Source organism: Massilia orientalis (assembly GCF_030411975.2).
Classification (GTDB): Bacteria; Pseudomonadota; Gammaproteobacteria; order Burkholderiales; family Burkholderiaceae_D; genus Telluria; species Telluria orientalis.
This window is the reverse complement of sequence record NZ_JASNRB020000006.1, coordinates 115,344-344,983: the sequence shown is the minus strand read 5'-3', so window position 1 is coordinate 344,983 and position 229,640 is coordinate 115,344. Positions and strand designations below refer to the sequence as shown.

Below are 229,640 nucleotides of genomic sequence, written 5' to 3'. Positions count from 1 at the left end.
CAACCAGTACAACCTGCAGGTGTCGGCCAGCTTCTGGAACCCGATCATCCGCTACGTGTCGCAGAAAAGCGGCGTCCGGCTGAATCTCAAGCTGGGCCGCACATCGGCCGATACGACGAGCTACGTGCTCACGCGCGAAGTCGACTTTGCGTTCACGAATCACCTGTTCAGCCCCGGCCGCGCCAGAATGGGCTGGACCGTGTTCGGCCGGCGCGACGCGCCGCCCGTGCGGGCGCAAATCGTCGTGCCGGCCGATTCGAACGTGATGACCCTGGCGCAACTGGCCGGCGAGTCCGTCGCCTTCCCGGGGCCGGAAGCGATGATCGCGTACAAGGTGGCGTATGCCCAGTTGCAGCGCCGGAACATCCCCGTCGACGTCGTCTTTGCGGGCAACATGGATGCCGCCTTTGCACAGATGTTCGCGGGCAAGGCGGTGGCGGCCGGCGCCAATTCGCAACTCGTGCAGAACTACCAGCGGCGCGAGCATAAATCGTTCCGCGTGCTGTGGAGTTCGGAACCGTTCAACGATCTCGCGCTGATGGCGTCGCCGCGCGTGCCGGCCGACCAGGTGCGCGCCGTCGCCCAGGCCTTCATCGGCATGGACAAGGACCCGGAAGGCCGCCGCATCCTCGCGGCCGCCACGGAACTCGTGCATGCCGAGGCGCCGCTCGCCTTCGTCGCGGCCAGCGACGCCGACTATGCCGGCTACCGCGCGTTCTACGCGGATGCGCCGCCGAACGTGCGCTGACGCGATGACATTCTCCCCGCTCCTGCGCGTCATGCGCATCATTCCGGCGCTGCCGCGCTCCCTCGTCGGCCGCGTGTTCACCGTGTTCAGCCTCACCCTGCTGCTGTCGATGGGGACCGGCCTGGGCCTGTTCTACCGCTACCAGTTCCTGCAGCACATCGAGGAAACGCAGGACACCGCGCTGACGCTCGTCGAGGTGGCGACGCAGACGATCGAGGACAGCGTCGTGATCGGCGACTACGACACCGTCAAGCGCACCCTGGGCAAGATGCTGTTCCAGTCGCCGTTCAAGCGCGCCGAATTCATCGACGTGGGCGGCGGCACGATCCGCGTGGACGCGCCGCGCGTGACGCGCGCGCTGGCGCCGCGCTGGCTGACGGCCCGCATCGCCGCCAAGCTGTACGACGTCAACCGCATCGCCAACGTGGGCGGCAAGGACTACGGCGTCGTGCGCCTGCAGTTCGACGAGGAAAAGCTGGCGGCCCAGGTCTGGAGCCTCGTGCTGGAGACCGCCGGCGTGGCGTTCGTCGTGTTCGTCGCGAGCCTCGTCCTGATGCGCACCCTCGTGCGCCGCTGGCTCGACAACCTGGGCCGCCTGCGCTCGTTCGAGCACGACGTGGCCGCGGGCCGCGTCACGGCCGAGGCGGCGCTGCTGGCCGACGCGCCGACCGAGATCCAGGAAGCGATCCGCGCCGTCAACCGCAGCGCGGCGAGCCTGCGCGACCAGTTCGGCCAGCGCATCGATTCGCTGATGAACTCCCTCATGCAGCACAAGAGCGCGATGGACCAGGCCGCGATCGTGTGCGAGGCCGACGCGGCCGGCGCGATCACCGGCGTCAACGACCTGTTCGTGACGAGCAGCGGCTTCACCCGCCCGGATGTCGTGGGGCAGCGCCTGGCCGACGTGGGCCGCCCGGCCGGCGCGCGCCTGCCGTGGCAGCCGTCGGACCGCGTGTGGAACGGCGAGGTCGTGATCGCGGGACGCCACGGCCGGCGCCACTGGTACCGCACCATCGTACCGATGTTCGCGGCGCCCGGCACGGTCGAGCGCTACATCTGCATCGACATCGACATCACGGAACGCAAGGAATTCGAGCGCACGATCGTCGAGAACGCGCAGCGCCAGACCCTGATCGCGGAGCTCGGGCGCAAGGCGCTGGCCGCGAACGGCCTCGACGACCTGTTCGCGGATGCCGCCGACGCCGCCGCGCGCGGCCTCGGCGCGGCCTGCGCCGCGCTGTTCGAAACGGGACCGGACGGCATGCGGGTGCGCGCGGGCGCGGGCCGGCTGGCGCAGTCGACGGGCCTGCAGCTGGCGGGCCCGCACGGCGACGCGCACGTTGCCGCGCATGGCACCGATGCGGCGCTGCGCCCCTGGTTCGCGCCGCTGGCGGCCCTGCACGGGATCGACACGGGCATCGACACGGCCATCGTGTGCGGCGAGCGCACCTTCGGCCTGCTGGGCGTGTACGCCGCGCGCCCGCGCCGCTTCGGGGCCGACGACGCCAACTTCCTGCACGGCGTGGCCAACATCGTCGCCACCGCCGTCGAGCGCCAGGAAGCGCGCAACCGCCTGACTTACCTGGCGCAGTACGACCCGCTCACGAGCCTGCCGAACCGGCGCCGTCTCGCGCACAGCCTGGAAGACGCGATCGCCGCCGCCGCGCGTGCACAAGGCCGCGCGGCCGTCATGTTCATCGACCTCGACCGCTTCAAGAACGTCAACGACATGCTCGGCCACGGCATCGGCGACCAGCTGCTCGTGCAGGCGGCGAAACGGCTGTCGGCCTGCGCGCGCGCCGACGACGTCGTGGCGCGCCTGGGCGGCGACGAATTCGCGCTCGTGCTGCCCGCGCTGGACGACGACGGCATCGCCGCCGGCATCGGCGCCCGCGTCATCGAGGCGCTGGCGCAGCCGTTCTATCTGGCAGGGCAGCAGCTGTTCGTGTCGGCCAGCGTGGGCATCGCCACGTATCCCGAGAACGGCCGCGACGCCGAGACCCTGCTGAAGAACGCCGACACGGCGATGTACGGGGCCAAGAACGGCGGCCGCAACAACTACCAGTTCTACGTCGCGGAGATGCACGAGAACGCGACGCAGCGCCTGCAGACGGAAACGCAGTTGCGCCAGGCGCTGGAGCGCGGCGAATTCCTGCTGCACTACCAGCCGAAGCTCGACCTGGCGACCGGCACCATCAGCGGCTTCGAGGCGCTGCTGCGCTGGAACCATCCGCAGCGCGGCCTCGTGCCGCCGCTGGAATTCATCGCCATCCTCGAGGACACGGGCCTGATCTTGCCGGTCGGCGAATGGGTGATCGGCGAAGTGTGCCGCCAGCTGAAGGCATGGCAGGCGCAGGGCATGGCCGTGCGGCCGGTGGCGATCAACCTGTCCGCGCGCCAGCTGCAGCAGGCGGATCTCGCGGGTGCCGTCGAACGCATCGTCGCGCGCGCCGGCGTCGACCCGGCGCTGCTGGAATTCGAACTGACGGAATCGATGCTGATGGCAAACCCGGAGGCTGCTGTCGAGATCCTCGCGCGCATCAAGGCCCTCGGCATGCGCCTGTCCGTGGACGATTTCGGCACCGGCTATTCGAGCCTCGCCTACCTGAAGCGGTTCCCGCTGGACGCGCTCAAGATCGACCGCACCTTCGTGCGCGACCTGCCGGACGATCCGGACGACGCCGCCATCACGAAGGCCGTGATCCGGCTCGCGCACAGCCTCAGCCTGAAGGTCGTGGCCGAGGGCGTCGAGAACGTGGACCAGCTGCGCGAGCTGGAACAGTACGGGTGCGACCAGATCCAGGGCTATTACGTCAGCCGACCCGTGCCGGCCCAGGCGTGCGAAGCGCTGCTGGCCGGGACCGCGATGGCCTAGTTTCGGCTACACTGGAGGGATTCCTCCGTTTCGACAATCCCACGATGTCTCACAATCCACTCCAGGTGGCGCGCCGCGTCGACGCCATCGAACCCTTCCGCGTGATGGAAATGGTCAAGGCCGCGGCCAGCATGGTGCGCGCCGGCCAGGACGTCATCAGCATGAGCGTCGGCGAACCCGATTTCACGGCACCCGACGTGGTCGCCCGCGCCGCCATGGACGCGATCCAGCGCGGCGCCACGCAGTACACCGAATCGCTGGGCCTGCCCGCCCTGCGCGACGCCATCTCCACGCACTATGCCCGCGCCTACGGCCTCGACATCTCGCCGCAGCGCATCGTCGTGACGGCGGGCGCGTCGGCCGGCCTGCTGCTGGCCTGCGCCGCGCTCGTGGCGGAAGGCGACGAGGTCCTGATGCCCGACCCGAGCTATCCGTGCAACCGCCATTTCGTCAGCGCATTCGGCGGCCGGGCCGTCCTCGTGCCGTCCGGCCCCGCCGAACGCTACCAGCTGACGGCGGCCCAGGTGGCCGGGCGCTGGACGGAACGCACGCGCGGCGTGATCGTCGCGTCGCCGTCGAACCCGACCGGCACGTCGATGACGCCGGCGCAGACGCGCGACGTGGTCGCGGCCGTCCGCGCGCGCGGCGGCTTCTCCATCGTCGACGAGATCTACCAGGGTCTCTATTACGGTGAAAAAGAAGGCGACCGCGCGACGAGCGCCCTGTCCTTCGGCGACGACGTCATCACCGTCAACAGCTTCTCGAAATACTTCAGCATGACGGGCTGGCGCCTGGGCTGGCTCGTGCTGCCGGAGTCGCTCGTGCCGGCCGTCGAAAAACTGGCGCAGAACCTGTTCATCTGCGCCCCCGCCATCGCCCAGCACGCGGCGCTGGCCGCCTTCCACGACGACGCCATCGCCATCTTCGAGGAGCGCCGCCGGGAATTCCGCCGCCGCCGCGACTTCCTCGTGCCGGCCCTGCGCGACCTCGGTTTCCACGTGCCCGTGCTGCCGGACGGCGCCTTCTACGTGTATGCCGACATCACGCAGGTGAACCACCCGCTCGCGCACGACAGCAGCGCGTTCGGCATGGCCGTGCTGCGCGACGCGCTGGTCGCGCTCGTGCCGGGCGACGACTTCGGGTTCGCCGCGCCGAAGCAGCACGTGCGCTTTTCCTACGCGACGAAGTACGAGCGGATCGAGCAGGCGGTCGACCGCCTGGCGACACTGATCAGGCGCTGACCGCGGCCGGGGCGTCGGCGACGACGGCGAGCAGCGCCGCGGCGCCCACCGGCTTGACGAGATAGCGGTCGAATCCGGCCGCGAAGCCGCGCGCCTCGTCGTCCGGCTGGCCGTAGCCCGTCAACGCGATCGCATACGGACGGGCGCCTGCCTGTTGCGCGCGCAGGGCCTGCATCAGCCTGAGGCCGTCGAGTTCGGGCAGGCCGATGTCGCACACGATCACGTCCCACCGCTCCGCGAGCGCGCGCGCCAGGCCTGCCCGGCCGTCGCCGGCACAGACGACGTCATGTCCTTCCGCCGCGAGGATGTCGGCCAGCGTGGCGCTGGCATCCGCATTGTCTTCCACGAGCAGGATGCGGCGGCGCGGCGTGGCCCGGGGCGGCTCGGACCGGACCGGCGCCGCGGGCAGGCCGGCGGCGCGCGGCAGGCGCACCGTGAAGCGGCTGCCGCGGCCGGGACCGTCGCTGTGGGCCTCCACCGTCCCGCGGTGCATGCCCACGAGGTTGCGCACGACGTTCAGGCCCACGCCAAGCCCGCCCTCGGACCGGGCCAGCGAGCGCGGGCCCTGCGTGAACAGGTCGAAGATGTAGGGCAGCACCTCGGGCGCGATGCCGGTGCCGTCGTCGGAGATGGTCACCACGATCTGGTCGGGATCGGCGTGCGCGGCGAGCCGCAGCCGCCCGCCGTCGCCCGTGTACTTCGACGCATTGCCGAGCAGGTTCGTGAACACCTGCGCGAGGCGCACCTTGTCGCCTTCCACCGCGACCGCCGCCGCCGGCAGTTCGACGTCCAGCGCCTGGCCGCGCTCCAGGATGCGCGGCTGCACCGTTTCGACGGCGTGGCGCAGCACGTCGGCCAGCGCCAGCGTCTCGACCGCCAGCCTGATCTTGCCGCTGCTGAGCCGGGCCGCGTCGAGCAGGTCGTCGAGCAGGCGCGCCATGTGGTCGACCTGGCGCGTGATGACGCTCGCCAGGCGCAGCTGCTGCGGCGCGGCGCCCGCGTCGCGTTCGAGCAGCGAAGCGGCCATCGCGAGCGGCGACAGCGGGTTGCGCAGCTCGTGCGCCAGCATCGCGAGGAATTCGTTCTGGCGGCGGTTGACGGCTTCCGCGTCTTCGCGCTGGTCCTCGGCGTTGAAGGTGGCGAGGACGAGGTTCTCGTTCGCTTCGCGCAGCCGGGCCACGTCCTCTTCCAGCGCGCGGATGCGGTCCAGCAGCAGCGCCTCGCCGGGCGAGGCGCTCACGCTCGGGTGCGAGAGTGCTTGCAGGGAACGCTGTTCCGAAACAGGGGGCTGTTGCTGGTACGTTCCCATCGTCGTCCTCAGTTGTGCGGCGGGCGCCGCGTCGGAAAGCCCGACATCAGGGCATCGAGTTCCGTCGCATGCGGATCGACCTCGATGCCCTTGTCGGTGATGCGGTATTCGCGCAGCTCGTTGCTGTGGTCCGTGCCGCGCACCTTCACCACCGTCATGAACTTGCAGATGTGTCCCTCGATTTCGGCGAAGCGCATCGACAGCACCGCGTCGGCCAGGAAGCACAGGTTGTCGATCGAGAAGCGCCAGTTCGGCGTGTTGTCCTCGTAGCCGACGGTAATGAGGGCGGTGACACCGCGCCGCGCCAGCAGCGACAGCGTGCGCAGCACGGACACGCGCAGGTCGTAGCGGAATTCCGGCGCGAGGTACAGGCCGATCTCCGACAGCGAATCGATCACGACGCGCGTCGCGCCCGTGCGGTCGATCGCCTCCGTCAGCTGGTCCAGCAATTCCTCGACCGTGAGCGACAGCGACAGCGATTGCAGCACCGTCACCTGGCCGCCCTGCACCATCTTGACCAGTTCCGCGTTGTGCAGGCGCGCCGTGTGTTTTTCGAAGAACACGGCGACGCCTTTCTCGCCCTGCTCCGCCCCGGCCTGCAGGAAGCGCGTCCCGAGGATCGTCTTGCCGATCCCTGTGGGGCCGGAGACGAGCATCGTGTGGCCCTGCGGCAGGCCGCCGTGCAGCAGGTCGTCCAGGCCCGCGACGCCGGTCGGAATGCGGGCCGGATCGGCGGCGATGGTCAGGTAGGCATCGGGCTGCGGCGTGAGCAGGCGCGGATAGACGCGGATACCGTCGTCCGTGATGCGCAAGGTGTGCGCGCCCGCCATGTGGGCCTGGCCGCGCATCTTGATGATGCGGATCTTGCGCACCACCGCGTCCTCGTCCAGGTTGTGCGACAGCGCGATCATGCCGTCGGCCACCGTGATGATCGGGTTGGCCTCGACGTCGGCCTGGCTGTATTCGCCGATCAGGAACGTGGTCGCCTGCCACGTGGCCATGCGCGAGCCCAGCTCCTGGATGAAGTGCTGCAGGTCCCACAGGCCCTCGTTGCCGCTGCGCGCCGTCTGCACGACGGAGCGGAACGAATCGACGAACACGAGGCTCGGGCCGAAATCCTCCACTTCGCGCATGATCCGTTCCAGCACGCCGCTGAAATCGCCGGCGCGCAGGTCGTCGGCCAGGTTGACGTAGCGGACGGCGGGTCCGACTTTGTCCATGTCGAAGAACGAGAACTGCTGCTGGTAGCGCAGCATCTTCAGCGGCGGTTCGCCCAGCACCGTGAAGAACAGCGCGCGCCGCTGTTCGCTCGCGAGCGCAAACATGATCTGGTGCGCGAGCGTCGTCTTGCCGCTGCCGGGCGCACCCGCGATCAGCGTGAACGAAAACTCGGTCAGGCCGCCGCCCAGAAGCACATCGAGCCCTGGCACACCGGTGCTCAGTTTCTCCAGGGTTACTTTTCCGCTCATTGCTTGTGCTCCTCCTGATTCTTTTGCGGCGTGCCGTCCGCACCGGTTTCGGACAGCAGCCGTGCCGTCAACGCGGGGCCGATGAGGGTCCCCAGCTGCCGCACGAACAGACCCATCAATTCATCGTGTGTCGCGGCCGCTTCCCGGGGGTCCGCCGCCGCCAGGTCTTGCTCGAGAGCGGTCAGCAGCAGCGTGCTCGTGCGGCGCGTGGCGTCGACGCTGAGCCACGCCCGCGGCGGCGCCAGCAGCCGCGCCGAGCGCGTGAACAACGCGACGAAACCGCCTTCGCCAATCAGCGGCACCAACTGCCGGCCCAGGCGCGACCAGGGCCGCATCAGCGGCGCGGCATGATCGGCGGGAGCCGGTTGCGCTCTGTTTTCGTCTTTATCCATGCAGGGGTGGTGTCGGGGTTGTCATGCCATGCGGCGTGGCCTCGGCTTGGCACGTCCGTTCTACCGATTATAACGCGAATGCATGGTTAATTTTTTTAATAGAGTGTCAATACGGACAACGTGCGACGCCCGGTGCTACCATCGCGCTTTGTATCGATCATGAGCCGTTCACCATGCTTTTCCGTACCAGTGCCGCTTCCTTGCTCCTCGCCGCCGCAGGCGCCGCGCATGCCCAGTCCGCCCCGCCCGTGGCCGAGGCGCCGCTGCGCGCCCACCTGTCCTTTCTCGCCGACGACCTGCTGGAAGGCCGCGGCACGGGCCAGCGCGGCGGCGAACTGACCGTGCGCTACCTCGAGACCCAGGCCGCCGTGCTGGGCCTGAAGCCGCTGGCGGACGGCGGCTACCGCCAGAAGGTCGAACTGATCGGCCAGAAGACGCTGCCCGCCAGCCAGCTGCGCTTCGTGGCCGGCGGCCGCGTGCTGCTGGCCACGTTCGGCCAGGACGTGGTGTTCGGCAACGCCAACGGCAACGCGGCCACGCGCGTGTCGGCGCCCCTCGTGTTCGTCGGCTACGGCATCGACGCGCCCGACGAACGCTGGAACGATTTCCTCGGCGCCGACGTGAAGGGCAAGGTGCTCGTCGCGATGGTCAACGATCCGCAGCCGACCGGCGCGGAGCCGGACCGCTTCGGCGGCAAGTCGCTCACGTGGTACGGCCGCTGGACGTACAAGTTCGAGGAAGCCGTGCGCCAGGGCGCGGCGGGCATCCTGCTGATCCACACGACGCCGTCCGCGTCGTATCCGTGGAGCGTCCCCGCCAACAGCTTCTCGCACGAGCAGTTCCACCTGGCGGGCAAAGGCAACGCGCTGCAGGGCTGGATCAGCGAAGACATGGCGCGGACGCTCCTCGCGGCCAGCGGCCAGGACCTCGACCGCCTGCGCGCCGCGGCCGAGGTGCGCGGCTTCAGGCCGGTGCCGCTCGCGGCCAGCGTCGAGGCCGACGTGAAGAGTGCCGTGCGCACCGTCGTCGAGTACAACGTGGCCGGCGTCGTGCCCGGCACCGATCCGAAGCTGCGCGACCAGGCCGTGATCTATTCCGCGCACTGGGACCACCTGGGGATCGATCCGGACAACGGCAAGCCGGACCACATCTGGAACGGCGCCATCGACAACGGCTCCGGCACGGCCGCCCTGCTCGCGATGGCGCAGGCCGCCGTCAAGCGTCCGGCCAGGCGCACGCAGATCTTCCTGTGGCCCTGCGCGGAAGAACAAGGCCTGCTGGGCAGCCTGGCGTATGTGCGCCATCCCGTGTGGCCGCTGGCAAAGACGGCCGCGGACCTGAACCTGGACAGCATGAACTTCGTCGGCCGCACGCGCGACATGGGCGTGGCCGGCGCCGAACGCAGCTCGCTGTACGCGACGTCCGCCACGGTCGCGAAGGCGATGGGCCTGGGCCTGGCCGCACCGGTGCCGGACCTCGGCGGCGCCTACTTCCGCGCTGACCACTTCAACTTCGCCAAGGCCGGTGTCCCCGCGTTCAACGTCGGCTCGGCCGTGTTCTCCGGCGACGGCCATTTCGACTTCGAGCATGACCAGTCCGCGGAAGGCGCGAAGATGCGCGCATTCACCAAGGACTACCACCAGGTCAGCGACCAGTACGACCCGTCCTGGGATTTGTCCGGCATGGTGCAGCAGGCGCAGTTCACCCTGAATCTCGGCTATGCGGTCGCGAATGCGCCGACGATGCCGACCTGGAAGGCGGGCGAGGCGTACGGCAAAGTCAAGCGTTGAAGGGTTACCAAAATGCGACTGGCTTCGGCCCGGTCCGGCGGGTAATATCGTGAGTCGAGGCAATACCCTGCCTCGCTCACGACACCTCGACCACAGGACCACCATGAAGCAGACCTTGCTCGCCGCCGCCCTTTCCCTCGCCCTGTCCGCGCAGTTCGCGCCTGTCGACGCCCTCGCCGCGCCCGTTGCCGCCAAGGCGGCCGCAAAGGCCGACGCGCGTTTCCAGGCCATCTACAAGGCGGAGTGGCAGTGGCGTGTCAAGCAGCGGCTCGCGTGGGACGAGGACGAGCCGCGCGACGTCCGCGACGCGCTGCCGAAGGTCGACGCGCGCACGCAGGCCGCGCGCCTGGCGATGTGGGAAGGCGTGCTGCGCCAGCTGGACGGCATCCGCGCGGCGGACCTCTCGCGCGCCGAGCAGATCAACCATGCCGTGTACCGCGCGCAGATCGCCGCGTTCGTCGCGGCGCAGCGCTTCCGCGAATACGAGCAGCCCGTGAATGCGGACAGCGCGTTCTGGTCCGACATCGCCTACATCGCGCGCCGCCCGCTGAAGAGCGCGGAAGAATACCGCGCCTACCTCGCCCAGTTGGCCGACCTGCCCCGCTACTTCGGCCAGGAACTGGACAATATGCGCGCCGGTCTCGCGCGCGGGTTCACGCCGCCGCAGGTGACGCTGGCCGGGCGCGACGCGCCGCTCCTCAATATCGTGAACGCGAAGGCGCCGGAAGACACGGTGTGGTACACGCCGTTCAAGGAGATGCCGGCGACGATTTCGATGGACGAGCAGGCGCGCCTGCGCGCGCAGGGCATCGCGCTGATCGGCAGTGCCGTGAAGCCCGCGTACGCGCAAGCCCTGCAGTTCTTCCGCGACGAGTACGTGCCGAAGGCGCGCACGACGCTCGCCGCCGAGCGCCTGCCGGACGGGAAGGCGTATTACCAGTCGAAGATCGCCGAGTACACGACCACGGACATGACGGCGCAGCAGATCCACCAGATCGGGCTGTCCGAGATGGCGAAGATCCGCGCCGACATGCAGCAGACGATGGTCAAGGCGGGGTTCAAGGGCGACCTGCCCGCCTTCCTCGCTTTCCTGCGCAGCGACCCGCAGTTCTACGCGAAGACGCCGGAAGAACTGCTGATGCGCGCCGCGTGGATTTCCAAGAAATTCGACGGCAAGGCCGACCAGTACTTCGGCTACCTGCCGCGCCGCCGCTTCGCCATCGTGCCGGTCCCGCCGGACCAGGCGCCGTACTACACGTCGGCGCGCGGCGGTCCGGGCATCTACCTCGTCAACACGTACAACCTGCCGGCGCGCGCGCTGTACAGCCTCCCCGCGCTGACCCTGCACGAATCGGCGCCGGGCCACGCGTTCCAGATGCCGGTGGCGCTGGAACAGCAGGGCGTGCCGCCGTTCCGCCGCGCCTACATTTCCGCATATGGCGAAGGCTGGGCGCTGTATTGCGAGCGCCTGGGCAGCGAGATGGGGATGTACGAGACGCCTTACGAAACGTTCGGCATGCTGAGCTACCAGGCCTGGCGCGCGAGCCGCCTCGTCGTCGACACGGGCATCCACGCGCTGGGCTGGACGCGCGAACAGGCGCAGGCCTACATGCACGACAACACGGCGCTGTCCGACCACGAGATCGAGACGGAGGTCGACCGCTACATCTCCTGGCCGGGGCAGGCGCTGTCGTACTACCTGGGCGAGATGGCGATCGTCGAATCACGCCGGAAGGCCGAGGCGGCGCTGGGCGACAGGTTCGACATCCGCGCGTTCCACGACACGGTGCTGCAGCTCGGGGCCGTGCCGCTGCCCGTGCTGAAGGCGCGGATCGATACGTTCATCGCGGACGGCGGGAAGTCGCCGTATGAAAACGTCAAGCGGCCGGCATCAAAATAATTCGACCTTCAGCTGCACCGAGATGCCGCCGTACAGGCGATCCTTGTACGACGGGATCACGCCGACATTCACGCCCACGCGTCTATACTCGTACGTGAACGTGGGCACGACGGCCGGGAACCAGCCGCGGTCGCGCATCTTCGGATACCCGTCGAACAGCGCGATCGCCGCGCCGAGGCGCACGGGGCCCAGCGCATACGGCTGCCAGAGCACGCCCGCGTAGTTCGAGTAATAGCGGTCGCTGTTGACGAAGCGCCCGGCGGCGGCCGCCATCGTGCCGGAGAAGCGGTATTCGACGCCGACGCCGCGGTTGCCGCCGTTGAGGTTCTTGTCGCGGTCGAAGTGGTAGGTCGCGAAGCCGCTGTCGATCCACAGCTCGCTCTTCGGGTCGGCGTCGATCTTCGTGAACAGGTCGTCGGCGTGCGCGCCGGTGCCGAGCAACGCCAGCAAGGCGAAAAGAGTGTGCGGCTTCAATCGTCGGCCTTCGGATCGAGATCGGGGAACATCACTTCCGTGAAGCCGAAGCGGGTGAAGTCGCGGATCCGCATCGGGTACAGGATGCCCAGCAGGTGATCCACTTCGTGCTGCACGACGCGCGCATGAAAGCCGTCGACGTCGCGGCTGATCGGGTTGCCGTACTGGTCGACGCCCTCGTAATGCAGGCGCGTGTAGCGCGGCACGCTGCCGCGCAGGCCCGGCACGGACAGACAGCCTTCGACACCCTCTTCCATCTCTTCCGACAGAGGCTTGAGCACCGGGTTGATCAGCACCGTCTCCGGCACGGCGGGCGCATCCGGGTAGCGCTGGTTCTTGCCGAAGCCGAAGATCACCAGCTGCAGGTTGACGCCGATCTGCGGCGCGGCCAGGCCGGCGCCGTCGACGGCGTGCATTGTCTCGAACATGTCCCGGACCAGCGCGTGCAGCTCGGGCGTGTCGAACCCGCGCACGGGCTCCGCCACGCGCAGCAGGCGCGGGTCGCCCATCTTGAGGATCTCGCGGATCGTCATTTCGGCAGGTCCGCGCACAGGTGCGTGAGGAATTCGCGGTAGCCCTCGGCCGTCTCCGGGTGCTTCATGCCGATGGCGGCCGTCGCCTTCAGGTAGCCCAGCTTGGAGCCGCAGTCGTAGCGCGTGCCGGCATAGCGGTACGCGAGCACGCGTTCGCGCGACATCAGCGACGCGATGCCGTCGGTCAGCTGGATCTCGCCGCCGGCACCGGTACCCAGGTTTTCCAGGTGTTCGAAGATGGCGCCGGACAGCACGTAGCGCCCCACGACGGCCAGGGTCGACGGCGCGTCCTCGGGCTTCGGTTTCTCGACGATGCCGGAGACCAGTTCCAGGTCCGGACGGTAGGCGCGCGCGCTGACGATGCCGTACTGGCGCGTGTTTGCGCGCGGCACGTCCTGCACGGCGAGCACGCTGCACTTCTCGTAGCCATACAGGTCAGTCATCTGCGCCAGCACCGGCTTGTGGCCTTCGGCCGTGTCCATGAAGTCGTCCGCGAGCAGCACGGCGAACGGCTCGTTGCCGATCACGGGACGGGCGCACAGCACGGCGTGGCCCAGGCCCAGCGCGGCGGGCTGGCGGATGTAGATGCAGTTGACGTTCTTCGGAATGACCTGCTGCACGAGCTTCAGCAGTTCCTTCTTGCCGGCCGCTTCCAGCTCCGATTCCAGCTCGTAGGCCTTGTCGAAATGGTCTTCGATGGCGCGCTTGTTGCGGCCGGTGATGAACACCAGTTCCGTGATGCCGGCGGCCACCGCTTCCTCGACCGCGTACTGGATCAGCGGCTTGTCGACGATGGGCAGCATTTCCTTTGGCTGGGCCTTGGTGGCCGGCAGGAAGCGGCTACCGAGGCCAGCGACCGGGAATACGGCTTTCTTGATTGCGGTCATTGTGAAGCTCCTATTTTATTGAATTCTGTGCACCCAGCAGGGCCAGCAGGCCCGCCTCGTCCAGCACGGTCACGCCGAGCTGCTCGGCCTTTTCCAGCTTGCTGCCCGCTTCCGCACCGGCGACGACGTACGAGGTCTTTTTCGATACCGAGCCGGACACCTTGCCGCCCGCCTGTTCGATCAGCGCGCCCGCGGCATCGCGCGACATCGTCGGCAGGGTGCCCGTCAGCACGAAGGTCTTGCCGCTCAGCGGACCGGCCGCGTCGACGGCATCCTGCGGCAACTGCGCCAGCAGCTCGGTGCGCAGCGCGGCCAGCGCGGCCAGCATGGCGCGGTTGCCCGGCACCGCCATCCACTGCTCCAGCGCCGTGACGACGCCTTCCGGCAAGCCGAACACGCTGAAGATCTTCAGGTGCGCGAGGTCGTCCAGGGTGCGGCCGTCGGCCAGCAGCTGGCGTGCGCGCGGCTCCGTCAGTTTCGGGATCCCGAGCGCGGCCAGCAGGCCCACGTCGTCCAGCTTTTCGCGCAGCTGCGCGCGCGGCGCATGCTCGCCCTGCGGCGCGACGCCCGCCGCCAGCAGGTCGTTCAGCGCCTGCTGGTTCTTCTCTTCCGCGAAGAAGTCGGCGATCGCTTCCGCGACCGTGCCGCCGATGTCGGGCAGCACGCGCAGCAGAGGGGCCGGCGCGCGCCGCACCAGCGCCAGGCTGCCGAGCCAGTCGGCCAGCGTCTTGGCCGTCGACTCGCCCACATGGCGGATTCCCAGCGCGAACAGCAGCCGCTCCAGCGGCGGGTGCTTGCTGGCGGCGATGGCGGCCAGCAGGTTGTCCGCCCACTTCGTCGCGACCTTGCCCTGCTTGACCGTCTCCGGCGTCGTGCCGTCGCGTTCATCGGCGAGGCGTTTCATCTTGAGCAGGTCGTCCAGGGTGAGGCGATACAGGTCCGCCACGCCGTGGATCAGGTTCGCTTCGACGAGGCTGTCGATGTAGCGGTCGCCCAGGCCCTCGATGTCCATCATGCGGCGACCCGCGAAATGGCGGATCGCCTCCTTGCGCTGCGCGGCGCACGTCAGGCCGCCGGAGCAGCGCGCGATGGCCTCGCCCTCTTCGCGCACGACGTGCGAGCCGCACACGGGGCACCTCTTCGGCAGTTCGTACACGGGCGGCACCGGCGTGGGGCGGCGCTCCAGCACGACGGACAGCACCTCGGGGATGACGTCGCCCGCGCGGCGCACGACGACCGTGTCGCCCACGCGCACGTCCTTGCGCCGCACCTCGTCCTCGTTGTGTAGCGTGGCATTCGTGACGGTCACGCCGCCGACCGAGACGGGCACGAGGCGCGCCACGGGCGTGATCGCGCCCGTGCGGCCTACCTGCACGTCGATGGCGGACACCGTCGTCAGCGCTTCCTCGGCCGGGAATTTATGGGCGAGCGCGAAACGGGGCGCGCGCGACACGAAGCCCAGCTCGCGCTGGTCCGCCAGGCGGTCGACCTTGTAGACGACGCCGTCGATCTCGTACGGCAGCGACTTGCGGCGCGCGCCGATGTCGTGGAAGTAGCCCAGCAGGCCTTCGCATCCGGTGACCACCGCGCGTTCCTTCGCCACGGGAAGACCAAGCTGGTCGAGCCAGTCCAGTGCCTTCGAATGCGATTCCGGCAGCGGCGCGCCTTCGAGCAGGCCGATGCCATAGGCGAAGAAGCGCAGGCGGCGCTGCGCCGTGATGCGCGCATCGAGCTGGCGCAGGCTGCCCGCGGCCGCGTTGCGCGGATTCGCGAATTCCTTCTGGCCCGCGTCGCGCTGGCGCTGGTTCAGGCGTTCGAAGTCTTCCTTGAACATCAGGACTTCGCCGCGCACTTCCAGCACGGCCGGAATATCGTCGCCACGGAGGCGCAGCGGGATCACCTTCACGGTGCGGATGTTGGCGGTGACGTCCTCGCCCGTGTAGCCGTCGCCGCGCGTGGCGGCCTGCACGAACACGCCGTTCTCGTAGCGCAGGCTCATCGCGAGGCCGTCGAATTTCAGCTCGGCCGCATACTGCACCTGCGCACGGCCGAGGCCATCGCGCACGCGGCGGTCGAAGTTGTCGATGTCTTCATCGGAAAAGCCGTTGTTCAGCGACAGCATGGGCACGGCATGCGTGACCTGCTTGAACTCGGGGATCGGCGCGGCGCCCACGCGCGACGTCGGCGAATCCACCGACACGGCTTCGGGATGCTGCGTTTCCAGCGCCTGCAGTTCGCGGAACAGCTTGTCGTATTCGGCGTCGGGAATCGTCGGCGCGTCGAGCACGTGGTAGTTGTAGATGTGGTGGTTCAGCTCCTTGACGAGCCACGCCATCCGTTCCAGCGCATTCTCGCTCATCGTCACCTCAGCTGAACAGGCGCAGCGCGCGGGTGGAACCGGCTGCGATGTCGGCCGCGTCCATCTCCTGGTAGAACTCGCGCACCTGGCCCGCGATCTCTTCCAGCGCCGCATCCGTCAGCGGCTGGTCGAAGTCGTCGACGATGGCCGCAATCAGGCGCTGCTCGAGGTCCTTGGCGCAGGCGACCATCTTGCCGAAACCGTCGCGGGCCGGAGGCACGCACGGCACGTCCAGCAGCAGGGTCAGGCGCGACGTCGTGTCGGCGCCGAGCGTGACGTTCGTGGACAGCGTGAACAGGGTGCCGCCGCCCTCCTCTTTATCCAGCATGACGAACTTGCCGTCCGGGCGGACGTCGAAGCCGGCGTTTTCCAGCGCGCCGATCAACGTGGCCATCGCCCACGGCGCGCCTTTGGACGCGAGGTTCACGCCGAGTTGCGCATCGTGGCCCGCGACGAAGCGGTGCAAGGTCTTCGCTTCGCTCATCACTTCGATCATGTCCGGCACTTCCGGCTCTGCTTGAATCTCGTCGGCGACGGCGCGCAGGCGCGTGACCATCTCCGAGTATTCCAGCTCGTTCAGCGCGGTCGTGCGCGTGGCCAGCTGGACGCCGGCCTGCAGCTTCGTGTACACGCCGCCGTGCACGATCGGTTCCCAGTCGCCGTTCACCGCGAGGCCGACGAAGTGCACGGGCTTGTTGCCGACGCGGCGCAGTTTGAGCAGCGCGGGCAGGATGCGGTCGCCGCGCAGCGGGCCTTCCGAATTCAGCGGGATCAGGCAGTCGATCAGCGGGTCGACGAGGTTCTCGGCCAGTTGCGCGGGCGGCGTGTCCGGCTTCACGGCCGGCAGCTCGGCGGCCGGATCGAGCGCAGCCGCGGCCGCGGGCACCGGCGCGGCGGCGGGCGTGGGGCCCGGCGCGGCGTGCTGGAACGGCTCGGCGACGATGCCCGGCTCGATCAGCACGTCGTGATCCGGCACGGGGGCGCCGTCCAGCACGGGCTCGTGACGCTGGACGTGCGGTTCCGCGCGCTCGCTCGCGCCGCCCTTCATCAGCACGTCGTCGTGGTCGTGCGAAAACGCGCGCTCGACGCTCTTGCGGGCCTTGTACTCCTGCCACTTGTTGTAACTAATGACGCCGACGACGAAGACGCCGCCGGCCGCGATCAGGCTCATTTGAAAGTCTGTCATGCTGCTTGTGCCTCAGTAGCGAAATTCGCGGCGGACTCCATGTCCACCGCCACGATGCGCGACACGCCCTGCTCCTGCATCGTCACACCGATCAGTTGGTTGGCCATCTCCATCGCGATCTTGTTGTGCGAGATGAAGAGGAATTGGGTATGGTCCGACATGCGCTTCACCATGCGGCAGAAGCGCTCGGTATTGGCGTCGTCCAGCGGCGCGTCGACCTCGTCGAGGAGGCAGAACGGCGCCGGGTTCAAACGGAACATCGAGAACACGAGGGCCGTCGCCGTCAGCGCCTTCTCGCCGCCGGACAGCAAATGGATCGTCGCGTTCTTCTTGCCGGGCGGCTGGGCCATCACCTGCACGCCCGAGTCGAGGATTTCGTCCCCCGTCATCACGAGCTTGGCCTGGCCGCCGCCGAACAGGATCGGGAACAGTTCCGAGAAATGCTCGTTGACGCGGTCGAACGTGTCCTGCAGCAGGTCGCGCGATTCGCGGTCGATCCGCTGGATCGCGCCTTCCAGCGTGCCGATCGCCTCCAGCAAGTCGTTGTTCTGCGCGTCGAGGAAGCGTTTTCTTTCCGTCGCCTGCGCCAGCTCTTCCACCGCCGCGAGGTTGACGGCGCCGAGCGACGCGATGGCGTTCGTCAGGCGCGTGACCTCGCCCTGCAGGTAGGACGGTTTCAGCTCCGGATCGAGTTTTTCCGCCAGCGCCGCCTCGTCGGCGCCGGTGGCGGCCAGCGCTTCCGCGAACTGTTCCTGGTTCAGGCGCGCGGCCTGTTCCTTCAGCTGCATCTCGGTGATGCGCTCGCGCTGCGGCTGCAGGCCGCGCTCCGCCGCCATGCGCGCTTCTTCCGCCGCGCGCAGCTGCTGCGTGAGCTGGTCCAGTTCGTGGCGCGCATCGGCCAGCGCTTTTTCCTGTTCCGTGCGGCGCGCGAGCAGGCCTTGCAAGCCCTCGGCCGCGGCGCCGGATTCCAGCGCTTCCAGTTCCAGCTTGCCGGCGGCGATGCTTTCCAGGACTTGCTGCGCCTGCTGCTGGGCGGTGGCGATCGTACGGCGCAGCTCCTCGATGCGCGTGCGCTGCGTCTTTTCCGCGAACACGGCTTCCTGCGCCGCGCGCTCCAGGTCGCGCAGGCGGTTGCGCGCTTCGGCGAGGATGCGTTCCTGTTCCTGGAACTCGACCTGGCCATCCTCGTGCGCGCCCTGCAGCTCGGCCAGTTCCATGTCCAGCTCTTCGAACTGCGCTTCCGCATCAAGCTTCGCCTGGCGCTGCTCCGCTTCCTGCGCGGCGATCTCGTCGAGGTCCGCCGCGATCTGGCCGCTGCGCTGGTTGAAGCGCGCCTCGACCTCGGCCTGCTTGACGACGTCGATCTGCAGCGCATGCACGTCGCGCTGCAACGTGGCGACCTTCTGGCGGCCTTCCTGCAGGCGGCGCTGCAGGTCGGAGACTGCCGCGTCGGCGCGCGTGGCGCGCGTGCGGGCCTCGTCCAGCAGCAGCGCCTGCGCGCGCAACTGCTTGCCGATGTTGTCGATCTCGTGCTGGCGTGCGAGCACGCCGTCCTGCTCGGCGTCGGCCGCGTAGAACCGCACACTCGATGCCGTCACCATATGGCCCTGCGGCGTGACGAAGCACCCGCCCTGGGGGAGTCTCCCTCGCTGCGCGAGCGCGGTGCCCGGATCGTCGGCCACGTAGACGCCGGTCAGCCAGTCGTCCAGCAGGCCGCGCAGGCCCGGGTCGTTCAGCTTGAGGAGGCTCGCGAACGGCTTCAGGCCGTGATGATCCTGCGCGCCCGCGCTGCCCGGTGCCGGCGAATACAGCGCCAGGCGGGCCGGCGGCGCATCGCCGAAGAAGCCGCGCGCCCAGTCGAGGTTCGACACCTCCAGCGCGCCCGTGCGCTCGCGCAGCACGGATTCCAGCGCCGTTTCCCAGCCGGTCTCGATGTCGAGCTTCTGCCACAGGCGCGGCAGTTTATCCAGTTCGTGCTTCTGCAGCCACGGCTGGACTTTACCTTGCGTCTGCACGCGTTCCTGCAGCTGCCGCAGCGCGGTCGAGCGCGCTTCCAGCCTGGCGTTGGACGCGGTCTCCTGCTGGACGTGCGCATGCGCGTCGCGCCGCTCCTGCTCGACGGCTTCCTGGCGGCTGGTGGCCTCTTCCAGCATCAGGTTCTGTTCTTCCAGCTGCAGCTGCTTTTCTTCCAGCTGCATGCGCAGGTTGTCGAGGTGGCCGGCGTCCGGCAGGTTCAGCCCACCGCGCTCCTGCTGCAGGCGCTCGCGCCGCGTGGCGAGATTCGCGAGGATGTTCGACGCGTTGCGCTGGTGCGCGGACGACAGCTCGATGCGCTGCTGGATCTGCATGATGCGGGCACGCGATTCGGTCGACTTGTTCTGCGCTTCGCGCCACGCGGCTTCCAGGTCCGGCAAGCGTTCGTTCTGCGCCTCGGCAGCGATCTGCGCGCCTTCCACGCGCGCGGCCAGTTCTTCCAGGCGGAACTCCGCTTCCTCGATCTGCTCCTGCGTCTCGCCCGCCTGGTTCAGCCATTGCTCGCGCTGTGCCGTGAGCGTGCCGATCTGGTTCTGCAGGCGCGTGCGCGACTCGACGACGAACTTGATCTGCGCTTCCAGGCTGCCGATCTCGGAATTGGTCTGGTACAGCGCGCCCTGCGCCACGTGCAGGCGGTCGCCCGTCTCGTAGTGCGCCTGGCGCATGCGTTCCAGCTCGAGCTCCAGGTGGCGCAGCTGCGCGTTCTGGGATTCGAGTCCGGTCTGCGCCTGCTCCATCTCCTGGAACCAGCGCAGCTGCTCGGCCCTGGCCTCGTTGCGGCGCAGGAGCCACAGCAGTTTCTGCTTCTCTTCCTGGTCGGCCTGCAGCTGGTGGAAACGGTTGGCGACGGCGGCCTGCGCTTCCAGCTTTTCCAGGTTGGCGTTCAGCTCGCGCAGGATGTCTTCCACGCGCAGCAGGTTCTCGCGCGTGTCGGACAGCCGGTTTTCCGTCTCGCGCCGGCGCTCCTTGTACTTCGAGACGCCCGCCGCTTCCTCGAGGAACACGCGCAGCTCTTCCGGGCGCGATTCGATGATGCGCGAGATCATGCCCTGGCCGATGATGGCGTAGGCGCGGGGCCCCAGGCCCGTGCCGAGGAAGATGTCCTGGATGTCGCGCCGGCGCACGGGCTGGCCGTTGATGTAATAGGTCGACGTGCCGTCGCGCGTGAGCGTGCGCTTGACGGCGATCTCGGCGTACTGGCCCCACTGCCCGGCCGCCTTGCCGGCGCTGTTGTCGAACACGAGTTCGACGGATGCGCGCCCGGCCGGCTTGCGGTTGGTGGAACCGTTGAAGATCACGTCCTGCATCGACTCGCCGCGCAGCTCGGACGCTTTCGATTCGCCCAGCACCCACCGTACGGCATCGATGATGTTCGATTTGCCGCATCCGTTCGGGCCGACCACGCCGACCAGCTGCCCCGGCACCTGGAAATTGGTGGGATCGACGAAAGACTTAAATCCCGACAATTTGATGGAGGATAGACGCACGTTCGCTTACGGTAGGGGGAGAAGTCGATAAAGGCTGCATCATACCATCTGCGCCTTGCTTTTCGGCCAAGTTTTAGCCGTCGTGCGCGCGGGTTCAGGTGCAGAGGACGGCAAAACGGAGCCGGTCCGGGGCGCATGGCGGGACGTACGGACCCTGCGCCGGCTGCCAGTCGTTGCGCAGGTAGACCCGGTCGCGTCCGGACAGTTTCAGCGCGACGGCCGTCAGCCACTGGTGGGAGTAGGCGGGATCGGCGCGCGGCAGCAGGATCGTCGCGGCGAGCAGCGCCAGCAGCAGCGGCTGCGGCGAGCAATCCTGCGCGGCGCGGGCGCGCGCGAGGAACAGCGCGGCCGCCCCCAGGCCGAGCACGCAACCGGACAGGGCTTCGCTGGCGGAATGGGCGCCGACCTGCACCCGGGCCAGCGCCACCGTGACGGCGAGCAGGCCGCCCACGGCCACCGCACCCCGGCGCAGGCGCGGCGAACCGCGCTCCGCCAGCAGGAACAAGGCGACGGGACACACGGCCGCGGCTCGCGCCGCATGGCCGGAAAAGCCGGTGAACGACAGCGCCCGGATCCCGATGCCCCAGCCGATGAACGCCACCTGGCTCGCGGCCGCCACGAGCATGGCGCCGCCGAACACGGCGCACCAGACGAGCGCCAGCCGCCAGCAGCGCGCGCCGACGAGCCAGGCCGCCACGCCGACGGCGAGCAGCACCGTGACGTTGAGACCGCCCAGCGCGGAAAGATGAGACCACCAGAGCATGTGTCGGGATGCGGGATCGGAACGGCTCGACTATAACCCGGCGGCCGGATGCGCACCAACACGGACGGGCGCCGCGATCGACGCGTCGTTGACGGCCCCCTGCGCCATCGCGTCGGAGAGCACCTGCCCCACGACGCCGTCGATGGCGAGCACGCGCGCGCCGCCGTCGTTCAGGGCGGCGGCCAGCTTGCCGGCCGGCAGCGAGAACGCTTCGCGCCGCCCCGCCCCGGAGAAGATGAACAGCGTGCGCAGCGGGCTCACCCACGCCAACTTGACCTTGCGCGCGCCGTCGGCGACACGGAATTCGAGCCACATGCCGCGCTCCAGGCCGTCGACGGCGGACACCTCGGCCGCCCGCGCCGCCGCCTGTTCCGCTGCCGCGTTTTCCATCTCGACCTTGCGCAGTGCATCCTGCCGGGCCGCCTGCGCGGCCAATTCCAGCTGGCGCTCGGGCGACAGCTCGATGGGGGCGCGCACGATGGCCGCATGGTATTCGGCCAGGCGGGCGAAGAATTGCAGGCGCTCGGCGTCCTGCCACTTGATCGCATCGAGCCACTTGTTCAGCGTCTGCAGCAGGCGCGGCAGACGCGCGATCAAGGCCTTGCGCTGCTCCGGCGTGGCCTTCGGCTTGACGCTCCAGATCAGGTCGTCCATGGCCCGCGTGGCGTTGTCGACGGCGCCCGGGCGCGCATCCTCGATCGTCCAGGCGAAGGTCAGCACGGTCGTCCAGCGCTGCTCGAGGAAGCCGCTGACGACCTCGCCGACGTCGCCGGCCAGTACCCGCAGGGCGACGGCGTCACGGGCCTGGCGCGCCGCGACCTCGTGCTGTTCCCGTTTCAGGGCGCTGGCGACCGGTGCGGCGAGCGCGGCTTCCTGGACCGACTCGTCGGCCGCGATGCCCGCTTCCAGCTCGGCAACGGCGCTGGCGAACGCCTCTGGCCGCGCCTCGCCCACGCGCGCGACGCTGCGCCGCATCGCCTGGAACAACGGGTCGTCCGCATCGGCTCTCTGCTCCCAGCCGACGCGCGACATCAGGTCGACGAGACGGCGCGCCGGATGGTCTTGCTCGAAGAAGAAATTCTTGTCGAGCAGCGCGGCCTTCAGCACGGGCACCTGCAGGAGTTGCAGCAGTTCGCGCGTGCGCGGCGGGATACTGTCGTCCAGCAACACGGTCTCGAACACGCGCGACAGCAGGTCCAGCGTACGTTCGTCGCGGCGCGGCAGGCTGCCCTGGGGCAGGCTCTGCTTCAGGCGCGGCAGGTAGAACACGTTCTGCGGCGTGGCGGCCGCTTGCGTTCCTTGCGCCAGCGCCGGCTCGATGCGCGCCAGCAGGTCCAGCAGCGGCGCCGTGCCGCCGGCTTGCGCCAGCATGCCTTGCAGCGCGGCCGACCAGCCGGACTCGGCCTGCCCCGTTGCCGCTGCGAAGCCGGCGCCGGGCCGGGCCGCCGCACCGGACGGGGCGATGAAGCCGGCCGCCGGTTGCGCAGCCGGGTCCTTGACCGGCGTCGCCGCAAACGTCCCCGCCCCGCTCGGCCGCCAGCCGCCGCCGCTGGACGGCAAGGTGGGCAGGTCGGGAATCAGCGGGACGCCATCCTCGCCGCCATCGTCGCCGAACAGCTTGCGCAACTGCTCGGCAAGCGCGGCGCGCTGGCCGGCGCGGGCCGCCTTCGCGGCGGCGCCGTCATCCGTTTTCTGGATGCGGTAGGCGTCCACGGAACCCGGCTGGCCCTCCTTGCGCAGCGCGGCGACGAGGGATTCATACAGCGGGGCGAGGTCGAACACGATGTCCGGCCGCAACAGGGGCTGAATGAGGCCATGGGCATCCGTTTCCGGTTCGAATTCACGCCACGCCTCGTCGATGGCGCCGAGGAAGATTTCGGGACGGAAGGGATTGCTGTCCGCGCGCAGCACGCCGCGTCCGAGCAGCATGCCGAGGCGGACGGCCAGGGTGGCGAGCGGGTCGGCGTACCGGATGTCGAAGGGATGGGCCAGCGCGCCCAGTGCGAGGCGGCTGTCGACCTCTTCCAGCGGCACGAGGTCCAGCGACGCCGCCGTCATGCGCGCCGGCGCGGCCTGCGGCGCCAGGCGGTCGAGCTCGCGCCGCACTGCCAGGGCGATCGCGCCGGATGCCAGGTGGAAGAAGGCGTACGCATTGTCCTTCAGCAGGCGGGCCGCCTTCACGCGCCGCTGGACGTCCAGAGGGTCGCCATTGTGACGGGTCAGGTCGCCCAGCGCCGCGGCCATGCGGGCCGTCGTCGCGGTCAGTTGCTCCTTGACCCAGGTGTCTGCGATACCGGCGAGCGCATCCAGCGTCGCCTGCTGCGACGACGCGGCCTTGCGGGCGGCCGGGGTCTGGACGGGGCTGGAAGACATGGTGCTTCTATTGTGGCACATAATTTCCAAGTGGCAATGAAAATCGAGCGGCCAGCGCCACAGCCCGGAAAATACTTATGCTATTGAAGAGACCATCGAACGACCAAAAACGCTATGTTGCGTCGCAAGATGCGGTTGCCGGCGAATAATAATATGAAAAATACGTGTTATCGGAGAAAATTATTGCTAGCGTAATGCCTGTAGTCCTACAAGTGGTCAAGAGATGATCCGATACCCGTTCAATTGTCGCGCTCGCATCATTGCAATACCGAAATCGCTTCGGTAAGCAGGACATCTCCACTATCGAAAGGAATGATCATGGCTTCGAACAAGAATTCTTCGCGCTCGGGTAACCAGGGCGGCTCCCACGAACAACACGTCAAGGCTGGCCAGCAAAGCCACAAGAACGACGGCAACAAGCAGTCGGGCTCCGGTTCGGGCTCGCGCTCGGGCGGCTCGGGCGGCACCCGCGGCGGCACCCCGGAGCAGCATGCCGAGGCTGGCCGTCAAAGCCACAAGAACGACAACAAGCGCTGATCGCAGCGCTTTGCGGAAGTCGAAAGAGCCTGGCGCGGGACGACCGCGACGGGCTCTTTGTTTATCAGATGTTGCGCAGGTACGAGCCCTTGGGCGGCGCGAAGTCGCGCACGTCGTGGATCATGCCCGCCGCCTTGGCGTCGCGCGCGTTCAGGTGCAGGTCGCCGTACTGGTGGATGCCCCACTGTTCGGGCGTCAGCTCGATGTGCTTGCGCAGGATGGATTCCGTGCGCGCATCGTCGGCGCGCAGGCCCTCGACGATGATGTTCAGCGCATCCGGACGCGACCCCGGCGACGCTGTCGCATGCGACTTGTGGATCATGAAGCGCGCCGTCTCGCTCGCAAAGCGCTGCTTTCCCGCCAGGAACAGGATCACCGCGATCGACGCGACGGCGCCGCCGTTGTACATGACGCAATTGACGGGGGCATTGGCCAGGAAGTTGTACAGGCACAGGCCGTCGCTCACATATCCCCCGTTCGATTGCAGGAGGATGTGCGCCGTCTCGATGCCGTCGTCGTTCATGCCGGCCACCGCTTCGAAGACACGATGCACCATGTCGCTGTTCACGTCGCCGGACAGGGTGAACCACCCTTCCTTCTGTTTTCCTAGATCTTCGCTCATAGTGGGTCTCTTCCGTCACAAAGGTCGTAGAGCAAGTGTAACAAAACACGTCCGCAGGCCCGTATAGCCTCATGGCAATCGTGTGGCCCTCCCCCAGTCGATTGACTTCCCGTCACCACTGACATAGACTTCGCAGTCTTGACCGGGAGAGCGCAGCGCAGGCTGCCGCCGAAGGGGCATTACCCAAAAACTCTCAGGCAACCGGACCGGTCAGGGGCTGCTGCGCGACGCGCGGCGGACCAACTCTGGAGAGCGGCCTTCACAGGCCCACCGAAGGGGCAGGCGACAACACCTTGTCGCTATCTCTCAGGTACCGAGGACAGAGGGGTGCGAGAGCATGCGGACATCCGCGTGCGCGACCCCATTTTCTGCCGAGGAACCACCCATGACGCTCAAAGCGACCCCGCTCAATTCCGTACACCGTGCCGCCGGCGCCAAGATGGTCGACTTCGGGGGCTGGGACATGCCCGTCAACTACGGCTCCCAGATCGAAGAACACAATGCCGTGCGCGGCGATGCCGGCATGTTCGACGTGTCCCACATGTGCGTGGTCGACCTGAAAGGCGCGAACGTGCGCGCCTTCCTGCGCGGCCTGCTGGCCAATAACGTCGACAAGCTGCAGGCACCGGGCAAGGCCCTGTACTCGTGCATGCTGAACCGCCAAGGCGGCGTCATCGACGACCTGATCGTGTACTACTTCGCCGAAGACTGGTTCCGCCTCGTCGTCAACGCCGGCACGGCCGAGAAGGACATCGCCTGGATCCGCCAGCAGAACGACGCCACCGACAGCGGCCTCGCCATCACCCCCCGCCGCTCGGACCTGAGCGCCGACGGCATCGCCCTCGTCGCCGTGCAGGGCCCGAACGCCCGCGCGAAAGTGTGGCAGGTCGTGCCGCAGACGCAAAGCGCTTCGGAAGCCCTGAAGCCGTTCAACGCCGTGATCGTGCACGACACCCCGTTCGGCGAACTGATGGTCGCGCGCACCGGCTACACGGGCGAAGACGGCTTCGAGATCGGCGTGCCGGCCAGCCAGGTCGAGGCGCTGTGGAACGCCCTCGCCGCCGCTGGCGTCAAGCCGGCCGGCCTGGGCGCGCGCGACACGCTGCGCCTGGAAGCGGGCATGAATCTGTACGGCCAGGACATGGACGACAACGTCTCGCCGCTGGACGCCGGCCTCGCCTGGACGGTCGACCTCAACGCCGAGCGCGACTTCATCGGCAAATCCGCCCTGCAGAAAAACGGCCAGGCGCAGCAATTCGTCGGCCTGATCCTGCGCGAAAAAGGCGGCATCCTGCGCGCCCACCAGAAAGTCGTGGCCGCATCGGGCAATGCCGGCGAAATCACGAGCGGCACGTTCAGCCCGTCGATGCAGCAGGCGATCGCGCTGGCGCGCGTCCCGGTCGACGTCGCGATCGGCGACACGGTCCACGTGGAAATCCGCGACAAGAAACTGGCGGCGTCCGTCGTCAAACTGCCGTTCGTGCGTAACGGCAAGATCCTCGCTTCCTGAACAAACAACACTATACTTACCGCACCATCCATCACTACGGAGTTACGCACATGAACATCCCAGCCGACCTGAAGTACACCGAGTCCCACGAGTGGGTCCGCCAGGAGGCCGACGGCACCCTGACCGTGGGCATCACCGAATATGCGCAGGACGCCCTGGGCGACATCGTGTTCGTCGAACTGCCGCAGGTCGGCAAGGCTTTCACCGCCGGCGATGACGCCGCCGTCGTGGAGTCCGTCAAGGCCGCCAGCGACATCTACGCCCCGGTTTCGGGCACCGTCACCGCGGTGAACCAGGCCACGGCCGACGCGCCGGACTCGATCAACGCGAACGCCTACGATGCATGGCTGTTCAAGCTGCAGCCGTCGGATCCGGCCGCCGTCAACGGCCTGCTCGACGCGGCTGCCTACGGCAAGGCCACCGAGGGCTGACCTCCCCCTTGCGTCGTTCCCGCGAAGGCGGGAACCCATGCTGAGCAACTTCGGCCACTCAGCATGGATTCCCGCTTCCGCGGGAATGACGGTGCCGATTCTTTCATTTCGTCTCCCATCATGACCCGCACCAGCCTGACCCAACTCGAAGCACGCGATGGCTTCATCCCGCGCCACATCGGCCCGTCCGCATCCGAACAGGCGGCCATGCTGTCCGCCCTCGGCTACGCCTCGCGCGCCGAGCTGATCGACGCCGTCGTTCCCGCCAACATCCGCCGCAAGGACAAGCTGGACCTGGGCCAGTTCTTCGAGCCGCTGCCCGAGCAGGCCGCGCTCGCGAAGCTGAAAGGCATCGCGGCGCAGAACAAGGTCATGAAGTCGCTGATCGGCCAGGGCTACTACGGCACCCACACGCCGCCCGTCATCCTGCGCAACATCTTCGAAAACCCGGCCTGGTACACCGCGTACACGCCTTACCAGCCGGAGATCTCGCAGGGCCGCCTGGAAGCCATCCTGAACTTCCAGCAGGTCATCACCGACCTGACCGGCATGGGCATCGCCAACGCGTCGATGCTGGACGAAGGCACGGCCGCCGCCGAGGCGATGACGCTGATCCAGCGCGTCGGCAAGTCGCAATCGAAAGTGTTCTACGTCGCCGACGACGTGTTGCCGCAGACGCTGGAAGTCGTGCAGACGCGCGCACTGCCGATCGGCGTCGAAGTGCGCACCGTCGCCGCCGCCGACATCGAAAACCTGACTGAATCGTGCTTCGGCGTCCTGCTGCAATACCCGGGCGTGAACGGCGACGTGCGCGACTACCGCGCGGCCGTCGAGAAACTGCATGCCGCAGGCGCGATGGTCGTCGTCGCGGCCGACCTGCTGGCGCTGACCGTCCTCACGCCGCCGGGCGAATGGGGCGCCGACGTCGTCGTCGGCAACAGCCAGCGCTTCGGCGTGCCGCTCGGCTTCGGCGGCCCGCACGCGGGCTACCTGGCCACGCGCGACGAGTACAAGCGCAGCATGGCGGGCCGCCTGGCCGGCGTCACCATCGACGCCCAGGGCAACCCGGCATTCCGCCTCGCGCTGCAGACGCGCGAACAGCACATCCGCCGCGAAAAAGCGACGTCGAACATCTGCACGGCGCAGGTCCTGCTGGCCGTGATGGCGTCGATGTACGCCGTCTACCACGGCCCGAAAGGCCTGGAACAGATCGCGCGCCGCGTGCACCGCTACACGGGCATCCTCGCCACCGCGCTGAAGGGCCTGGGCTTCCAGCTGGCCAATGAATCGTATTTCGACACGATCACCGTCATCGCCGACAACGCCGACGAGATCCACCGCGTCGCGAACGACCACGGCGTCAACCTGCGCCGCATCGATGCGCGCCACGTGGGCATCTCGCTGGACGAGACCATCGGCCGCGACGACATCGCGCTGCTGGTGAAGATCTTCGGCGGCGCCGACGTCGATTTCGACACGCTGGACAAGGACGCGCAGGACGCCTACCCGTCCGCGCTGGCCCGCACGAGCGCCTACCTGACGCACCCGACGTTCAACCGCTACCACGCCGAGCACGAGATGCTGCGCTACCTGCGCGCACTGGCCGACAAGGACCTGGCGCTCGACCGCACGATGATCCCGCTGGGTTCGTGCACGATGAAGCTGAACGCGACCTCCGAGATGATCCCGGTGACGTGGCCGGAATTCTCGAACATCCACCCGTTCGCCCCTAGCGACCAGACCGTCGGCTACCGCGAGATGATCGGCCAGCTGGAAGCGATGCTGTGCGCCGTCACGGGCTACGCCGGCGTGTCGCTGCAGCCGAACGCCGGTTCGCAGGGCGAGTACGCGGGCCTGCTGGTCATCCAGAAGTACCACCAGTCGCGCGGCGAAGGCCACCGCAACATCTGCCTGATTCCGTCGTCGGCGCACGGCACCAATCCGGCCTCCGCCAACATGGTGGGCATGAAGGTCGTCGTGACCGCGTGCGACGCCAACGGCAACGTCGACCTCGCCGACCTGAAGAAGAAGGCCGAGGAACACAGCGCCAACCTGGCGTGCGTGATGGTCACCTACCCGTCCACGCACGGCGTGTTCGAGGAAGGCATCAAGGAACTGTGCGAGATCGTGCATGCGCACGGCGGCCAGGTGTATGTCGACGGCGCCAACATGAACGCGCTGGTCGGCGTGGCCGGTCCGGGCCTGTTCGGCGGCGACGTGAGCCACCTGAACCTGCATAAAACCTTCTGCATCCCGCACGGCGGCGGCGGTCCCGGCGTCGGTCCGGTGGCCGTGGCCGAGCACCTCGTGCCGTTCCTGCCGAACCAGGCATCGACCGGCTACCAGCGCAACGAAGCCGGCATCGGCGCCGTCAGCTCGGCCGCCTACGGCTCGGCCTCGATCCTGCCGATCTCGTGGATGTACATCGCGATGATGGGCGCGGAAGGCCTGACCGCCGCGACGGAAATGGCGATCCTGAACGCCAACTACATCGCACGCCGCCTGGCGCCCCACTACCCGGTGCTGTACACGGGCCACGACGGCCTCGTCGCGCACGAATGCATCATCGACCTGCGCCCGCTGCAGGACGCCACCGGCATCAGCAACGAGGACGTGGCCAAGCGCCTGATGGACTTCGGCTTCCACGCGCCGACCATGAGCTTCCCGGTCCCGGGCACGCTGATGATCGAGCCGACCGAGTCGGAATCGAAGGCGGAGCTGGACCGCTTCATCGAAGCGATGATCTGCATCCACGCGGAGATCGTGAAAGTGGAGCGCGGCGAGTACGACCGCATGGACAACCCGCTGAGGGGCGCGCCGCACACCGCGGAAGTCGTCACGTCGGACGACTGGCAGCACACCTATTCGCGCGAAGTGGCCGCCTTCCCGGTGCCGTCGCTGCGCAAGAAGAAGTACTGGCCGCCGGTCGGCCGCGCGGACAACGCGTATGGCGACCGTAACCTGTTCTGCGGTTGCGCTCCGATCGAAGACTACGAGTGACGCGGTAATCAGCGATGCTTGCCCCGGCTGGACGCCAGCCGGAGGTAAGGTCTCCCGGCCCTGCCCGGACGCAGCGTATGCGTTCCCGGCGGGGCCGTTTCATTGGCGCCCTGCGCGGCCTCGTCGAGCCGGAACACGGCCACCGTGCGCGCCAGGCCCAGCGCCTGCTGCTGCAGCGCGCGCGCGGCCAGCGCCGCTTCTTCCACCATGCGCGAACCCTGTTGCGTGAGCTCGTCCATGCGCACGATCGCCTGGGCCGCGCCGGCCAGCTCGCGCGCCCGTTCCGTTCCCGTGCTGCCGATCGTGTCGACGATGCCGGCCATGTCTTCCACGGCGCCCGCCAGGTTCGCCATCGTCGCCCCGGCTTCGACCGCGCAGGCGCCGCCATCGTCGAGCGCGGCCGCGGTCTCGCGCGCGAGCGTGCGCGCCTCGCGTGCCGCGCGCTGGGCGCGCCGGGCCAGGGCGTGCGCGTCGCGGGCACCGCCGTCGGCGTCGCCCGCACGCGCCAGCGTGGTCTCGATGGCCGCGCCGATGCGGTCCATGCGCACGGCCGCGCGCCGCACCTGTTCCATCGTCGTCACCAGGCGGTGCGCGAGCGCGCCGCCCTCGTCCGCCGCGGCACCTGCACGCACCGCCAGTTCGCCCGCGGCGTGCGCGCCGGCGGCGCTGTCGTCGAGAGCCGTCGCCAGTGCCTGCATCGACGCCGTCGTGCGGTCCAGCGCGTCGCGCACGTGCGCGCGCGGCGGCATGCCCGCGCGGCCCAGCGTGATCTCGCGCGACGCCTCGCCGATCGCGCGGGCCGACTCGAGCACGGTGCGCAACTGGCGGTTCAGGCCGCGGATGCCGGCGTCGAGCAGCCGTGCCGTCTGGCCGATTTCGTCGTCCGCATAGGTCCGCGCGCGGATCGTCAGGTCGCCGCTGGCGAGACCGTGGGCGGCCGCGCCGATCGCACCGATATCGGCCAGCAGCGCGCGCCGCACCGCCATCGTGATCGCCAGCGAGGCCGCGATCGACAGAACGATCACCACCGGCATCAGCACCGCGATCAGGCGGAAATCGTCGGCCGCATCGCGCGACGCCTGCTCGGACAGGGCCTGTTCGCACCGCGACAGCGCCGTCAGGCGCTGGGCGACGACGGCGAACGCGCGCTCCGCCTTGACCATCGCATTGGCGCTGATCGACTGGTCGATGCGCGCGATCTCGATCACGTCGCGCACGGCCGGCACGTATTGCGCCCAGGCGGCACGGGCTTGTTCGACGTAGCGCTGTTCTTCCGGGCTGTCGGCCGTCAGGCGCGCCAGCCGGGCGAGGTCGCGCTCGACCCCGCCGTGCCGGGCCTGCAGGTCGAGTGCGAGCGGATCGACACGGAAGTGCGGAAAGCTGCCGCTGATCCAGGTCAGGACCTGGTACGCCTGGGCATGCGCGCTGCGCGCCGACGCGGACAGCTCCGCCGCCGCGCGCATGTTGCCCGCCCGGCGCTGCACGATGCTGTCGAGCGACGCATTCTGGCGTACCATCGCGTAGTAGCTGCCGCAGGACAGCAGCACGAGCAGCAGCAGCACGACGCCGGGCGCCAGCAGCAGCTTGGGACCGATGCGCAGACGGGCCAGCATGTCAGGACGTCGTCCGATGGAACAGGTCTAGGGGGAATGAATGGGTCATGGTCTCCTCCTGGCTGGCAGTATTTCCGGCGTGCATTAAATGAATGTACGCCGACCGCGGGGTTGGCCATTGTGTTGGCTCAAGCCCGCCAACGTGAGAGGAACAGGATGAGACGTAAGAGTGTGGGCGCATTGCTGTCGGCCCTGGTGTTTCCCGGCGTGGGCCAGTACTACCTGGGGCGGCGCACGCGCGCGCTGCTGTTCCTGGCGCCGGCCGCCATCGCCGCGATCCTGTATTTCAATTTCGCGCTGGACCAGGCGAACACGGTCGCCGACCAGCTGTTGAGCGGGAAGATGGCGATGGATCCGGCGGCGATCGAGGCGCAGCTGGCGCATGCGCCCACGCCGTTCAGCGTGACGCTGGCCGGGATCGTGTTCGCCGTGTGCTACGTGGGGAGTATCGTGGAAGCGTTGATCGCCAGGCCGGAGGCGTGACGATCAACGCATGCCGCATCAGTCCAGCTTCGCGGCGTGCTCGCGCGTCGCGTGAAACTGCAGCTTCGGCCAGCGCTCCTGCGTGAGGCGCAGGTTGACGCCGGACGTGGCGAGATAGGCCAGGTTGCCGGCCGCGTCGTAGGCGACGTTGTGCGCCAGCTGCGTCTCGAAGTCGGACAGGGCCTTCTTGTCGTCGCTCGACACCCAGCGCGCGCTGCTGATGCTCGCGCCCTCGAACACGGCGTCGACGCCGTATTCGTTCAGCAGGCGGCTCGCGACGACCTCGAACTGCAGCACGCCGACGGCGCCGAGAATCAGATCGCTGCCCATCACCGGCTTGAACACCTGCACGGCACCCTCTTCGCCCAGCTGCTGCAAGCCTTTGTGCAGCTGCTTGGTCTTGAGCGGATTGCGGATGCGCACCGTGCGGAACAGCTCCGGCGCGAAGTACGGGATCCCGGTGAACGTCAGCAGCTCGCCTTCCGAGAAGCTGTCACCGATCTGCATGTTGCCGTGGTTCGGCAGGCCGATGATGTCGCCCGCGTAGGCCTCTTCGACCTGTTCGCGACTCGACGCCATGAACGTCACGACGGACGACAGTTTCACTTCGCGGCCCAGGCGCAGGTGCTTGACCTTCATGCCCTTCTCGAAACGGCCGGAACAAACGCGCAGGAACGCGATGCGGTCGCGATGTGCCGGGTCCATGTTGGCCTGGATCTTGAAGACGAAACCCGAGAACGGCTGCTCGTCCGGCCGCACGGCGCGCACGGTCGCATCGCGGTCGCGCGGGCCCGGCGCCCATTCGACGAGGGCCGACAGGATCTCGCGCACGCCGAAGTTGTTGATGGCGGAGCCGAAGAACACGGGGGTCTGCACGCCGGACAGGAAGCGCTCCAGGTCGAACGGATGCGACGCGCCGTGCACCAGCTCCACTTCCATCTTGAGCTGCTCCATCTCGAGCGGGAACATCTCGGTCAGGCGCGGGTTGTCGATGCCCTTGATGATCTCGTAGGCGCCGTCGGCCTTCTCTTCGCCTGCCTTGAACAGCATGACTTCGTCGTTCAGCAGGTGGTACACGCCGCGGAAGTTCTTGCCCATGCCGATCGGCCAGGTCACCGGCGCGCATTCGATCTTCAGCACCGATTCCACTTCGTCGAGCAGCTCGAGCGGGTCGCGGGTTTCACGGTCGAGCTTGTTCATGAAGGTGACGATCGGCGTGTCGCGCATGCGGCACACGTCCAGCAGCTTGATCGTCTGTTCTTCCACGCCCTTCGCGGCGTCGATCACCATCAGCGCGGAGTCGACGGCCGTCAGCACGCGGTACGTGTCTTCCGAAAAGTCCTGGTGGCCCGGCGTGTCGAGCAGGTTGATGACGTGGTCGCGGAACTCGAACTGCATCACCGACGACGCGACCGAGATGCCGCGCTGCTTCTCGATGTCCATCCAGTCCGACGTCGCATGGCGGCCGCTCTTGCGGCCCTTGACGGTACCGGCGAGCTGAATGGCGCCCGAGAACAGCAGCAGCTTTTCGGTCAGCGTCGTTTTACCGGCGTCGGGGTGGGAAATGATGCCGAAGGTGCGGCGGCGTGCGACTTCGCGCGCGATCGTGGCGGCGGGCTTGCCGGTTACCGCGGCGTCATGGATGTCGGTGGTGGTTGCGTCGATTTCGTTGGACATGGTCTCGCCCTGGGGCGCTTGCAAAACTCTCGATTTTACCGGGTCCAGCGTACCTTGTGTGAACCAATTCCCGGCGCACCGCACGCGTCCCATGTAGGAACAGTCGGGCGCGGATTGTGATGAGGTGCAAGTTTAGCGGCCTCGACGGGCGTATGGATGTGGCCGGAATGGCAAAAAAGGGCGGCCATCGAAACGTTTTAATGCCGCCAAACCATTGTCGAAGTTACAAAAAAAAGCCCTCTACTGAAAGTTTCTCTCTAGTAGGACTGGGCTTACATAACATCATGCATAGAGCCTACATGGGGGCGACAGCTAGTCTTATGTTCGGCAAGAGACTATGGCATTAATGTACACACATCGCGATGAGGAAACCCATCCAAGCAATCGCCCCAGTGATGTATGTCAGAGATAACGAGGACAAAATGAATAACGCCCAACTCGGTAACGCCGCCCAGAAAAAGGCGCAATCGGTGAATCAGATCCCCTCGACCAGCGAAGAAATCAAACTGGCCGCCCGCCCGGTTGTCAGCTACAGCGGCACCCAACAAAACGAGTTGCTCGCGGCCCTGCCGCGCCAAGACCTGGAAACCCTGTTCGAGCACCTGGAACTGGTTCCCCTGCCCTTCGGCAAGGAACTGTTCGAATACGGCAGCAAGCTGGAATACGTGTACTTCCCCACCACCGCCATCGTCTCCCTCCTGTACGTGATGGAAGACGGCGCCACGACGGAAATCGCCGTGGTCGGCCATGAAGGCGCCGTCGGCGTGTCGCTGTTCATGGGCGAGCGCGCCACCTGCAGCGCCGTCGTCCAGAGCGCCGGCTACGGCTACCGCCTGAAGACCCAATTCCTGCGCGACGCCTTCAACAAGGGCGGCGCCCTGCCCCAGCTGCTGATGCGCTACACGAACGCGCTGTTCGCCCAGATGGCCCAGAACGCCGTCGGCGGCCGCCACAGCTCGATCGAACAGAAACTGTGCCGCTGGCTGCTGGACCGCCTGGACCGTTCGCCGAGCAATGAATTGAAAGTTACCCAGGAACTCATCTCGATCATGCTGGGCGTGCGCCGCGAAAGCATCACCGCCGCCGCCGGCAAGCTGCAGGACGAAGGCCTGATCCAGTACCGCCGCGGCAACATCACCGTGCTGAACCGCCAGGGCCTGGAAGACTATGCCGGCGAGTGCTACAAGGTCGCTAAAAGCGAGTATGACCGTTTGCTGATGGACGTGTCGCGCGCATGAGCGGCACCGTGTCCCGGCCCGACGTCGCCAGCGGCGACTGGGCCTGGGCGGCACGTAGATGATTGTGTAGTTGATGTTCGGCCAGGTCGGCCGCTTCCGCTGGCGCTTGACCCGCCCGATCTGCCGAAGGCGCCACGGCCAGCGCCGAGATATCCAGGGCACCGCCTGACGCGGTCCCGCCGGCGTCGGTCTCCCCTGGCGCCGTCACCGGAACGATGGCGTGCACCGAGGTCCCGATCCCGTTCACGCCGCGATCCACCCGCAACGTCCCTCCCAGCAGCAACGCCCGTTCGCGCATCCCCAGCAGGCCGTGCGATTTCGGACGGCGCATCGCGTCCGGCGGAATCCCGACGCCATCGTCGCTGACCTCGAGCGTGTAGGCTTCGCCTTCGCGCGCCAGGTGCACGATGACGTGGCGCGCCTGGGCATACTTCGCGACATTGTTCAGCGACTCCTGTGCGATGCGGAACAGCGCGATCGACTGCGCGGAACCGGCACTGTCGATGTCGCCCTCGATGAGCGCCTCGCAATCGACGCCCGTCGTGCGGCCGAAATCTTCGCAATAACTCTCCAGGGCGGCGGACAGGCCGAGGTTGTCGAGCAGGCTCGGACGCAGGTCCTCCACGATGCGGCGCTTCAGTTCGACCGTCTCGACGAGCACGCCACGGGCGCGGCCCAGCGTCTCCGCATGGTCCGGATGCGTGGTCCTGATCTGGTCCATGACCGACGCGAGGTGCATGCCGATGGCCGTCAGGTTGGCGCCCATCTCGTCGTGCAGTTCGCGCGCCAGCTTCGCCTTTTCTTCTTCCGACACGCGGATCAGGTGACGCGACAGCACGGACAACTGCTCCGTGCGTTCCGCGACGAGCGATTCCAGGTGGTCATTGGTTTGTTGCAGGGCCCGCTCGGCATTCAGGCGCGCGCGGAAGCTGCGGCGGATCAGGTTGTAGAACAGGACGAGGGTGACGAGTGCCGCCACGTTGATGCCGAGGCCGCGCAGCGCGGCCAGGCGGTAGCGGTCGTAGAAGACGGCGCTGCGCGCAGCCAGCGTTTCGTTCTGTTCGCCCGTCATGATCACCACCTGCAGGCGGATCTCGTCCATATGGGTCTTGTCTTCCTGCGTCTGCGCGATGGCGACGATGTCGGAGAGGCCGCCGTGGCGGTAGACTTCCAGGCCCTGGTTCATCAGGTTGATGCGGCGGACGACGAGATTCTGCAGCTGGGTGAGGTTCTTCAGCTGGGAAGAATTGTCGGCCAGCAGCGTCTTGAGGCTGTCGAACTGGCCGTCCAGTTCACGCTCGGCCGTGCGCAGCGGGCCCAGATAGGTATCGGAACCGGACAGGTAATAGCCGCGCAGACCGCTTTCCGCATCGGTCACGAGCAGGTTCAGGTACTGCAGTTTGGCCGTCACACGATCGGCCTGCGCCTGACGCGCGTTGGCAGTCTTGAGCCCGTCCAGGTTACGGACCAGGCTTACGCCGTTGAGAACCAGGATCAGAACGCACACGACACACAGCAGGGTCTGGTACAACGGAAGGCTGCGAACCGGCCTGAACTTGGGGTCGGTGGTGAAAAACATCCTCGGTCGTTCCTTTCGCGCAGCTTGGCCTGTCCGAGTCATTATAGACCGGGAAAAGTTGCCATGGAGCTCGATTAGGCGTGCGGACGAAGAAATGTGGCGCGATGACGACGCGCAATTAACAATTCTGCATAGCAAATGACAAAATGCTAAAACAGTTGCAGGCCGAAAGACCGGGAATCCTTTCTTTCGGCCTACCCCGCTCAGTCGAGCAGGTTGTTCTTCATGGCGTAGTACGTCAGGTCGCTGTTCGACTGCAGACCCATCTTTTCCATGATGCGAGTACGGTAAGTCGAGACCGTCTTGATCGACAGCGACAACGCATTGCCGATGTCGGACACGGTCGCGCCCTTGGCCAGGCGGAGGAACACCTGAAATTCACGGTCCGACAATTCCGTATGCAGCGCGGTGTTCGGATCGCGATCGAAACTCTGGGCCAGCAATTCGCCGACCTGCGAGCTGACGTAGCGGCGCCCCTGGTACACGGTACGGACGGCCGTCTTGAGTTCGTCCGCGTCGCATTCCTTGTTCAGGTACCCGTTGGCACCCATCTTGAACAGGTTCAGCGCATACTGCTGGGCAGGATAGCCGGACAGGATCAGGACCGGCAGATTGGGCTGGCCCTGTCGAATGGTGCGCAGAATATCGATGCCGCTCTGGTCCGGCATGGCGATATCCAGCAACAGCACGTCGCAGATCTCGCGGCGTGCGATGTCGAGGGCCTCGCGTCCCGTCGCGCCTTCGGCCACGACTTCGAACTCGCCCGACGACGAAAAAATCTGTTTGAAACCTGCTCGAACTATCTGGTGATCGTCACAAATGGCAACGCGTATCATTGTCTTCCCTTAAGTTTTCCCGATACAGGAAAGAGCCGAGGCTGGCCCCTCACGCCTCCGGTCAGGTCATGCGTTTGAGTCAGCAAACTGCAAGTGACATTTTAGCACCTCCGGGGTGCAGAACAACAGGCGCGCACGCCTGAGCTGGCTGCGTCGGCCGTTGCGCCCTCGGCGGGGCTTCAGGCTGCCGGCGAACCGTGCTTGAGCAGTGCGAGAATCGCGTGCAGCTCGGCACGCAATGCTTCCGGCTCGATGGTCGGCATGGCCGGTGGTGGTGGCGTTTCCGGCAACGCGTCGACGTCGTGCTGGCCGCGCCCATCGAGGCGGTTGCGTGCCCCGCTGATGGTAAAGCCCTGCTCGTACAGCAGTTCACGTATACGCCGGATCAACAGCACTTCGTGATGCTGGTAATAACGGCGATTTCCGCGGCGTTTGACCGGTTTAAGCTGAGTAAATTCCTGCTCCCAGTAGCGGAGCACATGCGGCTTGACCCCGCACAATTCGCTGACTTCGCCAATCGTGAAATAGCGCTTCGCCGGGATCGGCGGCAGCACGGTCGGTTCCATCTTGTTCGGTCGGTCGTTCATCGCTCACAAGCCGTGTCGGCTTTATCAGGCTGCACGCGCCAGGGAAGGATGGTCGGGGCCGTCGGGGCTGTCCGGATTGCGCGGGCTGCCCGGATTGGCCTCTTCGACCATCGCCTTCAGCTTCTGGCTGGCGTGAAACGTCACGACGCGGCGCGCCGTGATGGGGATTTCTTCCCCGGTTTTCGGATTGCGGCCGGGCCGCTGCGGCTTGTCGCGCAACTGGAAGTTGCCGAAGCCGGACAGCTTGACCGCCTCGCCGCGCTCGAGCGCATTGCGGATCTCGTCGAAGAACGTCTCGACCATGTCCTTGGCCTCGCGTTTGTTCAGACCGACCTGCTCGAACAGCAGTTCGGCCAGCTCCGCCTTGGTCAGGGTCGGCAACTCCTTTTCCGCTTCCTTCCGTACCCGGGCCACCAGCATCGCACGATGCAGGTCGGCGGCCAGCGCTTCCTGGAGCACGGCGGAATCAACGTCGTTGTTGTTAATTTTAAGCCCTACCTTCAGTTCTGGATGTATGGTGGGGGCTCGATCAACCTGCTGCGCGTTGCAGTGACGGCCTGCGATGCTCGCCGTACCGAAAGTACGGCTGCGCTTCTCGACCACCACTGCTGCCGCGCGCGACGGTTGCTCGATACCCCTTCGAGGCACGTAGCCTTCTTTTTAACCGCGCAGTTTTGCGCCGTGTTTTTGTTGCGCCGCGGATGCCAGCGCGGCCATGATGGCCTCGACCGCATCGTCCTGCAGCGTCGATTGAGTATCTTGCAAGCCAAAGCGGAAAGCAAGACTTTTTTCATCTTGTTCCAAACCTTTGCCGCGGTATTCATCAAATAAAACAACGGCTTGCACGAGTTTGCCGAGCGCGTTCGACGCCAGTTCCGACTGGAAAGCGTCGAGCAGCGCCTGGGCCGGCACGTCCTGTTTCACCACCAGTGCGAGGTCGCGCGTGGCGCCCGGGAACTTGGAAATCTCGGCGTAGCGCGGCACGTCGCGCGCGCGCAGCGCGTCGGCATCCACCTCGAACAGCACCGGGGCCTGCGGCAGGTCGTACTTCTGCAGCCAGCGCGGATGCAGCTCGCCGATCACGCCGACGACCTTGCCGTCCACTTCCACCGTGGCCGAGCGGCCCGGGTGCAGCGCCGGGTGTTCGGTCTTGCTGAAACGTACGGCGCGCGGTGCGAACAGCGCTTCCAGGTCGCCCTTGACGTCGAAGTAATCGACAGCACGGGTCGGCTGGCCCCACTGCTCGTCCGCGGCCGGGCCGTAGGCGATGGCGGCGACGCGCTTGGGCTGGTCGAAGCCGGCGACGGCCAGCGGACCGTCCTGCGCGTCCGCATTGCGCAGGAACACGCCACCCACTTCGAACACGCGCACGCGGCCGGCCTTGCGGTTCAGGTTGTAGCGCACATTGGCGACGAGGCTGCCGATCAGCGATGAACGCATCACGCTCAGCTGGCTGGCGATCGGGTTCTGCAGGCGGATCGGGTCGGTATTGTTCGCGAAATCCGTTTCCCACTGCTGCTCGACGAAGCTCATGTTCACGACTTCCTGGTAACCCAGGTCGGCCAGTTCGTGGCGGATCGCAAACAGCGAGCGGGTGTCTTCCGGCTCGATCAGCATCGCCGACGGGGCCACCGGCGGCAGCGTGGGAATGTTTTCGAAGCCATACACGCGCGCCACTTCCTCGATCAGGTCTTCCTCGATCTCGATGTCGAACCGGTATGACGGCGCCGTCACGTGGAAGAGACCCTCCTCGGGCTCGAACGGCAGGTGCAGGCGCGTGAAGATGTCGGCGACCATGTCGTCCGTGACGGGCACGCCGATGACCTTCGCGGCGCGCGCGGTACGCAGGGTGACCGGCTTGCGCTGCGGGACGTTCGGCGCCTGGTCGTCGATCGGGCCGACTTTCGTCTCGCCCGTGCCGCAGATCTCCACGATCAGCGACGTGATGCGCTCGATGTGCTCGACGGTCGTCGCGTAGTCGACGCCGCGCTCGAAGCGGTGCGCGGCATCCGTCGAGAAGTTGTAGCGGCGCGCGCGGCCCTGGATGGCGTTCGGCCACCAGAATGCGGCTTCCAGGTAGATGTTGGTCGTGTCCAGGGTGACGGCCGTGGAATCGCCCCCCATGATGCCGGCCAGCGACTCGATCTCCTTCTCGTCGGAGATCACGCCGACCCACTCGTCGACCTCGACCGTGTTGCCGTTCAGGAGCTTCAGCGATTCGCCCTTGCGGCCCCAGCGCACGTCCATGCCGCCGTGGATCTTGTCCAGGTCAAACACGTGCGACGGACGGCCCACTTCCAGCATGACGTAGTTCGAGATGTCGACGAGCGCCGACACCGAACGCTGGCCACTGCGCTCGAGGCGGCGCTTCATCCATTCCGGCGTCGCCGCTTTCGCGTTCAGGCCGCGGATGACGCGGCCGGAGAAACGGCCGCACAGATCCGGCGCCGAGATCTTCACCGGCAGCTTTTCATCCGTATTCACGACGGCCGGACGGAACGCCGGCAGCGCCAGCGGCACGCCGGTCAGCGCCGACACTTCGCGCGCCACGCCCAGCACGGACAGGCAGTCCGCCTTGTTCGGCGTGAGCTTGATCGTGAACTTCAGGTCATTCAGGGCCAGGTAGTCGCGGATGTTCTGGCCGACGGGCGCGTCTTCCGGCAACTCCATCAGGCCGCTGCTCTCTTCCGAGAGCTTCAGTTCTTTCGCCGAGCACATCATGCCCTGCGATTCCACGCCGCGCAGCTTGCCGACCTTGATTTCGAACGGCTTGCCGTCCGGACCCGGCGGCAGCACGGCGCCGGCCATCGCGCAGATGGCCTTCATGCCCGCGCGCACGTTCGGCGCGCCGCAGACGATGTTCAGCAGGGTGCCGGTGCCGACGTCGACCTGGCACACGTTCAGGCGGTCCGCGTTCGGGTGCTTGGCGACTTCCTTGACTTCCGCCACGACGACGTTCGAGAACGGCGGCGCGACCGGTTCGACCTCTTCCACTTCGAGGCCGGACATCGTGAGCAGGTGCGCGAGTTCGTCCGAATTGATCTTCGGATCGACCATGGAACGGAGCCAGTTTTCAGAGAATTGCATATTCGTTTGCCTTGGTATTGATCGGACGTGTTCTTAGTTGAACTGCTTCAGGAAACGGAGGTCACCTTCGTAGAAGAGACGCAGGTCGTTGATCCCGTAACGCAGCATGGTCAGGCGCTCCAGGCCCGAACCGAACGCGAAACCGATGAATTTTTCCGGATCCAGTCCGAAATTGCGGACGACCGTCGGATGCACCTGGCCGGCGCCCGACACTTCCAGCCAGCGGCCCTTCAGCGGACCGGAGCCGAACGCGATGTCGATCTCGGCCGACGGTTCCGTGAACGGGAAGTACGACGGCCGGAAGCGGACCTGCAGGTCGTCCGTCTCGAAGAATGCCTTCACGAAGTTCAGGTAGACGCCCTTCAGGTCGGCGAAGCTGATGTCTTCGCCGATCCACAGGCCTTCGACCTGGTGGAACATCGGCGAGTGCGTGGCGTCGCTGTCGACGCGGTACGTGCGGCCCGGCGCGATCACCTTGATCGGCGGCGTGTGCGTGCGGGCATAGCGCACCTGCATCGGGCTCGTGTGGGTGCGCAGCAGCAGCGGCTTGCCCGTGCTGTCGTTGCCTTCGATGTAGAACGTGTCCTGCATCGAGCGTGCCGGGTGGTTTTCCGGGCTGTTCAGCGCGGTGAAATTGGTCCAGTCGGTCTCGATCTCGGGGCCGTCGGCCACGTCGAAACCGATCGAGCGGAAAATCTGTTCGACCCGTTCCCAGGTCCGCATGACAGGGTGGATGCCGCCCTTGGCGCGACCGCGGCCCGGCAGGGTGACGTCGATCGCTTCCGCGTTCAGGCGCGCCATCAATTGCGCGTTGGCGAGATCCTCGCGGCGGGCCGTCAACGCCTGTTCGATTTTTTCTTTGGCGGCGTTGATCAGGGCGCCCCGCGCCTTGCGCTGTTCGGGATCGAGCTTGCCGAGGCCCTTCATCAGGTCGGTCACCTGGCCGGTCTTGCCCAGGTATTTCGCTTTTGCGTTTTCCAGCGCGGCTACGTCTTGTGCGCCACCAAAGTCAGTCTGGGCCGAAGTAACGAGTTCTTGAAGCGCGAGTTCTTCCAGCGAGTTCATGCGTATTCTTTTCCTGTTTTGATGGCGGGAGACGCCAGAAACAAAAACAGGGCATCGGTCGTGAAACCTTTGCCCCGTCCTTTGCGCGCCGTGCTTCGACAAGCGCGGCGCTGTACTTCTATCGCAGACTGATGATCAAGCAGCCAGCTTTGCCTTGACGGTGTTCACGATAGCGGCAAAAGCCGGCTTGTCGTTGACAGCCATGTCGGCCAGGACTTTACGGTCCAGTTCAATCGCGGCTTTCTTCAGGCCGTTCATGAATGCGCTGTAGGTCATGCCGTGCGAACGCGATGCCGCGTTGATACGGGTGATCCACAGTGCGCGGAAAACGCGCTTCTTGTTGCGGCGGTCGCGGTATGCGTACTGGCCAGCGCGCATGACTGCTTGCTTGGCAATACGGAATACTTTGCTGCGGCGGCCACGATAACCTTTGGCAAGCGCAAGAACCTTCTTGTGACGGGCACGTGCAGTAACCCCACGTTTTACTCGAGGCATATTAGCTCCTTAGTGTGAGATTAAGCAGACGGCATCATGCGGTAGACGCTCTGGACGTCGGACGCATTGATGTTGCGGGTGCCACGCAGCTGGCGCTTGTTCTTGGTGGTTTTCTTGGTCAGGATGTGACGCTTGAACGCCATACCCGATTTGACGGTACCACCCGGGCGCACGCGAAAACGCTTTTTCGCGGAGCTTTTGGTTTTCATTTTCGGCATAGTCTTCTGCCCTCTTACAGGCAGCCTCATATGTGACAGGATTGCAGGTGGCAGCAACGCTGCTCTTGGATGCCTACTTTCACTTGTCTCTGCAGCGGAAGCGGGTCCACTACAGTCTTGCTTCCCCGTCCTTGCGAACATGGGAACCGCAGATTCTAGCACAGTTTTACGCCCGTGCACATCCGAGCGATGCACACAAGAAACCAGAAAGTGGAATAGGCCAAACCCAGGCCGCGGGACGCACCCGGGGCCCGGGCCTGGCCCGGCTTGACTGCACGAAGAATTACTTCTTCTTCTTCGGCGCGACCACCATGATCATCTGGCGACCTTCCAGCTTCGGAAACTGCTCGACCTGGCCGTACGGCTCGAGGTCGCCGCGCAGGCGCTCCAGCATGCGCTGGCCGATATCCTGGTGAGCCATCTCGCGGCCACGGAAGCGCAGCGTAATCTTGGTCTTGTCGCCTTCTTCCAGGAACTTGATCAGGTTACGCAGCTTGATGCTGTAATCACCCTCGTCCGTACCTGGACGGAACTTGATTTCCTTGACCTGGATGATCTTCTGCTTCAGCTTCGCTTCGTGCGCCTTCTTCTGCTCCGAATACTTGAACTTGCCGTAGTCCATCAGGCGGCAGACCGGGGGAACCGCGTTCGGCGCGATTTCCACCAGGTCCACGTTCGCTTCTTCAGCCAGACGAAACGCCTCGGCCAGGCTCACAATGCCCAGCGGCTCGTTGTCTATCCCGTTCAGACGCATTTCCGGGTAGTTGATTTCGCCATTGATGCGATGTGACGACTTGTCAGTAGCTATGTTGTTTCCTTTGAAAGTAAGATGGATAGGGCCGTCTCAAGGCGCGTGCTTGATTACTTCGCCTTGGATGCTACCTCGCCTTGGAGGCGTTCCAGCAGCGCATCGACCGACATGACGCCAAGGTCGATATTGCCACGGGCGCGAACGGCCACAGTGTTGGCATCCCGCTCTTTATCACCGACAACTAGGATGTACGGCAGTTTTTGGACGGAATGCTCCCGAATTTTATAGGTAATCTTCTCGTTCCGCAAATCAGCGTGAACGCGCAGGCCCGCCGCCTTCAGCTTCGCCTCGACCTGCTTGACGTAATCGGCCTGCGCATCGGAGATGTTCAAGATGGCGACCTGGACCGGCGCCAGCCACAGCGGCAGCGCGCCCGCGTAGTTCTCGATCAGGATGCCGATGAAGCGCTCCATCGAGCCGACGATCGCGCGGTGCAGCATCACGGGCACCTTGCGGGAATTGTCTTCTGCGACATATTCCGCGCCGAGACGGCCCGGCATCGAGAAGTCGACCTGCATCGTGCCGACCTGCCACGGACGGCCGAGGCTATCCTTCAGGTGGTATTCGATCTTCGGACCGTAGAACGCGCCCTCGCCCGGCAGCTCCGTCCAGGTCACGCCGCAGCCGCGCAGCGCGGAACGCAGCGCTTCTTCGGCCTGGTCCCACACCTCGTCGGAACCGATGCGGTTTTCCGGACGCAGCGCGATCTTGACGTCGATGTTGTCGAAGCCGAAGTCCTCGTACACCTTCATCGCCTGGGCGTGGAAGGCCACGACTTCCGGCGCGATCTGCTCTTCCGTGCAGAACACGTGGCCGTCGTCCTGGGTGAAGCCGCGCACGCGCATCAGGCCGTGCAGCGCGCCCGACGATTCGTTGCGGTGGCACTGGCCGAACTCGCCGTAGCGCAGCGGCAGGTCGCGGTACGAACGCAGGCCCGCGTTATAGATCTGCACGTGGCCCGGGCAGTTCATCGGCTTCAGCGCATAGGTGCGATTTTCCGACTCGGTCGTGAACATGTTTTCACGATAATTGTCCCAGTGACCGGTCTTCTGCCACAGGCTGACGTCGATGATCTGCGGCGCCTTCACCTCGTTGTAGCCGGTGACCTGGTAGGTCTTGCGCATGTATTGCTCGATCTGCTGCCAGATGGTCCAGCCCTTCGGGTGCCAGAAGATCAGGCCCGGCGCCTCGTCCTGGAAGTGGAAGAAATCCAGTTGCTTGCCCAGCTTGCGGTGATCGCGCTTCTCGGCTTCTTCCAGCATGTGCAGGTATTGCTCCTGGTCTTCCTTCTTCGCCCAGGCGGTGCCGTAGACACGCTGCAGCATCTCGTTCTTGGAGTCGCCGCGCCAGTACGCGCCCGCGAGCTTCATCAGCTTGAACACTTTCAGCTTGCCGGTCGACGGCACGTGCGGACCGCGGCACAGGTCGGTGAACTTGCCTTCGGTGTACAGCGACACGTCTTCGTTTGCCGGGATCGACGCGATGATCTCGGCCTTGTAGTCTTCGCCGATCGATTTGAAGTACGCCACGGCTTCGTCGCGCGGCAGCACCTTGCGGGTGACCGGCTCATCCTTCTTGGCGAGCTCGGCCATCTTCTTTTCGATGGCTTGCAGGTCGTCCGGGGTGAACGGGCGCTTGTACGAGAAGTCGTAGTAGAAACCGTTGTCGATCACGGGGCCGATGGTGACCTGCGCTTCCGGGAACAATTCCTTGACAGCATACGCCAGCAGGTGGGCGGTCGAGTGGCGGATGACGTCCAGGCCTTCCGGATCCTTGTCCGTGACGATGGCCAGGTCGGCATCCTTCTCGATCAGGAACGACGTGTCGACGACCTTGCCGTCGACCTTGCCGGCCAGCGCGGCCTTGGCCAGGCTCGGGGCGATGCTGGACGCCACCTGGGCGACCGTCACCGGACCTTCGAATTGACGGCTCGAGCCGTCCGGGAGGCGAACATTCAACATTGTGAGCTCCATCGGCGCCATGCGCCCGTTCAGGTTAATAAGTTTGAAACTGGAAAGTTTTGGACGAAAAAAAAACGCGCACCAGGCGCGTTTTCTTCAGTGTCGTCGAGTTGCTGCGAAAGACAATATGACACCCTACCGCGTCTAGCGATTCCCCCACAACGTCGTTGTAGTTCGCGGTGTCATAACCGTTCGTGCCTTTCTCGCTCTTACTGACGACAAGAGCGGAAAACCGAAGTTCCCCGCGCTTGTCTTGGTGTTCTGGTGGGCGGTGCAGAATTCGAATCTGCGACCCCTTGGATGTCGACCAAGTATTCTAACCAGCTGAACTAACCGCCCGTATGCCGCTATTATAAGGGGATCGGACACTATTCTGCAAGGACGCCGGGTATACTGCCGCCTGTTTTCCGATTCCCTCACTTTCATGTCCGACCAAGCCGGCTCCTCCGCCCACCTCCACGCCCACCTCGACGGCGATGCCCGCCACGCCCACACGATCGAAGGCCGCAGCCAATGGGCGATGGCCATCGCGCTCGGGCTGACCCTGCTGTATGCGCTGGTGGAGGCCGTCAGCGGCTTCCTGTCGAATTCGCTCGCACTGATCTCGGACGCCGGCCACATGGTCACAGATGCCGCCGCCCTCGGCCTCGCGCTGCTGGCCCAGCTGATCGCACGGCGGCCGCCGTCCGCGCGCCATTCGTTCGGCTTCGTGCGCGCGGAGGCGCTCGCCGCCTTCGTGAACAGCCTGGCCATGCTGCTGCTCGTCGGCTGGATCGTCTACGAAGCCGTCCAGCGCCTCGCGCATCCCGAGCACGTGGGCGGCAAGACCGTGCTGATCGTCGCCGCGATCGGCGCGTGCATCAACATCGCCGTCGCGTGGGTGCTGTCGCGCGACGAGCAGAGCATCAACACGCGCGCCGCCCTCGTCAACGTGCTGGGCGACCTGCTCGGCTCCATCGCCGCCATCGCCGCGGGCGCCGTCATTCATTTCACCGGCTGGGTGCGCATCGACCCGATCCTGTCGATCTTCGTGTCGCTGCTGATCCTCAAGTCGACCGTGAGCGTGCTGCGCGAGTCCTACCACTTCCTGATGGAAGGCGTGCCGCACCAGATCGACTACTTGAAAATCGGCGCCGACCTCGCTGGCATCCCGGGCGTGCGCTCCGTGCACGACCTGCACGTATGGGACATGTCGCCGGGCGAGCCCGCGCTGATCGGCCACCTGGAAATCGACGACCTGAACGCCTGGCCCGACGTGCTGCGCGCGGTGAAATACATGCTGCTCGACAAGCACGGCATCGACCACGTCACCTTGCAGCCTGAACTGCGCGACTGCTCCGACACGCTGTAAGCCGGTTCCGACCCGGCCTCGGGACACGCGCCGATAGCCCAGCCGCAGGCCGCCTGCGGATAATCGGCACATGCCTACCTCCTCCGAACTCGCCACCGCACATGTCTACGACACGCTGATCGTGGGCGGCGGCCCGGGCGGCCTGACCGCCGCCATCTACCTGCGCCGCTTCACGCGCAACGTCGCGCTCGTCGACAAGGGCAACAGCCGCCTGCGCCTGATCCCCGTCTCGCACAACTACCCCGGCTTTCCCGAAGGCGTGCCCGGCCACATCCTGCTGGGCAACCTCGCGTCGCAGCTGCAGCGCTACGGCGGCGGCGTGATGCCGGGAGAGATCGTCGACCTGCGCATCGAGGACGGCCTGTTCGTCGGCGACTACCAGCCCGAAGGCATCGACGACATCGTGCAGGTCCGCGCCCACACGGTGCTGCTGGCGACGGGCGTCGCGGACGCGGGCCTCCCGATCGAAAACTGGCGCGAAGCCGTCGCGTTCGGGTCCGTGCGCCTGTGCCCCGTGTGCGACGGCTTCGACGTGATCGACAAGCGCATCGCCGTCGCCACGTCCGACGTGAACCCGGTCGGCCACGCGCTGTTCATGCGTACGTTCAGCGCGGACGTCACCCTGTTCGAACGGGGCGCGCCGTCGATGCTGAGCGCAGACGACCGGCGCCGCCTCGACGCGGCCGGCGTGCGCATCGTCGATTCGCCGCTGCTGTCCGTCACGCTCGACGCATCGATGAAACCCGTGCTGCACACGGACGACGGCCAGGATCACGAAGCGGACGTGTTCTACCCGATGCTGGGCGAGAACGCCAGATCGGGCCTCGCCGCGAAGCTGGGCGCGCGCACGGCGCAGTGCGACGAGATCGTCGTCGACGACCACCAGCAGACGACCGTGCCCGGCCTGTACGCGATCGGCGACGTCGTCGTGGGCCTGAACCAGATCGCGGTGGCGGCGGGCCAGGCGGCGCGCGCGGCCGTGCGCATCCACAACCAGTTGCCGCCCGCGCTGCGGCCCGCTCGTCCGCACCTGGAGGCGGCGCCGGGGACCAGCGCGTAGCTATAATGCGGGGATGAGAACGCTCGCCCTCCTCCTGCTGTGCGCGTCCGGCGCCGCCTGCGCCGTCGACGACGCCCTCGTGCTGCGCTGCCGCGCCCTCCCCGATACGGCGAGCCGGGTGGCCTGCTACGAAGCGCTGCCCGTGGCACCGCCGGCCGAGCAGCGCTTCGGCGGAAAACGCCTGGAATAGAAGGTCGACGACGAGCCGGCGGCGATCCGCAGCACCGTGCGCGGCAACGTGGATGGCTGGCGCTACGGCACCCAGCTCACCCTCGCCAACGGCCAGGTGTGGCGCGTCGTGGACGACGTCGATGCCGTCCTGCCGGACCTCGTGGACCCGGCCGTGCGGATCGAACGGGGCGCGCTCGGCGCCTATTACCTGCAGCTGGAAGCCAACAACAGCGCGGCGCGCGTCGTTCGCGTGAAGTAATCAGCGTTGCGCAGCCAGTTCGATGCGGCGGCGGATGCGTTCCACCGAGGCCGTGTCGCCTGCCGCGCGGGCACGCTGTTCCTGCACGCCCAGCCACGCCAGCAGCGGCCGGCGCCAGCCCTGGCTGGATGCCGTGTCGACGGCGGCGCCGATGTCGGCCGGCGTGATGCGTCCCGCCTTCAGCAGCGCCCCGGCCGCGACGAGCCGGGCCAGCGGATCGGCGACGCCGGCCAGCGAGCCGCTCGCGACGACGGCGCGGTGCTGTTCCGGCAGCAGATTCACGTCGAGCCCCTGCCAGCGGCCGTCCAGGTAGGCGGCATACGCGCGCTGGGCCGGCGTCGACTCGTTCGCGAGCGCCGTGAAGCCGGGGCATTCGTAGTCGAGCGCCGCCGCCTTCACGCCGCAGCGCACCAGTTCCGCCTGGGCGACGATGTCGAACCGTCCCGTGCTGGCGCTCGCGCGACGGGCGCGCGCGAACTCGGCGTCGGCGGCGCCAGAGTCCCCGCGCAGGAAATCGTCCGTGTAACCGTCCAGGGAACTCTTCGCATCGCCTTCCCAGGCGGGCGGCTGCGGCTTGCTGGCGCAGCCGGACAATACGATGAGCGCGGCGGCAATGAGGGATCGGGTCATCATGGCAGCTTCACCTCCGTATCCTGCCTGAACGGCCATTTGCGGTTGATCTCGTCGACGAGGCGGTTCACCTTGCGCAGGCTCGCATCGACCTCGCCGCGCAGGCGGCCCAGGTCGTCGGTGGCGGTGTGCGCGTTCTTCGCGACGGCCTGCGCCTCGGCCAGCACGCCGTCGGCCTTCTGCAAGGTGCCACGCGCGTCGGCCAGCAAGCCGTTCAATTCGCGGATCGCACTCTGCGCATCGTCCATCACGCCCTTCTTGCCGAACACGCGCTGGTCGGTCTTCGCGAGCAGCGCGTCGACGCGGTGCAGGGTCTGCAGCAGCTTCTCCGCCTCGGCGTCGCCGCCCAGCGCGGTGCCCAGCACGCCGTAGCGGCCGGACAGGCGGCCGGACAGCGCGTCGACGTTGGCCAGCGTGTTGCCGATGTGGGAATCGGCGCGCGTCATCGCCTCCAGGTTTTCCAGCAGCGTGCGCGCCGTCGCCATCAGGCGCGGGATCTCGGCTGCCGCATCGCCCCGCAGCACGGGCCGCTGGGCGTGGTCCGGCAGCGGCGGATCCGTCAGCACGCCGCTGTACGCGCGCAGCCGGGTCTCGCCGACGACGCTGCTCTCGAGCGTGAACACGCTGGTCGTGCGCAGCCACTTCGCATCGTTCTTCGCGATGTCGACCAGGATGTTGACCTTGCCGTCCTTGCCCAGCTCCACCTGGCGCACGCGCCCGATGGGGAAGCCGGCGAACGTCATGTCCATGCCCGGGATGACGCCGGAGGAATCGTCGGCGACAAGCACCAGTTCCTGCGTCTTCTCGAACACGCCGCGCGCATACATCACGTACAGGAAGAACGCGACGATCAGCGCGCCGATCAGGACGAGCAGGAACAGCGCCTTCGCTTCCACGTGTTTCGGTTCGTCGGGAGGGGTGTCTTTGTCGCTCATCGTTTGAATGTCGTTAGATGTATTTGACGGCCAGCGAACTGGCCTCGATCAGCAGCAGCACGAACAGCAGCCGCAGCGCGCCCGGCTGCACGTTCGTGCGCAGGCGGCGCGGGCGGCGCAGCAGTTCCAGGATGGCGGCGCTCGGGATCACGGCCACCGCGAGCCCGAACAGCACCGTCTTGAACACGAAGCCGAGGGTCACGGTCGGATCGAACACGCGGCCCACCGTCCGCGTGTAGTCCGGCAGGCCCCACGGGGACAGGCCGTACACGTTCAGGTACGCGAGCACGAGCACGATGACGCTGCTGACCATCGCGAGGCTCAGCACGGAAAATGCGTTGGCGATCACCTGCGGCACGAGGTCGCGGCGCAGGCGGCGCAAGGTCTCGGCGGTCGCTTCGCCGGCGGGCATGCCGCTGCGCGCGAGGCCCATGGCACCGGCATCGAACGCCATGCCGGCCCGCAGCGCGGCGAACATCGCGGCCGACAGCGGCAGCAGCTCCAATACGAGCACGCGCACGACCATCTCCAGCGCATAGCGCGACAGGCCATAGCTCTGCGCCGTGACGAGCACGATGCGGATGATGACGAGACTGACGAGGGCCGTCAGCACCGTGAACCAGGGCAGCACCTGCCACGTGCTCGCATAGATGTAGCGCGACGTGGCGAGGCGGTTGGCGCGGTGGTAAGTGGACGGCGTCAGCGCCATCACGAGCGCCACGGCGCCCAGGTGCAGCATCGACCACCAGCTGGCGACGTAGCGCGCGGCCAGGTGGCCCCAGAGGCGCGGTTTGACGTACAGGAGGGAGGTGATGGGCACCTATGTCCTCCGGGCTTGCTGGACACCCTTCACCTCGGCGATCGCCGCGAGCGCCTTCTGCAGCTGCCCGGTCGAGCTGATCTCCGCCGTGAACACCATCTTCGCGGTCCCCTTGCTGCTCTGCGTGTTCACGCCGATCACGTTGATCTTCGAGATCGCGAGCACTTCCGAGATGTCGCGCAGCAGGCCTTGCCGGTCGGCCGCGAGGATGAAGATATCGACCGGGAACACGGTCTCCAGGCCCGTCGTGCCCCATTCCGTCTCGAGCACGCGTTCCGGATTGCGGGCCGCCATCTCGGCGAAGTTCTTGCAGCTCGCGCGGTGGATCGACACGCCCTTGCCGCGCGTGACGAAGCCCATGATCGGATCCGGCGGCGCCGGCTTGCAGCAGCGCGCCAGCTGCGTCATGAGGCCTTCCGTGCCGACGACGAGCACGCCCGACTTGGCGCCCTGCTCCACGCTCGACGCGCGGCTCTTGTTGACGACCGCTTCGTCCGGCACCGGGGCCGCCGGCGCCGCGTCGTGCAGTGCGGCTTCCACGTGGCGCAGGCTGAATTTCTCCTTGCCCACGGCGATGAACAGGTCGTCGACCTTGGCAAACCCCAGCTTGTGCGCCAGCGTATCCAGGTTGACCGCGGTCTTGCCTTCGCGCTGCAGCGACTTTTCGACGAGCGCGCGGCCGTGCGCCAGCGTCTCGGCCAGTTCCAGCGCGTGGAACCAGGCGCGGATCTTCGACCGCGTGCGGCTGCTGACCGTATAGCCGGGGCTGAGCCAGTCGCGCGACGGCCCCTGGCTGCCGGCCGGGCCCTTTGCCGTGATGATCTCGCACGTCTGGCCATTCTTCAGCGGCGTGTTCAGCGGCACCATCACGTTGTCGATCTTGGCGCCGCGGCAGCGGTTGCCCACCTCGCTGTGCAGGTGGTAGGCGAAGTCGATCGGGGTCGCGCCGACCGGCAGCTCGAGTACGCGCGCCTGCGGCGTCAGCACGAAGATGCGGTCGTCGAGGGTCGTCGATTTCAGCTTCTCGACCCACTCGCGCTGCAGCTCTTCCTGGCCCGTGACGGCACTCGCCACTTCCGTCTTCCACGCCAGCAGCTGGCGCAGCCACGCGATCTTTTCGTCGTATTCCTGGCTCTTGAAATTCGAGCCGCCTTCTTCCTTGTAGCGCCAGTGCGCGGCGACGCCGTACTCGGCGAAGTTGTGCATCTCCTGGGTACGGATCTGCACTTCCAGCGGCCGTCCGTCCTCCGCCGTGACGACCGTGTGCAGCGACTGGTAGCCGTTCGCCTTCGGGCGCGAGATGTAGTCGTCGAATTCCTTCGGGATCGGCGTCCAGATGTTGTGGACGACGCCCAGCACCGTGTAGCACGTCTTGATGTCGTCGACGATCACGCGGAACGCGCGCACGTCGTACAGCTCGGAGAAATCGAGCTCCTTGCCGCGCATCTTTTTCCAGATGCTGTAAATGTGCTTCGGCCGGCCGAACACTTCGGCCTTGATGCCCGCCGCCGCGAGCTCCTTCTGCAGGCGCTCGATCGACGACGCCACGAAGCTCTCGCGCAGCATGCGCTTCTCTTCGAGCATCTTGGCGATGCGTTTATACGTGTCCGGCTCCATCATCCGGAACGACAGGTCTTCCAGTTCCCACTTCAGCTGGAAGATGCCGAGCCGGTTGGCGAGCGGTGCGTACAGGTCGAGCACTTCGCGGCCGTAGTTGCGCGTGACGTCGTCGAAGCGCTTGTGCTCCGCGAAGTAGCGCAGCGTGGTCACGCACGAGGCGAGGCGGATCAGCACGACGCGCATGTCGCTGGCCATCGCCAGCAGCATCTTGCGCAGGGTTTCGACCTGCGCCATGGCCTCCTGGGCCGCATTCTTGCCGCGCCCGACGGGGGCCTGGGCCGCCGTCAGGTCGCGCAGGCGGATCAGCTGGTGCACGCCGCGCACCATGTCCGCCACTTCCTTGCCGCAGCGCTCCTCGAGCGCCTCGGACACGCCCGGATCCACGATCGCCAGCTCGAACAGCAGGCCGGCGATGCGGGTCTCGGCATCGCTACGCAACAACGCGAGCGTGCCGGCCACGCCCAGCGAGAACTCGAACGCGCTCTGGCCGGTGCCGGCCGTGCGTTCGACATAGCGCTCGGCCGCGAAGTCGAGCGCGCCCTTTACGCGCGCGCAGTCGTCGGGGCCGAGGCCGTGGACCAGCTGGGTGGTGGCGTCGCCGAGCGCGACAATCGATACCATCGCGTGTGCTTACGCCTGGGCGGCCACGACGACGATTTCGACCAGGCCGGCCGGATCGGCCAGCTTGGCTTCGACGGTGGCGCGCGGCGGCGTCTGGCCCGGCACGACCCACGCTTCCCATACGGTGTTCATGGCCGGGAAGTTGGCCATGTCGGTGATGTAGATCTGGGTCGAGATGATGCGGCTCTTGTCGCTGCCGGCTTCCGCCAGCAGGCGGTCGATGTGACCGAGCACTTCGCGCGTCTGGCCGAGGATGTCCTGCGTCGTGTCGCTGGCGACCTGGCCGGCCAGGTACACCGTGCCATTGTGGATGGCGACTTCGGACAGTCGTTTGCCTACGTGCAGTCGTTTGATTTCCATGCTTTTCTCTAGTAATAAAACCAGGCCTTGCGGCCGTTTCGCCCGGCCGTGGAGCCGAACACCTCCGGCTTGCTCAGCCGGTCAAAAATTCCCGTGCGATCGCGATCTGCTCCGGCTGCAGGAACGTGGGCGCATGGCCCACGCCGGCGATCTCCCGCAAGGCCGGCTTCGGACCGCGCCGCGTCATCTCTTCCGCCGTCGCGCGCGACAGCAGGTCGGAGTGCTCGCCCCGCACGAGCAGCGTGGGGCAGCGGATCGCGTCGTACGCCGCCCACAGCCGCGCCTCGTCCTGCGCCACCTTCGCCGGCGTCATGGCCTTGAATGGCTGCGCGAGCCCGAGGTCGTAGTGCAGCGCCCATTGCCCGTCCGGCTGCTGCACGAGCACGTCGCGCGCCAGCTTGTCCCACTGGGCGTCGCTGTGCGGCCCGAACGGCGTCGAGACCATCCGCACGTACGCGGCCCCTTCTGCGAAGGTCGCGAAGCGGATGGCCTGGCCGATGTAGTCGCCGATGCGCGCCAGCGCCACCGGGTCCAGCACGGGCCCTATGTCGTTCAGCACCATGCGCCGGACGGGGCTGCCCGGCAGCGACGCGAGGGCAATGCCGATCAGGCCGCCCATCGACGTGCCGAACCACGCGACGCCTTCATCCCCGGCCGTGACGCGGGCGATCAGCGTCACCATGTCGGCCACGTATTGCGGAATGACGTACAGCGCCGGGTCGCGCAGCCGGCCGGAGCGGCCGCGGCCGACGACGTCCGGGCAGACGACGCGGTAACGGTCGCTCATGGCCCGCGCCAGCGCGTCGAAATCGTCCGCCACGCGCGTCACCCCGTGCACGCAGACGAGCACGTTCGTATTAGCGGGGTCGCCCCACTCCTTGTATGCCATGCGGTGCAGGCCGGCGGGCGAACTGCACAGCACGGATTTCAGCTTCGGTTCGCTCATTTTCAAAAGTTCCGACGATCACCATGCATCCGCCGGAACATCAAGGACCAGGCGGCCGCCAACATTTTACCCGGTGGAGCGATTAGAATTCTACCAAGTCTGGCCCGGGACCACCCGGCTCTCATAGAAACTGTCCACGAGAAAGAGGAACGAATGAAATCCACCATGTTAAGCGGCAAGACTGCACTCGTCACCGGCTCGACCTCGGGCATCGGCCTCGGCATCGCCCGCGCGCTGGCCGAGCAAGGCGCCAACATCGTCTTCAACGGCTTCGGCGACGCGCAGCAGATCGAAAAGCTGTACACCGACATCGGCCAGGAATTCGGCGTACAGACCGCTTACCACAACGCCGACATGTCGAAGCCCGACCAGATCCAGGCCATGATGACGTTCGCGCTTGAGAAATTCGGCGGCGTCGACATCCTCGTCAACAACGCCGGCATCCAGTACGTCGCGAACGTCGAGGATTTCCCCGTCGAGAAATGGGATGCGATCATCGCCATCAACCTCAGCTCGGCCTTCCACACGACCCGCCTCGCGCTGCCCTACATGAAGCAGAAGAACTGGGGCCGCATCATCAACCTCGCGTCGGCCCACGGCCTCGTCGCATCGGCGCAGAAGTCGGCGTATGTCGCCGCCAAGCACGGCCTCGTCGGTCTGACGAAATCGACGGCGCTGGAGACGGCCCCGACCGGCGTCACCGCCAACGCGATCTGCCCGGGCTGGGTGCTGACCCCGCTCGTGCAGAAGCAGGTCGACGACCGCGCCGCGCGCGAGGGCATCAGCAACGAGCAGGCGAAGAAAAACCTGCTGCTGGAAAAACAGCCGTCGGGCGAATTCGTCACGCCGGAAGAACTGGGCGCGCTGGCCGTGTTCTTCTGCAGCCCGGCCGCGAACCAGGTGCGCGGCGTCGCGTGGAACATGGACGGCGGCTGGGTCGCGCAATAAATGTCCATTGACGAACCCCTGGAGATTCCGGGCCTGCACGACGCCTGCCTGGAACTCGCGCACGTCGTGCTCGCGTCAGGCCAGCCGCAGGTGTCGCGCGACATCCTCGAAACGCTGGCCGACCGCTTCGAACGCGAAGCGGCCGACTTCGCGCTGCTCGTCGCCAGCGCCGGCCGCGACACCGCGCTGCTGGCCCGCGCCGTGCACTACCTCGTCGACGCCCACGCGCTGCCGCTGATGGGCACCGACATGGAATGGTTCCGGCAGGCGCTCGCCTGCCTCGTCGAACTGGCCGTGCCCGGCATCGCGCTGTCGGCCAAGGGCGCGGCGTTCCTGCATGATGTCGAGACCGGCATCGCGCAGGCGATGCAGGATCTCGAATGATACTGTCCGGTCAGGGCGCCGTCTGCGGCTCGGTCGCGTGCAGGTCGTCGATCGCCTTCCGGTATTCCCGCGACGCCTTCAGGCGGTCCAGGTAGCGGATCGGGCGGCGCTTGTCCAGGCCAATCGAATACTCCAGGCTGCCGCGCACGCCGCAATACGCCCGGCAGCTCGAGACGGCGTCGGGCGCGGCACGGTCGGTGAGCGTCAGCTGGCCGTGCTCCACGCTCACCCGCAATGCGCACGGCGGCGCTTCCGGCAGCGGCGACGGCGCCGGATCGTGGTAGACGAACGCACCCCGTTCATACCGGCCCATGCCGGCGATGTCGCACGTGTGGCCGTTGTAGAAATCGAGGTGGGCGCGCACGTACACGTGATCGGCATCGTAGGGAACGATCTCGATGACATCCTCGGCCTGGTACGGCACATCCGCCTCGCCGGACGCCTTGCCGGGCGTGATCGTGGCGCTCATGAAGCGGTGCTTGTACACGCCCGCGATCTTCTGCATCAGTTGCGCGGGTTCTTGCGCGGATGCGGTGCACGCGCACAGCGCAGCCAGCAGGGCGATGAGGATTTTCGGTGTCATCCGTCCATGATAAGCCATCCGCCTCGTGCTCGGCTATGATCGCCTTTTCGATTCACACGACGAGAAAGGACACATGATGCGAGCACTCCTGGCGACGCTGGCCCTGCTGGGCTGCACGCTGTCCGGCGCACACGCCGCCGACCAGCGTCCCGCGCTGCTCACGCCGGATCAAGTCTGGACCGGCGACGGCGCGCCGCACGCCGGCTGGAGCGTGCTCGTCGCGCAGGGCCGCATCCAGGGCGTGGGCCCGACCGCGACCCTGCCCGTCCCCGCCGACGTCGACCGCATCGCGCTGCCTGGCAAGACACTGATCCCGGGGCTCATCGACCTGCACTCGCACGTGCTGCTCCATCCCTACAACGAAACGACGTGGGACGACCAGGTGCTGAAGGAAGCGCCGGCCTACCGCGTCGCGCTGGCCGTGCGCCACGCGGCCGACACCCTGCAGGCCGGCTTCACGACATTGCGCGACCTCGGCACGGAAGGCGCGGGCTATGCGGACGTCGGCATCAAGCGCGCCATCGAGGAAGGACAGGTCCCCGGCCCGCGCCTGCTCGTCGCCACGCGCGCCATCGTCGCCACGGCGAGCTACGGGCCGGCCGAACGCAGCTATCGTCCGGACATGGACATCCCGTACGGCGCCCAGCAGGCGACGGGCGCGGACGAGGCGACGAAGGCCGTGCGCGAGCAGGCCGCCCGCGGTGCCGACTGGATCAAGTTCTATGCCGACTACCGCACGGGCCCGGACGGCGGCACGCGCGCCACGTTCACGCTGGAGGAAATGAAGGCGATCGTCGCGGCCGCGCACGCAAGCGGCCGCAAGGTCGCCGCGCATGCCAGCAGCGACGACGCGATCCGCCTGGCCGTGCTGGCCGGCGTCGACACGATCGAACACGGTTATGGCGCCAGCGAAGCGACGTTCAGGCTGATGCTGGAACGCAAGGTGGCGTACGTGCCCACGTTGACGGCGCCGGAAGCGACCGGCGAATACTTCCAGCGCCACGTCCGCGGCGGCGCGCCCACGCCCGCGATGCAGCAGGCCGAGCGCGCCTTCCGCCTCGCCCGCAAGCTGGGCGTGACCATCGGCAACGGCAGCGACGTCGGCGTGTTTGCGCACGGCACGAACGAGCGCGAACTGGAGTGGATGGTCCGCCTGGGCATGAGCCCGACGGAAGCGCTGCGCGCCGCGACGGTCGTCGCCGCCGGCATCCTCGACCGCAAGGACCTGGGCGCGATCCGCAACGGCATGCTGGCGGACGTCGTCGCGGTCGACGGCGATCCGACGGCGGATATTGCTGCGCTGCGCAAGGTGGACTTCGTGATGAAGGGCGGAATGGTGTACCGGAATCAGCCAGGAATTCGATGAGCGTTATTCACCGATCGGCATGCCTGATATCCGCTACGGCGTTGCGGTTTTCCACAATAGCCGATGCAGATATTTTGCGTGATGATGACGGTGTTACCAATAGCGCATGAAGCCTAGCCATGAAAAAACCATTCTATAAAGTCCTTTATGTCCAGGTATTGTTTGCGATTATCGTGGGCGTCCTGCTGGGCATCTACGATCCGGGCATCGCAACCGCGATGAAGCCTTTGGGAGACGGCTTCGTCAAACTGATCAAGATGATCATCGCCCCGGTGATTTTCTGTACCGTCGTCGCCGGTATCGCCGGCATGCAGGACATGAAAAAGGTCGGCCGCGTCGGCGGCAAGGCCCTGCTCTACTTCGAGATCGTGTCGACGTTCGCATTGGCCATCGGCCTGCTCGTCGCCAACGTGATCAAGCCGGGCGCCGGCTTCAACGTCAACCCGGCCACGCTGGACACGCACTCGATCGCCCAGTACACCGAGAAGACCAAGGCGCTGACCACCACCGACTTCCTCATGAACATCATCCCGAACACGTTCGTGGATGCGTTCGCCAAAGGGGAAATCCTGCAAGTCCTGCTGATCGCGATCCTGTTCGGCTTCGCGCTGTCGATGCTGGGTGAACGCGGCCGTCCGCTGACCCGCTTCATCGACGACATGTCGCACGCCATCTTCGGCGTCGTGAACATCATCATGAAAGTCGCCCCGATCGGTGCATTCGGCGCCATGGCCTTCACCATCGGCAAATACGGCGTCAAGTCGCTGATCCCGCTGGCCTCGCTCGTCGGTTCGTTCTACCTGACCTGCTTCCTGTTCGTCGCCATCGTCCTCGGCACCATCGCCCGCCTGACCGGCTTCTCGATCTTCCGCTTCCTCGCCTACATCAAGGAAGAGCTGCTGATCGTCCTCGGTACGAGCTCGTCGGAAAGCGCCCTGCCGGCCCTGATGCGCAAGCTGGAAAAAATGGGTTGCCCGAAATCGGTCGTGGGCCTCGTCGTGCCGACCGGCTACTCGTTCAACCTGGACGGCACCAACATCTACATGACGATGGCCGCCCTGTTCGTCGCCCAGGCCACGAACACGGAGCTGACCCTGACGCAGGAACTGACGATCCTGGGCGTGGCGATGCTGACCTCGAAAGGTGCCTCGGGCATCACCGGCGCCGGCTTCATCACGCTGGCCGCCACGCTGGCCGTCGTCCCGACCATTCCGGTGGCCGGCATGACCCTGATCCTCGGCATCGACAAGTTCATGAGCGAATGCCGCGCGCTGACCAACATCATCGGCAACGGTGTCGCCACGGTCGTCGTGTCGAAATGGGAAGGCGAGCTGGACAAAGAGCGCCTGACCGCCGAGCTGAAGAATCCGAGCCCGGACGACGCCACCGGCGACCTGCACCCGGTACGCGAAGCCGCGTAAGCCAGGACAGGGAACGATTCCTCGTTCAGACGCCGGGTTCGCCCGGCGTTTTTTTTGCAACAGCCACAACCGCGCATACACGCCGTTCCTCCGCAACAGTTCCTCGTGCGTGCGAACGTCTTGCCCGCATACGCCGAGACCGTGCTCAGCGTCACGCGCGCGAACAGCACGTCGCGCCATTCGTTGAACAGCGTGCTCGCGAAACGCAGCAGCGCATAGTCCGCCAGCAGATACCAGGGCAGCAGCGTCGGCAGCGTCGGCTGCGAAAACACGTCGATGATGCGCTTGAGCAGCAGCGGCACGGCCACCGTCGCCACTTTCGCGGCCAGCAGCAGGACGACGGACACCGCCACGCGCCCGCGGTTGGCGCGCATCACGCCCCACAGCTCGGCCGCGAAGCGGCGGCGGGCGGCACGGTCGGCGGCGGTGTCGGCGGTCGTGCCGGGTTTGACCGTCGCGGCGGCGCAAGGCTCCCGTCCGGCGCCTGCGCTGCCTCAAGCGTTCCTGTCGTCAGCGTGTGCGTTTCGGCAGGTTTTCCAGGCGGAAGATGACATCGACGGGTTGGCGCAGCTTCAGCGCCGGCACGGCCAGCAATTGCTCGCGCTCGACGTCCTGGGCGCGCGCCCGGTCCGTGCCGCGGTCGCGCCGGAAGTCGCTGCGTTCCAGGCCCATCGCCGTGCTGAGGTTCTTCAGCGCTTCCGGCGTGGCGCCCATGAGGCCGCCGACGCGCCGTCCGCCCGCGGCCGCCATCACCTCGGCCTGGCGGCGCGCGTCCTGGATGGCCTGGGTCACGAGTTCGTCGTGGATGGTGTCCGTGTCGGTGCGGTCGAAAGCGGACGCGAAGCCGTCGAGGTTCGGTTTGCCGAGCAACCCGCCGGCCAGCGCGGCCCAGTTGGCGACATTCCGCACATTGATGTGGACGTCGCAGCGCAGCTCGTACAACGGCCCGCCGTTCGCGCCCTTTTCCTCCTTGCGGATGCCTTGCCGCACCTCGCGCACGACGACATCGTCGGCCTCGATGCCGAGCTGCCGCGCCAGGTCGCGTACCTCGCCCACGCGCGCCTCGATGACGGCGCGCGCCGCGGCCGGGTCGGCGTCGGGCGCGACGATCTCGAAATCGAGGCTGGCGAGGTCGGGCACGACGGCCTGGAACGAATTCCCGGTGACGTGCACGAACGGATAATCGGGGACGGACGACGCACCGGCGCCACTCGACGCCAGCAGGAGGACGAGGGCGCTCGCGCGCAGACGGGTTTTCAGCATGGACACTTCCTTTTATTGTAGACAGTGATGTCTATGTTAGTGCCGGACCATCTACGTAGACAAGCCAGCGCGCCAAAAATAAACTTGTAGACAACTCGATCTAGACGAGTTAGTCTAGATTTATCGACCACGTTCCGAGAAACCGCCATGGCCAAATCCCCCACCCCGCCCAAGCCGACGCCCGCCGAACTCGACCTGCTGCAGGCACTGTGGCCGCTGGGCGCGGCCACGGCGCGCCGGGTCCACGAAGAGATCGTCAAGGAACGTCCGGAGGTGACGTACGCGACCGTGCTCCGCCTGATGCAGATCATGCACGGTAAAGGTCTGCTGATCCGCGACGAGAGCGAACGGTCTCACGTGTACGCACCGGCCCACGCGCAGGAATCGCTGCAGACGAATTTGCTGAAGGACCTGATGCAGCGCGCCTTCGCCGGGTCGGCCAAGGCGCTGGTGCTGGCCGCACTCAAGAGCGGCATCTCGAAAAAGGAGCGCGATGAGATCGAACAACTGCTGAAAGACGGAGACGAACAATGAGCGCCGGGCTCGTCACCGGGCTGTTGTCGGTATTGCTGCCGACGAGTCCGCTCGCGCCGCTACCGTCGCACCTGCCTGACGTGCTGACCGGGCTGCTGTCCGCGCTGTCCCAGTCGTTCGTGCCCAGCCTCGGATGGGCGTTGCTGGACTTCGTGTGGCAAGGCGCGCTGATCGGGTGCACGACGGCGGTGCTGCTCGTGGCGCTGCGCAATGCGCGGCCGGAACGCCGTTATGCCGTCGCATGCGGCGCACTGCTGCTGTGCTTCGCGTGGCCGGCCGCCGACTTCGTCATGATGCTGCAGGCCGGGCAAGACGCGCAGGCCGCGCACGCCCTGCCCCTGGCGCAGGCATCGGCGGCGGTGCTGCGCGACGCGGCTGGCCTGCTCGGCTGGCTGCAGCGGCATCTCGACTGGATCGTCGGCGGATGGGCGGCCTGCGCGGCCGCGTTCGGGCTGCGCATGGCGATGGGCCTGGTGTGGGTGCGACGCGCCACGGGTGGACGCGCCGCATCGGCACAGGCCGGCAGCGCCGCGGAACGCGCCTGGCAATCGAGGCTGGCCCAACTGGCCGCCCGCTGCGGCATCGACCGCACCGTGCGCCTGCGCATCGTCGACAGCCTGGCGAGTCCGGTCACGGCCGGCTTCTGGCGGCCCGTCGTGCTCGTGCCGGCCGCCCTCGTGACGGGCATGCCGCCGCACTTGCTGGAAGCACTGCTGGCGCACGAGCTGGGCCATGTCCGGCGCCACGACTACCTCGTCAACCTTGTGCAGAACGTGATCGAGACCCTGCTGTTCTACCACCCGGCCGTGTGGTGGATCTCGCGCCGCATCCGCCACGAGCGCGAGCAGATCGCCGACGATTTCGCCGCACGCCGGCTGGGCGAACCGCGCCGCCTGGCCCGGGCACTGTCGGAACTGGAGCGCCTGCAGTTTTCAGGCCACCATCTGGCCCAGGCCGCGGCCGGCGGCGACCTGACGGCGCGCATCCGTCGCCTGGTCCGTCCGGATCCACAGGCGCTGGACTGGCGCGCCGCGATTCCCGTGCTCGCCCTCGTCCTGGCGTGCGCGGCGAGCGCCCACGCGCTGTCGACCCGCGATAGTCCGATTGCCAGCGCGACGGCCGGCCTGACACGGCCCGCGGTCGCGGATTTCTCGAGCTGCAAGAAACCGCAATACCCGCAGGCCGACATCGCGGCGGGCCACGAGGGCACGGTCACGGTGAGCTTCCGCGTGGACGCCTCCGGCTTCGTCACGGACTCGACCATCCTGCGCTCCAGCGGCTACGCCAGCATGGACGAGGCGGCCCGCGATGCCCTGTACCGCTGCCGGTTTGCACCGGCACTGCGCGATGGCAAGCCTGTTTCGAGCTGGCAACCGGTCCAATATGTCTGGACCCTCGCTTGACGTGACGCCGCTGCGCTGAGCAGCCGGGCTGTCACGCCCCATCATCAACGAAGCATTCGCGCAAGACGGCGCGCGGCGCCGTCACGTCCTCATGAACTGAAGGTCATCAGTTCCCATCAAAAGGAGATCACCATGTCCCGCATCATCCGCTCGGCCCTGCACTACCTGTTCCTCGCCCTCGCCTGCGCGGCGTCCGCCCATGCGGCACCGCAAGGCAGCAGCAGAGCCAAGCTCGACTTCGACAGCTGCGCCAAGCCGAAGTACCCGGCCGCGGACGTGCAGGCCAGTCACGAGGGCAAGGTCACGCTCGGCTTTCTCGTCAACGAGAACGGCAAGGTGAAGGATTCGAAGGTGATAAAGTCGAGCGGGTTCACGACACTGGACGAAGCGGCGCGCTCGGCGCTGGCGCAGTGCAGCTTCCAGCCGGCGGTCGAACAAGGCAAGGCCGTACAGGGATGGACCAAGGTCCAGTACGTGTGGAAGCTGCGCTGAAGTAAGAATGACGGGCGGCACCACGGCGCCGCCCGGAAGGACATCACACGCTGGCGACGTCCAGCTCGGCCGACGTGGCGGCCACGACTTCATCCTTGGTGACGCCCGGCGCCAACTCGACGAGCTTGAGGCCGGTGTCGGTGACGTCGATGACGCCCAGGTCGGTGATGATGCGGTCGACGACGCCGACGCCCGTCAGCGGCAGGTCGCATTTTTTCAGGATCTTGTGGCTCGTCGAGCCATCCTTGCTTGTGGCCACGTGTTCCATCACGACGACGACGCGCTTGACGCCGGCCACGAGGTCCATCGCGCCGCCCATGCCCTTGACCATCTTGCCCGGGATCATCCAGTTGGCGAGGTCGCCCTTTTCCGACACCTGCATCGCGCCGAGGATCGCCAGGTTGATCTTGCCGCCGCGGATCATGCCGAACGAATCGGCCGAGCTGAAGTAGGCGGCGCCCGGCAGCGCGGTGACGGTCTGCTTGCCGGCGTTGATCAGGTCGGCGTCCACTTCCGCGTCGGTCGGGAACGGGCCGATGCCCAGCAAGCCGTTTTCCGACTGCAGGAACACTTCGATATCGTTCGGGACGTAATTGGCCACCAGCGTGGGCAGGCCGATGCCCAGGTTCACGTAAAAACCGTCCTGCAGTTCCTTGGCCGCGCGCGCGGCCATTTCATCACGAGTCCATGCCATGTCTGTCTCCCCTGGTCTTATGCTTGACGCACGGTGCGCTGTTCGATGCGCTTTTCCGGTGTCGGGTTGTGAACGATGCGATGCACGAAGATGCTCGGGGTATGCACCTGGTCGGGGTCGATCTCGCCGATCTCGACCAGCTGCTCGACTTCCACGATGCAGACCTTGCCTGCGGTGGCCACGTTCGGGTTGAAGTTGCGTGCCGTCTTGCGGAACACGAGGTTGCCGGCGCGGTCGGCCTTCCAGGCTTTCACGAGCGAGACGTCCGGAACGAGCGAACGTTCCATCACATACATCTCGCCGTCGAATTCGCGGGTTTCCTTGCCTTCCGCGACGATCGTGCCATAGCCCGTCTTGGTGAAGAAGGCGGGGATGCCGGCGCCGCCGGCGCGCAGCTTCTCGGCCAGCGTGCCCTGCGGCGTGAATTCGAGTTCCAGTTCGCCGGCCAGGTACTGGCGCGCGAATTCCTTGTTCTCGCCCACGTAGGACGAGATCATCTTCCTGATCTGGCGCGTGGCGAGCAACTGGCCCAGGCCGAAGTCGTCGACGCCGGCGTTGTTCGAGATGGCCGTCAGGTTCTTGACGCCGGAATCGCGCAGCGCGGCGATGAGCGCCTCGGGAATACCGCACAGGCCGAAACCGCCCACGGCAATGGTCTGGCCGTCCGCAACCACCCCTTCGAGCGCCGAGCGCGCATCAGGATACACTTTGTTCATACCCGTCCCTTTAATAATGAGGTTCTATACAGCAGAGTAGAATTGCAGAATAAAATAGCGCCCTCCGAAGCACAATACCGTAGAAATACCGGCAAGCCCTCCTGTGGGGACAGTCGACTACCAGCAAATGAACGCATCATACGCCATCGATTACGAGATGATTTTCCAGCACGCGCCCGTCGGCATGTGCATTTCGGTGAACCGCGTGATCCAGTCGTGCAACCACGCCCTGGCGGCGATGTTCGGCTACCAGCGGACACAGCTCGACGGCCAGTCGTTCTCGGTACTCTACCCGACCATGGACGAGTTCCTGCGCACGGGCGACCGCATCATTCCGATCATGAACGCGAAGGGCCGCTACTCGGACGAGCGCATCATGCGGCGAGGAAATGGGGAATTGTTCTGGTGCCACGTGACGGGCCGCGCGCTCGACCCGGCCGAGCCGCTGGGCGCCGGCGTCTGGACGTTCGAGGACGTGAGCGAGAAGCGCCCCGTGACGGCCGAGCTGACGCCGCGCGAGCGCGAGATCGCGGCGCTGCTCGTCGAAGGCAAGACGAGCAAGGTGATCGCGCGCGAGACGGATCTGTCGCCGCGCACGGTGGAGATGCACCGCGCCAAGCTCATGCGCAAGTTCTCGGCGTCGACGTCGTCGGAACTCGTGCACAAGCTGGTCGGGATGTCGCGGTAATCAGCCGACGGGCAGCATCTCCCGCACCCGCGCCGGCAACGGCACGGACTTCTCGGCCGCGAAGTCGATCCAGACGACCTTGCCGCCGCCCTCCGCGGCCACGACGTCGGCATTACCGTCCGCATCGACCATGCGGATCTCGTGCGTGACCTCGAAACTGGACCGGCCCGCCGGACCGGCGAACGTGCGGATCTCGATCTCGCCCGGATACTTCAGCTGCCTGATGAAGTTGCAGTAAGCCGTGACGATCACGGGGCCTTCGCCCTTGATCTCGAGGTCGCCCGCCGCCTGTTCGAGGAAGGCGATGCGCCCGCTCTCCATGTACCGGAAATACACCGTGTTGTTCACGTGGCCGAATGCATCCATGTCGCCCCAGCGGATGGCCTGGCGCATCGTGTGAACCTGTTTCTTGTTGCTCATCGTTGCTCTACGTCGTTGCCAAAAGCCGGCATGATACGGCCTCAGGTGCCGGAAAGGCAGCCCTCGTCGTAGAGGATGGACTCGACGATCCGGCAAAAATTCCCCGGATCTTCGAGCATCATCATGTGCCCCGTCTTCGGCTGCACGCACACGCGGCGCGCCTGCGACAGCACCCAGTCGGGCACGTCCCACCCCGCGCTGGACTGCTCGCCGCCGACAAGGTACAGGGGCGTCGCGCGCGCCAGCACGCGGCCGACGCAGCCCAGGTAGTCCGGCGCGCCGGTCGTGTCGAGCACGGACTGCGCCATCGCTTGCACGGTCGTGTACGGCTGGTTCGCGAGGATGTCGCGGGCCCATGCGACGCGCTCGTCGCTCGCCTCGATGCCGCTCTTTTCCAGCCACGCAGCCGGCGCCGCTTCCATCGCGCCGTATTCCGCGGCCCACTCGGCGTCGGGCAAGGCGGCGATGCGGCCCGTCCAGAACGCGTCCTTCAAGGTGAAATTACCCTCGACATTGATGACGCCACGCACGAGCTCCGGCACGAGGTCGGCCAGCAGCATCGCGGCGATCCCGCCCACGCTGTGGCCCAGCACCCAGGCGGGACCGCCGATCTCGTCGTGCAGGAAGCGGGCCAGCATGGCGGCCTGGTCGGCCAAGGTGATGTGGGCGTCTTCGCTGCGCCGCTGGCCGTAGCCGATCAGGTCGGGCGTGAAGAGGTCGACGCCCGGCAGGTAGCGCCGCGGCTCGAAGTAATCCAGCGAGCCCAGCAGGCCGTGGACCAGCAGGAGCCGCGGCCGGGACGCCCTCATTGCGCCGTCATGCCATCGTCGGCCGTGATGATGGCGCCGTTGATGAAATGGGCTTCCTCCGCGGCGAGCAGCAGCAGCAGGCCGTCGAGGTCTTCCGGCTTGCCCGTGCGGCGGCGCGGCAGCATCTCGATCAGCTTCTTGCCCTGCTCCGTGTCGAAATAATCCTCGTTCATCTCGGTGGCGATGTAGCCCGGGCAGATGGCGTTCACGTTGATGCCGTAACGGCCCCACTCGACGGCCATCGCCTTCGTCATCTGCACGACGCCGGCCTTGCTCATGCAGTACACGCCGATCTGCGGCAGCACGCGCAGCCCCGCGACGGACGCGATGTTGACGATGCGGTGCTGCTTCTTCGGATCGCCCTTCGCGCGCTGGATCATCCGCTTCGCGGTCTGCTGGGCCATGAAGAAGGCGCCGCGCAAATTCGTGTCCATGACGTAGCCGTAGTCTTCCTCGCTCACGTCGAGCAGGCGCTGTGTCGTCGACACGCCCGAGTTGTTGACGAGGATGTCGATCGGACCCGCTTCCGTCTCGGCGTGGGCGATCGCGGCCTTGATGCTCGCGAGGTCCGTCACGTCCAGCGCCACGACGTGGGCGGCGCCGCCGTCCGCTTCGATCTCGGCACGCAATTCCTTCAGGCGTTCGATGCGGCGCGATGCGAGCACGACCTGGGCCCCGGCACCGGCCAGCGCCTTGGCGAACCGCGCACCCAACCCGCTGGATGCACCCGTGACCATCGCGATCTTTCCTTCGAAATTGACTTCAATCCCCACGTTACGCCCCCTATGCCCAAACTAAATTCTGTTGCGAAGTCATAATGATTACACACTTCACCTATTTCGCACCGATTAGATTGCCGCGCCTAATAGTTGCCCTACAATGGCGCTCGACGTTGCCAACGAGCGCAAAAAAGTGCACACTCGTGCTTAAATTTTTATAACTCACATAAGACATGACTCAGACCAACACCCTCCTCGAAGAATATGGCCCGCGCGAAGCAATGGAATACGACGCGGTCATCGTCGGCGGCGGCCCCGCAGGCCTGTCGGCCGCGATCCGCCTGAAGCAATTGGCGGCCGAAAAGGGCCAGGACGTGTCGGTCTGCGTGCTGGAAAAAGGCGGCGAGCTGGGCGCGCACATCCTGTCGGGCGCCGTGATGGACCCGCGCGCGCTGGACGAACTGTTCCCGAACTGGAAGGAACTTGGCGCACCGCTGAACACGCCGGTGACGGAAGACCGCATGCTGTTCCTCTCCGAAACGAAGGCTTACCAGACGCCGTCGTTCATGATGCCGAAGATGCTGACGAATCACGGCAACTACGTGATCTCGCTGGCCAACGTCGTGCGCTGGCTGGGCCAGCAGGCGGAAGCGCTGGGCGTCGAGATCTTCCCCGGCTTCCCGGCCGCGGAAATCCTGTACAACGACGACGGCTCGGTAAAGGGCGTCGCGACGGGCAACATGGGCGTCAACCGCCACGGCCAGCCGACCGACGCATTCCAGCTGGGCATGGAACTGCACGCGAAATACACGCTGTTCGCCGAGGGGTCGCGCGGCCACCTCGGCAAGCAGCTGATGGCGAAATACGACCTGAACAAGGGCAAGGATCCGCAGACCTACGGCATCGGCATCAAGGAGCTGTGGGAAATCGATCCGGCCAAGCACCAGCCGGGCCTCGTGGTCCACACGGCCGGCTGGCCGCTGGACAACGACACCTATGGCGGCTCCTTCTTGTACCACCTGGAAAACAACCAGGTCGCCGTCGGCTTCATCGTCGGCTTGTCGTACCAGAACCCGTACCTGTCGCCGTACGAGGAATTCCAGCGTTATAAAACGCACCCGGCGATCCGCCACTTCTTCGAAGGCGGCAAGCGCATCTCGTATGGCGCGCGCGCGATCACGGCGGGCGGCCTGCAGTCGCTGCCGAAGACCGTGTTCCCGGGCGGCGCGCTGATCGGCTGCGACGCGGGCTTCCTCAACACGAGCCGCATCAAGGGCAGCCACGCCGCCATCAAGACGGGCATGCTCGCAGCCGACGCCGCCTACGCCGCACTGGGCGCGGGCCGCCAGCACGACGAGCTGCTGAGCTATCCGGTCGCGTTCGAACAGTCGTGGCTGCACGAGGAACTGCACGTCGCGCGCAACTTCAAGCCGTGGATGAGCAAGGGCCTCGTCGTCGGCACGATCATGACCGGCGTCGACCAGATCCTGTTCAAGGGCAAGGCGCCGTGGACGCTGCACCACAACCATGCGGACCACGAATGCCTGCGCCCGGCGTCCGACTTCAAGCCCATCGCCTATCCGAAGCCGGACGGCAAGCTGACGTTCGACCGCCTGTCGTCCGTGTTCATCTCGAACACGAACCACGCGGAAGACCAGCCCGTGCACCTCACGCTCAAGAACCCGAACGTGCCGGTCGAGATCAACCTGGCCAGGTTCGCGGGTCCGGAACAGCGCTACTGCCCGGCCGGCGTGTACGAATTCGTGAAGACGGACGAAGGCAAGGATCGCCTGCAGATCAACGCGCAGAACTGCGTGCACTGCAAGACCTGCGACATCAAGGACCCGACGCAGAACATCGTGTGGGTCACGCCGGAAGGCGGCGGCGGGCCGAACTACCCGAACATGTAACGAACAAACGGCGCTGCGGCGCCGTTGCTACTTGTGGGCGCGGTTGAAATGCCGCTCCGCGCGCCGCTGCACGGCTTCGAAAAACAGACTCAGCAGCCAATACACGACGGCCGCCGCCACGTACAGCGGCAACGGCCGGAACGTCACCGAGATCAGTTCCTTCGTCACGAGCATCAATTCGGTCACGGTAATGACCGAGACGAGGGCCGTGTCCTTGATCAGGCTGATCAATGTATTGCTCATCGCGGGCACGGCCATGCGCAGCGCCTGCGGCAGGATCACCAGGCCCAGCGTCTGCGGATACGTGAGGCCAAGGCTGAAGCCCGCATTCCACTGCCCCTTGGCGATGCCGAGGATGGCCCCGCGCAGGCTCTCGGACAGGTACGCGCCGGCGTTCAGCGACAGCGCCAGGATGCCCGCCGTGACGGGAGTGAATTCGATACCGATGCCGGGCAGGCCGTAATAGATCACGAATAACTGGACGAGCAGCGGCGTGCCGCGAAACACGCTCACGTACAGCGCGGCCGGCCAGCGCAGCGGCGCCCACGGCGCCAGGCGCAGGATCGCGGCGGGAAAGCCGAGCACGAGTCCGCCGATCATCGCCGCCACGGCGAACGCGAGCGTATAACCCGCCCCTTTCGCCATCACGGGTGCGGCCTCGCGCAGCAGGTCGAGCAGTTCGGTCACGGTGCGCGGGTCGCGTCGACGCCGAACCACTTGAGCGACGCCTGTCTCAGGCTGCCGTCGGCACGCGCGTCATCGAGGGCCTTGTCGACGGCCGCATGGAATGTCGGATTGCCCTTGCGGAATGCGATGCCCATGCGCTCGACGTCGCCCACGCGCGCGCCGGCGCGGATGGGCAATTGCGAACTCTTGAGCAGGTAGGCCACCATCAGGCTGTCGTTGAGGGCCGCGTCGATGCGGCCGAACGCGAGGTCCTGCAGGTTTTCCGGCGCGGCCGGGTAACTCTTGACCTCGATACCGGGCATCGCGCGCGCCTGCTGCTCGAACACGCTGCCCTGCCCCACGCCGACCTTGCGGCCCTTCAGGTCGGCAAGGCTGCGATACGCCGTGGTCTCGTTGCGGCGCACGATCAGTTGCGGCGCCGAATACGTGTAAGGCCGGGAAAAATCGAACGCCTGCTGGCGCCGCGGCGTGATGCCGACCTGGCTGACGATCACGTCGTACTTGCCCGCACCCAGGCCCGCGAGGATGGCGGCCCACTCCGTCGTCACGAATTCCGGTTTCACGCCCAGCCTGGCGCAGACGAGTTTCGCGACGTCGACGTCGTAACCGGCCAGTTGGCCCGTCTTCGGATCCTTGAAATTGAACGGAGGATAGGTGCCTTCCACTGCGATGCGCATGGTGCCGCGCGTCTTGACGGTGTCGAGCAAGTCAGCCGCGCGTGCCGGCAGCGCGGCGGCCGCGAGAACCATGGACAACAGCAGCGCGCGCCGCGTGGCAGTCGGGAATCGAGTAGGCATCGGCTCAGCTCATCGTACGAGAGAGCTGATTTAACACCGAATCTTGACTACGCGCAAAGGAAATATTGTCGTAAATATATGTTAAAACTGTCGCCGGCCATGCCTGCCGAAGTTGTGCCCCGTGACGATCAGCGAGCTCTCGACCAGCGTCGACAGGCCCAGCAGCAATTGCACCAGCTTGTCGTCCGGCAGCACCCAGATCGACCCGGCCGGCTGCTCCGCGCCCGTCGCGGCCATGATGAGGGGGGCGATCCAGCCGGCGTCCGGCTCGACGTCGAGGATGACGGCATCCGCCGCCGTGTGCATGTAGACGTCGCCGCCCGGCGCGAGGCGGAAGCGCACGCCGACGCCCGTCTCCTGCGGCTTGACCAGCTCCTGCATCGTGCGGTTGTGGTCCTCGATCCACAGTTCGACGTCCTGCGGGGTTTCCAGCGACGTCCACGGGACGGGGCGGAAACGGGGGCGTTCGCTATCGTTGTTCTCGTTATTCTGGTTGGTGTCAGGCGTCATGGCGGCAATCGATCAGGCTTGAGGACGGCGCGTATGCTACGGCATTTCGCGGAGCGTCACCAGCTTTACTGCGACGGCATCGCCCTCGATGATCAGCTCGGCGGCCGCGATCGGCAGGCTGAACCGGCGCCGCCCGGCGCTGCCCGGGTTTACGTACAGCACGCCGTCGCGCTCGGCGCATGCGGGCTTGTGCGAGTGGCCCGACACGACGACGCGCACGCCGGCCGCGCGCGGGTCGATGTCGAGTTCCTTCAGGTCGTGGATCGCGTACAGCGCCACCGTCCCGAAGTCGACGCGGGCCGTCGCCGGAATCGCGCGCGCCCACGGCGCCGTGTCGTTGTTGCCGCGGACTACCGTCAGTGGCGCAATGGCCGCCAGGCGCACAAGGATCTCCGGGTTGCCGATGTCGCCGCCGTGGACGATGTGGTCGGACCCCGCGAGAAAATCGAGCGCCTCGGGCCGCAGCAGGCCGTGCGTGTCGGAAATCAGGCCGACCCGCATCGGTTCAGTGGGGATGGTGGCGGCTCATCTTGATCGCCGTATAGATCGAATACAGGGCCGCGAGGCCGACGACGACATACACGACGCGGCTGGCCGGGCTGCCCGGACCGAACAGCGTGGCGACGACGTCGACGTCGAACAGGCCCACCATCGCCCAGTTCAGGCCGCCGATGATCAGGAGCGCCATCGCGGCGTAGTCGATCCCGGACATCGCGGTCGCGCCTTCGCGCACGGCAGCGCGTCGTTCGGGCAGATGCCGGCGTTCCATTGTCGGTGCATTCATGGTTGCCATCATGTCCTCCTTGGGGAAAGGTTGGTACAACCACGATAGCAAAAACGCGCGAACGCGTGCGCCGCCTATCCGTTCGGGAATCCGGCGGCTCAGCCTTTCCAGGTACGGTTGAGGCCCGTGTCCGTGTGGATCCAGCCGCCTTTCGGGCCGGAGCGGTAGTAGAAGCCGACGCCGCCCTTGCGGAAGCTCTTCACGAGCCCGCCCAGCACTTCCTCGGTGAGGCCGGCGATACGTACGTCCGCCGCCTTGCCCGACATGTGCAGCGACTGGCGCGCGGCCGGCACGCCCTGTTCGATCAGGCGGTTGTTGGACGCGGGGGTGCGGTAGCCGGACAGGATCTCCAGCGGCCGTTCGAGGCCGTAGCGCGCAACGAACGCCTGCGACGCCCACAGCGTTTCGATCAGCTTCGGGTCGATGGCGATCGACGCCTTGCCGTTCACGTCGCGCAGCAGATGGCACAGTTCCTGGTAGGCAGAGTCGATCACCTCGCCGTCCTTCCAGTACAGGACATTGGCGCGTTCGCCGCTTTGAGGACGAATCACGGACAACGTGCGCGGCTTGACCCAGAAGTCGATGTCGACGACCTGGGCATCGAACAGATCGGGAGGCGGCTCCAGGTCCGTGCCGGGGGCCTCGGTCTGTGAACGGGCTGCCTGCGCATCGACCAGCGGGACGGCGACGAGCCCCAGCGCGGTCAGGCGCAAGCCGTGGTGAAGAAAATCTCTACGGGAAGCCATAACGAACTCATCATTGAAACCCGACTACTATAGCGCAAGCGCCAGCAGGAAAAAAGATGAGTTCACGTTGCGTAATGTTACACAACGATCAAAGCGGGCCTACGCTCATTGGCTGCAATTGCAAAATCTCTTGCGTGCCGGCACAGTTTCGGCGTCCAGATGCTTCCACAGGAAGTCACATTCGAGGCCGAAACAGGCCTTGTCCTTGCCCGCGTTGACATAGCCCTCGCGCTCGAAAAAGCCGCTCGCCGACTCCGGGCTCTGCATGTGCACCTTGCTGATGTTCCACGCGCGCGCCTGCGTTTCCAGCGCCCGCAGCAGCGCGCGCCCTACGCCCTGGCGCAACAGGTCCGGGCGGACATAACACAGGGGCACCTTGCCGGCCTGGTTCAGGAGTGCGAAGCCAACCACGTCCCCATCACGCTCCGCCACGACGGCGAAGTTGCTGGGCGACGACAGCCAGCCCAGCACGTTCTGGGTCGTCTTGTTGCCGAGCCAGGCTTGCAGGACGTCGGGACGGCCGCCGTGGTCGGGCACGCAGCCCTCTTCGATCGAACGGCGCAGCAGGCGGCATGCGGCCGGCGCGTCATTCGGTGTTGCGTGGCGAATTTCGATACCCATTGTTTTCAGCATCAACCCGGAAAAAACGATGTTTCGGCGAAGGCCGGACTATACCCCAAACGGGACATGGCTGCTTTGTGGCGGCCCGTAGCGTATGCATGCCACATACGCCGTCTAAGCATATGATAAAAATGTTCTTTTGTTTTGCTATTTTTTAACGGATCATCGACCGTCCCTAGAGAGTCTTTATAAGGAAAAACAATATGGCGATCCCATCCGTTTCCTCGCTGCGCCGCGCGCTGCTGGCGCTGACGCTCGGCAGTGCCGTGGTGCCGTTCGCCGCACAGGCCGCCGACGTGGAACTGCTGAACGTGTCCTACGACGTGGCACGCGAGCTGTACAAGGACATCAACCCGGCCTTCGTCGCCGAATGGAAAAAGTCGACGGGCGACACCGTCACGATCAAGCAATCGCATGGCGGCTCCAGCAAGCAGGCCCGCGCCGTCGCCGACGGCCTCGAGGCGTCCGTGGTGACGATGAACCAGGCCAACGACATCGACATGCTGGCCGACCGCGGCCTCGTCGCGAAGGACTGGGCCAAGAAGTTTCCGGACAATGCGGCGCCCTATTACTCGACCATGGTGTTCCTGGTCCGCAAGGGCAACCCGAAAGGCATCAAGGACTGGACCGACCTCGCCAAGCCGGGCGTAAAAGTCGTCATTCCGAATCCGAAAACCGCCGGCAACGGCCGCTATACCTACCTGGCGGCCTGGGGCTCGGTGATCAAGAAAGGCGGCAATGAAGCGCAGGCGCGCGACCTCGTCGGCAAGATCTTCAAGAACGTGCCCGTGCTGGACGCCGGCGGCCGCGCCGCCACCACCACCTTCACGCAGCGCCAGATCGGCGACGCCCTCGTCACCTTCGAGAACGAAGTGAACCTCGTGCGCGCCGAGTTCGGCAACGACTTCGAAGTCGTGTACCCGTCCATCTCCGTGCTGGCCGAGTCGCCGGTGGCCGTCGTGGACAAGGTCGTCGACCGCAAGGGCATCCGCAAGCAGGCGACGGGCTACCTCAACTTCCTGTACTCGGAAACGGGCCAGACGATCGGCGCCAAGCACTATATGCGCGTGCGCAACGAGAAAGTCATGAAGCAGTTCGCCGCGAACTACAAGCCGATCAAGCTGTTCACGGTGGATGATGTATTCGGTGGATGGCGTGCCGCGCAGAAACGTCACTTCGACGATGGTGGAGAATTCGATAAGATTTACACGTCGAAATAAGACATTTCACAAAAATCTGTTCAAAAAGAAGGCCCTGCGGAAACGCGGGGTCTTTTTTCTTGTAGAATCTTGCCGTTGGACTCGATATTTCACTGAATGACATAGACATATGTCAATCTTTGGTGCTATCGTTCAATTTTGTTGCTGTATAGCATGTCGCTATCTGCCAACCCGACGTTTTGATGCTCCGCCGCCGTCCGGCGCCCGACCATTAACCGTACCCAGACAACCATCCATGATCAAAAAATTCCTCGCTGCCGTAGTGATGACGATCTCCAGTGCAGCGGCCTTCGCCGTGCCGTTCGGATCGCAATCGGTGCTGGTGGTCGAAGACGACACCGGCAAGGTGCTGTTCGAAAAGAACGCCAGCACCGTCGCGCCGATCGCTTCGCTGACCAAACTCATGACCGCCATGGTCGTGCTCGATGCCCACCAGGACATGAACGAGCCGATCGAGATCGAAAAGCAGGACGTCGACATGCTGAAGCACAGCACGTCGCGCGTGCCCGTCGGCGCCACCATTCCGCGCCGCGACGTGCTGCAGCTGGCCCTGATGTCGTCGGATAACCGCGCCGCCGCCGCGCTGGCCCGCACGTATCCGGGCGGCATCGACGCCTTCCGCGCCGCCGTCAAGCGCAAGATCGCCGCGCTGGGCATGACGCAAACCGTCATCGAGGAACCGACGGGTCTCTCGCCGAGCAACCGCTCGACCGCCGCCGACCTCGTCAAGATGGCGACCGCGGCATCGAACTACGCGGAGATCACCCGCATCACGACGTCGTCGAAGGACCTGATCAACATCAAGGGGCGCGACGTCGAATACCACAACACCAACCGCCTCGTCGGCGCCAAGGGCTGGGACATCGGCCTGTCGAAGACGGGCTACACGCAGGAAGCTGGCCGCTGCCTGATCATGCGCGTGAAGGCGGCCGGCAAGAACGCGACGATGGTGCTGCTGAACGCGGGCGCCTCGTCCGTCCGCATCCTGGACGCCCTGAACATCCGCCGCCACGTGCTGGGCGACGCCGGCCCCGTGGCCACGCGCGCCGTGGCCACGGCCGCCGGGTCCCCACGCGTGCGCGCTTCCGCACGCGGCCCGCGCATCCGCGCCAGCGCGGGCGGTCCGCGCATCCGCGCAAGCGCCGGCGGCACCACGCGCCGCAGCCACAAGCACGTGACCGTCACGCGTCACCGCCGCCATCGCTGAGCCGGCGACTCATATCGATACCGATGGCCGGGACGGGCGACCGTTCCGGCCTTGTCATTTGCGATGCCGATGAACCGCACCCGACTCCTCACCGCCGGCGCCGCCGGCACCCTCCTCGTCGTGGCCGCCACGAGTTTCGCCAGCCCCTGGTGGACACTGAACCGGCTGCGTGCGGCAGTGGAACGCCATGATGCCGAGGGCGTCTCCGCCGAGGTCGACTTCCCTGCGCTGCGCGACAGCGTGAAGAGCCAGCTGTTCGGGTCGATCGCCCGCGACGCAGGCACCAATGCCTTCGCCGCGATCGGTCAGGCCTTCGCACGGGCCGTCGCGGATCCGCTCGTGGACGCGATCGTGTCGCCGGCCGGTGTCGCGGCCATGGTCGAACACGGCAAGGTATCGATCGCCAAACCCACCCGGGACGCCGGGACGCCCGACGCCGAGCCGCCACGGGACAAGCCGCCGCAGCACAAGCCGCCGCAGCACAAGCCGCATTATGCGCTGCACTACCGCGGCTGGCGCCATTTCGCCGTGACGGCGGAGGACGGCGGCAGCTTCGTGTTCCGGCGCGCCGGCCTGTGGAGCTGGAAGCTGGCGGGGATCGAGCTGCCGCGCAACTGAGAACTCAGCGCGACTTCAACTGGCGCACATGGCCTTCCAGTTCGGCGAAGGTCGGGCGCTCCGTGGCCGAGATGACCTTGCGGCCGAATTCCACGGCGATCGTCGGCGCATAGCTGTTCATCGAGGCCAGCAGCGTCACCTTCACGCATTGCAGCGCCTTCACGACTTCCTGGTGGCGCCGGTGCAGCAGGCTGCCGAGCGGCGCGACGAGGCCGTATGACAGCAGGATGCCGAGGAACGTCCCGACGAGCGCGGCCGCGATCAGGCCACCCAGCTCCGCCGGCGGCCGGCCGATGGCCCCCATCGTGTGCACCACACCCATCACCGCCGCGACGATGCCGAACGCGGGCATGCCGTCGGCCAGCTTGTGGATCGCCTGCACGGGAATGTCGGCGTCTTCCTGGTACGTGGCGATCTCGTTGTCCATCAGGTTTTCCAGCTGGTAGCTGTTCATCGTGCCGGACACCATCAGGCGCAGGTAGTCCGTGATGAAATCCATCAGGTGATCGTCGAGCAGGATGATGCGGTACTTCGTGAAGATGGGGCTTTCGTACGGCGCGTCGATCTCGTTCTCGAGCGCCATCAGCCCTTCCCGGCGCACCTTCGTCAACAGGTCGAACATCAGCGCCATCAACGCCATGTACAGTTCGCGGGTGTAGCGCGTGCCATGGAACAGCATCGGCAGGCTCCGCCACGTGAGGCCGATCGCCTTGCGGTCGTTGGCGATGACGAAGGCGCCCAGCGCGCCGCCGAAGATCATCAGGAGTTCGTAGGGTTGGAACAGCGCGGCCAGGTGCCCGTCCTGCAGCACGAAGCCGCCGAACACTGCCAGCAGCACGATGACGAAACCCACGACGATCAGCATGATACTGCTCCGATAACTATTCCCAGAGCGCAACTTTAACATTGTTGCCACAGAGAAAGCAAAGGATGTGCGTGAAAGTTGGTCGATGTATTGCGATATAGCAGGTATCGAAGTACGCTCACGTTTTGGTGACGCCGACATGCCGATGAAATTTGCCGCGTTCTTTCGCAATCTCAACCTGGGTCGTCCGCCCGCGCCGACCCGGTCCGTGCTCGAAGCGGCCTTCGCGGCGGCCGGCGCCGTCAACCCCTGCTCGTTCCTGACGAACGGTACGGTGGTGTTCGAAGCAGGGTCGCCGGCCAGTGCCGCGCGCATCCTGACAACCGCGCAGGCCACGTTGCGGCGCGACGGCTTCGACGAACCCGCCGCGCTGCGCGACGTCGCTGGATTGGCTGCGCTGATCGCCAGCGATCCGCTGGCGGGCGTGGCGTTGGACGACGTCTACGCGCCCTGCGCCACGTTCGTGATCGGGACGCCGGCGGATGGCGCGTCCCTGCCAGCGGCCAACCCGAAAGGCGACGTGCGGGTGGTGAGCTGGCATGACGGGATGCTGCTGTCGCTCACCTACAAGCTCGGGACCAGTGCGGGCAGTCCGAACGCGTTCGTCGAACGCACCCTGGACGTGCCGGCGACGACCCGCGTATGGAACACGGTCGTCCGGCTCGTCCGCAAGCATGGGCCTGAGGCGGCTTCGTGACCGATGGTCGGGCGCCGAGCCAGGACGGCAGCCGCGCGGCCGGTCGACACCGATCGACCTGCGGCAGCCCGCGGCCACCGCGATCGACATCACGGCGTCTGAATTCGGCATCCTTGCGCCGTCACTCCCCCAGCAGGCTGGCCGCGGCCACGCCGAGCAGGGGCGCGACGTCGATCCGGTTGCTTGCATGCGCGATGGTATTCGTGCAGGCCACCCCGGCGACACCGGCCGCCTGCAGTTCGGCGTACGCGTCGGCAGCGAACAGCGCGTGGACGGCGATGCAGACGGGTGGGTCCATGCCCGCCTCGCGCACGCGCGCGACGGCGGCGATCATCGTCCGCGCCGTGGAAGCGATATCGTCCACGAGCACGGGCGTACGGCCGCGCCACTGCGCGAGCGCCGGAACGGACAGGGTCACGTCGCGGTCGCCGCGCCGTTCCTTGCGCAGCGTGGTGTACGGACAGCCGACCAACCGCGCCACGTCACCCACCCACTGGTCGCTCTCCTCGTCCGGCCCGATCAGCAGGGGATTGCACACATGGGCGCCGACCCAGGCCGCAATGGCGGGCGCGGCGGCGACCACGCGCGTCGGAATGGCGTAGATCTCGTCCAGGCTGTGGATCCGGTGCAGGTGGGGATCGACGGTCACGAGCCAGTCGCCCGCCATGCCGAGCAGGCGCGCGAAATGCTGCGCAGTGACGCCCTCGCCACCGTGGAAGCGGGCATCCTGGCGCATATAGGCAAGATAGGGGACGACGAGGCCGATGCGTGCCGCGCCCAGTTCGCGGGCCACGCACGCGGTCAGGTAGAGCGGGACGGTCTTGTCGTTCGGACGATCGAGGCTGCACACGAGAACCAGGTCCCTGCCCGCCACGTCGGACAGGAACCGCACATGGCTTTCCCCATCCGGGAACGCGCGCAGTTCCCAGCGCCCCTGTTCCCAGCCGCGCAGCCGGCACAGGTCGGCGCCCAGCGTCTCGTTGCCGGGCAAGGCAAACAGCAGGGGCGTCATTCGTCCTCCACGATGGCGATGATGTCGGGGTGCGTGGCGGCATAGGCCACGGCTTCGGACAGCGTCCCCGCCGAGGCGGCGTGGATGGTGTACAGCGGTCCGCCCGCCTTCACGGTGCGGCCGACGGGCGCGAGGAACAGTACGCCGGCCCCGGCATCCTTCGGCGCGCCGGCCAGCTTGGCCACGCGCGCCAGGCGCCGGTTGTCGATCGCCGCGACATAGCCCGCGCGCCGCGCGAGGACATCGTGCCGGAACGCGCCGACCTCCGGCACGCGCATGCCGCCCTGGGCCGCGCAGATGGCTTCGAACTTGCGCAGGGCGGCGCCGCTCTCGAGCGTGGCACGCGCCAGCGCAAACCCTTCGCCGGCCGCGGCTTTGCCGCCCAGCTCCAGCACATGGCCGGCCAGCGTAAGTGCCCGTGTGCGCAAGTCCGTGGGAGCATCGCGCTCGTTGCGCAGGACGGCGAGCGCATCAAGCGCCTCCAGCGCCGGCCCGATGCCGCGCCCGACCGGCTGGCTGCCGTCGCTGATCACGGTCCGGATCGTGAGGCCATAGGCCTGGCCGACCGCCTGGAACAGCCGGACGAGGGACTCGGCGGCCGCCTGCGAGCGCACCTTCGCGCTCGGCCCGACCGGGATGTCGATCAGCACGTGGGTGGAACCGGCCGCCAGCTTCTTCGACAGGACGGATGCCACCATCGCGGCTTCGCCGTCGAAGTCCAGCGGGCGCGAAACGCGGATCAGGACGTCGTCGGCGGGGCTCAGGTTGACGGCGCCGCCCCACACGATGCAACCGCCCTCCTGCTCGACCACGCGGCGCATGCGCTCAGTGTCCAGGTCCACCGGCGCCAGCGTTTCCATGGCGTCTGCCGTGCCGGCCGGCGACGTGATCGAACGGGACGACGTCTTGGGGATCGTCAGGCCGCACGCGGCCACGATCGGCACGATCAGGAGCGTCGTGCGATTCCCGGGCAGGCCGCCGACGCAATGCTTGTCCACGACCGGCGCCGCCGGCCACTCCAGCCGGGTGCCGGCCTGCACCATCGCACCGGTCAGCGCGAACGTCTCCTCCACTTTCAGCGGCCGGCCGGCGCAGGCGGTGACGAAGGCGGCGATCTCGATGTCGGAATACAGGCCGGCGGCGATGTCGCCGACGATCGCGTTCGCGGCCTCGACGGAGAGGTCGGCCCCGAAGATCCGCGAACGCACGAACGCGAACGAACGGGCGGGCGGCGCGAGGCGCACGCGCACCGGCTCGCCTTCGGACGCGCCGAGCCGCTGCCAGGTGAGGTCGGACAGCCCGACCTCGCCGTCGGGCACGATGTCGGCGCGGACGAGGTGCACCAGCGCCGTGACGGTGCGGCGCGCCGTGCTGACCCGCACGCGGGCGCCGGCGGGATATCTCCCCGTCCGGCATGCGCCGCCGCCTGCGGCGAGATACAAGACCGCCGCATTGCCGCTGTCGATGCCCAGCCGGCGCGCGCCCGCGACGAACGACGAAGCGAAGGCTTGCGCGTCGTCCTTCACAGCTGTTCCTCCTGCAGGTGCTCCGGCACGAGGCAGTTCCACCGGAGCTCGTGTTTGATCCGCACGCGCAACGCCTCGGAGGCGGCCGGCTCACCGTGCGTGATGAACGTGCAGCGCGGCGCCGTCTTCAACGCCGCCAGCCACGCCACGATCTGGTTGCTGTCGGCATGCGCCGACATGTTCTGCACGTTGACCACCTGCGCCCGCACGCTTACCTGCTGCCCGTGGATGCGTACCGAGTCCGCGCCTTCGACGAGCGCCGCCCCGCGCGTGCCGCCCGCCTGGAACCCGGCGAACAGGATGGTGTTGCGCGGATCCTCCGCGAACGCCTTGATGTGGTGCAGCACGCGTCCGCCGGTCGCCATGCCGCTGGCGGAAATGATGACCTTGGGCGTGTTCCTGACGTCGAGCGCCTTCGATTCGTCCACGGTGTTGATGATGGTGGCCGCGTGGCACATGGCCGCGCACTGGTCGCGCGTCAGCCTGTGGTCGTCGTGGTGCCGGTGGTAGATCGCAGTGGCATCCTTCGCCATCGGGCTGTCCAGGAAGACGGGCAGGAACCCGGGGATCGCCCCGGACGCCTTCAACTGGTGCACGTAGTACATGAGTTCCTGCGCCCGGCCCACGGCGAACGCCGGAATCACGACGACGCCGCCGCGCGCCGCCGTGTCACGAATCGCCTGGCCCAGCTCGACCAGCGGATCGGTCGGTTCATGCACGCGGTTGCCGTAGGTGGATTCGACGACCAGGTAATCGGTCGGCTCGAGCGGGGCGGGTGGCGGCATGACGGGATCGTCAGGGCGCCCCAGGTCGCCGGAAAACGTGATGCTGCGACTGCCGTCGTCGAGCGCGACGGACGCCGCGCCGAGGATGTGGCCAGCCCGGCGCCAGGTTGCGGCCAGTCCGGACGCCACGACGGTATGGACGCCGAACGGCACGGCGACGAACTGGCGCAACGCGACGCGCGCATCCTCTTCCGTGTACAGCGGCATGGCCGGACTGTGCTGCGTATAGCCATGACGGTTGGCCGCCGCCGCGTCTTCCTCCTGCAGGTGGCCGCTATCGGGCAACAGGATCTTGCACAGGTCGAACGTCGCTCCCGTGCAAAAAATCTTCCCTTTGAAGCCGCCCTTGACGAGGAGGGGCAGGTAGCCGCTGTGGTCGAGATGCGCATGAGTCAGCACGACGGCGTCGAGCTTCGCCGGCTCGACAGGCAGCCGGGCCCAGTTGCGCAACCGGAGTTGTTTGTAACCCTGGAACAGTCCGCAATCGACAAGGATCCTGGCACGACCGGACGTCAGCAGGTACTTGGAGCCCGTGACGGTTCCGGTGCCGCCGAGAAACTGGATTCGCATGATGCCACCTATTGTTGAGCGAGCACATCGTACAGCTCGCTTTCACAATAGTAAGTCGTGGCAAAGAACGCAATCCTTGATTTACATCAAGCCACTCTCTATCAGACCGGGTCCTTGACGACCCGGTCGACGTAGCACCAGCCCCACGTCTCCCCGTGCTCCTTCGAGCGGATCACGGGGTGTCCGGTCGCATGGAAGTGCTTCGTGGCGTGCTTGTTCTTCGACTGGTCGCAGCAGCCGACGTGGCCGCACGTCAGGCACACGCGCAGGTGCACCCACGTGTCGCCCGTTCGAAGGCACTCCTCGCAGCCGTCGGTATTGCCCTCGCGGGTCACGATGTGATGAAAGTGCGTGCAGTCGTTGCTCATGCCAACCTCCCGGTGTTATTTCTCGACCATCCCCCGCAACCCGCTGGCCCGGTGCGTACGGCGCAGGATCGCCTCGCCCAGCACGGCCGGCGCCGGCGTCGTCAGGGTGAACTGGCGGCTCGCGCGCGTGATGCCCGTATAGACTAGCTCGCGCGCCAGCACGGCGCCCCCCTCTTTCGGCAGGGCCAGCACCGTGTGCGCGAATTCCGAGCCCTGCGATTTGTGGACCGTCATCGCGTATGCCGTCTCCACGTGGCGCAGGCGCGTGGCCAGCACGCTGCGCACGTTGTCGCCTTCCAGGAACCACACGCGCAGCGAACCGGGACGCGCCGGGTCCGGCAACGCGAGGCCGATGTCGCCGTTGAACGTGCCCGTCGGGTAGTCGTTGCGGGTGACCATGACGGGGCGGCCCACGTACCAGTCGCCGCGCACGATCAGGCCCGCGTGCGCGAGGCGCAGTTCGATGGCCTCGTTCAGGCCTTCGACGCCCCACTCGCCTTCGCGCACGGCGCACAGCACGCGGAACGCTTCGAAGCGCTGCAGCACGGCGCGCACCCAGTCTTCGTGGCTGCCATGGCCTCCGCTGCCGGCGCGCAGCAGTTCGAGATACGGGCGATAACCCTCGTTCGCCAGCTGGATCACATGGTGCTGGTGCGCGTGCTCGATCCAGCGCAGCACGCCGGCCGCGTCGGGTGCGCGCAGCGCGGCGGCGGCGCCGTCGACGTCGCCCGCGTTGACGGCCAGCGCCAGCTTGCCGATCGGGCCGCCGAAGCGGCGGCTGTGGCGCAGCATCACCGTCTGCTGGGCGAGCGGGCCGCCCTGCCCTTCATATTCGGCGGGGATCGTCTCGCCGCTCGCGGCCCGCACGTACGCGCGCGTGTCGGCGTCGTAGCGCCCGGCCTGCGCATCGTGGCACAGGTCGCCCAGCACGGCGCCCGCTTCCACCGACGCCAACTGGTCCTTGTCGCCCAGCAGGACCAGCGTGGCGCCCGCGGGCAGCGCGTCCAGCAGCGACGCCATCATTTCCAGGTGCACCATCGACGCCTCGTCGACGATCAGCACGTCGACGTCGAGCGGATTGCCGCGATGATGCGCGAAGCTGCGCGTGTCCGGACGCGCGCCCAGGAGGCTGTGCAAGGTGCGCGCGGCGCCCATGCGCGTCGTCAGTTCGCGCAGCGGCAAGGCGCCGCCGACGCGGTCGGCCAGGTCGGTCAGCGCCTTGTCGATCGACTGCTTCAGGCGCGCCGCCGCCTTGCCCGTCGGGGCGGCCAGTGCGATGCGCTGGCGCGCGGCGTCCGGCGCCGTCGCGAACAACAGCGCCAGCAGGCGCGCCACCGTGTACGTTTTACCGGTGCCCGGACCGCCCGTGATGATGGCGAACGCGCCCCGCAGGGCGACGGCGCAGGCGATGCGCTGCCAGTCGGGCGCCTCGCCCGCGCGCTGGGCGCCGAACAGCGCTTCCAGCCACGTATGCGCCTGGTCGATGTCGACGTCGCGGCGCTCCTGCGCACGCGCGCGTACGCACGTGGCGACGAGGGTCTCGTCGCGCCAGTAGCGGCGCAGGTACAGGCGCGTGTCATCGAGCACAAGCGGCTGGTCGTAATCGAGGTCGCCCACGCGCCACACCTGGTCGCACGTGGCCAGTTGCGACATCCACCCCTTCACGCCGCGCGGCAGAGGTTTCGCCGCCTTCGCGAGCGCCTTCCAGTCCTCGTCGGCCCAGCCGAGCAGCGCGGCCGGATCGCCCGCCAGGTCGTCCAGCAGCAGGCAGCTGTGGCCTCGCCCTTCCAGTTCGGACAATACGAGGGCCGCGAGCAGCAGCGGCGTCGACTTCGCGCACGCGGCCTCGCCCAGGCTCGCGACGAAGCGGGCGAACACGCCGGACAGGCGGCGCAACCCGCCCGCCTCGGTCAGGCGTTCGACCTCGGCCCAGAAGGCGCCGGTATCGATGACGTCAGGCTTCATGCGCGTCCTTTCCCAGCAGGCGATCGAGGCCGTCCAGCAGTTCCACGTCCGGCTCGATCAGGTAGCAGCCGTGCGTGGCCGGGTTGCCGATCCCGCGCAGGAACAGGAACACGGCGCCGCCCAGGTGCTCGCGCGGCGAATAGTCTGCCCCGAGGCGCGCGCGCAGCAGCCGGTGCACGGCCAGCATGTAGATGGCGCCCTGGATGTCGTAGCGGTGCCCGGCCATGCCGGCCGCCATCGCGGCCTGCGTGTACGCGGTGTCGCCCGGTCCCAGCGCGTTCGATTTGTAGTCCAGCACCCAGTAGCGGCCGTGGCATTCGAACACGAGGTCCGTGAAGCCCTTCAGCATGCCGTGCAGCTGACGCTCCGGCAGGATCGGGCGGGGCGTGTTCCCCAGCATGCGCTGGCGGCACAGGCGGTCGAGCGCCGCCACGTCCAGGTGGCGGCTGGGGAACCAGAATTCCATCTCGGCCAGCGGCGCATCGATGTCCGCCAGCGCGCAGCCGACGGGCGGCAGCGGCGTGACGGCGACCATGCGCAGCCAGGCCAGCGCGTCGTCGAGGCGGTTGCCCCAGCCGGCGCGCTGGATGCGCTGCGCGAGGCGGACACGGAACGCTTCATCGTCGACCTGGCCGAAGCCTTCCCTGGCCATCCACTCGAGTTGCTCGTGCAGGAAGTTGCCGGGACCGGCGCCGCGCGGGAAGCGGTGCCACGGCGCGTCCTCGCTGTGCGTGACCGGCACGACGCCGGGGTCTTCTTCCTCCAGCAAATTCTCTTCCTGCGGCCGCGTCGGCGGCGCGACGGCCACCGTGTTTTTCGTCAGCGACGTGAACGAGCCGACCGCCCAGTTGCGCTCGAAGCGCGCGTCGAACCGCGGCGGCTCGACGAGCTCCGGCCGCACGTCCTGCCGTGCCAGCCGCGTGCAGCCGTCCGGGCTCGCCAGCGCATGCAGCTCGATGCCGTCGACGTCGCCGCGCAAGTGTTCCCAGCGCTCGCGCACGGCGGCCGCGGGCACGGGGGCGCCGCCCGTCAGCAGATAGCCCAGCGCCGATTCGTGCAGCTGGTTCTCGCCCTTCTTGCGCGCGGCGACGGCGGCGACACCGAGCCACAGGAAATGGCGCGCCCGCGTCAACGCGACGTACAGCAGGCGCAGGTCTTCTTCCAGGCGCGCGCGGTCGACGGCTTCCAGCGCCGCGTCGGACAGTCCGAGGTCGATGCGGCGCGCGCCATCGTCTTCCACGTATTCGAAGAACGCACGGTTGCGGCGGTCGGTCTTGCGCGCGGTGACGGCGAACGGCAGGTACACGAGCGGATATTCCAGGCCCTTCGATTTGTGCACCGTGACGACTTTCACCAGTTCCGCGTCCGACTCCAGTCGCAGCACCCGTTCGTCGCCGCCCTCGCCCACACCTTCGACCTGTTCCGCGAACCAGCGGATCAGCGCCTGTTCGCCATCCAGTTCGCGGCTCGCTTCCTGCAACAGTTCCGCGAGGTGCAGCAAATTCGTCAGACGGCGCTCGCCGCCCGGCGCCGCCAGCAGCTTGGCCGGCAGGCCCAGTTCGTGGATGAAGCGGCGCAGCATCGCCAGCACGCCCTGCCGCTGCCACGCCTGGTGCAGCGATTTCAGTTGTTCGACGCGGACTTCCCACGCCAGTTCGTCGCTGGCGAGCTGCGCCAGTTCCGCCAGCGGCAGCGCGCACGTCGCGGTCGCGAACGCGGCGCGCGCGAGCGTGACGTCCAGCGGGTTCGCCACCGCCTGCAGCCAGCGCAGCACGTCGCGCGCCTCGTCGGTCTCGACGACGGAATCCTGGTCGGACAGGTACACGCTCGCGACCTTGCGCTGCACGAGCGCGCGCCGCACGGCCGCCGCCTCGCGCCGGTCGCGCACGAGGATCGCGATATCCGCCGGCATCAGGCGTGTCAACGTCCCGGCTTCGTCTTCGAAGCCGACGCGCGCATCGTTCAGCAGCCGGACGATGTGCTCGGCGCAATGCTGGGCGAAGAATTCGCGGTAGTCGTCCGCGCGCAGGTCGTCGATGTCCGCCAGGCCGACGGCCAGCGCCTGGAACGGTCCGTCGACGCCGACCAGCTGCTGCTTGCGCCCCGCCGCGTCGACCGCGTCGAACGGCAGCGGATTCTCGTCGCCCTTGCGGAAGCGGAAGGCGCCCGCCGCGTAATTCCCTTCCGCGTGGCGGAACAGCTGGTTGACGGCGGCGACGAGCTGGCGCGTCGAGCGGTAGTTCGTGCCCAGCTGGTAGTGGCGGCCGTGCGTGGCCCGGCGCGCCGACAGGTAGCTGTGGATGTCGGCGCCGCGGAAGCCGTAGATCGACTGCTTCGGGTCGCCGATGAGGAACAGGCCGCGCGCCGGATCGTTGTCGGCCACGCGGTACAGCAGGTCGAAAATGCGGTACTGGTCGGGCGACGTGTCCTGGAATTCGTCGACCATCGCCACCGGATACTGGTCGAGGATGCGGCGGCGCAGCGCCTCGCCGTTCGGCCCCTCCAACGCATCCTTCAGGCGCGCCAGCATGTCGGCGAAACCGAACTGGCGGTTGCGGCGCTTCAGTTCCGCCATGCGGTGCGCGATGGCACAGGCGGCGTGGCGCAGCAGCGCGTGCGCTACCGGCGCGATCGCATCGAGTCCTTCCTTGAGCGCGGACGTGTGCTCGAAACATTCGGGAATCGGCGCGGCGTGATCCTTGCTGAACGCATCGAGGATGCCGTCGGGCGTCAGGCGGGTCCACAGCGCGTCGGTGAGTTGCGGATAGTGGGCTTGCGGATCGTCCGCCCAGCGGCGCAGCGCATCGAACGCTTTCGCCAGCGAATCCGGACGCATCTTGTTGCCGTTGAACGCTTTCGGATTCACGCTGCGCTGCGCCGCGATCCACGATTCCATCGCGTCGGCGCGCGCCTGCCAGCCATCCTTCTGCCGCTTCAACGCATCGCACTGCTCGCGTTCCGCCTCGGCGATGACGGCGCCCAGCGGCCGCTCGCCCAGGTTGCCGATGCGGTCGTCGATGCGGCCCGCGCGCTGCACCAGCTCGCGCACGGAGCGCTTCAGCGCGTCGACGTCGCTCCAGCAGGACCGGAGACTCGTGAGCGCCGCGCCGGACAGCGGGTACACGTGCTGGCGCCAGTAATCGTGCGCGGCATCCTCGAACAGCGCGCGCTCGTCGCTGACGAGTTCTTCGTCGAACAGGCTGCCGCTGTCGAACGCGTGCTCGCGCAGCATGCGCTGGCACCACGCATCGATGGTGAAGATCGCCGCCTCGTCCATCGTCTCGGCCGCGAGGACCAGCCGGTGCGCGGCGACGAGCCGCGACGCCTCGTCGTCATACGCGCCGGCCAGCGCTTCGAGATAGGGATCGTCCGGCTCGATCTCGCCGCGGAAGCATGCCGCCGCCTGCACGAGACGCTCGCGCACGCGGTTCGACAGCTCGCGCGTGGCCGCGCGGGTGAAGGTCATGACGAGGATCTCTGGCGGCATCAGCGGACGGGTAAAACCGTCGTCGCCGCCGTGGCCCAGCACGAGGCGCAGGTACAGCGCGGCGATGGTCCACGTCTTACCCGTGCCCGCGCTGGCCTCGATGAGGCGCGAGCCGTGCAGCGGGAAGCCCAGGGCGTCGAGCAGCTGGCTCATTGTTCTCCTCCCTCGAAGCGGGTCACCGTCACGCTGTCCTTCAGCCATGCGACCAGCGGACCGTACAACGCTTCCGCCACGAGCGGCCAGCCGCCGGCGGCGCGCAACAATGCGAATTCGGGCCACAGGCGCGCGAGGCACGGGTCGGTGACTTCGCCGTCGATTTCGAAGCCGCCGTCATACGTCTCGCGCGCGTCGCCGCCGGAGAAGTGCGCGAGCGCCGTCTTGCACGCGACGGGCAGCGGCCGGTCGAGGTTCGAACGCCACAGCGCCACCAGCGTCTCCAATTGCGCGAGCGCCGCGCCACGTTCCAGCGGCGCCATCGCGAGGCTCGCGTCGCGCGCGACGAGCACGCCGCCCACGCGCCCGCCCATCGCGGCGGCGGCCAGCTGGCGCAGCCACGGGCCGATCAATTTGTCGCCGCGCGGCTCGCCCTTGCGGTCCAGCACCTTGGACGACATCTGCAGCAGCCACACGGTGTCCTCGTCGTTGCTGCGCAGGCGGTCGATCCAGTCGTCGATACGCACGCCGCCCGCCTCCACGCTGACGACGAGTTTCGGCGCCGGTGTCGGATAACGCGCGCCCAGCGCGAGCCAGGCGCGGCGCACGGGCACGAGGTCGTCGACGAGCTGCTGCTGCCATTGCCTGCCCACGAGGCCGATCGGCAGCACGCCTTCGCGCGCGAGCCGCGCGGCGCGCGTCTCCAGCACCTGGCGCACGTCGTCCGGCGCTTCCGGCGTGCCGCTGTCGTCCAGCAGCGTGTCTTCCAGGAAGTAGCGCTCGAGCGCATCGAGCGAGAACGGTTCCTCGTCCTCGCCGACGACTTCCAGGTCCGTGAACGTCACGCCGAGGCGGCGGCGGAAGAAGAAGCGCGCGGGCTGGCGGAGGAAGCTCGCCAGCTCGCCCAGGGTGAGCCGGTAGTCGGCATCCAGTTCGAACGGCGGCAGCACGTCGTCGCCGACACCTGCAGCTTCGGCACCGTGCGCCGACCGCCACTCGCCCGCATACGTGAGCAGGCCGCCGCGCTCGAAATAGCGGCGCGAGAACGGCTGCAGCGCGTGCACGGTCGTGCGCTCGGCGAGGTCGAGGTCCCAGCCGGCGGCGAGATAATCGCGCAGTTGCGACACGAGCACGGACGCCGGCTGCTCCGTGTTGTCGCGCACGTTGCGGCCCACCCAGCTCACGTACAGCTTGTCGCGCGCGGCCAGCACCGCTTCGAGCATCAGGTAGCGGTCGTCGTCGCGGCGCGAGCGGTCGCCGGGGCGGCTCAAACCCGGCAGCGCCAGCAGGTCGAAGTCGGACTGGTGGCCGCGGCGCGGGAAATCGCCGTCGTTCATGCCGAGCAGGCAGACGACGCGGAACGGCACGGCGCGCATCGGCATCAGCGTGCAGAACGTGACGCCGCCGGATACGAACTGGTGCGACAGCGCCGGCTGGTCGAGCTGGCCGAGCCACGCCTCGCGCATCACGGCGAGCGGCACGGCTTCGTCGAACAGCGCGTTCTCGCAGATCTCCAGCCAGCATTGCAGCGCTTCTTCCAGCTGGTGCAGCATCAGGCGGTCTTCCTCGTTCGTCGCGCGGAAGAACCTCGCCAGCAGCGCGCGGGCGCAATCGCCCCAGGCCATCGGGGTTTGCACCCTGTCGAGGTCTTCGCGCCATGCGAGCAGCGCCTCGACCAGTTCCGCCAGCGAGCCCGCGAGCGCGGCATCGAGGCCGCCCACTTCCGGATACGGTTCGATATCGCGGAAGCTGGCGCCGTGGCCGGTCGCATAGCCGAGCAGCATGCGGCGCACGCCGAACAGCCAGGAATTCTGTTCGCCGGCCGAGCCGAGGCCGAGTCCCGCGCGGTGGCGCTGGTCCAGGCCCCAGCGCACGCTGGCACCCTCGATCCAGTGGCCGAGGATCGGCAGATCGGCTTCTTCCAGGCCGAAGCGGGCGGCCAGCGCGGGCACGTCGAGCAGGTCGCGCACCTCGCTCTGGCGGCAGCGCTGCTGCGGCAGGCGCAGCAGCCATTCGAGTGCGACCAATAAAGGATTGACGCTGCGGTCCTTGACGTCGCCGATCTCGAACGGGATGTAGCGCGGGTCGCTGCGCTTGTGCTGGTCGAACACCGCGTGGACGGCGGCCGAGAAGGTCTCGATGTCCGGCACCATCACGACGACGTCGCGCGGACGCAAGGCGCCTCTCTCGTTACCTTCCCGCTCTTGCGCGAACCACGACAGCAGCTGGTCGTGCAGTACCTCGACTTCCCGCTGAGCGCTGTGGGCGATGTGGAACTCGATCGACCGGTCGCCGAGCGGAGGCGGCGTGTGCGGATGCTCGGACAGCGGCAGCAGGTCGCGTACGGCGGCCTGCACCTGGCCCAGCAAGGTCTCGGGCTCGTCGTCGGAGAACAGGTCGATGCGCAGGTTGCCGAATTGCGCGCCCTCGCCGTTGTCGAATTCGTCGAGCATGCGCACGAAGTCGCGGCCCTGCCGTCCCCAGCTCGCGAGCAGCGGGTGGCTGTGCGCGTGCAGCTGCTCGACGGGGATTTCGGACAGGTCGCTGCCGTTGCGGTGCTGTTGCCGTTTATAGGCCGCGCGCAGCAGTTCGCGGCCTTCGATGATGTCGCCCCAGTAGAACCGGCACGGATTCGGCACGGCCAGCAGCACCTGCGTGTGGCGCGACAGGCCCGCCATCGCCTGGATCGTCTGGTACGGCAGGGTCGACATGCCGAACAGGATCACGCGGCGCGGCAGGCGCAGCACGGGTTCGCGGTCTTCCATCACCGCCGCCATGAATTGCTGGTGGATCGTCGCGCGGCCGGACCAGCGGCGCTCCGGCGGCAGGCTCGCGTGGATCTCGCGCCAGAGTTGCGCCTGCCAGCACTGGTCCGGCGCCAGCGGGATCGGCTCGCCTCCGGGGCGGCGCAGCTGGTCACGGTCTTCCGCCCAGTCGGTGAGCCAGTCGGCGCGGTAGACCTGGTACTGGTCGTACAAATCCGCGAGACGTTCGGCCAGCTGCAGGCGGCGCTCGGCGTCGCCGTCGGAGAGAAAATGGCGCAGCGGTTCGAATTTATCCTTTTCCAGCAGCTCGGGCAGCAGGCGCATGAGGCGCCACGTGAGCGCGTCCTTGTCGAACGGCGAGCGGCGCGGCACCCGCTCCGGACCCAGCATGCCGCGGTACGCCTCCCACTGGAAGCGGGCCGGCAGCGCCACGCGCGTGGCCGCGCACACGCCCAGCTCTTCCGCCAGCGCGATCTTGAGCCACTCGGCGACGCCGTTGGACTGGACGAGCATGATCTCTTCTTCCAGCGGACCGAGCGGATTGTCGCGCAGCCAGTCGAAGACGGCGGCGCGCAACAGCTCCATCTGGTTGCCGTGCAGGATGAGGAGGCCGGGGCGGATCGGGGATGGCATGACGGGACGTGGAGAAGCGACTCGCGCAGCATACTACTTCCGGGGCTCCGGCGGTAGAGCTGACCGGCGCTCAGGCCTGGTGATCCTGCTGGCGCGTGCCCATGCGGCCGAGCGCGCGCGCGATCGTCGCGATCAAGCCCTCGGGCGCCGCCGGCTTCGTCAGGAATTCATCCATGCCGGCCGCGAGGCAGCGGGCCTGGTCCTCGATCCCGGCATTCGCCGTCATCGCGATCACTTTCAGGCCGGCCAGCCGCGCATCCGCACGAATGCGACGCGTGGCCTCGTAGCCATCCATCACGGGCATCTGCACGTCCATCAGGACGCAGTCGACAGGCCCTTCCGCCAGCCGGTCCAGCGCCTGGGCGCCATCGTCCGCGACGACGACGCGCGCGCCGGCATCCTCCAGCAGTTCGCGCGCCACCAGCTGGTTGAACGCATTGTCCTCGACGAGCAGGATCGTGCAGCCCGCGAGCGCCGCCGCTTCTGCACCCGCCTTCGACTGCGGCGCCGGCGCTGCAGGGCGCAAGGCCGTCAACGGCCGCAGGCGCGCCGTGAACCAGAACGTGCTCCCCTGCCCCGGCACGCTCGTCGCACCGGCCTCGCCGCCCATCAACTCCGCCAGCTGCTTGCTGATGACGAGGCCCAGGCCCGTGCCGCCGTGCACGCGCGTCGACGACGGGTCGGCCTGGTGGAACGGCGTGAACAGCTGCGCCAGGTCGTCCGCGGCGATGCCGATGCCGCGGTCCTCGACCTCGAAGCGCACGAGCACGTCGGCCCCCACCGTCCGTTCGACGCGGGCCCGCACGTGGATGGCGCCCTGGTCGGAGAACTTGATGGCGTTGCCGACGAAGTTCAGCAGCACCTGTTCCAGCCGCAGCGGATCGCCGCGGACGGGCCACTTCAGCTCGGACGCCACGTCGAACGCGAGTTCCAGGCCCCGCGCCGACGCCTGCGCGCCCAACTGGCTCTCGACGTTGCGCTTCAGCGCGTCGAACGTGAAGTCGCGCAGTTCCAGCTCGACCTTGCCGGCCTCGATCTTGGAAAAGTCGAGGATGTGGTTGATGATGCCCAGCAGGTGCTGCGCCGAATGCTGGATCTTGCCCAGGTAGTCGCGCTGCTTCGGGTCTTCCGCGCGCTTGCCCGCCAGGTAGGCCATGCCGATGATGCTGTTCATCGGCGTGCGGATCTCGTGGCTCATGTTGGACAGGAAGTCGCTCTTGGCGCGGCTCGCCGCGTCGGCTTGCGCCTTCAGCGCGTGCAGTTCGGTCACGTCCGTCGACACGCACAGCACCGCCCCGGCGTCGCCATCGCCGGCGAAGCGCACGGGCACCTTCACGCTCCACACCTGGCGCGCGACGCCGTCGCTGCCGGCAAAGGCGTTCTGCACCGCGCGTTTTTCGCCCAGTTCCAGCACGGGCTGGTCCAGCGCCCACAGCGCGTCGGCCTGCGCGGGCGGCATCACCTCGCGGTCGCGCCGCCCCACGATCTCGTGCGCCGGCAGGCCGCAGGCGGCGGCCATCTTCGCGTTGACGTAGCGGTAGCGGCGGTCGCGGTCCGTCAGGTAGACGTAGGCGTCGACGTTGTCCAGCACGAGGTCGAGCAGCCGGCGTTGGTCCACGGCCGTCTTGCGCGAGCGGGCCAGGTTGAGGAACAGCGCAAACGCAAGGAATGTCGCGCCGAAGCCGCCGGCGCCGGCCAGCCAGGGGAAAACGCGGCCGAAACCGTCGACGAGGTCGGCGCGGCGGGCGACGAAGCGGGCTTTCCACAGGTTGTCGTCGAAACGTACGGGCAGCACGGTTTCCATCAGATCGCCGGCATTGTTCAGCGCCGCGCCGGCGCCGTCGTACAGCAGGTTGTCCGCCTCGTTGACGTGCAGCGGGCCGGCCGCCCGGCTGTCGGCGGCCGCATACAGCTGCAGCGCGACCGGTTGGTCGCCGCCCGGCAGCGCGCCGCGCACGAGGGCCGGCACGGAAAAGCCGATGCCGACCGAGCCCGCGTACGCGGCGCGCCGGCCTTCGACATCGGGCGGAACGGCGCCGTCCGTGCGGTACACGGGCATGCGCAGGCCCAGGCCGAGATGGCGCACGGGGTGCTCCACGACGATGGGCTTGCCGGATGCCGTCATGCGGCCGCTGTCGCGCGCCCGCTCGAGCGCCTGCGCGACCGCGGGCGCGCCGCCCGCAAGGTCCGCACCGGCCTTCTCGGCCAGCCACGGCTCCAGGTAAGTCAGCACGGTGTGCGCGGGACGCCGCACGGCGGGCCGGATCGTGAAGTCGGGATAACCGGCCGGGTCGAGGCTGCGGTCCGCGCGCACGCCCGCGACGAACGCGTCGCGCGCGCCGGCCTCCACGTACGCTGCGTAGTTGACCGATTCGAGCGCCGGATAGTGCTCGGCCACGCCCAGCGTCTGGACGTAGCGGTGGAATTCCAGCCGCGTGACGGTGCCGCTTGCCTGGAACAGGCCGGCCAGGCCCCGCACGACGTCCGCATAGGAGTGCACGGCGCCGGCCAGTTGCTGGCGGCCGGTGCGCGCCAGGTGGTCGAAGCGGGCCTGGGTCTCGATGTCGACCGCGTGCGCCGCGCCCAGATACAGCCCGGCGCCGGCCAGCAGGGCCAATGCGGCCCCGCCGGCCCAAAGCGCGGCCGTCTTTCCCGTGTTGCGCGTCGTGATGTCAGCCATAAGGAAATTACTGCGAAATTTCCGTGCGGAAATTTTTCGATGTTTGTTAGTATGTCCGAATCGGACGGAAATTGCGAGCTTAACAATAAGGAATGCATATGCGTGAAGCGGATAATGGGCACTTTGACCCCTGGTTGTGGCTGGAAGACGTCGATTCCGGCCGCGCGCTCGGCTGGGTGGCCGAACGCAACGCGGAGACGGAGCGCGAACTCACCGCCCTGCCCGGCTACGCGGCCTTGCGCACGCGGCTGAAGACGATCCTCGATGCGCGCGACCGCATCCCCTACGCCGGCCACCACGACGGCCGCTTCTACAATTTCTGGCGCGATGCCGACCACGAACGCGGGATCTGGCGCCGCACGACGCTGGCCGAATACCGCAAGCCGGCGCCCGCCTGGGAAACGGTGCTGGACCTCGATGCCCTCGCCCGCCTCGAAAACGAGAACTGGGTGTGGGCGGGCGTGACCTTCCTGGAACCGCACGGCACGCGCTGCCTCGTCTCGTTGTCGCGCGGCGGCGGCGATGCCCACGTCGTGCGCGAGTTCGACGTGGCGACACTGTCCTTCGTCGACGGCGGCTTCACCTTGCCGGAAGCGAAGTCGAGCGTCGGCTGGGTCGACGCGGACACCCTGTTCGTCGCGACGGACTTCGGGCCGGACTCGACGACGGAATCGGGCTATCCGCGCATCGTCAAGGCGTGGAAGCGCGGCACGCGCCTGGAAGACGCCGCGCTCGTCTACGAAGCGCAGGAAGACGACTTGTCCGTCTCCGCCTGGCACGACCCGACCCCGGACCACGAGCGCCAGTTCGTGCTGCGCCAGATCGATTTCTACAGCAGCGAGCTGTTCCTGCGCGATCCCGCGAGCGGGCAGCTCGAGCCCATCGACAAACCGCTGGACGCGAACGCGTTCGCGCTGCGCGACCAGTTCATCGTCGAACTGCGCTCGGACTGGACGCTTGGGGACCGCACGTGGCCGCAGGGCGCCCTGCTCGCCATTGCCTTCGACCGCTTCCTGGAAGGCAGCCGCGATTTCGACGTGTTGTTCGAACCCTCGCCGACGACGTCGCTGGACGGCATCGCGGCGACGCGGGGCGCGCTGTTCCTCACGATCCTCGACAACGTCAAGAACCGGATCATCGAATGGCAGCGCGCGGATGGCCGCTGGCAACGCCGCGACGTGGACGCACCCGGCATGGGCGCGCTGCACGTCGCCGCGGTCGACGAGTACGACGCGGACCAGGCGTTTCTCACCGTGACCGACTTCCTCACGCCGAGCAGCCTGTATCTGATGGAGGCCGGCCGCGACGGGCGCGAACTGTTGAAGTCGATGCCGGCGTTCTTCGACGCGTCGCCGTATGCCGTCAGCCAGTTCACGGCGCAATCGCCCGACGGCACGCACGTCCCCTATTTCGTCGTGATGCGCAAGGATGCGCCGCTGGACGGCACGCATCCGACCCTGCTGTACGGCTACGGCGGCTTCGAAGTGTCGCTGACGCCGTTCTACAGCGGCACGACGGGCGAGGCGTGGCTGGCGCAGGGCGGCGTGTATGTGCTCGCGAACATCCGCGGCGGTGGCGAGTTCGGGCCGCGCTGGCACCAGGCGGCGCTGAAGGAAAACCGGCAAAAGGCGTTCGACGATTTCCTCGCGGTCGCCGGGGACGTCATCCGCCGCGGCATCACGACCCCGCCCCACCTGGGCATCATGGGCGGCAGCAATGGCGGCCTGCTCGTGGGCGCGGCACTGACGCAGCGGCCGGACCTGTTCGGCGCCGTCGCCTGCCAGGTGCCGCTGCTGGACATGCGCCGCTATCACGAGCTGCTGGCCGGCGCGTCATGGATCGGCGAGTACGGCGACCCGGACGATCCCGACGAATGGGACTACATCGCCCGCTACTCGCCGTACCACAACGTTTCGCCGGACAGGCAGTATCCGCGCGTGCTGTTCACGACGTCGACCCGCGACGACCGCGTCCACCCCGGCCACGCACGCAAGATGGCGGCGCGGATGCGCGACCAGGGGCACGACGTGCTGTACTGGGAAAACACGGAGGGCGGCCATGCCGGCGCGGCGAACAACGAGCAGACGGCGACGATGTGGGCGCTGACCTATGCATTTTTTTTGAGGGAACTCAAGTAATTGCACTTGGAAAACTCTGGACATGACCCGTTTCCCCGGTAACCATCAGTTAGCAAGCTAACGCAACCGGCACATTCGATATGAAACTAGCAGGGTTGCTAGGACGCTAAATGAATGTTGCATGGAATACTTGTTTCTCACACATCTTTCCATGGAGGAGCGGCGATGGCTAATGATTTCGTTACCGAAGCAAGCCTGCGGGAACCGTCGGCAGGCACCCTGATGATGAAAACGCCCGCATCCCTGGCGCCCTCCGTCAGCGACCTGAAAAAATACCGGATCAGCAAGCGCGAAAGCCAGGAAAAATTCTGGGGCAGATTTGGCGTCACGCAATCCAGCGGCAGCCGCTTCGAAACGGGCCTGGCCATTCCGGCCCCGGTCGCGCTGCTATTGAAGCTCTATGTCAACGGCAAGCTCAACGATGGTGATCTTCTGGGGTAATCAACCCCAGCGAGATGGCCCGCACGACCGCCTGTTGCCGGGTGTTGACGTTGAACTTCTGGCGAATATTGCCCATATGGAAGTTCACCGTCGCCTCGGAACAGCCGGTGATTTTTGAAATTTCCCACGACGATTTGCCCACCATGACCCAGTTGAGCACCTCCAGCTCGCGCGGGGTCAGGCGCGGCGCCGCCTCCTGCGCGGGCGGCGGACAGAAACGCACGCCCGACGCGTACGCATAATCCCGCACCAGTGCCAGATCGGCCAGCATGCTCGACACGTCGCGCAGGAAGGCGCCATCCGCCGCCGTGTCGACGGCAAAACTCAGCAGGCCGAACTCCCCGTTCGGACCATGGATCGGAAACGTCACGCCGGCGCGGATGCCGTACGTGCAGGCCTCTTCATACAGCGCGCGCTGGGCCGGGCTGCGGAAGATTTCCGGCTGCCAGATCAGCGGCAAGGTGGTGGCGAGGCAATGGCTGACGACCGGATCGACATAGGCGAACCGCTCGGCGTCATAACGTTCACGCCATTTTGTCGGGTAATTACTCTGTATAAATGCGTTCTCGAGCCGCGCGTGGCGCGAGCCCGACATGCCGAACAAGACCTTCTCGAACCCATAGTGGCGGCCGAGGGCGAACAGCGCTTCGCCCCAACTGGACGCGGTGTCGGTATGTAACAACTCGTCCAAATCGACGGTCTTCATGGATGCCTCGCGCTGTATGAATGGGGTGTAATGACACCCCCGCTATGCTAGTTGAGTTGTAACCAAAAAGCACGAAAAATTGGTCTTTTATTCATTATGGCAGAGCCCTGACATTGGATCAGTTGTCGTTCCGATACATGTTGAACATCGTCCGCCATCGAAGCGTGCGCCAGTCTTTACGATTTTCGAATATCCTCGCGCGAATTGTCCATTTAAAATTTCAAAAATGCAAGTTTATGGTGGATTCGAAACAATCCTGTCGGTCTGGCCATATGCATGCTTGACTCGGCCGAACACGGGTGTATCGTTGCGTTTCCTTAGCATTTAACAATGCGCGATGTCTGAACCATGCGCCAGCCCCCCTTCCGCTTTCTCTTCGAGGATCTTTAGTCAATGAATAACATGACCGACATGGCTGAACAGCTCGATGTCAAGCTGCTGCTGTCCACGCTGATGGCGCTGAAAAAAGGCGACTTCTCGGTACGCATGCCGTCCGACTGGACCGGCGTGTCCGGCAAGATCGCCGACACCTTGAACGACATCATCGAGACCAAGGAAAAAATGGTCGAGGCGGTCACCGAAGTGTCGCGCGTGGTGGGCCGTGAAGGCCATCTGACGCAGCGCGCCTCCGTGCCCGGCGTCGTCGGCGGCTGGTCCACCATCATCAGCTCGGTCAATACGCTGATCGACGACCTCGTGCGCCCGACGACGGAAATGGCGCGCGTCATCGGCGCCGTCGCGAAGGGCGATTTGTCGCAGACGATGGCGCTGGAAGTCGACGGCCACCCGCTGAAGGGCCAGTACCTGCGCGCGGCGACCACCGCGAACACGATGGTGGAACAGCTGTCGTCGTTCTCGTCCGAGGTGACGCGCGTGGCGCGGGAGGTCGGCACCGAGGGCAAGCTGGGCGGCCAGGCCTACGTCCCCGGCGTCGCAGGCACGTGGAAGGACTTGACGGACTCCGTGAACTCGATGGCGGGTAACCTCACGTCGCAGGTGCGTAACATCGCGGAGGTGACCACCGCGGTGGCGAACGGCGACTTGTCGAAGAAGATCACGGTGGACGTGCGCGGCGAGATCCTGCAGCTGAAGGACACCATCAACGTGATGGTGGACCAGCTGCGCTCCTTCGCTTCCGAGGTGACCCGCGTGGCGCGGGAGGTCGGTACCGAAGGCAAGCTCGGTGGCCAGGCATACGTGCCCGGCGTCGCGGGCACGTGGAAGGACTTGACCGACAACGTGAACTTCATGGCGTCCAACCTCACGGGCCAGGTGCGTAACATCGCGGCCGTGACGACCGCGGTGGCGAACGGCGACCTCGGTAAAAAGATTACCGTGGACGTGAAAGGCGAGATCCTCGAGCTGAAGAACACCATCAACGTGATGGTGGACCAGCTGTCCTCGTTCGCATCGGAGGTGACCCGCGTCGCCAGGGAAGTCGGTACGGAAGGTAAGCTCGGCGGCCAGGCAATGGTGAAAGGCGTCGCGGGCACGTGGAAGGACTTGACGGACTCCGTGAACTCGATGGCAGGTAACCTCACGGGCCAGGTGCGCAACATCGCGGACGTGACCACCGCCGTGGCGAACGGCGACTTGTCGAAGAAGATCACGGTGGACGTGAAGGGCGAGATTCTCGAACTGAAGAACACTATCAACGTCATGGTGGACCAGCTGAACTCCTTCGCGTCCGAGGTGACGCGCGTGGCCCGCGAAGTGGGTACGGAGGGCAAGCTGGGCGGCCAGGCGAACGTGCCGGGTGTGGCGGGTACGTGGAAGGACCTGACGGACGGCGTGAACTCGATGGCGGGCAACCTGACGGCGCAGGTGCGTAACATCGCCGACGTGACCACCGCCGTGGCGAACGGCGACCTGTCGAAGAAGATCACGGTGGACGTGAAGGGCGAGATCCTGGAACTGAAGAACACCATCAACGTGATGGTGGACCAGCTGTCCTCGTTCGCCTCCGAGGTGACCCGCGTGGCGCGCGAGGTGGGTACCGAGGGCAAGCTGGGCGGCCAGGCGTACGTGCCGGGTGTCGGCGGTACCTGGAAAGACTTGACGGACAACGTGAACTTCATGGCGTCGAACCTGACGGGCCAGGTGCGCAACATCGCGGCGGTGACCACCGCCGTGGCGCGCGGCGACCTGTCGAAGAAGATCACCGTGGACGTGAAGGGCGAGATTCTCGAACTGAAGGACACCATCAACGTGATGGTGGACCAGCTGTCCTCGTTCGCCTCCGAGGTGACCCGCGTGGCGCGCGAGGTGGGTACCGAGGGCAAGCTCGGTGGCCAGGCCAATGTGTCCGGTGTCGCGGGTACGTGGAAGGACTTGACGGAGAACGTCAACCAGCTCGCGGCCAACCTGACGAACCAGATGCGCGCGATCGGTGAAGTGGCGACGGCGGTGACGCGCGGCGACCTCTCGCGTTCCATCCAGGTGGAAGCGCGCGGCGAGGTGTCCTACCTGAAGGACAACATCAACGAGATGATCCGCAACCTGAAGGAGACGACGCAGAAGAACGCGCAGCAGGACTGGCTGAAGACCAACCTGGCGCGCTTCACCCGACTGCTGCAGGGCCAGCGCGACCTGCAGGCCGTGACGAAGCTGATCCTGTCCGAACTGGCGCCGCTGGTCTCCGCGCACCACGGCGTGTTCTACATGATGGATTCGCAGGAAGCCGATGCGCGCCTGCGCATGATCGCGTCGTACGGCTACCGTTCGAGCAGGAAACTGCCGACGTCGTTCCTGCCGGGCGAAGGCCTCGTGGGCCAGTGCGCGCTGGAGAAGACCCGCATCTGGCTGACGGACGTCCCGCGCGACTACATCGTCGTGTCGTCCGGCCTCGGCTCGGCGCCGCCGACCAACATCGTCGTGCTGCCGATCCTGTTCGAACAGCAGGTCAAGGCCGTCATCGAGATCGCGTCGCTGGACCGCTTCACGGAGACCCACCTCTCCTTCCTCGACCAGCTGATGGAATCGATCGGCGTCGTGCTGAACACGATCGAGGCGAACAGCCGGACGGAATCGCTGCTGACCCAGTCGCAGTCGCTGGCGCAGGAACTGCAGCAGACGAACCAGGAGCTGGCGGAAAAGGCGCGCCTGCTGTCCGAGCAGAACATCGAGGTGGAACGCAAGAACCGCGAAGTGGAACAGGCGAAGCTGGCGCTGGAAGAAAAGGCCACGCAGCTGGCGCTGTCGTCGAAATATAAATCCGAGTTCCTGGCCAATATGTCGCACGAGCTGCGCACGCCCTTGAACTCGCTGTTGATCCTCGCGCAGCAGCTGTCCGACAACCCGGAGGGCAACCTGTCGTCCAAGCAGGTGGAATTCGCGAAGACGATCCATGGATCCGGCTCCGACCTGCTGACCCTCATTAACGACATTCTCGACCTGTCGAAGATCGAGTCGGGCACCGTCACGCTGGACGTGTCGGAATACCGCTTCTCGAACCTGCGCAACTACGTGGACCGCACGTTCCGCCACATGGCCGAGGCGAAGCACCTCGGCTTCTCGGTGGAGCTGGCGGAGAACCTGCCGACTGCCGTCATGACCGACACGACGCGCCTGCAGCAGGTCCTGAAAAACCTGCTGTCGAACGCGTTCAAGTTCACCAGCCACGGCAACGTGTCGCTGACGATCAGCCTCGTGACGAGCGGCTGGACGGCCGACCACCCGCACCTGCTGCATGCCGACGCCGTGCTGGCGTTCTCCGTGCGCGATACGGGCGTCGGCATCCCGGCCGACAAGCTGCAGCTGATCTTCGAAGCATTCCAGCAGGCCGACGGCTCCACCGCCCGCAAGTACGGCGGCACGGGCCTGGGCCTGTCGATCTCGCGTGAACTGGCGCGCTTGCTCGGCGGCGAAATCAGAGTCGAATCCACAGTCAACATCGGTTCCACGTTCACGCTGTACCTGCCGTACAACCGCGCGGGCTTCATCAACTACGAACAGACCCGCCAGCCGCAACCGGCGCGCCTCGCGCCGCCGCAGCCGCAACCGTCGGCCCCGCCGGCGCCGACGATGCTGCTCGAAGCGGAACCCGAAGCGGTGACCAGCGTCGCCCTGCCCGACCCGTCGGCCAGCCTGGTCGAATACGCGGCCATGCTCGACGACCGCGGCCTGATCGTGCCGGGCGACCCGTCCGTGCTGATCGTCGAGGACGACGAGCGCTTCGCCAAGACGCTGCTCGAATTCGCGCGCGAAAAGAACTTCAAGGGCATCGTCACGCACCGCGGCGATTCCGCGCTGTCGCTGGCGCGCGACTACCTGCCGTCCGCGATCCTGCTCGACATCGACCTGCCGGACATCGACGGCTTCACGGTGCTCGACCGCCTGAAACGCGACCCGAGCACGCGCCACATCCCGGTGCACGTGATGTCGTCGCTGCGCGAGCGCGAGCGCGCGCTGCGCCAGGGCGCGATCTCGTACATCAACAAGCCCGTGAGCCGCGAGATGCTGCAGGAAGAATTCAAGCGCATCCAGAAATTCCTGATGGGCGGCAAGCGTTCGCTGCTCGTCGTCGAGGACGACATGGCGCAGCGCGAATCGATCGTCGGCCTGATCGGCGATTCCGACGTGCGCATCGTGACGGCGGAAGACGGCAAGGCCGCGCTGGAAGCGCTGGCGCAGCAGCACTTCGATTGCATGGTGCTGGACCTCACGCTGCCCGACATCTCCGGCTTCGACCTGCTCGACCAGATCGGCAAGCAGCAGGCGTTGCGCGACCTGCCGATCGTGATCTACACGGCGCAGGAACTGTCGCGCAAGGAGGTCACGAAACTGAAGCGCTACGCCAAGACCATCGTCGTCAAGGATGCGCGCTCGCCCGAACGCCTGCTCGACGAGACCGCGCTGTTCCTGCACCGCTCGCAGGCCAGCCTGCCGGAGACGCAGCGCCGCATGCTGGAAGAGATCCACGCGGCGGACGGCGGCCTTGCGGGCCGCAAGGTGCTGATCGTCGACGACGACCTGCGCAACATCTTCGCGCTGTCGTCGCTGCTGGAGCGCCAGCAGATGCAGGTGCTGTTCGCCGAGAACGGCCGCGACGGCATCGAGGTGCTGGAAAAGGACCCGACCATCGAGATCGTCCTCATGGACATCATGATGCCGGAGATGGACGGCTACGACACGATGCGCGCCATCCGCCGCATCCCGAAGTTCAAGTCGCTGCCGATCATCACGCTGACCGCAAAGGCGATGAAGGGTGACCGCGACAAGTGCATCGCCGCGGGCGCGTCCGACTACATCACCAAGCCGGTCGACGTCGCCCAGCTTTTGTCGATGATGCGGGTGTGGCTGCACTGATGGCGCCCGCGACACAAGTGAACTCCAACGCCTGGACCGGCCTCGCGGCCGGGCTGGCGGTCGAGGAGCTGGAGACGGAGCTGCTGCTGGAGGCACTGTTCCAGCGCTACGGCCACGAGTTCCGCGGCTACGACCGGGCGTACCTGCGCCGGCGGCTGGGCGACGCCATGCGCGGTCATGGCGCCGCCACCTTGTCCGGCCTGCAGGAAAAGGTATTGCACGCCCCGGCCGCGGCGTCCGCGCTGCTGCGCATGCTGGCGCCGCAGCCCGTCGACCTGTTCGAGAACACGGGCCACACGCAGCGCCTGCGCACGGTGCTGGCGCCGTCGCTGCGCGCGTGGCCACTGCCCCGCGTCTGGCTGGCGGAATGCGCGGGCGTCGGCGAAGCGTGGGGTCTCGCCATCGTGCTGGCGGAAGAAGGCGTGCTGGGCAAGCTGGACATCCACGCGACGCTCGCCAACGAGGAACTCGTGGCCGAGATGCAGGACGCGTGGCTGCCCGTGGCCGCGCTGGACGCCGCGCAGACCCGCTACGCCGCGAGTGGCGGCCATGCCGCGCTGTCGACGTACTTCGAAGTGCGCGACGGCCAGGCGCGCCTGCAGCCGCAGCTGCGCCGGCGCATCACGTGGTCGCAGTACAGCCTCGTGACGGATGCGTCGTTCAACGAATTCCAGGCGATCCTGTGCTGCGGCGCGCTGTCGGACTTTGGCCCCGTGCTGCGCCAGCGCGTGCTGCGGCTGTTCCACGACAGCCTGGCGCGCTTCGGCGTGCTGTGCCTGGACCGGCCGCTGGCCGTGTCGGATGCGTATGCGGGGAGGTACCAGGCGATCGAGGGGGATCGGCCCTGGTACAAGCGGGTCGGATAGCAGACTGCCGTCATCCCCGCGAAAGCGGGGATCCATGCTGAGGTTCCGAAGTCGCAAAGATATCGAACCCTGAAGCTCAGCATGGGTTCCCGCTTCCGCGGGAACGACGACTCATACGATCCGGGCGCTCGGACGCTCGGCAATCCTGTCCCGCCACGCCTGCAAGTTCGTCAGCCCCTCGTCCGACGGCCTGAACTTCATCAACCCGCGCGCAAACTCCAGCGCGCAGAACCCCGTGATGTCGGCGATCGTGAAGCGCTCGCCCGCCAGGAAATCGCGGTCCGCCAGCACGCCGTCGAGCCAGCGCGCCGTCTCGCGCACCCTGGCGCCCTGCGCCGCGCCGAAGTCGGGAAACTGCGGCTGTTCCAGCGGCGCGAGGCCCGGATGGGTGTGGCGCACGCAGTTGGCGATGCGCAGGAACAGCTGCAGCTCGCAGCGGCGGTCCATCATCTCGATGAACGCGCGCTCCTCGAAGTCCTCGCCCATCAGGTTCGGGTTCGGATACATCCCCTCCAGGTACGTACAGATGGCGCGCGTCTCGGCCAAGGTGCGCCCGTCGGGCAGTTCCAGCACGGGCACCTGCGCCATCGGATTGAGCTGGGCGAACGCCTCGCTGCGGTGCTCGGCCTTGCCCAGGTCGATCTGCACGGTGGTGATGTCCGCGATGCCCTTCTCGGCCATGAACATCAGGACGCGGCGCGGGTTAGGCGCGCGCGTGCTCGTGTACAGTTTCATCCAGCGTCTCCTCGGTCGTTGGTCGACGCCGATCATAGCGCATCCTCTCCTTTTGCTCATTTGACAGCGCGCGCGGGTTGGCCGTAGATTGCCGGATTGGCCGCGCGCGTCCATCCGACATCACGCGCGGGTCCGACATACATACACGATAGGATTTCCATGCACCGCAAGCTGCTTTCCGCCGCCGTCGCCCCAGCTTTTACCCTTGCTCTGGCGACTGCGCCCTTTCACGTCAGCGCCGCGCCTACCCGCGCAAGCGCGACGGCGAACGCCGACACCACCACGCAACTGCCGCGCGGCGTCGTCCCGACGCATTACCAGATCGCGCTGACGCCCGACGCCGCGACCGCCTCGTTCGGCGCCCACGCCGTCGTCACGATCAACGTGGCCAAGGCCACCAGCACGATCACGCTGAACGCGGCCGAGCTGAAATTCTCGAAAGTGACGCTGGCCCCGGCGGCCGGCGGCGCCGAACGCGAAGCCTCGGTCGCCGTCGACAACGATGCGCAGACCGCCACGTTCACGTTCGCCCAGCCCATCGCACCGGGCATGTACCGCCTGGCGATGGACTACACGGGCGTGATCGGCACGCAGGCGGTCGGCCTGTTCTCGCTGGACTATCCCGGCGCGGACGGCAAGCAGCAGCGCGCGCTGTACACGCAGTTCGAGAACTCGGACGCGCGCCGCATGATTCCGTCCTGGGACGAGCCCGCGTACAAGGCGAGCTTCGCGCTGGACGTCGTCGTGCCGGCCGCGCAGATGGCGGTCAGTAACATGCCGGCGACGAAAACGGAAACCCTGCCGGACGGCCGCAAGCGCGTGAGTTTCGCGACCACGCCGAAGATGTCGACCTACCTGCTGTTCTTCGCGCTCGGCGACTTCGAACGCGCCGCCGCGAAGGTGCACGGCACGGAAGTCGGCGTCGTCACGCGCCGCGGCGCGCTGCCGCAGGCGAAGTTCGCGCTCGATGCGTCGCAGGCCATCCTGCGCGAATACAACGATTACTTCGGCGTGCGCTACCCGCTGCCGAAGCTGGACAACGTGGCCGGCGCGGGCCGCAGCCAGTTCTTCAGCGCGATGGAAAACTGGGGCGCGATCTTCACGTTCGAATACGCGCTGCTGCTCGACCCCGCGATCGCCACGCAGCACGACCGCGAAGAGATCTTCGCCACCGCCGCGCACGAGATGGCGCACCAGTGGTTCGGCGACCTCGTGACGATGCGCTGGTGGGACGACCTGTGGCTCAACGAAGGCTTCGCGTCGTGGATGGAGAGCCGCACGACCGCGCGCCTGCATCCGGAATGGAACACGCACCTGGGCGCCGTCGGCGTGCGCGAAAGCGCGATGCGGCGCGACGCCATCGCCGGCACGCACCCCGTCGTGCAGCACGTGGAGACGGTCGAACAGGCCAACCAGGCCTTCGACGAGATCACGTATTCGAAAGGCGAATCCGTCATCCGCATGCTGGAAGCCTATGTGGGCGCGAACGCGTGGCGCAACGGCGTGCGCGCGTACATGCAGGCGCACGCGTACGGCAACACGGTGTCGGAGGATTTGTGGAAGCAGATCGAGAAGGCGGCCGGCAAGCCCGTCACCGCGATCGCCCACGATTTCACCTTGCAGCCGGGCGTCCCGCTGATCAAGGTGGGCGAGCCGACGTGCCGGAACAATGCGACCACGGTAGCGCTGACCCAGGCCGAATTCACGCGCGACCGCGCCGGCAAGGCGCCGCTGGCCTGGCGCGTGCCCGTGATCGCGCAGATCGCCGGCAGCAAGAACCAGGCGAGCACGCTCGTCACGGGCGGCAAGGGCGCGATCACGATCCCCGGCTGCGGCGCCGTCATCGTCAACGCGGGCCAGAGCGGCTACTACCGCACGCTGTACGCCTCGGCCGATTTCGCCCAACTGGCCACGCGCTTCGCCAGCCTGGCGCCCATCGACCAGATCGGCCTGCTGGCCGACAGCAGCGCCCTGGGCCTGGCCGGCCTGCAGCCCGCGTCCGACGTGCTGGACCTCGTGAAGGCGACGCCGGCCGGCGCCGATCCGGCCGTGTGGACGCGCATCGCCGTGCTGCTCGACGGCGTCCACAACCGCTATCGCGAACAGGCCCGCGGCGGCGACGCGACCCGCCAGAAGCGTTTCGACACGTTCGCGATCGCGCGCCTGGCGCCGCTGATGGCGCAGGTCGGCTGGGCTGCGCGGCCGGGCGAGGCGTCGTCCGTCGCCAACCTGCGCGAAGAACTGGTCAATGTGCTGAGCAATCTCGGCGACGCCAACGTCATCGCCGAAGCGCGCCGCCGCTACGCCGCGCTGGCGACGGACGCCAGCGCCGTGCCGGGACCGCTGCGCAAGACCGTGATGGGCGTCGTCGCCCAGCACGCGGACGCCGCCACGTGGGACCAGTTGCACCTGGCCGCGCGCAACGAGACGACGCCGCTCGTGCGCGACCAGCGCTACACCCTGCTGGCCGCGACCGAAGACCGCGCCCTCGCCATGCGCGCGCTGCAGCTCGCGCTGACGGACGAACCGGGCCTCACGATCAGCGCCGGGATGATCTCGGAAGTGGCGCTGCGTTATCCGGACATGGCGTTCGACTTCGCGATCGCCCACCTCGCGCAGATCAACGAACGCGTGGACGCGAGCTCGCGCAGCCGCTACCTGGCGCGCCTCGCTACGGGATCGTCGGATGCGGCGATGGTCGACAAGCTGGGCGCGTATGCACAGGCGAACCTGGCACCGAGCTCGCGCGGCGACGTCGAGGCGGCCAGCGCGGCCATCAAGGACCGCATCCAGGTGAACGCGGCGCGCCTGCCCGAGATCGACGCCTGGCTGGCGCAGAACGCGCAGTAAAAAAGCGCTCTATTGCGCGGCGACCGTGCTGCGGCGCCGCGCCGTCAGCCACGCATCGAGGCGCTGGGCCGCGCCCGGCGCCACGTGCAGGCCCAGCTTCGTGCGGCGCCACAGGATGTCGTCGGCCGCCGTCGCCCATTCCTGGCGCATGAGGTAGTCCGCCTCGACCTCGTACAGGCCGGCCACGATTTCCTCGCCCAGGTCGGCACGCGCGCGGCAATGCGCCAGCAGCGTGGCCAGGCGCGTACCGTAGCTGCGGGCATAGCGTGCCAGCAGGCCGTCGGGCAGCCAGGCGAACTGCTGGCGGCGCGTGCGCACCCACGCGTCGTACTCGAGCACCGCGCGCGCGACCGGCTCCTTGCCATACAGGTCGCCGCCCGGCAGGCAGGCATGCGCCGTCCACGCCGGCACCTGGCGGCCCAGCACGGGCCCGATCCAGTCGACGGCCTGTTCCGCCAGTTTGCGGAACGTCGTCACCTTCCCGCCGAACACGGACAGCAGCGGCGCGCCGCCGGCCGTGTCGTGCTCGAAGCGGTAGTCGCGGCTGGCGGACGACGCGCTGCCGCCAGCGTCCGCGATCAGCGGCCGCACGCCCGCATAACTCCACACCACGTCGTCCGGCCCGATGCGCCGCTCGAAGCAGCGGTTCACGGCGTCGCACAGGTACGCCGTCTCGGCGGGGCTGATGGCGACGCGGTCGACGTCCTGCGCGTCGCAGTCGACGTCCGTCGTGCCCACCAGGGTGAACGCGCCCTCGTACGGCAGCGCGAACACGATGCGGCCGTCCGGCTGCTGCAGCAGGAACGCCTGGTCGCCGTCGAACAGGCGCGGCACGACGATGTGGCTGCCCTTCACGAGCCGCAGCGGACGCGCCGGGCCGGCACCCGTCGCCTGCAGGAAGCTGCCCGCCCACGGCCCGGCCGCGTTGACGAGGCAGCGCGCGTGCACGTGGACGGTGCCGTCCGCACCCTCCAGGTCGGCCTCCCACCGCTTCGCATCGCGCCGCACCCGTGCACAGCGCGTGCGCGTGAGGATCGTCGCGCCCCGTTCGCGCGCATCGAGCGCCGCCAGCACGACGAGGCGCGCGTCGTCGACCCACGCATCGGAATACGCGAACGCCTGCGTGAAGCGGCGCTGCAGCGCGGCGCCGGCCGGATGGTTACGCAACGCGACCGTGCTTGACGCCGGCAGGAAGTCGCGCCGGGCCAGGTGGTCGTACAGGAACAGGCCGGCGCGGATCATCCAGGCGGGACGCTGCCCCGGCGCATGGGGCATCAGGAAACGCAGCGGGCGGATGATGTGCGGCGCGCTCTTGAGCAACACTTCGCGCTCCGCCAGCGCCTTGCGCACGAGCCCGAAATGGTATTGCTCCAGATAGCGCAGGCCGCCGTGGATCAGCTTGCTCGACGCGGACGACGTGTGCTGCGCGAGGTCGTCCTTTTCACACAGCACGACGCGCAGGCCGCGCCCGGCCGCGTCGCGCGCGATGCCGGCGCCGTTGATGCCGCCGCCCACGACGAGGACGTCGCACTCGATTCGTTTGCCGTGTTCACCCATGAAGCCGCACTCCGGATTGCCGGGCCCCCGCCCGGCCGCAGCCTACTCTACACCGCGAACGGGGCCCTGTGTTCGGCCATGTCAATCCGGCCGGGGTCGGCCGGCGCGGCCGTGTAGAATCGGTCCATGCCCACCGTTTCATACCACTGCTGACATGGCGCCCGACATGCGCGCCTGGGTCCGCATGCCGTCCGGCAAGCGTCTCGACCTCCTGAATCCGACACCGTTCGACTGGGACGACAGCGACCTCGCCCTCGGCCTCGCGCGCACCTACCGCTGGGGCGGGCACTCCGCGTGGCCGCTGCCGCTGTCCGTGGCCCAGCATTCGATCGCCGTGATGCTGCTGCGGCGCGCGGCGTCGCCGGCGCCGCTCGCCCCCGTCGTCGAACTGCGCGAACTGTTGCACGACGCGGAGGAAGGCCTGCTCGGCTTCGACGCCGTCGCGCCGATCAAGCCATTCCTCGGCGAGGGCTTTCGCGCCCTCACGCGGCGCCTGGAACAAGCCGTGTTCCTGCGCTACCGCCTGCCCGCGTGGACGCCGGCCGAGCACCAGCTCCACAAGCGCGCCGACCGCCTGGCCGCCGCCAGCGAAGCCGTGCACGTGGCGGGCTGGTCGGCGCAGGAAGTGCGCACGACGTTGAAGATCCGGTCCGCCGTGCTGGCGCACGATCCGCTGGTCGACGTGTATGACTGCGCGCCATGGGAACCGTGGCCGCCTGGCCTCGCCGCCGAACGCTTCCTGGATGCACTGGAGCATTTGCAGCGCCGCATAGACGAAGGAGACCGCGCATGAGCGCCGCCGAACTTTCCCGGGCCGCCGCGCTGCTGCGCGCTGCCGACGGTCTCCTGATCGGCGCCGGCGCCGGCATCGGTGTCGATTCCGGCCTGCCCGACTTTCGCGGCAACCACGGCTTCTGGCGCGCCTATCCACCGCTGGCCGCGCTGGGCATCCGCTTCGTCGAGATCGCCAATCCGCACAGCTTCGACGCGAACCCGGAACTGGCCTGGGGCTTCTACGGCCACCGCCTCGCGCTGTACCGCGCCACGGTCCCGCATGCGGGCTTCGCGATCCTGCGCGACATAGGTAGCCGCCTGGAGCACGGCGCCTTCGTTTTCACCAGCAACGTCGACGGGCAGTTCCAGCGCGCCGGTTTTGGCGACGACCGCCTCGTCGAATGCCACGGTTCCATTCATCACCTGCAATGCACGCGCCCGTGCAGCGATGCGATCTGGCCTGCCGCTGCCGTCGATCCCCGCATCGATCCCGCGACCTGCCTGATGACGCCGCCGCTGCCGCGCTGTCCGCGCTGCGGTGCGCTGGCGCGGCCCAACATCCTGATGTTCGGCGACGGCCGCTGGCTGGACGCCCGCACGGAAGCGCAGTACGCCCGACTCGAGCGCTGGCGCGCGCAGGTGTCGAACCTCGTCGTCATCGAACTGGGAGCCGGCACGGACGTGCCCTCCGTGCGGCACATGTGCGAAGCGCAGGGTGCGCCGCTCGTCCGAATCAATCCGCGCGAGCCCGACGTACGTACCGGCCGGGGTGTCGGGGTGCCGCTGGGTGCACTGGACGCCTTGGCGGCGCTCCGCGCATCGCTCGGTTGACTTGATCCTTATCGACACGAAAATGCTCGATGCGGCATCAAGTCCGCGACCTAAGGCATTGATTCGACGGGATTAATTTTAATATCCACAAGAAATGTGGATAACTGTGTGGACAAGCGCCTCTTGACAAGCCGGAAGCCCAGTATCGATGCGGGTTTCAACAAACTGCCCATTGAACGGGCAAAATCAAAAACCAATGAAATCAATGACTTACCATTGCTCGTGTTTTAAGCAGGCACTGGAAATGCGGCAAATTCCTACAAAATCGACCCAGCGTGGATAACTTTGTCACAGTGTTCCGATTCTGCCCACTTTTGCCGTCATCTTGCCGTTATTTTCATTTCCAGGCATTGCGGGCCCGTTCGCGCACCATCATCCGCACGCTGTCCGGCATCGGCTTGCGCACCTGCAACGTTTCGGCATTCGTCCAGACGCATTCCTCGAAGTGCTTGAGCATGACGGGCGTGACGAAGCGCGTGCGCTGCGCATAGACGTGGCGGTCGCCCATCTGCGCCTGTTGCTTGATGAAGAAACGGTTCGGGACGATGAGGTGCAGGTGTTCCTTGGCGCGCGTCATGGCCACGTAGAGCAGGCGCCGCTCTTCCTCGATGTCCTCGGCACTGCCGGTCGCCATGTCGGACGGGATGCACCCGTCGACGACGTTCAGCACGTGCACGGCCTTCCACTCCTGCCCTTTGGACGAGTGGATCGTCGACAGGATCAGATAATCCTCGTCCAGCAGCGGCGGGCCCGCGCGGTCGCTCGTCGCTTCCGGCGGGTCGAGCGTCAGTTCGGTGAGGAAGTTTTCGCGCGAGCCATAGCCGCCGGCCAGCGCCACCAGCTGGTCGAGGTCGGCCGCGCGGACCGGTGCGTCGTCGTGCAGGCGCTCGAGGTGCGGCAGATACCAGTCGCGGACGAGCTCGATTTCCAGCGGCCAGCGCAGGCCCTTCGTGCGCAGGGTGCGGAACAGCGCGGTAAATTGCTCCCACTCCCCTTGCGCGCGTGGAGGCGCGGGAAACGCGTCGACGGCCGCAACGGGGTCGAGCGCCTCGGCCACCGCATCGAGCAGGCGGGCCGCCGTCGCCGGGCCGATTCCGGGAATCAGTTGCACGACGCGGAAGCCGGCCACGCGGCCCGCCGGATTCTGGGCGAAGCGCAGCATGGCGAGGACGTCCTTGATATGCGCCGCTTCCAGGAATTTGAGGCCGCCGAATTTCACGAACGGGATGTTGCGCCGCACGAGTTCCAGCTCCAGCGCCGCGCTGTGGCTGGCGGCGCGGAACAGCACGGCCTGCTGTGTCAGCTTGATGCCCGCCTCGCGCTGTTCCAGCACACGGTTGCACACCCAGCGCGCCTGCTCGGCCTCGTCCGGGATCAGCACGAGCTGCGGCTTGCCGGTGGCGACCTTATCGGTCCACAAGGTCTTCGCATGGCGCTCCAGCGCGGCGGCGATGACGGCGTTCGACGCGTCGAGGATGGGCTGCGTCGAGCGGTAGTTGCGGTCCAGCGTGATCAGGCGCGTGTGCTCGCCGAACTGCTTCGGGAAGTCGAGGATGTTGCGCACCGTCGCGCCGCGGAACGAATAAATGGATTGCGCATCGTCGCCGACGACCATCACGCCCCGCCCGTCCGGCTTCATGCCTTGCAGGATCGCGGCCTGCAGGCGGTTCGTGTCCTGGTATTCGTCGACGAGCACATGGTCGAACAGCGCGCCCAGTTCCGGACCGAGTTCCGGATCGGACGCCATCTCGGCCCAGAACAGCAGCAGGTCGTCGTAGTCGAGGACGTTCTGTTCCTGCTTGGCGTCGACGTAGGCGCCGAACAGGCGCTTGAGCTGTTCTTCCCATTCGCTGCACCACGGGAACGTCGACTGCAGCGCGTCGGCCAGCGGCTCGCGGGCATTGACGACGCGCGAGTAGATCGCGAGGCACGTGCCCTTCAGCGGAAAGCGTTTCTGGCCAGTGGAGGCGCCCAGGCCCACGTCTTGGCGCACGAGGCCCATCAAGTCTTCGGAATCGGCGCGGTCGTGGATCGTGAACGAGGCTTCCAGCCCGATCCGGCCCGCGTACTCGCGCAGCAGGCGGGCGCCGATGCTGTGAAACGTGCCGGCCCAGGGCAGGCTGCCCACCGCGGTCGACGTGCCCAGCACGCGCTGCAGCACGCCGGCGGCGCGCTGGCCCATCTCGTTGGCCGCGCGGCGCGAAAACGTCAGCAGCAGGATACGTTGCGGATCGCTCCCGGCCAGGATCAGCTTCGCGACCCGGTGCGCCAGCGTATTCGTCTTGCCCGAGCCGGCGCCCGCGACCACCAGCAGCGGCCGGACCATCCCCGCGCCCACGTCGTGCTCGACGGCGGCGCGCTGCTCGGGATTCAGGCCGGCGAACGGATCGGCGGGTGCGGCGGGCCGGGAAACGGGGGTGGCGGTGGCGACGGACATGGCGGTTGAGGATAGATGCTCAACTGTACATTTGTCCAGTATCTTTATGCAAGCGCAGATAGCAATGTCGCAAACCAGCGTCAACGGGCGCGGACGCTCACGGCCCCTGCCCGCCTCGCTTGCCTCTTCAACACGGCTTGATCAGATATCCACAAAAACTGTGTATAAGGTTGTGGAAAAACACCCTCTTGACATGCCAAAACCAAGCAGGAATGCGGGTTTCAACAATTTGCCCGTTGTGCGGGCAAAACTCAACCTTCACAAAATCAATGAGTTACCAGGACAAGTGACGCACGAATCGAAAAAATAAGCAACATGCAGTCGAGCAAGATTGTGCACAACTGTCGAGCTTGTCGCTCCTCGCACCCTTACCTGCACCAGGAGCGCCTGCGCCCCGGCTCCGTCAGCACGCGTTCGATGACGTCGTTGCCGACGTTCTGCGAACGCAGGTATTCCACGGCCGACATCGTATTGCTGCGCTGCTGGAGCGCAATACCCAGGTCGACGATATCCTTCTGGTCGGTATCGCGCCGCTGGTAAGGGACGGACAACTGACCGTCTTCGAGCTCGAGGGTGTCTTGGTTCATCGCAGTTCCTGACTTTGATGGATTGAAGGGATTGCTGCCTAACGAGTATTTCCCACCTTTGGCCAAAGTCAAGATTAATTTTTATCCAATGTGGCATCCGTTTGTGAATTCCTCATGACAAACCCGCGCCGCATGCGCGCGCCGCGCCGTTTTCGCTGCGCCTAGAATGGCCTCGTCGATCCAACCACCACGAGGACTCCATGAACGCAATGCCCGATCCCGACCTGAAACCCGGCGACGAAGCCGTACCCGGCACGCCAGGCGCCGGCGAAGACCTGTGCGAAACCTGCGGCGGCAGCGGCAAGCTGGCCGACGGCAAGACCTGTCCCGAATGCGAAGGCACGGGACGCGTGATGCGGGGCATCGGCGGCGGCTGACAGCCCCCCACATGGACAGGATGCCGGGCGCGGCGCGATAATCGGTGCATGAATGCCCCGCCCAGCTCCCCGCCGTCCGGCACGTCCGCACCGTCCGCAAGCGCCAACCGCCCCCGCTCCCTCGCCGACCTGTTCATTTCCTTCACCTTGCTGGCCCTGCAGGGGTTCGGCGGCGTGCTGGCCATCGTCCAGCGTGAAATCGTCGACCGCAAGCGCTGGCTGACCCAGGAAGAATTCATCGAAGACTGGGCCGTCGCCCAGATCATGCCCGGACCGAACGTCGTCAACCTGTCGCTGATGATCGGCGGCCGCCATTTCGGCGTCGCCGGCGCGCTCGCCGCACTGGCCGGCTTGCTGACCGTGCCCCTGATCCTCGTCATCGGGCTGGCCGTGCTGCACGACCGCTTCGCCGACAACCCTGTCGTCGCCGGCGCACTGCACGGCATGGCCGCCGTCTGTGCCGGCCTGATCGGCGCGGCCGGCCTGCGCCTGGCCAGCGCGCTGAAGAAAAGCCCGATGCCCCTGTCCTGGTGCCTGGCCATCGCGGCGGCCGGCTTCATCCTCGTCGCGTTCCTCAAATGTCCGCTCCCCTGGGTGCTGTTCGGCCTCGGCGGCCTGGGCTGCGTCCTCACGTACCGCCGGCTCGCAACATGACGGCGCCCCTGCACCTCACGCTGGACTGGGCCGACTGGCTCGACTTGCTCGGCCACTTCCTCCAGATGTCGCTGATGTCGGTCGGCGGGGCCATCTCGACGTCGTCCGAGATGCACCGCTTCCTCGTCGAGCAGCACCACTGGCTGACCCAGGAACAGTTCAACCAGTCCATCGCGCTGGCGCAAGCCGCCCCGGGGCCGAACGTCCTGTTCGTCGCCCTGATGGGGTGGTACGTCGGCATGAACGCCGGCAGCACGGCGGCCGCGCTGTTCGGCGTGCTCGTGACGATGGTCGGCATCATGACGCCGTCCACCATCATCACCTACACGGCCGCCCGCTGGGGCCACCGCAACCGCGACCTGCGCGCCGTCCGGGCCTTCAAGCAGGGCATGGCGCCCATCGTGATCGCGCTGCTGCTGTCCACCGCCTGGATCATGGCCAGTTCCGCCGGCGCCGGTGTCAGTGCCGGCGCCAGTGTCAGTGCCGGTGCCGGCGCAGCTGCCCCGATCGCGTCCGCCGTCCTGGCGAACTGGCCCCTGTGGCTCGCCGCGATCGTCAGCGGCCTGATCATCTGGCGCACGCGCATCCATCTGCTGTGGCTGCTCGCGGCCGGCGCCGTGCTGGGGGCGCTCGGGCTGATCTGAAGCGCAGTAGCGGCCCGCCTGCGGACCGGGCATACTTGCGCTTTCGATCAGCCAACCATCCGATGGACCGAGCCATGCCCGAACTCCTCAGCGAACACGTTTGTTTCGACGGCGTCCAGCGCTTCTATAAATACGATTCCGCCGCCATCGGCCTGCCGATGCGTTTTTCCGTGTACCTCCCTCCCGGCGCGCACGGCAAGCGCCTGCCCGTCCTGTTCTACCTCGCCGGCCTGACGTGCACCGAAGAGACCTTCATGATCAAGGCCGGCGCCCAGCGCGTGGCGGCGCAGGAAGGCCTGATCCTGGTCGCGCCCGACACGAGCCCGCGCGGCGCCGGCGTGCCGGGCGAGACCGACAGCTGGGACTTCGGCGCCGGCGCCGGTTTCTATGTGGATGCCACCCGCGAACCGTGGTCGACCCACTACCGCATGTACAGCCACATCCTCGAACTGCGCGCGCTGGTGCTCGCCACCTTGCCGGCCGATCCGGCGCGCGTGGGTATCTTCGGCCACTCCATGGGCGGCCACGGCGCGCTGATGCTGGCGCTGCGCAACCCCGACCTGTTCCGCTCCGTGTCGGCCTTCGCCCCCATCGCCGCGCCGTCCCGCTGCCCGTGGGGCGAGAAGGCGTTCGGCGGCTATCTCGGCACCGATCGCGACGCGTGGCGCGTCTACGATGCGACCGAGCTGATGGCCTGCGCCGACGCCCCGCCCTTCCCCAAGGGGATCCTGATCGACCAGGGCCTGGGCGACAAGTTCCTTGCCGAACAGCTGTACCCGGAGGCGTTCGAGGAAGCCTGCCGCGCCGTCGGCCAGCCGCTCGAACTGCGCCGCCACCCCGGTTACGACCACGGCTATTACTTCATCTCCACCTTCGTCGAAGACCACTTGCGCTTCCACCGGCGCAACCTCGGCTGACGCCCGCATCCGCCCCGGTCCACACACTGTCGTTGACCGGGGCGGTTGCGCAAGAATTCCCCGCTTTCGTTCGCCTGCTGTCCTGCCTCAAAGGTCCGACCCGGCCCCCGCGCACGGTACGAGACGACGCTTGCAAACCCGATTCGACCGCCCTATAAATGGTGTTGCGGCGCCCTGCGCGCCGCGGGACATCATTCTTGAAAGGGAGGTCTATCATGAACCTGATCAGAAGAGGCACGACGCCGCTTTCCACATTCCGTCCCGGCGCCATGGAAGACCAGTTCGGACGCATGGTCGAGAACATGTTCCAGGACTTCTTCGCGCCGCTCGCCCAGGGGCGCTGGGCCGGCGAGGACGTCGGCATGCCGCGCCTGGACGTCAGCGAGACGGACAAGACCTTCGAGGTGAAGGCCGAGCTGCCGGGCGTCAAGAAGGAGGACGTGCACGTCTCGATCGACGGCCAGCGCATCACCATCGAGGGCGAGTGCCAGCAGGCAAACGAACAGCGCCAGGGTGAACAGGTGGTGTATTCTGAGCGCTCGACGCGCAAGTACCAGCGCAGCTTCACGCTGCCCTCCGAAGTCGACGATGCCAGCGCGCAGGCGCGGCTCGAGGACGGCGTCCTGATGCTCTCGCTGCCCAAGAAACAGGGCGGCACGGCGCGCCAGCTGACGATCCAGTAGGGTCGATGAGCCGCACGGCGCGGCTCGCGAGCTGACGGCCTGCGGGCCGCCCGCGACCGCGCTCACGCCGTGCCCGGTTCGAGATCAGGAAAGGACTCTGAAAGCGTGCGCATCATGGCCGACATCCGTCATTTCAAGAATCGCACCGAAGCGGGCCGGCTGCTGGCGCAGCGGCTCGCCGCCTATACCCGGCATCCGGACGCCATCGTGCTGGCACTCCCGCGCGGCGGCGTCCCGGTCGGGTTCGCCGTCGCACAGCGGCTCGGCATCGCGCTCGACGTCCTGCTCGTGCGCAAGCTCGGCATGCCGCGCCACGAGGAATTCGCGATGGGCGCCGTGGGCAGCGGCGGCGTCCGCGTGCTCCAGCCCGGCGTGCCCGGCCTGATGGGCGTCACAGCGCAGGACGTGGAAGCGGTGACGGCGCGCGAGCTGGCCGAACTGCAGCGGCGCGAGCGCGCCTACCGCGGCGGCCGGCCGCCGCTCGACCTCGCGGGACGCAGCGCGATCCTCGTCGACGACGGCGTCGCCACGGGTTCCACGATGCTGGCCGCCATCGAAGTGGCGCGCCGGCTGGGTCCGCGCGAGCTGGTGCTGGCGATCCCCGTCGCGCCGCCCGACACGGCGGCCGCGCTCGAGGCACGCGTCGACGAACTCGTCTGCCTGTCGACCCCGCCCCACTTCCGCGCCGTCGGCCAGTGGTACGGCGCCTTCGAACAGACCAGCGACGAGGAAGTGCAGGATTTGCTGGCCACCGCCTGGCATGACGAGGCGGCGGCCAGGGCCAGACCAACCGGAGGAGCCAATCATGAAAAACACGACGGACACAGGCTATGAAATCGCGAAGTGGATCGGCGGTGCCGCTGCCGGCGCGCTGCTGATGTACATGCTCGACCCGGACCGCGGCGGGGCGCGGCGCGCGCAATCGGCCGCGGCCGTGCGCAACGCGGGCGCGCGCACGTCCAGCGCGCTGGGCAACGTCTGGCGCGGCGCGGGCGAACGCATCGGCGCCGCCGGCGACGAGCTGCGCGACCGCGCGGCCGGCATGGCAGACGGTGCCGGAGCCAGGTCGGGCTCGGCGCTGGAGCGCATGGGGCACGCGGCGAGCGAAGCGCTCGACGCCGGCATCGACAGGGCGAAGGACGCACTGGCCAAGGCAGGCGACGCCGTCGGCGGCGGCATGGACAAGGCGCGGCATGCGCTGGGCAGTGCGGCCGACGGGGACGGACATGCAGTCGGCAACGGCATGGACAAGGCCCGCGCCATGGCGCATGACGTCCGCACCCGTGTCCGCGATACCCTGCAGGCGGGCCCGGGCGGCGAATGGACACCCACCGCGCGCAATTCCGCCCTGGCCGGCGGCGGCCTGCTGGCCCTGTATGCGCTGAGCCGGCGTTCGCCGCTGGCATGGATGCTGGGCCTGGCCGGCGCCGCGCTGCTGGCCAGGGGCGCCACCAACCAGCCGCTGCTGGGCATGCTGCGCGGCCGCGGCATCGGCATGGACCAGACCATCGACTTCAGCAAGGCGATCCATATCGACGCCGCGCCTGAAGACGTCTACGACCTGTGGGCCCATTATGAGAACTTCCCGCACTTCATGTCCCACGTCGTCGAGGTGCGCGACCTCGGCCGCGGCCGCTCGCACTGGGTCGTGCGCGGCCCCGGCGGCAGCGAGTTCGAATGGAATGCCGTGCTCACCGAGCAGACCCGGCCGCACCGCCTGGCGTGGCGCAGCGAAGCGGGCGCCGACATCCCGCAGAGCGGCTCCATCGAGTTCGAGCCGCATCGCGGCGGCACCCGCGTCACCGTGCACATGTCGTACACGCCGCCGGCGGGCGTCGTCGGCCACGGTCTCGCGACCCTGCTCGGGTCCGATCCGAAGTCGCAGATGGACGACGACCTCGCGCGCATGAAGGCGTTCATCGAACGGGGCGCCGTGCCGCGCGATGCCGCGCGTCCGCGCACCAGCAGCCGCTGGCTGCACTGAGGTGGTCATGGCGACGCCGCAGACCCCGCAGCACACCATCTCGGCGCTGCGCAACGCCGCGCGTCCTTTGACGGGCGGCGACCGCGACTACGACGCCCTGCTCGACCTCGTGGGCGATGCCCGTTTCGTGCTGCTGGGCGAAGCGACGCACGGCACCCACGAGTTCTACGAGGAACGGGCGCGCATCACCCAGCGCCTGATCGAGGACAAGGGTTTCCACGCCGTGGCCGTCGAGGCGGACTGGCCGGACGCCTACCGCGTCAACCGCTATGTGCGCGGCCGCGGCGATGACCGCAATGCCGACGAAGCCCTGTCCGGCTTCCAGCGCTTTCCGAACTGGATGTGGCGGAACACGGACGTCGCCGCGTTCGTCCAATGGCTGCGGCACCATAACGAGAAAACGGCCGGACCACGGGTCGGCTTCTACGGCCTCGACCTGTACAGCCTGTTCACGTCGATGGAGGAAGTGCTGCGCTACCTCGACCAGGTCGACCCGAACGCGGCACGCCAGGCGCGCGAGCGTTACGCCTGCTTCGACCATTACCACGAGGACACCCAGCACTACGGCTATACGGCGAGCCTGGACCTGTCCGCGTCGTGCGAACAAGGCGTCCTCGAGCAGTTGCGCCAGCTACAGCAACGGGCCGCCGACTACATGTACCGAGACGGCGACGAGGAAGCGTTTTTCTACGCCGAGCAGAACGCGCGCCTCGTCAAGAATGCCGAGGAATATTATCGGACCATGTTTCGGGGCCGCGTGTCGTCATGGAATTTACGCGACAGCCACATGGCGGAGACGCTGGCTGCGCTCGCCCACCATCTGTCGAAGGATGGCGAGCCATCCAGGATCGTCGTCTGGGAACACAATTCCCACATCGGCGACGCGCGCGCGACGGAAATGGGAGAAATGGGCGAGTGGAACGTCGGCGAACTGGCGCGCAAGGAATACGATGGGCAGGCCCGGCTGATCGGGTTTTCCACGTACGACGGCTTTGTCACGGCCGCCTCGGAATGGGATGCGCCGGCCGAGCACAAGCGCGTCCGGCCGGGTATGCCGGGCAGCTATGAGGCGTTGCTGCACGAGACCGGCATCCCCCGCTTCCTGCTGCCCCTGCGCGATGGAATCGACCAGGACGTACGCGCCACGATGGAGGAACGGCGGCTGGAACGGGCCATCGGCGTCATCTACCTGCCGCGCACGGAGCGCCACAGCCATTATTTCGCTGCCCGCATGGCGCCCCAGTTCGATGCCGTGATCCACATCGACCACACGACGGCCGTGCATCCGCTCGATCAGGGCGGCGGCTGGCATGCGGAGGAACCGCCGGAAACCTATCCCACCGGTATTTGAAACGCGACCGAGGTGTCTGAAAAGTCGGGAAATGTGAAAATTGGCGAGATTGCAACCCTGTACAGACTTGTAAAATGAACGAAGGTGCAAGGCACGCTCCGCGTGCTTTCCTTCTCACTGTTCATTTACAAGGATCATGAAGCCAATCCGGATTTCGATCATCGCCGCCCTGCTCGCGGGCGCCACCTCCCTGCACGCCCAGGAAACCACGTCCAAGGTCGAGCGCTGCGACCGCCCGCTCGGCACCATCGCCGTCACGGAAGCGCAGAGTGAGAGCGCCCACGCGCTGCAGAGTTACGGGCTCGGCTCGCCAGTCGCGCTGCTGCGCATCATGATCCAGCAATCGAACTGCTTCCAGGTGGTCGAGCGCGGGGCGGCGATGGCCAATCTGCAGCAGGAACGCGCACTCGCCGCGAATGGCGAGACGCTGTCCGGCAGCAACGTCGGCAAGGGCCAGCTGCAGGCGGCCGACTTCGTGATGACGCCGAACGTGCAGTTCGCGGCCGCGAACACGGGCGGCATCGGCGGCGCGATCTCGGATTACGGCGGACGCCTGCTGGGCGGCCTGGGCCGGATCGCAGGCGGCATCGCAGGCAACCTCAAGTTCAAGGAAGCGCAGACGAGCCTGTTGATCGCGGACGTCCGGTCCGGCATCCAGGTGGCGGCGGAAGAAGGCGTCGCGACCAAGACGGACTTCGGTATTTCCGGCTGGAGCTGGGGCGGCGGCGATTATTCGCGCCTGGGCGGCTACACGAACACGCCGGAAGGCAAGATGGTCGCGGCCAGCCTGCTCGATAACTACAACCGCATCGTGGCGCGCATCCGCAACGAGCCGAGCCTCGTGCGCACCAGCAGCGCGGCCAGCAAGGTGAATGCGCAGGCGTCTACCCGCGAGGGCGTGCCCGTGACGGCCGGCGCCAGCGTGTATGCGCGCCTCGCGACCGTCAAGGTGTACACGGAACCGCGTTCCGGCAGCAAGGTGATGGGGACGTTGAAGCGGTCGGAAGAAGCGATCGCCACCGGCGAAGAGCGCGACGGTTTCGTCAAGATCGACGGCGAGAACGTCTCCGGCGGCTGGGTGCAGCGCACGCTGGTGGCCACGCAGCCCGCGCCGCAGTAATTACTTCATCGACACGCCGGCCGCCTCCTCCGCCACGCGCACGACGCAGCGGTTGCGGCCGCCGTGCTTGGCGGCATACAGCGCCGTGTCGGCCCAGCCCAGCACCTGGTCCTGCGTGGGCAGCGGGCCGTCCATGCCGTGCACGAGTGCGATGCCCACGCTGGCCGTGACGTCAAGCGGACCGGCGCCGGTCGCGATGGGCTTGCGGATGGCATCCACGATCTTGGCGCCGATCCGCTCCGCCTCGTCGACGCCCTTGACGTCTTCCAGCAGGACGACGAATTCGTCGCCGGCCAGGCGCGCGGGCGTGTCCGTGACGCGCACGCAGGCGGCCAGGCGCTGCGCGAATTCCTTCAGCACCTCGTCGCCGACACCGTGGCCCCACGTGTCGTTGATGGCCTTGAAATGGTCGATGTCCAGGTAGGCCAGGCCCATCACCTGCCGCTGGCGGCGCACGCGTTCCAGTGCCTGGCCCAGCAGTTCGCCGAACAGCCGGCGGTTGGCGATGCCGGTCAGGCTGTCGAAACGCGCCATCTGCACGAGGCGGCTTTCCGCCTCCTTCACCCGCGTCATGTCGTGCGCAAGCGCATACACCCCCGCGACGGCGACGTTCACCCGACCCTGCGCCTGCACGTCCGGCACGAACGTCCATTCCAGGATGCGGTGCCGGCCCTGCGCCTGCAGCGGCATCTCGAACGTGGCGCCGACGCCTTCGAACGCCTGCTTCAGGCGCGGTCGCGCCGCGTCGTAGGCCGGCTTGCCCAGTACGTCCTGCAAATGCATGCCGGGCAGGCAGACCGGTTCCAGGCCCAGCCACGCCTGGAACGTCGCGTTGCCGAAGCCCAGGCGGTGGTTGCGGTCGATGTAGCAGATCAGCACGGGCAGGTTGTCGGCGATCAGGCGCAGGCGCTGCTCGCTCGCGGCCTGCGCCAGTTCCGCTTCCTTGCGCTCGCTGATGTCCATCGCCATCACGAAGAAGCCGACGACGCGGCCGTCGGCATCGATGTCGGGAATCGTGTCGATCATCTGGTGGCGCCTGGCATCGTCGCTGCGCACGTCTTCCACGTGGCCATGCTCGCCGCGCAGCGCGGCACGAATCAGCGGTTCCAGGCGCGCGTAGCCGGCTTCTCCCAGCGCTTCGCGCACCGTGCGCCCGATGAACACGTCCGGCGCGGACCCGATCATGCGGTCGAAGCCGGCATTGGTGAATTCGAAGCGTTCGTCGCGGTCGACGTAGGCGATCACTGCCGGGACATTGTCGGCGATCGCGCGCATGCGGGCGGCCGCGCGCCCGCGCGCCTGCACGAGGTCGTGGAAGGCGCGGCCCAGTTCGCCGACCTCGTCGTTGCGGGCGAGCGCCAGCACCGCGCTGTCGACGCCCTCGTGGCGCACCGCGGCCACGTTGCGGCGCAATTCGGCCAGCGGGCGCAGGCCGCGGCGCACGAGCCACCACGCAAGCAGGCCCGCGACCAGCGCGAGGATGCCCGCCACGACCAGCACCGTGCGCCGCACCCGGGCGAGCGGCGCGAACGCCTCTTCCTCGGGATAGCGGGCGCCGAGGATCCAGCCGGTCGTGGCCAGGCGTTTATACGTGACGATGGCGGGACCCGCGCGGTCGCCGCCGATCAGCCAGCCCTCGAAGCCGTGCAGGGCGCGCGCGAGGCCCGGCTGGTCGGCGGGCGGCGCCGTCTGGCGTTCCCTCGCGGGCGAATCGATCAGCGTGCCGTCGGCCGACATCAGGAACAGGTAGCCGGTGCTGCCCGGCCGCAGGGCATCGACCTGGCGCAGGAAGCGGGCATGCTGCAGGTCGATGCGGCCCGTGAGCACGTAGACGATCTCGCCGTGGTCGTCGAACACGGGGGCCGTCACCAGCACCATGTTCGCGCCGGACAGGCGGCTCTGGAACGGATCGGACACGATGCCGCGGCCGCGCAACAGCGTTTCTTCGAAGTACGGACGGCCCGTGGCCGTCAGCGGCTGGGCGGTCGGCATGGAAGTGCCCGACGCCACCAGTTCGCCGTTACGGGCAAAGGCGGCGATGTTGACGAACTCGTCGCCCACATCGGCCGTGCGGATCGCGAGCCAGGCCTGCAGGCGGCGCGGATCGTGGCGGGCCTCGAGCGGCATGGCCGCGGCCAGCGCGGCCATCTGGCGCAGGCGCGCTTCCAGCAGGTCGTCGAGGAAGGCGGCGGCCCCGGACAGCGACGCATACTGCTGCGCGCCCAGCACGGCGCGCAGGTCGTGCTCGGCCACGTCCACGGCCAGCGGGCCCGCCAGCATGGTGGCGCCCAGCACGAGCACGCCGACGGCACCGGCGAGGCGGCTGCGCAGGTTGGTCGGAAAAGTGATCGGTCGTCGCATGTAAGTGGGGCGTGCGATGCTGCGCATCGGGCCGCTCCAGTATGTCATAGCCCCCGGGTTTCTACTATTGCCACGTAAAAGATCAAATCCCTTGGTCTTGACGGGGCAGTTTGGTTTAGCATTGCACAGTTCAGCTTTGGCAATCCCAACCCATCCCACGAGGACATGAGTAAATACACACTGAACGTCAACGGCAAGGCCCGGGCCGTCGACGTCGAAGCGGATACCCCGCTGCTGTGGGCGCTGCGCGATACCCTCGGCCTCGTCGGCACGAAATACGGTTGCGGCATCGGCGCCTGCGGCGCCTGCACCGTGCACGTGGACGGCCAGCCGGCCCGCGCCTGCCAATTGCCGGTTAGCAGCATCGGCAAGCGCCGCATCACCACGATCGAGGGCCTCGATGCCCGCGCGATGCATCCGCTGCAGCAGGCCTGGACCGAGCTCGACGTGCCGCAGTGCGGCTACTGCCAGGCCGGCCAGATCATGACGGCGTGCGCCCTCCTCAAACAGCATCCGAAGCCGACCGACGCCCAGATCGACGACGCGATGGCCGGCAACCTGTGCCGCTGCGCGACCTACGTCCGCATCCGCGCGGGCATCCACCGGGCCGCGGACATTGCCGCGACCGGCGACAAGGGGAAAGCATGAGCCGCCCCGCCTCCTCCTCGCGCCGCCGCTTCCTCGGCCAGTCGGCGGGTGTTGCCCTGCTGCTGGGCGTGCAGGCGAGCGGCGCCATCGCGGCGCTGGCCGACAACGGCGCGCAAGAGCCCGCGGCGGGCGACTTCGTCCCGAACGCGTTCATCCGCATCGGCACGGACGGCCGCGTGACGCTCGTCTCCAAGCAGCCGGAAATCGGCCAGGGCATCAAGACGTCGCTGCCGATGGTGCTGGCCGAAGAACTCGAGGTCGACTGGAAATCGGTCCGCGTCGTGCAGGGCGACCTGAACCCGATCTATGGATCGCAGGGCGCCGGCGGCTCGACGTCGACGCCGACCAACTACGACAACTTCCACCGCCTCGGCGCCACCGCGCGCATGATGCTCGTACGCGCCGCCGCGCGGACGTGGAACGTGCCGGCAGCGGAATGCCGGGCCGCGGACGGCGCCGTCGTGCACGGCGCCAGCGGCCGCAAGCTGGGCTACGGCGCGCTCGTGCGCACGGCGTCCGCGCTGCCCGTGCCGGATGCGAAAGAGGTCGTGCCGAAGGACCCGGCGACCTATCGCCTGCTCGGCACGCGCGTGGGCGGCGTGGACAACGCGCTCGTCGTCAGCGGCCAGCCGCTGTTCGGCATCGACACGCACCTGCCCGGCATGCTGTACGCGACGTACGTGAAATGCCCCGTGCCGGGCGGCCGTCCCGTCGAGGCGAACCTGGACGCCATCAAGCGCATGCCCGGCGTGAAGGCCGCGTTCCTCGTCGAGGGCACGGAAAACCTGAACGGCCTGCGGCCCGGCGTCGCGATCGTCGCCGACTCGACGTGGAACGCGTTCCGCGCCCGCAAGAACCTGAAAGTGACGTGGGACGAAGGCGAAGGCGCGCGCCACAGCTGGGCCGGCTTCCTCGCCGCCGCCCAGGCCGCGAGCGGGCAGCCCGGTGCCGCCGTGATGCGCAAGGACGGCGACGTCGATGCGGCCCTCGCGGGCGCCGCGCGCACGGTGGAGGCGAACTACGTCTACCCGTTCATCTCGCACGCGAGCATGGAACCGCAGAACTGCACGGCATGGTTCAAGCCGGCCGAGGGTACCCTCGAACTGTGGGCGCCGACGCAGAATCCGGGCGCGGGCCAGGCCCTCGTCTCCACGACCTTCAACATCCCGAAAGACAAGATCCTGCTCCACATCACGCGCAGCGGCGGCGGCTTCGGGCGCCGCCTGTCGTCCGACTTCATCGTCGAGGCGGCCGCGATCGCGCAGAAGGTGAAAGCGCCCGTCAAGCTGACGTGGATGCGCGAGGACGACCTGCAGCACGACCATTTCCGCGCCGGCGGCTTCCACTTCCTGCGCGGCGGCGTGGACGAGCAAGGCAAGGTCGTCGCCTGGCACGACCACTTCGTCACGTTCGCCAACCGCATCGAGAAGAAGGAAAGCGACGGCGGCAGCGCGAGCGTGCTGCAGCCGGGCAGCGGCGGCAACCTGTCTGGCGACGAATTCCCCGGCCGCTGGCTCGCAAACTGCCTGATCGAGCAGACGCCGCTCGAATGCCGCATCCCGATGGGGCCGTGGCGCGCGCCGGGCAGCAACGTGTTCGCGTGGGTGTTCCACAGCTTCATCGACGAACTGGCCCATGCGGCCGGGCGCGATCCCCTCGCCTTCCGCCTGGACCTCCTCGGCGACAAGGACCTGGTGGCCGGCACGGGAGAACGCGGCGTCCCGTACAACGTGGGCCGCATGCGCAACGTGCTGAAGGCCGTCGCGGAAAAATCCGGCTGGGGCCAGCGCAAGTTCGCGCGCGGCCAGGGCGCCGGCATCGCCTTCCACTTCAGCCACCGCGGCTATGTCGCTGAGGTGGCGGAGGTGACGGTGTCGAAGGAAGGCCGGCTGCGCGTGGACCGCGTCGTCGTCGTCGCCGACATCGGCGCGCAGATCGTCAACCTGTCCGGCGCCGAGAACCAGGTGCAGGGCTCCGTCATCGACGGCCTGTCCACGCTGATGTATCCGGCGCTCGACATCGACAAGGGCCGCATCGTGCAGAGCAACTTCCACGACTACGCCCTGCTGCGCATGCCGGACACGCCTTCGAAGATCGAGACGCACTTCCTCAAGACGGACTACCCCGTCACGGGCCTGGGCGAACCCGTGTTCCCGCCGCTGGCGCCGGCCGTCTGCAACGCGATCTTCGCCGCCACCGGCAAGCGCGTGCGCGAGCTGCCGCTGTCGAAGGCGGACCTGTCCTGGAGCTGACCGGGTGACGGTGGAAGACGCGTCCAACCTGCTGGGCCAGGCCGTCCGCCTGCACCAGCAGGGCCGGCTCGAGCAGGCGCAGGCCCTGTACCGGCGCGTGCTGGAGCTCGACCCGCGCCAGTTCGACGCGCTGCACCTGCTGGGCGTGATCGAGCGCCAGCGCGGGCATCCCGGCCGTGCCGTGGAACTGATCGAGGAAGCGCTGCGGATCGACCCGCAGCAGGCGCGCGCCCATTGCAACCTGGGCGCCGCGCTGCAGGACCTCGGCCGCACCGATGCCGCGCTCGCCAACTACGAAGCGGCGCTGCGCCTCGATCCGGGCTATGCGCTCGCCTGGGACAACCGCGGCAACACGCTGCGCCGGCTCGGCCGCCTGGCCGACGCGCTGGACAGCTACGAACGCGCCCTCGGCATCGCCCCGGCGCTGGCCGACGCATGGTGCCACCGCGCCATCGCACTGCACGACCTGGGACGCCATGCGGATGCCGTCGCGAGCGCCGAACAAGCGCTCGCCATGCGGCCCGCGTATGCGGACGCCTTCGTCGCGCTGGGCCACGCACTGCAGGCGCTGGACCGCCACGCGGACAGCGTCGATGCGTACGACAGCGCGCTCGCGCTGGCCCCGCAGGCCGACACCTGGTGCGCGCGCGGCGCGGCGCTGAAGAAATCGGGCGACCTTGCGGCCGCCCTGCACAGCTACGAACGGGCGCTGGCCGTGCGGCCCGACTACGCGCTGGCCGAGCACTATCGGGCGAACACGCTGCGCGGACTGGGGCAGCGCGACGCGGCCGTGGCGTCGTACCGGCGCGCGCTCGACCTGGGCGCGGATGCGGACGAGATCCGGTTTTCACTGGCGGCGCTGGGCGAGGCGGAGCAGCCGGATGCGGCGCCGGCCGACTACGTGAAACACCTGTTCGACCAGTACGCGGGCCGGTTCGACCGCCACCTCGTCGACGTCCTCGGCTACCGCACGCCGGCGCTGCTGGACGCCCTGCTCCGTCCGCACCTGGCGGCGCCGCCGCTGGATGCCGCGCTGGACCTCGGCTGCGGCACGGGACTGTGCGCGACTTTCCTGCGTCCGCTGGCGCGCCACGTCACCGGCGTCGACCTGTCGCAGCGCATGCTGGACAAGGCGGCGGAACTGGACCTGTACGATGACCTGGCCTGTGCCGACATCGCCGACTGGCTGGCGGAGCGTCCCGCCTCGTGCGACCTCGCCGTCGCGGCCGACGTGCTGGTGTACCTCGGCGACCTCGCGCCGCTGTTCGCGCGGGTGCGGCGCGCGCTGCGTCCGGGCGGCCTGTTCGCGTTGTCGTGCGAAGCGCTCGGCGAGGACGATCGCGGTTTCGCGCTCCAGCCGTCGAACCGGTTCGCGCATGCGCTCGATTACGTGCGGCGGACCGCGCAGGCGGCCGGCTTCGAGGTCCTCGCGGCGGCGCACGCGGTATTGCGCGAGGATCACGGCCGCGGCATCGCCGGCCACCTCGTGCTGCTGCGCGCGGCGTAATCAGGCGGCCGCCACGCCCGGGCCGCTGTCGCTCGCGCCCAGCCGCACCACGCCGTCCACGCGCACCGGCGTCCGAATCAGGCGACGGAGAGTGCGACCATCCCGATCTCGCCCAGCCGCACCGGCACCGCTCCGCGCGCGACCATGCGGTCGAGCGCGCGGCGGCCGTCGCCCGGGTTCACGTCGACGGCGCGCATCGCTTCCGGCACGAGAAGCGTATCGAAGCCTTCTTCCAGCGCATCCGTGACGGTGTTCAGCACGCAGTAATCGGTGGCGAGACCCACCACCGTCACGCGCTCCACACCGCGCGCGCGCAGCTGCGCCGCGAGGTCGGTGCCGCCGAACGCGGAATAGGCGTCCACGGCCGCCGTGTCGGCTTTCGAAATCACGATGGCATCGTCGGGCAGCGCCAGCTCGGCCGCGAATGCGGCGCCCGGCGTGCCGGCCACGCAATGCGGCGGCCACGGTCCGCCCTGCGCCGCGAACGAGCAATGGTCCTGCGGGTGCCAGTCGCGCGACGCGAAGATCGGCAGGCCTTGTGCCTGGTACAGCTCGATCAGGTGGTTGATCGGCGCGACCACTTCATGGCCGCCCGCCACGCCGAGCGCCCCGCCGGGCAGGAAGTCGACCTGCATGTCGATGATCAGCAGGGCATCCTGCTTGTCGAGGTGGATGGCACTCATTCGTCTCTCCTGGAAGCGGTCGCGGACCGCGATGCCTTATTGTCGCGCAAACTCAATGGCGCGTCTCGCGGGCAGCAATGGCGGCGGCATGGGCCGGATCGGGATCGTGCCCGCCGTGCCGGTCGAGGATCGCGGCGGCCCGCTCGGCCAGCGCGGCGTCGGCGGCGTTCACGGTGACCTGGCAGTCGCGCACGTCGTCCTGCGCCAGCGGCGCGTACGTGTGCGAATAGGCCGCCTTGCCCGTCACCGCGGGCGAATCGCCGACGGTGAAATTGCCCTGCACGGGGCCGGTCTCGTCGATGCGGACGTCGATCGCGACGTCGTCGGCCGCGATGCCCGCGGCCAGCAGTTCGGCGCGCGCCTGTTCGGCGGCCGTCACGTGCTTGAAGGTGCGTACGATGGGTTGCTGCATGGCGTCCTCCCGCAATGGTTCACTTTGCAATCACCGTACCAGAATCCCGCGCCGCGCGGCGCCCGCCGCTCCTCCATTTCCCGCGCGCTATTTTCCACCAGTGCGGCATCGTTCTGCCGATTTAGTACAATCAGGCAACACCCAGCCGTTGCACCGTGCGTCATGACTTTTCAACAACACCATCCCAAGAGAACAACAAAATGAAAATTTCTGCCCGGATCGCTTCCTCCCGCCCCCTCGCCACCACCGCCATGCACGGCCGCGTGGAAACGTTGCGCAGCCAGGGCGAGTCCGTGATCGACTTCTCGATCGCCATTTCGCACTTTCCCGCGCCGCGGCCGGTACTGGACGCGGTGGCGGCGGCGATCGAGCGCGAGCGGATCATGCCGTACACGAGCGTGGTCGGCGCACTGGACGTGCGGACGCGGCTGGCGGCCAAGCTGAAAAAGGAAAACAACATCGACGCGGGCGCGGACGAGATCATCGTCACCAACGGCGCCAAGCAGGGGTTGTACGAAGCGCTGTATGCGTTGAGCGATCCGTACGACACCGTCCTGATCTTCAAGCCCCACTGGCCGGCATACGTTGCTACGTCACAACTGTTGGGCCTGCGGACTATCCTGGCCGATCTCCCTGAGGAAATCACGCCGGCACTGCTGGATGGCCTCGGCAAGCCGGACATCGTCATCATCAATAACCCGCACAATCCCACCGGCAAGGTGTACACTCGCCGGGAACTGGAACACCTTCGAGCATGGGTGGAGCGCATCGGGGCCCGGGTGATCGTCGACGAAAGCTACGAACACCTGATCTTCGAAGGCGGACACACCAGCCTGGCGGCCTTGTGCGACTGGCGGGACATCGGCGTGGTAACGCTGTTTTCGGCCTCGCAGAGCTACGCCATGATGGGCTGGCGGGTCGGCTTCGCGCTGGCGCCCGCCGAAGTGGTCAACGCGATGCAGACGCTGCAAGGCCCGATCACGGCGGCCGCCGGGCATTTGTCGCAAGTGGCGCTGGAGGTCGCATTCGCGACCGGCGCGCCGCGCGCGATGATGGCGGACTACCGTGACCGGCGCGACCTGGCGGTGCGGCTGTTTGCCGAGGTCCCCTGGATCGTCATGCACGCGCCGACCTCCGGTCCGTACCTGTGGGGAGACGTGCGCAGCCTGACGCTGGACACGGTCGGCTTTGCCGAAGCGCTGCTCGAGGAACAGAGAGTGGCGGTCATGCCGGGCGAGGCGCTGGGCGTGCCCGGCTACATCCGGCTCGGCTATATTTCGGACGACGTGGCGACCTTGCGCGAAGGCATCCGCAGGATCATCGAATTTGGGAATGCGTTTGTTGCCCACAAGGCGGCAGATAGAAGATAGACAAATGACATCTGGCTTGAGCCGCTTCCGGCTGAACAGCCTGCGCAGCCGGCTCATGTTGCTGGTCGCGCTGGCGATCACGCCGCTCGCGGTGATGACGATCCTGTCCGGGATCCGCGAACGCGAACATGCCATCAAGGCATCGGAAGAAAACCTGCGCCGCCTGACGGGCATGGCGGCCGCCAACGAGGCCCAGTCGATCGAGGGTGCGCGCCAGATCCTCGTCGACCTGGCCAGCGTCCCGGACCTGATGGGCGACACGGCGAAATGCACGTCGCTGCTGTCCGACGTCCTCGACCGCAACGAGGGCTTCGTCAACTTCGGCCTCATCCAGCTCAACGGCGATGTCACCTGCAGCGCCGTCCCCCTGCTCCACCCCGTCAACCTGGGCGACCGCAGCCACTTCCGCCGCGCCATCTCCGAACGCCGGTTCATTGCCGGCGACTACGTGTTCGGCCGCGTCATCAAGAAGCACACGATCAACCTCACCTATCCCGTCATCGACCGCGGCGGGAAAGTCCTGGCCGTCGTGTTCGCGGCGATGGACCTGGAAGGCCTCGACACCTTCATCAACGACATCAACCTGCCGCCCGGCTCCGTGCTGGCGACGGCCGATGCGCGCGGCACCATCATCTCGCGCCGCCCCGATCCGGAACGCTTCTTCGGCACCAGGCTGTCGCCGGCGATGCAGGAAGCGTTGAACACGGCCGGCCAGCGCGCCGTGACGGTCCGCGGCGACGACGGCATCGAGCGCCTGCACACGTTCGCGCGCGTGGGCGCGCCCGCGCTGACCGACTACACGGTCACGATCGGCATCCCCACCGAGACGATCCTGTCGGCCGCGCGCCACGACCAGATCATGTCCCTGCTGGGCCTCGCGGCGACCACGCTGCTCGCCATGCTGGCCGCGTGGCTCGTGGGCGACGTGCTGATCGTCCAGCGCGTGCGCAAGCTGATGGGCACCGCCGAGCGCATCGCCGCCGGCGACCTCGAAGCCCGCTCCGGCATCGCCTACGGCCACGAAGAGATCGGCAACCTGGCCCAGGCGCTGGACCGCATGGCGGCCGCGCTGCAGAAGAAAGAGACGGCCCGCTCGCTGGCCGAGCGCGAACTGCGCGCCGCCGACCAGCGCAAGGACGAATTCCTCGCGATGCTCGCGCACGAGCTGCGCAACCCGCTGGCGCCGATCAGCACGGGCGCGCACCTGCTCAAGCTGCTGCATTCCGATAATGCCCAGATCACCCAGACCTGTTCCATCATCGTGCGCCAGGTCGACCACATGACGAGCCTCGTCGACGACCTGCTCGACGTGTCGCGCGTGACGCGCGGCCTCGTGTCGCTGGCGACGCAGGTGCTGGACTTCAAGCGCGTCGTCGACGACGCGGCCGAACAGATCCGCCCGCTGATCGCGGCGCGGCGCCACCGCGTCGTGATCGAGCTGCCGCCCGCGCCCGCGTACGTCAAGGGCGACCACAAGCGGCTCGTGCAGGTATGCGCGAACCTGCTCAACAACGCGACCAAGTACACGCCGGAAGGCGGTACCATCCACCTGCGCGTGGACGCGGACGGCAACGACTACGTGCTGACCGTGGCCGACGACGGCATCGGCATGGAGCCCGCCCTCGTCGAACGCGTGTTCGACCTGTTCACCCAGGCCGAGCGCACGCCGGACCGCTCGCAGGGCGGCCTCGGTCTCGGCCTCGCCCTCGTGAAAAGCCTCGTGGAACTGCACGGCGGCGAAGTGAAGGCCTACAGCGCGGGCCTCGGCAAGGGCTCGACGTTCACGGTACGCCTGCCCCGCTACACGCAGGACGTCGTGCTGGCGCCGGCGCCCGTCGTCGGCGAAGAACACCACGACGGCGGCGTGCCGCTGCGCATCCTCCTCGTGGACGACAACGTCGACGCCGTCCACACCTTGCAGCTGTTCCTGCGCTCCGGCGGGCACCGCGTGGAAGTCGCGTACTCCGCCACGGACGCGCTGGAACTGGCGAAATCCTTCGTGCCGGAAGTCTGCCTGCTCGACATCGGCCTGCCCGACTTCGACGGCAACGAACTGTCGCGGCGCCTGCGCATGCTGCCGCAGGCGGCCGGTGCCACGCTGATCGCGATGACGGGCTACGGCCGCCAGCAGGACCGCGACACGTCGATGGCGGCCGGGTTCGACCACTACCTCGTCAAGCCGGTGAATACGATGCAGCTGGCGGATATCCTGGCTGCGGCCGCCGAGGCGAACATCCGGCGTTAACGCGTCTGCGTATCGCGTTGATGGACTGGAGAGCCCATCTTACGATGCTGCAAAACTATCGCCACGCGGTTTCTCTCAACATCTGCGGATACTGATCTCGCATAAATGTACTCGTGCCTTCCGGTCGAGAATCACGGATGGGCAACCGAGGAGAGAAACATGGCAGCTGATGTCTATTTGCAAATTGATGGCGTCAACGGGGAATCGAACGACGACAGCATCGGGATCGAGATCGTTGGTGCCGTGGTAGCCGGCAAAAGCCGGAACCCGGCCGAGCAGGGAGTCTACGAAACGGTGAATGAACGGCAAAACGCGTCGCTTCAGTGGCTGATCGCCGAGCTCACCTCGACTTTCGGCGTGCCGATGAGTGAAATCTTCCGGCACCCGGTCGTCTCCCGCAAGAACCCGACGGAAGCCGAAAGCGCATCATGGTAGTCGCTGCACTCCTCTTGGCCGTGACGGCAAGCGCGTCCGTAGCAATGGACGATGGTTCTGGTACCGAACCAATAATGCGCAAGACACATCTTCCGCCGATCAGCACAGTCACCAGTCGGAACAGCGGCGCGATCTCTCCAGCGGCAGGTGAACCTGCGGCGCAATGCTCTGGTTTCAAGCTCAGCGATCAGGAAATCCGCGAGTACATCGGCAAAGCGGCCGAAGTCTCAGAACACGATTACTTTCATATGCTCGACTGGTCGCCCTGCCATGCGAGCGGAGAAGTCACCTTCAAGAACGGCGTCAGGGGTATCTGGGCAATCCAGCAGTATCGTGCCGGCTCGCTTAAACTGGGCAACGGTCAAACCTTATACCTGTATTGTCCGCGCTGCCGGGCCGACGCTTTCCCGCCTGCCGATGAATAATCAGGCCACGGCGGGTTGGTTGAACGTGTAGGCACGCGCAACCGTACCGTGTTTCATCCGCACCATCCCTTATCATCGACCGTGAAAGGAGATGATATGGAGACCGTCGAAGTCATCCTGGCGATGCTGCTCGCCGTGATCGCGAGCGGCTACGTGGCGCGCGTGCTGCCCATCGCCCTGCCCCTGCCACTGATCCAGATCGCCGCGGGCGCCGTCATCTCGGGCGTTTTCCGCCATGGCATCGCGCTGGAGCCGGACATCTTTTTCCTGCTCTTCCTGCCCCCGCTGCTGTTCGTGGACGGCTGGCGCATACCCAAGATCGGCCTGTTCCGCGACAAGGCGACGATCCTGGAACTCGCGCTGGGCCTCGTGCTGTTCACCGTCGTCGGCGCCGGCTACCTGCTGCACTGGATGATCCCCGCGATGCCGCTGGCGGTGGCCTTCGCGCTGGCGGCCATCGTGGCGCCGACGGACCCGGTCGCCGTCTCGTCGATCACGGCGCGCGTGCCGATGCCGCCGCGCCTCATGCACATCGTCGAGGGCGAGAGCCTGCTCAACGATGCGAGTGGCCTCGTGTGCTTCCGCTTCGCCGTCGCCGCGGCCGTGACCGGACACTTCTCGCTCGCGCGGGCGAGCCTGACATTTCTGTGGGTGGCGCTGGCGGGCATCGCGGCCGGCATCGCGATCACGTTCGCCATCACGCGGGCGCACGGCATCCTGCAGCGCCGCTTCGGCGAAGAGGATGGCGTCCCGGTGCTGATCAACCTCCTGACGCCATTCGGCGCCTACCTCGTGGCCGAACGCCTTGAGGCATCGGGCATCCTCGCGGCCGTGGCGGCCGGCATCACGATGAGCTACCTGGAATTGTCGGGCGGGGCAACGCCGGGCACGCGCATCCGCCGCAACGTCATCTGGGATGCGCTGCAATTCACGTTGAACGGCACCATGTTCGTGCTGCTGGGCGAACAACTGCCGGACATCGTGCGCGGCGCGCTGCACCCGGCCGGCGGCACGCCGTACGATCTGTGGTGGCTCGTCGGCCGCGCGCTCGCGTTCAGCCTGGGGCTGGTGCTGCTGCGCTTCGCGTGGGTGTGGATTTCGCTGCAGCTGACGATCCTGAACCGCAAGCGCCTGGGCCGCCAGGTCTTCAAGCCGAAACTGCGCGTGATGCTGGCCACGTCGGTGGCGGGCGTGCGCGGCGCCCTGACGATGGCCGGCGTGCTGACCCTGCCGCTCGCGCTGCCGAACGGCGATCCGTTCCCCGCGCGTCACCTGGCGATCTTCCTGGCCAGCAGCGTGATCGTGGTGTCGCTGCTGCTCGCCAGCGCCGCGCTGCCCGCCCTGCTGCGCGGCCTGGAGATGCCGGCCGAGCCGGACGCGAAGTGCAGCGAGGACGACGCGCGCCACGCGGCCACGCTGGCGGCCATCGCCGCGCTGGAACGGGCGGAGAAGGAGGACGGCGAGGACGGCAGCCGGGCCGTGGCCCACGTGCTGCGGCTGTACCGGCACCGCCTGAACGCGACCGACGCCGTGGGCGGCAATGGCGACGCGCAGGCGCTCAGGCGCACGGAGCGCAGCTACCGGCTGCTCGCGCTGAACGCGGAGCGCGACACGGTGCTGCGCCTCGCGCGCCGCACGGACATCTCGGACGAGACGGCGCGCCGGTTGCTGCGCCAGATCGACTTGCTCGAAGCGCGTTATCAGAAAAACTGAGCATCAAAACTGAGCAGCAGGACTGAGCAGCGAGGCTAGCCGCGGCTGCTCTTCAGCCAGTCGCGCCCCCGCTCGTCGAGCGCTTTCGCGATGACGTCGGGCGGCAGGCTGTACACGGTGGCCCACGTGGCGCGGCCGTCCGGCGCGTTGGAAGGAAAACTCGTCGTCTCGATCGGCCAGTGGTACTTGCGCTTGAGCGCGCGGACGATGGCGGCCAGCGTTACGCGGCCGCGCAGCGGCTCGGCGCCCGCCTGGTCGGCGTTGGACAGGAGGACGGCGAGGACGAGGCCGCGCGCGGTGCGCGGCCCGGGGAAGATGGGCGTTTTGCTCGGCATGGCGCCATTCTAACGGGCCTGCGCTACGTTAGTTCCCGAACGGTGCGCGCCCGGCGCCGGCGTAGACTGGGGCCAGCCCACCTTGCGAGTCCCCGATGAAGAGCGCAGACCAGATACCTTCCGACCCGGTGCCGAACACCGATCCGCCTGCCGCCGCCAGGGCCGCGGGCCTGCGCTACGTCCACGACGACCGCCCGGGTATCTTGCGCGAGCCGGTCAAGGACGGCTTTCGCTACCTCGACGCGAAGGGCGAACCGGTCGAGGACGAGCCCACCCTCAAGCGCATCAAGTCGCTGGCGATCCCGCCCGCGTGGACGGACGTGTGGATCTGCCCGCAGGCCAACGGCCACCTGCAGGCGACGGGCCGCGACGCGCGCGGGCGCAAGCAGTACCGCTACCACCCGAAATGGCGCGAGGTGCGCGACGAGGTCAAGTACGAACGGATGATCAAGTTCGGCAAGGCGCTGCCGCAGATCCGCAAGGAAGTCGACCGCGCGCTGGCCCTCCCCGGCCTGCCGCGCGAAAAAGTCCTCGCGACGATCGTCTACCTGCTGGAAGCGACGATGATGCGCATCGGTAACGACGAATACGCCCGCGAGAACAAGTCGTACGGCCTGACCACGCTGCGCAACCGCCACGTCAGGATCGACGGCAGCGAAGTCGAGTTCCGCTTCCGCGGCAAGAGCGGTGTGTATCACGACGTCAAGGTGCACGACCGGCGCCTCGCCCGCATCATCCAGCGCACGCGCGACCTGCCGGGCCAGGACCTGTTCCAGTACCTCGACGAAGACGGCGAAACGCACACGGTGGGATCGAGCGACGTGAACGACTACCTGCGTACGATCACCGGCGAGGATTACACGGCGAAGGATTTCCGCACGTGGTCCGGGACCGTCCTCGCCGCGATGGCGCTGCAGGAATTCGAAGCCGTCGATTCCGACACGCAGGCGAAGAAGAACGTCGTGCGCGCCATCGAATCCGTCGCGGAACGGCTGGGCAATACGCCGTCCGTCTGCCGCAAGTGCTACGTGCACCCGGCCGTGCTGGACGCCTACCTGGACGGCACCATGCTCGAAGGCCTGCGCGCCCGCGCCGAGGAAAGCCTCGTCGAAGACCTGAAGGACCTGCAGCCCGAAGAAGCGGCCGTGCTCGCGATGCTGGAACGGCGCCTCGCGCAGGAGACGGCCGCCAACGACCTGGCCGTGAAGCGGCGCGCCGCGTGAATCCAACCAACGAAAGGAACCCCATGAGCAACATCGAACTCGTCGCCGATTTCGGCCACCAGGTGACGGGTGTGACCGTCGCCGAGGACGGCCGCATCTTCGTCAACTTCCCCCGCTGGACCGAGGACACCGAGGTGTCCGTCGCCGAATTGAAGGATGGCGGGGTGCGGCCGTATCCGGACGAAGCGTGGAACGGCTGGCGCAACGCGAAGAAGGACGAGGTGACGCCGCACGACCACTGGGTGTGCGTGCAGAGCGTCGTCGCCGACCGGCGCGGCAGCCTGTGGGTGCTCGACCCGGCCGCGCCGGCGCAGGCGCACCTGGTGGCCGGCGGCGCGAAGCTCGTGCGCATCGACCTCGCGACCGACAAGGTGACGCAGACGATCGCGTTCGACGAGGACGCCGCGCCGCAAGGCTCCTACCTGAACGACGTGCGCTTCTCGAACGACGGCAAGGTCGCGTACATCACCGATTCCGGCGTGCGGGGCGCGCTGCTCGTCGTCGACATCGCGTCCGGCAAGACGGTGCGCGTGCTGGACGGCCACCCGTCCACGCAGATGAAAAAAGGCTTGAACGTGACGGCTGACGGCAAGGTCCTGCGCCGCCCGGATGGCCGCGGCGTGGAATTCTCGGCGGACGGCATCGAGCTGTCCGGCGACGGCAAGTACCTGTACTGGCAGGCGATCAAGGGCGACGAGTTGTATCGCATCCCGACCGCCGCCCTCACCGGCGCCGGCTTGCTGGGCGAGGACATCGGCGGACAGGTCGAATCGTACGGGAAGAACGGGGTCAACGACGGCCTCCTCATCGCGCGCGGCACGGAGCTCATGTACCTGACGTCCGTGCAGGACGATGCGATCAAGGTGCGCGACCTGTCCGAAGGCCCGTCGGCGCAGGCGCGCATCGTCGTGCAGGACGAGCGGCTGCGCTGGCCGGATACGTTCAGCCAGGGGCCGGACGGGACGATCTACGTGACCACGTCGCACATCCAGGATTCCGCGTTCTTCAAGCCGGAGGCGCCGGCGGCGTTGCCGACCCAGTTGTGGAAATTGACCGGGTCCGCTACGTAACCACGTCGTCCCCGCGAAGGCGGGGACCCAATGTTGCAAGCGTTACCCCAGTGCGTACAAATTAGGTTCCCGCCTGCGCGGGAACGACGGTCTATGGTGTGTCGGCCAGACCAAACGCCCGCTCCCGCAACCACCCCCGCACAATCCGGAACCGCCACGTCCGCTCCACCGGCGGCATGCGCTCCGGCGCCGCCGCTTCCCAGTCCACCTCGACGACGCCCTGCAGCTGCAGCACGTCGCCGGTCGCGAAATCGGCCACCACGATCGCCGCGCGCGGCTCCACCAGAAAATTGCCGAGCGTGTTGAAGTACCGGTTGCCCGCGTAATCCGGCACGACCAGCACGTCGCCATCCAGCCGCGCGAAGCCGGCCGGGCCGCCGCGGTGCGACATGTCCAGGCCCGCGGCACCGTCCTGCGCATCGGCGCCGCTGGCGCTGGCCACGAACAGCGTGGGCGTCTGCGCCAGCATCGCGCGCGCCCGTGCCGGCAGGTCGGCATCGAATGCCGTCACCGGGCCGGCCGTGCGCTCGACCGGCTGTAGCGCGCGGACGTGGATGTAGCGCGGGCAGTTCCCGAACGACTGCGCGACGTCGACCGCGAATCCGGCGGCGCCCAGTGCCGCGACGACGCCGTTCAGCCGGTTGCGCCGGCGCGTGCCCAGGTCGATGCCGAGCATGCCGACCCGTGCACCGGCCGCCAGCCGCGCCCGCACGGGATCGTCGGGCGACGGCAGCGCGGCCACGTCGAGGCGCGCCGGGTCGGGCGAGCTGGCGAATCCGGGCGGCCCCTGCACGAGGGTAGCGAGCGGCCAGCCTTCGTCGTCCGCGACGGCCAGGGCCACGAACGGCAGCAGCGGGAAGAAGGTCCGGTGCTGGTCCGGCATGCGGTTGCGGATCGGCGCGTTGAACGGGTCGACGCCGGCCAGCGCCTGCGCGCTCAACTCGCCTTTGTGGAACGGCAGCGGGATACGGTCGCCATCCATGATCGCCTCACTCCCCCGGCATCGCGACGAAGCCCGGCAGCGCTTCCACGCGGGCGATCCAGGCGCGCACCCGCGCATACGGATCGAGCGCGATGCCGCCTTCCGGCGCGTGCGCGACATAGCTGTAGCACGCGACGTCCGCGATCGTGGGCGCGGCGCCGGCGAGCCAGTCGCGCGCGGCCAGCTCGCCTTCCATCAGGCCCAGCACGCGGGCGGCCAGCGCCTGCGACAGCGGGGCCGGCACGCCGGTGTCGTAGAACCGGGCGGACACGCGCGCGGCGGCCGGGCCGAACATGATCTCGCCCGCCGCCTGCGACAACCAGCGCTGTACGCGGGCCGCGCCGACGGGGTCTTCCGGCAGCCAGGCGCTGCCCGGCGCGTAACGCTTCGCGAGGTAGACGAGGATGGCGTTGCTGTCGGCCAGCACCACGTCGCCATCCTGCAGCACCGGGATCTGGCCCAGCGGATTCATGGCGCGGAACGCGGCGGAGTTGCGCACGTCGGCCGGGCTGTCGGCGAATTCGTAGGTCAGGTCGAGCAGGTGCAGGAACAGCCGGGCGCGGTGCGCGTGGCCGGACAGGCGAGTGCCGTGGAGGATGCGGGTCATGGTCGTCTCTCTGGTGATTGTCGGTCCATGCATCGTAGTGCCGGATCATTCATACCGGAATCCGGCATAATGGCAATTCAGTATTCCACCTCTCGCAATAATCATGGACCGACTCGACGAGCTGCACGTGTTCATCGCCATCCTCGACGCGGGCAGCATGGCGTCCGCCGCGCGCAAGCTGGGCCGCTCGCCCGCGGCCGTCACGCGCATCCTGGGGACGCTGGAAAACCGCGCCGGCGCCCGGCTGTTCGAACGCAGCACGCGCCGCCTCACGCCGACGGAAACGGGCCTGCGCCTCGCGGAACAGGCGCGCCGCCTGCTGGCGGACTACGACGCCGCGCTGCAGCCGCCCGGCGCCGGCACCCCGCGCGGCCTGCTGCGGCTCACGGCGCCCACCGTGTTCGGCCGGCGCCACGTGGCGCCGGTCGTCACGCGCTTCCTCGCGCTGCATCCGGACATCCAGGTCGACCTGACGCTGTCCGACCGCAATGTCGACCTGATCGAGGAAGGGATCGACGCCGCGCTGCGCATCGGCGCGCTGGCCAACCTGAGCCTCGTCGCGCGCCGGCTGGGCGAGGTGCGGCGCGTGACGGTAGCGAGCCCCGCCTACCTCGACCGGCGCGGCATTCCCCTCGTCCCGGCCGACCTCGCGGGCCACGAATTGATCATGTCGACGGCCGTGCGCAGCGTGGCCGAATGGCGCTTCCGCGCGGACGGCCGCGAGCACGTGGTGCGCTACAGCCCGCGCCTGCGCATGAACGACACGGAAGCCATGCTGGCGGCCGCGCGCGACGGCTTCGGCATCGCGCGGGCGCTGTCGTACCAGGTCGAACCGGACCTGCGGACCGGCCTGCTGCGCCGCCTGCTCGTGGCGTACGAGCCGGAACCGGCCCCGGTGCACCTCGTCATGCCCAGCAGCCGCCACATGGCGCCGCGCCTGCGCGCGTTCGTCGACTTCGCGGTGCGGGAATTCGCGGCGCTGGACGTGATCCGCTGATTGGCCTGAGCGAAGGCCGCTGCCTGTCACGCTGCACGACTTACTTGCCGGCTTCCCAAGTCGCCGCGACCTCGACACGGCGGTTGGGCTCAAGACAGTGGATCCGTTTTTTCTCGGCACCTCGACCTGGACAATTCAGGTCGGCCACCTTCGGCTGCAATGGGCCGACGCCTTTGATATCGATGTCCAGTTGCTTGATGACGTGCGGTGGTTTTTGCAGATACGACTGCAGGTAATTTGCCACGGTGAAGGCGCGCATTTGCGACAGCTGCAAGTTGTAATACGGCGTACCGATCGAATCGGTATGGCCGATCACCTTGAGCGTCATCGTCGATGCGTCCGTCGCGGCCAAATCCTTGGCGAATTTCTGCAATAACGCGTTCCCATCCGGCTTCAAGACATACTTATCGAATTCGAACAACTCGGTCTTGAGCGACTGCTGCGCGGTCCGCTCTTTTGGTTCGGGTGGCGGCGCAGGACGCACCGGCGGCGCTGCAGGCGGTGCCGCAGGCGGGGCTGCGCAGACGGACACCCCGGTGCCGAGCCCATTCACGATGCCGCTCTTGCGGAAACGTCGCACGGTCGTGTCCACCCGCATCCCGAGGATTTCCTTGGACGGTAAATAGACGTCAAGCACCCACTTGCTGGCGTCGACTTCTTTTTTGTCCTCTTCCTTTTGAGAAGCACCACCGGCGTTTTTTGCGGAAGACGCAGCACCTGGCCCGGGCTTCCCGGCCGCCGGTTTTTTGCCTGGATAAGACACGAGCAGATAGCTTTCTGTACCAATCCGCGACAGGACATGCACATTGCAGAGTTTGTTCATGCCATCGCTCTGCTTGACACAAAGCTTTTCGCCGGCGTTCTCGATGATCTGGCACGCTGTGTTTGTCACCGTCATTTCAGCTGCGCGGAAATTGCCATATTTCGTCGTCATGGCCGTCAGCGCAAAAAAGAGGACAGGGTTGTTCAAGAAAAAGGAGACGATGACTGGCGCCGCAAACGCGGTCAGGCACGAAAATACGCGATGCTTCGGGTTGAGATCCGGAATACGCCACGCGCTGACGAGGTAGATGCCAATCACGTGAAGTATCATGCCGCTCCATGCGAGGCCGACGAAGAGACTGGTAAGGGAGATGTCCGCAGGATTATCCGCGTATGGCGAATCGCGCAGCATGTTGAACAGGATTGCCATCGAAACCAACTCCATGGCCGCGACGCAAGTCATCATGAAGATGAACGAAACACGCGACCAGGTCAACGATCCGGTTTTTTCCGGTTTCGCTGAGTCCTGGTCGAGAGCCGGTTCAGGCTTCGTAAGCGATACGCCGCCTTCTGCCGTGATGCCCTTATCCGGCGTCGTGGGCGCATCGCCATTCGTTTTCCCCGCGCCGAAAAGCTTCTTCAGGAAGTGCCCAATGACAATCCATGCAGTCGTCACGACAGGCAGGGCGGGCAGCAGCAGCCAACTCGGCATCTTGTTGTCGACGACAATGAAGAATATTCCGCAAACCGTCAGGAAAATAGCGAATGCCAGGAAGAAGCATTCGAAAATCCGCTTTCGCAACCCGCCGCTATCCTTCTGCTCATGTCCGAGGTGCTCATCCAATCCCCAGGTCCCGATGACATAGGCCGGTGCAAACAGACTGAGACTGAAGACGACCAAGGTACACAATGCCGTGTAGGCAGCAGCAAATACCGTACTCGCCAACGACTTGAGGTCAAAGCTCGGGAAATACTCGATATGAAAGTGGTAGGCAAAAATGACTAACACACCATATAGCGTGGCTAACGCCGCACCGGACTGAAAAGGATTTTTCTTTATGTAGGCGAGCAGCCAGACTTCTTCAGGAACGCTCTTCTTGGCGGTATGCTTTCGCGAAAAATGTCGGATGCGAGGCGGAGCAGGTTCGTGCGGACTCATGAGAATGGATGGCGTCCAGCCGCCGGACCGTTGGCGGCTTGGACATGAAATTTAGATAAGCAAATTTTATCATTATTTCAATATAACAACATTCTCAATTGCAACAAATCCCACCGTTGTGAATTATTAAGCTCAGAACATCAACCGCCCTTCGATCGAATCGTCGAGCGTTTTGCCGACGAGCGCCCCCACCGTCATCTTGGCGCCCGCGACGAGGTTGCCGTGCTTGTTGTCCCAGTAGTAACCGGATTGCGGCGTGAACCTGATGACGCTGATGCGCGGGTCGTCCTCCCCTTCCGTGAACCACGTCTTCAGCATCGGATTCCACAGGTCGTGGATGCGGGCGCGGTCTTCCAGGATCTCGGCGCGGCCTTCCAGTTCCAGGAAGCCCGCGTGCGCATCGCGCTGGAAGTACAGCTTGACGGCCGGGTTGGCCGCGAGCTCGTGGTTCTTGTGGCTGTCGTTCGCGCTCAGGAACCACAGGTTGCCGGCGTCGTCCGCCTTGCGCACGCTCATCGGGCGCACGCCGTTCGTCGAGCCGGTGCTGCCCGCCGTGCAGAAGAAGCAGGTGTCCGCGTCAATCGTCATGTCCTTCACACGCTTGATCGCTTCGCTGCCGCTCAGGTCGCGGCGATTCGTTTCGGCCTGGTTGCGGTTGATCGAGTCCATGGTCCCCTCCATCGGCCGGGATGGCCGTGTCGTCGCGCATGATCCGGTCCGCCGGCCGCGGCGTCTGTGCGCGGCCGCACAAGCCTCGTTATACTGGACGGCTCGACATCGACAGGGGATACGCATGACGCAGAAGATCATCGGTATGCTGGGCGGGATGAGCTGGAAAAGCTCGGCCGAATACTATCGCCTCGTCAACGAGGGCGTGCGCGACCGTCTCGGCGGCCTGCACGCCGCGCGCTGCCTCATGTGGTCGTTCGACTTCGACGACATCGCCGTCCTGCAGCGCGAAGACCGGTGGGACGACGCGGCCGAACAGATGATCGAGGCGGCACGGCGGCTGCAGCGCGGCGGCGCCGACTTCCTCGTCATCTGCACGAACACGATGCACAAGGCGGCGCCGCAGATCGAGGCCGCCGTGGACTTGCCCCTGCTGCACATCGCCGACCCGACGGCCGCGCGCATCAAGGCTGCCGGCTACAAGCGCATCGGCCTGCTGGGCACCGCCTTCACGATGGAACAGGATTTTTATAAAGGCCGGCTGGCCGACAAGCACGGCCTGGACGTGCTCGTGCCCGATGCGGACGATCGCGCCACGGTCCACCGCATCATCTACGAGGAGCTCGTGCAGGGACGCGTCGAAGCGGCGTCGCGCGAGGCCTACCGCGGCGTGATCCGGCGCCTCGTCGCGGCCGGCGCGGAAGCGATCATCCTCGGCTGCACGGAGATCATGCTGCTCGTCGGGCCCGGGGACAGCCCCGTGCCGCTGTACGACACGACGGGGCTGCATGCCGAGGCGGCCGTCGCGCTGGCGCTGGGGTGACCGTCACCCGGCCGGCGCGATGTTGTGATTGAAGCGGAACAGGTTGTCCGGATCGTAGCGCCGCTTCACCTGCACGAGCCGGTCCCAGTTCGTGCCGTACGCCTCGTGGATGCGCGCGCCCTCGTCCTGCGTCAGGAAATTGATGTAGACACTGCCGGCCGCATACGGCGTCACGGCCGCGAAGAACTCCCGTGCCCAAGCCACGCAGCGCGCGTCGTCGGCGGCGTCGAGCCAGCGCCCGTGCACGTTCATCGCATACATCACATTGCGGTGCGGGTACGCGGTGGCATCGACGGCCGGCTCGTTCGCGCGGCCGCCGATGAGGCCCAGGAAGATCTCGCACTGCGGCGTCGGCACGGCGGCGGCATAGCGCAGCACGAGGTCGACGGCCTCGTCGGACAGCGTGGTGAAGTTGTGCGACTTCCAGTAATTGCGCGCGCCCGGCGCCAGCAACGGGTCGAACGTCTTCTGCCACGCCGCGTACGGGACGGCGCCCACGTGTTCGCCCAGCACGTCGCCGAACGACCGCACGGGCGCCAGCACCGGCTCCGCTTCCTCCGGCGGGCGTGTCGAGAACACGGCCAGCGCGACGATGTCCTGGCCGTGCACGGCCTGCGGCAGGAACGGCAGCGGCGGCGCCTTGCGTAATACGGCCCAGATCGAGACGTCGTTCGGCAGCGTGTCCACGTAGTCGCGGTAGCGGCGCAGCACCGCTTGCCCCTGCGCGGCCGGGAACACGACCAGCCCGGCCGTGACGAGCGGCCCGACGGCATGCAGCGCGAATTCGAAGCGCGTGACCACGCCGAAGTTGCCGCCGCCGCCGCGGATCGCCCAGAACAAATCCGGCTCCTGGCGCGGTCCGATGTGGCGCCGACGCGCGTCCGCCGTGACGATCTCGGCGCCCACGAGGCTGTCCACCGTGAGCCCCAGCATGCGCGACAGCCAGCCGAAGCCGCCGCCCAATGTCAGACCCGCCGCGCCCGTCGTCGAATTGATGCCGAGCGGGACGGCGAGGCCGCAGGCCTGCGTCTCGTGGTCGACGTCGGCCAGCAGCGCACCGCCGTCGACGTACGCGAGGCAGGCGTCCGGGTCGACGTGGACACTGCGCATGCCCGCCAGGTCGATCACGAGCCCGTCGTCGCAGATCGCGTTGCCGGCGATGTTGTGGCCGCCGCCGCGCACGGCCAGCGGCAGGCCGTGGTCGCGCGCGAACGCGACGGCCGTGCACACGTCGGCCGTGCCGGCGCAGCGCGCGATCAGCGCCGGGCGGCGGTCGATCATCGCGTTCCAGATCTGCCGCGCGCCATCGTAGTCGGGGTCGCCCGGCCGCAGCAGCGGCCCCCGCAAGGCGGCCCGCAAGCCGTCGACTGTTTCCTCTTTCAATGCAGCCATGATGTCGCCTCCGCGCATACGCCGTCCTTGCAGCATAGTCGACCGTGCGAAGGTTACAAGCGGGGCCGACTATCGTCCTGGTCGTTTTGTACTGGTTTTGTCGTACATAAACAGGAGGTTTGCCTAGCGATTCCGTGACACTCGACTGATGCCTGAATCTTTCCGGGCCGATAGACTTTTCTCCAAGCATTGACACTGAACAACCACTCAACTGATCTGAGTCAAGCAGGGAGTAAGAAAATGAACAATGAACTCGGCGCCTTTTTCGCACTTGCCATCATGCTCGTCACGGACCCGCGCAACGTCGCGCTGTTCGTCCTGCTCGTGGCCGCCGCCGTCGCCGACGTGCGGCACCAGCGGATCCCGAACCGGCTGACGCTGGGCGGCCTCGCGTTCGGCCTCGCCTACAGCACCGTCGAGCCGTTCTGGGGCGGACACGGATTCCTGTGGTCCCTGGCCGGGGCCGGCGTCGGCTTTGCCGTGCTCTTCCCGCTGTGGCTGCTGCACCTGACGGGCGCGGGCGACGTCAAGCTGATGGCGATGGCCGGCTCCCTGCTGGGCCTGCACGCGGTCCCGCTGGCCCTGGTCGGCACCTTCGCCGCCGGCGGCGTGTGCACCATCCTGTATGCCCTCCGCCACGGCACCCTGCGCGTCATGCTGGGCAACGTCATGCGGATCCTGCACCTGGGCGGCATCGCGGTCACGGCCGGCCTGCCCGTCCGCATCGCGACGACGGACCCGGGTTCCGTCGGCAGGCTGCCGTACGCCGTTCCCATCGCGCTGGGCACCATCACGACGACGGTCGCCGCGCACTTCGGTTTCCTCTGACAACTCCGGTGACATCATGAAAAACGTCAAGGCATTCGCCCTGCTGCTGGTTGCGGCCGTCCTCGGCCTCGTGGCCGCCATTTACGCCAACAACTGGGTCGGCCAGCACAACAAGGTCGCGGCCAACAAGGTCGTCGTCGCCACCGTCGACATCCCGGCCGGCAGCCGGCTCGAACCGGAAATGCTGACGACGATCGACTGGCCCGCCACCGCGCTGCCGACCGGCGCGGTCGCCGATCCCGCCGCGCTGAAGAGCCGCGTCGTCAAGCAGGACGTCGTCCGCGGCGAGGCCGTCATCGACGGCAAGCTGGCCCCGGTCGGCACGATGGGCGGCCTGTCCGCCGTCATCGCCGAGGGCAAGCGGGCGATGACGGTGCGCGTCAACGACGTCGTCGGCGTGGCCGGCTTCGCCCTCCCCGGCAACTACGTCGACATCCTCGTCCACGCCCAGCGCGACGAGGGCAAGGGCGAGACGAAACCGATCAGCAAGACGGTGCTCGAACATGTGCTCGTGCTGGCCGTGGCGCAGGAAGCCGGCCGCGACGACACCAAGCCGAAGGTCGTCAACGCCGTCACGCTCGAGCTCTCTCTGGCCGACTCGGAAAAACTCGACCTGGCCCGCAGCATCGGCACCCTGTCGCTCGCCCTGCGCAACCAGTCGGACGAAGCGACCGTCAGCACCGCCGGCATCACCCGCACCGAACTGCTGGGCGAACCGAAAGTCTTCAAGGCCGCGGCGCCGGTCCGCGTGACGCCGCCCCGGCCGCGCCCCGCCGCGCCCCGCCACTGCATCGAAGTCATCGAGATGCCGGACGGTTCGACCAGGCAGAGCTGCTTCAACTAGCACCCACGCCAACCGGACAGGAGTCAATCGTGCGCCATACCGTCCTCACCACCCTCGCGGCCGCCGCACTGTGCTGCGCCAACGCCGCCGCAGCGACTTCGGCAGCGACCGCCCGGCACGACGCCGCCGCGCTGCGCCAGTGCACCGCGACGCAGGTCGAAAAGCCATCGTACGTCACGCTCGGCAAGTCGACCGTCGTGATGCTGCCCTATGCCGTCATCCGCATGGCCGTCGGCGGCGCCCAGCCCGGCCAGCGTGCCGCCGTGGCGCAGCCGGCCGCCGCGCCTGCCCTGCCGGGCATGCCGCTGGCCCCCGTGCCCGCCCCGGCGCCGGAACAGGATGGCGTGTCGGAAGTGCGCATCACGCTGCTGGCCCCCACGGAGCTGTTCGTCCTCGGCCGCAAGACGGGCGCCATGAACGTGATCCTGCAGGACGCCGACGGCCGCTGCCACCTGAAGGACATCGTCGTGACCGTCGATCCGGAAGCGCTGCAGTCGCTGCTGGCCGACCTGGTGCCGGACGAACGGGGCATCCGCGTCAAGGCCGCCGAAAACAGCCTCGTGCTGACGGGCGAAGTCAGCGACCCCGTGGTCCTCGACCAGGTGCTGTCGCTGGCCGCGTCCTACGGCGACGGCAAGAAGGTCGTGAACCTGCTGCATGTCGCGGGTGCCCAGCAGGTCATGCTCGAGGTGAAGATCGCGGAAGTCAGCAAGACGCTGCTCGACAAACTGGGTTCCAGCGTCGGCCTCGCCCGCAGCCGCAACGGCGGCACGGACACCTTCTCGCTGCTGTCGAACTTCCTCAGCGAAGGCGGCGGCTTCGCCCAGGCGATGCGGCTCGGCCGCACGACGCTGCAGGTCGACGGCCAGAAAGACGACGGCCTCGTGCGCGTGCTCGCGGAACCGAACATCATGGCCGTCAGCGGCCAGCAGGCCAGCTTCCTCTCGGGCGGCAAGATCTTCATCCCGGTCGCGCGCGATCCGGGCGCCGGCGGCTTCACGACGATCACGCTGGAAGAAAAGGAATTCGGCATCGGCATCAAGTTCACGCCGACGGTGCTGGGCGGCTCGCGCGTCAACCTCAAGATGGTGTCCGAGGTGTCCGACCTGGCGCAGGCGGGCAACCCGTTCGTGTCGGTCAACGGCGTCACCTCGGTGCTGCCCTCGTTCACCGTGCGGCGCGCCGACACGACGGTGCAGCTGAACGACGGCCAGAGCTTCGTGATCGCGGGGCTCATCAAGAACAACACGACGGAGACGGTCAAGCGCTTCCCCGGCCTGGGCGAGATCCCCGTGCTCGGCGCGCTGTTCCGCAGCAGCGAATTCCAGAAGGACCAGACGGAGCTGATGTTCGTCGTCACGCCCCGCCTCGTCAAGCCGCTGGCCGCCACGCCGCGCCTGCCCACCGACAACCACGTGCCGCCGACACGGGCCGACGTGTATCTCAACGGCAGCCTCGAAAGGAGCGAGAAATGAAGACCATCACCGCATGCGCGCTGGCGCTGCTGGCCGCCGGTTGCGCGGAGACCCCGACCCCGCACTACGACATGCAGCTGGGCGCGGCCGTCCGCGAGGCCAGGCTGGCGATGACGATCGATCCCGCCGCGGGCAGCCGCCCCGACGAAGTCAAGGGCATCGACGGCCGCGCCGCGAAGGAAGCGATCAAGCGTTACCAGGATTCGTTCAAGGAACCGCCGCCCGTCGTGAACGTAGTCAACATCGGCGGCGCAATTGGCGGAGGCAACGGCGGTTCCGGCGGCCGTTGAAGCAGCAGAGGCCGGACCGGTCCGGTAAGTCGGTCCACTATTGTCACTCACCATCAGCTTGAAAGGACTCTAAACATGGACATCGTCAAGACCATGACCACCCTGGCCGTCGGCTTCGTACGCGAGGAAGACGGTTCGCAGGTCGTCGAGTACGGACTCATCATCGCCCTCGTTTCGATTGCCCTGGCGGTCGGGCTCGCCAAGATCGCCGGCAGCGATCCGTTCTCGGCACTGGCGACGAAGATCTCCTCGTGCCTGGGCGGCACCTGTTCGTAAGAATGCGGAGCGCCGTCGGCTCCGATATGAAGCAGTAGCAGAGGCAGCACGGGTCCGACATCGGTCGACCCATGATTTTCCACTCACCAGTCATTGAAAGGACTTCAACATGGACATCCTGCACACCGTGAAAACCCTGGCCGCCGACTTTGCACGCGAAGAAGAAGGTTCGCAAGTCGTCGAATACGGACTCATCATCGCCCTGGTGTCGATCGCGCTGGCCGTCGGCCTCTCCAAGATCGCCGGCACCAGCGCTTTCTCGGCATTGGCAACCAAGGTGGGTACCTGCCTGAGCGGCACCTGCAGCTGAACCAGAGCGCCGCGGGTGGCGCCGCAGTGCGGCGCCACCCGGCTCTCCGCCAGCACTTGTCACGAGCACGAAAGGACGATCATGCGGTCCCTGATCAAACAGAGGAGAAACGAAGCGGGCGCGGTCATCGTCACCGTCGCGCTCCTGCTGTTCCTGCTGCTCGGCTTCCTGGGACTGGCGGTCGATCTCGGCCACCTCTTCATCGTCCGCTCGGAACTGCAAACATCCATGGACGCGTGCGCCCTCGCCGCCGCGCAGGAATTGAACGGCCAGCCCGATGCGCTGGCACGGGCCACGAACGCCGGCATCGCGGCCGGCAACGTCAACCGGGTCGACCTGCAGTCCGCCACCTGGAGCGGCAAGGGTCAGGTGACGGCGGCCGACATCACGTTCCGCGACCAGAACCACAACGTGGGCGCCACCAGTGCGACGGCGCGCTACGTGCGTTGCAACCACGTCCAGCGCGACACGGCGACGAACCTCGTCCACATGGCCGGCCTGCTGGTCGGCTCCTCGGCGTTCGCCGCGAAGATGGACGTCGCCGCGCTGGCGGAAGCGACGACCACGCCGGCGCAGTCGACCTGCCCCATGCCCCTCGCGCTGAAACCGAAGGCAGGCGGCGCCAAGCCCAATTTTGGATTCGTCAAAGGCGAATGGGTGACGCTGTTGAGCAAGACCAACGCTTCAGCCGGACAGATCGGCTGGGCGAACCTGGACGGCAGCAACAGCGCCTCGGAGACCGAAGCGGAGTTAAAAGGTTTTTGTGGCACCAAGGTGGGCAGCAAGCTCGGCACGCCCGGTGTGCAGGGAACGATCGCGGATACGTGGAACACACGCTTCGGCATCTACAAGAACAACAGCGGTCCGGACGTCGCGAGCCCCGATTTTACCGGCTACGTGTATACCAAGGCCGGCACCTGGCAGGCTGGCAGCAATGCCTACAACGATTTCGTCAACCAGCGCCAGAATTTCACCAACTGCGCCGCATCGGTCAGTGCCTGTGAAAACCTGACCAAACTCAAACTCAATCAGTTCAAGACGGTAGCCACGGGCGGGCCGAACGGCGACCTCAAAAAGTACGGCAGCAACCGGCGGCTCGTCGTGGTGCCGGTCGTCGACGGCGGCAGCAACGTGATCGACTTCGCCTGCATGCTCATGCTGCAGCCGATTCCCTCGCCGTTCGACGACGTGCAGCTGGAATTCCTGGGCAACGCGTCGGATGCCTCCAGCCCCTGCACGGCCAACGGTCTCCCGGGCGGCCTCGCGGGGCCGCTCGTTCCCGTCCTCGTACGATAAGGAGTTCGCCATGAAGAACCAGAAAGGCGTTGCGCTCGTCGAGTTTGCCCTGATCCTGCCGATGCTCGTCATGCTGCTGTTCCTGACGACGGAATTCGGCCGCGCCTACTACCAGTACGACACGATCACGAAAGCCGTACGGCAGTCGGCGCGCTACCTGTCGGTGCGGGCGCAGGGCACGGGCATCGTCAACGCCAGGAACATCATCGTCTACGGAAACCCGAACGGCACCGGCTCGCCGCGCTTCGCGGGACTGACGCTGTCCAACGTGCCCGATCCCGTCTGGAGCACGACGGGCAGCTACCCCGTGATGAACACCGTCACCGTCAGTGTCACCGGATTCACGTTCGTGCCGATGGCCGGCAGCGTCTTCGGCATGCGTCTCAACAACATAGTCTTCGGCACGATCCAGGCCACGATGCGGAGCCCGTCATGAACACCAGACAAAGGGGCTCGACCAGCGTCGAATTCGCCCTCGCCTTCCTCCTGCTCCTCGGCTTCCTGCTGGGCATCCTCGACTTTGCGCGCCTGCTGTACACGTGGAACGTCGCCAACGAGACCGCCCGGGCCGGCGCACGGTACGCCGTCGTGTGCGCGGATCCGACCAACAAGGCCCGGATCCTGGCGACGATGCAGGGCCTGATGCCGCAGGTCTCCGACATCGACGTCGTCTGGCAACCGGCCAACTGCGATGCGACCAACTGCGAATCCGTCACCGTCGCGATCACGGGCCTGCAATTCCGCTGGATCGCGCCGATTCCGAGCCTGCTGGCCACGCCCCTGGTCATGCTGCCCGGTTTCTCGACCTATCTGCCGCGCGAGATGATGACCTACAACCCCCTGATCTGCTAGCCCATCGAGAGGACACCATGAAGATCGTAATCGTTTCCGAGGACAAGGCCTTCCTCAAGCTGGCGGCCTCGATCCTGGCCGTGACGGGCCATGACGTCATGAGCACGGCCGGCAACGCGGCCGAACTGCGCACGCTCGCCAAGGCGCTGGCGCCGGACGTGCTGCTGCTGGACGGCCGCGACGACAAGGCGCTCGACTTCACCCAGATCGAGCGCACGACCATGCAATGCCCCGGCGTGGCGGTGCTGCTGCTCGCCACCGCGCGCGCGCCCGGCTTCCTGATCGACGCCATGCGGGCCGGCGTGCGCGAGGTGCTGCCGTCCGTGCACCCCGGCGAGCTGCTGGCGGCCGTCGAACGCGCGGCCGTGAAGCTGTCGGCCGTGCGCACGGCAAGCCAGGGCAAGATCCACGCCTTCATCGGCACGAGCGGCGGCAGCGGCACGACGTTCCTCGCCACGAACTTCGGCTACCAGCTGGCGCAGTCGCACAAGGTGCTGCTGATCGACCTGAACCTGCAGTTCGGCGACGCGCTCAGCTTCCTGCAGGACACCCGCGCGGCGAGCACGATCACGGACCTGACGCGCGACATCAACCGCCTCGACGCGCCGCTGCTGCAGGCCACCACCATCAAGGTCACGCCCGCGTACAGCATCCTCGCGGCGCCGGAAGAACCCGGCCAGGCCGCGGACATCCGCCCCGAGCACATCGACGCCATCCTCAAGCTGGCCGTCACGCAGTACGATTTCGTGCTGCTCGACCTGCCGCGCGTGGTGGACGCCATGCTGATGACGGCGCTGGACCAGGCCGCGTCGATCTTCCTCGTGCTGCAGGCGAGCGTGCCGCACCTGCGCAATGCCGACAAGCTGCTGTCCGTGTTCCGCTCGCTCGACTACCCGAAGGACAAGATCGAGCTGCTGCTGAACCGCTACGACAAGCGCGACGACATCACGCTCGACAAGATCCGGCGCACCCTGGGCGCGCACGAGATCCACATGATCGCGAACGGCTGGCGCCAGGTGAGCACGGCCATCAACCACGGCGTGCCGCTCGTGCAGGTGGAGCGCAAGCACGGCGTGATCCGCGGCCTGTCGGAACTGGGCGGCGCGATGGCGGCGGCGGCCGAGCCGCCCGCAAGCCTGTTCGACCGCCTGTTCCGCCGCGCCTGACCCACCCACGGAGGATGCCATGTCCCTGCGCGATAAACTCAGCATGCCCGTCGCCGCGGATGCCGGCAAGGCCGGCGTCCACCAGGCGATCCTGCGCGACGCCTACAAGCAGCTGAAGGAACAGATGCACCTGAAGCTGCTCGACCGGTTCGACCTCACGGTGCTGGAGAGCCTGCCGGCCGACCGTCTGCGCCAGGAGATCGCCACCGCGATCGACGGCATGCTGCTGGACGAGGACACGCCCATCAGCGGCCTCGAACGGCGCATGCTCGTACGCGACATCCAGCACGAGATGCTCGGCTTCGGCCCGCTCGAGCTGCTGATGGCCGATCCGGCCGTCTCCGACATCCTCGTCAACGCGTGGGACAAAGTCTACGTCGAACGCCACGGCAAGCTGGAACTGTCCGACGTCACGTTCACGGACGACCGCCACCTGATGCGCATCATCGACAAGATCGTGTCGCTCGTCGGCCGCCGCATCGACGAATCGAGCCCGATGGTCGACGCGCGCCTGCCCGACGGCTCGCGCGTGAACGCGGTGATCCCGCCCGTCGCGCTGGACGGCCCGATGATGTCGATCCGCCGTTTCGCGCACATCCCGCTCAAGATGACGAACCTGGTGGACGAGATGCGCAGCCTCACGCCGGACATGGCCGCCATGCTCGAGGGCCTGAGCCGGGCGAAGGTCAACATGATGATCTCGGGCGGCACGGGCGCCGGCAAGACGACCTTGCTGAACATCCTGTCCGGCTACATCCCCGAGACCGAGCGCCTCGTGACGATCGAGGACGCGGCCGAGCTGCAGCTGCAGCAGCCGCACGTCGTGCGCCTGGAAACGCGGCCGCCGAACATCGAAGGCAGGGGCGAGGTCACGGCGCGCGCCCTCGTCAGGAACGCCCTGCGGATGCGGCCGGACCGCATCATCATCGGCGAGGTGCGCGGCGCCGAGGCGGTCGACATGCTGCAGGCCATGAACACGGGCCACGAAGGCTCGCTGACGACGATCCACGCGAACACGCCGCGCGACGCGCTGTCGCGGCTGGAGAACATGATCGGCATGGCCAACCTGAACCTGCCGCACAAGGCGGCGCGCCAGCAGGTCGCGTCCGCCATCACGGTCGTCATCCAGGCGCTGCGCCTGACGGACGGCCGGCGCAAGGTGACGAGCATCCAGGAGATCACGGGCATGGAAGGCGACGTGATCACGATGCAGGAAATCTTCGCCTACCACCAGACCGGCGTCGACGGCGATGGCCGCATCATCGGCCATTTCCAGGCGACGGGCGTGCGTCCCCGCTTCGCGGAGCGGCTGCGCGCATTCGGCATCCACCTGCCCGACCACATGTTCGATCCGTCCCGCCGCCTTGCCTGAGGAGAGCGTCATGTCAGAGAACCCGTCCGGCCATGCCCTGTTCGTGGTCCTGCTGCTGGTGTTCGTGTCCGTGATCCTGTTCGTCGAGGGCGCGTGGCTGCTGTACCGCGCGCGCCGCGGTCCGGAGGCGATGCGGCTGCAGCGGCGCCTCGACCAGCTCGTGCACACGAACGCCGGCCCGGCCCGCCGCCCCCTGCTGAAGCGGGGCCGCCTGTCGGAGCTGTCGTTCGTGGCCCGCATCCTGAGCGGCGTCGTCGTGACGTCGACCCTGCACAACCTGCTCGGCCAGGCCGGCCTGCACTGGACCGTCGCACGCCTGCTGCTGCTCAGCGCCACGGCCGGCGCCGCCGGGCTGGCGCTGGGCATGACGGGCGCGCAGCCGCTGTATTTCTGCCTCGTCCTCGCGGGCCTGCTGGCCGCCCTGCCCTGGGCCTACGTGGCGGCGCAACGCGCACACCGCCTGCGCCGGCTCGAGCAGCAATTGCCGGAAGCGCTGGACCTCATCACGCGCGCCGTGCGTGCCGGCCACTCGCTGCCGCTGGGCATCCAGATGCTGGCCGATGAAATGCCCGAGCCGATCGCCGCCGAGTTCCGGCTCGTGCACGAGCAGGTCAGCTTCGGCGTCTCGCTGCAGCAGGCATTGGCCGGCCTGTGCGAGCGCGTGCCGCTGACGGACTACCGGTATGTCGCAGTGGCCATCCTGATCCAGCGGCAGTCGGGCGGCAACCTGGCGGAAGTGCTCGGCAACCTGAGCAAGCTGATTCGCGAACGCCTGAAACTGCTCGCGCGCGTACGGGTCCTGTCGGCGGAAGGCCGGATGTCGGCCTGGACGCTGGCCCTGCTGCCCTTCCTCCTGGGCGCCCTGCTGTACTTCGTCAATCCCGACTTCATGCGGCCGCTGTGGGTCGACCCCATCGGCGTCAGCATGCTGCGCGCCCTGCTGTGCATGATGTTGCTCGGCATCGTCGTCCTGAGCCGCATCACCCGTATCCGTGTATGAAGGAGAGCGCCATGTTACTGCCCATCGTCGTCTTCCTCGCCGTCAGCGTCGGCAGTGTCGGCCTGTACCTGTGGCTCGCCCCCGACCGGACCGACCGGCGCCTGCACGCGCTGACGCCCGGCGCCCCGTCCGCGCCGGCCTGGCGCGAGCGGATCACCAATGCCGTGACGCCGTTCGCCAGGTTGTCCACGCCGTCCGGGGACTGGGACACGTCGCCGATCCGCATCAGGTTCATGAACGCCGGGATCCGCCATCCGAAGGCGCCGCATCTGTTCTTCGGCCTGAAGACGCTGCTGCCGGCGCTTGCCGGCGCGCCCACGTACCTGGCCCTGCGCGTGTCGCACGAGGCGACGGGCATGACCCTGCTGCTGTGGGTCGTCGCCGCGGCGACGGCCGGCTGCTACCTGCCGAACATCGCGCTGGCGCTGGCCGGGCGGGCGCGCAAGCGCGACATCTTCGACGGCTTCCCCGACGCCGCCGACCTGCTGCTCGTGTGCGTCGAGGCGGGGCTGGGCATGGACACGGCGCTGACGCGCGTGGCCGAGGAAATGCAGACCCGGAGTCCGGCCCTGGCCGACGAGCTGCAGCTGACGAACCTCGAGATGCGCGCCGGCGGCACGCGCGAGACGTCCCTGCGCAACCTGGCGCTGCGCACGGGCGTCGAGGAATTGACGTCGTTCGCGACGATGCTGACGCAGGCCGACCGGTTCGGCGTCAGCATCGGTGATTCGCTGCGGGTATTTTCCGACGATTTGCGCCACAAACGCCAGACCCGCGCGGAAGAAAAGGCCGCGAAAATCCCGACCAAGGTGTTATTCCCGCTGGTCCTGTTCATTTTCCCGTCGATTATCATGGTCGTGCTCGGACCGGCCATCATCCAGATTATCCGGACCATCGCCCCGCTGCTGCTCCAATAATCAGGGAAAACGCGGTTCAGGCCATTTCGGCGGCATTTGTTACCAAATGGCTTTGCGCGTACACATATAAATCAAGCCGATTACTCACGCCGAGTTTTTGATAAATCGACGATAAGTGATTCCGCAACGTGGATTCGGAAATGAACAGGATTTTCGCCAGATCCCGATTCGTCCGGACCTTGTTCGCGACCACGGTCTGCAGGACGCGCCGCTCGCGGGGCGTCAGCGCATCGAGGCCGTCGTGGTGCGGATGCGGCCGCGCCGGCTCGCCGCCGCGCAGGGCGTTGAGCGCGAGACAGGTCGCTTCGCGGCCGAACCACAGCTCGCCCTGATGCGTCTTCTCGATGGCCTTGACGATCTCGTCGGCGCTGGAGCGGCGGCTCAGCAGGCCGTGCGCGCCGCAGCGCAGCGTCGACGCCAGCGTGTCCGTCTCCAACTCTTGCGCGAACAGCAGCGTGTGGCGCCCGCACGTCAACGCCTCGGGCAGGCAGGCCTGGTGGGCCGTGACCGCGAGTTCGTACTTCATCAGCACGAGGTCGGGCGCCGCCGTGGGCAACTGGAACAATGCATCGCATTGCGTGCCGGCGACAGCCACCACTTCCATCCCCGGCCGGTGGCTATTGATCAGTTTGGTCAAAGCCCACAGGATCAGCTGGTGGGTTTCCACCACCATGACGCGAATGGGCGCTTCCGATATCGACAGTCGTTGTGGCGTCATATTTCATTCCTGAAATATATATAAAAACCGCACTCCCAAAAGAGTGCCGCTGCCCTTGTTTCAATGACGGCCGCGAATTCCACCAGTCATTTATCGATGAGCTCCGTAAATATAATATCGCCAGTTGTTGCGCTTCGAGCGCTTCCCGCGACCTTTCCGTGAAATATTTTGTGAGAATCTACGGTTGTTGCGGCTTCCAGACATGTGGTTTTCCACAAATGGTTAATTGCCGATCACCCCATTTCACGAATGCATGTGCAAATGTCCGCCGCACCGGTTTGGACTTATAATCGGCGTTTTCTCGAATCCCGATTCCATGCGCGCCCAACGCGGCCCTTCGTTGTCCCTTCGTCACCTCCTCGTCCTGCTGACGGCGACCGGCCTGCTCCCGCTGGCCGCGCTGGGCGCCTGGAGCGTGCATCTCGCCGCCGAGTACCACCAGGGAGAACAGGAACGGGCGCTACTGGACCTCGCACGCGCGCTGTCGAGCGCCGTCGACGCGGAACTGGACGGCACCGTCGCTACCCTCGCCAGCATCGCGCGCACGCCTGCGCTCGGCGCCGGCAACGTGCGGGCCTTCTACCCCGTCGCGCGCGACCAGGCCCGGGCGCAGCCGGAATGGCTGGGCGTGATCCTGGCCGACGGCGACGGCAACATGGTGTTCCGCACGACCGCGCCCTTCGACGCGCCGCCGCAACCCGTCGCCGATCCGTCCAGCCTGCGCCAGGCGCTGCTGCTGCGCCGCCCGGTCATCGGCCACGTCGCGCGCGGCAAGGGCGGGCGGGCTGCCGTCCCCGTGCGCTTTCCCGTCAGCGACGCCGCCGGCCATCCGTACGTGCTGACGGCCGTCGTCCAGCCCGACCGCATCATGCGCGCGCTCGCGCGCCAGCAGGTGCCGCCCGGCTCGGTGATTTCGGTGCTGGACGGCGACGGCGCGATCGTCGCCCGTTCGCACGGCCAGGGCGACCACGTCGGCGGGCCGCCCAGCCCGAGCCTGGCGCGGCTGATCCGGCTGAACGGCCCGGAAAGCGCCGGTGCCACCGTCACGCTCGAAGGCAATGCCGTCACGACCGCCTATACGCGGCTGTCGCGCTACGGCTGGACGGTCGCCGTCGGCGCGCCGCCCGCGGGCTGGGCCGGCGGGCCGGGCTTTGCGTGGTACGGCGCCGGCATCGCGCTGTCGCTCGCGCTCAGCATCGGTCTCGCGACGCTGCTGGCGCGCCGCATCGTGCGCCGCATCGCGACGCTCGCGGCGGGCGCCGCCGCCCTAGGCGCCGGCACCGACCCGGTGGTGCCCACGTCGCGCATCGAGGAAATCGACGCGATGGGCGCCGCGCTGCGGGCCGCGGGCGCGCGCCGCGCCGCGCACGAGCGCGACCGCGAGGACGCGCTGGAACTGGCGCGCCAGGCCGGTCGCGCCAAGGACGAATTCCTCGCCGTGCTGGGCCACGAACTGCGCAATCCGCTGGCCCCCATCGCCGGCGCGCTCGACCTGATGGACCTGCGCGACGACGCCGCCTCGCGCCGCGAGCGCGGCATCATGCGGCGCCAGGTCGCGCACCTGAAACACCTCGTCGACGACCTGCTCGACGTGTCGCGCATCGCGTCCGGCAAGCTGCGCATCGACGTCGCACCCGTGGACCTGGCGGCCGTCGTGCGCCACGCCGTCGCGGCCCGGCCCGACCAGCCGCTTCGCCTGCAGGCCCCCGCGGCGCTGTGGATCGCCGGCGACGAGCACCGTCTTGCTCAGGTGCTGGGCAACCTGTTGTCGAATGCGGCGCGCTTCGGCAGCACGGACACGCACGTCGTCCTCGAGCGCGTGGGCGGCGAAGCCCGCCTCGTCGTCGCCGACAATGGGGTGGGCATGGATACCGCGCTGGCGCAGCGCGTGTTCGAACCGTTCTACCAGGCGCCGCAACCGCTGGTGCACCACAGCGGCCTGGGACTCGGTCTCGCCATCGTGCAGCGCATCGTCGAGCTGCACGGCGGCCGCGTGAGCGCGCACAGCGACGGGCCCGGCCTGGGCAGCCGCTTCGAGATCGTGCTGCCGCTCGGCGCGCCCCCGTCCGCCACGGCGCCCGCTCCCATCCGCGCGGCGAGCCGGCCGCTGCGCGTACTGGTCGTGGACGACAACGAGGACGCCGCCGCCCTCACGGCCGCGATCCTGCGCGAACTGGGCCACGAAGTGAAAGCGGCGCACACGGCGAACGCGGCGCTGGACGTGCAGGCGGCCTGGCCGCCGGACGTCGCGATCCTGGACATCGGCCTGCCCGACATGGACGGCTACGCCCTCGCCGCCGCCATGCGTCGCGCGGCCGTGAAACCACTGCGGCTGACGGCGCTCACCGGCTACGGCCGCCAGGCCGGCGTGGCCGCGCACGCGCCGCCGGATGATGCCGCGTTCGACCTGCACCTGACCAAGCCGGCCAGCCTGGACGATCTGCGGCGGGCGCTGGACGCGAACGACGCCGACGCATCGAGCGACCCGGCACCGGCCTGAGCCGGTACCGCCGGCCCCGCGCTGCCCGCTGCCCGCCGCCGGTCGCCGCTGCGCGAACTCGTCGGTTAGTTGCAGAAATGTCGACAACAAACGCCGCGCAGTGGCGGCGCCGTGTCGGTCAGATATGCTGGTCGAACACCTGGCGCAGATAGGCGATGAAGGTCTCGTCCGTGCTGAAGCCCTTGCCGGGGCTGTCGGACAACTTGGCGACGGGCTGGCCGTTACAGCGCGTGAGCTTCATGACGATGTTCAGCGGGTCGTACTGCGTGTCGTTGGTGAGCTTGGTGCCGATGCCGAAGCCCGTCATCACCCGGTCGGCGAAGTGGCGGTACAGGGAGAGCGCCTTGGGCACCGTGAGCGCGTCCGAGAACACGAGCCGCTTCGTGCGCGCGTCGATGCGCAGCTTGGCGTAGTGCGCGATGGCCTTCTCGCCCCACTCCACCGGGTCGCCGGAATCGTGGCGCAGGCCGTCGAACAGCTTGGCGAAATACAGGTCGAAGTCGCGCAGGAACGCGTCCATGCCGACGACGTCCGTCAGCGCCGTGCCGAGGTCGCCGCGGTATTCCTGCACCCAGTCCTCCAGCGCCTTCTTCTGGAAATCGCGCAGGCGCACGTCGAACGACTGGAACGCCTGCATGTATTCGTGCGCCATCGTGCCGATCGGCACCAGGTCGAATTTCTTCGCCAGGAAGACGTTCGACGTCCCCTTGAAGAACTGCGGCAGCTCGCGCGCCAGCGTGGCGACGACTTCCTCGTGCCAGTCGCCCGAGAAGCGGCGGCGCACGCCGAAATCGAAGAACTCGAACGGGTTGACCTTCTTCGGCTCCTGGTCGAAGGCGCGGAACTCGGCGATCTTCTGGTCGAGCCGCTTGCGCGCCTCGCCGATGGCGGCCTGCTGGTCGAAGCGGCGGAAATACAGCTCGTTGACGATGTACAGCACGAAGATCTCGAAGCCCATCACGTGCACGATCGGACCGCAGGCGCGGATGCGCAGGTGCGGCCCGTCCGTTTCCACGTGGATGAACTTGCGCTGGAAACGGAACAAGGTGAGGAAGTCGGCGAAGTCGCTTTTGATGAAGCGCAGGGACCGCATGTAGTGCACCTCGTCCTCCGTGAACATCAGCGTGCACAGGTGGTCCAACTCGCGTTCGACTTCTTCTTTCAATTCCGCCAGCGGATACGCGGGCGTGTTGCGGCACTTGAACTCGTATTCGCCGCTGGCGTTCGGGTGCATGTGCATCAAAGCCTGCCACATGGTGAATTTATAGAGGTCGGTTTCGAGCAGGCTGCGGACGACGGGTTTCATGGGCTGGCGGTGGTTCCTGATGTTGTGGTGTCGATGTCGGGTCCGGATGCTTCAGGTCGAGGCGCCGGCAGACTCTGGCATCCGCTTCCTGCGCACACGCTTCTTGGGCGCCAGCATCGTGCCGAGGCAGGCCGGCGTGCCGCAGCGGCAGGCGAACAGGCGCTTCAGCGCGGGCGTGTGGCGCTCGTCGTAGATCAGCGCGTAGTTGTAGTTCAGTTCCTCGCCCGCGTCGATGTCGCGCAGCGCGTGGATATACACGCGGCCGTCTTCTTCGTAGGCTTCGCAATTGGGTTCGCACGCGTGGTTGATCCAGCGGGCGTCGTTGCCGCGCCGGCCGCCGTCGATCACGTTGCCGTCGGCGAGGCTGAAATAGAACGTGTGATTGACCGGGCCGCCCCGTTCGGCGGCACGGCGCGTCGCCTCGTCCCACGTGATGCGCTCGCCGCGGTATTCGATGATGCGCTCGCCGGCCGGGATGTCGCGCAGCGCGAACACGCCGTTGCCGTGCACAGGCGATTTCCGAACCTCGTACGAGGCCGGGCGGGCCGGCTTGCGGGCGCCCTTGCTTGCGGTCTGCTTCGATGTGGTCGGACTGACGGACGGGTTCATGGATCGGCGTTCGGTTGGATGGACACGATCTATTATTGATCGGATCGCGGCATTCCTGCCGCACGCCATTATCTTACCGTGTCGGCTACTCAGCCGCCGAATTCGTCGTCCCTGAATTCAAGCACGGCCCGATCGCCCGCCGCCTCCGCCCTGCGCAACTCGACCCGGCGGATCTTGCCGGAGATCGTCTTCGGCAAGTCCGTGAACGCGATGCGGCGGATGCGCTGGTACGGCGCCAGCCGGTCGCGCGCGAAAGCGAAGATCGCGGCGGCCAGTGCGCGCGTCGGCTCCACGCCCGGACGCAGCGCGATGAACGCCTTCGGCACCGCGAGGCGCACCGGGTCCGGACTCGGGACGATGGCCGCTTCCAGCACGTCCGGATGCTCGATCAATACGCTCTCCAGTTCGAACGGGCTGATGCGGTAGTCGGACGACTTGAACACGTCGTCGTTGCGGCCCACGTAGAAGTAATAGCCATCCTCGTCCAGGCGCGCCGTGTCGCCCGTATGATAGTGGCCGGCGCGCATGACGTCCGCGGTCTTCGCCTCGTCGTTCTCGTAGCACAGCATCAGGCCCAGCGGCGCCGGATCGAGGCGCAGCGAGATCTCTCCCTCCTCCGCCGGCTGGTCGTCGATGTCGAGCAGCGCGACGCGGTAGCCCGGCAGCGGCCGGCCCATCGATCCCGGCTTGACGGGCTGGCCGGGCGGATTACCGATCTGGCACGTGGTCTCGGACTGGCCGAAACCGTCGCGGATGCGGATGCCCCACGCGCGCTCGACCTGCTCGATGACTTCCGGATTCAACGGCTCGCCCGCGCCGACCAGTTCGCGCAGCGGCGGCTGCCACTGCGCGAGGTCTTCCTTGATCATCATGCGCCACACCGTCGGCGGCGCGCACAGCGACGTCACGCCGCAGCGCACGATCGTGTCCAGGCAGGCGCGCGCGGAAAAGCGTTCGTAGTTGTAGACGAACACGGTGGCGCCCGCGTTCCACGGCGCGAAGAAGCAGCTCCACGCGTGCTTGGCCCAGCCCGGCGAGCTGATGTTCCAGTGGACGTCGCCCGGCCGCAGCCCGATCCAGTACATCGTCGACAGATGGCCGACCGGATAGCTCTGGTGGCTATGCAACACGAGCTTCGGCTTCGCCGTCGTGCCCGACGTGAAGTACAACAGCAGCGGATCGGTGGCGCGCGTGATACCGTCCGGGACGAAGCCTGCCGCCACCGTCGCGCTGTCCGCGTAATCGCGCCATCCGGCGACGTTCCCGCCGACGGCGATGCGCGTGAAATCGCCGGACAGGTCCGCGAACTTGTGCGTCTCGGACGCTTGCGCGATCACGTGGCGCACTTGCCCCCGCTGCAGGCGGTCCTGCAGGTCGTTGCTGGACACGAGCATGGTCGTCGGCACGAGCACGGCGCCCAGCTTGATCCCGGCCAGCATGATCTCCCACAGCTCGACGCGGTTCGGCAGCATCAGGAGCACGCGGTCGCCGCGCCGCACGCCGCAATCCTGCAGCCAGTTCGCGACCTGGCTGGAACGCGCCGCCATGTCGGCAAAACCGATCTTGCGCTCGCTGCCGTCCTGTTCCACGACCCACAGCGCGGGCGTCGTGTTGCCCTTGGCCTCCGTGTCGAAATAGTCGAGTGCCCAGTTGAATTCGTCGAGCTCGGGCGACCGGTAATCGCGATAGGCCGTCGCGTAATCGGTGCGATGCTGGTGCAGGAAGTCGCGCGCGCGGATGAAGCGCTCGTACGGGGATGCCATCGGTCGTCTCCTTGTGGTTGCGAAACGGGCGCCTCGTGAGCGCCCGTGTCGGTGGTCGTGTAACGGCTCGCGACCATTCTGCCACGAGCGGGATGGGAACGGATGATGTGCAACCTCGTCGTCCCCGCGCAGGCGGGGACCCGATTTGCACGCGTCATCGAAACGCGCCGAACCTGGCTCCCGCCTCCGCGGGAGGTTGCTCCCGGCAGTGCCGGGGGCGCCGTATCAACGCTGCCGGCGCAGCTCCTGCGCCTGATGAATGGTCTGCTCGCCGGCCGGCGTCATCATGTCGATCACGCGGCAGTCGCCGCACATGCGCATGCGGTCGAGGTGGCCGGCGAACGCGGGATGTCCGGCCAGGCGCGCCAGCATGCTCTCGACCATGCGCAGCGTCCCGAACGGCTTGTTGCAGCGGATGCAGTGGAACGGCTGCGTCTCGTTCAGCACCACGGGCTGCTTGCGCGTGTCGCGGAACGACAGCCGCGGCACCAGCCGGATCGCATCTTCCGGACACGTATCGGCACACAGCCCGCACTGGACGCAGTTCTTTTCGATGAAGCGCAGCTGCGGCGCGTTCTGCCCATCCTGCAGCGCCGACGCCGGACATGCGCCCACGCACGCCATGCACAGGCTGCATTTTCCCGCGTCGACGGCGAGCGTACCGAACGGACTGCCGGCCGGCAGCGCGATCTCCTCGACCTGCTGCGGCGCCTCGCGCAACAAATGCTCGAGCGCGTAGTCGAGCGTGTTGCGCTTGTCCGCCGCCACGTTGAAGCCTGCCCGCCGCGCCGGCACCTCGCCGCGCGGCGCGTTCTGCAGCGCGCGCGCCAGCTCGTCCGGCCCGGTCGCGCGCAGCAGCTGCACGTGCGCGCCCGCGTAGCCGAGGCCCGTCATGATGGTCTGCGCGATGGTCATCTGCTCATCCAGCGCGGCCGCGTACTGCGGGGCCTCGGCGTCCGTCATGAGGACCGTGATGCCCACCGCGCCCCAGGCGAGCGCCGCGAGCCAGATGTCGATGCCGGTCGATGCCGTGTGGTGCACGCCCAGCGGCAGCACGCGTCCGGGGACGTCGACGGCGTCCAGCAGCGCCGCGCCTTCCAGGCCGTGGACGAGCAGCACCGGCTCGCACCCGCCCGCCTGCGTGTAGGCGTTCAGCGCGGCCTTGACGCGCATGCCCGTGTGCGCCGCGCCGGGATACGCATAGCCCAGCGCGCCCGTGGGGCAGACAGTCGTGCACGCGCCGCAGCCCGCGCACAGGTAAGGGTTCACGGCGATCAGGTCGCCCGCGCCCGAGATCGCGCCGGCGGAGCAGATCTCGACGCATGCATTGCAGCCGCTGCGGCGGTTGCGGCCGTGCGCGCACAGGCGTTCCTTGTACGCGAAGTATTTCGGCTTCTCGAAGTCGCCGACCATCCCGACGAGTTCGGCGACGGCGGCCTGGCGCGCGGCGGGATCGAGCCCCGGCGCGTAATAACCGTGCGGGCGCTGGTGCGTGGCGATCTGCGGCGCCGCGCCGAGATCGAGCACGAGGTCGAAGCGCGCGTGTTCGGGCTTGCTGCCTCCCGCCTGCCACGTCGCGTCGAACGCGCCGAGCCAGCCCGTCACGACCAGCGCGCGCGCCGCAAACACGGGATACAGGCGCAGCGCCTTGTCGCCGCCATCGTCATCCAGCAGCAGCACGGTGACGGGCAGCGCGGCAGCCAGGCGCTCGGCCCACGGCAGCGCGTCGGCGCGGGTGCCGATGACGAGCGTGTGGCCGGCGGACTTGTAGCCGACCGTGTCCAGCGGGTCGGGTGCGGGAATGTCGGCCAGCGCGGCCAGCGCCGCGTTGCGGGCGACGCGGTCGCGGTCGTCCTGGACGGGGTCGAGGGCGACGCCCTGCCCTTCGATCAAACGGATATTCATACTGTCCCGGTTTCAGGTGGTGTTATTGGCGTCCCCCGGCGCATCTTCCGCGGCCGGTGGTTCTTCGACGGCTTCGACAACCCGCTGCAACGCGTTCTTCGCGTGCTCCAGCGACGCGAGCATCGCTTCCGACACGGGACTCGGCTTCGTGTAGTCGTCGATGTAGACGTCGAGGCAGTCCATCGTATTGAAATGCGGGTCGGCGAACAGTTTTTTCAGCGCCGTCCGGCGCACGGCCGCATCGACGCCGCGCGCGACGAAGGCGGAGAAATCGGAGTCGCCGGTCAGGCGGGCGACGTCGTCCATCGTCGGCAGCGGCGCGTCGGCCGGTGCCACCGCAGGCGCATCGACGACCGGGACCGGCAGGTCTGCGACAGGCGCGAGCGGTTCCGGCGGCGGCGCCATTCCCGCTCGCACCTCCGTCTTGCGGCGCGCCCAGCGGCGCAGGAAGCCTTCGTCCGTCATCCGTGCTGGCGGCCGCGCCGCGGCTTCGGTTGATAGTGCTCGCGCAGATAGCCCGCGAGCCACGCATAGATCTCGGCCGACATCGTCACGCCGTCCGCGTTTTCGCCCGAGTCGAACATGCGCGTGCCCTCGACATAGCTGACCGATGCGCGCACGGGCATCGCGCGGCCGTTCTCCATCCGCCACAGCACGAAGACCTTCGATTCGGGCGCCACGCAGTTCTCGTAATAGCCTTCGTTCTCGTCCGGATACAGCTCCAGTTCGAGGCCGGAGACGAGGTAGTAGTCGCGCTCGGGCGTCTGGCTCAGCACCTGCAGCGGCGGCAGGTCGCCGCGGTCCGGCACGACGCCGACCGCTTCCCAGGCCTCGTCGGCCCAGCGGTGCTGGAGGGTCCGCCGCTGCATCAGCACGGCGATCGGCATGGATCCCATCTTCATCGGTTGTTCACCTTCGGCGTGCCTTTCTGGACGGTCGGCGGCGTGCCCGCCGGCTCGGTCCGCGTCGGGTGGGCCTTCACGTCCGCGCTGGGCGGCGCCGTGCCCAGTTTTTCGCTCTTGATCGGCGCGGCGGCGCCGGCCGGCGTCAGCTTGCCTTCCGGCTGTCCGGCCGGCGCGGCCGCTTGTGCCGGTGCGGCCGCGGCGATCGCGACCGGCGCATGTACCTTCCAACCCTGCGCGGACGCGCGGCTGCGCCAGCGGGCCGTGATGGCATCCATCGACGCGGTCAGCAACGCCTTGTCCTTGGCCGCCTGTGCATCCGCGACCGCCTTCTTCGCGGCGGCGGCCTCCTGCTGCGCCGGTGTCGGCGGCGGCAGCGCGGCGTGGGCCGCCGCGGCGGACAGCGCCAGCGCGATGGCGGCGATCCTGGTCAGGTGGTTCATCGTGGTCTCCTCATCGTCCCGGCGCGGCCGAATGGCTCGGGTCGCGGTTGACGGCGCCTGGCTGCGGCCCCACTTCGGCCGGCGTCGGCGCGGCCGGCTTGCCATGGTCGCCGGGCGGGGTCTGCGTGGTGTCGAGCGTCCCGGGACCGCTGGGCGGCGTCACGCCCTGGCTCGGGCCTTGCCCGGTCTCGCGCACGGAGCCGCCCGTCGCGGCTCCGGCGGTGTTGCCGCCGCTGCCACCGGCGATGCCCGGCGTGCCGCCCGCGTATACGGCGTTCGTTTTCGGGCCGCCGTGCGCGGCCATCACCTGGCCGCTCGTGCCGCCGTCGGCCGTCACCATGCCGGGGAATTTGGTCTTGCGCTGGGCTTCGTCGCCATGCTGCTTGCAGCCCGCCAGCAGCACAAGCAGCAACGGTGCGGCCATGATCGTGATCGTCGCTTTCATCGGCGGCTCCTCAATGCGCAGGTCGCGGCGGCGGGCTGCCGGCCGGCGGCCGCTGGTCGGGCGGCACGCGGTCGTCGAACGTGCCCGGTTCAACGCCCGCCTTCACTTCGTCGTACCACACGGCGTGGTGCGCCTTGGCCCACGATTCGTCCACGGTCCCGTGGCGCATCGCTTCGTACGCGCCCGGCGTGCCCCACGTGCCGATGTAGATATGGCCCATCGCGGCCGCGATGTAGAACGTGGCGCCGGCGATGTGCAGGTAGTTCGCGACCTGCATGATGTAGCGGGTCTGGCCGAACGTGACGAAATCGAGAATCAGGCCGCTGACCGACATCACGAGGCCCAGCAGGGTCACGCCCAGCCAGAACCACGATTTCTCGCCGGCGTTGAAGAACCCGGCCGGCACGTGCTTGTGCGACACGAGGCCGCCGCCCTGCCTGACCCACTGCCAGTCGATGCGGCGGAAGACGTTGCGGCGCAGGAAAGTGAAGAACATCAGCACGGAGCACACGATGAACAGCGGGCCCACGAAGTTGTGCAGGTACTTGAAGATGTAGGCCAGCGCGGCGAACACGTCGTGGCCGACGAGCGGGATCAGGAGCTTCTTGCCGAACATGATGACGAGACCCGTCACCGCGAGGATGATGAAGCTGATCGCGGTCGCCCAGTGCACGCCGCGCTCCCAGCCCGTGAAGCGGCGGATGCGCCGGCCCGTGTCCGGTTCTTCCGTGCGCGCGGGGCCGATGGCGCGGTAGAACAGGAAAATCGCCACGAGCACGACGACGAGGATCGTGCCCATCGCCGTTGCGATCGGCCCGTTACGCCAGATGCGCCACTGGTTGCCGCCGCGCTGCACGATCACGGTGCCTTCCGTGCCGCCGTACTGGCCCAGGTAGTGGCGGTCGATGTGCACGCGGCCGGAGGACTTGGAGCCCAGTCCCGGCTCGGGCGTGCGCGCATCCTTCTCGGCCTGCAGGATGGTCTGTTCCTCGGCATACGCAGGTTCGGCGCGGTTGTTCGGGACGCCGGCGTGCGCGATGCCGACGAGCCACAGCGACAAGAGCAATGACAATATCGATCGTAGCGTGAATGACATGGTCGGCTCCTGTTACGGGTTGGCCCGGTTGTATTCGTTCTGGTTCATGTTGCGGTTGCTGATCGTGCCCCACCACGACAGCTTGTCGTTGTGGAAGTGGCGCAAGAACGGCCGGTCGTCCTTCTTCCCGGCGTACATGCCGTGCACCCAGTTCGGATGCTGGTCGACTTCGAGGCAGCCCGCGAGCAGCGCCAGCGGCAGGCAGAGGATGAGGATGCGCTTCATGTCGGCAGCCTCCCCTCGTCGTTCTGCGAGTCCTTGAGGTTCTGGTTCTCGCGCGGACCGTCGCCCGTCGCCTTGATGTCGCCGCCGCGCTTCGGCTTGCCGTACGCGATCTTCCAGCCCCACAGTTCCGGACCGTAGCCGCGCGTCTCCACGCGCTGGCGGTAGATGTCGGCGATGACGGTCGCGTCGCCGCCGATCAGCGCCTTCGTGCCGCACATCTCCGCGCAGGCGGGCAGCTTGCCTTCGGCGATGCGGTTGCGGCCATACTTCTTGAACTCGGCCTCGGACGTGTCGGGCTCCGGACCGCCGGAGCAGAACGTGCACTTGTCCATCTTGCCGCGGTGGTTGAACAGGCCCGTCGACGGGAACTGCGGCGCGCCGAACGGACACGCGTAATAGCAGTAGCCGCAGCCGATGCACTGGTCCTTGTCGTGCAGGACGATGCCGTCTTCCGTGTGGTAGATGCAGTTGACGGGGCAGACGGCCAGGCACGGCGCGTCGCTGCAATGCATGCACGCGACGGAGATCGAGCGCTCGCCCGGCACGCCGTCGTTGATGGTGACGACGCGGCGCCGGTTCACGCCCCACGGGGTCTCGTTTTCGTTCTTGCAGGCGGTCACGCAGCCGTTGCAATCGATGCAGCGCTCCGTGTCGCAGATGAACTTCATTCTAGCCATTGCTGCCTCCTCGTCGTTCCCGCGAAAGCGGGAAGCCATGCTGAGCGACCGAAGTCGCCTTGGTCTGATCCGCCTTGCATCCATCGAGAGCCCGATTCCTGAGCCTCAGCATGGATTCCCGCATGCGCGGGAATGACGGTATTTACGCCCGCACCAGCCGGCACAGCGATACTTTCGTTTCCTGCATCATCGTCACGGCGTCGTACCCGTACGTCCAGCCGGTGTTCACGGCCTCGCCGCGCACCGCCGGCGCGCCGCCTTCCGGATAATGCTTTTCCAGGTCCTCGCCCATCCACCAGCCGCCGAAGTGGAACGGCATCCACACCAGGCCCACGGGCACGCGCGGCGTCACCATCGCCATCAGCTTCAGGCGCGCGCCGGTCGGCGTCTCGACCCACATGAATTCGCCCAGCTTCACGCCGATCTGCGCCGCGTCTTCCGGATTCACTTCGCAGAACATGTTCTGCTGGAGCTCGGCCAGCCATGGGTTCGACCGGGTCTCCTCGCCGCCGCCCTCGTACTCGACGAGGCGGCCCGACGTCATGATCAGCGGGTAGTCCTTCGAGAAGTCGACCGCCTGCACGGATTTATAGAGCGTCGGCAGGCGCCAGAACGCGGCCTTGTCGTCGTAGGTCGGGTACTTCGCCACCAGGTCGCGCCGCGGCGTGACGAGCGGTTCGCGGTGCGTCGGCACGGGGTCCGGGAAGTTCCACACGTTGCAGCGGGCGCGCGCATTGCCGTACGGCGCGCAGCCGTGGGCGATGGCGACGCGGATGATCCCGCCCGACAGGTCCGTCTTCCAGTTCTTGCCCTCGGCCTGCACCTGTTCTTCGGGCGTCAGCTCGGCCCACCAGCCCAGCTTTTTCAGGAACACGTGGTCGAATTCCGGATAGCCGGTGTCGATCTCGCTGTCCTTCGTGAACGAGCCGTCCGCCGCCAGCAAAGGTTCGCCGTTGTGCTCCACGCCCCAGTTGGCGCGGAACGGCAGGCCGCCCTCCGCCACCGGCTTGTGCAGGTCGTACAGGATCGGCGTGCCCGGGTGCTTCATCTCCGGCGTGCCCCAGCACGGCCACGGCAGGCCGTAATAGTCGCCCTTGCATGGACCGGATTCCGCGCGCATCGTCGTCGGATTGAAGTCGCGCTTGTGCTCCATGTGCAGTTTCAATCGCTCGGGCGAGCAACCCGTGTAGCCGATCGTCCAGCAGGAGCGGTTGATCTCGCGGAGGATGTCCTCGATGACCGGTTCGTTGTTGACGACCTTGATGTTCTTGACGAGCTGTTCGCCGAAGCCGAGCTTCTTCGCGAACAGGTACATGATCTCGTGGTCCGTCTTGCATTCGAACAGCGGCTGGATCACGCGCTCGCGCCACTGGATCGACCGGTTCGACGCCGTGACGGAGCCCTGTGTCTCGAACTGCGACGCGGCCGGCAGCAAATAGACGCCGTCGCTCCTGCCGTGCATCGCCGCCGTCATGCTGGGATAAGGATCGATGACGACCATGAAGTCCAGCTTCTGCATCGCCGCCTTCATGTCCGGCAGGCGCGTCTGGCTGTTCGGCGCGTGGCCCCAGTAGAACACGGCGCGGAGGTTCGTCGGCTGGTCGACGTACTGGTTGTCTTCCAGGACCGCGTCGAACCAGCGCGACACCGTGATGCCCGGTTTTTCCATCAGCTCCTTCGAACCGAAGCGCGACTTGACCCAGTCGTAATCGACGCCCCACACGGTGGCGAAGTGCTTCCACGCGCCTTCCGCGATGCCGTAATAGCCGGGCAGCGACTCGCCGTTCGGACCGACGTCCGTCGCGCCCTGCACGTTGTCGTGGCCGCGGTAGATGTTGGCGCCGCCGCCCCGCACGCCGATGTTCCCGAGCGCGAGCTGCAGGATCGACAGCGCGCGCACGTTCGCCGTGCCCACGTGGTGCTGCGTGATGCCCATGCACCAGACGACGGACGACGGCTTGTTCGTCGCCAGCATCTCGGCCGCCATGCGCACCGACGCCTCCGGCACGCCCGTCACGTCGCTGACTTTATCGGGCGTCCACTTCGCGACTTCCTTGCGCACGTCGTCCATGCCGTACGTGCGCGCGGCGATGTACTCCTTGTCTTCCCAGCCGTTGTTGAAGATGTGCCACAGCATGCCCCACACGAACGCGATGTCCGTGCCGGGACGGATGCGCACGTAGTGGTGGGCGAAGCGCGCCGTGCGGGTGAAGCGCGGGTCGACGACGATCATCTTCGCGCCCAGTTCCTTCGCATGCAGGAAGTGCAGCATCGAGATCGGATGCGCCTCGGCCGGGTTCGAGCCGATGAACAGCACGGCCTTGCTGTAGTGGAGATCGTTGAACGAGTTCGTCATCGCGCCATACCCGTAGGTCTGGGCGACGCCCGCCACCGTCGTCGAGTGGCAGATGCGGGCCTGGTGGTCGCAGTTATTGGAACCCCACATCGAGACCCATTTGCGCAGCAGGTAGGACTGCTCGTTGCTGTGCTTCGAGCTGCCGATCACCATCAGCGCATCCGGCCCGGACTGCTCGCGCAGTTTCAGGAGCCGGTCGCCGATCTCGCCCACGGCCTGGTCCCACGTGATGCGCTCGTACTTGCCGTTCACGAGCTTCATCGGATAGCGCAGGCGGTGTTCGCCGAAACCGTGCTCGCGCACCGACGCGCCTTTCGCGCAGTGGGCCCCCATATTGATCGGCGAGTCGAACGCGGCCTCCTGGCGGATCCACACGCCGTTGCTGACGACCGCCTCCACCGAGCAGCCCACCGAGCAGTGGCTGCACACGGTGTGCTTGACCTCCGTGGTCGGCCTGGCGGGCACGGGATCCGCCGCGGTCGCGGGCTGGATCACGTTCAGCGGCAGGTGGCGCGCGAGGGCGCCCGCGCCGGCCGTCACGCCCGCGCCGACGAGGAAGCGGCGCCGTTTCAATCCGCTGTCGCGTGATGTCTTCACCAGGGTCATGGCGATGGTCTCCTTCTACCAGTAAGCCGCAGTGCGGTAGTAACGCCGGATGTGTTCCGTCTCGTGATAGCCCCGCGCCTTCTGCGGTTCCGCCGGCGCCGCGGGTTCGGGCTGCGCTTCCGGCGCACGCGCACGCGCGGCCGCGGCGACGGCCAGCGCACCCAGCGGCGCGGCCTTCAACAGGCTGCGGCGGGTCGGATCGGGTTGCTTGTCATCGTTCATGATGGTCCTCATGCGGCAATCGGGTCGGCGCTATCGAGCACGGCGAACGCCTGCGCTTCGATCGACAGGAAGGCGTCGACGACGCCTGCGACGATCCGGTAGAAATTCGCGTCGGCACTCCCCGCGATGTCGGCCAGGCAGGCCGCGTACCAGGGCCGGACATGCGTTTCGAAAAAGGCTTTTTGCACGGCGAGGCCGCGCGCCGGCATGCCGGGGCCGCCCTGGATCAATACGCGCATCGTCTCGCACAACGTGCCGAGGTGATCCTCGAACTCGCCCACGCCTGGCGCCCGCGCGAGACGCAGGCGCGCGAGGTCGTGGCGCAGGTCGGCCAGCGGCGCATCGTTCAGGTGGCCCGTGATGTAGAAGGAACCGTAAGGATTCAGCGGCGGCGTGCCGGTGCTGATGAACATGGCCGAGAATTCATCCGCCGCGGCGGCCGCATCGACGACGCTGGCGGCCTGGGTCAGCTTCAGCCAGGCGTCCTCGAGCGCGAATTCGCCGGCGGCGCCGATCGGATCCGCGGCGGCCAGCGCCGCGAGCAGCGCGGCGTCGGGCGGGGCCAGCAGCAGGCGTGCGAACAGCGCGTAGAAATCGGCGCGGGCCTGGTCCTCGTCGGCCAGCGGCGGCGCGACAGCACTCTCAACGCCGTCATGCAAATTGGATGAAGCTGAACGCTGTTCGACGGACATGGTTCTCCCGTTGGCAAATATTCATGGGAAGTGTAATCCTTGACAACGCGAAGGCGCGCACGCTTGACGTCCACGCGACACTTCGTTGGCAACGCAACCAACGTCGGGACAAATTCCCTCGTTGCAGTAGGGCTTCACGTCTATAATCGAGACATCACCCGAAGGTACTTGCCATGATTGCCGCTGATACCACATCCGCACCCCTCGTCAACGTCACCGCACTCAAGTCCAGTTGCGCGGCCTGCAGCATGCACCAGCTGTGCCTGCCGATGGGCCTGGAAGACGCGGACATCGACCGCCTGGACCAGATCATCGGCAAGCGCCGCCGCCTGGAGCGCGACGAGCCCCTGTACAAGATGGGCTCCCCGTTCCGCAACCTGTACGCCGTGCGCTTCGGCCACTTCAAGACGTACCAGATCAATGCTTCGGGCGAAGCGCAGATCACGGGCTTCCAGATGGCCGGCGAGCTGCTCGGCATGGACGCCATCAGCGCCGACCGCCACCACTGCGACGCCGTCGCACTGGAAGACAGCGAAGTGTGCGAGATCCCGTTCGGGAACCTGCAGGACCTGTTCGGCCAGGTGCCGACGCTGTTGCGCCACTTCCACCGCATCATGAGCCAGGAGATCACGCGCGAACAGAACGTCATGCTCCTGCTGGGGAACATGCGCGCCGAGCAGCGCTTCGCCGTCTTCCTCATCAACCTCTCGGCCCGCTACGCGGCGCGCGGCTATTCGTCCACGCGCTTCCAGCTGCGCATGTCGCGCGAGGACATCGGCAACTACCTGGGCCTGACGATCGAGAGCATCAGCCGCCTGCTGTCCCGCTTCAAAAAGCTGGGACTCGTGCAGGTCGACAAGCGCGAGGTGGTGCTGCTCGAACCGGCGCGCCTGAAGGCGATGGCGGCCGGGACGGAGCAGTGCAGTCCGATGGCCTGACCTTTCGGTAGTTTCCGCTCTCCCCGTCCGCATCGACAATGCGGGCAAAGGAGATCCCCCATGCATATCAAGTTCATCCCCGCCGCCCTCCTGCTGGCCGCGGGCACCGTCCACGCGCAAGACGGCGCCGTGCAGATCTACGGCCGCCTCAACGTCGCCCTCGAACACGCGGAATCGTCATCCGGCCCCGGCCTCGCGCGCCTCGTGAACAACCGCTCCGTGCTGGGCTTCCGCGGCGGCGAAGACCTGGGCGGCGGCCTGAAAGCCATCTTCCAGATCGAAGGCACGCTGTCGCCCGACACGGGCGCCGGCGCCCTCGCCGCACGCGACACCCGCGTGGGCCTCGCCGGCACGTGGGGCACGCTGTTCGCGGGCCACTGGACGACGGCGTACAACGGCGCCACGTCCGGCCTCGACCCGTTCTATCCGACGACGGCGGGCTACATGAGCATCATGGGCAACGGCGCCGCGGGCGATGCGGACAACGTCAGCGACAAGTCGTCGTTCGACCGGCGCCAGTCCAATTCGATACATTACTGGAGCCCATCCTGGCATGGCCTGTCGCTGCGGGTGACGCACGGCCTGAACGAGGAAAAGCCGGCAAGCGGCGCGAAGCCGTCGCTGACGTCGGCCGCCGCGATCTACGAACGGGGCCCGTGGTATGCGGTGCTGGCGGGCGAACGCCACCACGCGTACCAGGGGCCGGGCCTTGACGACACGGGCGCGAAAGCCGCCCTCGCCTACCAGTTCCCGCAGACGCGCATCGCGGTCGTGGCCGAACGGCTGAAGTACGGGACGGGCGCCGGCGCGCTGGCGCGCAACGCCGTGTACCTGTCGGTGTCGCATCAGATGGGACCGCACGGCATCCGCATCGGCATCGCGCGCGCCGGTGACGCGAGCGGCCCGGCCGGCACGCGCATCGGCTTCGTGCGCGCCGGCGCGGGCACGGGCGCCACGCATGCGACGCTCGGCTACGACTACACGCTCAGCAAGCGCAGCAGCCTGTACGCGTACACGACGCGCCTGGACAACCGCGCGAACGGCGTCTACGACTTCGCGATCAACGGCCTGGGTGCCACGCCGGGCGCGACGCTCAAGGCGTACGTGTTCGGCATGCGCCACAACTTCTGATCAAGCGTGCTTTTGCGCCGCGATCCAGCGCTCGACGATCTCGCCCAGCACGTTTAGCGGCACGGAGCCGTTGCGCAGCACGACGTCGTGGAACGCGGGTAGCGAAAACTTCGCGCCCAGTTCCTGCTTCGCGTGCTCGCGCAGGTCGACGATGCGCAGCATGCCGATCATGTACGCGCACGCCTGGCCCGGCCACGCGACGTAGCGCTCCACTTCCTGCGCGCCGATGCCGTAGGCGATGGCCTGCTCGCGCGTCCAGCCCTTCGTGTGCAGGCCCGTGTCGACGACGAGCCGGCGCGCGCGGAACAGTTCCGAGCCGAGGGCGCCCAGCAGGCCCGCGACGTCGCCCTCGTACCAGCCCTGCTCCACCGCGAGCCGCTCCGCATACAGCGCCCAGCCTTCGCTGTGCGCGCTGCCGCCGCCGAAGATGCGCTGGGCGCGGAACTTGGGCAGGTCCGTGCGCTCCTGCTGGATCGCGAGCTGGAAGTGGTGGCCCGGGACGGCCTCGTGGTAGGACAGGCTGCGCATGCGGATCACGTCGAACGTGGGCCCGCGCATCGGCACCCAGAAGATGCCGGGGCGGCTGCCGTCCGGCGCGGGCAGCGAATAATGCGCCGCGGCCGACGGCTCCGTCAACGGCGGCTCGCGGCGCACGTCGACCGGCGCGCGCGGCTTCAGGTTGAACAGCGCGTCGCTGCGTTTCGATGCGTCCTGGACGATGCTTGCATAGCGCTGCAGCAGTTCGGGGCGTGGATCAGGGTTACCCGACCCCGCGGTCTTGGGCTGGAACGTCGCATCCAGCTGCTTCATGCGCTCTTCGATGCCGCCTTCCGCGTAGCCGAGGGCGCGCAGGTGCTTGTCCATCTCGGCCTCGATGCGCGCCACTTCGCGCAGGCCGATCGCGTGGATCTCTTGCGCCGTCAGATTCGTGCTCGTGTAGGTCTTCAGCGCCTGCTGGTAGGCGGCCGCGCCGTTCGCCAGGCGCGCGATGCCGGCCGTGTCGTTCGTCTGCGGATGCAGCTCGGCCATGTAGGCCTGCACGCGCAGGTACGCGGGGCGGATCTTCGTCTCGACGATGCGGGTGGCGGCGGCGATGGCGTTGGCGCGCGCATCCGGCTTGAGGTCCGCGAGCTTTTCGGTGCGCTGGGCGAACGTGGTCACGAGGACGTTCTGCTCGGCCGCCGGCTTCAGGAACAGGTCGACCTGGTATTGCGCGCGCTCGAGGATGAAGCGCGGCGGGACCAGGCCGCGCGCCGTGGCGGCGCGGGCGCGCGCGAGGGCCTCGTCCATGCGCGTGGCCACCTGGTCCAGGCGCGCCAGGTAGCTGGCGACGTCGGACGCGCGGCGCAGCGGATGCGTCGTCGTCATGAAGTTGACGAGGCCGACCTGCGTGCCGCCGAACTGGTTGAAGACGAACTGGTAATCCTCGTATGGCGCGCTGGCGACCGTGTTGGCCAGGCTCCAGCGCATCACGGACGCCGACGTGCGCTGCTCTTCGCCCAGCGGTCCGGCGAGGAATTTGTCGAGGCGCGCCACGCCGGCCTGCGCCAGCGCGATCATCTTCTTGCGGTGCGCCTGCGTCAACGGCGTGAGCTGGCGGTCGAGCGCATCCTGTTCGGCGCCGTCGAAGTATTGCGTCGACGTGGCGAGCTGCGGATTGGCGCGGACCCAGTCGGCGGCGAAACGGTCGGACCAGGTGTCGAAGGCGGCGTCGGGTTTGACCGCCTGCGCGGTTTGCGCGGCCGCCGCGATGTTGGGCGCGGCGGTGCCGAGGACGAGGGGAACGAACAGGGTGGCGATGGCGGCGGCCGTTCGGGCGCGCGCGTGAAGACGGGGTTGTGGCATCTCTCTCTTCCAGTGGTAGTGGGTTCTTGTTCCCGCCGGGTAGGCTGGGCGAGGAAGAATCTACCATGGATGAGTACCAAATCGTCGCCCCTGCGAAGGCAGGGGCCTGATTTTGCTCGCGTATCGACTGCTCAAGGAAACCTGGGTTCCCGCCTTCGCGGGAACGACGGCTAATCGGCGTCCGCCACGATCTCCAGCGCCCGCGCGCCATCCCACCCCTTCGCCAATCGCCAGTCGCGCAACGCCCCTTCCACGACGACCTGCCAGTGCGTCCGCTCCAGGTCCGGCAGCGCGACGCTGAACGAGCCGTCCGGCGCGGGCTTCACGAACACGCGCAGGTCGCGCCGCGGCAGGGTCGGATGCGCGAGGTAGAGGGTGAACGGCGCCGCTTGTCCCGCCAGGCGGCCAGCCAGCGTGCCCGCGCGCGGATCGTATTCCGCCCGCAGCGACAGGCCCAGTGCCGTGGCCGCGCGGTCGCGGCGCAGGTCCTGGTTGATGGCCTTGCCCTGCTTGTAGTAATCGTCGACGACGAGGGCGTCCGGGTGGCCGGCGGCGAGCCAGGCCACGTAGCCGCCGCCGGCCAGCACGGTCGCCGGTCCGAGCATCAGGAGCCACGGCCAGCGGTGGGTGTACCAGGGAGTCGGAGTCGCGTGCATGTTCTATCCTTATCAGTTCAGCGCGGCACGATGAAGACGGCCTTCTCGGTCACGCGCAGTGCGGGATCGTCCTGCGCCGTCACGGTGAACGTCAGCGCATTCGATCCCGTGCGTGCGGCGCCGTGGTCGACGCGCACGCGCACGGGTACCGCGCGCGCGGAGGCCCCGTCCAGTTCGACGAGGTCTTCGTCCGCGATGGCGGCAGACGGGATGCCGGAGACGCCGATGTGGAACCGGTGCGGACGTTCGCCCGTGTTCATCAGCTGCAGGCGGTACACGTTCTCGATCTTGCCGTCTTCGACTTCGCGGCCCATCGAGCCGCGGTCGCGGATCACGTCCAGCTTCAGCGGCGTGCGCAGCGCCAGCGCGCTGCCCAGGCCCGCCGCCATCAGGACGAACACGAGGCCGTAGCCAAGCGTGCGCGGGCGCAGCAGGCGGGCGCGAATCTGCTTCGCGTTCCAGCCGCCGGCGAGTGCGTTCTCGGTCGAATACCGGATCAGGCCACGGGGCCGGCCCACCTTGTCCATCACGCCGGAGCAGGCGTCGATGCAGGCGGCGCAGCCGATGCATTCGTACTGCAGGCCGTCGCGGATGTCGATGCCGACGGGGCAGACCTGCACGCACAGGCTGCAGTCGATGCAATCTCCCTTCGCGGTATTGCGCGCCATGCCACGCGGTTCGCCGCGCGCCGCGTCGTAGCTGACGATCAGCGTGTCGCGGTCGAACATGGCGCTCTGGAAGCGGGCGTACGGGCACATGTACTTGCACACCTGCTCGCGCATCCAGCCCGCGTTGCCGTACGTGGCGAAGCCGTAGAACAGGATCCAGAACGCTTCCCAAGGGCCGAGACCCAGGTGCGCGACGGCGTCGCCCAGCGCACGGATCGGCGTGAAATAGCCGACGAAGGTAAAGCCCGTCCACAGCGCGACCGTGCCCCAGGCGAGGTGCTTGGCGCCACGCTTGCCCAGCTTTTCGAGCGTCCATGGCTGGCGGTCGAGGCGGATGCGTGCGCTGCGGTCGCCTTCGATGCGGCGCTCGATCCACAGAAAGATCTCCGTGTAGACCGTCTGCGGGCACGCATAGCCGCACCACACGCGCCCCGCCACGGCGGTCACGAGGAACAGCCCGTAGGCGCAGATGATCAGCAGGCCCGCGAGATAGATGAAGTCCTGCGGCCACAGCACGAGGCCGAACAGGTGGAACTTGCGCGCGCCCAGGTCGAACAGCACGGCCTGGCGGCCGTGCATGGACAGCCACGGCAGGCCGTAGAACAGCGCCTGCGTGAGCCAGACGCAGGCCCAGCGCAGGGTGGCGAACGGCCCCTTCACCTCGCGCGGATGGATGTCCTCGCGCTTGGCGTACATCTTGATGACCGCCTCCTTGGGTGCGCGCGCGTTCATTTTGCCGCCACCTCGTGGGGCGTGCCCGGCGCGTTGGACAGCGACCACACGTAGGCGGCCAGCACGTGCGCCTTGCCTTCGCCGAGGAATTCGCCCCACGCGGGCATCGTGTTGTTGCGGCCCTTGCGGATCGTCTCCATGATCGTCTCCGCGCTGCCGCCGTACAGCCATACCTTGTCCGTCAGGTTCGGCGCGCCCAGCATCGGATTACCGTGCGCCTCGGGGCCGTGGCACGCGGCGCAGGCGGCGAATTTCGGCTTGCCGAAGGCGACCTTGATCGGGTCGGCCGGCGCGCCGGAGAGACTCATCACGTAGTGCGCGACGTTCTCCACGTCCGTGTCGGAACCGAGCGCCGCGCCCATCGGCGGCATCTGGCCGTTGCGGCCCTTCATGATCGTTTCCTTGATCACGGACGGCTCGCCGCCGTACAGCCAATCGGTGTCCGTCAGGTTCGGATAGCCCTTGTTGCCGCGGGCATCCGAGCCGTGGCACTGCGCGCAATACGTGAGGAACAGGCGCTCGCCGATGGCGCGGGCCTGCGGGTCGCTCGCCACGTCCTTGAGGTCGCGCTTCAGGTATTGCGCGAACAGGGGGCCGTAGTCGGCATCGGCCTTCGCCAGTTCCCGCTTGTACGCGCCGGCCGATTGCCAGCCGAGGCGGCCCGCATAGCTGCCGAGGCCCGGATACAGGACCAGGTAGCCGATGCCGAACAGGATCGTCAGGTAGAACATGAACATCCACCAGCGCGGCATCGGCGTGTTCAGTTCCGTCAGGTCCTCGTCCCACACGTGGCCCGTCGTCTTCTCGGGCTGGCCGTGTTCGTCCAGGCGCACCTTGTGGCGCGACTGCGACCACAGCAGGATCGCGCAACCGGCGATGCCCAGCACCGTGATCAGGACGATGTACCAGTTCCAGAAACCGCTCGTGAAGTCAGACATAGTCGTCCTCCACCTCGTCATCATCGGCAAAGGGCAGCGCGGCCGTCGCGGCGAAGTCGCGCTCCCTGCGCAACAGGAAGGTCCACGCAAGAATGCCCAGGAAGGTGGTGAAACTCACGACCGTCATCACGCGGCTCGCGTCGTCGAAAATATGTTGGATGGCCATGTCGGTTCCTAGTTCCGATTCTTGATCTGGGTGCCGAGACCCTGCAGGTAGGCGACCAGCGCGTCCTGCTCCGTTTTATCCGCCAGCTGCGCCGGCGCGTCCTTGATGTCCTGTTCCGTGTACGGGACGTTCAGGCGCTGCATCGCGCGCATCTTCGGCACGATCGACTGCGGGTCCAGCTTGGCCGTGGCCAGCCACGGATAGCCGGGCATGTTCGATTCCGGCACGACGTCGCGCGGGTTGTCGAGGTGGGTGCGGTGCCACTCGTCCGAGTAGCGGCCGCCGACGCGCGCCAGGTCCGGGCCGGTGCGCTTGGAGCCCCACTGGAACGGGTGGTCGTAGACGAATTCGCCCGCGACCGAGTAATGGCCGTAGCGCTCGGTCTCGGCGCGGAACGGGCGGATCATCTGCGAGTGGCAGTTGTAGCAGCCTTCGCGGATGTAGACGTCGCGGCCGGCCAGGCGCAGCGGCGAATACGGCTTCAGGCCGGCGACGGGTTCGGTGGTCGAATGCTGGAAGAACAGCGGCACGATCTCGACGAGGCCGCCGAACGAGACCACGACCAGCACGAGGCCGATCAGCAGCCAGGGGTTCTTCTCGATCCACTCATGGGTGAATTTCATGGTTATGCTCCTGCGTGTTCTGTTAGGCGTGTTCCGGGACCGCATGCGTCCTGCCATGCGAAGGCAGTGCGGGGATGCGGGCGTCGACGGACTGCGTGCCGCGCATCGTCAGCCACGTGTTGTACGCCATCAGGCACATCCCGGTCAGGTACATCAGGCCGCCGCCGAAGCGGATCACGTAGTACGGATACGTCGCCTTGACGCCTTCGACGAAGGTGTAGGTCAGCGTGCCGTCCGGGTTCACGGCGCGCCACATCAGGCCCTGCATCACGCCGGCGATCCACATCGCGGCGATGTACAGCACGATGCCGATGGTGCCGAGCCAGAAGTGCGTCTCGACGAGCGCCATGCTGGCCATCTGCTTCTTGCCGGCGAGGCGCGGGATCAGGTAGTACAGGGAACCCATCGTGATGAAACCGACCCAGCCCAGCGCGCCGCCGTGCACGTGGGCGATGCCCCAGTCCGTGTAGTGCGACAGCGAGTTGATCGTTTTGATCGACATCATCGGGCCCTCGAACGTGGCCATGCCGTAGAACGACAGCGACACGATCATGAATTTCAGCAGCGGATCCGAGCGCAGCTTGTGCCACGCACCGGACAGGGTCATGATCCCGTTGATCATGCCGCCCCACGACGGTGCCAGCAGGATCAGCGAGAACACCATGCCGATCGACTGCGTCCAGTCGGGCAGCGCCGTGTAGTGCAGGTGGTGCGGACCGGCCCACATATAGGTGAAGATCAGGGCCCAGAAGTGCACGATCGACAAACGGTACGAGTACACCGGACGCTCGGCCTGTTTCGGAATGAAGTAGTAGACCATGCCCAGGTAGCCGGCCGTGAGGATGAAGCCGACGGCGTTATGGCCGTACCACCACTGGATCATCGCGTCCTGCACGCCGGCGTACATCGAGTACGACTTGAACAGGGTCACCGGCATCGACATGCCGTTGACGATGTGGAGGATGGCGACGGCGAGGATGTACCCGCCGAAGAACCAGTTGGCGACGTAGATGTGCTGCACGCGGCGCTTGACGATGGTGCCGAAGAAGACGACGGCGTATGCGACCCACACGATGGCGATCAGGATGGCGATCGGCCATTCCAGCTCGGCGTATTCCTTGCCGCGCGTGAAGCCCAGCGGCAAGGTGATGGCGGCCGACACGAGCACGGCCTGCCAGCCCCAGAACGTGAAGGCGGCCAGCCGGTCGGAGAACAGCCGCACCTGGCACGTGCGCTGCACGACATAGTAGGAGGTGGCGAACAGGCCGCAGATGCCGAACGCGAAGATCACCGCGTTCGTGTGCAGCGGCCGCAGGCGGCCGTACGTGAGCCACGGGATATCGAAGTTCAATGCCGGCCAGGCGAGCTGCGCGGCAATCCACACGCCCGCGAGCATGCCGATCACGCCCCAGACGACAGTTGCGACGGCAAACTGGCGCACGATCTTGTAGTTATAGTTTAGACTGCTGTCCAAGGTGCACTCCCTGAAGAATAAGAAAGACGACACCGTCAGGGTAGGTTTCCTGGGGGCTCCAAATCCTTGATGTGAATCAAAAATTCCAGATTGGGTCCAGGGAAGGAGCCGGCTTCTTCCTCGATGTTGCTGAAAGCAGACTGGCGTTTTAAATGGACGATATGAGGTGCGTCAAACATGACGCTCGATGGTCCGCCACACTGACCCGAAGCTTTTGACAACGAAGAGGACGATGACCATGCCGCCAATTTCACCTGAACTCCACGAGCAACTCGGCCAGCGCCTGCACAAGGCGCGCGAGGACGCGCTGGCCACCGTGCGTGCCCGCACGGATGGCGATACGGACGACCGCCCGGCGATCTCGCCGAACGCCCACATGGGCCAGAACGACGACGCGCCGGCCGGCGAGATGCTCAGCCATAACGAGGAACACCTGGCCGAGCACGAAGCGAATCTGCTGCACGAGATCGACGCCGCGATCGGGCGCCTGGAAGCGGGCGCGATCGGCATCTGCGAATCCTGCGGGCGCGACATTCCGGAAGCGCGGTTGCTGGCGACGCCGACGGTCCGGACGTGTATCGCTTGCCAGGAGCGGATCGAGAAGGAACAGCGGACGGGACGCGGGCCGAGCATGTAATACCTGCACTTGCGCGGATCACCGTCATCCCCGCGCAGGCGGGGATCCAAGTTGTACGCATTGTCGATACGCATGCAAATTGGGTTCCCGCCTGCGCGGGAACGACGGAGTCCGTCAATCGTCGTCGCTGAGAATCCGCAACGCCGGTCCCTCCAGATCGTCGAACTGCCCGCTGTCCGCCGCCCCGAAGAAGATCCACACCGCGAACGCGACGAGCATCACACTGAGCGGCACCAGCAAATACAAGGCTTCCATCGTCATGCCCTCCTCAGGCGCGCCGCGTTGAGCACCACGAGCGCCGAACTTGCGGCCATCCCCACGCCCGACAGCCACGGATTCAGCAGGCCGCTCGCCGCCGCCGGAATCGCCGCCACGTTGTACAGCATCGCCCATCCGAGGTTCTGGCGGATCACGCGCAGCGTGGCCGCCGCCGTGTCCAGCGCGGCCTCCAGCGGGCGCAGGCCCTCGCCCAGCAGCACGCAGTCGGCATGCAGCTGCGCCAGCTGCGCGCCCTGCCCCATCGCGAAACTCACGTCGGCGCCCGACAGCACGGCCGCGTCGTTGATGCCGTCGCCGACCATCGCCACGACGGCGCCCTCGCGCTGCAGGCCGCGCACGACGGTCAGTTTATCTTCGGGCAGCTGGTGGCCCAGCGCGTGCGCGATGCCGAGCTGCATGGCGACGTCCTGCGCGGCCTCGTCGTCGTCGCCGGACAGCAGCACGACCGTCTTGCCGGCCGCGCGCAGGCCGGCCACGACGTCGCGCGCCTCCGGCCGGATGTCGTCGACGAGGTCGAAGCGCGCGACCCAGCCGGACGTGGTGCCCAGCCACACGGCCGTCACGCCGCCCGGCTGGCCGCCCGGGATCTGGCCGCACGCGATGCCGGCCACGAACGCGGCGTTGCCGAGACGGTAACGGCGGCCGCCGATCTCGCCCTCGATGCCTTTGCCGACGACCTGGTTGACCATGTTCGCGACCAGCGCGGCCGGCCCGGCCGCGTCGCGGATCGCCTGCGCCAGCGGATGCGCGCTGCCCGTTTCCAGCGCGGCGGCCAGCTGCAGCGCCATGCGCCGGCTCGCGCCGCCGAACGTCACGGTCTGGCGCAGCACGGGGTGGCCGTAGGTCAGCGTGCCCGTCTTGTCGAACACGACGTGCGTCGCACGGCCCAGCGTTTCCAGCACATGCGGCTTGACGGCCAGCGCGCCGCGCCGCAGCAGGCGGTCGGTGGCGGCGGCGAGCGCCGTCGGCGTGGCCAGCGACAGCGCGCACGGGCACGACACGACGAGCACCGCGATCGCCGCCGGCCACGCGCGCGCCGGATCGACGAGATACCAGCCCGCGCACACGACGACGGTCAGCACGAGCAGCGCCAGCACGAACCACGCGCCCACGCGGTCGGCCCACAGCGCCAGCGCGGGCTTGTCCTGGCCCGCGCGTTCGACGAGGCGCACCAGCAACGCCAAGGTGCTGTCGCGCGCACTGCTCGTCACGCGCACGACGATCGCCTGCGCGACGTTGACCGCGCCGCCGGGCAGTTGCGCGCCCGGCCCCAGCGCGCGCGTGCGGCTCTCGCCCGTCAGCAGCGCGACGTCGACTTCCGTGTCGCCTTCCACGATGACGCCGTCGGCCGGGACGGCCTGGCCCGGCGGCACGAGCACGACGTCGCCCGGCACGAGCGCGCCGGCGGGGACGGTGTCGGTCGCGCGCGCGCCCGGAAAGTCGACGAAGCGCTGCGCCATCGCGGGTGCCGCGCGCTGCAGGCCCTCCAAGGCGCGCGCGGCGCGCCGGCGCGCGTCCAGCTCCAGGTAGCGGCTGCCCAGCAGCAGGAACACGAACATCGTGATCGAATCGAAGTACACGTCGCCGTGGCCGCGCACGACCGCGACGACGCTGGCGGCGGATGCGGCGAGGATGCCGAGCGCCACCGGCACGTCCATGCCGGCCACGCCGCGCCGCAAGTCCATCCACGCGCCACGGAGGAACGGCCACGACGAGTACGCGACGGCCGGCACGGTCAGCAGCAGCGCGGCCCAGTGCATCAACGCGCGCATGTCGGCATCCATCGTGCCGTCCGTCGCCAGGTACACGGGGACGGCGTACATCATCACCTGCATCATCGACATGCCCGCGACGAACAGGCGGCGGAACAGGGTCTTGCGCTCCCGTTCGAGGTGGGCCGCCTGGCGCTCCGCATCCAGCGGATACGCCGTGTAGCCGATCGCGCGCAGTGCCGCGATGATGTCGCTGGCCTTCGCCACGGCCGGGTCGCGGCGTACGCGCAGGCGCTCCGTCGCCACGTTCAGCAGCGCATGCGTCACGCCGGGCAGCGCGTTCAGGCGGCGTTCGATCAGCCACACGCACGCGGCGCAGCGGATGCCTTCGATGGTGAAGACGACATCGTCGGCATCGACCGCGTCGTCGTACGCGCGCAGGGCGGCCAGGTCGGCGTCGTCCCCGATGCGCGCGGCGAATTCGGTGCGGTTGTCGTAATAGTCGGCGAGGCCGGCGTCCGCGATGGCCTGCGCGGCGGCGGCGCAACCGGGACAGCACATGGTGCGGTTCGCGCCGTCGACGACGGCCGACCATGGACTCGCGGCCGGTGCCGGCTGGCCGCAGTGCCAGCACGCGGCCGTGTCGAGGACGGCCGCGCTCATGCGCCGGCTCCGGGTGCGACGCAGATGTCCTGGACCCAGCCATGCGGCAGGCCCCCCGCAGCGCGCGCGAGGCCCAGCAGGCCGAAGCCCAGCACGAGGATGCCGCACGCGAGCCGCACGCGCGGGCTCGCGAGCCAGCCGCGCAGGCGCGCGCCCATCAGGCCCAGGCCCAGCAGCATCGGCAGGGTGCCGAGGCCGAAGGCCAGCATCACGAGCGCGCCGTGGAGGGCGGAACCGCTCAGCATCGCGGTGACGAGGACGCTGTAGACCATCCCGCACGGCAGCCAGCCCCACAGGCCGCCCGCCACGAACATGCGCGCGGGCCGGTCCAGCGGGCCGACTTTCTTCAGGAGCGGCTGCACGCCGCGCCACACGAAGCGGCCGCCCTGCTCCAGCCGCGCCAGGCCGCGCCACGCATCCATCAGGTACAGCCCCAGCGCGGCCAGCATCAGGTTCGCGAGCCAGTACGCGCCCGCCTGCAGCGCGGGCAGTTTCGCGAACGCCTGCGCGCCCTGAGCGAGGCCGCCGGCCAGCCCGCCTGCGACCATGTAGCTGCCGATGCGTCCCGCGTTATAGGCAAAGACGTTGGCGACGGGCGCCCGCCTGGTCGCTGCCCGCACAGGAATGACCCGCCCCACGGAAGGCGCCACCGACAGCGCACCCACGATCCCGCCGCACATGCCCGCGCAGTGGACGCTGCCCAGCAGGCCCACGACGAATACCGGAATCAGCGCGACGTTCATGGCGTTACACGGTCCTGGAATGCGTGGCCGGGCCGCGCGTGGCGAGGTAGCGGTCGAACACCATGCACACGTTGCGGATCAGGAGGCGCCCTTTCAACGTGACGCTGATCCAGTCCGGCGCGAGTTCGACGAGACCATCCCGTTCCAGCCCGGCCAGCTGCGCCATCTCGCGCGCGAAATAGGCGTGGAACGCGATCGGGAACGCGAGCTCGATGGCGCTGATGGACAGCTCGAACTGGCACATCAGCTTCTGGATGATCGTGCGGCGCAGCGCATCGTCCATCGACAGCCGGGCGCCGCGCGCCACCGGCAGCTCGTTGCGGTCGAGCGCATCGTAATAGGCGTCCAGCGTCTTGACGTTCTGGCTGTACGTGGCCCCGACCGCGCCGATGGCGGACACGCCGCATGCGACGAGGTCCGCGTCGGCATGCGTCGAATAACCCTGGAAGTTGCGGTGCAAGCGGCCCTGCTGCTGCGCGATGGCGAGGTCGTCGTCCGGCCGGGCGAAATGGTCCATGCCGATATACACGTACCCCGCGGCCGTCAGGCGCTCGATGCACAGCTGGAGCATGCGCAGCTTCGTGTCGCTGTCGGGCATGTCCGCCTCGTCGATGCGGCGCTGCGGCTTGAACAGATGCGGCAGGTGTGCGTAGTGGTACATCGCGATGCGGTCCGGCGCCGCATCGATCACCTTGTCGAGCGTCGTGCGCATCGTGGCCGGCGTCTGCTTCGGCAGGCCGTAGATCAGGTCGATGCTGACGGAGCGGAAGTCCGCATCGCGCGCGGCCGCGATGATGGCGCGCGTTTCGGCCTCGGGCTGGATGCGGTTGACGGCGCGCTGCACGTCCGGATCGAAGTCCTGCACACCGAGGCTGATGCGGTTGAAACCCTGGCGCCGCAGGCCGTGCACGCGCTCGGCCGATACGGTGCGCGGGTCGATCTCGATCGAGTATTCGCCGGCGGCATCCGGCGCGAAGCGGAAGCAGCGGCGCAGGTGCGCCATCAGGTCTTCCATCTGCGCGTCCGACAGGTAAGTCGGCGTGCCGCCGCCGAAGTGCAGCTGCTCGACTTCGTTCATGCCGGCGAACAGGCGGCCCTGCATCTCGACTTCGCGTTTCAGGTAAGCGAGGTAGGTCGCCGCCTTCTCGCGGTTCTTCGTGACGATCTTGTTGCAGGCGCAGTAATAGCAGACGGTGTCGCAGAACGGGATGTGCAGGTACAGCGACAGCGGCTTGCCGCCGCCGCGCGTGCGCAGGTCCGCCACGGCGTGCAGGAAATCGCGGTAGCCGAACGATTCCGTGAAGCGGTCCGCCGTCGGATACGACGTGTAGCGGGGGCCGTTGCGGCTCAGCCGGGCGATCAGGTCCGCGTCGAACTCGACGACGGGCTGGAGCGCGGGATGCACCCGGGTGGCGCTGGTTGCGGGGACTGCGTCGAACATCTGGGAAACTCCTGGGCCTGCGGCGTGAATAGTCAAGATGAGTCTATTGAGGCGGGGCCGCAAAATCCTTGACTTGCATCAAAAATCGCCGAAGCCGGTGTGTTAGCGCCCAAGTTTAAAAACCGACAACACCTGCCCCAGATGGCCCACCTGGTCCGCCACGCTGGCGGAGGCCATGGCCGACTCTTCCACGAGGGCCGCGTTCTCGCGCGTGATGCCGTCGAGTTCGACCATCGCCGCATTCACTTCGGCGATGCCCTCGTTCTGCGCGCGCGACGCCGCCGTGATGTCGCCCATGATGGCGGCCGCGTCCTGCACGGCGCCCACGACCTGGCGCATCGTCTGGCCCGCCGCGTCGACGAGCTCGTTGCCCTGCCCGACCTGGTGCACGGAATCCTCGATCAGCGCCTTGATTTCCCTGGCCGCGCCCGCCGAGCGCTGGGCCAGGCTGCGGACTTCGCCCGCCACGACGGCGAACCCGCGCCCCTGCTCGCCCGCGCGCGCCGCTTCCACGGCGGCATTCAGCGCCAGGATGTTGGTCTGGAACGCGATGCCGTCGATCAGGCCGATGATGTCGACGATGCGCGTGGCCGAGCCGCTGATCTGGCCCATCGTCGTGCCGACTTCCAGCACGGCCGCGCCGCCGCGGCCCGCCACCTGGGAGGCTTCGCCGACCAGGGTGTCGGCGCGCTCGGCGCTGTCCGTGTTCTGGCCCGCCTTGGCCGCGATGTGGGCGAGGCTCGCGGCCGTCTGCTCCAGGCTCGCGGCCTGCGCTTCCGTGCGGCGGGCGAGATCGTGGTTGCCCGTCGCGATATCGCGCGTGGCCGCATGGATCGCGCCGACGCCCGTGCGCACGTCGCCCACGATCGCCGTCAGGTTGATGTTCAACTGGCGCAGCGCGAGCAGCAGGCGGCCCATCTCGTCGTCGCGTCCCCGTGCGGGCGGACGCGACAGATCGCCGCCGGCCAGCGCGTACACGCCCTCCAGCGCCCGGTGCATGGGCGCCACGATGGACCGGTGCAGCTCGGCCCAGGCCAGCAGGGTCAGCGCCGCGCCGGCCAGCGCCAGCAGGCGCCAGCCCCAGGCCTGGGTGACACAGGCCAGCACCCCCATCAGCAGCGCCTGCGCGCACATCATGACGCCGAGGCGCCGGCCCAGCGGCAAGGTGCGCAAGTCCAGCAGGCGCGCCCACCACGCGGTGCGGACGACGGCGCCGCGCCGGAGCGCGAGCCCCTCCGCCCGGCCGTCGCGCAGGCGTTTATAGATCGCTTCGGCCCGTTCGACCTCGTCGCGCGCGGGTCGGGTGCGGACCGACATGTAGCCCACCGTCGTCCCCTCCTCCTTGATGGGCACGACGTTCGCCACGACCCAGTAGTAATCGCCATTTTTTCGACGATTTTTCACGAGTCCTGTCCACGGTTCACCCGCCTGCAGCGTTTGCCACAGGTCGGAGAACGCCGCCGGCGGCATGTCCGGGTGCCGGACGATGTTGTGGGCCTTGCCGATCAGCTCCTCTTCGGTAAAGCCGCTGACTTCGATGAAGGCGGGGTTGACGTAGGTGAGGCGGCCTTTGGTGTCCGTCTTGGACACGATGGACTGGCCGTCCTGCAACGGGTATTCGATGCCCGTGACGGGGAGGTTGGTACGCAAGCGTGGCTCCTGGCTTTTGATAAGGAATATTGTTTTAGGGAAATTTTATGAAATCTGGACCTGCCAAATCCTTGATCCAGATCAAAAATGGCGGAATGACGAGTGGTCTGGCGCGTAACGAAACAGTTGCGACGCCCGGCCGTTAAAATGGAGTACCCTGCGCAGATGTGGCTGCCAGGTTCGTATTTTGTGTCTTGATGAAATTCAACCAACCCCAACATAGCCGTCGATGAACGATATCTCTCCTCTGACACGGCACCCCGATGTCCTCTACGGCCCGCACCAGCCCGAGCTGTTGCGCGACGAGATCCTGGCCGACCTGCTGGAAGCGAGCGCGGCCCGCGCACCGGACCAGCTTGCCCTCATCGCCGGCGACCGCCGCCTCACGTATCGCGAGCTCGACGCCCTGTCCAGCCTGGCCGCGTCGCGCCTGATCGACGCGGGCATCCGGCCCGGCCATATCGTCGGACTATGGATGCCGCGCGGCATCGACCTGCTCGTCATGCAGGCGGCGATCGCCAAGGCCGGCGCCGCCTGGCTGCCGGTCGACGAGGACACGCCCGTCGAGCGCCTGCTCGTGTGCATGGACGACGCCGGCTCCCCTGCCCTGGTGAGCAGCGAGCGCATGCGCGACCGTCTCGGCGCGGTGACGCAGCCCATCCACACGGCCGAAGCACTGCTGGCGCCCGCGCCCGACGGTTACGCACTGCGCCGCCGGGGCAAGGTCGACGGCGACGCCCCGGCCTACGTCATCTACACGTCGGGCTCGACGGGCAAGCCGAAAGGCATCCTCATCGACCAGCGCAGCATCTGCCACTTCCTGCGCAGCGAGAACGAAGTGCTGGGCGTCAAGGCCACCGATCGCGTCTACCAGGGCTTTTCGGTCGCCTTCGACATGTCGTTCGAGGAAATCTGGATTTCCTACCTGGTCGGCGCCACCTTGTGGCTCGGGTCGAAGGAGACGGCCGGCGATCCGGAAGCGCTGCCTTGCCTGCTGTCGGAAAATGGCGTCACCGTACTGCACGCGGTGCCGACCCTGCTCGCGCTGTTCGCGGACGACGTGCCCGGCCTGCGCATCATCAACCTGGGCGGAGAAATGTGCCCGGAAACGGTGGTCGAGCGCTTTTCCAGGCCGGGCCGCCAGATGTTCAACACGTACGGCCCAACGGAAGCGACCGTGTCGGCCAGCCTCGCGCGCCTGGAGCCGGACCGGTTGATCACGATCGGCACGCCGCTGCCGAACTACGGCTTGCTGGTCATTTCCACCGAGACCGATAAGGGCTTGCAACTGCTGCCGCGCGGCGACACGGGCGAGCTGTGCATCATCGGTCCGGGCCTGTCGGCCGGCTACCTCGGCCGTCCCGACCTGACTGCCGAGAAATTCCTCGCGAACCCGTGGAGCGTGGGCCCGGACGATCCGCGCCTGTACCGCACGGGCGACCTCGCGCGCATCGAGCCGGACGGCCAGGTCGTGTGCCTGGGCCGCACGGACGACCAGGTCAAGATCCGGGGTTTTCGCGTGGAACTGGGCGAGATCGAGGCCCAGCTCGCGCAGCAGGACGGCGTCGGCACGACGGCCGTGCTGCTGCGCAAGGACGACGGCATCGACCGCCTCGTCGCCTACCTGGTGCCGGCCGCCGGTGCGACGCCGGAACAGCTGGCGCCGGCCACGTTGCGCCGCGCGCTGTCGGAAAAGCTGCCGCCGTACATGGTGCCGAGCCGCTTCGAAACGCTGTCCGTGATGCCGCGCCTGACGTCCGGCAAGATCGACCGCAAGGCGCTGAAGGCGATGGCCCTGTCGGCCCCGCTGCCCAGCGATCCGGCCGAATCGGACGTGGCGGAAACGCCGGGCGAGGAAGCGCTGTTCGCCGCGCTGGAGAAATTGTTCCCGGGCCAGCCAATCCGCCGCGAACTGGATTTCTTCAGCGACCTGGGCGGCCATTCGTTCTTCGCCGCCCGCCTCGCCACGGCCCTGCGCGCCGACCCGCGCTTCGCCCACGTCACGGTGCGCGACATTTATTCGCACCGCCAGATCGGCGCCATCGCCTCGGGCCTGGACCAGGCCGCCGGCACGGCCGCCATCGAGCCCGACTGGACGCCGCCGTCCGAATCCCGCCGCTGGCTGTGCGGCGTCGCCCAGCTGGCGACCGTCCCCGTGCTGATCACGCTGCGCATGGCCCAGTGGCTGGCACCGTTCTTCACTTACCACTTCTTCACGGGCGACCCGGGCGACTCCGTGGCGCGCGCCATCGCCGCGTCGATCGTCGTGTTCCTGCTCGCCACCCTGCTGGAATTCGTCTTCGCCATCTGCGGCAAGTGGCTCGTCGCTGGCCGCCTGAGGCCCGGCGTGTATCCGCTGTGGGGCGCGACCTATTTCCGCTGGTGGCTCGCGGACCGCCTCGTCGAGGCGGCCCCGACCTACCTGCTGGCCGGCTCGTCGCTGTACGGCTGGTACCTGCGCCTGCTGGGCGCGAAGATCGGGCATGACGTCGTGATCGGCTCGCTGACGATCCGCGCGCCCGACCTGCTCGCCATCGGCGACAACGTCAGCATCGGCAATGCCGTCAACTTCGAGAACGCGCGCGTGGAACGGGGCCGGCTGATCCTGGGCCGCATCGCACTCGACGACGATGCCTGCGTGTCGTCGTACGCGATCCTGGAAGGCAATACGCAGGTGGGCCGGCGCGGCCACCTGGAGGGACAATCCGCGCTGCCGGATGGGGGGACCGTGCCCGACGGCCGCGTCTGGTGCGGCTCGCCCGCGCGCGACACCGGCGCATTCGACCCGTCGACCCTGCCGCCGCGCCCGCGCGTCAGCCGTGCCCGCCTCGCTGGCGAAGCCCTGTTCTTCGTGTTCGGCATGCTGCTCGTGGCCACGCTGTTCTTCATGCCCGTGTTCCCCAGCTTCGTGCTGATCGACTGGTTCGACGAACGCGGCACCCTGCCGATCCTCGCGCAGAACTCGATCCAGGGCCAGCTGCTGCGCTACTTCGTGCTGGCACTGCCCGCATCCGCCGTGCTGATCGCGCTGACGATGCTCGTGTCGGCCGCCATCCGCTGGGGCTTCCTGCCCCGCATGATGCCGGGCCGCTCGGCCGTGCACAGCAACGCGTACTGCAAAAAATGGCTCGTGAGCCATATCCAGGAATCGAGTCTGAACGTCCTGCACGGCATCTACGCGACCGTGTTCGCGCCGTTCTGGTACCGCCTGCTGGGCGCGAAGGTCGGCCGCGACGCCGAGATCTCGACGGCGCTGGGCGTCGTCCCCGACATGCTGACCTTGGGCGACGAGACGTTCATCGCCGACGCCGTCATGCTGGGCGACGAGCAGATCGACGGCGGCTGGATGACGATGGAAGCGACCGTCGTCTCGAACCGCAGCTTCGTCGGCAACGGCAGCTATATCCCGGACGGCACCGTGCTGCCGGAAGGCGTCCTCGTGGGCGTGCACACGCACGCGCCCGCGAACGAGCGCATGACGGGCGGCGACACGTGGCTCGGCTCGCCGCCGATCCACCTGCCCGCGCGCGAACAGGTCAGCGGCTATCCGGAACACCTGACCTACCGCCCGTCGCCGGCGCGCCGCCTGGGCCGCGCGCTCGTGGAAGCGTTCCGCATCGTCGCGCCGCACGCGGTCGTCATCGCCGTCGGCTACACGGTCGTGCTGGACCTGATGCCGATCGCCGGGGCCGGCCGCTGGGGCGAAGTGATCTGGGACCTGGCCCTCATCAGCCTCGCCTACGGCATCGGCAACTACCTGTTCGTGCTCGCGTTCAAATGGCTGCTGCTGGGCCGTTACAAGAAGCGGGCGGAGCCGATGTGGACGCCATTCGTCTGGCTGTCCGAAGGCGTCACGAACATGTACGAAGGCATCGCCGTGCCTAACTTCATGCGCTACCTGCGCGGCACGCCGTGGCTGCCGGTCGCGTTCAGCCTGCTCGGCTGCCGTATCGGCCGCGGCGTCTACATGGACACGACGGACATCACGGAATTCGACTGCGTGACGATCGGCGACCACAGCGAGCTGAACGCGCTGTCCTGCCCGCAGACCCATTTGTTCGAAGACCGGGTGATGAAGATCGATCACGTCGACATCGGCAGCAAGGTGTACCTGGGCCCGCGCAGCGCCGTGCTGTACAGCGCGAAGGTCGGGGACAATGCCCGCATCGGGCCGCTGACCCTTGTCATGAAGGGCGAGCACATTCCGGCCGCGACGGGCTGGAACGGGTTGCCGGCGGCGCCGCAGCGCGTGTGATGGATCGCGCATTGCCCGTGCGCTGGTGGGACGGGGGCGGATTCGCGGACGCGCCCTTCGACGCGGCCATGCACGTCGTCGGCGTGCGCGGGCAACCCGACCGCGCGACGGCCCGGCGCACGATCCGTTCGGCGCTGCTGGCCGCGCTGGCGCAGGCGAGCGGGCTCTCGCCGTCGTCGATCCGGCTGTGTGGTGCGCCGGGCGAGGCGCCCTGGGCGCTGCTCGACGATGGCCGCCGCGTCGCGCTGTCGATCAGCCACGACGGCGACCTGTCCGTGGCGGCCCTGCGGCTGGATGGCGGCGCCGTCGGCATCGACGTCATGCAGGTCACCGACGTCCCGGACTGGCAAGCCGTCGCCCGCGACTATCTCGGCCCGGCGGCCGCGGCCACGCTGGCCGGCGCGCCCGCGTTCGCGCGCGCGTGGAGCGAGCGCGAGGCCAGGCTCAAATGCCGTGGACTGGCGCTGGCGGAATGGGGCGCCTGCGACGAACCCCTGCTGGCGGCGTGCACCTGCCGGTCACTGGTGCTGCCGGACGGCTACGCGGGGAGCGTCGCGGTGCTGCCTGCCCCATGGTCCTAGGCCTTTGCGCGCGGTTTCAACCGGAAGCTGATGCCCATGCGATTGATCGCATTCATGGCCGCGATCACGATCGTCAGTTCGACCAGGGCCGTTTCTCCAAATGCGGCCAATGCCGCCGCGTAGGCCGCGTCCGACGCATGGGTCTCGCTCACGCGCGTCACTTCCTCCGTCCACGCCAGGGCCGCCCGTTCCTGGTCCGAAAACAGATAGGCGGCTTCTTCCCATACCGGCACCAGTACGATCTTGTCGACGGACATCCCGTGTTTGATGAGATCGCGGGTGTGGACATCGATGCAATGTGCGCAACCGTTCAATTGCGACGTCCTGAGGAACACGAGGTGTATGAGTCCCGGTTCCAGACCCGTGCCCGTCGTTGCGTAATGGTGGAGTGCTCCCAGCGCCTTGGCGCCTTCCTGCGACACTTGAAACCAGTTTGCGCGATTCATCGTGCGTTTTCCTTTCATGCGGTGATTGGTCATGCGGTTGGCAACCCCTGCCCGCCGCTATCCACAAGACGTGCGGCCGCGCGCCGCCGTGACACACCGGACGGATCCGTCACAATAGGCGGAGCCGGATCGTCTAGTAAGTATTGTTCAAGCCCCCGGGATAGCCATGAAGTCCGCCGACCTGCTTGTATTCGAAGCATTACGCCCACGTCTTTTCTTGATTGCCTATCGCATGCTCGGCATGCGCGCCGACGCGGAGGACGTCGTCCAGGACGCCTGGCTGCGGTACAGCGCGAGCGTGCGTGACGACGTCAGGTCGGCTGAAGCCTGGCTGGTGACCATCACGACGCGGCTGTCGATCGATCGCTTGCGCAGCCGGAAAACCGAGCGTGACGCCTACACCGGCTGGTGGCTTCCGGAACCCGTCGTCGAGATCGTCGAAGACACGCCCGAGGCCGCTGCCGAATTGGCCAGCGATGTCTCTGTCGCCATGCTCTGGGTGCTGGAACGGCTCACGCCGGAGGAGCGGGCCGCATTCCTGATGCGCAAAGTATTCGACCAGGATTATGGTGACGTCGCGGCCATGCTTGGCAAAAGCGAAGCTGCCTGCAGGCAATTGGTCCACCGGGCCCAGGAACGGATACGCCAGGAGAGTCCGCGTTTCACGGTCTCGAAGTCGATGCATCGCGTCGTCCTCGAACAATTCATGCAGGCGGCCGCCAACGCCGATCGCGCTGCGATGAAGACGCTCCTGTCGGCAGATGTCGAATTCCGGGCGGACGGCGGAGGAAAAGTGGAGTCCCTGCACAAGGTCCTCATCGGGACAGGACGCGTAGCAGGGCTGTATTGGGCAGTTGACAATGCGTTCCGCGAACGGGTTGTCTACAAGATGGCACGTGTGAACGGCGAACCTGGACTGGTTCGTTACATCGATGGGAAAGTCGAATCGGTACAATCGTTTTGCATTCACGACGGCACCATTTCGCGTATATATGTAGTGCGGAATCCAGACAAATTGCAGGGCATCCCGTTACTGCAGTAATGTTCGGGTCCGCGGCAGGTTTTCCTGAGTGCATGTATACTCGTGGCATTCGCGCATCGTCGCATTTTCTGACGACGATGGCACAGCTTGCCTGAGTTCCAATGAAATTACGCCAACTTACCGTTTTTCTGGGTGGATACCTCGCGACCGTCGTCGTTCTCGCCCGCCTCTACAACAGCTTTTCCGGGATTGCCTCGACCGCCGTCATCGCCATCTGCCTCGCCATCGCCCTGCTGATCGGCTTCGCGGCGGGCACGTCGGAAACGGCTGCACGGCATGGCGCGGCGTTCGTGCTCGCCTCGTTCTGCGGCGCGCTCACGATCCTGCTGTCGTTCTACGCGCGGACGGCCGGCGTCGCCCTCGTCGCCTTGCCTTACGTTTTTTTCTGGACGAACGCCGCCTGGCTGGGATTGCAGGCGGCCCGGATCTGCCGGACCGCGTTGAACGCACCGTCCGCGCAGTAAACACGTCGATCCGCCAGCTTGCGGTTTGGGTAAGATTGCAGGATGGATAATGTCACCCATTCCGTCGTCGGCCTCGGCATCGGCGCGCTGATCGACCGCAGCGTGCCCGCCGAACCCGCGCCCGACGCGCAGCGCCTCCGCACGCGCATGCTTCTCACCATCGGCTGCCTCGCCAGCAATTTCCCCGACCTGGACCTCGTGCTCACAAAGCTGCTCGAAGCGCCGCTGGGCTATCTGCTGCACCACCGCGGCCATACCCATACGTTGCTGGCGGCGCTCGGCGAAGTGGCGCTATTGCTGGGGCTCGTCTGGCTGCTGTGGCCGGCCGCACGCGGACTGCTGCGCACCAGCCCGCGTGCCCGGTTCGCGGCGGTCCTGACGGCGTGCGTGGGCATGGTGCTGCACATCTCGATGGACGCACTCAACGTCTACGGCGTGCATCCGTTCTGGCCGTTCGATGCGCGCTGGTATTACGGCGACCTCATCTTCATCGTCGAACCCGTCTTCTGGATCGCGTTCGGCATCCCGCTCGCCCTCATGGCGAGGAGACCGATACGGCGCGGACTGCTGCTGGCCCTGCTGATCGGCGTGCCCGTCGCCGTCACGTTTGCCGGGTTCCTGCAATGGGGTTCGCTGGCCGGACTGCTGGCCCTCGCCGGCTTCCTGGCGTGGATCGCACGCTGGCGGGCGCGCCGCGCCGGTGGCGACCGTGGCCGCACCGCCCTGGCTGCCGGGCTGGCCGCGGCACTCGCCTTCGTCCTCGTCCAGGCAGCGGCCATGCACACGGCCCGCGACACGGTCGCTGCCGCCATCGCCCGCCTCGACCCGGGCGAGCGCCTGATCGACACGGCCCTGTCCGCCTATCCCGCCAATCCGCTGTGCTGGTCGTTCGTGACCGTGGCCACCGATGCGGCGCACGGCAGCTACCACCTGCGCCGCGGCCAGCTCAGCGTCGCGCCGGGCATCACGCCGGTCGCCTCCTGCCCGGCCGGGATCGCGGGCCGTGCCGCCGGCGACGATGCGCAACTGGCCTGGCAAGGCCACGCACGCGACAGCCTCGCGCGCCTGCACGACCTCCAACAGAACAATTGCCACTTCAACGCCTGGATGCGCTTCGCCCGCGCGCCGGCCATCGACGGCACGACGGCGACGGATGCACGCTGGAGCCCGCTGGGCAGCGCCAATTTCTCGACGATGGACTATGCCTCCCTCGCAGACATGCCCTGCCCCCGTCCCGTGCCGGACTGGGGCTATCCGCGCGCGGATCTGTTGCGACAGCCTTGAACACCGCAGGGGCACAGGAATGTGCCATAAGGTGACACATCGTCGCGCTTGCCGGCGGCCAATATGTGGCCCGGATATTGCTAAAGGATCAACCACCTTCACAACCAGGGAGATCCGATGCGAAAGTTCCTCATCTCGACCGTGTGCTGCGCCACGCTTCACGGCGCGGTGGCACATGCCCGACCGCCAGGCAATGGCGCACCCGACATCAAATCCGCCGAAAGCGAACTGAGCTATCGGTCCTACATCACCAGCAACAAGCGCATCAAATGCCTGTACGGCTATGCGGCGAACAAGACAGGCGACCACGCGGCCGCCATCCAGATCTTCGAAGACTGCATCCGGCGCTGGAACGACGTGTTTTCCATGATCGGGCTGGCCCAGATGTACGACACCGGCATCGGCATCCGGCGGGACGCCGCGCAATCGACGGCCCTGATGCGCCGGGCGGCCCAACTGGACGACGGCTCGAGCTATCCGAGCCTGGCCCGCTATCACTTTGGCGTCGCGCTGGCGGAGGGCTATGGCATCGAGAAAAATATCGCCGAAGCGCGGAGATGGCTCCACAAGGCGGCCGACGAAGGGGTGAACGAAGCCGCCGCTTATCTGGATCATCTGGATCACCTCGACCACCAGGATCGCGCGGCGCCATGAGCGCCTGGCCCGCCATCCGCGGGCCGCGTCCTGCTGTGTGATCACGTGCCGGAAGAAGGCCACAAGTTCCGGCACGTGCGTATCGTCATGCAACAAGCATAAGGAGGCGAGGCTGTGCGCGTTTGCGCCGGATCAGTCGTGCGCGTGCCCCGGAAACAACGACTTGTGAACCTTATTGCATCACTTTGTGGTTACTGGGCACTATTGCCCGTTCGCACTACCTGATAGACTCCTCCGTTTCACCCGCCTGCAATAAACTCTCACGAAAATCACGCAGGCAGGTGACGCCAGTGCAAAAGACACGGCGCACCAAGCAAACGACTATAAAAAAACTGGGATAGTTCATGAAGAATCAGCAGGGTCGGTTGACCCCCAACCTGCTCGCCATGTCGATCGCGGCGATCGCATGGAGCGCGCCGGCGTGCGCGCAGGTGGAGACACAGGGCGACGGCATCCAGGAGGTGATCGTCACGGCGCAGCGCACGGCCGCGCCGGAATCGAAGACGCCGGTGGCGATGAGCGTGCTCACGGCGCGCCAGCTCGACGCGATCGGCGCCGACACGCCGGGCGCCCTCGCCGCGCGCCTGCCGAATACGTACCTGGAAAATTCGTACGACGGCCTGCGCATCACGATCCGCGGCGTCTCGAACGCCGACGTCACGGAAAAGGGCGACCCGTCGGCCGCCTTCATGGTCGACGGCGTCTACGTCGCGCGGCCGCAGAGCCAGAACGTGGCGCTGTACGACGTCGAGCGCGTCGAAGTGCTGCGCGGCCCGCAAGGCACGCTGTACGGCCGCAACACGACCGCCGGCGTCGTCAACGTGATCACGAAGGCGCCCGTCGGCCGCTTCGAGGGCGGCGTCAATGCGGCCTACGGCAGCCGGGGCGAACGCAAGGTCGGCGCCATGGTCAACGTGCCCGTGAACGACGTGCTGGCGCTGCGCGCCGCCGCCACCTGGAACGAGCACGACGCTTACCTGAAGAACGGGTCGACCACGCCGCGCGGCCTGGGCCTGGACCGCGACGACCGCGCCGCGCGCCTGTCGGCCAGGCTCGCGCTCGGCAAGAACGCTGCGCTGCTGGTGCGCTACGAGGCGAGCCGCGACGACGGCAACAACGACAGTACGGTACCCGACTCGAATTTCTACAACGGCATCGCGACCGGCCAGCCGGCGTGGAACGGCGACTCGACCGACCGCCAGCTGACCTACCGCTTCAACCCGCCGAACACGCGCTTCGAACAGGGCTATTCGCACAAGAAGACGTCCAGCCTGACGGCGGACCTGAGCTGGAACCTCGGCCCCGCGACCCTGTCGTGGCTGGGCGCGCACCGCAGCTTCGATCACGATTACCTGTACAACTTCTACTACCGCGTGGCGCCGACGATCGCGCTGGGCGTGCGCCAGCCGTTCACCGGCACGTACAGCCAGGATTCGCACGAACTGCGTCTCGCGACGAACGGCGCCGGCCCCGTGACTGCCCAGGGCGGCGTGTACTGGTTCCGCGAACGGGCGCGCGACACCTATTATTTCCGCGACCTGCAGGCCGTCGGCCTGCCGCCCTACTATGTGTTCGGCAACGACCCGGTCGAAGCGCGCAGCAAGGCCGTGTTCGGGCAGGCGACGGTCCGCCTGGCCGACGGCCTGCGCGCCACGGCCGGCGCCCGCTACACGGAAGACGACAAGTCGCGTGTCGGCTATATCGGCTACCAGCGCACGGCGGCGTTCAACGCGGCCACCGACCTGCGCGAACTGAACGCGGGCAGCATCTCCACCGACAAGACGACGTGGCGCCTGGGCCTCGACTACGACCTGGCCCCGGCCACGCTCGTCTACGGCTCGATCGCGACCGGCTACAAGGCCGGCGGCTTCAACGACGGCTGCGCCGCGGGCGACGCGCGCAACGGCGTCGGCTGCCCCGCCGCCACCGCGCTGCCGGCCGCCAGCCTCACGTACCGGCCGGAGACCGTGCGCGCCTACGAGGCGGGCGTCAAGACCCGCTTCCGGGACGGCCGCGCAACACTCAACGTGGCCGTGTTCCACTACGACTACCGCAACCTGCAGCTGTCGAACGAGGTCGTGATCAACGGCCGGCCGCGCTACGAGACGACGAACGCCGGCGCGGCCTCGATCCGCGGCCTGGAAGCGGACGGCCAGGTGCTGGCGACCAGCGCCGACCGCTTCACGTACGCCCTCACGCTGCTCGACGCGCACTACGCGAGCTACGTGCCGGACGGCGTGCATTCCTGGGCCGGGGTCAAGCTGGACCGCACGCCGGCGCGCACGCTGTCGCTCGGCTGGGAGCACCGGACGCGCATCAAAGGCGGCGTGCTGACGGCCGGTGCGGGCACGCGCGCGAGCGCCAGCTACCTGCTGGGCGTGCCGCAGGCGGGCCTGAAGTTCCGCGTGCCCGGCCACACGGAATCGGACCTGCGCCTCGGCTGGGAACCGGACGGTGCGCCGTGGAGCGTGCTCGCGCGCGTGCGCAACGTCGAGGACAAGGTGCGGCCGATGACGATCAGTTCGTCGGGCCTCGCCGTGCCGACCGAGCCGCGCACGGCCGACGTCCGTTTCGCCTACCGCTTCTGATTTCAAGCGCGGCCGCCGCCCTTGCGGTGGCCGCATATTTCATCGTTACGTCGTGCCCCTGGAGCCTCATATGACCCCATTGCTGCGCCGTCGTCTGCCCGTCATCGCCGCCACGCTGCTGGCGGTCTTCCTCCTCGTCCTGGCCAAACGCATCGGCGGCGACACCACCGTCGCCCTCGTCGCCAGCTCGCTGCTGATGTTCGGCTGCTGCTGGGCCAGCGCGGCGCACCTGCTGGGCGGCGCCGCCGCGCTGCGCCTCGTCGCCATCGCCACGAGCGTCGGCTGGCTCGCCGAGCAGCTCGGGTCGTCGTACGGCTGGTTCTTCGGCAGCTACGCGTACACGCCCGTGCTCGGGCCCGCGCTGGGCGACGTCCCGATCGTGATCCCGCTGATGTGGTTCGCGCTGGCGTACGTCGGCTACGTGATCGCCAACCTGATCGTGTGGCAGGACCCCGTCGACCGCCCCGCATCGCCTGGCCACGACGCGATCATGGCGCTGCTGGGCGCGATGGTCGTCACGTGCTACGACCTGGGCGTCGACCCGTACATGGTCTACGTGCTGAAGGCCTGGATCATGACCGAGAAGGACGGCTGGTGGTTCGGCGAGACCGTGCAGGGCTTTGCCGGCTGGATGACGGTATCGTTCGCGATCCTGTTCGCGTTCCGCCGCCTCGCGCGCGTGCGCACGGCGCCGGAAGACGCAGGCGCAGTGCTGCCGACGATGCGCCACGTGTTCGTGCCGCTGGGCGTCTACGCCGGCCTGATGGTGTTCCAGGTGCTGCTCGGCTACCCCGTCGAGGCCCGCACGATCGCGCTGTTCGCGATGGGCTTCCCGCTGCTCGCGGCCACGATCGGCCTGCTGCGCTGGCAAGGCATCCTGGCTCGCCCCGCGGCGGATGAACGGGCCCCTGCCGTGCCGGCCAAAGCGCTGAAGGAGGCCGCATGAGACGCGACGCCCTCGAGCCCGGCCTCGTCGACAACCCGGCGCTGCATGCCGACCCGCTGGCCGACGCCACCATCGCCCGCATCCTCGGCCCCGGCCAGCCCGGCGGTCCGGACATGGCGACGATCGGCCTCCTGAACCGGGAAATCGCGCGCTGGCAGTTGAACGGAGACCTGGACGGCTGGCGCGCCAGCCCCGGCCTGCCGCCCGACATGGCCGCCGCGCTCGAAGCGTACGTGGTCAAGGCCCGCGTGCTGCCCGACTGGGCCGACGCAGCGAAGATCGCGCGCGCCGAAGTCCTGTTCATGGAAATGAGCATGGCATCGTGCACGCTGCTGTTCTGCGCCAGCCTGCCCCAGTGCTACATCATGCCGGACCTCGCGGCCGTGCTGCATGCGGCCGGCGAACTCGAACAGCACACGGACTACCGCGTGCGCGCCACCGCCGCCATGATCTTCCCCGTCATGATGCACGGCGGCCTGACGGCGCCGTCCGGCGGCGGCGTCGCGCAAGCCATCAAGGTGCGCCTGATCCACGCGATGATCCGCCACCTCGTGCTGCGCGGCGACGTGGCCGAGGCCCTCGTGGCGCCGCGCCGGCTCCCGCGCTTGCTGACGCAGGCGAAGACGATGCCGCAGGTGCTGTACGCGCACGGCTGGGACATCGACCGCCTCGGCCTGCCCTGCAACCAGGAAGAACTGGGCTACACGCTGCTGACGTTTAACTATGTGTTCCTGCAGGGCCTGCGCCGCCTCGGCCTGCGGCTCGACCAGGGTGACGAGGAAGCGTACATGCACGCGTGGAACGTGCTGGGCGCCGTGCTCGGCATCGAACGCGAGCAAATGACGGACACGATGGCGGACGCGGAACGCATGTTCACCGCCATCCAGGCGCAGGCGCGGGTCCTGCAGCGCAAGGACGACCCGCGCCCGGCGCTGGCCGGCGCGCTGATGGCGAACATCCAGCGCTACCTCCCGCTGCGCATCCTGAAACCCTTCCCGGTGCTCCTCACCCGCCACCTGATCGGCAAGGCGTCCTCGCGCGACCTGGGCCTCGATAAACGCGTGTCGCTGCTGTCGCGCGGCCTGTTCGTGCTGGTGTTCGGCTTCATCCGCGGCGTCGATGCCGTCGCGCGGCTCGTGTTCCCCGGGTTCTCGATCTCGCGCCTCGTCACGCGCATCCTCGGCTACAACCTCACGGTCAAGCTGCTGATGGACGAGACGCGTCCGCTGAAACTGCCGGACACGCTGCTGGGCGAAGTCGGCGACGCCGTCCACGCCTGGCACAATGACGACAAGGCGCCGCGCTGGGTCAACGCCCTCGAACGCCGTTTCACCGGGCGCACCAGGCCCGCCGCACATCAAGGATAAACGATGTCCGTATTCCGTCTCTTCGCGCTGCTGTTCATGCTGAACGTGGCCCATGCCGCCCCGGCGCCGCTCGTGCTGGACGACGCCGTGCCCCGCGTCGAAGCGTGGCCCGCCGTCACGCTCGTGCGCGATCCTGGCGGCCGCCTCGACGTCGCCGACCTCGTCGCCGCGCCCGGGCGCTTCGCGGTCCCGCAATCCGCGTACGCCACGCTGGGCATGGAAAAAGGCGTCGTCTGGGTGCGCATGCCCGTGCAGCCGGCGCCCGGCACCGACGGCGCGTGGACGTTGAAGGTCGACTTCGGGCTGCTGAACCGCGTCGACATGTACCTCGTGCGCGGCGGCCGCATCGAGCGTCATGCGCATGCCGGCTCGGAGCGCACGGGCGAGCGGCCGTCGATCTTCCATGGCGGCCCGGTGCCGGCCTTCCTGCTGCAACTGGAGCCGGGCCAGCGCTACGACGTGCTGCTGCGCGTGGAGACGAACGGTCCGAAGATCCTGCCGATCAGCTTCGCCAAGCCGGGCGTGTTCTACGAGGAGGCGCTGCGCGACCGCCTCGTGCAGGGCATCCTCACGGGCCTGTTCCTGTGCCTGCTGCTGTACAGCCTCGCGCAATGGGCCAACCTGCGCGAAAGCCTGTTCGCCAAGTACGCGCTGCTGATCGGCGGCCTGGCCCTGTACAACATCGCGTGGTGGGGCCTCGGGGCCGAATACCTGTGGGGCGCCAGCACGTGGGCCACCGAGAACGCCACCGGGATCATCTCGCTGATGACGTCGTGCGGCGCCTACCTGTTCGTCGGTTCCGCGCTGACGCGGCCCGGCGTCGACCGCATCTTCCCGCGCCTGATGCAGACGGGCGCCGTGCTGTGCGTGATCGCCGCCATCGCGTTCGGCGTGGGCCTGATCCACGACGAGGCGCTGGTCGCCGTCGTCGGCTCGCTGGGCATCATGCCGATGCTGCTGGGCCTGCCCGGCGCGTTCAACCGCGCGCGCCGCGGCGACACGGTCGGCATCTACTTCCTCGTCGGCTGGGCCGCGAGCTTCATGAGTTCCGTCGTCCAGGCGCAGGTGATCAAGGGCGGCATGGACGCCACCTACTGGACGCTGAATTCGACGCAGTTCGGCGGCACGTTCGACATGCTCGTGTTCATGCGCATCCTGGGCCTGCGCACCAAGAGCATCCAGGACGCGATGGTCCGCGCCGAGGCGGCGACCCGCATGAAATCGGAATTCCTGGCCAACATGAGCCACGAGATCCGCACGCCGATGAACGCGATCATCGGCATGAGCCGCCTCGCGCTGATGGCCGATCCGAATCCGAAGCAGCGCAACTACCTCGGCAAGATCCTCGGCGCGGGCGAGCACCTGCTGGGCATCATCAACGACATCCTCGACTTTTCCAAGATCGAAGCCGGCCGCATGTCGCTCGACAAGGTGCCGTTCGACCTCGACGACATGCTCGAACACCTGGCCAGCATCGCCGCCATCAAGACCGACGCGCGCCGCGTCGAACTCGTGTTCTGCGTGCCGCGCGGCGTGCCGGGCCGGCTCGTGGGCGATCCGCTGCGCCTGGGCCAGGTCCTGATCAACCTGACCAACAACGCCGTCAAGTTCACCGAGGACGGGGAGATCGTCGTCGCCGTCGACGTCGTCGAACGCGACGCGGACCGCGTGGTGCTGCGCTTCTCCGTCAGCGACACCGGCATCGGCATGGACGCCGACCAGCTCGCGCGCCTGTTCCAGTCGTTCACCCAGGCCGACAACTCGATCACCCGCAAGTACGGCGGCACGGGCCTGGGCCTGTCGATCTCGAAGCAGCTCGTCGAACTGATGGGCGGCACGATCGCCGTCACCAGCACGCCGGGCGTCGGCAGCCGCTTCACCTTCACGGTCCCGCTGGGCATCGCCGACGCCGACGCCGCGGCGGCAGCCACGCCGGGCGCGGAACTGCAGCGCATGCGCGTGATGGTCGTCGACGACAGCGCGGGCGCGCGCGACGCGCTCGTCGAAATGCTGGACGGCTTCGGCATCCAGGCCGACGCCGTCGCGTCGGGCGAGGAATCGCTGGCGCGTCTGGCGCAGGCCGTGCAGGAAGGCAGCCCGTACCAGGTCGTGCTGATGGATTACATGATGCCGGGCTGGGACGGCGTGGAGACGATCCGCCGCATCCGCGCCGATGCGCGCTTCGCGGCGCCGCCCGCGATCCTGATGGTCAGCGCCTGCACGCGCGAAGGCGTGCTGCAGCAGGAAGGCGACCTGCCGCTGCACGGTTTCCTCACCAAACCGGTCGGCCCGGCGCTGCTGTACGACAGCCTGCTGCAGGTGCTGCGTCCCGACCTGGCCGCGCCGGCGGACAAGTCGCCCGCGCCCGCCGACCACCGTCCGGACGCCGACCGCCTGGCCGGCGCGCGCATCCTGCTCGTCGACGACAACGCCAACAACCGCGAGGTCGCGCTCGACTTCCTGGCCGTGGCGCGCATGCGGATCGACGTCGCCACGGGCGGCCAGGAAGCCGTGCGCATGGCGCAGGCGGGCGACTACGACCTCGTGCTGATGGACATCCAGATGCACGAGATGGACGGCTACACGGCCACCCGCGCGATCCGCGCCCTGCCCGGCTGTGCCGACGTGCCGGTCGTCGCGATGACGGCGCATGCCATGGCCGGCGACCGCGAAAAGAGCCTGGCCGCCGGCATGAACGACCACGTCGTCAAGCCGATCGACCCGGACCTGCTGCTGCACACCCTCGTCAAGTGGATTGCGCCGGAACGCCTGCAGGGCCGCACCGCGCCGCCGGCCGCAGTGCCTGCCGCAGCGCCCGCCCCCGCGCCGGCGGCGCTGCCGCTCGTACGCGGCATCGACTGGAACCGCGCGCTCGCCAACGCCGGCGGCCAGCAGCAGCGCCTGCGCCGCCGCATCGCCAGTTTCCTGCAGGAGTACATGCAGGCGCCGCAGGCGATGCGCGACGCGCTGGCGCACGGCGACTACGCGCCGCTGCAATCCCTGTCGCACAACCTGAAATCCGGCGCGGCCTACATCGGCGCCATGCCGCTGGCCACGCTCGCGGGCAACCTGGAGCAGGAACTGCGCGCCGGCCGTATCGACCGGGTGCCGGTGCTGGCGCCGGACCTGATCGTCGCGCTGGACAGCGTGCTGTCCGGCCTCGCGCGCATCGACGCCGTCCAGGCGCCGGCCGTCACGGGCCTGGATGCGGGCGCCCTGCTGGCGCGCCTGCGCGGCTTCCTGGAAACGGACGACGCGCGCGCCGAGGACGCGCTCGCCGAAGTGCAGGCCGCGCTGGCCGATCCGCGCCACGCGGCGCCGCTGGCGGCCATCCGCGCGGCCGTCGACGAGATCGAATACGAACGCGCGCTGGTTCATCTCGACGTGCTGGAGCACGCCATCGACAGCCGCGTGGAGGCCGCATCGTGAACGTGGAACCGCAAAAAGTCCTGATCGCCGACGACGACGTGATCAACCGCCAGGTACTGGCCGAGCTGCTCAAGCCGGAATACACGGTGCTCCTGGCGAAGAACGGCGAACAGGCGCTGGAACGGGCCACGCGCCACGCGCCGGACCTGATCCTGCTCGACGTGATGATGCCGGACCTGGACGGCTACGAAGTGCTGCGCCGGCTGCGCGCCGATCCGCAGACGGAGCAGATCGCCGTGATCTTCATCTCCGGCCTCGATCGCCCGGAAGACGAGGCGAACGGCCTCAAGCTGGGTGCCGCCGACTACATCGCCAAGCCGTTCAACGCCACCGTCGTGATGGCGCGCGTGGCGCTGCACCTGCAGCTCGTGCGCCAGCGCCGCATGCTGGAACGCCTGGCGCACGTGGACGGCCTGACGGAACTGGCGAACCGGCGCCGCTTCGACGAGCTGTACGCGCAGGAATGGCAGCGCGCCCAGCGCAACGGCTGGCCGCTGTCGCTGGCCCTGCTCGACATCGACGCCTTCAAGCAGTACAACGATTGCTACGGGCACCCGGCCGGCGACCGCGCCCTGCGCGCCATCGCGCGCACGACCGCCGGCGGCCTGCGCCGCCCGGCCGACCTGGCGGCGCGCTACGGCGGCGAGGAACTGGTGCTGCTGCTGCCGGATACGGACATCGTCCAGGCGCGCCACGTGGTGGACGAGATCTGCGCGGCGATCGCCGCACTGGATATGCCGCACGCGGCGTCGCAGGTGGCGCCGGTGCTGACGGTCAGCGTGGGCGGCGCGACGCTCGGCGGCCATGGACCGGAGAGCGCGGCCGAATTGTTCGAGGCGGCGGACGAACACCTGTACCGCGCCAAGCAGGAAGGCAGGAACCGGGTCGTGTGGCGCAACCCGGTCGGCGGCTGATCAGCGGCGCCCGGGTTCCAGCGTCGACACGACGAGCAGTCCGCCCACGATGCAAACGTGCTCCATGAACGGAATCAGCTCCGCATGGCGCGCGGCACCGGTCGCGTGCCAGAAGCCGTGATACAGCACGGTCGCCAACGCCGTGAACCCGGCCAGCGCCCAACACGCGGGTTTCAGCAGCCGCCCCGCGACGATCGCGGCGCCGCCGGCGACCTGCAGCAGGACCGTCAGCGCCAGCATGAGTGTCGGCGCCGGCAGTCCGCCCGCCACCACTTCCTGCAACGCGCCCTGCCAGCCCTGCACCTTGTCGATGCCGGCCCACAGGAACAGCACGCCGACGAGCACGCGGCCGGCCGTGCGTACCGTGCGGTCGAAGCCGTCCGCGGGCGCGGCGGCGCGGGTGTGGATGAGATCGAGGTCGGGGGTTGTCATGGGGTATTCCTTTACGGTTGAATCGGATCGCCCGAATCTACACCCCTCCTCACGAAACCGGCTCCGTCTTTGGATGGAGGCACCGGCGCACGGGCAGTGCTAGCCCTCCGTCGGCACGTCCGTAAACACCTTGTTGACGATCATCCAGCGCCCGTGCCAGCGTACGAGCGACAGGTAATTCACGTAGTCGAACCCGAGCGCCGGCACATGCACGCGCGCCGTCGCGATATCGTGCGTGACGTCGATCGCCAGCACCTGCATGCGGTCCGGCTCGCCCAGCGACGCGGGCGACGCGCGCAGCGCGACGCCGTCCAGGTACGCGTCCAGCCCCTTGTGGTACGGCTGGCCGTCGCGCGTCGCGAACAGCGCGGCGGCCGGGTGGAACACGGTGCGCAGCAGCGCCGTGTCCCCCGTGTACAGCCCTTTGAAATAATCGCCGAGGACCGCGGCGATGGCCCGATGGTCGTCCATGGCCGTCACGCGAGGCGCTCGGCCGTCGCGCGCACGCGCTGGCCGAACAGGATAGCGGTGCGGATGTCGCCGGGGACCATCTCGTCGGGCGAGGCGTCCGACGGGGTCGCGGTGGCCAGGCCGGCGAACGAGGACAGGTAGTTCACGTCGTCGCGCTGCGCGGACTTGGCGTTGCTGGGCATGAGGCCGGTGCCGACCCACGCCATGCCGTGCTGCTGCGCCAGCGTGAACATCGTGTACAACGCGGTCTGCTTGTCGCCCGCGACCGACGCCGAATTCGTGAACGCGGCGGCCAGCTTGTCCTTCCAGCCCTGCGTGAACCACACCTTCGACGACTGGTCGGCGAATTTCTTGAATTGCCAGCTCACGTTGCCCATGTAGGTCGGCGAGCCGAACACGATGGCGTCGGCGGCGGCCAGCCTGTCCCAGGCGTCGTCGGGCAGGTTGCCGTCGGCGTCGATGGCCAGCAGGTGCCCCCTGCTGCCTTCCGCGACCGCCTCGGCGATCTTGCGGGTGTGGCCGTAGCCGCTGTGGAAGACGATGACGATGGATTTGCTCATTTTGCCGCTCCTTTTCTTGCCGCTTCGCGCTGGCGGCGCCTGGTCACGGCTTCGCCGCCGTGGCCCCAGTTGTCGGTATTGACTTCGTCGATGACGACGAACGTCGCTTCCGGATCCTTGTTCAGTACTTTCACCATCAGATCGGTCGCGCCGGCTATCATGGCTTCCTTCTGGTCTTTCGTGACGCCTTCGTCGGTCACCTGGATGAGGATGTAGGGCATGATGGCCTCCTTACCACGTGCCGGCGGAGGCGCCGCCGTCCACGCTCAGCACGACGCCGCTCGTGAAGCGCGCGTCCGTCAGGTACAGCACCGCGTCGACGACGTCGTCCGTCGTGCCGGTCGTGCCGCTCGGCGCCAGCGTGTTGTAGAAGGCCCGCGTGCCTTCGTAGTCCCCGTGCAGCGGGGTCTCGATGATCCCCGGCGCCACGGCCGACACTTTCACGCCGCTCGCCGCGAGTTCGATCGCCAGCGCGCGCGTCGCGCTGTTCAGGCCACCCTTCACGAGCACCGGCAGCACCGCCGGGACCTTCACGTTCGGTTGCACCGCAATGCCCGCCGTGATGTTCACGATGTGGCCGCTGCCGTTGGCGGCCATGTGTGCGGCGGCCCGTTGCGACGGGTAGAAGAAGCCTTTCAGGTTCGTGTCGACGAGGCGGTCGACTTCGTCCGGCGTGTAGGTGTGGAACGGCTTCGCGTTGAAAATGCCGGCATTGTTGATCAGGACGTCGACCTTGCCGAAGCGGGCGATCGCCGTCTCGAACAGGGCCTGGGCCGTCGCCGGCTCGGCGATGTCGCCGGCGACGCCGACGAAGTTGGCCGGGTTGCCGAGCTGGGCCGCCGCTGCGTCGAGGCGGGCCGCGCTGCGGGCATTGCCGACGACGTTGTCGCCGCGCTCGATATAGGCCTTGGCCAGCGCGAGGCCGATGCCGCTGGAGGCGCCGGTGATGACGACGGTACGACGATTGTTCGTTGCTGCGTTCATGCTGTTCTCCCTGGTTGTCCGGGCGGCGCCGATGCGCCGTCCGTGGAGACAACTATAGGAACTGCCCGAACGCGGAAAAAGATGGGTTACAGCAAGACAATCGTTACATCGCGTAATGAATCACTTGCGGCGCGGCGTCGCGCGCAGGGATTCGACGAGAAAATCGACGAAGGCGCGCACGCGCAGCGCCACGTGGCGGTGATGCGGGTAGATCAGGCAGAACGGCCGCGCGCTGCCGCCGTACGCCGGCAGCAGTTCGACGAGGCGGCCGGCCGCCAGGTCGGCGTCGACGATGAAGCGGTAGGTCTGGAACAGGCCGCCGCCCGCGCGCGCCAGCGTGACGGCGCCCAGGATGTCCTCGGCGCAGCAGTACAGGCCGTCGGTCGGCAGTTCGATATCCTCGCCGTCCACGCGGAACAGCCAGGGGATGTTGCGGCCCGTGCTGGGCAGCGCGAACTGGATGCAGTTGTGGCCGCGCAGGTCGTCCGGCGTCTTCGGCGTACCCATGCGCTTCAGGTAGTCGGGCGCGGCGACGACCACCAGTTCGGCGTCTTCCAGCGGCCGCGAGATCATCGTCGAGTCGGCCGGCGCGCGGCCCCGGATCGCGAGGTCGAAGCCCTCGTCGCCGAAGTCGACGTTGCGGTTACTGAGGTGGAAGTCGACCTTCACGTCCGGATAGCGGCGCGTGAATTCGGGGAGGATCGGCAGCACGCGGTAATGGCCGTACGGCGTGGGCATGCTGATGCGCAGCAGGCCGGACGGCGCGCTCTGGCGGCCCGTCACGGCGCGCTCGGCCTCGACGAGCTGGGCCAGCGCCTGGCGGCACTGGTCGAAATATTCGCGGCCCGCTTCCGTCAGGTGCAAGGTGCGCGTCGTGCGCACGAACAGGCGCACGCCGAGGCGCGCTTCCAGGCGCGACACGGCCCGGCTGACGGCGGCCGGCGTGACGGCGGCGGCCGTCGCGGCGGCCGTGAAGCTCCCCAGATCGGCGGCGGAACAGAACAGCTCGATGCTGCCGAGCAGGATGTCGTCGAACTGGCGGCTCATCATGACTCCATTCATTACACGGTGTATCAATAATCGTGCATCTTACTTGGTTTATCGACACAGGCGACCGGCGCTAGGCTAAGCCGTCAACCTCATTCGGAGCCCATCATGCACACCGTCCTGCCCGACCGCATCGGCATCGTCCACCCCATCATCCAGGCGCCCATGGCGGGCGTATCGACCGCCGCGCTGGCGGCCGCGGTCTCGAACGCCGGCGGCCTCGGTTCCATCGCCGTCGGCGCCGGCAACGCCACCCAGGCGCGCGCCGCGATCCGCGCCGTGCGCGCCCTGACGGACAAGCCGTTCAACGTCAACGTATTCGCGCATCGCCCCGCCCGCGCCGACGCGCGCCGCGAAGCCGCCTGGCTGGACTGGCTCGCCGCCCACTTCGACGCGCTGGAGACCACGGCGCCGCCGGCGCTGCGCGAGATCTACACGAGCTTCCTCGACGATCCGGCGATGCTCGCCGTGCTCGTCGAGGAACGGCCCGCCGTCGTCAGCTTTCACTTCGGCCTGCCCACGCCGTCGCAGGTGGCGAGCCTGCATGCGGCCGGCATCATGCTGATGGCCACCGCGACGTCGCCGCAGGAAGCACGCGCCATCGAAGCGGCCGGTATCGACGTCGTCATCGCCCAGGGTATCGAGGCCGGCGGCCACCGCGGCACGTTCGCCCCGGCGCAACCGGATGCCGGGCTGGGCACGTTCGCACTCGTGCAACTCGTGCGCGCCAGCGTGACCATCCCGATCGTCGCCGCGGGCGGCATCATGGACGGCCGCGGCATCGCCGCGGCACTGCGCCTGGGCGCGGGCGCCGCGCAACTGGGCACCGCATTCATCCTGGCGCCGGAGTCGGCCGCCACGCCGCACCACCGCGCGCTGCTGCGCGACGGCTGCGCGCGGACGGCCATGACGGACGCCATCTCGGGCCGCGCCGCGCGCGGCATCGTGAACCGCTTCTTCGACGAGATCGGCGGGCCCGGCCATCCACCCGTGCCCGATTACCCGATCGCGTACGACGCCGCGAAGGCGCTGCATGCCGCGGCGTTCAAGCGCGGCAACCAGGACTACTCGGTAAACTGGGCCGGCCAGGCCTATCCGCTGGCGCGCGCCATGCCGGCGGCGGCGCTGGTAGCCATGCTGGCAACCGAGCTCGACGCCGCTCGCTGACCACGCCGCGGCCTCGCCCCTGCGCACGCCGGCCGCTCATCGAATGGCGCGCCGTTCGCGCGCCACGAGATGTACAATAGGGCATTGACTTATGGTGCATGGCAGCGCAATGGCTCACGAGAAATTTCAAATTTGCCGACAGCCCCACGCTCCCGTCCGCGCGACGGCGGCCTGCTTGCGCCTGCTCGATTACGCCCTGCCGCGCGCTCTCGCCCGGCTTCATTAAGCTCGGCGGCGGCGCAGCCGCTGGCCGGGCTCCACAGAACATATCCATCCGCCCGACCCGCGTCGGGCGGCCATGACCCATTCCTGTCCAGGACATAAAGAGACGACTCATGAAGATCAATCGACCCTCGCTGTTCCGCCGCCCGCCCAGCATCCGCGCCATCAACGACCTGATCGCGCACCGCAAGCGCCTGCGCCATCGCATCGGCCTCGCCCTCGCCGTCTGCCTGCCGCTCGGCTGGCTGCTGCTCCATGTCGACTGAAGGAGGACCGCCATGTCTCCCGCCATCACCATTTCGACGCTCGACCTCGACCGCATCGACCTGATGCTGGACCGGCTCCCGCTCGCCCAGGCGGCCGCGCGCGACGCGCTGTCCGACGAACTCGCGCGGGCCGACGTCCTCGCGCCCTGGGACATGCCGCCCCGCGTCGTGACCATGCGTTCCACCGTCCGCTTCCGCCTGGACGGCAAGCACGGCGAGTGGTGCAAGACGCTCGTCTATCCGAAGGAAATCGGCGAAGGCGACGACACGGTCTCCGTGCTGTCGCCCGTCGGCAGCGCCCTGCTGGGCCTGGCGGAAGGCGACTGCATCGAATGGACGCATCCCGACGGCCGGACGCTCGGCGTGGAAGTCGTCGAGGTCATCTACCAGCCGGAACGCGCCGGTCACTACCACCTCTGACCGCCGCGCATGCGCAGTCATGCGCCTGGCGGATGACGCTCATCACGAAACATCATTGGACGGTTCTTGTGCAATGCAGCACAATGCTTCCTGTCTCCTCTATCTTCCTCCAAGAAAATAGATTCAAGCCCGCCAACCAGTGGGCTTTTTTTTGCCCCTCCGCTCCCGGTGGATCTCCGGCAATTTCTCAAATTCGGGGTCAGAGCACATTTTGGTGCACAGTTCTTGCGGCAACTTTACGCGCTGGCCGCGAATGGCCTATCTCCACAGCCATCGAAACGTCGAGGCGACTCGCCGCGCTGCCCGCAAGCGCCAACAATGCATGTAGAAATTGATCCGAAATGGGCTCTGACCCCGAATTGAATTCGAAATGTGCTCTGACCCCGAATTTTTCACTCGGCTGAATAGCGTTCCACGATATGAAATTTCAGCCTTTCAACAGGTGGGATGAATATTCCATTTCGCAAAACTATTTGCCGCATTGCGGAATGCTTAAGATAACTCATTGAATTCTATCGCTAAATTTTAGTTTTATGTCTTATATAAGACAGAAGATTTAGACACCTGGATCTCATATGATGAACCCATGCGCTTCACCACTTTCGATTCACTTTTCATGGAGTTCGACATGTCCGAGTACCAAAACGATATCCAGGCCATCGCCACCCTCAAGCAGCGCTACGGCAGCGCCTGGGACGCCATCAATCCGGAATCCGCCGCCCGCATGCGTGCGCAGAACCGCTTCAAGACCGGCCTCGACATCGCTCGCTACACGGCCGCGATCATGCGCCGCGACATGGCGAACTACGATGCCGATCCGTCCAAGTACACGCAGTCGCTGGGCTGCTGGCACGGTTTCATCGGCCAGCAGAAGCTGATCTCGATCAAGAAGCATTTCAACAGCACCGACCGCCGCTACCTCTACCTGTCGGGCTGGATGATCGCCGCGCTGCGCTCGGAATTCGGCCCGCTGCCGGACCAGTCGATGCACGAAAAGACCGCCGTCCCCGCGCTGATCAAGGAGCTTTATACGTTCCTGCGCCAGGCCGACGCCCGTGAACTGGGCGGCCTGTTCCGCCAGCTGGATGCGGCCGAAGGCGCCGCCAAGGCAGCGCTCCAGGACAAGATCGACAACTTCGTCACGCACGTCGTGCCCATCATCGCCGACATCGACGCCGGCTTCGGCAACGCGGAAGCGACGTACCTGCTGGCCAAGCAGATGATCGAGGCGGGCGCCTGCTGCATCCAGCTGGAAAACCAGGTGTCGGACGAAAAGCAGTGCGGCCACCAGGACGGCAAGGTCACGGTCCCGCACGAAGACTTCCTCGCGAAGATCCGCGCCGTGCGCTACGCGTTCCTCGAGCTGGGCGTGGACGACGGCGTCATCGTCGCCCGTACCGACTCGCTGGGCGCCGGCCTGAGCAAGCAGATCGCCGTCACCCACGAGCCGGGCGACCTGGGCGACCAGTACAATGCCTTCCTCGACGCGGAAGAAATCGCGGCCGCCGAACTGAAGAACGGCGACGTCGTGATCCAGCGTAACGGCAAGCTGCTGCGTCCGAAGCGCCTGGCGAGCAACCTGTTCCAGTTCCGCGAAGGCACGGGCGAAGCGCGCTGCGTCCTCGACTGCATCACGTCGCTGCAGAACGGCGCCGACCTGCTGTGGATCGAGACCGAGAAACCGCACATCGGCCAGATCGGCGGCATGGTCAAGGAAATCCGCAAGGTCATCCCGAACGCGAAGCTGGTGTACAACAACAGCCCGTCGTTCAACTGGACGCTGAACTTCCGCCAGCAGGTGTACGACGGCATGAAGTCGCGCGGCGAGGACGTGTCGGCCTACGACCGCGCCCACCTGATGAGCGCCGAGTACGACGACTCGATCCTGGCGAAGGTCGCCGACGAGCGCATCCGCACGTTCCAGGCCGACGCGGCGCGCGAAGCGGGCATCTTCCACCACCTGATCACGCTGCCGACCTACCACACGGCCGCCCTGTCCACGGACAACCTGGCCAAGGACTACTTCGGCAACCAGGGCATGCTGGGCTACGTGGCCGGCGTGCAGCGCAAGGAAATCCGCCAGGGCATCGCCTGCGTCAAGCACCAGAACATGTCCGGTTCGGACATCGGCGACGACCACAAGGAATACTTCAGCGGCGAAGCGGCGCTGAAGGCCGGCGGCAAGCACAACACGATGAACCAGTTCTGATTCCGGTCACGACTGACGCCAGCCCGGGCGGTGCCGCAAGGCCCGCCCGGGCTTTTTGTTGCGGCCTCAGGCCGGCGCAGCCTCGGCCAGTGCCGGCGCCGACTCGGGCGCCGGAACGATCCGGAACCAGATGGCGTACATCGCGGGCAGGAACACGAGCGTCATGACCGTGCCCGCGAACGTGCCGCCGATCAGCGTGTAGGCGAGCGTGCCCCAGAACACGGAGTGCGTCAGCGGAATGAATGCCAGCATCGCCGCCAGCGCCGTCAGGATGACCGGGCGCGCGCGCTGCACCGTCGCCTCGACGACGGCGTCGAACGGATTCAACCCTTCCGCGCGGTTGTGGTCGATCTGCCCGATCAGGATCAGCGTGTTGCGCATCAGGATGCCGGACAGCGCGACCAGGCCCACGAGCGCATTGATGCCGAATGGCTGGCGGAACAGGAGCAACGTCGGCACCACGCCGATCAGGCCCAGCGGGCTGGTCAGGAACACCATCACCATCGACGCGATCGAGCGCACCTGGAACACGATGATCAGGAGGGTGAACGCGAGCATGATGGGGAACAGCGGCAGCAGCGCGGCATTCGCCTTGCCGGCCTCCTCGATCGACCCGGCCATGACCAGCCTGTACCCGGACGGCAGCGCCGCCACGACGGGTTGCAGCGCCTGCTGCATGGCCAGCGACACGTCCGGCGCCTGCAGGCCCTCCGCGATGTCGCCGCGGATGGTGATGGTCGGCACGCGGTCGCGCCGGCGCAGCACCGGTTCTTCCGGCCGGACGTCGACCGTGCCGACCTGCGACAACGGGATGCGCTGTCCGGCCGCGCCGACGAGCGTGAAGGCGTTGATCCGCGCCGGGTCGAGGCGCACGCCGCCGGCCGCGCGGGCGACGACCTGCACCGAGCGGATGTCCTCGCGCACGGCCGTGACGGGCACGCCGCTCAACAGGAACTGCAGCTGCTGCGCCACGGCCGCCGACGTCAGGCCGACGGCCTGCAGGCGGTCCTGGTCCAGGGTGAAATGCAGGGTCGGCACGCGCGTGCCCCAGTCCGTGTTCACGGTGCGCATCTGCGGGCTGGCGCGCAGGATGGCTTCCACCTTCGCGGCAATGGCGCGCAGCGTGTCCGGGTCGGGGCCGGACAGGCGGAACGCGACCGGGTACGGCGAGTACGGGCCGAACACCAGCTGCGTGACGCGCACCCGCGCCTCCGGCGCCAGGCCGTCGGCGACGGCGGCGCGCAGGCGAAGCTTGAGCGCCTCGCGTTCCTGTTCATTGTCGGTGCGGATCACGATCTTGGCGAACGACGGATCGGGCAGCTCCGGCGCCATCGCCAGGTAGAAGCGCGGTGCGCCCTGCCCGATGTACGCGGTGACGGTGCGCGCTTCCTTCTGCCTGGCGAGCCACGCCTCGACCTTCGCCGCGGCGGCGGACGTCTGCCCGATCGCCGTCCCGAAGGGCAGCTGCACTTCCACCAGCACTTCCGGCCGGTCGGACGTCGGGAAGAATTGCTTCTTGACGACGGCCATGCCGGCGCCGGCCAGCCCGAAGGTGCCGATCACGATCAGCGCGACGAGCCATTTGCGCCGGATCACGGTACCCAGCAGCCGCCGGAACCGGTTGTAGTTCGGCGTGTCATAGATGGCGTGATGACCGCCTTCGACCTTCGGAATCGAAGGCAGGAGTTTTACGCCCAGGTAGGGTGTGAACACGACGGCGACGATCCACGACGTGACGAGGGCGATGCCCACGATCCAGAACATGTTGCTCGTGTATTCGCCGGCCGTCGATTTCGCGAAGCCATTCGGCATGAAGCCGATGGCCGTGATGAGCGTGCCGGACAACATGGGGGCCGCCGTATGGCTCCAGGCGTACGCGGAGGCCTGCACGCGGTCGTAGCCCTCTTCCATCTTCACGACCATCATTTCGATGGCGATGATGGCGTCGTCGACGAGCAGGCCGAGCGCGAGGATCAGGGAGCCGAGGGTGATGCGGTCGAAGTTCTTGCCCGTCGCGGCCATCACGATGAAGACGGCGGCCAGGGTCAGCGGCACGGCCGTGGCGACGACGAGTCCCACGCGCCAGCCCATGCTGAGGAAACAGACAACCATGACGACAAGGAGCGCGACGAAGAACTTGACCATGAATTCATCGACGGCGCCGCCGATGTTCACGGCCTGGTCGGTCACCTTGGCGAGACTCATGCCCAGCGGGACGTCCTTGTTGATGGACGCGACCTCGGCATCGAGCGCCTTGCCCAGGTCGAGGCCGTTCCAGCCATCGCGCATCACCACGCCCAGCAGCAGCGCCGGTTCGCCGTTGTTACGGATCAGGAAGGTGGCTGGATCCTCGTAGCCGCGTTCGACCGTCGCGATGTCGGACAGCTTCAAGGTGCGGCCCTGGCTGACGACCGGCGTGTCGCGGATTTTCTGCAGCTCGTCGTAGGCGCCGTCCAGGCGGACGAAGACTTGCGCGCCCTTCGTGTCGATCGAACCTGCGGGCGTCAGCACGTTGCGCGCATTGAGCGCGGCGAAGATGTCCTGCGGGGCGATGCCCAGCGTGGCGAGGCGGTCGTGCGAGAACGACACGAAGATGCGCTCGGCCTGTTCGCCGATGATGTTCACCTTCTTGACGCCGGCGACGTGCAGCAGGCGCTGGCGCAGGGTTTCGGCATCGCGCACCAGCAGGCGTGACGGCTTGCCCCGCGCCTTCAGTGCGTACAGGGCGAACGTGACGTCGGCGAATTCGTCGTTGACCATCGGGCCGATGACGCCGCTCGGCAGCGAAGCCTGCGCGTCCTGCAGCTTCTTGCGCGCCTGGTAGAACTGGTCGGGCACGTCGGCGGGCGGCGTGCTGTCCAGCAGCGTGACTGTCGTGAACGCAAGGCCCGGACGGGTATAGGTGTCCGTGCGATCGTAGTAGCGGAGTTCCTGCATGCGCTTTTCGAGCGGTTCCGCCACCTGGTCCTGCATTTCCTGGGCGGTGGCGCCGGGCCAGGCCGTGATCACCGTGAGCTGCTTCACCGTGAACGGCGGGTCTTCCGCGCGGCCCAGCTTCAGGAAGGCCAGCACGCCGGCCAGCGAGACGAGCAGGATGAGGAACAGCGTGACCGACCGCTCGCGCACGGCCAGCGCGGACAGGTTGAAGCGGCTCATCGTGCGGCTCCCGGCGCGACGTGTGGCGCGGTTTGTGGCGCGGTTTGCAACACGGTTGCGGCGGCAAGCCGGCCCGGCACGCGATCGACGCGCACGGTGTCGCCTTCGTGCAGCAGATGGGCACCCAGCGCGACCACGCGCTCGCCCGCTTTCAGCTGGCCCGTCACGCGCGCCATGTCGTCGCCGATCGCGAGCACGTCGATACGGCGCCAGGTGACCCTGGCCGGCTCGCCCGCCACGGTCCAGACGCCGCTGCCCTTGCCCGTGTCGAGGACCGCGGCGGCCGGGACCTGCAGCGTGCCGGCCTTGCTGTTGCCGTCACTGTCGCCACCACGTTCGCCGTCCAGGCGCAATGTGACGGTGGCCCCGAGCGGCGCCTCGGCCAGCGGGCCGTCGAGGACGTATTTCGCCTCGTACGTGCGCGTGAGGCGGTCGGCGGCGTCCGCGAGCTGCCGCAGGCGGGCCACGCCGGCAGCCTGTCCGCCATACAGCGTGGCCTGCGCCTGCGATCCGAGCCGGGGCCGCATCGTCTCGGGCAACTGCACGACCGCCTCGCGCGGACCCGCGTGCGCGAGGCGCACGACGGGCTGGCCGGCGCCGACCACCTGGCCCGGCTCCGCCAGCGTGTCGACGACGACGCCGTCCGCGTCCGCCACGAGCAGCGCATAGCCGGCCGCGTTGCGCGCGACGTCGTACTGCGCCTCGGCCGCGCTCAGCTGCGCTGTCGCCGCGTCCGCGGCGGCCTTCAGCTGCTCGTACGCTGAGGCCGACACGGCGCCTGCCGCGACGAGGTCGCGGTAGCGGGCCTCGTCGTCGGCCGCCTGGCGCGCGCGGGCGCGGGCGGCCGTGACGGCCTCGGCCTGCGCACGCGCCTGCAGGCCGAGGTCGACGGGATCGATGCGCATCAGGGGCTGCCCCCGGCGGACGGCCTGGCCGACGTCGACGAGGCGCTGCACCACCTTGCCCGGCACGCGAAAGCCCAGGTCGCTCTGGACCCGGGCGCCGACGACGCCGGTGAATGAACGGGCGGTGGCCGGCGCGCCCTGGACGAGAATCGTCTCGACCAGGGGCGCCGCCGTACGGGCGTCGGCGGCGGGCTTGTCGCCGCATGCCGCGAGGGCAATCGGCAGCAGGCACAGGGCGCGTGCGCCGCGTGAGCGAATGGACATGGGAGCTCCCTTTGGTAAGAAAGCCCCCATTCTTCTACCAGTGACCAAATAAGTCAATGGTCACTACCCGGATTTTTATGGCGCCAGGCTGCGCAGCACGAGGTTCGACAGATGCAGCGTCGCGTCCTGCGCGCCTTCCAGGTTGTATTGGAGCAGCAGCGGATTGATGTACGGTTTCATGACGAGGCAGATCGCGTTGGCCGTCTCGTCCAGCGGCGTCTTGCGTTCGAACTCGCCCGCCTCGCGTCCCTCGCGGACGATCCGTGCGATGAGTTCCTCGACGTAGCGCTCGTAAGCCTGCACCGACGGCCAAGCGTCCCGGGAAGCGGTCGCGGCGATGTCGTACAGCTTGCGGTCTTCGAAGAACAGCGCCGTGCCCGCGTCGATGAACGCCCGGAACATGCGGCGGAACCGGTCGGATGCGCTGGCGCCGCCCGCGACCGCGGCGTCGACGGCCTGCATGACTTCGGCGAGACGGTTCGCGCAGATGACTTCGCCGATCGCCTGCTTCGAATCGAAGAACTTGTAGATATAGGCCTTGGAAAAACCGATCGCCTTGGCCAGGTCGGACACGGTCGTCTTTTCATAGCCGTAGCGGGTGAAGTAATCCGTCGCGGCGTCGACGATCTGCGTGCGGACGTCATGGTCGAGCGGTCCCCGGGTCGGGGATGGAGAAGTGAGGGTCGTGTTCATGGCGATAGCTTAACGCGTCGAACAAACGTTTGACAAAGTGTGACCAATAAGTATTATAGTCACTCGTCACAACATTCAAGGATAGACCATGACCACGATTCGCCTGCTCGCGGCCGCCGTCGTCGCCGTCGCGGCAACGGGCTGCGCCGTCGGCCCCGACTACCGGCGTCCGGACGCGCCCGTCCCGGACCGTTACCTCGGCCAACCCACCGCCGCGCAAGGCCCGGCCGCCGGGCTGGACGCGTGGTGGGACGGCTTCGGCGACCCGCAACTGGCGCGCTACGTCGCGCAGGCGCTGGCGGGCAATCTCGACCTCGCGCAGGCCGCGGCGCGCGTGGCCCAGGCGCGCGCCGGCCTGCATGCGGCCGACGCGGCGCTGCTGCCGGCCGGCGCGGTCAATGCGTCCGCGGCGCGCGCGTACCAGTCGGTGGAGACGCCGCTGGGCCGCGTCGCCGGCGCCACGCCCGGCTACGAACGGTGGGGCAACGCCTACGACGTGAACGCGGCCGCCAGCTGGGAGATCGACGTGTTCGGCAGCCTGCGCCGCGGCCGCGAGGCGGCAAGCGCCGACTACCAGGCGTCGACGGCGGACTTCGTCGCGGCCCGGCTCGCCGTCGCCGCCCAGACGGCGGACATCTACATCGGCATCCGCGGCCTGCAGGCCCGCCTCGGCATCGCCCAGCGCCAGGTCGCCACGCGCCGCGACCTGCTCGCCAAGGTGACGCTGCTGCACGACAAGGGCGTGGCGCCCGCCTACCAGGTGCACCAGACGGAGGGCGAACTGGCGCAGGCCGAAGCCGCCGTGCCGGCGCTGCAGGCCGCGCTCGACGCGGCGTCGAACGCGCTGGACGTCATGCTGGGCACGCCGCCCGGCACGCACCGCGACGAGTTGGGCGCGTCCGTCTCCATCCCGGCCGTGCCGGCCATCGGCGCGATGGGCTCGCCTGCCGACCTGCTGCAGCGCCGGCCCGACCTGATCGCGGCGGAGCGGCGCGTGGCTGCGGGCAATGCACGCATCGGCGCGGCGATGGCGGAATACTATCCGCACGTGTCGCTGGGCGCCATGCTCGGCAGCGCGACGACCTTGTCCGCCGGCCATTTATTCGGCGCAAACGCCAGCGAGGGCGCCGCCCTGCTCGGCGTGCGCTGGCGCTTGTTCGACTTCGGCCGCATCGACGCGCAGATCGCCCAGGCCAAAGGACGCGAAGCGGAGTCGCTCGCGGCCTACCGCCTCGCCGTGCTGCACGCGACGGAGGATGTCGAGAACGCCTTTTCGGCGCTGACCCAACGCACGCAGCAGACGGCCGTCCTCGTGCGCGGCGAGGATGCGCTGGATCGCGCGCGCGCAGCGTCGTTCGCGGCCTACCAGCGCGGCGCCGCCAGCCTGATCGACGTCCTGCGCGCGGACGACACGCTGCTGCGCACGGCCGACGCGCGTGCGCAGGCGCAGGCGGACGTGGCGCGCGCGGCCGTCGCGGCCTACAAGGCGCTCGGGGGCGGCTGGACACAAGGCTGACGGTCAGCGCCGCAACTCCGCCATGATTTTCTCGGCGAGGAAGTCGCACGGCGGCCGCTTTGACTTGGTGCTGCGCGCGAGGATCACTTCGAGCGGGTCGATTTCCGGCAGGCCTTGCGCCTGGCCGAGCAGGCTCAGGTGCGCGGGCACGGCGCAGCGCGCGAGCGGCGCCACGGCCAGGCCCGCCTCGACCATGCTGAGCAGGCCCATCAGGCTGGGGCTTTCGTACGACGTCCGGTAGGGAATCTTCGCCTTTTCCAGGCTGCGGATCGCGTTTTCGCGCGCCACGCTGCCGGGCAGGAACACGGCGATGGGCAGCGGCCGCTCGCGCCACAGGTCGCGGGCACTGGGGGTCGCGGCCCACACCATCGGCTCGAACCGGACGAACTCGCCGGACAGCCCTTTCACGCGCGTCGCGCACACGAGGTCGACCGAGCCATCCTTCACCATCGGCGCCAGCGCCACGCTCGGCAGGCCCACGACCTGGATCTGCACCTTCGGATACGTCGCGGAGAATTTTTTCAGAATCGGCGGAAACAGCGACGACGCGTAATCGTCGGGCACGCCGATGACGACGCGGCCCGTGATGTCCGGCCGCACGACCGCGGCCCACGCCTCGTCGCGCAAGGCCAGCATGCGCCGGGCGTAGGTCAGCAGCACCTCGCCGTCCTGCGTCGGCGTGACGCTGCGCGGGCCGCGCACGAACAGCGGCTTGCCGAGCGCGCCTTCCAGCGTCTTGATCTGCATGCTCACGGCCGACTGCGAGCGGTGCACGACTTCCGCCGCGCGGCTGATGTTGCCGGTGTCCGCCACGGCGACGATCATGGCCAGGACGTCGAGGTCGAGTGATTTCATAGGTATCAGAAAATCTGATTGATTGATTCAGTATTATGCGATTTTCTTGGGACTTTGTGTGCGGCATAGTAGCGCAAAAGGAGTCAACGATGAACGCACGCACCGACCAGCACGCCCTGTCCGTACCCGAGATCTACTTCGCCACCCTGCCGTCCGGCGTGCGCATGCCGTACGTGATGCGCGGTGCCGGCGAGCCGCTGCTGTTCGTCCACGGCTCGCTGTGCGACTACCGCTACTGGAACGGCCAGACGACCGCGCTGTCGAAACGCTTCCAGTGCGTCTCCGTGAGCCTCAGCCACTACTGGCCGGCCGACGACCTCGCGCTGCAGGGCGCGTTCAACTGGTGGACGCACGTCGCGGAACTCGCCGAATTCATCACCGCCATGGGCCTCGGTCCGGTGCACTTGGTCGGCCACTCGCGCGGCGGCTGCGTCGCATTCCACCTGGCGCGCGACTATCCGCACCTCGTGAAATCGCTGACCCTGGCCGATCCCGGCGGCCCGCTTCACGCCGACGCGCCGCTGCCGCCCGCGACGGCAGCCCTGCGCGCACGGGCAGCCCGGCTGATCGAAGACGGCGACGTCGACGCGGGCCTGGAACTGTTCGTCGATTCCGTCAGCCTGCCGGGCATCTGGCGCAAGAGCCCCGCGCCGTTCCGCACGATGGCGACCGACAACGCGGCCACCCTGCCGATGCAGTTCCGCGACCCGCTGCCGGCCTACACCCGCGCCGCGGCGGAAGCGATCGCATGCCGGACGCTGCTGATCGCGGGCGAACGGAGCCCGCGCATGTATCGCGACAACGTGGCCCAGCTGGCCGAGTGGATCGGCGGCGCCAAGGTACGCACCGTGGCCGGCGCATCGCACGGGATGAACGTGACGCATGCTGCGGAGTTCAACCGGCAGCTGGAAGCGTTCGTCGGCACCGTGCCGGCTTGACCGAAGCGCTTGACAGCGCGCTTCCACGACGACACGCGGCACCAAGCGGACAAATCCCGGTCGAACGACTGCACCGCGCCATTCCGGCAGCGCGGCGCATCTTCGAAAGGATTTGCGATGTACAAGACCATCGTCGTTCACGTCGACGGCAGTCCGCAGCAGGACAGCCGCATGGCCGCCGCCGCCCGCCTCGCCCGCGAGCACGGCGCGCACCTGGTGGGCAGCGCGGCGACGGGCATCTCGTGGACCGACTACCTGTTACTCACCGGATCCATGGCCGCGCCGGTCCCGCCGGCCGACTTCGACGGCCTGCGCGAGACCGCGGCCCTGCATCTGCGCGCGTTCACCGACCGGGCCGCCAAACTCGGCGTCGCCTCGGTGGAAACACGCTTGATCGAAGACACGGCCGATGGCGCGCTGCTGCTGCAGGCGCGCTATGCCGACCTGGTCGTGCTCAGCCGCGACGTCGATCCGGAACCCGGCATCCCGCCCCGCGTGCGCAGGCTGCCGGAACACGTGGCGCTGCGGGGCCCGCGGCCGGTGCTGGTCGTCCCGCCCGCCTACGCGGACGCGCCGATCGCCGCCACCGTGGTCGCGGGCTGGGACGGCAGCACGCAGGCACTGCGCGCCCTGGCCGCCGCCCTGCCGCTGCTGGCGCGCGCGGACGGCGTGCGGCTCGTCCTCGTCAATCCGGACCGGCTGTCCGACGCGCACGGCGAACAGCCGGGCGCCGACATGGCGCTCTACCTGGCCCGCCACGGCGTGAAGGTCGACGTCGTGCTCGAGCGCACGCACGCGACGGCCGGCGACGCCCTGATGGCGCTCGCGCGCACCGCGGGCGCCGGCTTGATCGTCGCCGGCGCGTACGGCCACAGCCGCTACCGCGAATGGGTGCTGGGCGGCGTGACGCGCGAACTGCTGGAGCGCGCGCCCGTACCGTTGCTGCTGGCCCATTAACGGGAAAATAACGGTCGCGAAAAGCGGGCCGAGTCATCCAGCTATCACGTTCCAGATGTAGAATAGCAAGATGACAACGAAGAACATCGTCGAATGCACGTGTACCGGATGCGGCCACACACTCCAGGTGGCCTGTCCGCACTGCGCGACAACCTCGCAGCCGGCGCCATCCGGTTCGCGCCAGCGGACCGACCTGGTCACCGCCCTCCTCGTCGACGCCGTGATCAGCGCGAGCGCCGCCGAAGGCACGGCGTATGCGGCGCGCACCCTGTGCGAGAACGGCGTACCGTTCGACGTGGCGCTGCGCGTCCTGACGCGGCCGTGGCACCGGCGCTACCATCCCGTTTCGGAGATGCAGATGCAGATGCATACACAGCCGGCGGACAGGCCGGATGCAGCCGCCAAGGCCGTCTTCCCCCATTGACGGCCTGGCGGGCACGCCGGTCACACGTCGATATCCTCCAGCCGCGTCCCCTTCGTCTCGACGAACCAGCGCGCCACGACGAACAGCTGCACGAGCATCGCCAGCGCGAACAGGACGAACGGCAGGCCGGTCGAGCGCGCCGCCATCGCCGGGAACACGCCGGCGACGATGGCATCCATGAGCCAGTGCGTGGACGCGCCGAGACTCTGCCCGCGTGCCCGCACCTCGGTCGGGAAGATCTCGGAGATGTACACCCAGATCACCGCGCCCTGCGAGAACGCGAACGCCGCGATGAACAGCACCAGCGCCCACAGCAGCAGGTCGCGGTGCATGCCGCTCCACTGGATCCAGGCCGTCGCCGTCAGTGCGGCGACCATGCCGACCGAGCCCACGATCAGCAGCGTCTTGCGGCCCAGGCGGTCGATGACGGTCAGCGCCAGCAGCGTGAACAGCAGGTTCGTCGCGCCGATCATCACCGACTGCAGGTCCGCCGACACCTTGCCGAAACCGGCTGCCGCGAAGATGTCGTTCGCATAGTAGAGGATGGCGTTGATGCCCGACAGCTGGTTGAACGCCGCGATCGCGAACGCCAGCAGCATCGGCTTGCGGTAGCGGCTCCAGGACAGCTTCGAACCCGCGGCGACGTGGCCGCGCGCGTAGCGGGCCAGCTCGCCCGCGACGTCGGCGGCGCCGATCTCGCGCAGCACCTGTTCCGCCTCCTTCGTCCTGCCCTTCACGGCCAGCCAGCGCGGGCTGTTGGGAATCACGAACAGGAGGCCGCACAACAGCAGCGCCGGGAGCGCCGCCACGCCGAATTTCCAGCGCCACTCGTCGGCACCCAGGTCCGCCAGGCCGACGAGGTAATTGCTCAGGTACGCGACGAGGATGCCCAGCACGATGTTGAACTGGAAGGCGCCGACCAGCATGCCGCGCCGGTGCGCCGGGGCGATCTCCGCCAGGTAGATCGGCGCCAGCACGGACGAGGCGCCGATGGCGATCCCGCCCAGCACGCGCGCCGCGACCAGCACCGCCAGGCTGGGCGCGAACAGGCAGCCCAGCGCCGAGACGACGTACAGGCCCGCGATGGCGCGCAGGCAGTTGCGTGCTCCGAAGCGGTCGCCCGGACGGCCCGCGAACAGCGCGCCCAGCAAGGTGCCCCACAACGCGCTCGACACGGTCATGCCGAGGCCGGAGGGGTCGAGCTGGAAGGCCTGCGCGAGGCCTTGCGTGGTGCCGGCGATGACCGCCGTGTCGAAACCGAACAGCAGCCCCGCCAGGCCGCCGACCAGGGTTCCCTTCAACAGCGTATTCATCGCGCTTCCTTCCAGATCGAATTCAGGGACCAGATGTCCAGGTCGCGTACGTGGGCGTCGCCGTCCACGCCGAACAGGCTCACGCCCGCGGCCCCTGCCGGCGGGAACACCTGGTCGGTCAGTACCGCCTCGCCGTCGCCGGCGAACACCGTCACCGATCCCCGGTCCACGAGGACCCGCAGCGGCAGCCCGCCGTCGCGCAGCGCGACCGGTGCCGTATGGCGCGCGGCGAACTGCGGATGGAAGGCCGTCTCGCCCGACTTCGTGCGGTCCACGTACACGGCGCCCTGCTTCGCGTCGTAACCGATCTCGGTATAGGTACCCTGTCCGAGGCGGATGCCGGCGCGCGTCGCGGTGCCCGGTTGCAGGACCATCTTCAATTCCAGCGGCGCGCTCGCCGTGCCGGTCAGCGGCACCGCCTGCGTACCGCGCGTGATGGTCTGTCCGGCCGCGCTGTACAGCGACGGGCCGCGCAAACCCTGCGCCTGGGCGATCGGCTGCTGCACGAGCTTCACCTGCCCGTCCACCTTGCGCAGCCCCAGTTCGCGCGGCAGCGACTGGGCGCTGCGCCACGGCGCCGTCGGGACCTTCTCGCCGTACAGCCAGTTGTTCATCCAGCCGACCAGCAGGCGGCGGCCGCCCGGCGCATCGTTGTACGTCACGCCGGCGTAGAAATCGGCGCCGTAGTCGAGCCAGCGCGGCGCGTCGCCCGCGGCATCGCGGTCGCGCTTGAAGGTCTTGCCGTCGAAGTCGCCGACGAAGTACTGCATGCCCGACCCGCCCGCCGGACCGCCGGGATTGAGGCTGATGACGAGGACCCATTTACGTTTCGCCGGGTCGCCGTCGACCGGCAACTCGATCAGGTCGGGGCACTCCCACACGCCGCCGGTCGCGCCGGCCGGGCCGAACTCGCCCGTCCACTCCCAGTGCACCAGGTCGCGCGAACTGTAGAACAATGCCTTGTGCTGCTTCGCGACGACCGTCGCCAGCACCCACTTGTGTTCGGGCTCGTACCAGAACATTTTCGGGTCGCGGAAGTCGCGGTACTCGGCCGCGTAGGGTGCGGGCGGCTCCGGCAGCACCGGGTTGCCGGCGTACTGCGTCCACGTGCGGCCGCGATCGAGGCTGTACGCGATCGACTGTGCCTGCGTGCCGGCGCGCACAAGCTTGCCGTTCACCGTGCGCGCCTGCGGATACATGGACGTATACATGGCCACCATGGCCGGCTTGCCGGGCTGGCCGAATCCGCTGGTGTTGGCGTGATCGACCACGGCGCTGCCCGAGAAGAACATCTGCGTGATCTCGCCGCTCGCGTTCTTTTCGACGGGCAGCGCCAGCGGCAGCTCGGTCCAGTGCAGCAGGTCGGAGCTGACCGCGTGGCCCCAGGACATGTCGCCCCAGGTGTTCCGGTTCGGGTTGTACTGGTAAAACAGGTGATACTCGCCGTCGTGGTACACGAGGCCGTTCGGATCGTTCATCCAGTTGCGTTGCGGGGAGAACGACAGTTGCGGGCGGAATGGCTCGCCGTGGGCGGGCAAGTCAACCGGCGCGGGGTCGGGCGACTGGCTCGCGCAGCCGGCGGCCAGCAGGGCCGCGCCGATGGCGAGCAGAGAAAGTCGGGATGTCAAAGCCACAGGGATTTCCTTGTTGGTGTCGGAGACGGGCAGCCGGCCGGCCGCCCGTGATGCAATCGTCGGCGCTCAGAAGCGGTACGTGAGGCTGGCGCGGATCGTGCGGCCGAACAGTGGCCGCGCGATACCCCGGTTGCGGGTGCCGTCCGGCGACAGCAGGTCGTTGAACAGCGGATCGCCTTCCGTGAACGACAACTGGTTCGTGAGGTTGGCCACGTGCAGCTGCGCCATCCAGCGCGACGAGACCTGGTATTGCGCGCCCATGTTGATGATGTGGTACGACGGCAGCAGGGTCACGTTGGTATCGGTCGCCTCGGAGAACCGGTCGCCGACGTACTGGTATTGTCCGTACACGGTCACCGGGATGCCGGTCGCGGCCAGCAGGTCGTACGACGGCTGGAAGTTGGCCATGATCTTGGCCAGGCGGCGCGGACGGCGGCCGTCCTCGCTGATCTGCACGTAGTGGTAGCCCGTGATCACGCCTTGCGGGTCCTTGTCCTCCTGCGTGATCTGGTAGCGCGCCCCTTCGACCTTCGGATTCTGCGCCACGACGTTACCCTTCAGTTCGAGCCCTTCGATCATGCGCGGACGCCAGGTCAGTTCGATCTCCGTGCCGACGTTGCGCACGCCGCGCTGGTACAACTGGGCCACGTCCGGGCACGAGTTGATCTGCGTGACGCCGCCGAGCGTGGAGCATGCCGGCGACTGGAAGTCCTTGTAGATGTTCACGGCGCTGCGCGGCGAGAACTTGTTGTAGAACAGCGCGACGGAGGCGCCGAACTCGCGCGTCAGGTAGCGCAGGCCGCCTTCGTACTGGCGGATGTGCTCGACGGCGCTGAGCTCGACGGGGCGCCCGTTCACCACCACTGCGCCCGCAGTGCTCAGGTTGTTGAGGTCCTCGAGGCTCGGCAGGCGAAACGAGTACGACGCCAGCGCGTACACGGCGAGGGGCCGACTGAAGCTGTAGTTGCCGCCGAACGACCAGCCCATGCCGTGGTAGGTCTTGTTCAGCAGGTTGGGCTGGCCGGGGAACTGGATCTCGTTGTCCGCCGCGGTATCCTGCGCGGAGCCGACGACGACGTTCGCCGGCGTCAGGTCGACCGCCGTGTTGCGGTCGCGGCGGTCGACGTTGGCCCGCACGTCCTGCCAGCGCACGCCCGCGTCGATCTTCAGCTTGCCCTGCAGCGTTTCCCAGTGGTCGAGCAGGTAGGCCGCATGGCCGTCCGCCTTGATGTGGCTGACCCAGCCGAACCAGCCGGGCAGGATCGCGCCGCCCGACGTCAGCGACGGGCCCACCTGGTTGCCGGCGGCGTCGACCACCGTCAGGTCGATGAGGCGCGCGTTGGGGGCGCTTTCCGACACGAGCAGCCCGGCCTGGAAGTTCGGATCGTAGGTGTAATGGCTGCGGTACACGCCGAACGTGAGATCGTGCGTGCCGGCCGCCTTGAACGTCTGCTGGCCCTTCAGGTCGAGGACCGTGCTGGCCGCGTCGGTGTCGGCGATGAACGGCACCAGGAAGTTCATCAGGGCCGTCGGCGCCACGCGCGTGCCGTCGTTCCGGTAGGTGCCGACGACGCCGGCGCCCTTCCCGTACTTCGCGATGAAGTCCTCGCGGCTGATGTTGGCGAAGTCCGCGCACGTGCCGCTCTTGAAGTAGCCGACCAGTTTCGCATTGCTCAGGTTGCAGCCCAGCGCCGCCCCATGCGCCGGCGAGATCACGTCGTTCTGGAAGCGCGCGTTCAGGAACGTGGCCGCGGTCGCCGTGTCGTTGCCCGTGAAGACCGAATTGAACCCGCTGCTGCCGCCCGTGCGGCGCAGGCCGGCCGTGACCTTCAGGCCCGAATCGAAGTCATGCCCCAGCTTCAGCGTGAACATCTTGAAGTCGGGATGGATGCCGTCGGCCTGGTCGATCGTGCGCGTGCCGTATTCGCCGATCATGTTGAAGCGGCGGTTGTAGGGCGACGCCGTCGTGCCGTGCGCGAAATCGATGCCCAGCGGCTGGATCGTGTCCTGGCTGAGGACCGTCGGATGGGCCGGCGTGCCGGACTGGGTGAAGCGCGGTACCGAGATCGGCAGGTTCTGGTAGAACGCCGTGCGGTCGTTGATGACGAGGGCGTCGAAGCGGGCCGTCGTCCGGCGGTCGTCGCTCGTGTAGATGACGTTGCCGCGGATCTGGCCGCCGCGGTCCGCCGTGTAGCCCGTATCGCGGATACCGTTACTTCTGCGGTAGTAGCCGCCGACGGCGCCGGTCAGGTTCCTGCCCAGCGGGCCGGACACGAACGCGTCCTGGCGGATGAAGCCGTAGTCCGCGTATTCGAGCTTGTAGCCGCCTTCCAGGTGGTCGCCGCCCGTGCGCGTGATGTGGTTGATGGTCGCGCCCAGGCCGTTCGAATACAGGATGCCGCCGGGGCCGCCCTTCACCGCCTCCACGCTTTCCGTCATCAGGTCGTCGCGCACGAACACGTCGTTGTTCAGGAACGGGGCTTCCGATTCCTCGTACGCCGGCAGGCCGTCGATCAGCTGCGGCGCGAAACGGAAGCCGCCGACCACGGGTAGGCCGCGCACCGTGATGTTGTTGCTGGCCTCGCCGGCGGTGCTGCCCTCGGCATAGATGCCCGGCAGGTTGCCCAGCAGGTCGGCGGTACTCATCGGCGCCAGGCGCTGGATGTCTTCCGCGCTCAGCGTGTTGATCGAGAACGTGGCGTTCTTCTTCGTCGTCGTCCGGGTCACGCCCGTCACGATCACGACGTTATTGGGCTCGTCGGCCTTGGCCGCGGACTGCTCCGCGGGCGCGCCGGCCTGCTGCTGTGCGAATGCGAGGGCGGGTGCCAGCGCGATGACGAGGGCGGCCGAGCGGCCGATATAGGGGGTGAGCGAGTAACGCATCGTTATTTATCTCCTGTGTGATATTGACTTCTTTACCTTCGTATTTCCAGCTGCCGGTCTCGTGAACCGGATGTCCAACGTTGTCATTTCTTTTGAAAAAATTTTTAAGACAATTCGAAACCTTCCACATCGGCCAGTTCGCTCGTGTACGGCAGGTCCGCGCCGCGGCGCGAGCAGGTGACGGCGGCGGCGCGCGCGGCGAAACGCAACGCCTCCACCAGTTCGTCCTGGGGCAGGCCTTCCACCGCGCGCCGCGTGAGCTTGCCGGCGCGCTGCAGCCATGCGAGCAGGCCGGCCTGGAACGTGTCGCCCGCGCCGACCGTGTCCACGACCGTGACGGGCACGGCCGGCACTTCCACAGCCAGTTGCGACCGCGTGACCGCCACCACGCCCCGCTCGCCCCATGTCACGACGACGAGGGCCACGCCCGCTTCCAGCGACTCCGCGATGAACGTGTCGACGCGCATGCCCGGATACAGCGCGTGGATGTCTTCCTCGCTGACCTTGAGCACGTCGGCGCGGCGCTGCATCCAGCGCACGGACTCGCGC

General features: G+C 67.5%; 201 protein-coding genes, 1 tRNA gene and 2 riboswitches (2 of these 204 cut by a window edge). Of the genes, 92 read left to right on the top strand and 110 right to left on the bottom strand.

The annotated features are described in order from the left end of the window. The 3 genes in view from QPK29_RS12060 to QPK29_RS12050 are tightly spaced (at most 44 nt apart) and all read left to right on the top strand, a layout consistent with a single transcriptional unit that may run on beyond the window. A protein-coding gene (locus tag QPK29_RS12060; protein WP_056135271.1) for a phosphate/phosphite/phosphonate ABC transporter substrate-binding protein crosses the window boundary here: on the top strand, positions 1–748 show its 3' portion. Its footprint begins 104 nt before the window's first position; only the last 748 of its 852 coding nucleotides appear in the window; its start codon lies off the left edge, out of view; it ends in the stop codon at positions 746–748. 4 nt (positions 749–752) lie between these two features. After that, positions 753–3,623 carry an EAL domain-containing protein gene (locus tag QPK29_RS12055; RefSeq protein WP_371768403.1) on the top strand — a complete coding sequence of 957 codons (2,871 nt, stop codon included), beginning with the start codon at positions 753–755 and terminating at the stop codon, positions 3,621–3,623. 44 nt (positions 3,624–3,667) lie between these two features. Further along, entirely contained in the window at positions 3,668–4,864 is a 1,197-nt protein-coding gene (locus QPK29_RS12050; protein WP_371768402.1) for a pyridoxal phosphate-dependent aminotransferase, read from the top strand. On the opposite strand, the gene QPK29_RS12045 is transcribed toward QPK29_RS12050, so the two are convergent. The 3 genes from QPK29_RS12045 to QPK29_RS12035 all read right to left on the bottom strand — a co-directional run bounded on the left by QPK29_RS12045 (position 4,854) and on the right by QPK29_RS12035 (position 8,034). Next, positions 4,854–6,104, bottom strand: coding sequence for a hybrid sensor histidine kinase/response regulator (locus QPK29_RS12045; RefSeq protein ID WP_371768401.1), 1,251 nt, complete (start codon positions 6,102–6,104; stop codon positions 4,854–4,856). The genes QPK29_RS12050 and QPK29_RS12045 overlap by 11 nt on opposite strands. A 77-nt stretch (positions 6,105–6,181) precedes the next feature. Then, positions 6,182–7,642, bottom strand: coding sequence for an RAD55 family ATPase (locus tag QPK29_RS12040; RefSeq protein ID WP_371768400.1), 1,461 nt, complete (start codon positions 7,640–7,642; stop codon positions 6,182–6,184). Next, positions 7,639–8,034 (bottom strand): hypothetical protein, encoded by a 396-nt coding sequence (locus QPK29_RS12035; RefSeq protein WP_371768399.1) that lies wholly within the window; start codon positions 8,032–8,034, stop codon positions 7,639–7,641. The genes QPK29_RS12040 and QPK29_RS12035 overlap by 4 nt, the downstream gene beginning before the upstream one ends. 173 nt (positions 8,035–8,207) lie before the next feature. Between QPK29_RS12035 and QPK29_RS12030 the strand changes: the two genes are divergently transcribed. Beyond that, a complete protein-coding gene (locus QPK29_RS12030) occupies positions 8,208–9,824 on the top strand; it encodes a M28 family peptidase (protein WP_371768398.1) in 1,617 nt (538 codons plus the stop codon). A gap of 103 nt (positions 9,825–9,927) precedes the next feature. Continuing rightward, positions 9,928–11,724, top strand: coding sequence for a DUF885 domain-containing protein (locus tag QPK29_RS12025; RefSeq protein ID WP_371768397.1), 1,797 nt, complete (start codon positions 9,928–9,930; stop codon positions 11,722–11,724). Here the strand turns inward: QPK29_RS12025 and QPK29_RS12020 are convergent. The 8 genes from QPK29_RS12020 to QPK29_RS11985 all read right to left on the bottom strand — a co-directional run bounded on the left by QPK29_RS12020 (position 11,716) and on the right by QPK29_RS11985 (position 23,820). Next, on the bottom strand, positions 11,716–12,198 hold the full coding sequence (locus QPK29_RS12020) for a hypothetical protein (protein ID WP_371768396.1): 483 nt from the start codon (positions 12,196–12,198) through the stop codon (positions 11,716–11,718). The genes QPK29_RS12025 and QPK29_RS12020 overlap by 9 nt on opposite strands. After that, entirely contained in the window at positions 12,195–12,731 is a 537-nt protein-coding gene (def, locus tag QPK29_RS12015; RefSeq protein WP_056135294.1) for a peptide deformylase, read from the bottom strand. Before def ends, QPK29_RS12020 begins: the two co-directional genes overlap by 4 nt. After that, positions 12,728–13,618, bottom strand: a complete 891-nt coding sequence (galU, locus tag QPK29_RS12010; RefSeq protein WP_056135296.1) for a UTP--glucose-1-phosphate uridylyltransferase GalU — start codon at positions 13,616–13,618, stop codon at positions 12,728–12,730. The genes def and galU overlap by 4 nt, the downstream gene beginning before the upstream one ends. 10 nt (positions 13,619–13,628) lie before the next feature. Beyond that, on the bottom strand, positions 13,629–15,977 hold the full coding sequence (ligA, locus tag QPK29_RS12005; RefSeq protein WP_371768395.1) for an NAD-dependent DNA ligase LigA: 2,349 nt from the start codon (positions 15,975–15,977) through the stop codon (positions 13,629–13,631). Positions 15,978–15,984: 7 nt separating this feature from the next. After that, entirely contained in the window at positions 15,985–17,163 is a 1,179-nt protein-coding gene (locus tag QPK29_RS12000) for a cell division protein ZipA C-terminal FtsZ-binding domain-containing protein (protein WP_371768394.1), read from the bottom strand. Then, on the bottom strand, positions 17,160–20,684 hold the full coding sequence (gene smc / locus QPK29_RS11995) for a chromosome segregation protein SMC (protein ID WP_371768393.1): 3,525 nt from the start codon (positions 20,682–20,684) through the stop codon (positions 17,160–17,162). The genes QPK29_RS12000 and smc overlap by 4 nt, the downstream gene beginning before the upstream one ends. 94 nt (positions 20,685–20,778) lie before the next feature. Continuing rightward, the gene (locus tag QPK29_RS11990; protein ID WP_371768392.1) at positions 20,779–21,447 is read right to left on the bottom strand and encodes a phosphatase PAP2 family protein; all 669 of its coding nucleotides are present in this window, start codon (positions 21,445–21,447) and stop codon (positions 20,779–20,781) included. A gap of 30 nt (positions 21,448–21,477) precedes the next feature. Then, positions 21,478–23,820 carry a DUF1631 family protein gene (locus QPK29_RS11985; RefSeq protein ID WP_371768391.1) on the bottom strand — a complete coding sequence of 781 codons (2,343 nt, stop codon included), beginning with the start codon at positions 23,818–23,820 and terminating at the stop codon, positions 21,478–21,480. A gap of 318 nt (positions 23,821–24,138) precedes the next feature. On the opposite strand from QPK29_RS11985, the gene QPK29_RS11980 reads away from it, so the two are divergent. Next, entirely contained in the window at positions 24,139–24,357 is a 219-nt protein-coding gene (locus QPK29_RS11980) for a hypothetical protein (RefSeq protein WP_056135972.1), read from the top strand. A 64-nt stretch (positions 24,358–24,421) separates the two neighbouring features. Here QPK29_RS11980 and QPK29_RS11975 read toward each other — a convergent pair whose 3' ends face one another. Next, positions 24,422–24,979 carry an ATP-dependent Clp protease proteolytic subunit gene (locus tag QPK29_RS11975; RefSeq protein WP_056135310.1) on the bottom strand — a complete coding sequence of 186 codons (558 nt, stop codon included), beginning with the start codon at positions 24,977–24,979 and terminating at the stop codon, positions 24,422–24,424. A gap of 133 nt (positions 24,980–25,112) precedes the next feature. After that, a riboswitch (glycine riboswitch) is annotated at positions 25,113–25,198 on the top strand. A 16-nt stretch (positions 25,199–25,214) separates the two neighbouring features. Then, positions 25,215–25,312: riboswitch (glycine riboswitch) on the top strand. A 52-nt stretch (positions 25,313–25,364) separates the two neighbouring features. Here QPK29_RS11975 and gcvT point away from each other — a divergent pair. From gcvT to gcvP, 3 genes are all read left to right on the top strand, one after another. Next, positions 25,365–26,489, top strand: a complete 1,125-nt coding sequence (gene gcvT, locus QPK29_RS11970) for a glycine cleavage system aminomethyltransferase GcvT (RefSeq protein ID WP_371768390.1) — start codon at positions 25,365–25,367, stop codon at positions 26,487–26,489. 50 nt (positions 26,490–26,539) lie between these two features. Beyond that, positions 26,540–26,920 (top strand): glycine cleavage system protein GcvH, encoded by a 381-nt coding sequence (gcvH, locus tag QPK29_RS11965; protein WP_036228522.1) that lies wholly within the window; start codon positions 26,540–26,542, stop codon positions 26,918–26,920. Between the two features lie 120 nt (positions 26,921–27,040). Beyond that, complete coding sequence (gene gcvP / locus QPK29_RS11960) at positions 27,041–29,920, top strand: aminomethyl-transferring glycine dehydrogenase (RefSeq protein WP_371768389.1); 2,880 nt, start codon at positions 27,041–27,043, stop codon at positions 29,918–29,920. Positions 29,921–29,928: 8 nt separating this feature from the next. Here gcvP and QPK29_RS11955 read toward each other — a convergent pair whose 3' ends face one another. After that, positions 29,929–31,533: an MCP four helix bundle domain-containing protein gene (locus tag QPK29_RS11955; RefSeq protein ID WP_371768388.1), complete on the bottom strand. Its 1,605-nt coding sequence runs from the start codon at positions 31,531–31,533 to the stop codon at positions 29,929–29,931. 156 nt (positions 31,534–31,689) lie between these two features. Between QPK29_RS11955 and QPK29_RS11950 the strand changes: the two genes are divergently transcribed. Further along, the gene (locus QPK29_RS11950; protein ID WP_156403847.1) at positions 31,690–32,016 is read left to right on the top strand and encodes a hypothetical protein; all 327 of its coding nucleotides are present in this window, start codon (positions 31,690–31,692) and stop codon (positions 32,014–32,016) included. 18 nt (positions 32,017–32,034) lie between these two features. Here the strand turns inward: QPK29_RS11950 and QPK29_RS11945 are convergent, their stop codons facing one another. After that, a complete protein-coding gene (locus tag QPK29_RS11945) occupies positions 32,035–33,693 on the bottom strand; it encodes a peptide chain release factor 3 (protein ID WP_056135325.1) in 1,659 nt (552 codons plus the stop codon). 422 nt (positions 33,694–34,115) lie between these two features. Between QPK29_RS11945 and QPK29_RS11940 the strand changes: the two genes are divergently transcribed. Continuing rightward, the gene (locus QPK29_RS11940; RefSeq protein ID WP_056135328.1) at positions 34,116–34,931 is read left to right on the top strand and encodes a Crp/Fnr family transcriptional regulator; all 816 of its coding nucleotides are present in this window, start codon (positions 34,116–34,118) and stop codon (positions 34,929–34,931) included. Here the strand turns inward: QPK29_RS11940 and QPK29_RS11935 are convergent. From QPK29_RS11935 to QPK29_RS11885, 11 genes are all read right to left on the bottom strand, one after another. Then, entirely contained in the window at positions 34,885–36,510 is a 1,626-nt protein-coding gene (locus tag QPK29_RS11935; protein WP_082577392.1) for a CHASE3 domain-containing protein, read from the bottom strand. The two genes, QPK29_RS11940 and QPK29_RS11935, sit on opposite strands and share 47 nt — an antisense overlap. A 203-nt stretch (positions 36,511–36,713) precedes the next feature. Then, positions 36,714–37,346, bottom strand: coding sequence for a response regulator (locus QPK29_RS11930; protein WP_036228513.1), 633 nt, complete (start codon positions 37,344–37,346; stop codon positions 36,714–36,716). 179 nt (positions 37,347–37,525) lie between these two features. After that, entirely contained in the window at positions 37,526–37,933 is a 408-nt protein-coding gene (locus tag QPK29_RS11925) for a MerR family transcriptional regulator (protein ID WP_056135330.1), read from the bottom strand. A gap of 24 nt (positions 37,934–37,957) precedes the next feature. Beyond that, entirely contained in the window at positions 37,958–38,353 is a 396-nt protein-coding gene (locus QPK29_RS11920) for an integration host factor subunit alpha (protein ID WP_056135976.1), read from the bottom strand. Positions 38,354–38,593: 240 nt separating this feature from the next. Beyond that, positions 38,594–41,020 carry a phenylalanine--tRNA ligase subunit beta gene (gene pheT, locus QPK29_RS11915; protein WP_371768387.1) on the bottom strand — a complete coding sequence of 809 codons (2,427 nt, stop codon included), beginning with the start codon at positions 41,018–41,020 and terminating at the stop codon, positions 38,594–38,596. Positions 41,021–41,053: 33 nt separating this feature from the next. After that, complete coding sequence (gene pheS / locus QPK29_RS11910; RefSeq protein WP_371768386.1) at positions 41,054–42,085, bottom strand: phenylalanine--tRNA ligase subunit alpha; 1,032 nt, start codon at positions 42,083–42,085, stop codon at positions 41,054–41,056. Between the two features lie 135 nt (positions 42,086–42,220). After that, positions 42,221–42,580 (bottom strand): 50S ribosomal protein L20, encoded by a 360-nt coding sequence (gene rplT, locus QPK29_RS11905; RefSeq protein WP_056135339.1) that lies wholly within the window; start codon positions 42,578–42,580, stop codon positions 42,221–42,223. Between the two features lie 20 nt (positions 42,581–42,600). After that, positions 42,601–42,798 carry a 50S ribosomal protein L35 gene (gene rpmI / locus QPK29_RS11900; protein WP_056135342.1) on the bottom strand — a complete coding sequence of 66 codons (198 nt, stop codon included), beginning with the start codon at positions 42,796–42,798 and terminating at the stop codon, positions 42,601–42,603. Positions 42,799–43,081: 283 nt separating this feature from the next. Beyond that, positions 43,082–43,633: a translation initiation factor IF-3 gene (gene infC, locus QPK29_RS11895; RefSeq protein ID WP_267873880.1), complete on the bottom strand. Its 552-nt coding sequence runs from the start codon at positions 43,631–43,633 to the stop codon at positions 43,082–43,084. A 26-nt stretch (positions 43,634–43,659) separates the two neighbouring features. Then, the gene (gene thrS / locus QPK29_RS11890; protein ID WP_056135348.1) at positions 43,660–45,570 is read right to left on the bottom strand and encodes a threonine--tRNA ligase; all 1,911 of its coding nucleotides are present in this window, start codon (positions 45,568–45,570) and stop codon (positions 43,660–43,662) included. 262 nt (positions 45,571–45,832) lie between these two features. After that, positions 45,833–45,909: transfer RNA gene (locus QPK29_RS11885), tRNA-Val, on the bottom strand. Positions 45,910–45,994: 85 nt separating this feature from the next. Between QPK29_RS11885 and QPK29_RS11880 the strand changes: the two genes are divergently transcribed. The 4 genes from QPK29_RS11880 to QPK29_RS11865 all read left to right on the top strand — a co-directional run bounded on the left by QPK29_RS11880 (position 45,995) and on the right by QPK29_RS11865 (position 48,411). Next, on the top strand, positions 45,995–46,921 hold the full coding sequence (locus QPK29_RS11880; RefSeq protein WP_056135351.1) for a cation diffusion facilitator family transporter: 927 nt from the start codon (positions 45,995–45,997) through the stop codon (positions 46,919–46,921). 70 nt (positions 46,922–46,991) lie between these two features. Next, the gene (locus tag QPK29_RS11875; protein ID WP_371768385.1) at positions 46,992–47,981 is read left to right on the top strand and encodes an NAD(P)/FAD-dependent oxidoreductase; all 990 of its coding nucleotides are present in this window, start codon (positions 46,992–46,994) and stop codon (positions 47,979–47,981) included. Positions 47,982–47,994: 13 nt separating this feature from the next. Further along, positions 47,995–48,171 carry a hypothetical protein gene (locus QPK29_RS11870; RefSeq protein ID WP_371768384.1) on the top strand — a complete coding sequence of 59 codons (177 nt, stop codon included), beginning with the start codon at positions 47,995–47,997 and terminating at the stop codon, positions 48,169–48,171. Positions 48,172–48,207: 36 nt separating this feature from the next. Beyond that, positions 48,208–48,411 carry a hypothetical protein gene (locus QPK29_RS11865; RefSeq protein WP_371768383.1) on the top strand — a complete coding sequence of 68 codons (204 nt, stop codon included), beginning with the start codon at positions 48,208–48,210 and terminating at the stop codon, positions 48,409–48,411. Here QPK29_RS11865 and QPK29_RS11860 read toward each other — a convergent pair whose 3' ends face one another. The 6 genes from QPK29_RS11860 to QPK29_RS11835 all read right to left on the bottom strand — a co-directional run bounded on the left by QPK29_RS11860 (position 48,412) and on the right by QPK29_RS11835 (position 54,343). Continuing rightward, positions 48,412–49,044 (bottom strand): hypothetical protein, encoded by a 633-nt coding sequence (locus tag QPK29_RS11860; RefSeq protein WP_371768382.1) that lies wholly within the window; start codon positions 49,042–49,044, stop codon positions 48,412–48,414. It abuts the gene before it with no gap. After that, positions 49,041–49,976 carry an MlaD family protein gene (locus QPK29_RS11855; protein ID WP_371768381.1) on the bottom strand — a complete coding sequence of 312 codons (936 nt, stop codon included), beginning with the start codon at positions 49,974–49,976 and terminating at the stop codon, positions 49,041–49,043. Before QPK29_RS11855 ends, QPK29_RS11860 begins: the two co-directional genes overlap by 4 nt. A gap of 13 nt (positions 49,977–49,989) precedes the next feature. After that, the gene (locus QPK29_RS11850) at positions 49,990–50,715 is read right to left on the bottom strand and encodes an ABC transporter permease (RefSeq protein WP_371768436.1); all 726 of its coding nucleotides are present in this window, start codon (positions 50,713–50,715) and stop codon (positions 49,990–49,992) included. 81 nt (positions 50,716–50,796) lie between these two features. Beyond that, positions 50,797–53,037, bottom strand: a complete 2,241-nt coding sequence (locus QPK29_RS11845) for a RelA/SpoT family protein (protein WP_371768380.1) — start codon at positions 53,035–53,037, stop codon at positions 50,797–50,799. Between the two features lie 9 nt (positions 53,038–53,046). Continuing rightward, positions 53,047–53,397 carry a RidA family protein gene (locus tag QPK29_RS11840; protein WP_036228482.1) on the bottom strand — a complete coding sequence of 117 codons (351 nt, stop codon included), beginning with the start codon at positions 53,395–53,397 and terminating at the stop codon, positions 53,047–53,049. A 73-nt stretch (positions 53,398–53,470) separates the two neighbouring features. After that, on the bottom strand, positions 53,471–54,343 hold the full coding sequence (locus QPK29_RS11835) for an alpha/beta fold hydrolase (RefSeq protein ID WP_371768379.1): 873 nt from the start codon (positions 54,341–54,343) through the stop codon (positions 53,471–53,473). 153 nt (positions 54,344–54,496) lie between these two features. Here QPK29_RS11835 and QPK29_RS11830 point away from each other — a divergent pair, with 153 nt between their 5' ends. Beyond that, positions 54,497–55,291 (top strand): 3-hydroxybutyrate dehydrogenase, encoded by a 795-nt coding sequence (locus QPK29_RS11830; RefSeq protein ID WP_056135375.1) that lies wholly within the window; start codon positions 54,497–54,499, stop codon positions 55,289–55,291. Then, a complete protein-coding gene (locus QPK29_RS11825) occupies positions 55,292–55,675 on the top strand; it encodes a hypothetical protein (RefSeq protein WP_160407634.1) in 384 nt (127 codons plus the stop codon). A 10-nt stretch (positions 55,676–55,685) separates the two neighbouring features. On the opposite strand, the gene QPK29_RS11820 is transcribed toward QPK29_RS11825, so the two are convergent. Further along, positions 55,686–56,258: a hypothetical protein gene (locus tag QPK29_RS11820; protein WP_371768378.1), complete on the bottom strand. Its 573-nt coding sequence runs from the start codon at positions 56,256–56,258 to the stop codon at positions 55,686–55,688. Between the two features lie 73 nt (positions 56,259–56,331). On the opposite strand from QPK29_RS11820, the gene QPK29_RS11815 reads away from it, so the two are divergent. Then, positions 56,332–57,624, top strand: a complete 1,293-nt coding sequence (locus QPK29_RS11815) for a metal-dependent hydrolase family protein (protein ID WP_371768377.1) — start codon at positions 56,332–56,334, stop codon at positions 57,622–57,624. Between the two features lie 119 nt (positions 57,625–57,743). Next, on the top strand, positions 57,744–59,045 hold the full coding sequence (locus tag QPK29_RS11810; protein WP_056135387.1) for a dicarboxylate/amino acid:cation symporter: 1,302 nt from the start codon (positions 57,744–57,746) through the stop codon (positions 59,043–59,045). Positions 59,046–59,555: 510 nt separating this feature from the next. Here the strand turns inward: QPK29_RS11810 and QPK29_RS11805 are convergent. Next, the gene (locus QPK29_RS11805) at positions 59,556–60,308 is read right to left on the bottom strand and encodes an SIMPL domain-containing protein (protein ID WP_371768376.1); all 753 of its coding nucleotides are present in this window, start codon (positions 60,306–60,308) and stop codon (positions 59,556–59,558) included. Between the two features lie 147 nt (positions 60,309–60,455). On the opposite strand from QPK29_RS11805, the gene QPK29_RS11800 reads away from it, so the two are divergent. From QPK29_RS11800 to QPK29_RS11790, 3 genes are all read left to right on the top strand, one after another. Further along, complete coding sequence (locus QPK29_RS11800; RefSeq protein WP_056135395.1) at positions 60,456–60,842, top strand: BlaI/MecI/CopY family transcriptional regulator; 387 nt, start codon at positions 60,456–60,458, stop codon at positions 60,840–60,842. Beyond that, a complete protein-coding gene (locus tag QPK29_RS11795; protein ID WP_371768375.1) occupies positions 60,839–62,245 on the top strand; it encodes a TonB family protein in 1,407 nt (468 codons plus the stop codon). Before QPK29_RS11800 ends, QPK29_RS11795 begins: the two co-directional genes overlap by 4 nt. Positions 62,246–62,377: 132 nt before the next feature. Next, a complete protein-coding gene (locus tag QPK29_RS11790) occupies positions 62,378–62,737 on the top strand; it encodes an energy transducer TonB (protein WP_371768374.1) in 360 nt (119 codons plus the stop codon). A 43-nt stretch (positions 62,738–62,780) separates the two neighbouring features. On the opposite strand, the gene QPK29_RS11785 is transcribed toward QPK29_RS11790, so the two are convergent. Continuing rightward, positions 62,781–63,431, bottom strand: a complete 651-nt coding sequence (locus QPK29_RS11785) for a 3-oxoacid CoA-transferase subunit B (protein WP_056135398.1) — start codon at positions 63,429–63,431, stop codon at positions 62,781–62,783. A 17-nt stretch (positions 63,432–63,448) separates the two neighbouring features. Next, complete coding sequence (locus QPK29_RS11780; protein WP_371766508.1) at positions 63,449–64,147, bottom strand: CoA transferase subunit A; 699 nt, start codon at positions 64,145–64,147, stop codon at positions 63,449–63,451. A 127-nt stretch (positions 64,148–64,274) separates the two neighbouring features. On the opposite strand from QPK29_RS11780, the gene QPK29_RS11775 reads away from it, so the two are divergent. Beyond that, positions 64,275–64,835, top strand: a complete 561-nt coding sequence (locus QPK29_RS11775; RefSeq protein ID WP_036228456.1) for a PAS and helix-turn-helix domain-containing protein — start codon at positions 64,275–64,277, stop codon at positions 64,833–64,835. Here the strand turns inward: QPK29_RS11775 and QPK29_RS11770 are convergent, their stop codons facing one another. From QPK29_RS11770 to QPK29_RS11760, 3 genes are read right to left on the bottom strand one after another with little or no spacing between them, the layout of a single operon-like run. After that, entirely contained in the window at positions 64,836–65,255 is a 420-nt protein-coding gene (locus QPK29_RS11770; RefSeq protein ID WP_056135402.1) for an acyl-CoA thioesterase, read from the bottom strand. It abuts the gene before it with no gap. Between the two features lie 41 nt (positions 65,256–65,296). Continuing rightward, complete coding sequence (locus QPK29_RS11765; RefSeq protein WP_371768373.1) at positions 65,297–66,064, bottom strand: alpha/beta fold hydrolase; 768 nt, start codon at positions 66,062–66,064, stop codon at positions 65,297–65,299. Continuing rightward, complete coding sequence (locus tag QPK29_RS11760) at positions 66,061–66,837, bottom strand: SDR family oxidoreductase (protein ID WP_056135408.1); 777 nt, start codon at positions 66,835–66,837, stop codon at positions 66,061–66,063. Before QPK29_RS11760 ends, QPK29_RS11765 begins: the two co-directional genes overlap by 4 nt. A 179-nt stretch (positions 66,838–67,016) precedes the next feature. On the opposite strand from QPK29_RS11760, the gene QPK29_RS11755 reads away from it, so the two are divergent. Continuing rightward, positions 67,017–68,693 (top strand): electron transfer flavoprotein-ubiquinone oxidoreductase, encoded by a 1,677-nt coding sequence (locus tag QPK29_RS11755; protein WP_371768372.1) that lies wholly within the window; start codon positions 67,017–67,019, stop codon positions 68,691–68,693. Between the two features lie 27 nt (positions 68,694–68,720). On the opposite strand, the gene QPK29_RS11750 is transcribed toward QPK29_RS11755, so the two are convergent. The 7 genes from QPK29_RS11750 to QPK29_RS11720 all read right to left on the bottom strand — a co-directional run bounded on the left by QPK29_RS11750 (position 68,721) and on the right by QPK29_RS11720 (position 72,838). Next, entirely contained in the window at positions 68,721–69,338 is a 618-nt protein-coding gene (locus tag QPK29_RS11750; protein WP_371768435.1) for an amino acid ABC transporter permease, read from the bottom strand. Positions 69,339–69,376: 38 nt separating this feature from the next. Beyond that, on the bottom strand, positions 69,377–70,177 hold the full coding sequence (locus QPK29_RS11745) for a cystine ABC transporter substrate-binding protein (protein WP_371768371.1): 801 nt from the start codon (positions 70,175–70,177) through the stop codon (positions 69,377–69,379). Between the two features lie 81 nt (positions 70,178–70,258). After that, positions 70,259–70,687 carry a hypothetical protein gene (locus QPK29_RS11740; RefSeq protein WP_056135417.1) on the bottom strand — a complete coding sequence of 143 codons (429 nt, stop codon included), beginning with the start codon at positions 70,685–70,687 and terminating at the stop codon, positions 70,259–70,261. A gap of 36 nt (positions 70,688–70,723) precedes the next feature. After that, positions 70,724–71,188, bottom strand: coding sequence for a metallophosphoesterase family protein (locus tag QPK29_RS11735; RefSeq protein WP_160407619.1), 465 nt, complete (start codon positions 71,186–71,188; stop codon positions 70,724–70,726). A gap of 4 nt (positions 71,189–71,192) precedes the next feature. Then, positions 71,193–71,480 (bottom strand): DUF378 domain-containing protein, encoded by a 288-nt coding sequence (locus QPK29_RS11730; RefSeq protein ID WP_082577397.1) that lies wholly within the window; start codon positions 71,478–71,480, stop codon positions 71,193–71,195. 89 nt (positions 71,481–71,569) lie between these two features. Beyond that, positions 71,570–72,217, bottom strand: a complete 648-nt coding sequence (locus tag QPK29_RS11725; RefSeq protein ID WP_056135423.1) for a YcbK family protein — start codon at positions 72,215–72,217, stop codon at positions 71,570–71,572. Between the two features lie 105 nt (positions 72,218–72,322). After that, positions 72,323–72,838, bottom strand: a complete 516-nt coding sequence (locus QPK29_RS11720) for a GNAT family N-acetyltransferase (protein ID WP_056135426.1) — start codon at positions 72,836–72,838, stop codon at positions 72,323–72,325. Between the two features lie 203 nt (positions 72,839–73,041). Between QPK29_RS11720 and QPK29_RS11715 the strand changes: the two genes are divergently transcribed. From QPK29_RS11715 to QPK29_RS11705, 3 genes are all read left to right on the top strand, one after another. Beyond that, positions 73,042–74,058 carry a sulfate ABC transporter substrate-binding protein gene (locus QPK29_RS11715; protein ID WP_371768370.1) on the top strand — a complete coding sequence of 339 codons (1,017 nt, stop codon included), beginning with the start codon at positions 73,042–73,044 and terminating at the stop codon, positions 74,056–74,058. 235 nt (positions 74,059–74,293) lie between these two features. Then, on the top strand, positions 74,294–75,265 hold the full coding sequence (locus QPK29_RS11710; protein WP_371768369.1) for a serine hydrolase: 972 nt from the start codon (positions 74,294–74,296) through the stop codon (positions 75,263–75,265). 69 nt (positions 75,266–75,334) lie between these two features. Next, positions 75,335–75,883, top strand: coding sequence for a DUF2939 domain-containing protein (locus QPK29_RS11705; protein ID WP_371768368.1), 549 nt, complete (start codon positions 75,335–75,337; stop codon positions 75,881–75,883). A gap of 4 nt (positions 75,884–75,887) precedes the next feature. Here QPK29_RS11705 and motA read toward each other — a convergent pair whose 3' ends face one another. Further along, on the bottom strand, positions 75,888–76,748 hold the full coding sequence (motA, locus tag QPK29_RS11700; protein ID WP_371768367.1) for a flagellar motor stator protein MotA: 861 nt from the start codon (positions 76,746–76,748) through the stop codon (positions 75,888–75,890). 139 nt (positions 76,749–76,887) lie between these two features. Between motA and QPK29_RS11695 the strand changes: the two genes are divergently transcribed. Further along, the gene (locus QPK29_RS11695; protein WP_371768366.1) at positions 76,888–77,445 is read left to right on the top strand and encodes a DUF1697 domain-containing protein; all 558 of its coding nucleotides are present in this window, start codon (positions 76,888–76,890) and stop codon (positions 77,443–77,445) included. 121 nt (positions 77,446–77,566) lie between these two features. Here the strand turns inward: QPK29_RS11695 and QPK29_RS11690 are convergent, their stop codons facing one another. The 8 genes from QPK29_RS11690 to QPK29_RS11655 all read right to left on the bottom strand — a co-directional run bounded on the left by QPK29_RS11690 (position 77,567) and on the right by QPK29_RS11655 (position 93,389). Then, positions 77,567–78,457, bottom strand: a complete 891-nt coding sequence (locus QPK29_RS11690) for a ribose-phosphate pyrophosphokinase (protein ID WP_056135439.1) — start codon at positions 78,455–78,457, stop codon at positions 77,567–77,569. Continuing rightward, positions 78,454–79,983, bottom strand: coding sequence for a thymidine phosphorylase family protein (locus tag QPK29_RS11685; protein WP_371768365.1), 1,530 nt, complete (start codon positions 79,981–79,983; stop codon positions 78,454–78,456). Before QPK29_RS11685 ends, QPK29_RS11690 begins: the two co-directional genes overlap by 4 nt. Next, on the bottom strand, positions 79,980–81,338 hold the full coding sequence (locus tag QPK29_RS11680; protein ID WP_371768364.1) for an MBL fold metallo-hydrolase RNA specificity domain-containing protein: 1,359 nt from the start codon (positions 81,336–81,338) through the stop codon (positions 79,980–79,982). Before QPK29_RS11680 ends, QPK29_RS11685 begins: the two co-directional genes overlap by 4 nt. A 101-nt stretch (positions 81,339–81,439) precedes the next feature. Next, positions 81,440–81,706 carry a UBP-type zinc finger domain-containing protein gene (locus QPK29_RS11675; protein ID WP_056135447.1) on the bottom strand — a complete coding sequence of 89 codons (267 nt, stop codon included), beginning with the start codon at positions 81,704–81,706 and terminating at the stop codon, positions 81,440–81,442. Between the two features lie 15 nt (positions 81,707–81,721). Further along, a complete protein-coding gene (recD, locus tag QPK29_RS11670; RefSeq protein ID WP_056135450.1) occupies positions 81,722–83,671 on the bottom strand; it encodes an exodeoxyribonuclease V subunit alpha in 1,950 nt (649 codons plus the stop codon). Then, positions 83,661–87,311: an exodeoxyribonuclease V subunit beta gene (recB, locus tag QPK29_RS11665; RefSeq protein ID WP_371768363.1), complete on the bottom strand. Its 3,651-nt coding sequence runs from the start codon at positions 87,309–87,311 to the stop codon at positions 83,661–83,663. Before recB ends, recD begins: the two co-directional genes overlap by 11 nt. Then, entirely contained in the window at positions 87,308–90,709 is a 3,402-nt protein-coding gene (recC, locus tag QPK29_RS11660; RefSeq protein WP_371768362.1) for an exodeoxyribonuclease V subunit gamma, read from the bottom strand. Before recC ends, recB begins: the two co-directional genes overlap by 4 nt. A 70-nt stretch (positions 90,710–90,779) precedes the next feature. Continuing rightward, positions 90,780–93,389, bottom strand: coding sequence for a CHASE domain-containing protein (locus QPK29_RS11655; RefSeq protein WP_371768361.1), 2,610 nt, complete (start codon positions 93,387–93,389; stop codon positions 90,780–90,782). A gap of 98 nt (positions 93,390–93,487) precedes the next feature. On the opposite strand from QPK29_RS11655, the gene QPK29_RS11650 reads away from it, so the two are divergent. Then, positions 93,488–95,527 carry a prolyl oligopeptidase family serine peptidase gene (locus tag QPK29_RS11650; RefSeq protein WP_371768360.1) on the top strand — a complete coding sequence of 680 codons (2,040 nt, stop codon included), beginning with the start codon at positions 93,488–93,490 and terminating at the stop codon, positions 95,525–95,527. 165 nt (positions 95,528–95,692) lie between these two features. Next, entirely contained in the window at positions 95,693–95,968 is a 276-nt protein-coding gene (locus QPK29_RS11645) for a helix-turn-helix domain-containing protein (RefSeq protein ID WP_056135468.1), read from the top strand. Here the strand turns inward: QPK29_RS11645 and QPK29_RS11640 are convergent. Next, on the bottom strand, positions 95,943–96,674 hold the full coding sequence (locus tag QPK29_RS11640) for a helix-turn-helix transcriptional regulator (protein ID WP_082577398.1): 732 nt from the start codon (positions 96,672–96,674) through the stop codon (positions 95,943–95,945). The two genes, QPK29_RS11645 and QPK29_RS11640, sit on opposite strands and share 26 nt — an antisense overlap. A gap of 393 nt (positions 96,675–97,067) precedes the next feature. Between QPK29_RS11640 and QPK29_RS11635 the strand changes: the two genes are divergently transcribed. Further along, complete coding sequence (locus tag QPK29_RS11635; protein WP_160407607.1) at positions 97,068–101,981, top strand: response regulator; 4,914 nt, start codon at positions 97,068–97,070, stop codon at positions 101,979–101,981. A gap of 17 nt (positions 101,982–101,998) precedes the next feature. Next, positions 101,999–102,847, top strand: coding sequence for a CheR family methyltransferase (locus QPK29_RS11630; protein WP_400189761.1), 849 nt, complete (start codon positions 101,999–102,001; stop codon positions 102,845–102,847). 111 nt (positions 102,848–102,958) lie between these two features. Here QPK29_RS11630 and QPK29_RS11625 read toward each other — a convergent pair whose 3' ends face one another. Further along, positions 102,959–103,582 carry a glutathione S-transferase family protein gene (locus QPK29_RS11625; protein ID WP_371766485.1) on the bottom strand — a complete coding sequence of 208 codons (624 nt, stop codon included), beginning with the start codon at positions 103,580–103,582 and terminating at the stop codon, positions 102,959–102,961. A gap of 159 nt (positions 103,583–103,741) precedes the next feature. Here QPK29_RS11625 and QPK29_RS11620 point away from each other — a divergent pair, with 159 nt between their 5' ends. Then, entirely contained in the window at positions 103,742–106,432 is a 2,691-nt protein-coding gene (locus QPK29_RS11620; protein WP_371768357.1) for a M1 family metallopeptidase, read from the top strand. A 9-nt stretch (positions 106,433–106,441) separates the two neighbouring features. Here the strand turns inward: QPK29_RS11620 and glpD are convergent, their stop codons facing one another. After that, positions 106,442–107,989, bottom strand: coding sequence for a glycerol-3-phosphate dehydrogenase (gene glpD, locus QPK29_RS11615; protein WP_371768356.1), 1,548 nt, complete (start codon positions 107,987–107,989; stop codon positions 106,442–106,444). Positions 107,990–108,155: 166 nt separating this feature from the next. On the opposite strand from glpD, the gene QPK29_RS11610 reads away from it, so the two are divergent. Both QPK29_RS11610 and QPK29_RS11605 read left to right on the top strand, forming a co-directional pair. Then, positions 108,156–108,782 carry a phosphohydrolase gene (locus tag QPK29_RS11610; protein ID WP_371768355.1) on the top strand — a complete coding sequence of 209 codons (627 nt, stop codon included), beginning with the start codon at positions 108,156–108,158 and terminating at the stop codon, positions 108,780–108,782. After that, positions 108,779–109,594, top strand: coding sequence for an SIR2 family NAD-dependent protein deacylase (locus tag QPK29_RS11605; protein WP_371768354.1), 816 nt, complete (start codon positions 108,779–108,781; stop codon positions 109,592–109,594). Before QPK29_RS11610 ends, QPK29_RS11605 begins: the two co-directional genes overlap by 4 nt. Before the next feature lie 337 nt (positions 109,595–109,931). Here QPK29_RS11605 and QPK29_RS11600 read toward each other — a convergent pair whose 3' ends face one another. Together QPK29_RS11600 and QPK29_RS11595 are read right to left on the bottom strand one after the other, a co-directional pair. After that, a complete protein-coding gene (locus tag QPK29_RS11600; RefSeq protein ID WP_371768353.1) occupies positions 109,932–112,031 on the bottom strand; it encodes an ATP-dependent helicase in 2,100 nt (699 codons plus the stop codon). Between the two features lie 368 nt (positions 112,032–112,399). Further along, positions 112,400–112,618 (bottom strand): hypothetical protein, encoded by a 219-nt coding sequence (locus QPK29_RS11595; RefSeq protein ID WP_056135495.1) that lies wholly within the window; start codon positions 112,616–112,618, stop codon positions 112,400–112,402. Between the two features lie 200 nt (positions 112,619–112,818). On the opposite strand from QPK29_RS11595, the gene QPK29_RS11590 reads away from it, so the two are divergent. The 9 genes from QPK29_RS11590 (at position 112,819) to QPK29_RS11550 (ending at position 120,348) form a co-directional block, all read left to right on the top strand. Continuing rightward, positions 112,819–112,995: a hypothetical protein gene (locus tag QPK29_RS11590; RefSeq protein ID WP_371768352.1), complete on the top strand. Its 177-nt coding sequence runs from the start codon at positions 112,819–112,821 to the stop codon at positions 112,993–112,995. A gap of 48 nt (positions 112,996–113,043) precedes the next feature. Next, the gene (locus QPK29_RS11585) at positions 113,044–113,649 is read left to right on the top strand and encodes a chromate transporter (protein ID WP_056135496.1); all 606 of its coding nucleotides are present in this window, start codon (positions 113,044–113,046) and stop codon (positions 113,647–113,649) included. Then, positions 113,646–114,293, top strand: a complete 648-nt coding sequence (locus QPK29_RS11580) for a chromate transporter (protein WP_056135498.1) — start codon at positions 113,646–113,648, stop codon at positions 114,291–114,293. Before QPK29_RS11585 ends, QPK29_RS11580 begins: the two co-directional genes overlap by 4 nt. Positions 114,294–114,367: 74 nt before the next feature. Then, positions 114,368–115,210: an S-formylglutathione hydrolase gene (gene fghA / locus QPK29_RS11575; RefSeq protein ID WP_056135501.1), complete on the top strand. Its 843-nt coding sequence runs from the start codon at positions 114,368–114,370 to the stop codon at positions 115,208–115,210. A 215-nt stretch (positions 115,211–115,425) separates the two neighbouring features. Next, the gene (locus QPK29_RS11570; RefSeq protein ID WP_082577399.1) at positions 115,426–115,893 is read left to right on the top strand and encodes an Hsp20/alpha crystallin family protein; all 468 of its coding nucleotides are present in this window, start codon (positions 115,426–115,428) and stop codon (positions 115,891–115,893) included. Positions 115,894–116,007: 114 nt separating this feature from the next. Continuing rightward, positions 116,008–116,727, top strand: a complete 720-nt coding sequence (locus QPK29_RS11565) for a phosphoribosyltransferase (RefSeq protein ID WP_082577431.1) — start codon at positions 116,008–116,010, stop codon at positions 116,725–116,727. Next, positions 116,699–117,877 carry an SRPBCC family protein gene (locus QPK29_RS11560; protein ID WP_371768351.1) on the top strand — a complete coding sequence of 393 codons (1,179 nt, stop codon included), beginning with the start codon at positions 116,699–116,701 and terminating at the stop codon, positions 117,875–117,877. Before QPK29_RS11565 ends, QPK29_RS11560 begins: the two co-directional genes overlap by 29 nt. 7 nt (positions 117,878–117,884) lie before the next feature. Beyond that, the gene (locus QPK29_RS11555; protein WP_056135510.1) at positions 117,885–119,228 is read left to right on the top strand and encodes an erythromycin esterase family protein; all 1,344 of its coding nucleotides are present in this window, start codon (positions 117,885–117,887) and stop codon (positions 119,226–119,228) included. Between the two features lie 136 nt (positions 119,229–119,364). Beyond that, entirely contained in the window at positions 119,365–120,348 is a 984-nt protein-coding gene (locus tag QPK29_RS11550; RefSeq protein WP_160407597.1) for a CsgG/HfaB family protein, read from the top strand. Here QPK29_RS11550 and QPK29_RS11545 read toward each other — a convergent pair whose 3' ends face one another. After that, positions 120,349–122,709, bottom strand: coding sequence for a diguanylate cyclase domain-containing protein (locus QPK29_RS11545; protein ID WP_371768350.1), 2,361 nt, complete (start codon positions 122,707–122,709; stop codon positions 120,349–120,351). 165 nt (positions 122,710–122,874) lie between these two features. Here QPK29_RS11545 and QPK29_RS11540 point away from each other — a divergent pair, with 165 nt between their 5' ends. Genes QPK29_RS11540 through QPK29_RS11530 form a run of 3 tightly spaced genes read left to right on the top strand, consistent with a single transcriptional unit; the run spans position 122,875 to position 127,116 of the window. Then, complete coding sequence (locus QPK29_RS11540; RefSeq protein ID WP_056135516.1) at positions 122,875–123,357, top strand: (2Fe-2S)-binding protein; 483 nt, start codon at positions 122,875–122,877, stop codon at positions 123,355–123,357. After that, positions 123,354–125,609 carry a xanthine dehydrogenase family protein molybdopterin-binding subunit gene (locus QPK29_RS11535; RefSeq protein ID WP_371768349.1) on the top strand — a complete coding sequence of 752 codons (2,256 nt, stop codon included), beginning with the start codon at positions 123,354–123,356 and terminating at the stop codon, positions 125,607–125,609. Before QPK29_RS11540 ends, QPK29_RS11535 begins: the two co-directional genes overlap by 4 nt. 4 nt (positions 125,610–125,613) lie before the next feature. Further along, positions 125,614–127,116: a tetratricopeptide repeat protein gene (locus QPK29_RS11530; protein ID WP_371768348.1), complete on the top strand. Its 1,503-nt coding sequence runs from the start codon at positions 125,614–125,616 to the stop codon at positions 127,114–127,116. A 77-nt stretch (positions 127,117–127,193) separates the two neighbouring features. Here the strand turns inward: QPK29_RS11530 and QPK29_RS11525 are convergent, their stop codons facing one another. Together QPK29_RS11525 and QPK29_RS11520 are read right to left on the bottom strand one after the other, a co-directional pair. Further along, positions 127,194–127,799 carry an isochorismatase family protein gene (locus QPK29_RS11525; protein ID WP_056135522.1) on the bottom strand — a complete coding sequence of 202 codons (606 nt, stop codon included), beginning with the start codon at positions 127,797–127,799 and terminating at the stop codon, positions 127,194–127,196. Between the two features lie 52 nt (positions 127,800–127,851). Beyond that, a complete protein-coding gene (locus tag QPK29_RS11520; protein ID WP_371768347.1) occupies positions 127,852–128,211 on the bottom strand; it encodes a hypothetical protein in 360 nt (119 codons plus the stop codon). A 200-nt stretch (positions 128,212–128,411) separates the two neighbouring features. Here QPK29_RS11520 and QPK29_RS11515 point away from each other — a divergent pair, with 200 nt between their 5' ends. The 5 genes from QPK29_RS11515 to QPK29_RS11495 all read left to right on the top strand — a co-directional run bounded on the left by QPK29_RS11515 (position 128,412) and on the right by QPK29_RS11495 (position 134,399). Beyond that, positions 128,412–129,581 carry a pyridoxal phosphate-dependent aminotransferase gene (locus QPK29_RS11515; protein ID WP_371768346.1) on the top strand — a complete coding sequence of 390 codons (1,170 nt, stop codon included), beginning with the start codon at positions 128,412–128,414 and terminating at the stop codon, positions 129,579–129,581. A gap of 4 nt (positions 129,582–129,585) precedes the next feature. Beyond that, entirely contained in the window at positions 129,586–131,826 is a 2,241-nt protein-coding gene (locus QPK29_RS11510) for a hybrid sensor histidine kinase/response regulator (RefSeq protein ID WP_056135530.1), read from the top strand. Positions 131,827–131,931: 105 nt separating this feature from the next. Continuing rightward, the gene (locus QPK29_RS11505; RefSeq protein ID WP_371768345.1) at positions 131,932–132,261 is read left to right on the top strand and encodes a peptidoglycan recognition protein family protein; all 330 of its coding nucleotides are present in this window, start codon (positions 131,932–131,934) and stop codon (positions 132,259–132,261) included. A 74-nt stretch (positions 132,262–132,335) separates the two neighbouring features. Continuing rightward, complete coding sequence (locus QPK29_RS11500; protein ID WP_371768344.1) at positions 132,336–132,686, top strand: hypothetical protein; 351 nt, start codon at positions 132,336–132,338, stop codon at positions 132,684–132,686. Between the two features lie 96 nt (positions 132,687–132,782). Continuing rightward, complete coding sequence (locus tag QPK29_RS11495) at positions 132,783–134,399, top strand: Na+/H+ antiporter (protein ID WP_371768343.1); 1,617 nt, start codon at positions 132,783–132,785, stop codon at positions 134,397–134,399. 35 nt (positions 134,400–134,434) lie between these two features. Here QPK29_RS11495 and QPK29_RS11490 read toward each other — a convergent pair whose 3' ends face one another. Then, entirely contained in the window at positions 134,435–134,734 is a 300-nt protein-coding gene (locus QPK29_RS11490) for a hypothetical protein (protein ID WP_056135542.1), read from the bottom strand. Between the two features lie 95 nt (positions 134,735–134,829). Between QPK29_RS11490 and QPK29_RS11485 the strand changes: the two genes are divergently transcribed. Both QPK29_RS11485 and QPK29_RS11480 read left to right on the top strand, forming a co-directional pair. Continuing rightward, positions 134,830–135,957 carry a DNA topoisomerase IB gene (locus QPK29_RS11485; protein WP_056329431.1) on the top strand — a complete coding sequence of 376 codons (1,128 nt, stop codon included), beginning with the start codon at positions 134,830–134,832 and terminating at the stop codon, positions 135,955–135,957. A gap of 23 nt (positions 135,958–135,980) precedes the next feature. Then, on the top strand, positions 135,981–137,027 hold the full coding sequence (locus tag QPK29_RS11480) for an L-dopachrome tautomerase-related protein (protein WP_371768342.1): 1,047 nt from the start codon (positions 135,981–135,983) through the stop codon (positions 137,025–137,027). A gap of 91 nt (positions 137,028–137,118) precedes the next feature. Here QPK29_RS11480 and QPK29_RS11475 read toward each other — a convergent pair whose 3' ends face one another. Next, positions 137,119–138,009, bottom strand: a complete 891-nt coding sequence (locus QPK29_RS11475; protein WP_371768341.1) for a pyridoxamine 5'-phosphate oxidase family protein — start codon at positions 138,007–138,009, stop codon at positions 137,119–137,121. Positions 138,010–138,016: 7 nt separating this feature from the next. Beyond that, on the bottom strand, positions 138,017–138,616 hold the full coding sequence (locus QPK29_RS11470; RefSeq protein ID WP_056135554.1) for a glutathione S-transferase family protein: 600 nt from the start codon (positions 138,614–138,616) through the stop codon (positions 138,017–138,019). A gap of 103 nt (positions 138,617–138,719) precedes the next feature. Here QPK29_RS11470 and QPK29_RS11465 point away from each other — a divergent pair, with 103 nt between their 5' ends. Then, positions 138,720–139,613 (top strand): LysR family transcriptional regulator, encoded by an 894-nt coding sequence (locus tag QPK29_RS11465; protein WP_371768340.1) that lies wholly within the window; start codon positions 138,720–138,722, stop codon positions 139,611–139,613. A gap of 40 nt (positions 139,614–139,653) precedes the next feature. On the opposite strand, the gene QPK29_RS11460 is transcribed toward QPK29_RS11465, so the two are convergent. Next, positions 139,654–141,534: an OmpA family protein gene (locus tag QPK29_RS11460; protein ID WP_371768339.1), complete on the bottom strand. Its 1,881-nt coding sequence runs from the start codon at positions 141,532–141,534 to the stop codon at positions 139,654–139,656. Positions 141,535–141,666: 132 nt separating this feature from the next. Continuing rightward, positions 141,667–142,203, bottom strand: coding sequence for a pyridoxamine 5'-phosphate oxidase family protein (locus QPK29_RS11455; RefSeq protein WP_371768338.1), 537 nt, complete (start codon positions 142,201–142,203; stop codon positions 141,667–141,669). A 124-nt stretch (positions 142,204–142,327) separates the two neighbouring features. On the opposite strand from QPK29_RS11455, the gene QPK29_RS11450 reads away from it, so the two are divergent. After that, positions 142,328–143,026, top strand: coding sequence for an aspartate/glutamate racemase family protein (locus QPK29_RS11450; RefSeq protein ID WP_371768337.1), 699 nt, complete (start codon positions 142,328–142,330; stop codon positions 143,024–143,026). Between the two features lie 3 nt (positions 143,027–143,029). On the opposite strand, the gene QPK29_RS11445 is transcribed toward QPK29_RS11450, so the two are convergent. After that, a complete protein-coding gene (locus tag QPK29_RS11445) occupies positions 143,030–144,418 on the bottom strand; it encodes an FAD-binding oxidoreductase (protein ID WP_371768336.1) in 1,389 nt (462 codons plus the stop codon). A 240-nt stretch (positions 144,419–144,658) separates the two neighbouring features. On the opposite strand from QPK29_RS11445, the gene QPK29_RS11440 reads away from it, so the two are divergent. The 13 genes from QPK29_RS11440 to QPK29_RS11380 all read left to right on the top strand — a co-directional run bounded on the left by QPK29_RS11440 (position 144,659) and on the right by QPK29_RS11380 (position 155,044). After that, the gene (locus QPK29_RS11440) at positions 144,659–145,246 is read left to right on the top strand and encodes an A24 family peptidase (protein ID WP_371768335.1); all 588 of its coding nucleotides are present in this window, start codon (positions 144,659–144,661) and stop codon (positions 145,244–145,246) included. A gap of 16 nt (positions 145,247–145,262) precedes the next feature. Beyond that, complete coding sequence (gene cpaB, locus QPK29_RS11435) at positions 145,263–146,090, top strand: Flp pilus assembly protein CpaB (RefSeq protein WP_371768334.1); 828 nt, start codon at positions 145,263–145,265, stop codon at positions 146,088–146,090. 29 nt (positions 146,091–146,119) lie between these two features. After that, a complete protein-coding gene (locus QPK29_RS11430) occupies positions 146,120–147,565 on the top strand; it encodes a type II and III secretion system protein family protein (protein ID WP_371768333.1) in 1,446 nt (481 codons plus the stop codon). Then, positions 147,562–147,855, top strand: coding sequence for a hypothetical protein (locus tag QPK29_RS11425; RefSeq protein WP_056135577.1), 294 nt, complete (start codon positions 147,562–147,564; stop codon positions 147,853–147,855). The genes QPK29_RS11430 and QPK29_RS11425 overlap by 4 nt, the downstream gene beginning before the upstream one ends. A gap of 75 nt (positions 147,856–147,930) precedes the next feature. Beyond that, positions 147,931–148,131, top strand: a complete 201-nt coding sequence (locus tag QPK29_RS11420) for a Flp family type IVb pilin (protein ID WP_056135580.1) — start codon at positions 147,931–147,933, stop codon at positions 148,129–148,131. A gap of 109 nt (positions 148,132–148,240) precedes the next feature. Beyond that, positions 148,241–148,441, top strand: a complete 201-nt coding sequence (locus tag QPK29_RS11415) for a Flp family type IVb pilin (RefSeq protein ID WP_056135583.1) — start codon at positions 148,241–148,243, stop codon at positions 148,439–148,441. An 81-nt stretch (positions 148,442–148,522) separates the two neighbouring features. Then, positions 148,523–149,737, top strand: a complete 1,215-nt coding sequence (locus QPK29_RS11410; protein WP_371768332.1) for a pilus assembly protein TadG-related protein — start codon at positions 148,523–148,525, stop codon at positions 149,735–149,737. A 10-nt stretch (positions 149,738–149,747) separates the two neighbouring features. Beyond that, a complete protein-coding gene (locus tag QPK29_RS11405; RefSeq protein ID WP_056135594.1) occupies positions 149,748–150,173 on the top strand; it encodes a TadE/TadG family type IV pilus assembly protein in 426 nt (141 codons plus the stop codon). Continuing rightward, positions 150,170–150,589: a TadE/TadG family type IV pilus assembly protein gene (locus QPK29_RS11400; protein WP_056135597.1), complete on the top strand. Its 420-nt coding sequence runs from the start codon at positions 150,170–150,172 to the stop codon at positions 150,587–150,589. Before QPK29_RS11405 ends, QPK29_RS11400 begins: the two co-directional genes overlap by 4 nt. 17 nt (positions 150,590–150,606) lie before the next feature. Further along, positions 150,607–151,755 (top strand): AAA family ATPase, encoded by a 1,149-nt coding sequence (locus QPK29_RS11395; RefSeq protein ID WP_056135600.1) that lies wholly within the window; start codon positions 150,607–150,609, stop codon positions 151,753–151,755. A 19-nt stretch (positions 151,756–151,774) separates the two neighbouring features. Next, positions 151,775–153,127, top strand: a complete 1,353-nt coding sequence (locus tag QPK29_RS11390; protein ID WP_371768331.1) for a CpaF family protein — start codon at positions 151,775–151,777, stop codon at positions 153,125–153,127. Positions 153,128–153,137: 10 nt separating this feature from the next. Beyond that, positions 153,138–154,127 carry a type II secretion system F family protein gene (locus QPK29_RS11385; protein WP_160407569.1) on the top strand — a complete coding sequence of 330 codons (990 nt, stop codon included), beginning with the start codon at positions 153,138–153,140 and terminating at the stop codon, positions 154,125–154,127. Positions 154,128–154,138: 11 nt separating this feature from the next. Continuing rightward, positions 154,139–155,044 (top strand): type II secretion system F family protein, encoded by a 906-nt coding sequence (locus tag QPK29_RS11380; RefSeq protein ID WP_371768330.1) that lies wholly within the window; start codon positions 154,139–154,141, stop codon positions 155,042–155,044. A gap of 16 nt (positions 155,045–155,060) precedes the next feature. Here the strand turns inward: QPK29_RS11380 and QPK29_RS11375 are convergent, their stop codons facing one another. Beyond that, the gene (locus QPK29_RS11375; protein WP_371768329.1) at positions 155,061–155,762 is read right to left on the bottom strand and encodes a response regulator transcription factor; all 702 of its coding nucleotides are present in this window, start codon (positions 155,760–155,762) and stop codon (positions 155,061–155,063) included. 316 nt (positions 155,763–156,078) lie between these two features. Between QPK29_RS11375 and QPK29_RS11370 the strand changes: the two genes are divergently transcribed. Beyond that, on the top strand, positions 156,079–158,262 hold the full coding sequence (locus QPK29_RS11370) for a hybrid sensor histidine kinase/response regulator (protein ID WP_400189760.1): 2,184 nt from the start codon (positions 156,079–156,081) through the stop codon (positions 158,260–158,262). Between the two features lie 118 nt (positions 158,263–158,380). Here QPK29_RS11370 and pncB read toward each other — a convergent pair whose 3' ends face one another. From pncB to QPK29_RS11300, 14 genes are all read right to left on the bottom strand, one after another. Beyond that, positions 158,381–159,568: a nicotinate phosphoribosyltransferase gene (gene pncB / locus QPK29_RS11365; protein WP_371768327.1), complete on the bottom strand. Its 1,188-nt coding sequence runs from the start codon at positions 159,566–159,568 to the stop codon at positions 158,381–158,383. Positions 159,569–159,619: 51 nt separating this feature from the next. Further along, positions 159,620–160,177, bottom strand: coding sequence for an SET domain-containing protein (locus tag QPK29_RS11360; protein ID WP_056135622.1), 558 nt, complete (start codon positions 160,175–160,177; stop codon positions 159,620–159,622). Positions 160,178–160,266: 89 nt separating this feature from the next. Continuing rightward, positions 160,267–161,940: an AMP-binding protein gene (locus tag QPK29_RS11355; protein ID WP_371768326.1), complete on the bottom strand. Its 1,674-nt coding sequence runs from the start codon at positions 161,938–161,940 to the stop codon at positions 160,267–160,269. Positions 161,941–162,165: 225 nt separating this feature from the next. Next, complete coding sequence (locus QPK29_RS11350; RefSeq protein WP_371768325.1) at positions 162,166–163,845, bottom strand: 4Fe-4S binding protein; 1,680 nt, start codon at positions 163,843–163,845, stop codon at positions 162,166–162,168. A 12-nt stretch (positions 163,846–163,857) separates the two neighbouring features. Then, complete coding sequence (locus tag QPK29_RS11345) at positions 163,858–164,310, bottom strand: DUF3306 domain-containing protein (protein WP_371768324.1); 453 nt, start codon at positions 164,308–164,310, stop codon at positions 163,858–163,860. After that, positions 164,307–164,747 carry a DUF3305 domain-containing protein gene (locus QPK29_RS11340; protein ID WP_371768323.1) on the bottom strand — a complete coding sequence of 147 codons (441 nt, stop codon included), beginning with the start codon at positions 164,745–164,747 and terminating at the stop codon, positions 164,307–164,309. Before QPK29_RS11340 ends, QPK29_RS11345 begins: the two co-directional genes overlap by 4 nt. After that, positions 164,744–165,190 carry a hypothetical protein gene (locus tag QPK29_RS11335; RefSeq protein WP_371768322.1) on the bottom strand — a complete coding sequence of 149 codons (447 nt, stop codon included), beginning with the start codon at positions 165,188–165,190 and terminating at the stop codon, positions 164,744–164,746. The genes QPK29_RS11340 and QPK29_RS11335 overlap by 4 nt, the downstream gene beginning before the upstream one ends. Positions 165,191–165,200: 10 nt before the next feature. Then, positions 165,201–165,635 (bottom strand): hypothetical protein, encoded by a 435-nt coding sequence (locus tag QPK29_RS11330; RefSeq protein ID WP_056135644.1) that lies wholly within the window; start codon positions 165,633–165,635, stop codon positions 165,201–165,203. Positions 165,636–165,645: 10 nt separating this feature from the next. Then, positions 165,646–166,731 carry a formate dehydrogenase subunit gamma gene (locus QPK29_RS11325; RefSeq protein WP_400189759.1) on the bottom strand — a complete coding sequence of 362 codons (1,086 nt, stop codon included), beginning with the start codon at positions 166,729–166,731 and terminating at the stop codon, positions 165,646–165,648. Between the two features lie 12 nt (positions 166,732–166,743). Continuing rightward, the gene (locus QPK29_RS11320) at positions 166,744–166,956 is read right to left on the bottom strand and encodes a hypothetical protein (protein ID WP_056135650.1); all 213 of its coding nucleotides are present in this window, start codon (positions 166,954–166,956) and stop codon (positions 166,744–166,746) included. Next, positions 166,953–167,633, bottom strand: a complete 681-nt coding sequence (gene fdh3B / locus QPK29_RS11315; protein WP_056135653.1) for a formate dehydrogenase FDH3 subunit beta — start codon at positions 167,631–167,633, stop codon at positions 166,953–166,955. The genes QPK29_RS11320 and fdh3B overlap by 4 nt, the downstream gene beginning before the upstream one ends. A gap of 142 nt (positions 167,634–167,775) precedes the next feature. Beyond that, on the bottom strand, positions 167,776–170,595 hold the full coding sequence (locus tag QPK29_RS11310) for a formate dehydrogenase subunit alpha (protein ID WP_371768320.1): 2,820 nt from the start codon (positions 170,593–170,595) through the stop codon (positions 167,776–167,778). A 15-nt stretch (positions 170,596–170,610) separates the two neighbouring features. Next, positions 170,611–170,817 (bottom strand): twin-arginine translocation signal domain-containing protein, encoded by a 207-nt coding sequence (locus tag QPK29_RS11305; RefSeq protein WP_371768319.1) that lies wholly within the window; start codon positions 170,815–170,817, stop codon positions 170,611–170,613. A gap of 8 nt (positions 170,818–170,825) precedes the next feature. Then, entirely contained in the window at positions 170,826–171,476 is a 651-nt protein-coding gene (locus QPK29_RS11300; protein WP_400189758.1) for a TorD/DmsD family molecular chaperone, read from the bottom strand. 206 nt (positions 171,477–171,682) lie between these two features. Here QPK29_RS11300 and fnr point away from each other — a divergent pair, with 206 nt between their 5' ends. Continuing rightward, on the top strand, positions 171,683–172,447 hold the full coding sequence (fnr, locus tag QPK29_RS11295) for a fumarate/nitrate reduction transcriptional regulator Fnr (protein WP_056135663.1): 765 nt from the start codon (positions 171,683–171,685) through the stop codon (positions 172,445–172,447). 60 nt (positions 172,448–172,507) lie between these two features. Then, positions 172,508–173,578 (top strand): porin, encoded by a 1,071-nt coding sequence (locus QPK29_RS11290; protein WP_371768317.1) that lies wholly within the window; start codon positions 172,508–172,510, stop codon positions 173,576–173,578. On the opposite strand, the gene QPK29_RS11285 is transcribed toward QPK29_RS11290, so the two are convergent. The 7 genes from QPK29_RS11285 to ccoN form a co-directional block, all read right to left on the bottom strand. After that, a complete protein-coding gene (locus QPK29_RS11285; RefSeq protein WP_371768316.1) occupies positions 173,579–175,423 on the bottom strand; it encodes a DUF885 domain-containing protein in 1,845 nt (614 codons plus the stop codon). Positions 175,424–175,593: 170 nt separating this feature from the next. Next, entirely contained in the window at positions 175,594–176,079 is a 486-nt protein-coding gene (locus QPK29_RS11280) for a FixH family protein (RefSeq protein ID WP_056135681.1), read from the bottom strand. Between the two features lie 17 nt (positions 176,080–176,096). Then, positions 176,097–177,479, bottom strand: coding sequence for a cytochrome c oxidase accessory protein CcoG (ccoG, locus tag QPK29_RS11275; protein WP_371768315.1), 1,383 nt, complete (start codon positions 177,477–177,479; stop codon positions 176,097–176,099). Beyond that, positions 177,476–178,417, bottom strand: coding sequence for a cytochrome-c oxidase, cbb3-type subunit III (gene ccoP, locus QPK29_RS11270; RefSeq protein WP_371768314.1), 942 nt, complete (start codon positions 178,415–178,417; stop codon positions 177,476–177,478). Before ccoP ends, ccoG begins: the two co-directional genes overlap by 4 nt. Next, a complete protein-coding gene (locus QPK29_RS11265) occupies positions 178,410–178,583 on the bottom strand; it encodes a CcoQ/FixQ family Cbb3-type cytochrome c oxidase assembly chaperone (RefSeq protein WP_082577408.1) in 174 nt (57 codons plus the stop codon). The genes ccoP and QPK29_RS11265 overlap by 8 nt, the downstream gene beginning before the upstream one ends. Before the next feature lie 8 nt (positions 178,584–178,591). Continuing rightward, positions 178,592–179,206 (bottom strand): cytochrome-c oxidase, cbb3-type subunit II, encoded by a 615-nt coding sequence (ccoO, locus tag QPK29_RS11260; RefSeq protein WP_056135689.1) that lies wholly within the window; start codon positions 179,204–179,206, stop codon positions 178,592–178,594. 22 nt (positions 179,207–179,228) lie between these two features. After that, the gene (gene ccoN, locus QPK29_RS11255; protein ID WP_056135692.1) at positions 179,229–180,680 is read right to left on the bottom strand and encodes a cytochrome-c oxidase, cbb3-type subunit I; all 1,452 of its coding nucleotides are present in this window, start codon (positions 180,678–180,680) and stop codon (positions 179,229–179,231) included. A gap of 238 nt (positions 180,681–180,918) precedes the next feature. Between ccoN and QPK29_RS11250 the strand changes: the two genes are divergently transcribed. Beyond that, positions 180,919–181,317, top strand: coding sequence for a TraR/DksA family transcriptional regulator (locus tag QPK29_RS11250; protein WP_056136008.1), 399 nt, complete (start codon positions 180,919–180,921; stop codon positions 181,315–181,317). A gap of 114 nt (positions 181,318–181,431) precedes the next feature. Here QPK29_RS11250 and ccoS read toward each other — a convergent pair whose 3' ends face one another. From ccoS to QPK29_RS11225, 5 genes are all read right to left on the bottom strand, one after another. Next, on the bottom strand, positions 181,432–181,572 hold the full coding sequence (ccoS, locus tag QPK29_RS11245) for a cbb3-type cytochrome oxidase assembly protein CcoS (protein ID WP_036240176.1): 141 nt from the start codon (positions 181,570–181,572) through the stop codon (positions 181,432–181,434). A 2-nt stretch (positions 181,573–181,574) separates the two neighbouring features. Continuing rightward, a complete protein-coding gene (locus tag QPK29_RS11240) occupies positions 181,575–183,971 on the bottom strand; it encodes a heavy metal translocating P-type ATPase (protein WP_371768313.1) in 2,397 nt (798 codons plus the stop codon). Continuing rightward, complete coding sequence (locus tag QPK29_RS11235; RefSeq protein WP_371768312.1) at positions 183,968–184,714, bottom strand: sulfite exporter TauE/SafE family protein; 747 nt, start codon at positions 184,712–184,714, stop codon at positions 183,968–183,970. The genes QPK29_RS11240 and QPK29_RS11235 overlap by 4 nt, the downstream gene beginning before the upstream one ends. A 4-nt stretch (positions 184,715–184,718) precedes the next feature. Then, complete coding sequence (hemN, locus tag QPK29_RS11230) at positions 184,719–186,155, bottom strand: oxygen-independent coproporphyrinogen III oxidase (RefSeq protein ID WP_056135701.1); 1,437 nt, start codon at positions 186,153–186,155, stop codon at positions 184,719–184,721. Positions 186,156–186,257: 102 nt separating this feature from the next. Next, a complete protein-coding gene (locus tag QPK29_RS11225; protein ID WP_371768311.1) occupies positions 186,258–187,805 on the bottom strand; it encodes a methyl-accepting chemotaxis protein in 1,548 nt (515 codons plus the stop codon). A 229-nt stretch (positions 187,806–188,034) separates the two neighbouring features. Between QPK29_RS11225 and QPK29_RS11220 the strand changes: the two genes are divergently transcribed. Together QPK29_RS11220 and QPK29_RS11215 are read left to right on the top strand one after the other, a co-directional pair. Continuing rightward, on the top strand, positions 188,035–192,060 hold the full coding sequence (locus QPK29_RS11220; protein ID WP_371768310.1) for a Pls/PosA family non-ribosomal peptide synthetase: 4,026 nt from the start codon (positions 188,035–188,037) through the stop codon (positions 192,058–192,060). After that, positions 192,060–192,641 carry a 4'-phosphopantetheinyl transferase family protein gene (locus QPK29_RS11215; protein ID WP_056329458.1) on the top strand — a complete coding sequence of 194 codons (582 nt, stop codon included), beginning with the start codon at positions 192,060–192,062 and terminating at the stop codon, positions 192,639–192,641. Before QPK29_RS11220 ends, QPK29_RS11215 begins: the two co-directional genes overlap by 1 nt. Here the strand turns inward: QPK29_RS11215 and QPK29_RS11210 are convergent. Continuing rightward, positions 192,638–193,087 carry a carboxymuconolactone decarboxylase family protein gene (locus QPK29_RS11210; protein WP_056135713.1) on the bottom strand — a complete coding sequence of 150 codons (450 nt, stop codon included), beginning with the start codon at positions 193,085–193,087 and terminating at the stop codon, positions 192,638–192,640. The two genes, QPK29_RS11215 and QPK29_RS11210, sit on opposite strands and share 4 nt — an antisense overlap. Positions 193,088–193,253: 166 nt before the next feature. On the opposite strand from QPK29_RS11210, the gene sigJ reads away from it, so the two are divergent. The 9 genes from sigJ (at position 193,254) to QPK29_RS11165 (ending at position 205,775) form a co-directional block, all read left to right on the top strand. Continuing rightward, positions 193,254–194,129, top strand: coding sequence for an RNA polymerase sigma factor SigJ (gene sigJ / locus QPK29_RS11205; protein WP_056135716.1), 876 nt, complete (start codon positions 193,254–193,256; stop codon positions 194,127–194,129). 101 nt (positions 194,130–194,230) lie between these two features. Further along, entirely contained in the window at positions 194,231–194,593 is a 363-nt protein-coding gene (locus tag QPK29_RS11200; protein ID WP_056135719.1) for a hypothetical protein, read from the top strand. Between the two features lie 42 nt (positions 194,594–194,635). Next, entirely contained in the window at positions 194,636–195,877 is a 1,242-nt protein-coding gene (locus QPK29_RS11195; protein ID WP_371768309.1) for a metal-dependent hydrolase, read from the top strand. 117 nt (positions 195,878–195,994) lie between these two features. Continuing rightward, entirely contained in the window at positions 195,995–196,531 is a 537-nt protein-coding gene (locus tag QPK29_RS11190) for a tetratricopeptide repeat protein (RefSeq protein WP_371768308.1), read from the top strand. A 344-nt stretch (positions 196,532–196,875) separates the two neighbouring features. Further along, positions 196,876–199,119: a TonB-dependent receptor gene (locus QPK29_RS11185; RefSeq protein ID WP_371768307.1), complete on the top strand. Its 2,244-nt coding sequence runs from the start codon at positions 196,876–196,878 to the stop codon at positions 199,117–199,119. A gap of 70 nt (positions 199,120–199,189) precedes the next feature. Further along, a complete protein-coding gene (locus QPK29_RS11180) occupies positions 199,190–200,065 on the top strand; it encodes a carotenoid biosynthesis protein (protein ID WP_371768306.1) in 876 nt (291 codons plus the stop codon). Next, positions 200,062–201,432, top strand: coding sequence for an oxygenase MpaB family protein (locus QPK29_RS11175; protein WP_371768305.1), 1,371 nt, complete (start codon positions 200,062–200,064; stop codon positions 201,430–201,432). Before QPK29_RS11180 ends, QPK29_RS11175 begins: the two co-directional genes overlap by 4 nt. A gap of 3 nt (positions 201,433–201,435) precedes the next feature. Further along, complete coding sequence (locus tag QPK29_RS11170; protein WP_371768304.1) at positions 201,436–204,861, top strand: hybrid sensor histidine kinase/response regulator; 3,426 nt, start codon at positions 201,436–201,438, stop codon at positions 204,859–204,861. Continuing rightward, the gene (locus tag QPK29_RS11165; protein ID WP_056135738.1) at positions 204,858–205,775 is read left to right on the top strand and encodes a diguanylate cyclase; all 918 of its coding nucleotides are present in this window, start codon (positions 204,858–204,860) and stop codon (positions 205,773–205,775) included. The genes QPK29_RS11170 and QPK29_RS11165 overlap by 4 nt, the downstream gene beginning before the upstream one ends. Here the strand turns inward: QPK29_RS11165 and QPK29_RS11160 are convergent, their stop codons facing one another. From QPK29_RS11160 to QPK29_RS11135, 6 genes are all read right to left on the bottom strand, one after another. Further along, a complete protein-coding gene (locus QPK29_RS11160; RefSeq protein ID WP_056135741.1) occupies positions 205,776–206,207 on the bottom strand; it encodes a DoxX family protein in 432 nt (143 codons plus the stop codon). Positions 206,208–206,306: 99 nt separating this feature from the next. Further along, positions 206,307–206,678 carry a nuclear transport factor 2 family protein gene (locus QPK29_RS11155; RefSeq protein ID WP_160407533.1) on the bottom strand — a complete coding sequence of 124 codons (372 nt, stop codon included), beginning with the start codon at positions 206,676–206,678 and terminating at the stop codon, positions 206,307–206,309. 5 nt (positions 206,679–206,683) lie between these two features. Further along, positions 206,684–207,238: a flavodoxin family protein gene (locus QPK29_RS11150; RefSeq protein ID WP_160407531.1), complete on the bottom strand. Its 555-nt coding sequence runs from the start codon at positions 207,236–207,238 to the stop codon at positions 206,684–206,686. After that, positions 207,235–207,459 carry a tautomerase family protein gene (locus QPK29_RS11145; RefSeq protein ID WP_160407529.1) on the bottom strand — a complete coding sequence of 75 codons (225 nt, stop codon included), beginning with the start codon at positions 207,457–207,459 and terminating at the stop codon, positions 207,235–207,237. Before QPK29_RS11145 ends, QPK29_RS11150 begins: the two co-directional genes overlap by 4 nt. A gap of 10 nt (positions 207,460–207,469) precedes the next feature. Continuing rightward, on the bottom strand, positions 207,470–208,222 hold the full coding sequence (locus QPK29_RS11140; protein ID WP_371768303.1) for an SDR family NAD(P)-dependent oxidoreductase: 753 nt from the start codon (positions 208,220–208,222) through the stop codon (positions 207,470–207,472). 120 nt (positions 208,223–208,342) lie between these two features. Next, the gene (locus QPK29_RS11135) at positions 208,343–209,269 is read right to left on the bottom strand and encodes a LysR family transcriptional regulator (protein WP_371768302.1); all 927 of its coding nucleotides are present in this window, start codon (positions 209,267–209,269) and stop codon (positions 208,343–208,345) included. Positions 209,270–209,377: 108 nt separating this feature from the next. On the opposite strand from QPK29_RS11135, the gene QPK29_RS11130 reads away from it, so the two are divergent. The 4 genes from QPK29_RS11130 (at position 209,378) to QPK29_RS11115 (ending at position 213,553) form a co-directional block, all read left to right on the top strand. Beyond that, on the top strand, positions 209,378–210,436 hold the full coding sequence (locus tag QPK29_RS11130) for an NAD(P)H-dependent flavin oxidoreductase (protein WP_371768301.1): 1,059 nt from the start codon (positions 209,378–209,380) through the stop codon (positions 210,434–210,436). Between the two features lie 335 nt (positions 210,437–210,771). Further along, positions 210,772–210,924, top strand: coding sequence for a hypothetical protein (locus tag QPK29_RS11125; protein ID WP_156403851.1), 153 nt, complete (start codon positions 210,772–210,774; stop codon positions 210,922–210,924). A 12-nt stretch (positions 210,925–210,936) separates the two neighbouring features. Continuing rightward, the gene (rnk, locus tag QPK29_RS11120; RefSeq protein ID WP_371768300.1) at positions 210,937–211,344 is read left to right on the top strand and encodes a nucleoside diphosphate kinase regulator; all 408 of its coding nucleotides are present in this window, start codon (positions 210,937–210,939) and stop codon (positions 211,342–211,344) included. 628 nt (positions 211,345–211,972) lie between these two features. Then, positions 211,973–213,553, top strand: coding sequence for an isocitrate lyase (locus QPK29_RS11115; RefSeq protein ID WP_371768299.1), 1,581 nt, complete (start codon positions 211,973–211,975; stop codon positions 213,551–213,553). 66 nt (positions 213,554–213,619) lie between these two features. Here the strand turns inward: QPK29_RS11115 and QPK29_RS11110 are convergent, their stop codons facing one another. The 3 genes from QPK29_RS11110 to QPK29_RS11100 all read right to left on the bottom strand — a co-directional run bounded on the left by QPK29_RS11110 (position 213,620) and on the right by QPK29_RS11100 (position 218,571). Next, positions 213,620–216,709, bottom strand: a complete 3,090-nt coding sequence (locus tag QPK29_RS11110; RefSeq protein WP_371768298.1) for an efflux RND transporter permease subunit — start codon at positions 216,707–216,709, stop codon at positions 213,620–213,622. Further along, positions 216,706–217,878, bottom strand: a complete 1,173-nt coding sequence (locus QPK29_RS11105; protein ID WP_371768297.1) for an efflux RND transporter periplasmic adaptor subunit — start codon at positions 217,876–217,878, stop codon at positions 216,706–216,708. The genes QPK29_RS11110 and QPK29_RS11105 overlap by 4 nt, the downstream gene beginning before the upstream one ends. A gap of 75 nt (positions 217,879–217,953) precedes the next feature. Next, positions 217,954–218,571, bottom strand: a complete 618-nt coding sequence (locus tag QPK29_RS11100) for a TetR/AcrR family transcriptional regulator (protein WP_056135763.1) — start codon at positions 218,569–218,571, stop codon at positions 217,954–217,956. An 88-nt stretch (positions 218,572–218,659) separates the two neighbouring features. Between QPK29_RS11100 and QPK29_RS11095 the strand changes: the two genes are divergently transcribed. Further along, on the top strand, positions 218,660–220,087 hold the full coding sequence (locus QPK29_RS11095; protein ID WP_371768296.1) for an efflux transporter outer membrane subunit: 1,428 nt from the start codon (positions 218,660–218,662) through the stop codon (positions 220,085–220,087). A gap of 3 nt (positions 220,088–220,090) precedes the next feature. Here QPK29_RS11095 and QPK29_RS11090 read toward each other — a convergent pair whose 3' ends face one another. Next, positions 220,091–220,942 (bottom strand): LysR substrate-binding domain-containing protein, encoded by an 852-nt coding sequence (locus QPK29_RS11090; RefSeq protein ID WP_200948911.1) that lies wholly within the window; start codon positions 220,940–220,942, stop codon positions 220,091–220,093. A gap of 89 nt (positions 220,943–221,031) precedes the next feature. On the opposite strand from QPK29_RS11090, the gene QPK29_RS11085 reads away from it, so the two are divergent. From QPK29_RS11085 to QPK29_RS11075, 3 genes are all read left to right on the top strand, one after another. Beyond that, a complete protein-coding gene (locus QPK29_RS11085) occupies positions 221,032–221,880 on the top strand; it encodes an alpha/beta fold hydrolase (RefSeq protein ID WP_371768295.1) in 849 nt (282 codons plus the stop codon). Positions 221,881–221,997: 117 nt separating this feature from the next. Then, positions 221,998–222,837 (top strand): universal stress protein, encoded by an 840-nt coding sequence (locus QPK29_RS11080; protein WP_371768294.1) that lies wholly within the window; start codon positions 221,998–222,000, stop codon positions 222,835–222,837. 70 nt (positions 222,838–222,907) lie between these two features. Then, positions 222,908–223,261: a hypothetical protein gene (locus QPK29_RS11075; RefSeq protein ID WP_371768293.1), complete on the top strand. Its 354-nt coding sequence runs from the start codon at positions 222,908–222,910 to the stop codon at positions 223,259–223,261. Positions 223,262–223,281: 20 nt separating this feature from the next. On the opposite strand, the gene QPK29_RS11070 is transcribed toward QPK29_RS11075, so the two are convergent. The 4 genes from QPK29_RS11070 to QPK29_RS11055 form a co-directional block, all read right to left on the bottom strand. Continuing rightward, the gene (locus QPK29_RS11070; protein ID WP_371768292.1) at positions 223,282–224,574 is read right to left on the bottom strand and encodes a sugar porter family MFS transporter; all 1,293 of its coding nucleotides are present in this window, start codon (positions 224,572–224,574) and stop codon (positions 223,282–223,284) included. Beyond that, complete coding sequence (locus QPK29_RS11065) at positions 224,571–226,208, bottom strand: glycoside hydrolase family 32 protein (RefSeq protein ID WP_371768291.1); 1,638 nt, start codon at positions 226,206–226,208, stop codon at positions 224,571–224,573. The genes QPK29_RS11070 and QPK29_RS11065 overlap by 4 nt, the downstream gene beginning before the upstream one ends. 66 nt (positions 226,209–226,274) lie before the next feature. After that, a complete protein-coding gene (locus QPK29_RS11060) occupies positions 226,275–229,091 on the bottom strand; it encodes a TonB-dependent receptor (protein WP_371768290.1) in 2,817 nt (938 codons plus the stop codon). A 104-nt stretch (positions 229,092–229,195) separates the two neighbouring features. Then, positions 229,196–229,640, bottom strand: the 3' portion of a protein-coding gene (locus tag QPK29_RS11055; protein ID WP_371768289.1) for a carbohydrate kinase family protein. Its footprint extends 521 nt past the window's final position; 445 of the gene's 966 nt are visible here — the last part of the coding sequence; its start codon lies beyond the right edge, outside the window; it ends in the stop codon at positions 229,196–229,198.

Bases quoted from the DNA above. Each gene is read 5' to 3' on its own strand.
- QPK29_RS12055 (WP_371768403.1), top strand. From the start codon at position 753: ATGACATTCTCCCCGCTCCTGCGCGTCATGCGCATCATTCCGGCGCTG.
- QPK29_RS12050 (WP_371768402.1), top strand. From the start codon at position 3,668: ATGTCTCACAATCCACTCCAGGTGGCGCGCCGCGTCGACGCCATCGAA.
- QPK29_RS12040 (WP_371768400.1), bottom strand. From the start codon at position 7,642: ATGAGCGGAAAAGTAACCCTGGAGAAACTGAGCACCGGTGTGCCAGGG.
- QPK29_RS12035 (WP_371768399.1), bottom strand. From the start codon at position 8,034: ATGGATAAAGACGAAAACAGAGCGCAACCGGCTCCCGCCGATCATGCC.
- QPK29_RS12030 (WP_371768398.1), top strand. From the start codon at position 8,208: ATGCTTTTCCGTACCAGTGCCGCTTCCTTGCTCCTCGCCGCCGCAGGC.
- QPK29_RS12025 (WP_371768397.1), top strand. From the start codon at position 9,928: ATGAAGCAGACCTTGCTCGCCGCCGCCCTTTCCCTCGCCCTGTCCGCG.
- def (WP_056135294.1), bottom strand. From the start codon at position 12,731: ATGACGATCCGCGAGATCCTCAAGATGGGCGACCCGCGCCTGCTGCGC.
- galU (WP_056135296.1), bottom strand. From the start codon at position 13,618: ATGACCGCAATCAAGAAAGCCGTATTCCCGGTCGCTGGCCTCGGTAGC.
- ligA (WP_371768395.1), bottom strand. From the start codon at position 15,977: ATGAGCGAGAATGCGCTGGAACGGATGGCGTGGCTCGTCAAGGAGCTG.
- QPK29_RS12000 (WP_371768394.1), bottom strand. From the start codon at position 17,163: ATGACAGACTTTCAAATGAGCCTGATCGCGGCCGGCGGCGTCTTCGTC.
- QPK29_RS11990 (WP_371768392.1), bottom strand. From the start codon at position 21,447: ATGCTCTGGTGGTCTCATCTTTCCGCGCTGGGCGGTCTCAACGTCACG.
- QPK29_RS11985 (WP_371768391.1), bottom strand. From the start codon at position 23,820: ATGTCTTCCAGCCCCGTCCAGACCCCGGCCGCCCGCAAGGCCGCGTCG.
- QPK29_RS11980 (WP_056135972.1), top strand. From the start codon at position 24,139: ATGGCTTCGAACAAGAATTCTTCGCGCTCGGGTAACCAGGGCGGCTCC.
- QPK29_RS11975 (WP_056135310.1), bottom strand. From the start codon at position 24,979: ATGAGCGAAGATCTAGGAAAACAGAAGGAAGGGTGGTTCACCCTGTCC.
- gcvT (WP_371768390.1), top strand. From the start codon at position 25,365: ATGACGCTCAAAGCGACCCCGCTCAATTCCGTACACCGTGCCGCCGGC.
- gcvH (WP_036228522.1), top strand. From the start codon at position 26,540: ATGAACATCCCAGCCGACCTGAAGTACACCGAGTCCCACGAGTGGGTC.
- gcvP (WP_371768389.1), top strand. From the start codon at position 27,041: ATGACCCGCACCAGCCTGACCCAACTCGAAGCACGCGATGGCTTCATC.
- QPK29_RS11955 (WP_371768388.1), bottom strand. From the start codon at position 31,533: ATGCTGGCCCGTCTGCGCATCGGTCCCAAGCTGCTGCTGGCGCCCGGC.
- QPK29_RS11950 (WP_156403847.1), top strand. From the start codon at position 31,690: ATGAGACGTAAGAGTGTGGGCGCATTGCTGTCGGCCCTGGTGTTTCCC.
- QPK29_RS11945 (WP_056135325.1), bottom strand. From the start codon at position 33,693: ATGTCCAACGAAATCGACGCAACCACCACCGACATCCATGACGCCGCG.
- QPK29_RS11940 (WP_056135328.1), top strand. From the start codon at position 34,116: ATGAATAACGCCCAACTCGGTAACGCCGCCCAGAAAAAGGCGCAATCG.
- QPK29_RS11935 (WP_082577392.1), bottom strand. From the start codon at position 36,510: ATGTTTTTCACCACCGACCCCAAGTTCAGGCCGGTTCGCAGCCTTCCG.
- QPK29_RS11930 (WP_036228513.1), bottom strand. From the start codon at position 37,346: ATGATACGCGTTGCCATTTGTGACGATCACCAGATAGTTCGAGCAGGT.
- QPK29_RS11925 (WP_056135330.1), bottom strand. From the start codon at position 37,933: ATGAACGACCGACCGAACAAGATGGAACCGACCGTGCTGCCGCCGATC.
- QPK29_RS11920 (WP_056135976.1), bottom strand. From the start codon at position 38,353: ATGCTGGTGGCCCGGGTACGGAAGGAAGCGGAAAAGGAGTTGCCGACC.
- pheT (WP_371768387.1), bottom strand. From the start codon at position 41,020: ATGCAATTCTCTGAAAACTGGCTCCGTTCCATGGTCGATCCGAAGATC.
- pheS (WP_371768386.1), bottom strand. From the start codon at position 42,085: ATGAACTCGCTGGAAGAACTCGCGCTTCAAGAACTCGTTACTTCGGCC.
- rplT (WP_056135339.1), bottom strand. From the start codon at position 42,580: ATGCCTCGAGTAAAACGTGGGGTTACTGCACGTGCCCGTCACAAGAAG.
- rpmI (WP_056135342.1), bottom strand. From the start codon at position 42,798: ATGCCGAAAATGAAAACCAAAAGCTCCGCGAAAAAGCGTTTTCGCGTG.
- thrS (WP_056135348.1), bottom strand. From the start codon at position 45,570: ATGTTGAATGTTCGCCTCCCGGACGGCTCGAGCCGTCAATTCGAAGGT.
- QPK29_RS11880 (WP_056135351.1), top strand. From the start codon at position 45,995: ATGTCCGACCAAGCCGGCTCCTCCGCCCACCTCCACGCCCACCTCGAC.
- QPK29_RS11875 (WP_371768385.1), top strand. From the start codon at position 46,992: ATGCCTACCTCCTCCGAACTCGCCACCGCACATGTCTACGACACGCTG.
- QPK29_RS11870 (WP_371768384.1), top strand. From the start codon at position 47,995: ATGAGAACGCTCGCCCTCCTCCTGCTGTGCGCGTCCGGCGCCGCCTGC.
- QPK29_RS11860 (WP_371768382.1), bottom strand. From the start codon at position 49,044: ATGATGACCCGATCCCTCATTGCCGCCGCGCTCATCGTATTGTCCGGC.
- QPK29_RS11855 (WP_371768381.1), bottom strand. From the start codon at position 49,976: ATGAGCGACAAAGACACCCCTCCCGACGAACCGAAACACGTGGAAGCG.
- QPK29_RS11850 (WP_371768436.1), bottom strand. From the start codon at position 50,715: ATGCTGCACCTGGGCGCCGTGGCGCTCGTGATGGCGCTGACGCCGTCC.
- QPK29_RS11845 (WP_371768380.1), bottom strand. From the start codon at position 53,037: ATGGTATCGATTGTCGCGCTCGGCGACGCCACCACCCAGCTGGTCCAC.
- QPK29_RS11840 (WP_036228482.1), bottom strand. From the start codon at position 53,397: ATGGAAATCAAACGACTGCACGTAGGCAAACGACTGTCCGAAGTCGCC.
- QPK29_RS11835 (WP_371768379.1), bottom strand. From the start codon at position 54,343: ATGAGCGAACCGAAGCTGAAATCCGTGCTGTGCAGTTCGCCCGCCGGC.
- QPK29_RS11830 (WP_056135375.1), top strand. From the start codon at position 54,497: ATGAAATCCACCATGTTAAGCGGCAAGACTGCACTCGTCACCGGCTCG.
- QPK29_RS11825 (WP_160407634.1), top strand. From the start codon at position 55,292: ATGTCCATTGACGAACCCCTGGAGATTCCGGGCCTGCACGACGCCTGC.
- QPK29_RS11820 (WP_371768378.1), bottom strand. From the start codon at position 56,258: ATGACACCGAAAATCCTCATCGCCCTGCTGGCTGCGCTGTGCGCGTGC.
- QPK29_RS11815 (WP_371768377.1), top strand. From the start codon at position 56,332: ATGATGCGAGCACTCCTGGCGACGCTGGCCCTGCTGGGCTGCACGCTG.
- QPK29_RS11810 (WP_056135387.1), top strand. From the start codon at position 57,744: ATGAAAAAACCATTCTATAAAGTCCTTTATGTCCAGGTATTGTTTGCG.
- QPK29_RS11805 (WP_371768376.1), bottom strand. From the start codon at position 60,308: ATGCTGAAAACCCGTCTGCGCGCGAGCGCCCTCGTCCTCCTGCTGGCG.
- QPK29_RS11800 (WP_056135395.1), top strand. From the start codon at position 60,456: ATGGCCAAATCCCCCACCCCGCCCAAGCCGACGCCCGCCGAACTCGAC.
- QPK29_RS11795 (WP_371768375.1), top strand. From the start codon at position 60,839: ATGAGCGCCGGGCTCGTCACCGGGCTGTTGTCGGTATTGCTGCCGACG.
- QPK29_RS11790 (WP_371768374.1), top strand. From the start codon at position 62,378: ATGTCCCGCATCATCCGCTCGGCCCTGCACTACCTGTTCCTCGCCCTC.
- QPK29_RS11785 (WP_056135398.1), bottom strand. From the start codon at position 63,431: ATGGCATGGACTCGTGATGAAATGGCCGCGCGCGCGGCCAAGGAACTG.
- QPK29_RS11780 (WP_371766508.1), bottom strand. From the start codon at position 64,147: ATGAACAAAGTGTATCCTGATGCGCGCTCGGCGCTCGAAGGGGTGGTT.
- QPK29_RS11775 (WP_036228456.1), top strand. From the start codon at position 64,275: ATGAACGCATCATACGCCATCGATTACGAGATGATTTTCCAGCACGCG.
- QPK29_RS11770 (WP_056135402.1), bottom strand. From the start codon at position 65,255: ATGAGCAACAAGAAACAGGTTCACACGATGCGCCAGGCCATCCGCTGG.
- QPK29_RS11765 (WP_371768373.1), bottom strand. From the start codon at position 66,064: ATGAGGGCGTCCCGGCCGCGGCTCCTGCTGGTCCACGGCCTGCTGGGC.
- QPK29_RS11755 (WP_371768372.1), top strand. From the start codon at position 67,017: ATGACTCAGACCAACACCCTCCTCGAAGAATATGGCCCGCGCGAAGCA.
- QPK29_RS11750 (WP_371768435.1), bottom strand. From the start codon at position 69,338: ATGGCGAAAGGGGCGGGTTATACGCTCGCGTTCGCCGTGGCGGCGATG.
- QPK29_RS11745 (WP_371768371.1), bottom strand. From the start codon at position 70,177: ATGCCTACTCGATTCCCGACTGCCACGCGGCGCGCGCTGCTGTTGTCC.
- QPK29_RS11740 (WP_056135417.1), bottom strand. From the start codon at position 70,687: ATGACGCCTGACACCAACCAGAATAACGAGAACAACGATAGCGAACGC.
- QPK29_RS11735 (WP_160407619.1), bottom strand. From the start codon at position 71,188: ATGCGGGTCGGCCTGATTTCCGACACGCACGGCCTGCTGCGGCCCGAG.
- QPK29_RS11730 (WP_082577397.1), bottom strand. From the start codon at position 71,480: ATGGCAACCATGAATGCACCGACAATGGAACGCCGGCATCTGCCCGAA.
- QPK29_RS11725 (WP_056135423.1), bottom strand. From the start codon at position 72,217: ATGGCTTCCCGTAGAGATTTTCTTCACCACGGCTTGCGCCTGACCGCG.
- QPK29_RS11720 (WP_056135426.1), bottom strand. From the start codon at position 72,838: ATGGGTATCGAAATTCGCCACGCAACACCGAATGACGCGCCGGCCGCA.
- QPK29_RS11715 (WP_371768370.1), top strand. From the start codon at position 73,042: ATGGCGATCCCATCCGTTTCCTCGCTGCGCCGCGCGCTGCTGGCGCTG.
- QPK29_RS11710 (WP_371768369.1), top strand. From the start codon at position 74,294: ATGATCAAAAAATTCCTCGCTGCCGTAGTGATGACGATCTCCAGTGCA.
- QPK29_RS11705 (WP_371768368.1), top strand. From the start codon at position 75,335: ATGAACCGCACCCGACTCCTCACCGCCGGCGCCGCCGGCACCCTCCTC.
- motA (WP_371768367.1), bottom strand. From the start codon at position 76,748: ATGCTGATCGTCGTGGGTTTCGTCATCGTGCTGCTGGCAGTGTTCGGC.
- QPK29_RS11695 (WP_371768366.1), top strand. From the start codon at position 76,888: ATGCCGATGAAATTTGCCGCGTTCTTTCGCAATCTCAACCTGGGTCGT.
- QPK29_RS11690 (WP_056135439.1), bottom strand. From the start codon at position 78,457: ATGACGCCCCTGCTGTTTGCCTTGCCCGGCAACGAGACGCTGGGCGCC.
- QPK29_RS11680 (WP_371768364.1), bottom strand. From the start codon at position 81,338: ATGCGAATCCAGTTTCTCGGCGGCACCGGAACCGTCACGGGCTCCAAG.
- QPK29_RS11675 (WP_056135447.1), bottom strand. From the start codon at position 81,706: ATGAGCAACGACTGCACGCACTTTCATCACATCGTGACCCGCGAGGGC.
- recD (WP_056135450.1), bottom strand. From the start codon at position 83,671: ATGAAGCCTGACGTCATCGATACCGGCGCCTTCTGGGCCGAGGTCGAA.
- recB (WP_371768363.1), bottom strand. From the start codon at position 87,311: ATGAGCCAGCTGCTCGACGCCCTGGGCTTCCCGCTGCACGGCTCGCGC.
- recC (WP_371768362.1), bottom strand. From the start codon at position 90,709: ATGCCATCCCCGATCCGCCCCGGCCTCCTCATCCTGCACGGCAACCAG.
- QPK29_RS11655 (WP_371768361.1), bottom strand. From the start codon at position 93,389: ATGGCTGACATCACGACGCGCAACACGGGAAAGACGGCCGCGCTTTGG.
- QPK29_RS11650 (WP_371768360.1), top strand. From the start codon at position 93,488: ATGCGTGAAGCGGATAATGGGCACTTTGACCCCTGGTTGTGGCTGGAA.
- QPK29_RS11645 (WP_056135468.1), top strand. From the start codon at position 95,693: ATGGCTAATGATTTCGTTACCGAAGCAAGCCTGCGGGAACCGTCGGCA.
- QPK29_RS11640 (WP_082577398.1), bottom strand. From the start codon at position 96,674: ATGAAGACCGTCGATTTGGACGAGTTGTTACATACCGACACCGCGTCC.
- QPK29_RS11635 (WP_160407607.1), top strand. From the start codon at position 97,068: ATGAATAACATGACCGACATGGCTGAACAGCTCGATGTCAAGCTGCTG.
- QPK29_RS11625 (WP_371766485.1), bottom strand. From the start codon at position 103,582: ATGAAACTGTACACGAGCACGCGCGCGCCTAACCCGCGCCGCGTCCTG.
- QPK29_RS11620 (WP_371768357.1), top strand. From the start codon at position 103,742: ATGCACCGCAAGCTGCTTTCCGCCGCCGTCGCCCCAGCTTTTACCCTT.
- glpD (WP_371768356.1), bottom strand. From the start codon at position 107,989: ATGGGTGAACACGGCAAACGAATCGAGTGCGACGTCCTCGTCGTGGGC.
- QPK29_RS11610 (WP_371768355.1), top strand. From the start codon at position 108,156: ATGCGCGCCTGGGTCCGCATGCCGTCCGGCAAGCGTCTCGACCTCCTG.
- QPK29_RS11605 (WP_371768354.1), top strand. From the start codon at position 108,779: ATGAGCGCCGCCGAACTTTCCCGGGCCGCCGCGCTGCTGCGCGCTGCC.
- QPK29_RS11600 (WP_371768353.1), bottom strand. From the start codon at position 112,031: ATGTCCGTCGCCACCGCCACCCCCGTTTCCCGGCCCGCCGCACCCGCC.
- QPK29_RS11595 (WP_056135495.1), bottom strand. From the start codon at position 112,618: ATGAACCAAGACACCCTCGAGCTCGAAGACGGTCAGTTGTCCGTCCCT.
- QPK29_RS11590 (WP_371768352.1), top strand. From the start codon at position 112,819: ATGAACGCAATGCCCGATCCCGACCTGAAACCCGGCGACGAAGCCGTA.
- QPK29_RS11585 (WP_056135496.1), top strand. From the start codon at position 113,044: ATGAATGCCCCGCCCAGCTCCCCGCCGTCCGGCACGTCCGCACCGTCC.
- QPK29_RS11580 (WP_056135498.1), top strand. From the start codon at position 113,646: ATGACGGCGCCCCTGCACCTCACGCTGGACTGGGCCGACTGGCTCGAC.
- fghA (WP_056135501.1), top strand. From the start codon at position 114,368: ATGCCCGAACTCCTCAGCGAACACGTTTGTTTCGACGGCGTCCAGCGC.
- QPK29_RS11570 (WP_082577399.1), top strand. From the start codon at position 115,426: ATGAACCTGATCAGAAGAGGCACGACGCCGCTTTCCACATTCCGTCCC.
- QPK29_RS11565 (WP_082577431.1), top strand. From the start codon at position 116,008: ATGGCCGACATCCGTCATTTCAAGAATCGCACCGAAGCGGGCCGGCTG.
- QPK29_RS11560 (WP_371768351.1), top strand. From the start codon at position 116,699: ATGAAAAACACGACGGACACAGGCTATGAAATCGCGAAGTGGATCGGC.
- QPK29_RS11555 (WP_056135510.1), top strand. From the start codon at position 117,885: ATGGCGACGCCGCAGACCCCGCAGCACACCATCTCGGCGCTGCGCAAC.
- QPK29_RS11550 (WP_160407597.1), top strand. From the start codon at position 119,365: ATGAAGCCAATCCGGATTTCGATCATCGCCGCCCTGCTCGCGGGCGCC.
- QPK29_RS11545 (WP_371768350.1), bottom strand. From the start codon at position 122,709: ATGCGACGACCGATCACTTTTCCGACCAACCTGCGCAGCCGCCTCGCC.
- QPK29_RS11540 (WP_056135516.1), top strand. From the start codon at position 122,875: ATGAGTAAATACACACTGAACGTCAACGGCAAGGCCCGGGCCGTCGAC.
- QPK29_RS11535 (WP_371768349.1), top strand. From the start codon at position 123,354: ATGAGCCGCCCCGCCTCCTCCTCGCGCCGCCGCTTCCTCGGCCAGTCG.
- QPK29_RS11525 (WP_056135522.1), bottom strand. From the start codon at position 127,799: ATGAGTGCCATCCACCTCGACAAGCAGGATGCCCTGCTGATCATCGAC.
- QPK29_RS11520 (WP_371768347.1), bottom strand. From the start codon at position 128,211: ATGCAGCAACCCATCGTACGCACCTTCAAGCACGTGACGGCCGCCGAA.
- QPK29_RS11515 (WP_371768346.1), top strand. From the start codon at position 128,412: ATGAAAATTTCTGCCCGGATCGCTTCCTCCCGCCCCCTCGCCACCACC.
- QPK29_RS11510 (WP_056135530.1), top strand. From the start codon at position 129,586: ATGACATCTGGCTTGAGCCGCTTCCGGCTGAACAGCCTGCGCAGCCGG.
- QPK29_RS11505 (WP_371768345.1), top strand. From the start codon at position 131,932: ATGTACTCGTGCCTTCCGGTCGAGAATCACGGATGGGCAACCGAGGAG.
- QPK29_RS11500 (WP_371768344.1), top strand. From the start codon at position 132,336: ATGCGCAAGACACATCTTCCGCCGATCAGCACAGTCACCAGTCGGAAC.
- QPK29_RS11495 (WP_371768343.1), top strand. From the start codon at position 132,783: ATGGAGACCGTCGAAGTCATCCTGGCGATGCTGCTCGCCGTGATCGCG.
- QPK29_RS11490 (WP_056135542.1), bottom strand. From the start codon at position 134,734: ATGCCGAGCAAAACGCCCATCTTCCCCGGGCCGCGCACCGCGCGCGGC.
- QPK29_RS11485 (WP_056329431.1), top strand. From the start codon at position 134,830: ATGAAGAGCGCAGACCAGATACCTTCCGACCCGGTGCCGAACACCGAT.
- QPK29_RS11480 (WP_371768342.1), top strand. From the start codon at position 135,981: ATGAGCAACATCGAACTCGTCGCCGATTTCGGCCACCAGGTGACGGGT.
- QPK29_RS11475 (WP_371768341.1), bottom strand. From the start codon at position 138,009: ATGGATGGCGACCGTATCCCGCTGCCGTTCCACAAAGGCGAGTTGAGC.
- QPK29_RS11470 (WP_056135554.1), bottom strand. From the start codon at position 138,616: ATGACCCGCATCCTCCACGGCACTCGCCTGTCCGGCCACGCGCACCGC.
- QPK29_RS11465 (WP_371768340.1), top strand. From the start codon at position 138,720: ATGGACCGACTCGACGAGCTGCACGTGTTCATCGCCATCCTCGACGCG.
- QPK29_RS11460 (WP_371768339.1), bottom strand. From the start codon at position 141,534: ATGAGTCCGCACGAACCTGCTCCGCCTCGCATCCGACATTTTTCGCGA.
- QPK29_RS11455 (WP_371768338.1), bottom strand. From the start codon at position 142,203: ATGGACTCGATCAACCGCAACCAGGCCGAAACGAATCGCCGCGACCTG.
- QPK29_RS11450 (WP_371768337.1), top strand. From the start codon at position 142,328: ATGACGCAGAAGATCATCGGTATGCTGGGCGGGATGAGCTGGAAAAGC.
- QPK29_RS11445 (WP_371768336.1), bottom strand. From the start codon at position 144,418: ATGGCTGCATTGAAAGAGGAAACAGTCGACGGCTTGCGGGCCGCCTTG.
- QPK29_RS11440 (WP_371768335.1), top strand. From the start codon at position 144,659: ATGAACAATGAACTCGGCGCCTTTTTCGCACTTGCCATCATGCTCGTC.
- cpaB (WP_371768334.1), top strand. From the start codon at position 145,263: ATGAAAAACGTCAAGGCATTCGCCCTGCTGCTGGTTGCGGCCGTCCTC.
- QPK29_RS11425 (WP_056135577.1), top strand. From the start codon at position 147,562: ATGAAGACCATCACCGCATGCGCGCTGGCGCTGCTGGCCGCCGGTTGC.
- QPK29_RS11420 (WP_056135580.1), top strand. From the start codon at position 147,931: ATGGACATCGTCAAGACCATGACCACCCTGGCCGTCGGCTTCGTACGC.
- QPK29_RS11415 (WP_056135583.1), top strand. From the start codon at position 148,241: ATGGACATCCTGCACACCGTGAAAACCCTGGCCGCCGACTTTGCACGC.
- QPK29_RS11410 (WP_371768332.1), top strand. From the start codon at position 148,523: ATGCGGTCCCTGATCAAACAGAGGAGAAACGAAGCGGGCGCGGTCATC.
- QPK29_RS11405 (WP_056135594.1), top strand. From the start codon at position 149,748: ATGAAGAACCAGAAAGGCGTTGCGCTCGTCGAGTTTGCCCTGATCCTG.
- QPK29_RS11400 (WP_056135597.1), top strand. From the start codon at position 150,170: ATGAACACCAGACAAAGGGGCTCGACCAGCGTCGAATTCGCCCTCGCC.
- QPK29_RS11395 (WP_056135600.1), top strand. From the start codon at position 150,607: ATGAAGATCGTAATCGTTTCCGAGGACAAGGCCTTCCTCAAGCTGGCG.
- QPK29_RS11390 (WP_371768331.1), top strand. From the start codon at position 151,775: ATGTCCCTGCGCGATAAACTCAGCATGCCCGTCGCCGCGGATGCCGGC.
- QPK29_RS11385 (WP_160407569.1), top strand. From the start codon at position 153,138: ATGTCAGAGAACCCGTCCGGCCATGCCCTGTTCGTGGTCCTGCTGCTG.
- QPK29_RS11380 (WP_371768330.1), top strand. From the start codon at position 154,139: ATGTTACTGCCCATCGTCGTCTTCCTCGCCGTCAGCGTCGGCAGTGTC.
- QPK29_RS11375 (WP_371768329.1), bottom strand. From the start codon at position 155,762: ATGACGCCACAACGACTGTCGATATCGGAAGCGCCCATTCGCGTCATG.
- QPK29_RS11370 (WP_400189760.1), top strand. From the start codon at position 156,079: ATGCGCGCCCAACGCGGCCCTTCGTTGTCCCTTCGTCACCTCCTCGTC.
- pncB (WP_371768327.1), bottom strand. From the start codon at position 159,568: ATGAAACCCGTCGTCCGCAGCCTGCTCGAAACCGACCTCTATAAATTC.
- QPK29_RS11360 (WP_056135622.1), bottom strand. From the start codon at position 160,177: ATGAACCCGTCCGTCAGTCCGACCACATCGAAGCAGACCGCAAGCAAG.
- QPK29_RS11355 (WP_371768326.1), bottom strand. From the start codon at position 161,940: ATGGCATCCCCGTACGAGCGCTTCATCCGCGCGCGCGACTTCCTGCAC.
- QPK29_RS11350 (WP_371768325.1), bottom strand. From the start codon at position 163,845: ATGAATATCCGTTTGATCGAAGGGCAGGGCGTCGCCCTCGACCCCGTC.
- QPK29_RS11345 (WP_371768324.1), bottom strand. From the start codon at position 164,310: ATGACGGACGAAGGCTTCCTGCGCCGCTGGGCGCGCCGCAAGACGGAG.
- QPK29_RS11340 (WP_371768323.1), bottom strand. From the start codon at position 164,747: ATGAAGATGGGATCCATGCCGATCGCCGTGCTGATGCAGCGGCGGACC.
- QPK29_RS11335 (WP_371768322.1), bottom strand. From the start codon at position 165,190: ATGAACCACCTGACCAGGATCGCCGCCATCGCGCTGGCGCTGTCCGCC.
- QPK29_RS11330 (WP_056135644.1), bottom strand. From the start codon at position 165,635: ATGAAAGCGACGATCACGATCATGGCCGCACCGTTGCTGCTTGTGCTG.
- QPK29_RS11325 (WP_400189759.1), bottom strand. From the start codon at position 166,731: ATGTCATTCACGCTACGATCGATATTGTCATTGCTCTTGTCGCTGTGG.
- QPK29_RS11320 (WP_056135650.1), bottom strand. From the start codon at position 166,956: ATGAAGCGCATCCTCATCCTCTGCCTGCCGCTGGCGCTGCTCGCGGGC.
- fdh3B (WP_056135653.1), bottom strand. From the start codon at position 167,633: ATGGCTAGAATGAAGTTCATCTGCGACACGGAGCGCTGCATCGATTGC.
- QPK29_RS11310 (WP_371768320.1), bottom strand. From the start codon at position 170,595: ATGACCCTGGTGAAGACATCACGCGACAGCGGATTGAAACGGCGCCGC.
- QPK29_RS11305 (WP_371768319.1), bottom strand. From the start codon at position 170,817: ATGAACGATGACAAGCAACCCGATCCGACCCGCCGCAGCCTGTTGAAG.
- fnr (WP_056135663.1), top strand. From the start codon at position 171,683: ATGATTGCCGCTGATACCACATCCGCACCCCTCGTCAACGTCACCGCA.
- QPK29_RS11290 (WP_371768317.1), top strand. From the start codon at position 172,508: ATGCATATCAAGTTCATCCCCGCCGCCCTCCTGCTGGCCGCGGGCACC.
- QPK29_RS11285 (WP_371768316.1), bottom strand. From the start codon at position 175,423: ATGCCACAACCCCGTCTTCACGCGCGCGCCCGAACGGCCGCCGCCATC.
- QPK29_RS11280 (WP_056135681.1), bottom strand. From the start codon at position 176,079: ATGCACGCGACTCCGACTCCCTGGTACACCCACCGCTGGCCGTGGCTC.
- ccoG (WP_371768315.1), bottom strand. From the start codon at position 177,479: ATGAACGCGCGCGCACCCAAGGAGGCGGTCATCAAGATGTACGCCAAG.
- ccoP (WP_371768314.1), bottom strand. From the start codon at position 178,417: ATGTCTGACTTCACGAGCGGTTTCTGGAACTGGTACATCGTCCTGATC.
- QPK29_RS11265 (WP_082577408.1), bottom strand. From the start codon at position 178,583: ATGGCCATCCAACATATTTTCGACGACGCGAGCCGCGTGATGACGGTC.
- ccoO (WP_056135689.1), bottom strand. From the start codon at position 179,206: ATGAAATTCACCCATGAGTGGATCGAGAAGAACCCCTGGCTGCTGATC.
- QPK29_RS11250 (WP_056136008.1), top strand. From the start codon at position 180,919: ATGCCGCCAATTTCACCTGAACTCCACGAGCAACTCGGCCAGCGCCTG.
- ccoS (WP_036240176.1), bottom strand. From the start codon at position 181,572: ATGGAAGCCTTGTATTTGCTGGTGCCGCTCAGTGTGATGCTCGTCGCG.
- QPK29_RS11240 (WP_371768313.1), bottom strand. From the start codon at position 183,971: ATGAGCGCGGCCGTCCTCGACACGGCCGCGTGCTGGCACTGCGGCCAG.
- QPK29_RS11235 (WP_371768312.1), bottom strand. From the start codon at position 184,714: ATGAACGTCGCGCTGATTCCGGTATTCGTCGTGGGCCTGCTGGGCAGC.
- hemN (WP_056135701.1), bottom strand. From the start codon at position 186,155: ATGTTCGACGCAGTCCCCGCAACCAGCGCCACCCGGGTGCATCCCGCG.
- QPK29_RS11220 (WP_371768310.1), top strand. From the start codon at position 188,035: ATGAACGATATCTCTCCTCTGACACGGCACCCCGATGTCCTCTACGGC.
- QPK29_RS11215 (WP_056329458.1), top strand. From the start codon at position 192,060: ATGGATCGCGCATTGCCCGTGCGCTGGTGGGACGGGGGCGGATTCGCG.
- QPK29_RS11210 (WP_056135713.1), bottom strand. From the start codon at position 193,087: ATGAATCGCGCAAACTGGTTTCAAGTGTCGCAGGAAGGCGCCAAGGCG.
- sigJ (WP_056135716.1), top strand. From the start codon at position 193,254: ATGAAGTCCGCCGACCTGCTTGTATTCGAAGCATTACGCCCACGTCTT.
- QPK29_RS11200 (WP_056135719.1), top strand. From the start codon at position 194,231: ATGAAATTACGCCAACTTACCGTTTTTCTGGGTGGATACCTCGCGACC.
- QPK29_RS11195 (WP_371768309.1), top strand. From the start codon at position 194,636: ATGGATAATGTCACCCATTCCGTCGTCGGCCTCGGCATCGGCGCGCTG.
- QPK29_RS11190 (WP_371768308.1), top strand. From the start codon at position 195,995: ATGCGAAAGTTCCTCATCTCGACCGTGTGCTGCGCCACGCTTCACGGC.
- QPK29_RS11185 (WP_371768307.1), top strand. From the start codon at position 196,876: ATGAAGAATCAGCAGGGTCGGTTGACCCCCAACCTGCTCGCCATGTCG.
- QPK29_RS11180 (WP_371768306.1), top strand. From the start codon at position 199,190: ATGACCCCATTGCTGCGCCGTCGTCTGCCCGTCATCGCCGCCACGCTG.
- QPK29_RS11175 (WP_371768305.1), top strand. From the start codon at position 200,062: ATGAGACGCGACGCCCTCGAGCCCGGCCTCGTCGACAACCCGGCGCTG.
- QPK29_RS11170 (WP_371768304.1), top strand. From the start codon at position 201,436: ATGTCCGTATTCCGTCTCTTCGCGCTGCTGTTCATGCTGAACGTGGCC.
- QPK29_RS11160 (WP_056135741.1), bottom strand. From the start codon at position 206,207: ATGACAACCCCCGACCTCGATCTCATCCACACCCGCGCCGCCGCGCCC.
- QPK29_RS11155 (WP_160407533.1), bottom strand. From the start codon at position 206,678: ATGGACGACCATCGGGCCATCGCCGCGGTCCTCGGCGATTATTTCAAA.
- QPK29_RS11150 (WP_160407531.1), bottom strand. From the start codon at position 207,238: ATGAGCAAATCCATCGTCATCGTCTTCCACAGCGGCTACGGCCACACC.
- QPK29_RS11145 (WP_160407529.1), bottom strand. From the start codon at position 207,459: ATGCCCTACATCCTCATCCAGGTGACCGACGAAGGCGTCACGAAAGAC.
- QPK29_RS11140 (WP_371768303.1), bottom strand. From the start codon at position 208,222: ATGAACGCAGCAACGAACAATCGTCGTACCGTCGTCATCACCGGCGCC.
- QPK29_RS11135 (WP_371768302.1), bottom strand. From the start codon at position 209,269: ATGAGCCGCCAGTTCGACGACATCCTGCTCGGCAGCATCGAGCTGTTC.
- QPK29_RS11130 (WP_371768301.1), top strand. From the start codon at position 209,378: ATGCACACCGTCCTGCCCGACCGCATCGGCATCGTCCACCCCATCATC.
- QPK29_RS11125 (WP_156403851.1), top strand. From the start codon at position 210,772: ATGAAGATCAATCGACCCTCGCTGTTCCGCCGCCCGCCCAGCATCCGC.
- rnk (WP_371768300.1), top strand. From the start codon at position 210,937: ATGTCTCCCGCCATCACCATTTCGACGCTCGACCTCGACCGCATCGAC.
- QPK29_RS11115 (WP_371768299.1), top strand. From the start codon at position 211,973: ATGTCCGAGTACCAAAACGATATCCAGGCCATCGCCACCCTCAAGCAG.
- QPK29_RS11110 (WP_371768298.1), bottom strand. From the start codon at position 216,709: ATGAGCCGCTTCAACCTGTCCGCGCTGGCCGTGCGCGAGCGGTCGGTC.
- QPK29_RS11105 (WP_371768297.1), bottom strand. From the start codon at position 217,878: ATGTCCATTCGCTCACGCGGCGCACGCGCCCTGTGCCTGCTGCCGATT.
- QPK29_RS11100 (WP_056135763.1), bottom strand. From the start codon at position 218,571: ATGAACACGACCCTCACTTCTCCATCCCCGACCCGGGGACCGCTCGAC.
- QPK29_RS11095 (WP_371768296.1), top strand. From the start codon at position 218,660: ATGACCACGATTCGCCTGCTCGCGGCCGCCGTCGTCGCCGTCGCGGCA.
- QPK29_RS11090 (WP_200948911.1), bottom strand. From the start codon at position 220,942: ATGAAATCACTCGACCTCGACGTCCTGGCCATGATCGTCGCCGTGGCG.
- QPK29_RS11085 (WP_371768295.1), top strand. From the start codon at position 221,032: ATGAACGCACGCACCGACCAGCACGCCCTGTCCGTACCCGAGATCTAC.
- QPK29_RS11080 (WP_371768294.1), top strand. From the start codon at position 221,998: ATGTACAAGACCATCGTCGTTCACGTCGACGGCAGTCCGCAGCAGGAC.
- QPK29_RS11075 (WP_371768293.1), top strand. From the start codon at position 222,908: ATGACAACGAAGAACATCGTCGAATGCACGTGTACCGGATGCGGCCAC.
- QPK29_RS11070 (WP_371768292.1), bottom strand. From the start codon at position 224,574: ATGAATACGCTGTTGAAGGGAACCCTGGTCGGCGGCCTGGCGGGGCTG.
- QPK29_RS11060 (WP_371768290.1), bottom strand. From the start codon at position 229,091: ATGCGTTACTCGCTCACCCCCTATATCGGCCGCTCGGCCGCCCTCGTC.